The 230,686-nt window shown below is 64.5% G+C and carries 204 protein-coding genes and 1 pseudogene (2 of these 205 only partly in view); 78 read left to right on the plus strand and 127 right to left on the minus strand.

What is annotated here, in order from left to right; translation table 11 throughout:
- The 10 genes from E2I15_RS13420 to E2I15_RS13465 form a co-directional block, all read right to left on the minus strand.
- Positions 1–1,381 carry the start of a bifunctional [glutamine synthetase] adenylyltransferase/[glutamine synthetase]-adenylyl-L-tyrosine phosphorylase gene (locus tag E2I15_RS13420; RefSeq protein WP_137476370.1) on the minus strand. Its footprint begins 1,583 nt before the window's first position, so 1,381 of the gene's 2,964 nt are visible here — the first part of the coding sequence; it begins with the start codon at positions 1,379–1,381; the stop codon falls past the left edge of the window.
- On the minus strand, positions 1,378–2,832 hold the full coding sequence (locus E2I15_RS13425; RefSeq protein ID WP_137476371.1) for a sensor histidine kinase: 1,455 nt from the start codon (positions 2,830–2,832) through the stop codon (positions 1,378–1,380). The genes E2I15_RS13420 and E2I15_RS13425 overlap by 4 nt, the downstream gene beginning before the upstream one ends.
- A complete protein-coding gene (locus tag E2I15_RS13430) occupies positions 2,816–3,496 on the minus strand; it encodes a response regulator transcription factor (protein WP_016842329.1) in 681 nt (226 codons plus the stop codon). The genes E2I15_RS13425 and E2I15_RS13430 overlap by 17 nt, the downstream gene beginning before the upstream one ends.
- A 265-nt stretch (positions 3,497–3,761) precedes the next feature.
- Positions 3,762–5,345: a Do family serine endopeptidase gene (locus tag E2I15_RS13435; protein ID WP_050387038.1), complete on the minus strand. Its 1,584-nt coding sequence runs from the start codon at positions 5,343–5,345 to the stop codon at positions 3,762–3,764.
- Positions 5,346–5,516: 171 nt separating this feature from the next.
- Entirely contained in the window at positions 5,517–6,023 is a 507-nt protein-coding gene (locus tag E2I15_RS13440; protein WP_137476372.1) for a cytochrome c-type biogenesis protein, read from the minus strand.
- Positions 6,023–8,008: a heme lyase CcmF/NrfE family subunit gene (locus E2I15_RS13445; RefSeq protein ID WP_137476373.1), complete on the minus strand. Its 1,986-nt coding sequence runs from the start codon at positions 8,006–8,008 to the stop codon at positions 6,023–6,025. Before E2I15_RS13445 ends, E2I15_RS13440 begins: the two co-directional genes overlap by 1 nt.
- Positions 8,005–8,502 carry a cytochrome c maturation protein CcmE gene (ccmE, locus tag E2I15_RS13450; protein ID WP_038382192.1) on the minus strand — a complete coding sequence of 166 codons (498 nt, stop codon included), beginning with the start codon at positions 8,500–8,502 and terminating at the stop codon, positions 8,005–8,007. Before ccmE ends, E2I15_RS13445 begins: the two co-directional genes overlap by 4 nt.
- Before the next feature lie 59 nt (positions 8,503–8,561).
- Positions 8,562–9,704 carry a c-type cytochrome biogenesis protein CcmI gene (gene ccmI / locus E2I15_RS13455; RefSeq protein WP_137476374.1) on the minus strand — a complete coding sequence of 381 codons (1,143 nt, stop codon included), beginning with the start codon at positions 9,702–9,704 and terminating at the stop codon, positions 8,562–8,564.
- A 532-nt stretch (positions 9,705–10,236) separates the two neighbouring features.
- On the minus strand, positions 10,237–10,605 hold the full coding sequence (locus E2I15_RS13460) for a VOC family protein (RefSeq protein WP_137476375.1): 369 nt from the start codon (positions 10,603–10,605) through the stop codon (positions 10,237–10,239).
- Positions 10,606–10,774: 169 nt separating this feature from the next.
- Complete coding sequence (locus E2I15_RS13465) at positions 10,775–10,975, minus strand: DUF6494 family protein (RefSeq protein WP_137476376.1); 201 nt, start codon at positions 10,973–10,975, stop codon at positions 10,775–10,777.
- A gap of 335 nt (positions 10,976–11,310) precedes the next feature.
- On the opposite strand from E2I15_RS13465, the gene E2I15_RS13470 reads away from it, so the two are divergent.
- Positions 11,311–11,907, plus strand: coding sequence for a sll1863 family stress response protein (locus E2I15_RS13470; RefSeq protein WP_137476377.1), 597 nt, complete (start codon positions 11,311–11,313; stop codon positions 11,905–11,907).
- 396 nt (positions 11,908–12,303) lie between these two features.
- On the opposite strand, the gene E2I15_RS13480 is transcribed toward E2I15_RS13470, so the two are convergent.
- The 4 genes from E2I15_RS13480 to E2I15_RS13495 all read right to left on the minus strand — a co-directional run bounded on the left by E2I15_RS13480 (position 12,304) and on the right by E2I15_RS13495 (position 16,935).
- On the minus strand, positions 12,304–12,693 hold the full coding sequence (locus E2I15_RS13480) for a hypothetical protein (protein ID WP_137476378.1): 390 nt from the start codon (positions 12,691–12,693) through the stop codon (positions 12,304–12,306).
- A 255-nt stretch (positions 12,694–12,948) separates the two neighbouring features.
- Positions 12,949–14,343, minus strand: coding sequence for a serine/threonine-protein kinase (locus E2I15_RS13485; protein WP_137476379.1), 1,395 nt, complete (start codon positions 14,341–14,343; stop codon positions 12,949–12,951).
- 250 nt (positions 14,344–14,593) lie between these two features.
- The gene (locus tag E2I15_RS13490; RefSeq protein WP_137476380.1) at positions 14,594–15,970 is read right to left on the minus strand and encodes an ATP-binding protein; all 1,377 of its coding nucleotides are present in this window, start codon (positions 15,968–15,970) and stop codon (positions 14,594–14,596) included.
- 302 nt (positions 15,971–16,272) lie between these two features.
- The gene (locus E2I15_RS13495) at positions 16,273–16,935 is read right to left on the minus strand and encodes a response regulator transcription factor (protein ID WP_016841655.1); all 663 of its coding nucleotides are present in this window, start codon (positions 16,933–16,935) and stop codon (positions 16,273–16,275) included.
- 411 nt (positions 16,936–17,346) lie between these two features.
- Here E2I15_RS13495 and E2I15_RS13500 point away from each other — a divergent pair, with 411 nt between their 5' ends.
- Complete coding sequence (locus E2I15_RS13500; protein WP_196238907.1) at positions 17,347–17,706, plus strand: VanZ family protein; 360 nt, start codon at positions 17,347–17,349, stop codon at positions 17,704–17,706.
- Between the two features lie 18 nt (positions 17,707–17,724).
- On the opposite strand, the gene E2I15_RS13505 is transcribed toward E2I15_RS13500, so the two are convergent.
- Together E2I15_RS13505 and E2I15_RS13510 are read right to left on the minus strand one after the other, a co-directional pair.
- A complete protein-coding gene (locus E2I15_RS13505) occupies positions 17,725–17,958 on the minus strand; it encodes a hypothetical protein (RefSeq protein ID WP_246667877.1) in 234 nt (77 codons plus the stop codon).
- Positions 17,955–19,112: a hypothetical protein gene (locus E2I15_RS13510; protein ID WP_155262367.1), complete on the minus strand. Its 1,158-nt coding sequence runs from the start codon at positions 19,110–19,112 to the stop codon at positions 17,955–17,957. Before E2I15_RS13510 ends, E2I15_RS13505 begins: the two co-directional genes overlap by 4 nt.
- Positions 19,113–19,272: 160 nt before the next feature.
- Between E2I15_RS13510 and E2I15_RS13515 the strand changes: the two genes are divergently transcribed.
- Positions 19,273–20,820, plus strand: coding sequence for a hypothetical protein (locus E2I15_RS13515; protein ID WP_246729388.1), 1,548 nt, complete (start codon positions 19,273–19,275; stop codon positions 20,818–20,820).
- A 35-nt stretch (positions 20,821–20,855) separates the two neighbouring features.
- The gene (locus E2I15_RS13520; RefSeq protein WP_137476383.1) at positions 20,856–21,842 is read left to right on the plus strand and encodes a UbiA family prenyltransferase; all 987 of its coding nucleotides are present in this window, start codon (positions 20,856–20,858) and stop codon (positions 21,840–21,842) included.
- Between the two features lie 15 nt (positions 21,843–21,857).
- On the opposite strand, the gene galE is transcribed toward E2I15_RS13520, so the two are convergent.
- The 5 genes from galE to E2I15_RS13545 form a co-directional block, all read right to left on the minus strand.
- Complete coding sequence (gene galE / locus E2I15_RS13525; RefSeq protein WP_137476384.1) at positions 21,858–22,853, minus strand: UDP-glucose 4-epimerase GalE; 996 nt, start codon at positions 22,851–22,853, stop codon at positions 21,858–21,860.
- Between the two features lie 139 nt (positions 22,854–22,992).
- Entirely contained in the window at positions 22,993–23,247 is a 255-nt protein-coding gene (locus tag E2I15_RS13530) for a hypothetical protein (protein ID WP_137476385.1), read from the minus strand.
- Positions 23,248–23,405: 158 nt separating this feature from the next.
- Complete coding sequence (locus tag E2I15_RS13535) at positions 23,406–24,035, minus strand: transglutaminase-like cysteine peptidase (protein WP_246667878.1); 630 nt, start codon at positions 24,033–24,035, stop codon at positions 23,406–23,408.
- Between the two features lie 224 nt (positions 24,036–24,259).
- Positions 24,260–24,922: a nucleotide-binding protein gene (locus E2I15_RS13540; RefSeq protein ID WP_016841664.1), complete on the minus strand. Its 663-nt coding sequence runs from the start codon at positions 24,920–24,922 to the stop codon at positions 24,260–24,262.
- A 15-nt stretch (positions 24,923–24,937) separates the two neighbouring features.
- Entirely contained in the window at positions 24,938–26,173 is a 1,236-nt protein-coding gene (locus E2I15_RS13545) for a glycosyltransferase family 4 protein (RefSeq protein WP_137476386.1), read from the minus strand.
- A gap of 194 nt (positions 26,174–26,367) precedes the next feature.
- Here E2I15_RS13545 and E2I15_RS13550 point away from each other — a divergent pair, with 194 nt between their 5' ends.
- Complete coding sequence (locus tag E2I15_RS13550) at positions 26,368–27,321, plus strand: hypothetical protein (RefSeq protein ID WP_137476387.1); 954 nt, start codon at positions 26,368–26,370, stop codon at positions 27,319–27,321.
- Here the strand turns inward: E2I15_RS13550 and E2I15_RS39215 are convergent.
- Positions 27,276–27,809 carry a hypothetical protein gene (locus E2I15_RS39215; RefSeq protein WP_246729402.1) on the minus strand — a complete coding sequence of 178 codons (534 nt, stop codon included), beginning with the start codon at positions 27,807–27,809 and terminating at the stop codon, positions 27,276–27,278. The two genes, E2I15_RS13550 and E2I15_RS39215, sit on opposite strands and share 46 nt — an antisense overlap.
- A gap of 132 nt (positions 27,810–27,941) precedes the next feature.
- Here E2I15_RS39215 and E2I15_RS13555 point away from each other — a divergent pair, with 132 nt between their 5' ends.
- Complete coding sequence (locus E2I15_RS13555) at positions 27,942–29,873, plus strand: glycosyltransferase family 2 protein (RefSeq protein ID WP_349629384.1); 1,932 nt, start codon at positions 27,942–27,944, stop codon at positions 29,871–29,873.
- On the opposite strand, the gene E2I15_RS13560 is transcribed toward E2I15_RS13555, so the two are convergent.
- Positions 29,814–32,162: a glycosyltransferase family 2 protein gene (locus E2I15_RS13560; RefSeq protein ID WP_137476389.1), complete on the minus strand. Its 2,349-nt coding sequence runs from the start codon at positions 32,160–32,162 to the stop codon at positions 29,814–29,816. The two genes, E2I15_RS13555 and E2I15_RS13560, sit on opposite strands and share 60 nt — an antisense overlap.
- A gap of 227 nt (positions 32,163–32,389) precedes the next feature.
- Between E2I15_RS13560 and E2I15_RS13565 the strand changes: the two genes are divergently transcribed.
- Positions 32,390–33,697 (plus strand): UDP-glucose dehydrogenase family protein, encoded by a 1,308-nt coding sequence (locus E2I15_RS13565; protein ID WP_028331574.1) that lies wholly within the window; start codon positions 32,390–32,392, stop codon positions 33,695–33,697.
- Between the two features lie 136 nt (positions 33,698–33,833).
- Here the strand turns inward: E2I15_RS13565 and rfbD are convergent, their stop codons facing one another.
- Together rfbD and rfbC are read right to left on the minus strand one after the other, a co-directional pair.
- On the minus strand, positions 33,834–34,745 hold the full coding sequence (rfbD, locus tag E2I15_RS13570) for a dTDP-4-dehydrorhamnose reductase (protein WP_137476390.1): 912 nt from the start codon (positions 34,743–34,745) through the stop codon (positions 33,834–33,836).
- Positions 34,745–35,299 carry a dTDP-4-dehydrorhamnose 3,5-epimerase gene (gene rfbC, locus E2I15_RS13575; protein ID WP_137476391.1) on the minus strand — a complete coding sequence of 185 codons (555 nt, stop codon included), beginning with the start codon at positions 35,297–35,299 and terminating at the stop codon, positions 34,745–34,747. The genes rfbD and rfbC overlap by 1 nt, the downstream gene beginning before the upstream one ends.
- A gap of 109 nt (positions 35,300–35,408) precedes the next feature.
- Here rfbC and rfbA point away from each other — a divergent pair, with 109 nt between their 5' ends.
- The 3 genes from rfbA (at position 35,409) to E2I15_RS13590 (ending at position 38,110) form a co-directional block, all read left to right on the plus strand.
- Positions 35,409–36,320, plus strand: a complete 912-nt coding sequence (gene rfbA, locus E2I15_RS13580; protein ID WP_028345286.1) for a glucose-1-phosphate thymidylyltransferase RfbA — start codon at positions 35,409–35,411, stop codon at positions 36,318–36,320.
- Complete coding sequence (rfbB, locus tag E2I15_RS13585; RefSeq protein ID WP_137476392.1) at positions 36,310–37,377, plus strand: dTDP-glucose 4,6-dehydratase; 1,068 nt, start codon at positions 36,310–36,312, stop codon at positions 37,375–37,377. Before rfbA ends, rfbB begins: the two co-directional genes overlap by 11 nt.
- A 166-nt stretch (positions 37,378–37,543) precedes the next feature.
- Positions 37,544–38,110 (plus strand): hypothetical protein, encoded by a 567-nt coding sequence (locus E2I15_RS13590; RefSeq protein WP_246667879.1) that lies wholly within the window; start codon positions 37,544–37,546, stop codon positions 38,108–38,110.
- Between the two features lie 126 nt (positions 38,111–38,236).
- On the opposite strand, the gene E2I15_RS13595 is transcribed toward E2I15_RS13590, so the two are convergent.
- From E2I15_RS13595 to E2I15_RS13655, 14 genes are all read right to left on the minus strand, one after another.
- Positions 38,237–39,466, minus strand: coding sequence for a glycosyltransferase family 92 protein (locus E2I15_RS13595; RefSeq protein ID WP_246667880.1), 1,230 nt, complete (start codon positions 39,464–39,466; stop codon positions 38,237–38,239).
- Positions 39,467–39,799: 333 nt separating this feature from the next.
- Complete coding sequence (locus tag E2I15_RS13600) at positions 39,800–40,723, minus strand: glycosyltransferase family 2 protein (protein ID WP_137476394.1); 924 nt, start codon at positions 40,721–40,723, stop codon at positions 39,800–39,802.
- A gap of 11 nt (positions 40,724–40,734) precedes the next feature.
- Positions 40,735–42,939: a glycosyltransferase WbsX family protein gene (locus E2I15_RS13605; protein ID WP_137476395.1), complete on the minus strand. Its 2,205-nt coding sequence runs from the start codon at positions 42,937–42,939 to the stop codon at positions 40,735–40,737.
- 326 nt (positions 42,940–43,265) lie between these two features.
- Positions 43,266–45,302, minus strand: a complete 2,037-nt coding sequence (locus tag E2I15_RS13610; RefSeq protein WP_137476396.1) for an SEL1-like repeat protein — start codon at positions 45,300–45,302, stop codon at positions 43,266–43,268.
- Entirely contained in the window at positions 45,299–46,645 is a 1,347-nt protein-coding gene (locus tag E2I15_RS13615; protein WP_137476397.1) for an HlyD family type I secretion periplasmic adaptor subunit, read from the minus strand. The genes E2I15_RS13610 and E2I15_RS13615 overlap by 4 nt, the downstream gene beginning before the upstream one ends.
- Entirely contained in the window at positions 46,635–48,869 is a 2,235-nt protein-coding gene (locus tag E2I15_RS13620) for a peptidase domain-containing ABC transporter (RefSeq protein WP_137476398.1), read from the minus strand. Before E2I15_RS13620 ends, E2I15_RS13615 begins: the two co-directional genes overlap by 11 nt.
- Before the next feature lie 196 nt (positions 48,870–49,065).
- Positions 49,066–49,680 carry a class I SAM-dependent methyltransferase gene (locus E2I15_RS13625; protein ID WP_137476591.1) on the minus strand — a complete coding sequence of 205 codons (615 nt, stop codon included), beginning with the start codon at positions 49,678–49,680 and terminating at the stop codon, positions 49,066–49,068.
- Positions 49,681–50,019: 339 nt separating this feature from the next.
- A complete protein-coding gene (locus E2I15_RS39220; protein ID WP_246667881.1) occupies positions 50,020–50,433 on the minus strand; it encodes a calcium-binding protein in 414 nt (137 codons plus the stop codon).
- Positions 50,417–51,205, minus strand: a complete 789-nt coding sequence (locus tag E2I15_RS13630) for a calcium-binding protein (protein ID WP_246667882.1) — start codon at positions 51,203–51,205, stop codon at positions 50,417–50,419. Before E2I15_RS13630 ends, E2I15_RS39220 begins: the two co-directional genes overlap by 17 nt.
- Positions 51,206–51,427: 222 nt before the next feature.
- The gene (locus tag E2I15_RS13635; RefSeq protein WP_137476399.1) at positions 51,428–52,699 is read right to left on the minus strand and encodes a calcium-binding protein; all 1,272 of its coding nucleotides are present in this window, start codon (positions 52,697–52,699) and stop codon (positions 51,428–51,430) included.
- 671 nt (positions 52,700–53,370) lie between these two features.
- Positions 53,371–54,525: a glycosyltransferase gene (locus E2I15_RS13640; RefSeq protein WP_137476400.1), complete on the minus strand. Its 1,155-nt coding sequence runs from the start codon at positions 54,523–54,525 to the stop codon at positions 53,371–53,373.
- Positions 54,522–56,510: a heparinase II/III family protein gene (locus E2I15_RS13645; protein WP_137476401.1), complete on the minus strand. Its 1,989-nt coding sequence runs from the start codon at positions 56,508–56,510 to the stop codon at positions 54,522–54,524. Before E2I15_RS13645 ends, E2I15_RS13640 begins: the two co-directional genes overlap by 4 nt.
- Positions 56,507–58,693, minus strand: coding sequence for a bi-domain-containing oxidoreductase (locus E2I15_RS13650; protein ID WP_137476402.1), 2,187 nt, complete (start codon positions 58,691–58,693; stop codon positions 56,507–56,509). The genes E2I15_RS13645 and E2I15_RS13650 overlap by 4 nt, the downstream gene beginning before the upstream one ends.
- A 110-nt stretch (positions 58,694–58,803) precedes the next feature.
- Positions 58,804–60,054: a glycosyl hydrolase gene (locus E2I15_RS13655; RefSeq protein WP_246729389.1), complete on the minus strand. Its 1,251-nt coding sequence runs from the start codon at positions 60,052–60,054 to the stop codon at positions 58,804–58,806.
- Positions 60,055–60,171: 117 nt separating this feature from the next.
- On the opposite strand from E2I15_RS13655, the gene E2I15_RS13660 reads away from it, so the two are divergent.
- From E2I15_RS13660 to E2I15_RS13670, 3 genes are all read left to right on the plus strand, one after another.
- Positions 60,172–61,476 carry a glycosyltransferase family 4 protein gene (locus tag E2I15_RS13660; protein WP_137476403.1) on the plus strand — a complete coding sequence of 435 codons (1,305 nt, stop codon included), beginning with the start codon at positions 60,172–60,174 and terminating at the stop codon, positions 61,474–61,476.
- 78 nt (positions 61,477–61,554) lie between these two features.
- Positions 61,555–62,865, plus strand: coding sequence for a nucleotide sugar dehydrogenase (locus tag E2I15_RS13665; protein WP_137476404.1), 1,311 nt, complete (start codon positions 61,555–61,557; stop codon positions 62,863–62,865).
- Positions 62,866–62,873: 8 nt separating this feature from the next.
- The gene (locus E2I15_RS13670) at positions 62,874–63,593 is read left to right on the plus strand and encodes a class I SAM-dependent methyltransferase (RefSeq protein ID WP_137476405.1); all 720 of its coding nucleotides are present in this window, start codon (positions 62,874–62,876) and stop codon (positions 63,591–63,593) included.
- Between the two features lie 21 nt (positions 63,594–63,614).
- Here the strand turns inward: E2I15_RS13670 and E2I15_RS13675 are convergent, their stop codons facing one another.
- The 11 genes from E2I15_RS13675 to E2I15_RS13725 form a co-directional block, all read right to left on the minus strand.
- Complete coding sequence (locus tag E2I15_RS13675; protein ID WP_137476406.1) at positions 63,615–64,286, minus strand: class I SAM-dependent methyltransferase; 672 nt, start codon at positions 64,284–64,286, stop codon at positions 63,615–63,617.
- 85 nt (positions 64,287–64,371) lie between these two features.
- Positions 64,372–64,998, minus strand: coding sequence for a class I SAM-dependent methyltransferase (locus tag E2I15_RS13680; protein ID WP_137476407.1), 627 nt, complete (start codon positions 64,996–64,998; stop codon positions 64,372–64,374).
- Positions 64,995–66,314: an MATE family efflux transporter gene (locus E2I15_RS13685; protein WP_137476408.1), complete on the minus strand. Its 1,320-nt coding sequence runs from the start codon at positions 66,312–66,314 to the stop codon at positions 64,995–64,997. Before E2I15_RS13685 ends, E2I15_RS13680 begins: the two co-directional genes overlap by 4 nt.
- The gene (locus E2I15_RS13690) at positions 66,311–67,603 is read right to left on the minus strand and encodes an O-antigen ligase family protein (RefSeq protein ID WP_137476409.1); all 1,293 of its coding nucleotides are present in this window, start codon (positions 67,601–67,603) and stop codon (positions 66,311–66,313) included. The genes E2I15_RS13685 and E2I15_RS13690 overlap by 4 nt, the downstream gene beginning before the upstream one ends.
- Positions 67,600–68,715, minus strand: a complete 1,116-nt coding sequence (locus E2I15_RS13695; protein WP_137476410.1) for a glycosyltransferase family 4 protein — start codon at positions 68,713–68,715, stop codon at positions 67,600–67,602. Before E2I15_RS13695 ends, E2I15_RS13690 begins: the two co-directional genes overlap by 4 nt.
- A gap of 3 nt (positions 68,716–68,718) precedes the next feature.
- The gene (locus E2I15_RS13700; protein ID WP_137476411.1) at positions 68,719–69,477 is read right to left on the minus strand and encodes a class I SAM-dependent methyltransferase; all 759 of its coding nucleotides are present in this window, start codon (positions 69,475–69,477) and stop codon (positions 68,719–68,721) included.
- Positions 69,474–70,286, minus strand: coding sequence for a hypothetical protein (locus tag E2I15_RS13705; protein WP_137476412.1), 813 nt, complete (start codon positions 70,284–70,286; stop codon positions 69,474–69,476). The genes E2I15_RS13700 and E2I15_RS13705 overlap by 4 nt, the downstream gene beginning before the upstream one ends.
- Positions 70,287–70,299: 13 nt before the next feature.
- On the minus strand, positions 70,300–72,573 hold the full coding sequence (locus tag E2I15_RS13710; protein ID WP_170991378.1) for a polysaccharide biosynthesis tyrosine autokinase: 2,274 nt from the start codon (positions 72,571–72,573) through the stop codon (positions 70,300–70,302).
- A gap of 129 nt (positions 72,574–72,702) precedes the next feature.
- Positions 72,703–73,365: a hypothetical protein gene (locus E2I15_RS13715; protein ID WP_246667884.1), complete on the minus strand. Its 663-nt coding sequence runs from the start codon at positions 73,363–73,365 to the stop codon at positions 72,703–72,705.
- A 58-nt stretch (positions 73,366–73,423) separates the two neighbouring features.
- Positions 73,424–74,938, minus strand: coding sequence for an O-antigen ligase family protein (locus tag E2I15_RS13720; RefSeq protein ID WP_155262368.1), 1,515 nt, complete (start codon positions 74,936–74,938; stop codon positions 73,424–73,426).
- 31 nt (positions 74,939–74,969) lie between these two features.
- Positions 74,970–76,082: a polysaccharide biosynthesis/export family protein gene (locus E2I15_RS13725; protein ID WP_137476413.1), complete on the minus strand. Its 1,113-nt coding sequence runs from the start codon at positions 76,080–76,082 to the stop codon at positions 74,970–74,972.
- Between the two features lie 297 nt (positions 76,083–76,379).
- On the opposite strand from E2I15_RS13725, the gene E2I15_RS13730 reads away from it, so the two are divergent.
- The 5 genes from E2I15_RS13730 (at position 76,380) to E2I15_RS13750 (ending at position 79,856) form a co-directional block, all read left to right on the plus strand.
- Complete coding sequence (locus E2I15_RS13730) at positions 76,380–76,688, plus strand: hypothetical protein (RefSeq protein ID WP_137476414.1); 309 nt, start codon at positions 76,380–76,382, stop codon at positions 76,686–76,688.
- A 105-nt stretch (positions 76,689–76,793) separates the two neighbouring features.
- Positions 76,794–77,078, plus strand: coding sequence for a hypothetical protein (locus E2I15_RS13735; protein WP_137476415.1), 285 nt, complete (start codon positions 76,794–76,796; stop codon positions 77,076–77,078).
- Positions 77,079–77,187: 109 nt separating this feature from the next.
- Positions 77,188–78,471 (plus strand): hypothetical protein, encoded by a 1,284-nt coding sequence (locus tag E2I15_RS13740; protein WP_137476416.1) that lies wholly within the window; start codon positions 77,188–77,190, stop codon positions 78,469–78,471.
- A gap of 7 nt (positions 78,472–78,478) precedes the next feature.
- Positions 78,479–79,255: a metallophosphoesterase family protein gene (locus E2I15_RS13745; protein WP_137476417.1), complete on the plus strand. Its 777-nt coding sequence runs from the start codon at positions 78,479–78,481 to the stop codon at positions 79,253–79,255.
- Between the two features lie 16 nt (positions 79,256–79,271).
- Entirely contained in the window at positions 79,272–79,856 is a 585-nt protein-coding gene (locus tag E2I15_RS13750) for a hypothetical protein (RefSeq protein WP_137476418.1), read from the plus strand.
- A 28-nt stretch (positions 79,857–79,884) separates the two neighbouring features.
- Here E2I15_RS13750 and E2I15_RS13755 read toward each other — a convergent pair whose 3' ends face one another.
- Positions 79,885–81,303 carry an undecaprenyl-phosphate glucose phosphotransferase gene (locus tag E2I15_RS13755; RefSeq protein WP_246667885.1) on the minus strand — a complete coding sequence of 473 codons (1,419 nt, stop codon included), beginning with the start codon at positions 81,301–81,303 and terminating at the stop codon, positions 79,885–79,887.
- 119 nt (positions 81,304–81,422) lie between these two features.
- Between E2I15_RS13755 and E2I15_RS13760 the strand changes: the two genes are divergently transcribed.
- On the plus strand, positions 81,423–81,728 hold the full coding sequence (locus E2I15_RS13760) for a hypothetical protein (protein WP_016841787.1): 306 nt from the start codon (positions 81,423–81,425) through the stop codon (positions 81,726–81,728).
- Positions 81,729–81,741: 13 nt separating this feature from the next.
- Here the strand turns inward: E2I15_RS13760 and E2I15_RS13765 are convergent, their stop codons facing one another.
- Positions 81,742–82,116, minus strand: a complete 375-nt coding sequence (locus E2I15_RS13765) for a helix-turn-helix domain-containing protein (RefSeq protein WP_018270679.1) — start codon at positions 82,114–82,116, stop codon at positions 81,742–81,744.
- Positions 82,117–82,783: 667 nt separating this feature from the next.
- Here E2I15_RS13765 and E2I15_RS13770 point away from each other — a divergent pair.
- Positions 82,784–82,972: a hypothetical protein gene (locus E2I15_RS13770; protein ID WP_137476419.1), complete on the plus strand. Its 189-nt coding sequence runs from the start codon at positions 82,784–82,786 to the stop codon at positions 82,970–82,972.
- Positions 82,973–83,157: 185 nt separating this feature from the next.
- On the opposite strand, the gene E2I15_RS13775 is transcribed toward E2I15_RS13770, so the two are convergent.
- Complete coding sequence (locus E2I15_RS13775) at positions 83,158–83,367, minus strand: hypothetical protein (RefSeq protein WP_016841790.1); 210 nt, start codon at positions 83,365–83,367, stop codon at positions 83,158–83,160.
- Positions 83,368–83,395: 28 nt separating this feature from the next.
- On the opposite strand from E2I15_RS13775, the gene E2I15_RS13780 reads away from it, so the two are divergent.
- Positions 83,396–83,662 (plus strand): hypothetical protein, encoded by a 267-nt coding sequence (locus tag E2I15_RS13780; RefSeq protein ID WP_137476420.1) that lies wholly within the window; start codon positions 83,396–83,398, stop codon positions 83,660–83,662.
- 479 nt (positions 83,663–84,141) lie between these two features.
- Here E2I15_RS13780 and E2I15_RS13785 read toward each other — a convergent pair whose 3' ends face one another.
- From E2I15_RS13785 to E2I15_RS38735, 7 genes are all read right to left on the minus strand, one after another.
- Positions 84,142–84,399 (minus strand): hypothetical protein, encoded by a 258-nt coding sequence (locus E2I15_RS13785; RefSeq protein WP_246667886.1) that lies wholly within the window; start codon positions 84,397–84,399, stop codon positions 84,142–84,144.
- Between the two features lie 181 nt (positions 84,400–84,580).
- Positions 84,581–85,609 carry an NAD-dependent epimerase gene (locus E2I15_RS13790; RefSeq protein WP_422109806.1) on the minus strand — a complete coding sequence of 343 codons (1,029 nt, stop codon included), beginning with the start codon at positions 85,607–85,609 and terminating at the stop codon, positions 84,581–84,583.
- A 94-nt stretch (positions 85,610–85,703) separates the two neighbouring features.
- A complete protein-coding gene (locus tag E2I15_RS13795) occupies positions 85,704–86,120 on the minus strand; it encodes a hypothetical protein (protein ID WP_038387967.1) in 417 nt (138 codons plus the stop codon).
- Positions 86,121–86,175: 55 nt separating this feature from the next.
- Positions 86,176–86,448, minus strand: coding sequence for a hypothetical protein (locus tag E2I15_RS13800; RefSeq protein ID WP_137476421.1), 273 nt, complete (start codon positions 86,446–86,448; stop codon positions 86,176–86,178).
- Between the two features lie 528 nt (positions 86,449–86,976).
- The gene (locus E2I15_RS38730; RefSeq protein WP_016841796.1) at positions 86,977–87,135 is read right to left on the minus strand and encodes a hypothetical protein; all 159 of its coding nucleotides are present in this window, start codon (positions 87,133–87,135) and stop codon (positions 86,977–86,979) included.
- Between the two features lie 96 nt (positions 87,136–87,231).
- A complete protein-coding gene (locus E2I15_RS13805) occupies positions 87,232–87,405 on the minus strand; it encodes a hypothetical protein (RefSeq protein WP_155262370.1) in 174 nt (57 codons plus the stop codon).
- Between the two features lie 148 nt (positions 87,406–87,553).
- Positions 87,554–87,706: a hypothetical protein gene (locus E2I15_RS38735; RefSeq protein WP_016841798.1), complete on the minus strand. Its 153-nt coding sequence runs from the start codon at positions 87,704–87,706 to the stop codon at positions 87,554–87,556.
- Between the two features lie 265 nt (positions 87,707–87,971).
- Here E2I15_RS38735 and ku point away from each other — a divergent pair, with 265 nt between their 5' ends.
- Positions 87,972–88,949, plus strand: coding sequence for a non-homologous end joining protein Ku (gene ku / locus E2I15_RS13810; RefSeq protein WP_137476422.1), 978 nt, complete (start codon positions 87,972–87,974; stop codon positions 88,947–88,949).
- A gap of 168 nt (positions 88,950–89,117) precedes the next feature.
- The gene (locus E2I15_RS13815; RefSeq protein ID WP_137476423.1) at positions 89,118–89,348 is read left to right on the plus strand and encodes a hypothetical protein; all 231 of its coding nucleotides are present in this window, start codon (positions 89,118–89,120) and stop codon (positions 89,346–89,348) included.
- 29 nt (positions 89,349–89,377) lie between these two features.
- Here the strand turns inward: E2I15_RS13815 and E2I15_RS13820 are convergent, their stop codons facing one another.
- Positions 89,378–89,542, minus strand: a complete 165-nt coding sequence (locus E2I15_RS13820; protein WP_016841801.1) for a Flp family type IVb pilin — start codon at positions 89,540–89,542, stop codon at positions 89,378–89,380.
- A gap of 425 nt (positions 89,543–89,967) precedes the next feature.
- Between E2I15_RS13820 and E2I15_RS13825 the strand changes: the two genes are divergently transcribed.
- Positions 89,968–91,602 (plus strand): thiamine pyrophosphate-requiring protein, encoded by a 1,635-nt coding sequence (locus E2I15_RS13825; protein ID WP_137476424.1) that lies wholly within the window; start codon positions 89,968–89,970, stop codon positions 91,600–91,602.
- 237 nt (positions 91,603–91,839) lie between these two features.
- The gene (locus E2I15_RS13830) at positions 91,840–93,054 is read left to right on the plus strand and encodes an NAD(P)/FAD-dependent oxidoreductase (protein ID WP_137476425.1); all 1,215 of its coding nucleotides are present in this window, start codon (positions 91,840–91,842) and stop codon (positions 93,052–93,054) included.
- Between the two features lie 56 nt (positions 93,055–93,110).
- Here E2I15_RS13830 and E2I15_RS13835 read toward each other — a convergent pair whose 3' ends face one another.
- The 7 genes from E2I15_RS13835 to E2I15_RS13865 form a co-directional block, all read right to left on the minus strand.
- Entirely contained in the window at positions 93,111–94,355 is a 1,245-nt protein-coding gene (locus E2I15_RS13835; RefSeq protein ID WP_016841804.1) for an ABC transporter substrate-binding protein, read from the minus strand.
- 98 nt (positions 94,356–94,453) lie between these two features.
- Complete coding sequence (locus E2I15_RS13840; RefSeq protein WP_137476426.1) at positions 94,454–95,932, minus strand: ATP-binding cassette domain-containing protein; 1,479 nt, start codon at positions 95,930–95,932, stop codon at positions 94,454–94,456.
- On the minus strand, positions 95,932–96,858 hold the full coding sequence (locus E2I15_RS13845; RefSeq protein ID WP_137476427.1) for a branched-chain amino acid ABC transporter permease: 927 nt from the start codon (positions 96,856–96,858) through the stop codon (positions 95,932–95,934). The genes E2I15_RS13840 and E2I15_RS13845 overlap by 1 nt, the downstream gene beginning before the upstream one ends.
- 1 nt (position 96,859) lies before the next feature.
- Positions 96,860–97,735 (minus strand): branched-chain amino acid ABC transporter permease, encoded by an 876-nt coding sequence (locus E2I15_RS13850; RefSeq protein ID WP_018270667.1) that lies wholly within the window; start codon positions 97,733–97,735, stop codon positions 96,860–96,862.
- A gap of 94 nt (positions 97,736–97,829) precedes the next feature.
- Positions 97,830–99,029, minus strand: a complete 1,200-nt coding sequence (locus tag E2I15_RS13855; RefSeq protein ID WP_246667887.1) for an ABC transporter substrate-binding protein — start codon at positions 99,027–99,029, stop codon at positions 97,830–97,832.
- A gap of 516 nt (positions 99,030–99,545) precedes the next feature.
- Positions 99,546–101,138, minus strand: coding sequence for an MDR family MFS transporter (locus tag E2I15_RS13860; RefSeq protein ID WP_137476429.1), 1,593 nt, complete (start codon positions 101,136–101,138; stop codon positions 99,546–99,548).
- A 159-nt stretch (positions 101,139–101,297) separates the two neighbouring features.
- On the minus strand, positions 101,298–101,834 hold the full coding sequence (locus E2I15_RS13865; RefSeq protein ID WP_016841827.1) for a YcgN family cysteine cluster protein: 537 nt from the start codon (positions 101,832–101,834) through the stop codon (positions 101,298–101,300).
- A gap of 288 nt (positions 101,835–102,122) precedes the next feature.
- On the opposite strand from E2I15_RS13865, the gene E2I15_RS13870 reads away from it, so the two are divergent.
- From E2I15_RS13870 to E2I15_RS13880, 3 genes are read left to right on the plus strand one after another with little or no spacing between them, the layout of a single operon-like run.
- The gene (locus E2I15_RS13870) at positions 102,123–104,396 is read left to right on the plus strand and encodes a transglycosylase domain-containing protein (RefSeq protein ID WP_137476430.1); all 2,274 of its coding nucleotides are present in this window, start codon (positions 102,123–102,125) and stop codon (positions 104,394–104,396) included.
- Position 104,397: 1 nt separating this feature from the next.
- Positions 104,398–104,976 (plus strand): DUF1214 domain-containing protein, encoded by a 579-nt coding sequence (locus E2I15_RS13875; protein ID WP_057020198.1) that lies wholly within the window; start codon positions 104,398–104,400, stop codon positions 104,974–104,976.
- On the plus strand, positions 104,973–105,584 hold the full coding sequence (locus E2I15_RS13880; RefSeq protein ID WP_137476431.1) for a DUF1254 domain-containing protein: 612 nt from the start codon (positions 104,973–104,975) through the stop codon (positions 105,582–105,584). The genes E2I15_RS13875 and E2I15_RS13880 overlap by 4 nt, the downstream gene beginning before the upstream one ends.
- Here E2I15_RS13880 and E2I15_RS13885 read toward each other — a convergent pair.
- Positions 105,581–106,423 carry an MBL fold metallo-hydrolase gene (locus E2I15_RS13885; RefSeq protein WP_137476432.1) on the minus strand — a complete coding sequence of 281 codons (843 nt, stop codon included), beginning with the start codon at positions 106,421–106,423 and terminating at the stop codon, positions 105,581–105,583. The genes E2I15_RS13880 and E2I15_RS13885 overlap by 4 nt on opposite strands.
- A 91-nt stretch (positions 106,424–106,514) precedes the next feature.
- Here E2I15_RS13885 and E2I15_RS13890 point away from each other — a divergent pair, with 91 nt between their 5' ends.
- Positions 106,515–107,375, plus strand: coding sequence for a LysR family transcriptional regulator (locus E2I15_RS13890; protein ID WP_137476433.1), 861 nt, complete (start codon positions 106,515–106,517; stop codon positions 107,373–107,375).
- On the opposite strand, the gene E2I15_RS13895 is transcribed toward E2I15_RS13890, so the two are convergent.
- Both E2I15_RS13895 and E2I15_RS13900 read right to left on the minus strand, forming a co-directional pair.
- Positions 107,372–108,139: a hypothetical protein gene (locus E2I15_RS13895; RefSeq protein ID WP_137476434.1), complete on the minus strand. Its 768-nt coding sequence runs from the start codon at positions 108,137–108,139 to the stop codon at positions 107,372–107,374. The genes E2I15_RS13890 and E2I15_RS13895 overlap by 4 nt on opposite strands.
- 16 nt (positions 108,140–108,155) lie before the next feature.
- Positions 108,156–108,350: a hypothetical protein gene (locus tag E2I15_RS13900; protein ID WP_026192521.1), complete on the minus strand. Its 195-nt coding sequence runs from the start codon at positions 108,348–108,350 to the stop codon at positions 108,156–108,158.
- Between the two features lie 292 nt (positions 108,351–108,642).
- Between E2I15_RS13900 and E2I15_RS13905 the strand changes: the two genes are divergently transcribed.
- Complete coding sequence (locus E2I15_RS13905) at positions 108,643–109,575, plus strand: DUF2336 domain-containing protein (protein ID WP_137476435.1); 933 nt, start codon at positions 108,643–108,645, stop codon at positions 109,573–109,575.
- Here the strand turns inward: E2I15_RS13905 and E2I15_RS13910 are convergent.
- The gene (locus E2I15_RS13910; RefSeq protein WP_016841837.1) at positions 109,572–109,916 is read right to left on the minus strand and encodes a DUF1491 family protein; all 345 of its coding nucleotides are present in this window, start codon (positions 109,914–109,916) and stop codon (positions 109,572–109,574) included. The genes E2I15_RS13905 and E2I15_RS13910 overlap by 4 nt on opposite strands.
- A gap of 226 nt (positions 109,917–110,142) precedes the next feature.
- Here E2I15_RS13910 and E2I15_RS13915 point away from each other — a divergent pair, with 226 nt between their 5' ends.
- A complete protein-coding gene (locus E2I15_RS13915; RefSeq protein ID WP_137476436.1) occupies positions 110,143–111,786 on the plus strand; it encodes an ankyrin repeat domain-containing protein in 1,644 nt (547 codons plus the stop codon).
- 120 nt (positions 111,787–111,906) lie between these two features.
- On the opposite strand, the gene E2I15_RS13920 is transcribed toward E2I15_RS13915, so the two are convergent.
- On the minus strand, positions 111,907–112,647 hold the full coding sequence (locus tag E2I15_RS13920; RefSeq protein WP_246667888.1) for a peptidoglycan-binding domain-containing protein: 741 nt from the start codon (positions 112,645–112,647) through the stop codon (positions 111,907–111,909).
- Positions 112,640–114,451, minus strand: a complete 1,812-nt coding sequence (locus tag E2I15_RS13925) for a PAS domain-containing sensor histidine kinase (RefSeq protein ID WP_170991380.1) — start codon at positions 114,449–114,451, stop codon at positions 112,640–112,642. Before E2I15_RS13925 ends, E2I15_RS13920 begins: the two co-directional genes overlap by 8 nt.
- Positions 114,452–114,884: 433 nt before the next feature.
- Here E2I15_RS13925 and E2I15_RS13930 point away from each other — a divergent pair, with 433 nt between their 5' ends.
- Together E2I15_RS13930 and E2I15_RS13935 are read left to right on the plus strand one after the other, a co-directional pair.
- The gene (locus tag E2I15_RS13930; RefSeq protein ID WP_137476438.1) at positions 114,885–115,265 is read left to right on the plus strand and encodes a DUF5330 domain-containing protein; all 381 of its coding nucleotides are present in this window, start codon (positions 114,885–114,887) and stop codon (positions 115,263–115,265) included.
- Between the two features lie 143 nt (positions 115,266–115,408).
- Positions 115,409–115,840, plus strand: a complete 432-nt coding sequence (locus tag E2I15_RS13935; protein ID WP_137476439.1) for a SufE family protein — start codon at positions 115,409–115,411, stop codon at positions 115,838–115,840.
- 4 nt (positions 115,841–115,844) lie between these two features.
- Here E2I15_RS13935 and E2I15_RS13940 read toward each other — a convergent pair whose 3' ends face one another.
- Both E2I15_RS13940 and E2I15_RS13945 read right to left on the minus strand, forming a co-directional pair.
- Positions 115,845–116,258: a Ros/MucR family transcriptional regulator gene (locus E2I15_RS13940; protein WP_018270656.1), complete on the minus strand. Its 414-nt coding sequence runs from the start codon at positions 116,256–116,258 to the stop codon at positions 115,845–115,847.
- A gap of 177 nt (positions 116,259–116,435) precedes the next feature.
- Positions 116,436–117,317: a DUF308 domain-containing protein gene (locus tag E2I15_RS13945; protein ID WP_137476440.1), complete on the minus strand. Its 882-nt coding sequence runs from the start codon at positions 117,315–117,317 to the stop codon at positions 116,436–116,438.
- A gap of 337 nt (positions 117,318–117,654) precedes the next feature.
- On the opposite strand from E2I15_RS13945, the gene E2I15_RS13950 reads away from it, so the two are divergent.
- The gene (locus E2I15_RS13950) at positions 117,655–119,304 is read left to right on the plus strand and encodes a glycosyltransferase family 39 protein (protein WP_137476441.1); all 1,650 of its coding nucleotides are present in this window, start codon (positions 117,655–117,657) and stop codon (positions 119,302–119,304) included.
- 146 nt (positions 119,305–119,450) lie between these two features.
- Positions 119,451–120,230 carry a class II aldolase/adducin family protein gene (locus E2I15_RS13955; protein ID WP_026192517.1) on the plus strand — a complete coding sequence of 260 codons (780 nt, stop codon included), beginning with the start codon at positions 119,451–119,453 and terminating at the stop codon, positions 120,228–120,230.
- A 200-nt stretch (positions 120,231–120,430) separates the two neighbouring features.
- On the opposite strand, the gene E2I15_RS13960 is transcribed toward E2I15_RS13955, so the two are convergent.
- Both E2I15_RS13960 and E2I15_RS13965 read right to left on the minus strand, forming a co-directional pair.
- Positions 120,431–121,831, minus strand: a complete 1,401-nt coding sequence (locus E2I15_RS13960; protein ID WP_137476442.1) for a M20/M25/M40 family metallo-hydrolase — start codon at positions 121,829–121,831, stop codon at positions 120,431–120,433.
- A 95-nt stretch (positions 121,832–121,926) separates the two neighbouring features.
- Positions 121,927–123,549: a helicase HerA-like domain-containing protein gene (locus tag E2I15_RS13965; protein ID WP_137476443.1), complete on the minus strand. Its 1,623-nt coding sequence runs from the start codon at positions 123,547–123,549 to the stop codon at positions 121,927–121,929.
- A gap of 339 nt (positions 123,550–123,888) precedes the next feature.
- Here E2I15_RS13965 and E2I15_RS13970 point away from each other — a divergent pair, with 339 nt between their 5' ends.
- The 11 genes from E2I15_RS13970 (at position 123,889) to E2I15_RS14020 (ending at position 133,738) form a co-directional block, all read left to right on the plus strand.
- The gene (locus tag E2I15_RS13970) at positions 123,889–124,254 is read left to right on the plus strand and encodes a hypothetical protein (protein ID WP_016841849.1); all 366 of its coding nucleotides are present in this window, start codon (positions 123,889–123,891) and stop codon (positions 124,252–124,254) included.
- Between the two features lie 56 nt (positions 124,255–124,310).
- A complete protein-coding gene (locus tag E2I15_RS13975) occupies positions 124,311–124,718 on the plus strand; it encodes a DUF4332 domain-containing protein (protein ID WP_018270650.1) in 408 nt (135 codons plus the stop codon).
- Between the two features lie 87 nt (positions 124,719–124,805).
- The gene (gene folP / locus E2I15_RS13980) at positions 124,806–125,663 is read left to right on the plus strand and encodes a dihydropteroate synthase (RefSeq protein WP_137476444.1); all 858 of its coding nucleotides are present in this window, start codon (positions 124,806–124,808) and stop codon (positions 125,661–125,663) included.
- The gene (folB, locus tag E2I15_RS13985; protein WP_016842351.1) at positions 125,660–126,040 is read left to right on the plus strand and encodes a dihydroneopterin aldolase; all 381 of its coding nucleotides are present in this window, start codon (positions 125,660–125,662) and stop codon (positions 126,038–126,040) included. The genes folP and folB overlap by 4 nt, the downstream gene beginning before the upstream one ends.
- 5 nt (positions 126,041–126,045) lie before the next feature.
- Positions 126,046–126,537: a 2-amino-4-hydroxy-6-hydroxymethyldihydropteridine diphosphokinase gene (gene folK, locus E2I15_RS13990; protein ID WP_137476445.1), complete on the plus strand. Its 492-nt coding sequence runs from the start codon at positions 126,046–126,048 to the stop codon at positions 126,535–126,537.
- Between the two features lie 105 nt (positions 126,538–126,642).
- Positions 126,643–128,517, plus strand: a complete 1,875-nt coding sequence (locus E2I15_RS13995; protein ID WP_137476446.1) for a methylmalonyl-CoA mutase family protein — start codon at positions 126,643–126,645, stop codon at positions 128,515–128,517.
- Positions 128,514–128,984, plus strand: a complete 471-nt coding sequence (locus E2I15_RS14000; RefSeq protein ID WP_026192515.1) for a GFA family protein — start codon at positions 128,514–128,516, stop codon at positions 128,982–128,984. Before E2I15_RS13995 ends, E2I15_RS14000 begins: the two co-directional genes overlap by 4 nt.
- A 55-nt stretch (positions 128,985–129,039) precedes the next feature.
- Positions 129,040–131,196, plus strand: a complete 2,157-nt coding sequence (gene scpA / locus E2I15_RS14005) for a methylmalonyl-CoA mutase (RefSeq protein WP_137476447.1) — start codon at positions 129,040–129,042, stop codon at positions 131,194–131,196.
- A gap of 71 nt (positions 131,197–131,267) precedes the next feature.
- Positions 131,268–132,032, plus strand: a complete 765-nt coding sequence (locus E2I15_RS14010) for an RsiV family protein (RefSeq protein ID WP_246667896.1) — start codon at positions 131,268–131,270, stop codon at positions 132,030–132,032.
- Positions 132,033–132,101: 69 nt separating this feature from the next.
- Positions 132,102–133,094, plus strand: a complete 993-nt coding sequence (gene meaB / locus E2I15_RS14015) for a methylmalonyl Co-A mutase-associated GTPase MeaB (protein WP_137476449.1) — start codon at positions 132,102–132,104, stop codon at positions 133,092–133,094.
- Entirely contained in the window at positions 133,091–133,738 is a 648-nt protein-coding gene (locus E2I15_RS14020) for a pyroglutamyl-peptidase I (protein WP_137476450.1), read from the plus strand. The genes meaB and E2I15_RS14020 overlap by 4 nt, the downstream gene beginning before the upstream one ends.
- Before the next feature lie 160 nt (positions 133,739–133,898).
- On the opposite strand, the gene E2I15_RS14025 is transcribed toward E2I15_RS14020, so the two are convergent.
- Positions 133,899–134,189 carry a hypothetical protein gene (locus tag E2I15_RS14025; protein ID WP_137476451.1) on the minus strand — a complete coding sequence of 97 codons (291 nt, stop codon included), beginning with the start codon at positions 134,187–134,189 and terminating at the stop codon, positions 133,899–133,901.
- 515 nt (positions 134,190–134,704) lie between these two features.
- Here E2I15_RS14025 and E2I15_RS14030 point away from each other — a divergent pair.
- Positions 134,705–136,078, plus strand: a complete 1,374-nt coding sequence (locus E2I15_RS14030; protein WP_137476452.1) for a TIGR03808 family TAT-translocated repetitive protein — start codon at positions 134,705–134,707, stop codon at positions 136,076–136,078.
- Positions 136,079–136,176: 98 nt separating this feature from the next.
- Here the strand turns inward: E2I15_RS14030 and E2I15_RS14035 are convergent, their stop codons facing one another.
- From E2I15_RS14035 to E2I15_RS14050, 4 genes are all read right to left on the minus strand, one after another.
- Positions 136,177–136,671: a TIGR03809 family protein gene (locus E2I15_RS14035; RefSeq protein ID WP_137476453.1), complete on the minus strand. Its 495-nt coding sequence runs from the start codon at positions 136,669–136,671 to the stop codon at positions 136,177–136,179.
- A gap of 511 nt (positions 136,672–137,182) precedes the next feature.
- Positions 137,183–138,865: a S8 family serine peptidase gene (locus tag E2I15_RS14040; protein WP_137476454.1), complete on the minus strand. Its 1,683-nt coding sequence runs from the start codon at positions 138,863–138,865 to the stop codon at positions 137,183–137,185.
- Positions 138,866–138,902: 37 nt separating this feature from the next.
- Positions 138,903–139,622 (minus strand): hypothetical protein, encoded by a 720-nt coding sequence (locus E2I15_RS14045; protein ID WP_137476455.1) that lies wholly within the window; start codon positions 139,620–139,622, stop codon positions 138,903–138,905.
- A complete protein-coding gene (locus E2I15_RS14050) occupies positions 139,619–140,188 on the minus strand; it encodes a sigma-70 family RNA polymerase sigma factor (RefSeq protein ID WP_016843228.1) in 570 nt (189 codons plus the stop codon). Before E2I15_RS14050 ends, E2I15_RS14045 begins: the two co-directional genes overlap by 4 nt.
- Positions 140,189–140,606: 418 nt before the next feature.
- On the opposite strand from E2I15_RS14050, the gene E2I15_RS14055 reads away from it, so the two are divergent.
- Positions 140,607–141,755 carry a GGDEF domain-containing protein gene (locus E2I15_RS14055; RefSeq protein ID WP_137476456.1) on the plus strand — a complete coding sequence of 383 codons (1,149 nt, stop codon included), beginning with the start codon at positions 140,607–140,609 and terminating at the stop codon, positions 141,753–141,755.
- A gap of 59 nt (positions 141,756–141,814) precedes the next feature.
- On the plus strand, positions 141,815–142,921 hold the full coding sequence (locus E2I15_RS14060; protein WP_038387165.1) for a DUF2336 domain-containing protein: 1,107 nt from the start codon (positions 141,815–141,817) through the stop codon (positions 142,919–142,921).
- Here E2I15_RS14060 and E2I15_RS14065 read toward each other — a convergent pair.
- Positions 142,918–143,556 (minus strand): NrsF family protein, encoded by a 639-nt coding sequence (locus E2I15_RS14065; protein ID WP_137476457.1) that lies wholly within the window; start codon positions 143,554–143,556, stop codon positions 142,918–142,920. The genes E2I15_RS14060 and E2I15_RS14065 overlap by 4 nt on opposite strands.
- Positions 143,557–143,558: 2 nt before the next feature.
- A complete protein-coding gene (locus E2I15_RS14070) occupies positions 143,559–144,104 on the minus strand; it encodes a sigma-70 family RNA polymerase sigma factor (protein WP_137476458.1) in 546 nt (181 codons plus the stop codon).
- 327 nt (positions 144,105–144,431) lie between these two features.
- Between E2I15_RS14070 and E2I15_RS14075 the strand changes: the two genes are divergently transcribed.
- Together E2I15_RS14075 and E2I15_RS14080 are read left to right on the plus strand one after the other, a co-directional pair.
- The gene (locus E2I15_RS14075) at positions 144,432–145,100 is read left to right on the plus strand and encodes a hypothetical protein (protein WP_137476459.1); all 669 of its coding nucleotides are present in this window, start codon (positions 144,432–144,434) and stop codon (positions 145,098–145,100) included.
- A 124-nt stretch (positions 145,101–145,224) separates the two neighbouring features.
- Positions 145,225–146,004 carry an enoyl-CoA hydratase gene (locus E2I15_RS14080; protein WP_137476460.1) on the plus strand — a complete coding sequence of 260 codons (780 nt, stop codon included), beginning with the start codon at positions 145,225–145,227 and terminating at the stop codon, positions 146,002–146,004.
- An 85-nt stretch (positions 146,005–146,089) separates the two neighbouring features.
- Here the strand turns inward: E2I15_RS14080 and E2I15_RS14085 are convergent, their stop codons facing one another.
- Positions 146,090–147,952: an acetyl-CoA hydrolase/transferase C-terminal domain-containing protein gene (locus E2I15_RS14085; protein ID WP_137476461.1), complete on the minus strand. Its 1,863-nt coding sequence runs from the start codon at positions 147,950–147,952 to the stop codon at positions 146,090–146,092.
- A gap of 243 nt (positions 147,953–148,195) precedes the next feature.
- Between E2I15_RS14085 and E2I15_RS14090 the strand changes: the two genes are divergently transcribed.
- Positions 148,196–149,614 (plus strand): TolC family outer membrane protein, encoded by a 1,419-nt coding sequence (locus E2I15_RS14090; protein ID WP_137476462.1) that lies wholly within the window; start codon positions 148,196–148,198, stop codon positions 149,612–149,614.
- A gap of 138 nt (positions 149,615–149,752) precedes the next feature.
- Positions 149,753–150,721 (plus strand): amidohydrolase family protein, encoded by a 969-nt coding sequence (locus E2I15_RS14095; protein ID WP_028345375.1) that lies wholly within the window; start codon positions 149,753–149,755, stop codon positions 150,719–150,721.
- A 15-nt stretch (positions 150,722–150,736) separates the two neighbouring features.
- Here E2I15_RS14095 and E2I15_RS14100 read toward each other — a convergent pair whose 3' ends face one another.
- From E2I15_RS14100 to E2I15_RS14110, 3 genes are all read right to left on the minus strand, one after another.
- Entirely contained in the window at positions 150,737–153,865 is a 3,129-nt protein-coding gene (locus E2I15_RS14100) for an efflux RND transporter permease subunit (protein WP_038387159.1), read from the minus strand.
- Positions 153,866–153,980: 115 nt separating this feature from the next.
- Positions 153,981–155,228 carry an efflux RND transporter periplasmic adaptor subunit gene (locus tag E2I15_RS14105; RefSeq protein WP_018270630.1) on the minus strand — a complete coding sequence of 416 codons (1,248 nt, stop codon included), beginning with the start codon at positions 155,226–155,228 and terminating at the stop codon, positions 153,981–153,983.
- A 151-nt stretch (positions 155,229–155,379) separates the two neighbouring features.
- Positions 155,380–156,801 carry a CoA transferase gene (locus E2I15_RS14110; protein WP_137476463.1) on the minus strand — a complete coding sequence of 474 codons (1,422 nt, stop codon included), beginning with the start codon at positions 156,799–156,801 and terminating at the stop codon, positions 155,380–155,382.
- Positions 156,802–156,924: 123 nt separating this feature from the next.
- Here E2I15_RS14110 and E2I15_RS14115 point away from each other — a divergent pair, with 123 nt between their 5' ends.
- Complete coding sequence (locus E2I15_RS14115) at positions 156,925–157,212, plus strand: hypothetical protein (RefSeq protein WP_018270628.1); 288 nt, start codon at positions 156,925–156,927, stop codon at positions 157,210–157,212.
- A 1,086-nt stretch (positions 157,213–158,298) separates the two neighbouring features.
- Here the strand turns inward: E2I15_RS14115 and E2I15_RS14120 are convergent.
- The 3 genes from E2I15_RS14120 to E2I15_RS14130 are packed head-to-tail and all read right to left on the minus strand — an operon-like array spanning position 158,299 to position 164,393.
- Positions 158,299–161,889 (minus strand): error-prone DNA polymerase, encoded by a 3,591-nt coding sequence (locus E2I15_RS14120; protein ID WP_137476464.1) that lies wholly within the window; start codon positions 161,887–161,889, stop codon positions 158,299–158,301.
- A gap of 37 nt (positions 161,890–161,926) precedes the next feature.
- The gene (locus tag E2I15_RS14125; RefSeq protein WP_422109807.1) at positions 161,927–163,708 is read right to left on the minus strand and encodes a Y-family DNA polymerase; all 1,782 of its coding nucleotides are present in this window, start codon (positions 163,706–163,708) and stop codon (positions 161,927–161,929) included.
- Positions 163,599–164,393, minus strand: coding sequence for an ImuA family protein (locus tag E2I15_RS14130; protein ID WP_137476466.1), 795 nt, complete (start codon positions 164,391–164,393; stop codon positions 163,599–163,601). Before E2I15_RS14130 ends, E2I15_RS14125 begins: the two co-directional genes overlap by 110 nt.
- Positions 164,394–164,649: 256 nt before the next feature.
- Here E2I15_RS14130 and E2I15_RS14135 point away from each other — a divergent pair, with 256 nt between their 5' ends.
- Both E2I15_RS14135 and E2I15_RS14140 read left to right on the plus strand, forming a co-directional pair.
- Positions 164,650–166,098 carry a UdgX family uracil-DNA binding protein gene (locus E2I15_RS14135; protein ID WP_137476467.1) on the plus strand — a complete coding sequence of 483 codons (1,449 nt, stop codon included), beginning with the start codon at positions 164,650–164,652 and terminating at the stop codon, positions 166,096–166,098.
- 530 nt (positions 166,099–166,628) lie between these two features.
- Positions 166,629–168,251: an inorganic phosphate transporter gene (locus E2I15_RS14140; protein WP_057015669.1), complete on the plus strand. Its 1,623-nt coding sequence runs from the start codon at positions 166,629–166,631 to the stop codon at positions 168,249–168,251.
- 90 nt (positions 168,252–168,341) lie between these two features.
- On the opposite strand, the gene E2I15_RS14145 is transcribed toward E2I15_RS14140, so the two are convergent.
- Positions 168,342–169,250 (minus strand): LysR family transcriptional regulator, encoded by a 909-nt coding sequence (locus tag E2I15_RS14145; RefSeq protein WP_137476468.1) that lies wholly within the window; start codon positions 169,248–169,250, stop codon positions 168,342–168,344.
- A gap of 139 nt (positions 169,251–169,389) precedes the next feature.
- Here E2I15_RS14145 and E2I15_RS14150 point away from each other — a divergent pair, with 139 nt between their 5' ends.
- Positions 169,390–170,571, plus strand: coding sequence for a cytochrome P450 (locus E2I15_RS14150; protein WP_137476469.1), 1,182 nt, complete (start codon positions 169,390–169,392; stop codon positions 170,569–170,571).
- A gap of 147 nt (positions 170,572–170,718) precedes the next feature.
- On the opposite strand, the gene E2I15_RS14155 is transcribed toward E2I15_RS14150, so the two are convergent.
- On the minus strand, positions 170,719–171,891 hold the full coding sequence (locus tag E2I15_RS14155) for a M20 aminoacylase family protein (RefSeq protein WP_137476470.1): 1,173 nt from the start codon (positions 171,889–171,891) through the stop codon (positions 170,719–170,721).
- A gap of 262 nt (positions 171,892–172,153) precedes the next feature.
- Here E2I15_RS14155 and E2I15_RS14160 point away from each other — a divergent pair, with 262 nt between their 5' ends.
- Positions 172,154–172,579, plus strand: coding sequence for a hypothetical protein (locus E2I15_RS14160; RefSeq protein WP_137476471.1), 426 nt, complete (start codon positions 172,154–172,156; stop codon positions 172,577–172,579).
- A gap of 31 nt (positions 172,580–172,610) precedes the next feature.
- Here the strand turns inward: E2I15_RS14160 and E2I15_RS14165 are convergent, their stop codons facing one another.
- Both E2I15_RS14165 and E2I15_RS14170 read right to left on the minus strand, forming a co-directional pair.
- Positions 172,611–173,237, minus strand: coding sequence for a pyridoxamine 5'-phosphate oxidase family protein (locus tag E2I15_RS14165; RefSeq protein WP_170991381.1), 627 nt, complete (start codon positions 173,235–173,237; stop codon positions 172,611–172,613).
- A gap of 165 nt (positions 173,238–173,402) precedes the next feature.
- Positions 173,403–174,173 (minus strand): IclR family transcriptional regulator domain-containing protein, encoded by a 771-nt coding sequence (locus E2I15_RS14170; RefSeq protein WP_137476473.1) that lies wholly within the window; start codon positions 174,171–174,173, stop codon positions 173,403–173,405.
- 171 nt (positions 174,174–174,344) lie between these two features.
- Between E2I15_RS14170 and E2I15_RS14175 the strand changes: the two genes are divergently transcribed.
- From E2I15_RS14175 to E2I15_RS14195, 5 genes are all read left to right on the plus strand, one after another.
- Entirely contained in the window at positions 174,345–174,836 is a 492-nt protein-coding gene (locus tag E2I15_RS14175) for a MaoC family dehydratase (protein WP_028331684.1), read from the plus strand.
- A gap of 11 nt (positions 174,837–174,847) precedes the next feature.
- On the plus strand, positions 174,848–175,300 hold the full coding sequence (locus tag E2I15_RS14180) for a MaoC family dehydratase (RefSeq protein ID WP_137476474.1): 453 nt from the start codon (positions 174,848–174,850) through the stop codon (positions 175,298–175,300).
- Positions 175,301–175,526: 226 nt separating this feature from the next.
- Positions 175,527–176,834 carry an MFS transporter gene (locus E2I15_RS14185; RefSeq protein ID WP_137476475.1) on the plus strand — a complete coding sequence of 436 codons (1,308 nt, stop codon included), beginning with the start codon at positions 175,527–175,529 and terminating at the stop codon, positions 176,832–176,834.
- A 195-nt stretch (positions 176,835–177,029) separates the two neighbouring features.
- Positions 177,030–178,649 (plus strand): GMC family oxidoreductase, encoded by a 1,620-nt coding sequence (locus tag E2I15_RS14190; RefSeq protein ID WP_137476476.1) that lies wholly within the window; start codon positions 177,030–177,032, stop codon positions 178,647–178,649.
- Between the two features lie 7 nt (positions 178,650–178,656).
- The gene (locus E2I15_RS14195; protein WP_137476477.1) at positions 178,657–179,559 is read left to right on the plus strand and encodes an alpha/beta fold hydrolase; all 903 of its coding nucleotides are present in this window, start codon (positions 178,657–178,659) and stop codon (positions 179,557–179,559) included.
- Between the two features lie 26 nt (positions 179,560–179,585).
- Here E2I15_RS14195 and E2I15_RS14200 read toward each other — a convergent pair whose 3' ends face one another.
- The 6 genes from E2I15_RS14200 to E2I15_RS14225 all read right to left on the minus strand — a co-directional run bounded on the left by E2I15_RS14200 (position 179,586) and on the right by E2I15_RS14225 (position 184,575).
- Positions 179,586–180,020, minus strand: a complete 435-nt coding sequence (locus E2I15_RS14200; RefSeq protein ID WP_137476478.1) for a DUF2721 domain-containing protein — start codon at positions 180,018–180,020, stop codon at positions 179,586–179,588.
- Between the two features lie 213 nt (positions 180,021–180,233).
- Complete coding sequence (locus E2I15_RS14205; protein ID WP_170991385.1) at positions 180,234–181,247, minus strand: SphA family protein; 1,014 nt, start codon at positions 181,245–181,247, stop codon at positions 180,234–180,236.
- Between the two features lie 201 nt (positions 181,248–181,448).
- The gene (locus E2I15_RS14210) at positions 181,449–182,882 is read right to left on the minus strand and encodes a DUF1254 domain-containing protein (protein ID WP_137476479.1); all 1,434 of its coding nucleotides are present in this window, start codon (positions 182,880–182,882) and stop codon (positions 181,449–181,451) included.
- Between the two features lie 93 nt (positions 182,883–182,975).
- Positions 182,976–183,317 carry an HdeA/HdeB family chaperone gene (locus tag E2I15_RS14215; protein WP_137476601.1) on the minus strand — a complete coding sequence of 114 codons (342 nt, stop codon included), beginning with the start codon at positions 183,315–183,317 and terminating at the stop codon, positions 182,976–182,978.
- Positions 183,318–183,419: 102 nt separating this feature from the next.
- A complete protein-coding gene (locus E2I15_RS14220) occupies positions 183,420–184,088 on the minus strand; it encodes a hypothetical protein (protein WP_196238909.1) in 669 nt (222 codons plus the stop codon).
- 115 nt (positions 184,089–184,203) lie between these two features.
- A complete protein-coding gene (locus E2I15_RS14225; RefSeq protein ID WP_246667890.1) occupies positions 184,204–184,575 on the minus strand; it encodes a helix-turn-helix domain-containing protein in 372 nt (123 codons plus the stop codon).
- Between the two features lie 230 nt (positions 184,576–184,805).
- On the opposite strand from E2I15_RS14225, the gene E2I15_RS14230 reads away from it, so the two are divergent.
- Positions 184,806–185,855, plus strand: coding sequence for an AraC family transcriptional regulator (locus tag E2I15_RS14230; protein WP_137476481.1), 1,050 nt, complete (start codon positions 184,806–184,808; stop codon positions 185,853–185,855).
- Between the two features lie 2 nt (positions 185,856–185,857).
- Positions 185,858–186,286, plus strand: a pseudogene (locus E2I15_RS14235) (hypothetical protein); the annotation flags it as partial.
- 179 nt (positions 186,287–186,465) lie between these two features.
- On the opposite strand, the gene E2I15_RS14240 reads toward E2I15_RS14235, so the two are convergent.
- A complete protein-coding gene (locus E2I15_RS14240) occupies positions 186,466–186,630 on the minus strand; it encodes a hypothetical protein (protein ID WP_246667891.1) in 165 nt (54 codons plus the stop codon).
- A 345-nt stretch (positions 186,631–186,975) separates the two neighbouring features.
- On the opposite strand from E2I15_RS14240, the gene E2I15_RS14245 reads away from it, so the two are divergent.
- Together E2I15_RS14245 and E2I15_RS14250 are read left to right on the plus strand one after the other, a co-directional pair.
- Positions 186,976–187,437: a hypothetical protein gene (locus E2I15_RS14245; RefSeq protein WP_137476483.1), complete on the plus strand. Its 462-nt coding sequence runs from the start codon at positions 186,976–186,978 to the stop codon at positions 187,435–187,437.
- Positions 187,438–187,602: 165 nt separating this feature from the next.
- Positions 187,603–187,836 carry a hypothetical protein gene (locus E2I15_RS14250; protein ID WP_137476484.1) on the plus strand — a complete coding sequence of 78 codons (234 nt, stop codon included), beginning with the start codon at positions 187,603–187,605 and terminating at the stop codon, positions 187,834–187,836.
- A gap of 79 nt (positions 187,837–187,915) precedes the next feature.
- On the opposite strand, the gene cax is transcribed toward E2I15_RS14250, so the two are convergent.
- The gene (gene cax, locus E2I15_RS14255) at positions 187,916–189,019 is read right to left on the minus strand and encodes a calcium/proton exchanger (RefSeq protein WP_137476485.1); all 1,104 of its coding nucleotides are present in this window, start codon (positions 189,017–189,019) and stop codon (positions 187,916–187,918) included.
- A gap of 266 nt (positions 189,020–189,285) precedes the next feature.
- On the opposite strand from cax, the gene E2I15_RS14260 reads away from it, so the two are divergent.
- Positions 189,286–189,792, plus strand: coding sequence for a Spy/CpxP family protein refolding chaperone (locus E2I15_RS14260; protein WP_051003116.1), 507 nt, complete (start codon positions 189,286–189,288; stop codon positions 189,790–189,792).
- A gap of 194 nt (positions 189,793–189,986) precedes the next feature.
- Here the strand turns inward: E2I15_RS14260 and E2I15_RS14265 are convergent, their stop codons facing one another.
- A complete protein-coding gene (locus tag E2I15_RS14265; RefSeq protein ID WP_137476486.1) occupies positions 189,987–190,394 on the minus strand; it encodes a GFA family protein in 408 nt (135 codons plus the stop codon).
- A gap of 236 nt (positions 190,395–190,630) precedes the next feature.
- Here E2I15_RS14265 and E2I15_RS14270 point away from each other — a divergent pair, with 236 nt between their 5' ends.
- The 4 genes from E2I15_RS14270 to E2I15_RS14285 all read left to right on the plus strand — a co-directional run bounded on the left by E2I15_RS14270 (position 190,631) and on the right by E2I15_RS14285 (position 193,339).
- The gene (locus tag E2I15_RS14270) at positions 190,631–191,584 is read left to right on the plus strand and encodes a metallophosphoesterase family protein (RefSeq protein WP_137476487.1); all 954 of its coding nucleotides are present in this window, start codon (positions 190,631–190,633) and stop codon (positions 191,582–191,584) included.
- Positions 191,585–191,596: 12 nt separating this feature from the next.
- Positions 191,597–191,920 carry a cupredoxin domain-containing protein gene (locus E2I15_RS14275; protein ID WP_137476488.1) on the plus strand — a complete coding sequence of 108 codons (324 nt, stop codon included), beginning with the start codon at positions 191,597–191,599 and terminating at the stop codon, positions 191,918–191,920.
- Between the two features lie 94 nt (positions 191,921–192,014).
- The gene (locus tag E2I15_RS14280; RefSeq protein WP_018270594.1) at positions 192,015–192,572 is read left to right on the plus strand and encodes a sigma-70 family RNA polymerase sigma factor; all 558 of its coding nucleotides are present in this window, start codon (positions 192,015–192,017) and stop codon (positions 192,570–192,572) included.
- Positions 192,569–193,339 (plus strand): anti-sigma factor family protein, encoded by a 771-nt coding sequence (locus tag E2I15_RS14285; RefSeq protein ID WP_137476489.1) that lies wholly within the window; start codon positions 192,569–192,571, stop codon positions 193,337–193,339. The genes E2I15_RS14280 and E2I15_RS14285 overlap by 4 nt, the downstream gene beginning before the upstream one ends.
- Positions 193,340–193,440: 101 nt before the next feature.
- Here E2I15_RS14285 and hpnO read toward each other — a convergent pair whose 3' ends face one another.
- Entirely contained in the window at positions 193,441–194,832 is a 1,392-nt protein-coding gene (gene hpnO, locus E2I15_RS14290; protein ID WP_057015689.1) for an aminobacteriohopanetriol synthase HpnO, read from the minus strand.
- A gap of 102 nt (positions 194,833–194,934) precedes the next feature.
- On the opposite strand from hpnO, the gene E2I15_RS14295 reads away from it, so the two are divergent.
- Positions 194,935–195,564 (plus strand): DUF2147 domain-containing protein, encoded by a 630-nt coding sequence (locus E2I15_RS14295; protein ID WP_137476490.1) that lies wholly within the window; start codon positions 194,935–194,937, stop codon positions 195,562–195,564.
- A gap of 87 nt (positions 195,565–195,651) precedes the next feature.
- Here the strand turns inward: E2I15_RS14295 and hpnN are convergent, their stop codons facing one another.
- Entirely contained in the window at positions 195,652–198,264 is a 2,613-nt protein-coding gene (gene hpnN, locus E2I15_RS14300) for a hopanoid transporter HpnN (RefSeq protein ID WP_137476491.1), read from the minus strand.
- A gap of 449 nt (positions 198,265–198,713) precedes the next feature.
- Here hpnN and ispH point away from each other — a divergent pair, with 449 nt between their 5' ends.
- Positions 198,714–199,640: a 4-hydroxy-3-methylbut-2-enyl diphosphate reductase gene (gene ispH, locus E2I15_RS14305; RefSeq protein ID WP_137476492.1), complete on the plus strand. Its 927-nt coding sequence runs from the start codon at positions 198,714–198,716 to the stop codon at positions 199,638–199,640.
- A gap of 45 nt (positions 199,641–199,685) precedes the next feature.
- Positions 199,686–200,846, plus strand: a complete 1,161-nt coding sequence (gene hpnH, locus E2I15_RS14310) for an adenosyl-hopene transferase HpnH (RefSeq protein ID WP_137476493.1) — start codon at positions 199,686–199,688, stop codon at positions 200,844–200,846.
- Between the two features lie 66 nt (positions 200,847–200,912).
- Here hpnH and E2I15_RS14315 read toward each other — a convergent pair whose 3' ends face one another.
- The 11 genes from E2I15_RS14315 to E2I15_RS14360 all read right to left on the minus strand — a co-directional run bounded on the left by E2I15_RS14315 (position 200,913) and on the right by E2I15_RS14360 (position 211,618).
- Entirely contained in the window at positions 200,913–201,815 is a 903-nt protein-coding gene (locus E2I15_RS14315; RefSeq protein WP_137476494.1) for a Rossmann-like and DUF2520 domain-containing protein, read from the minus strand.
- Positions 201,812–202,654: a class II aldolase/adducin family protein gene (locus tag E2I15_RS14320; RefSeq protein ID WP_137476495.1), complete on the minus strand. Its 843-nt coding sequence runs from the start codon at positions 202,652–202,654 to the stop codon at positions 201,812–201,814. Before E2I15_RS14320 ends, E2I15_RS14315 begins: the two co-directional genes overlap by 4 nt.
- An 11-nt stretch (positions 202,655–202,665) precedes the next feature.
- Positions 202,666–203,649, minus strand: a complete 984-nt coding sequence (locus tag E2I15_RS39000; RefSeq protein WP_210241860.1) for an acyl-CoA dehydrogenase family protein — start codon at positions 203,647–203,649, stop codon at positions 202,666–202,668.
- A complete protein-coding gene (locus tag E2I15_RS39225; RefSeq protein WP_210241861.1) occupies positions 203,538–204,353 on the minus strand; it encodes a hypothetical protein in 816 nt (271 codons plus the stop codon). Before E2I15_RS39225 ends, E2I15_RS39000 begins: the two co-directional genes overlap by 112 nt.
- On the minus strand, positions 204,350–204,994 hold the full coding sequence (locus tag E2I15_RS14330; RefSeq protein WP_018270585.1) for a TetR/AcrR family transcriptional regulator: 645 nt from the start codon (positions 204,992–204,994) through the stop codon (positions 204,350–204,352). The genes E2I15_RS39225 and E2I15_RS14330 overlap by 4 nt, the downstream gene beginning before the upstream one ends.
- 354 nt (positions 204,995–205,348) lie before the next feature.
- Positions 205,349–206,107 carry a phosphorylase gene (locus E2I15_RS14335; RefSeq protein ID WP_038375998.1) on the minus strand — a complete coding sequence of 253 codons (759 nt, stop codon included), beginning with the start codon at positions 206,105–206,107 and terminating at the stop codon, positions 205,349–205,351.
- On the minus strand, positions 206,104–208,065 hold the full coding sequence (gene shc, locus E2I15_RS14340) for a squalene--hopene cyclase (protein ID WP_137476496.1): 1,962 nt from the start codon (positions 208,063–208,065) through the stop codon (positions 206,104–206,106). Before shc ends, E2I15_RS14335 begins: the two co-directional genes overlap by 4 nt.
- Before the next feature lie 160 nt (positions 208,066–208,225).
- Complete coding sequence (gene hpnE / locus E2I15_RS14345; RefSeq protein WP_137476497.1) at positions 208,226–209,476, minus strand: hydroxysqualene dehydroxylase HpnE; 1,251 nt, start codon at positions 209,474–209,476, stop codon at positions 208,226–208,228.
- Positions 209,476–210,312 (minus strand): presqualene diphosphate synthase HpnD, encoded by an 837-nt coding sequence (gene hpnD / locus E2I15_RS14350; RefSeq protein ID WP_074129022.1) that lies wholly within the window; start codon positions 210,310–210,312, stop codon positions 209,476–209,478. Before hpnD ends, hpnE begins: the two co-directional genes overlap by 1 nt.
- Positions 210,309–211,187: a squalene synthase HpnC gene (gene hpnC / locus E2I15_RS14355; RefSeq protein ID WP_137476498.1), complete on the minus strand. Its 879-nt coding sequence runs from the start codon at positions 211,185–211,187 to the stop codon at positions 210,309–210,311. The genes hpnD and hpnC overlap by 4 nt, the downstream gene beginning before the upstream one ends.
- 194 nt (positions 211,188–211,381) lie before the next feature.
- The gene (locus tag E2I15_RS14360) at positions 211,382–211,618 is read right to left on the minus strand and encodes a hypothetical protein (RefSeq protein WP_026192498.1); all 237 of its coding nucleotides are present in this window, start codon (positions 211,616–211,618) and stop codon (positions 211,382–211,384) included.
- Positions 211,619–212,023: 405 nt separating this feature from the next.
- Here E2I15_RS14360 and E2I15_RS14365 point away from each other — a divergent pair, with 405 nt between their 5' ends.
- The gene (locus E2I15_RS14365) at positions 212,024–212,527 is read left to right on the plus strand and encodes a hypothetical protein (protein ID WP_137476499.1); all 504 of its coding nucleotides are present in this window, start codon (positions 212,024–212,026) and stop codon (positions 212,525–212,527) included.
- A gap of 94 nt (positions 212,528–212,621) precedes the next feature.
- On the opposite strand, the gene E2I15_RS14370 is transcribed toward E2I15_RS14365, so the two are convergent.
- The 4 genes from E2I15_RS14370 to E2I15_RS14385 all read right to left on the minus strand — a co-directional run bounded on the left by E2I15_RS14370 (position 212,622) and on the right by E2I15_RS14385 (position 219,194).
- A complete protein-coding gene (locus E2I15_RS14370) occupies positions 212,622–215,006 on the minus strand; it encodes an efflux RND transporter permease subunit (RefSeq protein ID WP_137476500.1) in 2,385 nt (794 codons plus the stop codon).
- A gap of 290 nt (positions 215,007–215,296) precedes the next feature.
- Positions 215,297–216,091, minus strand: coding sequence for an ethanolamine ammonia-lyase subunit EutC (gene eutC / locus E2I15_RS14375; protein WP_137476501.1), 795 nt, complete (start codon positions 216,089–216,091; stop codon positions 215,297–215,299).
- A 4-nt stretch (positions 216,092–216,095) separates the two neighbouring features.
- The gene (locus E2I15_RS14380; protein ID WP_137476502.1) at positions 216,096–217,682 is read right to left on the minus strand and encodes a B12-binding domain-containing radical SAM protein; all 1,587 of its coding nucleotides are present in this window, start codon (positions 217,680–217,682) and stop codon (positions 216,096–216,098) included.
- A 129-nt stretch (positions 217,683–217,811) separates the two neighbouring features.
- Positions 217,812–219,194, minus strand: a complete 1,383-nt coding sequence (locus tag E2I15_RS14385) for an ethanolamine ammonia-lyase subunit EutB (protein ID WP_137476503.1) — start codon at positions 219,192–219,194, stop codon at positions 217,812–217,814.
- Positions 219,195–219,516: 322 nt separating this feature from the next.
- On the opposite strand from E2I15_RS14385, the gene E2I15_RS14390 reads away from it, so the two are divergent.
- Positions 219,517–221,238, plus strand: coding sequence for a methyl-accepting chemotaxis protein (locus E2I15_RS14390; RefSeq protein ID WP_246729390.1), 1,722 nt, complete (start codon positions 219,517–219,519; stop codon positions 221,236–221,238).
- Between the two features lie 162 nt (positions 221,239–221,400).
- Complete coding sequence (locus E2I15_RS14395; RefSeq protein ID WP_137476504.1) at positions 221,401–222,903, plus strand: sensor domain-containing diguanylate cyclase; 1,503 nt, start codon at positions 221,401–221,403, stop codon at positions 222,901–222,903.
- Positions 222,904–222,943: 40 nt separating this feature from the next.
- On the opposite strand, the gene E2I15_RS14400 is transcribed toward E2I15_RS14395, so the two are convergent.
- The 5 genes from E2I15_RS14400 to E2I15_RS14420 form a co-directional block, all read right to left on the minus strand.
- Entirely contained in the window at positions 222,944–223,822 is an 879-nt protein-coding gene (locus E2I15_RS14400) for a transglutaminase family protein (RefSeq protein ID WP_137476505.1), read from the minus strand.
- Entirely contained in the window at positions 223,819–226,362 is a 2,544-nt protein-coding gene (locus E2I15_RS14405) for a circularly permuted type 2 ATP-grasp protein (RefSeq protein ID WP_137476506.1), read from the minus strand. The genes E2I15_RS14400 and E2I15_RS14405 overlap by 4 nt, the downstream gene beginning before the upstream one ends.
- 20 nt (positions 226,363–226,382) lie before the next feature.
- Positions 226,383–229,640, minus strand: a complete 3,258-nt coding sequence (locus tag E2I15_RS14410; protein WP_137476507.1) for a transglutaminase family protein — start codon at positions 229,638–229,640, stop codon at positions 226,383–226,385.
- Positions 229,641–229,773: 133 nt separating this feature from the next.
- Positions 229,774–230,277, minus strand: a complete 504-nt coding sequence (locus E2I15_RS14415) for a GDSL-type esterase/lipase family protein (protein ID WP_246667892.1) — start codon at positions 230,275–230,277, stop codon at positions 229,774–229,776.
- A 145-nt stretch (positions 230,278–230,422) separates the two neighbouring features.
- Positions 230,423–230,686, minus strand: partial view of a UxaA family hydrolase gene (locus E2I15_RS14420; protein ID WP_016841136.1) — the final stretch only. Its footprint extends 1,260 nt past the window's final position; 264 of the gene's 1,524 nt are visible here — the last part of the coding sequence; its start codon lies off the right edge, out of view; the stop codon is at positions 230,423–230,425.

The following is a 230,686-nucleotide window of genomic DNA, read 5'->3' on the forward strand; positions in this document are numbered from 1 at the left end:
GCACGATCTTGAGCTGGCCGAGCAGGTCCCTGGCGAAGGCCTCGCGATTCTCGTAGCCGAAGAAATGCGCAAAGCGCTCGACGTCCTCAGGCGCTTCGGGCAGCGAGTGGGTCTGCTCGTCGGCGATCATCTGCAGCCGGTGCTCGACCCGACGCAGGAATTCATAGGCCGTCGTCAGCTCGTCGCGCGCCTCAAACGTGATCCAGTTGCTGTTGGCGAGCACGTTGAGCGCCTCCAGCGTCGGCCGCACCCGCAACTCCGGATGGCGGCCGCCGGCGATCAGCTGCTGGGTCTGGGCGAAGAACTCGATCTCGCGGATGCCGCCGCGGCCGACCTTGACGTTATGGCCCTCGACCGAGATCTCGCTCTGGCCGCGATAGGTCTGCATCTGCCGCTTCATGTCGTGGACATCGGCAAGCGCGGCAAAATCCAGATGCTTGCGCCAGACGAACGGCGCGAGCTCGGCGATCAGCGCCTCGCCGGCCTTGGGATCGCCGGCGCAGGGCCGCGCCTTGATCATCGCGGCGCGCTCCCAGGTGCGCCCCTCGCGCTCGTAATAATGCAGCGCCGCGTCGGTCGAGATCGCGACCTGGGTCGAGGCCGGGTCCGGCCGCAGCCTGAGATCGACCCGGAACACGTAGCCGTCGCCCGAGCGCTGCTGCAGCATCCGCGCCATCGCCTGGGTGACGCGCACGAAGAACGGCTGCGGCTCGATGTCCTCGGCGAGCGAGGTGGCCGCGCGATCGAAGAACACGATCAGGTCGATGTCGCTGGAATAGTTCAGCTCTCCAGCCCCCATCTTGCCCATCGCAAGCACGATCAGGCCCGAACCTGCCTCGGGGTGATCGGGATCGGCGGCGGTCATCCTGCCGCGGGCCACTTCCTGCCGGAACAAATATCGCAGCGCCGATTGCACCGAATTCACCGCGATGTCGGTCAGTGCCGCCGTCACCCGCATCACGGGCCAGACGCCGCCGATGTCGCACAGGGCGATCATCAGCGCGGCCTCAGCCTTCATGCGGCGAAGCAGAACCATCACGTCGGCCTCGCTGCCGGCGGCGAGCACCTCGCGCGACGTCGTCTCGATCAGGCCGGCAAGATGCGGCTCCGGGTCGCATGACAGGATCCGGATCAGCCGCGCGGCGTCGGCGCGGGCGAGCTCGAACAAATAGGGCGAGAACTCGGCGATGCCGCGCAGGATGTCCCGTGCGAACGGATGTTCGAGCAATGCGTTGAGCGCAGCCGATTGCGCCGGCTCGAGCTCGGCGAACCAGTCGGTCAGGCGCTGATCGGCGGATACGGGCGCGGCGACACGCGGTCCGTCCGCGAACCGCGCGGCCAGACGATGTCGATCCGCGTTTCCCGGCGCGGCGGCATTCATGCCGCCTTCTGTGGCACATCCTGCGTTTGAGCCGCAAGCCTGTCACTGCCGCCCGCCCGGGCGGGCAGCACCAGGGTGGCGACCAGCCCCGGATGGGCGTCGCCGAGCCTGAGCTCACCGCCATGAAGCGTGGCGACCGCCGAGGCCAGGCTGAGGCCGAGACCGGAACCGGGTAAGGTGCGGCTCGCCTCGAGCCGGACGAAGCGCTCGACCGCGTGCTTGCGGTCGGCCTCGGGAATGCCCGGACCGTGGTCGGTGACGCTGAGCAGAACCTGGTCGCCCTCGCGCCGCGCCTCGATCAGGATCTCCCGCGCATCCGCATTGAGCGGCTGCACGCTCGCGTCGGGCTTGCCGTATTTGATGGCATTCTCGACCAGGTTGGCGACCGCCTGGCTGATCAATTCGCGGTTGCCGTGAATCGGCGCCGGCACAGTCTTCACCTGCAGCGTCATGCCGTCGTCCTCGGCCAGCGGCTCGTACAGTTCGTGGATGCCGTTGGCGACATCGGCGCCGTCGAAATCGTCCATGTTGCCGCGCGCCTGGCCGGACTCGGCACGCGCGATCATCAAAAGGGCGTTGAAGGTGCGGATCAGCCCGTCGGATTCCTCGATGGTCCGCTCCAGTGCCGCGCGATAGTCGGCCTCGCAGCCCGACCGCGCCAGCGCCTCCTCGGCGCGGTTGCGCAGTCGTGTCAGCGGCGTCTTGAGGTCATGGGCGATGTTGTCGGAGACCTCCTTCAGCCCCGTCATCAGCGCCTCGATGCGCTCGAGCATGGCGTTGAGATTTTCCGCCAGGCGATCGAGCTCGTCGCCGCTGCGGCCGACCGGCAGCCGGCCGGACAGATCGCCGGCCATGATGCGCTTGGTGGTTCCGGTCATGGCGTCGATCCGGTGCAGCACGCGACGGGCGACGAAGATACCGCCGCCGATGCCGAGCACGACGACGACGAGGATCGACCATTGCGCGGCCTTGGCGACGATGCCGAACAGCCGCCGCCGTTCCTCGAGGTCGCGCCCGACCAGCAGGCGGAAGCCGTTGTCCATCTGGGTGACCCGCACCAGCGCGCGGTGATCGGTCCTGTCCTGGTCGTCGAGCCGGCGATAGGCGGTCTCGGTCCAGCCCTGCGTGCTCATCACGCCCGGGGCCAGCGCGCCGACATTACCGGCGAGCATCTGCCCGTTCGGCGCCGTCACCAGATAGAGGTTGGCGCCCGGCCGCAGCGCACGATTGCCCATGGTGCCCAGCAGGCCGCGCAGGCCGCGGCGGTTGTAGATGTCGGTGATCTCGCTGATCTCGACGTTGACCGTCGTCGTGATCTGCTCGGTGATCAGCCGCCGCGTGTTCCAGGCGAAGTAAGCCAGCAGCGAGGCCGCGAACAGCGCGAACAGGAACAGGTAGACCAGCGTCAGCCGAAACGCCGTGGTCCGGATCAGTTTACCGAATGCCGTCACGAATCATATACCCCGCGCCGCGGATGGTATGCAGCAGCGGCCGCTCAAAACCCTTGTCGATCTTGGAGCGCAGCCGCGAGATGTGGACGTCGATGACGTTGGTCTGCGGATCGAAATGATAATCCCAGACGTTCTCGAGCAGCATGGTGCGCGTCACCACCTGCCCGGCATGCTTCATGAGATATTCTAGCAGGCGGAACTCGCGCGGCTGCAAGGTCAGCTCGTCCTTGCCGCGGGCGACACGGTGCGACAGCCGGTCGAGCTCGAGGTCGCCGACCCGGTAGGTCGTCTCCTCGGCCGGGCCGACATTGCGCCGCGACAGCACCTCGACGCGTGCCAGCAGCTCGGCGAAGGAATAGGGTTTCGGCAGGTAGTCGTCGCCGCCGGCGCGCAGGCCTTTGATGCGGTCATCGACCTGGCCGAGCGCCGAGAGGATCAGCACCGGCGTCCGGTTGCCCTTGTCGCGCAGGCTGCCGATCAGCGACAGGCCGTCACGCTTCGGCAGCATACGATCCACAACCAGCACGTCGTAGTCGCCGGTCTCGGCCATCGACAGCCCTTCCTCGCCATCGGAGGCGAGATCGGCGATATAGCCGACTTCGCGGAATGCCTTGACCAGATAGTCGGCTGACTCACGGTCGTCTTCGATGATCAGGATGCGCATTTGCGGAGCGATTGCGGTCACGGGAATTGGCCCTCTATCAGCATGACGCGGCCGGCCTGCACATGCAAGACGACCGCGCATATTCTCGATTGCTTGAAAAAAGTGGGCGGTGAAGCTGGGGGACCTCACCGCCCTGAGACCTTCCGACAGAGGGGGGCATATTCCATCGAAAGGCAACGTAGGGAGCGAGCAAGGGGCCCGCCCCCCGGAAAGCGCCGTCGGCGGGGGCGACTGATGCCGGCGACGCTTTCCAACTCATAGATAGTTATCCCTTCGCCAGCGGCACTGCCACAAAGCGCGACGAACCGCCGCTCTTCACGCGCATGAGAACACTGTTCTTGCTGTCATTGCGCGCCGCGGTGATCGCATCACGCACCTCACCGGCGGTGCCGACCGACTTGCCGGCGACCTCGAGGATCACGTCGCCTTCCTTGAAGCCCCGCTCGGCGGCAGCACTCTTGGGATCGACTTCGGTCACGACCACGCCTTCCTTGCCGGCGCCGGCCACGCTGTTGGCGGGCGCCACGGTGAGGCCGAGCTTCGGCACGTCGGTGCCGCGGGACGAGTTGCCCTTGTCGCTCTTGTCGGTGTCAGCCTTGGCTTCCAGGTTGTTCGGCAGCTGGCCGAGCGTGAGGTTGACGGTCTTGTCCTGACCCTTGTGCAGCACGTTCAGCTTCACGGCGTTGCCGGGCGCGAGGCCGCCGATGGTGCGGGCGAGCTCGCGCGCATCCTTCACCGGCTCGCCATTGACGGCGGTGATGACGTCGCCGGACTCGATGCCGGCCTTGGCCGCGGGGCCGTTGGCCTGCGGTTCGGCAACCAGCGCGCCTTCGGCCTTCTTCATGCCGAGGCTGTCGGCGATGTCGGAGGTCACCGGCTGGATCTGGACGCCGATCCAGCCACGGCTGACCGCGCCCTTGTCCTTCAGCTGGGCGACGACGCTCTTGACGGTCTGGGCCGGGATCGAGAACGCGATGCCGACGCTGCCGCCGGACGGCGAGTAGATCGCCGTGTTGACGCCCATCACCTCACCGGACACGTCGAACGCCGGGCCACCCGAATTGCCCTTGTTCACGGGCGCATCGATCTGGATGAAATCGTCATACGGGCCGTTGCCGATGTCGCGGCCGGAGGCCGAGACGATGCCCGCGGTCACGGTGCCGCCGAGGCCGAACGGATTGCCGACCGCCAGCACCCAGTCGCCGATGCGCGGCTTGGAGTCGGACAGCTTGGCAAACTGGAAGTTGGAGCCGCCCTCGACCTTGATCAGCGCGAGGTCGGTGCGCGGATCGGTGCCGATCACCTTGGCGGAATAGGTCTTGCCGTCGTCGGTGGTGACTTCGACCTTGTCGGCGCCGTCGACCACGTGGTTGTTCGTCACGGCAAAGCCGTCAGCCGAGATGAAGAAGCCGGAGCCCTGGCCCGTCACCACGCCACCGCCACGCGGTCCACCGCGCAGACCCGGGGGCAAGCCATCGGGACCGCCGAAGCGGCGGAAGAAGCGCTCCATCGGCGAGCCCGGCTGGAACGGCGAATCGTCATTGTTGCTGTCATCCTTCGCGACCTTCTCGCGAATGTTGACCTTGACCGAGATCACCGACGGCTTGACGCGCTCGACGATGTCGGCAAACCCGACCGGCTGCTGGACCTTCTTGACCTCGTTGTTGACCTGCGCATGCGCGGGCGTCGTGAACAGGTCGGCGGGGTTGTGCGAGGGGCTGAAGCCGTAGGTGGCGGCACCGAGGCCGGCCACGACCGACGCCATCAGCGCGAGTTTGCGGGCAGAGAACAGCGAGCGCTTCGGCGCCTTGTAGGACGGAAGGGTCGAGAGGTCGGGACGGTCGGTCATGTCTTGAAATCTCCAGGGCCAGAATCATTGGTGCCGGGGGCGAGCACCTGATGCGTCTGAACATGGGGTCATCAGCCTTACAGCGCGCTGGATGCGGAATTAAACTTTGGTAATTGAGCGGGCCGCCGCTGCGGCAGAATAGCGCAGGTAAATAAAGGACTTAAAAGGGAACTAAAGCGGCTTGTCCGGCGCGGATTCCGCCGCCAGCAGCCGTTTCAGGCGCGCCTGCTCGTCGGACGTCAGTCCGGCGGCGGAATCGCCCCCGCCGGCGGCCAGATTTGCCTTGCGCCGGCCGAGCCGCCAGAGCGCAAAACCGCCCAGCAGCAGCGCCAGCGGCGGGGTCAGCCACAGCAGCAGCGTGTGCTCGTTGAGGCGCGGCTTGAGCAGCACGAATTCGCCGTAGCGGGCCACCAGGAAATCGATCACCTGGCGGTCGCTGTCGCCGGCCGAGATGCGTTCACGCACCAAAAGACGGAGGTCGCGCGCCAAGGGCGCCTCCGAATCGTCGATCGACTGGTTCTGACAGACCATGCAGCGCAACTCTTTGGAGAGCTCGCGCGCCCTCGCCTCCTTGGCCGGGTCCGCCATGATCTCGTCGGGCAGCACCGCCCGCGCGGGCATCGCGCCGAGCACCAGGCTCGCTCCAAGCACGACCGCTGCCAGCGCGCGCGACCGCATCACTCGGCCGCCTGCAAGGCGCGCGCCGCCGATTTGGCCGGTTTCGGCGCACCGACCCGCAAGCGGCGATCGGACAGCGACAGCAGGCCGCCGAACGCCATCAGCACCGGTCCCCACCAGATCATCAGCACCAGCGGCTTGTGATAGATGCGCACCGCGATCGCGCCGTCGGCCGAGGTATCGCCGAGCGAGATGTAGAGCTGGCTTGCGCCGCGCGTCATCAGCGCGGCCTCGGTCGTCGAGGCGCCGCGCGTCGTGAAGTTGCGCTTCGAGGGCGTCATGACGCTGACCTTCTCGCCGTCACGCGTCACGGTGAATTGCGCGACCATCTCGCGGAAGTTCGGACCCTGCCGCGGGTTCAGGCCGTCGAGCCGCAACTGGTAGCCGGCGACGCGGGCGACGTCGTCCGGCTTCATCGCGCCGATATATTCGCTGTTCCAGGTGGTCTCGCAGACGATCCCGATCAGCGCGACGCCGAGACCGGCATGCGCAAACGCAGTCCCCCAGGTCGCACGCGGCAACCCGCGCGCGCGGCGCAGCGAGAGCGACAGCGGAATCCGGAACAGCGCGATGCGCTCGGCGAGATCGCACAGCGCGCCCATGATCACGAACACCGCAAGCGCAATCGCGAGCGGCGCCAGGGTCGCGCCGCCATAGGTCCATGCAAATACCAGCGCCATCGCAACCAGCGCGACGATGCCGGCCAGCATCAGCCGCTGCGCCGCGCCGAGCAGATCGCCGCGCTTCCAGGCCAGCAGCGGTCCGAATGGGACTGCGAGCAGCAGCGGCACGAACAGCGGCGCGAAGGTGAAATTGAAGAACGGCGCGCCGACCGAGATCTTCTCGCCGGTCAGGACCTCAAGCGCCAGCGGATACAGCGTGCCGATGAACACGGTCGCGCAGGCGGTGGTGAGCAGCAGATTGTTGAGCACCAGCGCGCCCTCGCGCGAGATCGGCGCGAACAGCCCGCCCTGCTTGAGCGCCGGCGCGCGCCAGGCGTACAGCGACAGGCTGCCGCCGATGAAGACGAACAGGATCAGCAGGATGAACACGCCGCGCGTCGGATCGGTCGCGAAGGCATGGACCGACGTGAGCACGCCGGAGCGCACCAGGAAGGTGCCGAGCAGCGACAGCGAGAAGGTCAGGATCGAGAGCAGGACGGTCCAGACCTTCAGCGCGTTGCGCTTCTCCATCACCAGCGCCGAATGCAGCAGCGCGGTGCCGGCAAGCCACGGCATCAGCGAGGCGTTCTCGACCGGATCCCAGAACCACCAGCCGCCCCAGCCGAGCTCGTAATAGGCCCAGTAGGAGCCCATTGCGATGCCGAGCGTCAGGAAGATCCACGCCATCAGCGTCCACGGCCGCACCCAGCGCGCCCAGGCGGCGTCGATCCGTCCCTCGAGCAGCGCTGCCACCGCGAACGAGAACGAGATCGAGAAGCCGACATAGCCGAGATAGAGCATCGGCGGATGTACCGCGAGGCCGATATCCTGCAGCACCGGATTGAGGTCGCGGCCTTCCAGCGGCGGATTGGCGATGCGCAGGAACGGGTTCGAGGTGATCAGGATGAACAGATAGAACGCGCTCGCGACCCAGGCCTGCACCGCCAGCACGTGCGCACGCAGCGACAGCGGCAGATTGTTGCCGAAGGCCGCGACGAGGCCGCCGAACAGCGCCAGGATCGACACCCACAGCAGCATCGATCCTTCATGATTGCCCCAGACGCCGGTGACCTTGTAGAGCAGCGGCTTCAGCGAATGCGAATTCTCGTAGACATTGGCGACCGAGAAATCCGAGGTCACGTGCAGAGTCACCAGCGCCGCGAACGACGCCGCGACGAACAGCAACTGGGCGAGCGCGGTCGAACGCGCGACGTTCATCAGCGCCGCATCGCGCCAGCGCGCGCCGACGATCGGCACGATGGACTGGATCAACGCCAGCCCGAGCGCGAGCACCAGGGCGTAATGTCCACTTTCAGCAATCACCGCACGGCTCCCTGGGTCGGCGCCGCGGAGGCGCTCGGCGTATTGCTTGATTTGGCGCCGTAATCGTCCTTCCAGTGGCCCTGCTTCTTCAAGGCGTCGGCGACGTCCTTCGGCATGTAGGTCTCGTCATGCTTGGCGAGCACGGTGTCGGCGCGGAACACGCCGTTGGCGTCGAGCGCGCCTTCGGCAACCACGCCCTGCCCCTCGCGGAACAGATCCGGCAGGATGCCCTTGTAGGCGACCGGCAGCGTCGCGCCGCCGTCGCCGACGGTGAAGGTCACGGCGAGATTGTCGCCGCGCTTCAGCGAGCCCTGTTCCACCAGGCCGCCGAGGCGGAAACGCTTGCCCGGACCGAGATGCTTTTCGGCGACCATCGACGGCGTCGAGAAGAACACGATGGAATCGCGCAGCGCGTTCAGCACCAGGCCCGCGGCGATCGCCAGCACGACGAGCGCGCAGCCGATCAGTGTCAAACGCCGTTGTTTCCTGGTCATGGTCCATCCTTGCGCATGACATGCTCCGAAAACCGCTGCGCACTTTTCGGCGTCATCCGTTATCCATCCAGCCCGAGATTCTTCAGCCCCTCATTGAGCTGACGCAACCGGTCCGCATCGTTGGCGACCGCCTGACGGGCATCCGCGAGCGCGCTCATCGCCTTGTCGCGGTCGCCCATCACGAGATAGGCGCGGACCAGCCGCAGCCAGCCTTCGACGTCGTCGCCATTGGTCTTCAGCCGCGTCGCCAGCCGATCGACCATGCCTTTGATCATGGTGCCGCGATCGGCCTCGCTCATGTCCCTGGCCGCAGCCACCGCACTGTCCGGCAGCGCCGGTGCGCTGACGCCACCGGGTGCGCTGACGCCGCCGGCCGAGCTGGCGCCGCCGACCCGCCCGAGCGCGGCCTGCACCAGCGGCCGCCACGGCGCGTCCGCCGGCGCCTTCGCCAGCATCTTCTGCCAGAGCGCCGCGGCGTCGGCCTTGCGGCCGTCCTGCTCGGCGGCAAGGCCGAGGAAATAGTTCGCCTTGGCATCGTCGCCATTCAGCGCGACCGCGCGCTCGAACTCCGCCTTGGCGTCCGCGGTGACGACGCCGCCGGCAGTCCCCATCAGCGCCTCGCCGAGATCGGCGCGGCGATCGGCGCTGTCGCCGGCATAGGTGATGGCGTTGCGATAGGCGCGGACGGCGTCATCGTAGCGGCCGAGCCGCGACAGCACCGGCGCCAGCACCGTCCAGCCGCGGCCGTCGGTCGGGTTCTTTTCGAGATGCGCCTCGACCTGCGCGACCAGATTGGCGAGCGGCTGATTGGCGTCGGCCAAGCGGCTGCGCTCGGCGAGCGGGAAGTCGCCGAGGCGCGGCGAGCCGAGCGCGAGATAGAAGCCCGAGGCAATCACCGGCAATCCGACCAGGCCGACGATCGCGGCAGCGCGCCGCAGATTGAGGCTGCCTTGCACCGGGGTCTCACGTCCGCTCTGATCGGCGGCGGCCAGCAGCCGGCGGCTGATCTCGACCCGCGCGGCATCGGCCTCGGCGGCGCCGATGATGCCGGCGGCCATGTCGCGGTCGATTTCGGCGAGCTGGTCGCGGTAGACCACGACCTCGCTGCCGCCGGTATCCGCGCGCCCGCGCCGGCTGAGCGGCCATAGCACGGCAAAGATCGCCGCGACCGTCATCAGCGCGAACACAAACCACAGCGTCATCAAGCGGTTCCCGGATGGAACGGCGGCTTCCGGCAAGCCGCCTTAGAATCGCTTTACACTACCGGCGGCGAGCCCGGCAATTGACAATTACTGGATCGACCGAAGGTCGAAATCAGGCGGTTTCCGGTGCAATTCCGGCGGAATTGCACCGGAGTCTCCTGGCGAAGGCACGCGCGACCAAAATATCGAAAACAACCCCATGCAAAGGCGCAGGCTTCCGCCGGCGCTCGATTGACGACTTGACATGTCGGGCAAATCAGCGCCACACTTCCATTATTCCGAAATCGCTCAAATACTTGTCCACCGACCCTGGCGCGGTCGTCAATTTGCCGTCCGGGGGCAAAGTGGACACGCGATCCGACCCCGCAATATTGTGCCCCTTCTGCGACATCCAGCGATGTTCGCATCAGCGCGACGCGGCGATGGGCGGCGGATGAATGCGTCAGGCCGTCACCGAGGATCATTGCTATGCAGCGTGGCATTTGAGTATCAAGGCCGGCTGCCGCGCGGGATGGTAGGTCGCTTCGAGCTGCTATTGGACGGCAACCGGGAGCAGAGGCCGGGCGAAACTGAGTTCGTGGCCATCGGGATCAATCAGGTGGAAGTAGCGCTCACCCCATTCGGCGTCGCGGGGGACAGTGGCCGGCTGGTATCCTGCTGCAAGGGAACGGTCGTAAAGTGTGTCAACATCGGCAACATAAAAGATGATGCGTCCCCACCAGGACCAGCACCGATCAGCAGGCTGGGCGATGAGGTTGAGATAACTCGCACCAGCCCGAAAGCTGGTGAATGACGACTGCTCGCCGCCATGCAGGACCTCAAATCCCAAGGCGCGGTAGAATCGGACAGCCCGTGGCATCTCGTGGGTGCCGAGCGTGACCGCGCTGATCCCCTCGATCATGGAAACAACTCTCCTGCTCTATTCCTGCGTCGTTTGTAGGTAAGACTTCTCTCGCGGTCAGAGCCCCCGCCACGGAAGTTTTCGAATCGACACCACAGACCAAATTGGAAATCAGGAGGATTGAATCCTCCACCAAAAAGGGCGGCAATGCCGGACAGCCGGGACCCCGTCAGAGTGCGACTGTTTCCTCGACAACATGTTTCAGCGGCGTCCCCTCAGCGGACAGGGTCATTCGCAGTTTGAGCTTGCCATCTTTCACCACCCCGCTACGCACCAGGTTCTCGATTTCACGCTGCGATGTAACTCCGACATGCTTCAGAAATTTACGGATAGCCATATTGAAGCGGTCTTCATCGAACTCGGCGGTCATGGCTGTTCTCCCTGATCGGGTAGCCAAAGTCTAACACGAGGTGAGCAAACACCAAACATCGACGCCGCGCTCGCGTCGCCGCCGACTTCCTCCTTACCTGGATCGCCTACCAATCTCGGCCCGGATCTGAAGACTACACCTGACGCTGCAATGTCGGCAGTCTGAGGTGGACCGGACACGGCTGAGCGCGGTCCTCGACCGTTGCTTGTGGCCCGGACCGGACCTCGCAACGCCTTAGGTGACAATCCAGGTTTGATGTTGACCCATATCAAGGAGTCAACAGCGCAGCATGTTAGTCAGCAACAGGGGATGTCAAAAATTCACGGAGCGAAAATATGAGCGCGCAAGGCAGTCATTTCTTTGCAAATTGGGCCAAGGAGCGGATCGATGAAATGGACGCTGCCCTGACCTCGCTTGAGAGCAAAATTGGCGAGGTTAATGCCGATCTCCGCATCAAGGCCAACCAGACTCTGGTCGATTTGCGCAACAAGCGTGACGGGTTCCGGGCGGCCGTCGAGAAGCAAGTGGATGCGAACGAGGCCGCATGGACCGGCGCGAAGACCCAGCTGGAAGCCGACTGGGCTCGTTTCGACACTGAGGTTCAAAAATATGTCGAAAGCTTCGGCGAGCAAATCAAGCAACAGCAGGCGACCTTCAAGCTTCAGGCCGATGCTCAATTGAAAGCCTGGAGTGAAGCGGCCAATAAGTTTCAGGCGGCCGCTGCAGGATTCGCAACGGAACGTCGGAGCGAACTCGACGCGATGGTTAACCGCATGAAGGCCGACGCCGCGCTAGCCGAGGAGAAACTCAAGAAACTGCAACAAGCAGGGACCGAGTCCTGGCCCGTCCTGATGACCGCCTTGACGGAAACGCGCGCGGTGTTTGATCGCGCCAATGAGGCGGTGCGGGAGGCGTTCAAGCGGGCCGCTTGATTAAGACAGTTGACCGCATTTTGGAGAGACCGCCGCTTGGCGGTCTCTTTCCTTTTGTGGGGGCGTAATCAAGAGATGGCATTCGCATTACGGCAACAGCGCACTCAATTGACTGACCGCGCCCTGGCGTGCACCATCCGGCACGGCTCGTCTCGCCCGTGTCGTGATCCCCGGTTGCCCTCACCATGTCACGCAGCGTGGCAATGGCCGCGCGCAGACCTTCTTTGGCGACGGCGACTATGTGCTTTATCGCGACCTGCTCGCCGCCCATTGCGCTGCGGCCGGCGTCGAAGTGTGGGCCTGGTGCCTCATGCCGAACCACGTTCACGGCGGAGCGCGGTCCTCGACCGCTGCCTGTGACCCAAAACGGACCTACTTGAGGCCTTCGCATTCCGATCAACGAGACCGGCGATCCGCAGCGAGCTGCTCGCGATATTCTTGGTCCAGAAACTGCTCAAGCGATAGATTGTCATCGTTCGTCATTGCGTACATCCACCGCTTCATCTTCTTAGATGGATCGAACGGGCTCTTTCCTGTACCGATGACGACCAGCCATTGCCGCTGTTTAGCCCTGTCACGCGCCTCAAATAGCCAATAATGCCTTTCTGCGTTTCGCAGCTGAACGTGCGAGTCCACTACTTCGAACGTGGTCAGCTCCTCGTCAAGCGACCAGTGATAATGATTGCCGAAGAGATATTCTTCGATCTCGCTAATCTCGTAAGGACAGCATTTCGAGAGTTGATCTATGCTGAATGTCTCGTCCCATAGTATCGGATAGCCAACCATAGGCGTTTTCGGTCCCGTTGCTGCGGCCCACGATAGAGCCAGCAGCTTTAAGCGCGAGCTGAACAAGTATAGAAAACTTGAGTCATTCGGTGATGTTTCATTGTGGGCCCTTGCCGACATCACCAAGCGCGCCTTTTTTGTCAGCTTACCGTTGGTAATGCGGACGTTCGTACGGCGGACGGATTTACGGGTACACGCTTTGGTAAGTGGGATTTTGGAGCGCTCGAACAGGGTTCGAACCGTACCTAGTCTACACTACCCTGCGCGGGACGATTTGCGCTCGCCCGTGACGGCGTTCTCGGCCGCCCGGTTCATCAGCGAGGCGTAGTCGTGGCCGAACAGCACCTCGCAGAACCGGATCGCGGCCTTGACCTGCTGCTGGCGGAACGCCCGGACCCGGGCGTCGCCGCCGCGCAGCGACTGCACCAGTCCTTCGGTCGACTGCTCGACATAATGCTGCAGATCCGAGAAGGTCCGCAGCGTCACCTCGTTGATGGCGAGCTCGCTGGCATAGGTGCGGCACACCGCGACGAAATCGATCAGCGCGGCGGCGTCCTCGACCTCGGACTGATCGATCTTGGCGCCGGCCGTGATGTCCTTGTCGGCGCGCTGGCGCAGGATGCGGCGGACCCGGCCCGGCACGCTGTCGATCTCCGATTGCAGCGCGTTGGAGGTATCGGCACGGACCGAGGTGAGCTGGCGGCCCCAGGTGGAATCGTTGCGCAGATCAAGCTCGGTGCGCAGGCCGCGGACGCCGTCATGCAGGGTCTTGAGCTGCTCGCCGACATAATCGAAATGCCCGCGCCTGATGTCGGTGCGCAGGCAGGCCGCGACGAACGACAGGTCATGTAGCGCGATGGTGACCGCGACGCCATACGGCGTTGCCGCGACGCGGAGCTCGTCGTCCGAGGCCGCCATCTTGATGGCGAGGCGGACGATCTGCCATGGCGCGGCGAGCCGCTGCGCAATCAGTGACAGCGCGAACGGCAATAGCTGCGGCGTCTGCAGCGACGGCAGCTTGAGCGCTTCCGTGGCGGACGCGATCTGGGAATCGGCAAACACCCGGATCTGGCTCGGCAGCCGGCTTCCCAGGGTTTCCAGCGCTTCGCGGGCCTGCAGCACGAGGCCGATCGGCAGCAGGTCCTCGACCACGCTCGGCGGGCCGACGCGCGACAGCGCGCGCTGGCGGTCGTCCTGGCTTGGCGCCGCAATCCTGAGGATGGCGTCCGCGGCGGCGAGCTGGAACTTGCGCGCGGCGGTCTCCATCGGACCGCTCTCCGTGGCCGCGGCGAGCGCCGCCTCGAATGTACGGGCAGCTTCGGGCGCGCCCTCGCGGGCCAGCCATTGCCAGATCGGCAGCAGCGAGGCGCGCCGGATCTGGCCAGGGCGCGTCGGGAAATTGGTCTCGGCGAGGAACGGCTCGACCGGCCGGAACAGGAGCCGTGCCGGATCGTCGCTGCGCGGCTGGATCTGCTCGTCCTCCTCGGCCCCGCGCACGATCTTGCGCAGCTGCTCGAGGACCAGATTGGCGACGGCGACGTCATCGCCGCGTTCGACGGCGCGCTCCAGCTCGCGCATCAGCAGCGCCTGCGATTGCGGCGGAAGCTGCGCGAGATAATCCCTCAGCCGCTCGGTCGATTTCTGGCTCATGCCCGGTCGTGAAAGCTTGGTGCCCGGCAAGCGCCGCAGCCCGTCCGCCCGCAATGATAGAGGTCGGCGCGTTAAGAACGCGTTTAGGAAGAATGACCGCGCCGGGACGATGCGGCCTCGTCGAACATCGTCATTCCGGGGCGCGAAGCGAACCCGGAATCTAGAGATTCCGGGTTCGATGCTTCGCATCGCCCCGGAATGACGATACCCGACGAGCGTTCCTATGAGCTGGTTTCGTGGAATTGCTCGGCTACACTGCCGGCAGCGTCAGCTCGGCCCGCAGGCCGCCGATCGGCGCGTTGTTCAGGGTGAGATTGCCGCCGTAGAGGCCGGCAAGATCGGTCACGATCGACAGGCCGAGCCCGGAGCCGGGTTTCGACTCGTCGAGCCGCTGGCCGCGCCGTGACACCTGGGCGCGCTCGGCCTCCGACAGGCCGCGTCCGTCGTCATCGACCACGATCCGTAACCTGGGACCCGCGCCCGACGCCTCCGGCGGGACCACGCTGACCTCGACGAACACCTGCGAGGACGCCCATTTGCAGGCGTTGTCGACGAGATTGCCGACCATCTCCTCGAGGTCCTGCCGCTCGCCGCGAAACCGCGCCGCCGGATCGGCCTTCGCCTCGATCGCGAGATCGCGATCGCGATGGATCTTTTCCATGGTCCGGCGCAGCGCCTCGATCACAGGCGCGACGTCGGTGATGGTGCTGACGATGGTGGCTCGCGCAGCGATCCGCGCGCGCTCAAGATGGTGCGCGACCTGGTCCCGCATCAGATCGGCCTGCTCCAGCACCTTGCTGGCGAAAGGATCGGCGGTATGCGCGGCCGCCTCGTTCACGATCACCGACAGCGGCGTCTTGATCGCATGGGCGAGATTGCCGACATGGGTGCGCGAGCGCTCGACGATCTCCCGGTTGGCGTCGATCAGCGCATTGGTCTCGCGCGCCAGCGGCGCGATCTCGACCGGAAACCGGCCTTCCAGCCGCTCGGCGCGGCCGGAGCGGATATCGGCAATCGCATCGGAAATGCGCTTGAGCGGCGCGAGGCCGTAACGCACCTGGAAGACCGTGGTCAGCAGCAGCACGACGCCGAGCGCGGCGAAGGTGCCGCCGAGATAATAGTCGAAGCTGCGCGTCTCATCGAAGATCTCGGTGGCATCGCCCGCGACGCTGACCAGGAACTTGCCGTCGGCGCCGAGATCGACCGGCCGCTCCACCACGCGCAGGCTCTGGCCTTCGGGCCCGTCGACATAGCCGAGCCGGACGCCGGCAGCGGTCAGCTCGGCGCCGTGCTCCTCGAGCTTGGGCAGCTTCTTGTCCCACAGCGAGCGCGAGGCGCGGGTCTCGCCCTTTTCGGTATCGGTGCGGGTGATCTGCCAGTACCAGCCCGATAACGGCAGGTCGAACAGCGGCTCGCCGAGCGACTGGAACTGGCGGTCCGCCGGCTCATCCGGCGTCGCCACTTCGGCGATCAGGGTGCGCAGATAGAGATTGAGCCGCCGGTCGAAGGCGCGCTCGGTCGCGTCGCGATAGACCGACGACAGGATGACGCCCGTGATCGCCAGGATCACCACCACCCAGGCGGTCGCCGAGACGAACAGGCGTGTCGCGAGCGAGCTGCCGCCCATCAGAACATCGTGTCAGCGTCAACAGACATCAGGGATTCAAACATTGGCGAATCCAGTCCCTCCTGGCGCGGATCATGCCGTAGCCCGCACGCCGATCAAGCGCCTTAAGAGCATGATCCGATTGAATAGGATATGCTCTTATCCGTTTGTTTGGTCGTGCTTTCTTCGCGTGAACGAACCGGCATCCACTTCGCTCGAAAATGCTCTAAAGCGCAATGAGATCAGGTTGGATCCACATCGCGAGCTCCTTGTTTGAGCATGATCTTTTCGGAAAACCGCTGCGCACTTTTCCGGATCATGCTCTAGGTCGGCGGCGAGAGCATGTAGCCGAGGCCGCGCACGGTCTGGATGATATCGACTTCCAGCTTCTTGCGAATACGCCCGACGAACACCTCGATCGTGTTGGAGTCGCGGTCGAAGTCCTGGTCGTAGAGATGCTCGACCAGCTCGGTGCGCGAGACCACCCGCCCGGTGTGGTGCATCAGATAGTCGAGCAGATTGTACTCGTGCGAGGTCAGCTTGATCGGATTGCCGTTGACGGTGACACGTTTGGTGCGGGTATTCAGCGCCACCGGCCCGCAGTTCAGTTCGACCTGGGCATGACCGGTCGCGCGGCGCAGCAGCGCGCGGATCCGCGCCAGCACCTCCTCGAGGTGGAAGGGCTTGGCGACATAGTCGTCGGCGCCGGCGTCGAAGCCCTGAACCTTGTCGCTCCAGCGATCGCGCGCGGTGAGAATCAGCACCGGCATCACCCGCTTGTTCCGCCGCCAGGCCTCGAGCACCGAGATACCGTCCATCTTCGGCAGGCCGATATCCAGCACGACCGCGTCATAGGGCTCGCTGTCGCCAAGGAAATGCCCCTCCTCGCCGTCGAACGCGCGATCGACCACATAGCCGGCGTCCGTCAGCGCGGTGGTGAGCTGGCGGTTCAGATCCGGGTCATCCTCAACTACGAGCAGACGCACTTTGGCCTCCGAGAGTGAGCATTGCGATATTCGGCATCAAATGAGGCTTCCCGCCGTGAACGGCTTATGAATGGACCCGCAAGGCGCAGCTTATTTTTTCGTCAGGTGCACCATCCCGGGAACCCGCGCAAGCATCACTGGTTCCCTCCATGAGATGCGCGCGAACTGAGATCGGGTTTCAGTTGAGGGTATTTTAATACCTAAAACTTGAAAGCAATTGTTGCTGGCTACCTTCCGGCGGGCCGGAGCACGGACAACATGTCGGGACATTTGCAGTCGACCGGCAAGTTAACCTTCGACGACCATTTTCATGTCGCCGACACGAGCGATGCGCTAATTCAACGGCGGCGCGCCGAGCGCCCATGGACCGGGAAGAACGCGTTGCTTGTTTCAAAAATACGGAGGTTCGGCGTGATCGCAGGCTGGCTTGCGCTTGCCTTCATCGCCTTCGTGACACTGTCCCCGATCCAGGACCGTCCCTCGCTCTTCCATCCGCAGATCGAGCATTTCGCGGCGTTCGCCGTGATGGCGCTGGCCTTCGTGCTGGGCTACCCGCGGCGCACCGCGCTGATCGTGCTCTTTGTCGTCTTCAGCGCGTTCACGCTCGAAGCAATGCAATTCCTGACACCGGACCGTCACGGCCGCCTGATCGACGCGATCGTCAAGGTGGCCGGAGGTCTCGCCGGCATCGGCGTCGGTCGCTTGATGCTGCTCGTGCTGCGCAGCCAGTTCGGCCGGCTGAGGTCGGGCGCGGAACAGTCCGCGAGCTGAGCGGCCGGCGCGTTGCGCTCAATCGCGCTTCGGCGCTTCCGCCGACTTCATGTCGTCCTGCGCCATGCATTGCCGAAAGAAGTGCAGCCGGTCGCCATTCATCGGCACGGCCCCCGGTCGCTTGTAGGGGTAGACCATGTAGGCCGCGCGCAGGCAGCGCTTTGCGGTCTCGGCAGCGGGTGCGGCGACGGCGGCACTCGACGCCAGCAGGAGCGCCAGCACGGCGCTGAACCGGACGGACACCCCGCTCACGGCTTCTCGCATTCCGAGTAGAACACGCCATTGGCGGCCGCCAGCCGCTGCAGGCAGTGCCGCTTGTCGGTCACCGCGCCCTCGACAGTGAAATCGTAGGCCTGGGCCTTCAGGATCAGCGCGTAGCGTCCCGGCGGCAGCGGCGCGTCGTCGCGCGGCAGGACCTCGAACATCTGCGGATCGTCCTTGAGCGGCGCCGCGCGGAACGGGATCGAGATGTTGCGGATCACCCAACTGTCGTCACCCGGCGAGACCACCGGCTTGCCGGCCGCGTCGAACGTGGTCTGCTGGCTCACATGCGCGATCAGGCGCACATCGATCGGATCGGAGGCGCCGCCGGCACCCTCGCGCCGGAACACGATGAAGCGGAGATGTCCGTCCGGCAGCGTGGTCTCGCTCGGCCGCGTGATCGCCGCCGAGATCGCCACCCGCGGATCCGGCGCGCGCCCCTGGATCAGTTGCAGCTCGTAGAGCTTGCCGCCGCTCTCGGCATAAACGCCGTAGGCGGTCGGCAATGGCCGTCTCGGCGCCGGCGGCTCGGCCGCAACGGCCGGCGCCGGCACGGCCGCGACCACCGCGGGCCTTTGGGTTTCAGGCGGCGCCGATGCCCGCGTGCCGGCAATCATCGCGCGGGCCGCGGCCAACGACACGCCGCGTTGCTGCAGCAGGACAACGGCCGCGATCAGCCCGAAGAACGCCAGCATGACAACGTAACGCAGCGGCGCCGACGACGACCATCGCGGACGGCGCGATACCGCGGCGGGCTCGACGCGATCGAGGGTCGTGACAAATGCCGCCTCGGCATCGATCCGGGGCGGTGCCTCGATCCGCCGCGCGGCGCCCGCCGCCTCGAGGAATGCGGGCAGCGCCCGCGCAGGCGGGACCTCGAATTTCTCGATCACATTGCTCTTTGTGTGCGCTTCGACGCCTTCGATCGCCACCTCCAGCGCCTGCATCAGGCGCTGCTTTTCCGTCGGATCCTCATGCGCGAGCTGCTGCAGCTTCTGCCGCGCAAGCTCGTAGACCGCGCTGCGCAGCTGCTGCGGGTCGGAGCTCACGGAATCGATGGTTCGCGCCAGCACCAGCGCGAACTCCACCTCGGGGTGCGCAGGACCGATGTCCCTGACCGTTCTCTGGGCCGGCGTCGGCGTCATAAATGTTAGTCTGGTTTGCCCATAATGTTACAACATTCTATGTGGATTTTACTGTTAACACAAACCACCAGGCCGGCGGATGACGCCACGGTTTGACCGTCCCGATCCGACCAGCAAGCAGGATTCATTGACCCGTTCTCTGCCCATCCTGGACCAGTGGTTGTTCGCGCCCAAACGGGACCGCCGATCCTGGCCGGACGTCCTGCTCCTCGCAGGATGGGTCGCGCTGGTCGGATTCCAGATCGGCCGCCATGTGATGTGGCGCGACGAGGTCCGCGCGCTCATCATTGCCCTGAACGGCGACGATCCGGTCGCCATGCTGAGAGGGTTGCATGGCGAGGGCCACCCTGCCCTTTGGTACCTCCTGCTGCGCGGCGCGCATGCCGTATTCGATCGGGTCGAGGTGCTGCCCGCCGTCGCCTTCGTGGTCGGGCTCCTCACGGTCGCACTGCTGATCTTCCGCTCGCCGTTCCCGCGGCCGCTGGTCCTGCTGCTGATCACGGGCCATGCGCTGTTGTTTGAATATGTCGTGATGGCCAGGAATTACGGCATCTCGGCCCTGTTGCTGTTCGCGATCGCGGCCTGCTATCGGGCTCACCACGACCGCGGTTTGCTGCTCGGCGCGCTGCTGTTCCTGCTCGCCAACACCAACGTCGTCGGCGCGATCATGGCCGGCGCATTCCTGCTGTTCTGGCTGCTCGACCTGCTCGAGACCCAACTCGCGAGCCATGGCTGGCGCTGGTCGCCGCAACTCGCCAACTTCGCGATCAATGCAACGATCGCGACGATTGGCGTCGTCATCTGCGCCGCGACGATGCTGCCGACCTACAATGACGCCGCGGCCCGGGACTGGTCGCACGCGTCGCCGCTGGCGGCGGCAATCCTGTCGCTGGTGAACCCCGGCTCGACGTCGCTGGGCGCGCTGTTTGCCAATCTGCTGCCGGGAATCGCGGGATCGGCGCTGCTGTTCGGCGCGACGCTCGGGCTTTTGCCGCGACGACCGGCCTTCCTCGCCGCCATCGCCGCCCTGTTGCTGACGTCGTTGTTCTTCGCCGTCGCCGCCAACGGTGCCTACCGACATGCCGCGGTCTGGCTGAGCTTCCTGATCGCGCTTTACTGGATCGGCTGGAGCCGGGTCACCGCGCCATCCGGCTCTCGCGCATGGCTCGACCGGCGCTTGCCGGCGATCGGACGCGTGTCGCTCCTGCTGGTGCTCGCGATCCAGAGCGCGGCCGGCATCAACGATCTGCGCAACGCAGTGACCGGCGTGGTCGCGAGCCGCAGCGCCGATCTCGGCCGCCTGATCGCCTCGCGCGCCGATCTGGCCGACGCGGTGATCCTCAGTGAGCCGGAATGGCTGGTCGAGGCGCTGCCTTATTACGTCAAGAACCGGACCTATCTCGCCCGCGACCACAAATTCGGCAGCGTCGTGATCTTCTCGCGCAAGGGCAAGATGGACGGCGATCTCGGCGAGACCCTGCGCCTTGCCCGCGAGCTTCGCGACACGAGCCGCGCGCCGGTCATCATCCTGCTGGCCTACCGGCTCGACGAGATCACGCCGGACCGGATCTACGACGAAGGCAAGGACTGGCGGACGTTCCGTGCCTCAGCGGCGCAGATCCGCGATTTCCGCGAAGCGACCACGATGCTCCGCCGCTTCGGCCCCGCCAAAACCGACGAGAGTTTCGACGTCTACCTCCTCAACTAGGCGACCGATCAACGACGACAGAAAAGGACCGCGCGATGGCGCTGATGGACAGCAAGGTCGAAGCCGGCAAGCCGCCGGCCGCAAGCATCCGGCAGTACCTCGCCATCCTGCGGCTCGATCACAGCACCAAGCACATCTTCATCGTTCCCGGGATTGTCCTCGCCTGGCTGTTGCGCGGCGTGAGAGGCGAGCATGTTGCAAGCGCGATCGTCCTCGGCCTCGTGGCCGCGATCTGCATCGCGTCGGCCAATTATGTCATCAATGAATGGTTCGACCGCGACTTCGACCGGCATCACCCGACCAAATCGCAGCGCTCCGCGGTGCAGAGCGCGATGGACGGCAAGATCATCGGACTAGAGTGGCTGCTGCTCGTCGCGCTCGGTCTCGTCTGCGCATCCGCGAGCAGCCGCCTGATGCTGTTCGCCACCGGCATCTTCGCCCTGCAGGGCATCGTCTACAATGTCCCGCCGCTGCGCAGCAAGGACAAGGCCTATTTCGACGTCATCTCCGAATCCGTCAACAATCCGCTGCGGCTGTTGATCGGCTGGGCGATGATCGACCCGACCTCGCTGCCGCCGGGCTCGGTGATCATGTGCTACTGGTTTGGCGGCGCGTTCCTGATGGCGGCCAAGCGGCTGTCCGAATATCGCGAGATCGCCGCGTCCCACGGCAGGGAGCTGCTGGCGCGCTACCGCGCGAGCTTCGCGCACTATACCGAGGTGTCGCTGACGGCCTCGTGCCTCAGCTATTCGCTGTTCTCGGTGTTCTTCCTCTCGGTGTTCCTGGTGAAGTACCGCATCGAGTATGTGCTTGCGATGCCGCTGGTGGTGATGCTGTTCACCACCTACTTCTCGATGTCGACGTCGCCGGGGTCGTCGGCGCAGAAACCCGAGAAGCTCTATGGCGAGCGCGGCCTGATGCTGCTCGTGCTGGCGCTGGTCGCCGTCTTCCTGGTGGCAAGCCTTGTCGACATGCCGTTCCTCGCGCGATTGGCCGAACAGCACTACATCACATTGAACTGAGCCAGTCGCGGCGGGCTAGCGCCGACGCGGATGCGCCTTCTGATGCCAGGCCCAGGCCGAGCGAATGATGTAGCCGAGATCGGACCGGCTGGCCTTGAAGCCGAGGCCGCGCTCCGACCTGGAGGGATCGGCCACCAGGATCGGCGGATCGCCGGCCCGGCGCTCGCGCACCACGCTCGGCACCGCTTCACCGGTCTCGGCGCGGATCGCGTCGAGCACCTGGCGCACCGAATAGCCGGTGCCGGTGCCGAGATTGAACACGCCGCCGGCGTCGCCCTTCAGCAGCAGCTCGAGCGCCGCGATATGGGCGCTGGCGAGGTCATCGACATGGATGTAGTCGCGCACCGCGGTGCCGTCAGGCGTGTCATAGTCTTCGCCGAAGATCGCAAAGTCCGGCACGTGCCCCAGCAGCGCCATCAGCGCGCGCGGAATCAAATGCGTCTCGGGATCGCGAAGTTCGCCGATGGTGACGGAGGCGTCGGCGCCGCAGGCGTTGAAATAGCGCAGGCAGACCGAGTTGAACCGATAGGCTGTGCGGTAGTCGGCCAGGATCTGCTCGATCATCAACTTGGAGCGGCCGTAGGGATTGACGGTCGGACCTGCGGCACTCTCGGGAATTGGATCGCGTCCGGCGTTGCCGTAGACCGCGCCGGTAGAGGAAAACACCAGGCGGTCGCAGCCCGCCTCCCGCATGCCGCGCAGCAGGCCGAGCGTGCCGGCAACGTTGTTGGTGAAGTACTTCTGCGGATCCGCCACGGACTCGCCGACCGCACTGAACGCAGCGAAATGCATCACGGCGAGCGCATCGTGCTCGCCGATGGTGGCGGCGATCCTGTCGTGGTCGGAGACATCGCCGATCACGAGCGGCCCCCAGCGCACGAAATCACGGTGACCGGTGGACAAATTGTCGTAGACGACCGGCAGAAAACCGGCCTCGGCAACCGTCTTGGCGCAATGGGATCCGATATATCCCGCGCCACCCGTGATCAGGATCGAACCCCTGCTCGCCATTTCAAATTATTGCCCTGCGCGAACCAATTCTGCGCCTCAACAGGCGCAGTGATCGCATCGGTACGACATTCCGTCCGAGGCGGCAAAATGACGATGGGAATAGCGTTAAGACCGAACGGATTTGCAGCCGAAGCGACGGCTAGCGCGACCCCAGCGGCACGTTGGTTCGTTGACCGACCGGCGGCGCGTGCCGTGACGGTCTGCCATAAGGGTAAGCCGGTGTTGCCGGCGGGACCGGCTGGGTCGCCTGCGGCCGCGACGTCGGAACGCCGCCGCCCGGTCCATCGATCGAATAGCGCGTTGTGCCCTGCGTGGTCTGTCCGGTGCCCTGTGCAAGGACGGGGACGGTGGCGACGACCAGCGCCGCTGTTGTGACAAGGCCGGCCAGCTTCATGTCGATGCCTCGGTGGGTTGGACCGGAGTCAACCGTTGATGCCTCCAATCGTTCCGGGAATGTCGCCGCAGCGCTCTGGCGATCGTCTCTGATACGAAAAATGGCGCGGCGAAATGTCTCGCCGCGCCATTTTCGATCGATGGAGCTCGTTCAGAACTTCAGGCGCCGGCCTGCGTGACGGCGGCCCAGTGATCGGGGTTCGCCGGGGTCTGCATCCTGACCCAGCGATAACGCGCCTGCGACCAGCTGCGGATCTGCGCATTCAGATTGTCGAGCACGATGTCTCCACCCCTGGCGCGGACCACCAGCACGAGATGATGCTCGCCGGAGGAGGTCACCACCTCGCTCAGCAGCAGATCGCGCATCGGCCAGCCCCGCGCCAGCAGCTCGTGGCGCTTGCTGACCGCATAATCGTTGCAATCGCCGCGCGCCGGATTGATCAACCATTCCTCGCCGGCAAGGCCGCGTTCGTTGCGCTGTGGCGCGATGCTGCGATTGACCGACGCGTTGACCTCGATCAGGTCGGCGATGCGCTGCCTGGTCAGGCGCGTGGCACCGCCGCGGAACACCATCCGGGCGCGGGCTTTCGGCTTGCATTCGTCGGCATAGCGCATGCAGAACATGGTGTAGGCCATCGGCGCCAGCGTCGGCTCGCTGAAGCGGATCTTCTCGATCACGCCGCGCAGCGGCAGCGGGAAGCCGACCATTCCAGCCTGGGTGTTCTGAGCGCTTGTCCCGAGCGCAAGGACGGCCAGAACCAGGGCCATCACTCTCTTGACGTTGTACATTCCTCACTCCCCACAGTGACGGGAAGCATGTACGGGAAATGTCTTGAGCTTGGGCTCAAGCGCGCGGCGGCATTTGTTTCAAATGCGAGGGTGCGCGCGAGCAATCCGTTAACCAAGCCGTTTCGGCGGGGCGCCGCCGCCAGATCAAGGGCCGGCTGCGGCCCGAAATCTCTCGTTCCCATGCCGGCGTGGTTGGCCTGTCGTGAAGCCGGCGGCGCTCTCTGTTAAATCGCCACCCGCTGCCTGGGTGCGATCCCGCACCAGCTCATCACGAGATCGGCAAGCATCTTGATCTCGAGATCCGCGGGCGTACCGCCGGCGAAATCGGCGACCGATTGCCCCAAGGCGACGGCGCGAACATAGGCCGAGCGACTGCCGATCATCGGCCCGATCTCCTCGTCGAGCGTATCGAGCTCCTCGATCAGCTGCTGGCCTTCGAGCGTGCGCTGGTCGACGCGGTTCGGCACGATCATGGCACGGAGCGCCGTTCGCCGCGTGGCACGCACCTCCCGCACGATGTCGAGCGTCCGCGCGGTGGCCTCGATGTCAAGGCCGGACGGCGTGCATGGCATCAGCACGATATTGGCGACCGCGAGCACGGCGCCCAGCACCCGATCGTTCGGCGCGGAGTCCACCACGATGATCTGATGCGGAATCTGGCGCATCAGCCTGGCCCATTCGGCGACCGGCCGGGTTTCCGGGTCAAGCTGGTAGACGGGGAACGACAGATTGCCGGGCTCGGCCCAGTGACACGCGGACGCCTGCGAGTCGGCGTCGACCAGTCCCACCACACCCGTGCGCCGATCCAGTTCTGCGGCCAGCAAGACCGCAAGGGTCGTCTTTCCGACCCCGCCCTTGCGCTGGGCAACCGAGATGACAAGCGGCATCGCAAACTCCTGGCGTTATCCCCCGTGCGTGCGCAGGAGGGCACCTTCATCAACGAGCGTCAGCATCCGCGGCAGACAGACCCGCTTTGCGTCGTAATTGTCCCGCACGAAGCTGCGCGCCTTCATCCGCATCTTCTTGAAGGCCTTGGGCCGTGACAGCACCGAGACTACCTGATCCGACAGCGCATCAATATCAAAAAACGGCACCAGCAGGCCGTTGCCGTCCGAGATGATATCGCGAAGGGGGGCGGTGTCGGACGCCACCACCGCGCATCCCGCGCTCATGGCCTCCAGCAGCGACCAGGACAGCACGAAGGGATAGGTCAGATAGACGTGCACCGATGAGATCTGCAGCAGCTCGAGATACGGTTCCCGAGGAATCCGGCCGAGGAAATGCACCCGGCGCAGGTCGATGTCCGACTTGATCTCGTCCAGGAACATCGACTTCCAGCTCGACCCCTTGGGTGGATTCGCGCCGTAGGATGTCCCGCTGCCGCCGACGATCACAACCTGCGCATTCGGCCGCGCGGCGAGGATCCGCGGCAGGGACCGCATGAAGACATGGAATCCGCGTACCGGCTCCAGGTTGCGCGAGACGTAGGTGATCACTTCGTCGTCCGCCGACAGCGTCGCACCGTTCGGAAGCTGAAACCGCGCGACCGGATTGGGCTTCACCTCGTCGGTGTCGACGCCCTCGTGGATCACCTCGATCTTGCTCTGAAACTCGGCGGGAAAGGTCGACCTCTGCCATGGCGTCGGCGAGACGCCCGTATCGCATTCCGTGAGCGCCAGCAGCGTGGTCGCATTCTTCAGATGGAGCGCGACATTGCCATCGAGGCCCGTCATGGGAAACTCGGGATCGAAGCCGACGTCCCTGCCCTCGGCACCGTAGTAGAATTCGCAATAGAGGATGATCCGCGCGCGCGGAAACATCGTGCGCAGCGGCAGCGTCTCGCCCCAACCGGGATGCGCGAAGATCAGGTCGGGCACGAAGCCCTGCCCCGACAGCGACGACAGCGCGTACAGAACCTCTTCGGCACGCCGCGATTCGACATCGAAGCGCCGGGCAAACGGATGGACGACCGCGGAATCCGTCTTGGTCGTCGAATATTTGAGCAGCCGGATATCCGGCGTCGTGCTCGCGGTCGATGAACCGACCGCAACGACCCTGTTGCCGGGCTGCTCTGCGAGCGCACGCGCAATGTGGCGGTACTGGGCTGGAAAGTTATTGTGGACGAACAGGACGTTCATTGGCGGGCGAGCGCGCCCTCCGGCCGCACGGTCTTCGATTGGGGTCAGGGTCTGCATCATCACCGGCGGTGTGTCATCGATTGGCGAGCGAAACTATCTTACCGGATTAACATTAAGCCCCCTTCTATCACACAGATTTTTGGGGCACACTGCAGGGGACATATCAATCCATTCCGTTAGGCTCGCAGGCGACAATGAACGAACAGATTCAGCAGAAAACCATTGATCTGGCACGGGGTCTCTTCCTGGTTCGGTACAATGGCGCAGATGATAAGGTGTCACCTCCGGTAGTGCGCGTATACGCGGATCGCGCCAGTCTTAACAATTGTAATATCATTACCGGACCGGACGTGGTCAATGGAACCCTGTTCGCGCCCGAGAGCGCGCTGGTCGTGTCGGTCGCCCGGCCGAGCCGCCTGATCGTCGAGGTCACCGCAGGGCGCGTCGGAGGGTCGACCGCCGCCAATATCAAGATCGAGCCGCTGACCCAGGGACAGCCGGCTGAGCAGCCGGCCGGCCAGCCATACGACATGTTCGAGCCGGAGGCCGGCCCCGGCGAATTGAGCGACCTCAAGCTGCTCGCACATGTCGCGGGTCTGGGCGACGTGACGGTCGGCTCGAATGTCTGGATTGCCGGACCGTCCGCGCCGGCCCGGATCGAGGGAATTTCCCTCGAATGGCCCAACAAGCCGCGCGATCTCCACCTGCAATATGCCGTCAAGTTCGCCCGGCCGCAGCGGGGCGACAACCAGTTCGTTCCTCTCGGAACCTTTGCCGGAACCCGGGGACGCGCATTGGCCATCACGGGGTTCTCGCTGGAGGCCACGGGTCCCGGCGCGGATCGCTACGCCATCGCGGCCGAAACCATCTTCCTGGGGGCTCCAGCCCTGCGGGTCACCGGGAACCGGATTGTGGTGTCGGGTCCTTCGGGACGGGAACCGCTGGTGGGCCTCAAGCTCAATCTCGAGGAGCGCCGGGTCCAGGCGGCGCCCCTCGCGCCCCAGCAGCCAAGACGCATCGAACCCGCCACTCCGATGCCGCACCAGGACGGACCGCGCCTCGAGGGACGGGTGCGCGTGTTCCGGAGCCGGCAGGGGCGCCGTCAAGACGGCAGGCTGACCATGCGGGCAGATAAGGGCGCCATTTGACCGCCGACGCGCGCAGGATCGCCTTTACGTCCAAAACGCTTCACCACGTCGATCTCGAGCGGGCCGCCGTGGGGGCGCTCGAGGCGCGTGATTTCCGCCTGGCGTTCGCGCTCGCCGACCGCCGCTGCCGGATCCTGCCGCATCCGGACGCCCGCGCCCATCTGCTGCGCGCGGAAGCGCTGTTTCATCTCGATCTCAGGGATGCGGCGATCGCCGGTGTCGCGAGGGCGCTCGAGCTCGAGCCGGACGATCTGGTCGCTGCGCGGCGAATGATGGCTTGGGGCGACGAGCTTCAGCAGATCGAGGCGGCGCGAAGCGTCACGCGGCGTGATGACGATCCGGATTCGGTCAGGGGCGCCCTGCTGCTGCTCGAACAGAGCGGCCAGGACAGCTGCGCCCGCATCGACTTTCTCGATGAAGAGGTGAAGGGATGGGTGACGTGGCGCGGGCCGGACGACCCGCACCTTTCGCTGGCACAGGCGGACCAATCCAGCACAATCCAGCTTCCCGCCGATTCACGCCACAGATTCGCGCGTGACGGGCGACATGCCGCGAGCTTCCGTCTGATACGGCCCGCGTCCGCGACCTCGCAGCGCCTGCAGATCACGCAGGCGGACCGCGTGATCGCAAGTGTTCAACTCCCGGCCAACCGCGTTCCGGATCACCGGAGCGCACCACGCCGGCCGGCTCGCCTTCGAAACGGCGAACCTCCTCCGCTCACCATCATCATCCCGGTATACGGGGATCTGGCCGCGACACGAGCCTGCATCGACAGCGCGTTGAATGCGCTCGCCTGCACGCCGGGCTCGACCATCGTCGTCGTGGATGATGCCTCGCCCGAGCCCGACATCAAGCGCCTGCTCAACGAGCTCGCCGCCGAGTTCCGCATCCGGCTGCTGACCAACGAGCACAATCTTGGCTTTGTCGGCGCGGTCAACCGCGCGCTCGGCGAGACCGGCGCCGGCGACGTCGTGCTGCTGAACTCGGACACGATCGTGCCGAAATACGCGCTGCAACGCCTGCGCAGCGCCGTGCAATCGACGCCGCGCGTCGGCACGGCGACCCCGCTGTCGAACAACGGCGAATACACCAGCTTTCCGATCCCGAACCGGTCAAATCCCCTGCCCGCGGCCGACGAAATCGAATTGCTGGATGAACTTGCAGGCAGGGCAAATTCCGGGATTGCGATCGACATCCCCAACGGCATCGGGTTCTGCCTCTACATTACCCGCGAATGCCTCGATGCCGTGCGCGAGCTCTCCGACGACTTCTATCGCGGCTATCTCGAAGACGTCGACTTCTGCCTGCGCGCAGCGGAGGCCGGCTTCCGCAACGTGTGCATTCCTTCGGTTTTCGTCGGGCACGAGGGCTCGCGCTCGTTTCTTGGAGAGAAGCGTTCGCTCGTGATGCGAAATCTTCGCGTTCTCGAACACCGCTACCGGCGCTATGCGACGGAATGCGCCGCATTCCTGCTTGCCGATCCACTCCGCGATTGCCGGGCGGCGCTCGAGCTCAAGCTGCTCACGAACCAGCAGGTCGCCGCCGGCCCCACAGTCATCCTCTGCGGCTCGTCCGCCGGCCACGCAATCGCCGTCAGGCGCTGCCGGCAGCTGGCTGCAGAGGGTCAGCACGGTCTGGTGGTGCAGATCCGCTCCGAGGGACACCGCCAGCTGGCTGCGATGTTCGATCCGGATGGCGGAGCGCCGCAGTCGATCGCACTCGACGTTGCGACGCCTGAGGGCCGCGAAGCTCTTCTGAGGTTTCTCGCCGATCTCGGAATCCGGTCGCTCGAGATTGCGGAGCCGAACCGCATTCCCGGCGCATGTCTGGCGCAGCTCACGCAACACTTTGGCTACGATCTCCTGATCACCGACACCGCGCTTGCAATGCGCACCGCATTTGGATCAGGCGTTCATCCGGATTGGACGAGCCTGGTCGCCGGGGCGCGGCGCGTGACTGCGATCGGCGACGACGGCACAGCCTTTTCGGAAGCCGTTCTCGGCCTGCAAGTCGTGAGGTTGAGTGACCCGTCTGCGCCGCCGGCGCTGTATCCCGCCGTGAGCGGCCCCGCGCGTCTCGGCCTGCTGGTCCTGCACGCCAACGCCACGGAATTTCGCTTCATACGAGCGTTGAGCGATCAACTGGCCGACGCCGACGAAGACGTCGAGATCATCGTGCTGGGAAGTACCCTCGACGATCTCAAGCTGATGCAGCGCACCAATGTCATCGTCACCGGCGATATTGCGGTCGACGACGTCGCCACGCTGGTCGAAGCCCACGGCATCACGAAATTGGTTCTCGACATCGGCGAACCGGCGTTTGGTCATCCATTGGTGGAGGCGCTGCTGGCAACCGGGCTGCCGATCGCCGCGACGGAATGGAGTCCAACGCCTCCGTGGCGTGGCCGAAGCACGGACCTGAAGCTGCAGCCGGGCCTTGATGGCGATGCAACGGTTGCCGCCGTATGCGACTGGGTGGTCGAGGACGTCCTGCTACAACCCGATCGGAGGAGCGGTCGGCACCGGCGGCAGGTTGGCGCGCGGCTTCCATGATCGCGGCGGCCATGCAAGCGAGGAGAACGGCGTCGAATCCAGCCCCAGCAGCGGGCTGTAATAGGGATCGTCGAGCAGCACCTCTCCCCATTTCGCGCGCAGGATCGACAGCTCGCGCCTGAAGCGTGCCCTGCGATCCGGCGCGGAATCGCGGCCGCGGCTTGCCGACTCCAAATGAACGAGTTTCGCGTCCGGCGTGAACACGATCCGCTTTCCAAGCTGGCGCAGCTTCAGGCACAGATCGATATCGTTGAAGCTGATCGGAAAGCGGATCTCGTCCATGCCGCCGACCGCCACGAAATCGCGCTTGCGCATCAAGAGGCACGCTCCCGTCACCGCCGAACATTCGTGCGCCACCTGAAGCAGATCGCCATAGCCGGGATCGCCATCCATCCGGTCGTTGAAGGCGTGCGCGGCCGAGAAATTGGCCCCCAGCACCACTCCGCCGTGCTGCACGACGCTGCTCGGCCAGAGCAGCTTTGCGCCGACGGCTCCGACATCGGGAGCCGCGAGCCGCCACAGCATCTCCGCCAGCCAGCTGTCGTCGAGCGCCTCGACGTCATTGTTGAGAAAGCAGATGTTGTCGGTATCAACACAAGCGACGGCGGCGTTGTTGATGAATGCGAAGTTGAACGGCCCCTCGACCGAGATGACGTCGATTTCCTGCGCGGACAGGCTATCCAGATAGTCCAGCGTTTCCGGCTCGGTCGAGCTGTTGTCGACGACGAGGATCCGGGCGTTCGTCTCATGCGCCGCCGGCATGACCGTCTCGATGCATCGCTTGAGCAGCTCGGCGCGATTTCTCGTCGGGATGATGATGGTGGTGCGCTCGTTCCAATCGACGGCGCGCTTGACCTGAACGGCCGGAAGAAGGCCCGCTTTCCGCGGCTCGACATTGGCCTCGATGCCGGCCCTGGCGAAATACGCCTTGCTTGCAGCGACCAGTTCGGCCGTCGCGGCCGATGCATCGATCCGCGGCAATGCCGCAACCGATCCCGGAAGATGATAGGTTCGATCCGGCTCCGCGCAGCAAAGGAAGATGTCGTAGAGCGACGTCGCCGATCGCAGCGCGTCCAGGGCACGTTCCCGGCGCACCGCGAAACAATACGCCCCATAGCCCTGCTCGAGCGCGCGCTCGAGATCGAACGCCGAAAACGCCAGCGGCCAGACAGCGCCGGCGCCCGCAGCGACCTCGACGTCGCCATAGACGAGATCGCAGCCGGGTTCGGACGCGAACAGATCGGCGAAGCGCTGCAAGGCGTCTTCCGCGAGGATCGTTCCGCTCAGACAAAACACGAAGAACGCGCTGCCGGCGGCATCGCCATCGACAAACTCGCGCGCCGCTTTTGGATCGAATTGACTGAACGCCCGCGCCGGCAGGGACACCGCCGACCAGGCCGAGTGCCGTTGGGCTTCGAGGCTTTCGATGCTCTCGTCCACCCTGGCATCGCCGATCAGGACCACTGCCGCCTCGGATGCGACGTCAGACTGTTCAGATCGCGTCGTCGGCGAGAAGCGCTCCTTCCAGCCGCGATAGGCGTGAAACGGCATCGAGGCCGGCAGCACCCGGTCGAACAGCTCTCCACGAAGCCGCTCGCTGTCCCAGCGCCCGAGATCCGCGAGCGTTTGCTCCAATCCGCGATCGAAAGCGACAAAGGAAATCGGCTCCGAGACCAGGCTCCGTCCCGAAATCGTCCGCGCGGATAGGCCGCGCATGCGGCCGTCCGCAAAATGCTCGGGCAGATGAAAATCGATCCGGCGGCCGACGCCGAACTCGCCACCCCGCGCAACGTTGGTCCACCCGGTCGGCTTCACGGTCATCACCGGGCGTTGCGCGATCAGGATTTCGATGTCCTCGTCGATGTCCTGAGCAAGCCAGCCTTCGAAGCGCAAACCTCCGACCCACTCGATATCGCCGATCCGGTGCCAGCGCGCTTCCGGCGCGGCGACATCGCAGCGAATCGGGGCCCCGACCGGACTGCCGATATTTGCCAACCTTGCCTCAATGATCCCAGCGTTCGCGCTGACCTGATCCTGCACGTTGAAGGTAAAGCCAAATCGCGCGTCGCCGATCCCGGCCTCCGCAAGCTCCGTTACAAACTCGTCACACAATGATGACATGTATGGCTCGCCGTCGACGAGCAGGTCGACGGTGTAGCGTCGGCCGAGATCGGCGGGATCATAGACAAACCCGGAAAACGTCGTGCGATCGTGTCTGGAGAACTGCGTTTGCAACGACGCGTATTCAGCTCCCGAGGGCTTCTGCTTGCCAATCGTCTTCGTGCTCATGTCCACCCCTGAAACGGCGGCTCGATTGTCGGTCGATTTCAAGTTGAGAATGTGTCCATGGTGCGCCCGAGGTGACTAGCGGGCGCTCAGCTGCACCGAGGCGATCACCGTTTGCACAAAAAGCCGCCGACCTCCAACACAAACTATACGCCATAAAACTTGGCGTTATCGGCGCCAATTGTGCTAGTGCTAACTCCTCCTCTCCACACTGATCGACGAGCGGATTCATGAAGATTGCAATGGTTGGAACGGGATATGTAGGTCTCGTGTCCGGAGCGTGTTTTGCCGATTTCGGCCATCAGGTCGTTTGCGTCGACAAGGACGCCGGCAAGATCGAAGCCCTGAAGCGCGGCAAGATCCCGATCTACGAAACTGACCTCGATAAGCTCGTCGAGACCAACGCCGCGGCCGGACGGCTGACCTTCACGACGGAGCTGGCGGGCGCCGTCGCGGACGCCGATGCCGTGTTCATCGCGGTTGGAACGCCCTCGCGGCGCGGCGACGGCCATGCGGACCTGAGCTACGTCTATGCTGCCGCCAAGGAGATCGGCGCAGCGCTCAAGAAGTTCACCGTGGTGGTGACGAAGTCGACCGTGCCCGTGGGCACCGGCGACGAGGTTGAACGGCTGATCCGCGAAACCAATCCCGACGCCGATTTCGCCGTTGCGTCGAACCCCGAATTCCTGCGCGAAGGCGCCGCAATCCAGGATTTTCGCCATCCCGACCGCATCGTCGTCGGCACCGAGGACGATCGGGCCAAGAGGGTGATGGGCGAAGTCTATCGTCCGCTCTATCTCAACCAGGCGCCGATCCTCTATACCGCGCGCCGCACGGCTGAGTTGATCAAATACGCCGCAAATGCCTTCCTTGCCACCAAGATCACCTTCATCAACGAGATCGCCGATCTCTCCGAGAGAGTCGGGGCGAACGTGCAGGAGGTCGCGCGCGGCATCGGGCTCGACAACCGGATTGGAACCAAGTTCCTGCATGCCGGCGCCGGCTATGGCGGCTCGTGCTTCCCGAAGGACACCCGTGCGCTGTTCAAGACCGCGCTCGACCACGACGTCCAGCTGAAAATCGTCGAGGCCACGCTGACCGCGAACGACAACCGCAAGCGCGCGATGGCGCGCAAGGTCGCCAACGTGCTCGGCGGCGAGCTGCGCGGCAAGACCATCGGCGTGCTTGGCCTGACCTTCAAGCCCGATACGGACGACATGCGCGAGGCCCCCTCGATCCCGCTGATCAACGGCCTGATCGACTTCGGCGCCAAGGTTCGAGCCTACGATCCCATCGGCATGGAGCAGGCGCGCAAGGAATTGCCGGAGATCGAGTACTGCAAGGATGCCTATGAATGCGCGCGCCAGGCGGATGCGCTGGTGATCGTGACCGAGTGGCGCCAGTTCCGCGCGCTCGATCTCAAGCGCATCAAGCAGGAGATGAAGCATCCGGTCGTCGTCGACCTGCGCAACATCTACCGTCCGGACGAGATGGCCGCGCACGGCTTCACCTACGACAGCATCGGTCGGCCGCGCTGAGCGCTCGCGCCTGGCGACGATAGCCCGCCGGTCGGTTCAATCCTGGAGCCTTGGTTCTGATCAAATCAGAACCAGGGCTCTTTTGTTGTGTGACGCGTTTTCTTCACGCGCACCGGCATCCGCTTCTGAAGGCGCCTTAAGCGTGGGCGGGCGCGCCGAGCTGGACAAATGCATCCAGTTCGCGCGCCAGCGCTTCCTGCCAGGTCGGCATTGCCACGCCGAACTGCGCCTGCAGCCGCGACAAGTCCAGCCGCGAATTGCCCGGACGCACCGCCTTGGTCGGAAAATCGGCCGTTGCGATCGGAGCGACGTTCTCGACCGCCAGCGTGACGCCGCGAGACCTCAGCCCGCCGACAATGGCGGTTGCGAAGCCGTGCCAGCTGGTTTCGCCGGCGCAGACGAGATTGACGACACCTCCCCTGCGCACGAGCTGATCGTGCAACGTGGTGAGGTTCGGCAGGACGATGCCGGCGACCGCACTGGCGATCGCTGATGCCGTGGTCGGCGCACCGATCTGATCGGCCACGATCCGCAGCTCCTTACGCTCGCCGGCGAGCCGCGCGATGGTGCGCAGGAAATTCGTGCCCTTTGCGGCATAAACCCATGAGGTGCGCGCGATCAGGTGCGCCCCGCCCGCCGCCTGGATCGCGGCATCACCGGCAAGCTTGCTGGCGCCGTAGACCGACAGCGGTTCTGTCGGGCTGTCCTCGCGCCACGGCCTGTCGCCCGAGCCATTGAAGACGTAGTCCGTGGAGAAATGCACCAGCGGCACGCGGTTCGCCGCAGCCCATTTGGCCATCACCTCGGGCCCCTTCGCGTTGACCAGGAACGCCTGCTCACGCTCGTCCTCGGCGCGATCGACGGCGGTATAGGCCGCCGGATTGATGATGAGATCGGGCTTCAGACTCTCAAGCTGGCTCGTCAACATCTCCGGCTTCGACAGATCGAACTCGGCGGTGGGCGGCGCGATGATCGTGCCGTGGCTTTCCAGCAGAGGCTTGAGCGCACTGCCAACCTGGCCGCGTGTTCCCGTCAACAAGATCCGCATCAGATTTGTCCATAGGTCGGAAGGTTGCTGGCGTCGGCCAGGAGCGGCGCGTCCGCATCCTTGGCCGACAGTTGTGGCTTGTCGACGCCCCATTTGATCCCGATCGCGGGATCATTCCACCGGATCGAGAGCTCGTCCTTGGGGCTGTAGAAATCGTCGCATTTGTAGAAGAAGTCGGCGGTCTCCGAGAGCACCACGAAGCCGTGAGCGAAGCCGCGCGGCACCCATAATTGCCGGCGGTTGTCTTCGCTCAATTCGACCGCGACATGCTTGCCGAAATTCGGACTGCCGACGCGCACGTCGACGGCAACGTCCAGCACCTTGCCGCGCAGCACCGAAACGAGTTTGCCCTGGGTGACGGGGTTTTGCAGATGCAGCCCGCGCAGCACGCCATAGGCCGAGCGGGACATGTTGTCCTGCACGAAGGGACGCGTGATGCCGTGCTCGACATAGCGCGGAGACTGGTAGGTCTCGAGGAAGAAGCCGCGCTGGTCGCCGAACAGCTTCGGCTCGACGATCAGGACTTCAGGAAGCTCGGTCTTGATGACGTTCATCTAACATTTGTTCCAGTTTGACGCGCCCGAAATGTTAATTTCCCTCTCATAACAAACTTGTGCAGCGCACGCTATATGTTATGTTCTGATAGTCAAATTGTGAGGGACCATGAAAGGCATTATCCTTGCCGGTGGCACCGGCTCGCGCCTCTATCCGGTGACGACAGTCGTCTCCAAGCAACTGCTGCCCGTCTTCGACAAGCCGATGATCTACTATCCGCTGTCGACGCTGATGCTGGGCGGAATCCGCGATATCCTGATCATTTCCACGCCGCAGGACAAGCCGCTGTTCCAGCGCCTGCTCGGCGATGGCAGCGAGATGGGTGTCCGGTTCGCCTATGCCACGCAGGAGACCCCGCGAGGTCTCGCCGACGCCTTCATCGTCGGACGCGACTTCATCGGTGATGACTCTGTTGCCCTTGTGTTAGGGGATAACATTTTCTACGGCCACGGCCTGCCGAGCATGCTGTCGGCCGCCTCGATCCGCAAGAAAGGCGCCACCGTGTTCGGCTACGTCGTGAACGCGCCGGAGCAGTACGGCGTGATCGAGCTCGACGGCACCGGCCGGGCATTGTCGATCGAGGAGAAGCCGAAGCGGCCGAAGTCCAACGTCGCGGTCACCGGCCTCTACTTCTACGACAATGATGTGGTCGACATCGCGGCCGGCATCAGGCCATCGCCGCGCGGCGAGATCGAGATCACCGACGTCAACAAGGCCTATCTCGAACGCGGCGACCTCTATGTCGAGGTGCTCGGCCGCGGCTTTGCCTGGCTCGACACCGGCACCCATTCCTCGCTGGTGGAGGCCAGTCACTTCGTCCAGATCCTCGAGCAGCGCCAGGGCCTGCGCATCGCCTGCCCCGAGGAGATCGCGCTGCGCCAGGGCTACATCTCGCTCGAAGCCTTCGCGAGGGTGGCACAGAAGACCGCCAAGAGCAGCTACGGCGAGTACCTGCTGTCGGTCTACCGCTCGTTCCACGGCGAGCCCCGCGCGGCGGAGGTATTCAAACATGCGGTTTAAGGGATCGACGATCTTCGTCACCGGCGGCGCCGGCTTCATCGGCTCCGCCGTGGTCCGTCACCTGCTGCGCGACACCCACGCCCGCGTCGTCAACATCGACAAGCTGACCTACGCGGCAAACCTGGCTTCCCTGCCCCGTGCCGCCGAAAGCCTGAACTACACCTTCGAGAAGGCCTGCATCTGCGAGGCACAGAACCTGCGCCGGCTGTTCGAGAAATATCAGCCCGATGCGGTGATGAACCTTGCCGCGGAAAGCCATGTCGACCGCTCGATCGACGGTCCCGGCGAATTCATCCAGACCAACATCGTCGGCACCTTCACGATCCTGCAGGAGGCGCTGCGCCACTGGCGTACGCTCTCGCCCGAGAAGCGCGACCGGTTCCGCTTCCTGCATATCTCGACCGACGAGGTGTTCGGTTCGCTCGGCGATGAGGGGCTGTTCACCGAGACGACGGCGTATGCGCCGAACTCGCCCTATTCGGCCAGCAAGGCATCGTCCGATCACCTGGTGCGGGCCTGGCGCGAGACCTACGAGCTGCCGACCCTGGTGACCAACTGCTCCAACAATTACGGCCCCTATCACTTCCCGGAAAAGCTGATCCCGCACATGATCATCAAGGGGCTCGCCGGCGAGCCGCTGCCCGTCTATGGCGACGGCAAGAACATCCGCGACTGGCTGTTCGTCGAGGACCACGCCAAGGCGCTGACGCTGGTGCTGGAGCGCGGCGAGGTCGGCGAGACCTACAATGTCGGCGGCCGCAACGAGCGCACCAACCTGCACGTGGTCGAGAGCATCTGCGACCTGCTCGACGAGGTCGTGCCCGCGGCAGCAGGCCCGCGCCGCCAGCTGATCAATTTCGTCGCCGACCGGCCCGGCCACGACCGCCGCTACGCCATCGACGCCACCAAGCTCGAAACCGAGCTCGGCTGGCGCGCCGAGGAGAATTTCGAGACCGGCATCGCCAAGACCGTGCGCTGGTACGTCGACGAGCAACCCTGGTGGCGCGCCATCCTGGAGGGCGGCTACAAGGTGGAGCGCGTCGGCCTGAACCAATAGCCGCCGATCTATCCAAATCACGGGCGTGGATGGCCAACGGGAAGCGCAGAACCGCGATGACGATCGAACCGGATCTCATCGCGGTTTGACCAGCCGCGACCGCCTTCCGACGGTGGATTGGCAGCCACCCGCCAGACAGCAAATCGAGAAACCACGGGAGCCCGCCATGAAAATCGCAATGGACGGTCAGGAACTGACACTATTCAAAAGCTTCGTGGATCTCTCGAGGCGCTATCTGGAATTCGGGTCGGGAGGCAGCACCTGGCTCGCCTGTCAAACCAGGAAGGAGTGGGTCATCTCCATCGATTCCTCCGCGGAGTGGCTCGCCAACGTCGGCGACGCCACACGTGACGCGAGCACCAAGCCAGAGTTGCTGCACGTCGATATCGGCAAGCTGCGCGAGTGGGGCTATCCGGTGGAGAAGGAGAAGGAGAGCTCCTGGCCCGCCTATCACGAACAGATCTGGGAGCGGCCGGAAAGCAAGACCGCGGATTTGTACTTCGTCGACGGCCGATTTCGCGTGGCCTGCTTCGTGCAGTGCGTCCTTCACGCCGCACCGGGAGCCTTCATCGCCATTCACGACTTCGAGAATCGTCCACATTACCATTCCGTGCGGACAGTCGCGCGCGAAATCGCGCGTGCCAACAATATGTCGGTCTTCCAACGGCCGGCAGAGATCAATCGCGCCGCCGCGCAGGGTCTGCTTGAGAAGTACCGGCTGGAGCCGTTGTAGCTGATCGCCACGCAGCTCGTCGCTGCGCTCTCAAATCGCTTCCAGCACCAGTCACCGTTGGTCGGGCGCGACATCTGACGCGCCCTCCTCCAGCGAAGACATCGCCATTCCAGATCAGACGCTAGATCAGACCTGGATCAGCTTCTTCAGGTCCGGAAGAAATCTTTGGATCGTCGCGTCTTCCACATCGTTGCGGTCCCGCAGCGTGAAGAACTCCATTGCGCGGATCTTTTCCGGATCGCCATCGGCCAGCGGCCTGCCGCGCTCGCGCTTCTTCAGCAATTGCTCGCGTGACTTGGTGTAGTAGTGATTGATCACGAGCTTGTCCCGCTTCGGAGCGGTACAGCGCCCGCCGATCGGGAACACCGGCGTGCCGTCTTCCGCGACGTAGCACCCCAACACCAACGATTGATGCGGATGCAAATAGGACACGATGGTGTCAGGCCGCACGATCGACTTCATGATGAAATGATCCGGGAAATCGTCCGGCGCGCGGCGCGTGAAGGACTCGATGCACAGACCGGCCGGCCGCGCGTCGTGACCGTTCGACCCGAAGTTCAGCCAGTGCACCGCAACCGCCGGCGCCGGCCCCACCTCCGCCAGGACATCCTTGATGTTGCCGGCCTTCGTCGGAAACAAATACTCGTCGGCATCGATAAAGGCACACCACTCCGCACAATTGCGATAGCTGTCGATCGCATGCGAGAAGGCACGCATCTGACCGAATTCCCCCTCCACGAAATGATAGGTGATCATTTCGGGCCACGGGAAGGACTCAATGACGGCGCGCGTATTGTCGGTGCTTCCGTTGTCGTAGAGGTAGAAGTGGTCAACTCCCACCAGCCGGTGAAAGTGCAGCCATTCCTGCAGATCGTCGCCCTCATTCTTGATGGCGCACACGACGGCCAGGCCGTGCTTCTTGCGATCGACGCCGACATAGAGCTTCTTCGCCTCCATCACGCGCAGGAGGCCGGCGAACTCGCGCCGCAGGTTTTCACTTTTCGGCGCCGCAGCAAGCGCGGAAAGATAGACGTCCTGCGCCTCCTGGGCGGACCCCATGTTCAGATCCGCGATCGCGAGGCGATGCAACACCCGCGAGTCGGATGGCATCTGCTTGACGAGGCCGAGAAGAATTGCACGCGCTCCGGCGAAATCACATGCCTGCACAAGCGCCGCCGCCTTTGCAAACTGGAATTCCTTGTAGTCGCCGAATTGCTGCTCCAACTGCTCGACCGACTGGATGAGATCGTCGGGTTTCGGATTTGCGATCCGCCCGGAAAAGAAATCTCTAAGCCTTGTCTCGATCTCACTTGCTGGAAGCGTATCGAGATTCACGCCTGAGCTGAAACTAGACAATGCTGGAATTTCCATGTCCAACCTGAGCCGCTCCCCACGAGATCAACAAGCAATTACCATTGGTTCGCACCACGAATTCCCTATTAGCGCACTTATCCTACAAGAATAAGGCTATAACAGGCAGTGCTCACATTTTAACTGTTGTAAGGTTATTTCGAGGAAAATCAATACAATAGAGTAGAGGGCTCGGTGTCATTTGCATGAATCCGTCGCACCGGACGGGAACGATCGGAAACCGCCAATGGGGAACAAAGCAGTCCGTAAGCCGGGCTGGATCGGCTTGCGCTCCGTTCCGACACGATCGGAACGGAGCCGCCGGCTCGTGCTACTCGATCAGCGCCAACGGATCGGTCGGGTCCGATCGTTCGATTCCACCGTCCGGTGTTCGGTATGGTAGGGCGCGTAGATCTGCTTGACCCAGTAATTGAAGTTCGGGTGAAGCTTCACGAAGTCATAGAATGAATCGCCGAAATTGGACGGACTGAGACAGGTCTTGTTCTGCGGCCGCGAGGTGATTGCGTTCAGACAATACGACAGCATGCAGGCCCGTGTCTCGCTCTCTGCCACCTTGCTCAGACTTCGGAAACTGTTGGTCGAATGAAGCCGATACAAATAGCGGTCGGCCTCGAGATAGGTCGGCTCGACCCTGGTTACCGCGCGCAACGCGAAGTCCCAGTCATGGCAGTACTTGAGGTCGGCGAGCCAGCCGACCTGCCGCAGCAGTTCACGGCTGAAGACGAAGTTTCCGGTCGATGCCGCAATCTGCGAATCCAGGAACGTCCACGACAACGGCGCACCTGCGATCTGGGCCCGATCGATTGCGTAGCGCAGCCGGGTCGGAAACTGGTAGTTGCTGATCGACTTGCCATGCTCGTCGATCGGCTCGACCGCCGAAAAGCCGAAGAACAGCTGCTCATCGCCGTGCTTGTCCGCGAACAGCCGAACCCGATCCTTGGAAAAGGCATCGTCCGAATTCAAAAGGAAAATCATGTCGCCGTTCGTCAGCGACAATGCCCTGTTCCAGGTGTAGTGGGCGCCGAGATTCTGCGGGTTCTTGAGCAGCTTGCAGGAAACAAAGCGCTTTCCGAACGACCTCTTCTTGATGACCTTCTGCGCGACCTCAAAACTCTTGTCCGGCGAATTGTCGTCTACGATGACGAGCTCAATGTCGGCAAAAGTCTGTTGATAGACGGTCTCGAGGCATTCCTCGAGATACTGCTCATGCTTGTAGCAGGCGATGACGACACTAGCGAGCATCGGCGGCGACCTCAACGTCTCACGATGATCGAGTGGCGAGATCTCACGAGTGCGCTGGTCCCGTCGCCGACCTCCAAAACCGCGAGTTGATATTCACCGTCCGGCAAATCCCGAATCGAGAAGGACAGCTGGAAACCGAAATAGCAGTCCTTGCTCTCGGCCTTCATATATTCCTTCACGTCCACGCGCTCGTGCCAATCAACGATCAGACAATACCCGCCGTTTGCTGCGCCCTCCCGGGTAAGCCCCGACAGGACCAGGAATCCCGTTCTCTGTCTGCTGGCTTCAAAGGCATTGCCCGCGCAAATCCATCCCCGCACCAATATCTCGTAGCGCGGATCGACGATCACCCGTTCGCCGGTTTGAGAATTGATGTTCTCGATCACCAGCAACGAACCTGCCGGATTATCGGACGCGCCTTCTGCCTCCACTGGCGTGCCGCTTCTCGCGCGCTGCACCCCCGAATGGGTGAGGCCCGCCCGGTGCAGGCTGGCGAGCACCTCGACATGCGTCGAGGCTTCTTTCACCGCCCACTCAAGCTCCTGCCTGCTCAGGCAGTCCAGCAGATCCGGACTGTTTCGAATCTGCGCCGAAATCGGCTCGGCCGTAGCAACCCTTCGCACGACCTCGAGAAACGCGCGCCCGTAGCGCGAATCCGGTTCGAGATGAGCCCCCTCCGCCCACTCGTTCCAGGAATTGATGAACACCAATGACTCGGAAAAACTGTTGCCCTTGGCGCGCAGGGTCGCATCGCGAAGCCAGACCTCGAAGGCCTCCGGACTGGACCTGGTAAAGACGTGACCGCGCGGCCCCTTGCGGGGCGTATTATCCCAACGCGGCATCACCGCGGGGAAGAACGGGAAATCGTAGGTCTTGCCGATCGACGATCGCATGGCGTCGACATAGTCGTAGACCTTGCCGGCGAAGGTCGGCGGCGCATCGACTTCGGTCGGCGGCACCTCCCGCGTCGAGACCGTGTGCGGCGGAAACTCGATCGCCGCATCACAATTGACGTCGCGCGGATCGAACTCTCCGAACGTCATGGCATTGCAAATGAGAAGCTCGCCGATCCCGAGCTCTCGGGCCCGCTCGCGCCAGATCTCAAACAGGCGCTGCTTGTCCGGCAACAATGACGGCCGGTAGATGACGATGACCTTGCGACCGTCGACGGTGATGTAGCGCTCATCGAGCAGCAGGTCGGCCATGTCGTCGATGAAGCGGACATCGTCGTCCAGCGAGTGATTTTGTCCGAGCAGAAGCTCGGCATCCGAGCCGTCCCAGCGGCGGGACCAGTTCTCGTTCGCCCAGCAGATGCAGAACGGCAGGTTCGGCTCGCCGTCCTCAAGCAGCAGCTGGAGCGGCTTTTCCAGCAGCCTTCGCCCCTGGAACCAGTAGACGTAGTAGCAGAACCCATCGATGCCGTATTTGCGGGCGAGCTCGCCCTGCTGGCGGCGCGTTTCCGGCAGCCGGACGTCATAGAACCCAAGATCGGCCGGCAACCATGGGGATTCATGGGCCGGAAACTGCGCGCGCATCCGCGCGACGTTGGTCCACTCGGTGAACCCCGGTCCCCACCACCTGTCATTTTCTTCAAATGAATGGAATTGCGGCAGGTAGAAGCAAATGTAGCGCACTTCCTTGGGGGACGCGTCGACGAGTCCGCCAACGATCCCGTTGTTGTTGGGAAACAACAGGTCTTCGTAGTCTTCAATCGAGAAGCCCAGCGCAACGACCACTTCGTTCGGCGTAAAGCCCTCGAACAGCGGGATCTCGTAATATTCGCCATCGTTCAGGCTGATGCGCAAATAGATCTGCGCATGCTTGGGGTCGACAAGCGCGTTTCTCAGGGCGCGCGCAAGACGACGGCGCACGCCTGGTGTGGATAGATCGATCCGAAATCCGGGACGACCGATCACTCTCTGCGGACGGACGCGGGCCGGCATCGGGCGGCCTGTCCTTCCCTCTTCGACACAGTGGGAAGCGACAAAGAGCGCGATCGAAACAGTCGCAGCGGGCGACAGCGCATCGACAATCCAGCCCGAGATTCCCCGCCCCGAATATTCGAGGATCGCGCCACGCAGCCGCGATCCCGACTGGAGATCGCTGACATCGGGATCCAGGAACAGGCTCTGCGGATGGTCTTCCTGCTGAACCGGACTGGCAACGGGCAACATGTCCTTCGTATCCCTGACGCTCCGTTCGACCATCTTGTTCATTGCCACTCAATCTCCTGCCAACGTTTAACGCCGGCTCCAGTTTCTTTCCCGGTCGCACGGAAGTTCGATCCCGAGATCACGTTGCCTGACACGCCCCAGATCGTGACCTCGTGGTTCTTATCGATCATCTTCACACAACCAGAGGTACAATGAGCATTTATTCCGTGAACGCAACATTAGCGCAATCTCTCTGTCGTCGATATGAAAGCCATTGTCAGTTCTGCCTAGATTGTCACGCGGACGTGCCCGCTTCCGTGCCTTCGCGCCCAAAACAAAGCCGTTCACCATCTCTGCTGTTCACGCGACGAGATGCCCGCCTTCAACAATCAGCCGACGCTCTCGCCCATTGCCTGCAGACGACGTCGCGCGCCTTCGTTGTTCTGCTGTGCCGCTTGTCGATACCAATGCAACGCCTGATCGCGGTCCTGCGCGACGCCGTCGCCGGCGCGCAGTGCATCGCCAATCGCGAGTTGGGCTTCGACCATGCCCTGCTTCGCCGCGGCCTCGAACCATTCGGCCGCCTTCGCCGGATCGGCATCGCGCCCCTGTCCCCGGCCGAGCATCACGGCAAGGTTGTATTGCGCCGTCGTGTGGCCCTGGCGCGCCGCCGCCTCGTACCACGTGACGCCCTTGGCGAGGTCCTGCTCGACGCCCTGCCCGGTGCAATACATCACCGCAAGCTTGAACTGCGCCGCGGCATTGCCGCCGTCCGCAGCCTTGACGATCCAGCCGGCGGCGGCCTGCGGATCCTTGAGGCCGCTCTTGGGATCGGAATACAGCAGCGCCAAAGTGTGCTGGGCTTCGACGTGGCCGGCGCTTGCCGCACGCTTGAACCATTGCGCTGCGGCCGGAACATCGACGGCGCCGCCGGATCGGCCCATGTGGAGCCCGCCCAGCTGAAATGCCGCAGCGGAATGACCACGTTCAGCGGCGTCGGTCAGCAGCGCACGTGCTTGCGCAAGGCGCTCCGCGGACGGTTCGTCCTGGATCAGAAACATCGCATAGGCCGTCTTCGCATCGGCATCGCCGCCGTCGGCGGCCTTGCTAAGCCACTCCGCCGCACGCGCCTGATCGCGCGGCACGCCGTTGCCCGCCGAGTAGAGCCGGCCGAGTTGCACGCCTGCGGCGCTGATGCCTCCCTCGGACGCGCGCTCGAACCACTTGATCGCTGTCGCGACATCGCGCGCCACGCCCCTTCCGTTGAGATAGAATACCGCAATGTTGTGGGCCGCCGTAGCGTGGCCGCCTTCCGCCGCACGCTCGAACCATTTCGCAGCCTGGCGGATGCTGGGCGGAACGCCGGTGCCGGTGGCATAGAAGCGTCCCGTCAGGAACTGCGCCTGCGTATCGCCGCGCTCGGCCGCCTTCTCGTACCAATACGCCGCCTCGCGCAGATCCGGCTCGGCGCCGGTCCCGAGCGCATAGAACTCGGCGAGCGCCTGGATTGCCGGCAAATAGTCCTTCCGCGCCGCCTTGCGCAATGCGGTCTCGGCCCTGTCGATATCCTTGACAGCCCCTTTGCCGCTCAACCGTAACAGCGCAATGTTGTAGAGCGCTATCGTATCGTCATGCGCAGCGGCGCTCTGGAACAGCCGTGCGGCCTCGTCGACATTTTCGGGAAGCCCGGTGCCCTTGAGGCACATGAAAGCCAACGCAACCTGTGCCCGAACGTGTCCCTGCTCCGCCGCCTTGTGATACCAGATCGCGGCGTGCGCAAAATCGACGGGAACGCCGCGACCCTGATAATACACATCGCCGAGTGCAAATTCGCCCGACGCCGCCTTCTGCTCGGCCGCGGCTTGGTACCAACGCAGCGCGGCGGCGTGATCCTTCGTGCAGCCCAGACCGTTGGTGTACATGTCGCCGAGGATCGCCTGCGCCTCCGCCTTGCCGGCTTCCGCCGCCACCGACATCCAGAGGAAGGCGGCGTCGACATCCTTGGGCACGCCGATCCCGTTCGGGAAGACCAGATCGTGGAGGTTGGTCGCCTTGTCGCCGAGGCGCGCCGCGGTGGACTGCCGCCACATCTCGGGCCGGTTCGGTCCGACCGTGGCCTGCACCCCGTTCAAGTAGATCAGGCCGAGCTGGAATTGCGCATCGGTATGCCCCTTCAGCGCAGCGCGCTCATACCACGCGACCGCGTCCGGAATATTGCCGATAACGCCCTCGTTCCGCGCATAGAGCAGCCCGATCCGGTAATCCGCCTCCGGGTTGCCCGCTTGCGACGCCAGCCTCCAGAGGCGCAACGCCTCGAGATACTGCCGGCTCTCGTATGCCTTCAGTCCCCGTTCAAACTGCGTCGAGTCTGAACGGGACGAACCGGATCGGAGCAAGTCGAGTAAAGATCGCGCCGATACCGTCATGGCTCGCGCATTGCTTCTTTTGCGCTGCGCAGCATGCCACCGAGCAGATACATCGCCACCGATCGGGTGCCGACATTGACATCGCCCTGCAGCGTCATGCCGGGGATCAGGCGGAAGTTCTTCGGAACATCCTTGAAGTTGGTCTGATCGACCGAACACCGCGCCTTGTAGTAGGCGTCGACAGGCTTTCCATCATCATCGTTCGTGAAGGCGCCTTCGCTGATCCAGCGAATCCTGCCCTCCGCCGTGCCGTGCTCCGCCGCGTTGAAGGCATCGACCTTCATCGTGCAGGGGTCGTTCGGCCGGACGAAGCCGACGTCGCGCGACAGGATCTGGATTTCGGCCTCGAGCCGCGTCTTGAGCGGCATCAGCGTGATGAAGGGATCGCCCGGCTTCAGCACCGATCCGACAGAGAGCTTGGCAAGAGTAAGGACGACCGACGGCTCGGCGGCCGTCCAGCGGACGAGGTCCTGGTGCTTGATCGCCTTGTCATAGTTTGATCGGGCGGTATCCAGGCTGTTGCGCGTCGTGACCAGATCCTGGCTCAGCTGCGCATTCCATTGCTCCGTGAAGGCCTTGCGATCCGCCCTCAACGATTCCAGCTGGTGCTGCGCCTCCAGCAGGCTGTTGTGCGTGTTGTCGATCTGACGCAACAACTCCAGGCGGTTGTCCTGCGACAGATACAGGTTGAGCTTGGACCCGCTGCCGCTTTCGGCGAGCGTCGAGCGCATGTCCTCGATCTTGCCCGCGATCTCGGCACGCTGGCCATACCGTTCGTCGTCCTTCTTCGACTTCTGGATCGTCGCCTCGGTCTGGCTGATCTTGGAATCGTAGCTGTTCACCTGCGCGTTGTACTGGGCGACGCGCTGGTCGTAGAGCGCCTTCTGCAAGGCGTTGTACCTGGTGGCATCCGGATCCTTGGTGTCGCCATACGACAGCGGCTTTCCGGACAATTCGGCCTCGTCACGGGCGACCTGCGCCTCGAGGCTCGCGATCTGCAGCTTGTACTGCGTGACATCGGCAGCCGTGAACGTCGAGTCCAGGGTCGCAAGCAATTGTCCCGTGTCAACCTGCTCACCTTCGCGAACATCGATCGTCTTGATGATCGACGGATCCAGGGCCTGCAGCACGTTGATCTGGTCGACAGGAACGATCCGGCCGCCCACGCTCGTGATGACCCGATCGACGCGCGTGAAGCACATGACGGCCACGACGGAGACCAGGAATGCCGACAGCACGAACAGCGTCGCACGCGCCAGTAACGGCTCGGCGGCTTCGCGGATGGCGTCGGTCTCGGACTGGAACTGGCGAACGGTCGCGAGCGAAGCTTGATTAGGAGACAAGGGTCGGACTCCTGAAGTTCTTTTCGTTGCGGCCCGCCGGCACGAGATGCGTATTCTGCTGGTACCAGAGCGAGCTATAGATGTCGTTCCGTTCCAGAAGCTCCTCGTGGCGGCCGATATCGTTGACCACGCCCCGGTTGAGCACGAGGATCGCATCGGCCGAGGTCAGCGACGACAGGCGGTGCGAGATGATGATCAGCGTGCGACCATGCGCGATCCGCGAAATATTCGCGTTCACGATCGTCTCGCTCTCCGCATCGAGCGCGCTGGTGGCCTCGTCCAGGATCAGGATCGGCGGATTGACGATCAGGGCTCGCGCGATCGCGAGGCGCTGGCGCTGGCCGCCGGAGAGATTGGTGGACCCCTCATAGATATAGGTCTCGTAGCCTCGCGGCAGCTTGTCGATGAACTCCTCGGCACCGGCCAACCGGGCCGCCCGGACGACGTCGTCGAAGGTCGCGTCGGGCTTGGCGGCGGAAATATTCTCGCGGATCGTGCCGCTGAACAGGAAATTCTCCTGCAGCACGACGCCGACGTTGCGCCGGAGATGGTCGACATCGTATTCGCGAACGTCGATGCCGTCGACCTTGATCAACCCGCCGTAGTCGGAGTGCAGGCGCTGCAACAGCCGCGTGATCGTGGTCTTGCCCGAGCCGCTCTTGCCCATCACGCCGAGCGTCGTACCGAGCGGAATCTCGAACGAGATATTGTTCAGCGCAGGCGAGACCGCGCCCTTGTACTTGAACGTGACCCCGGAGAATTCGATATGGCCCTTGAGCGGCACCCGTACGCCATGGCCGGAACGTCCCTCCTCGGCCGGCTGGTTCACCAGCCTGCCGACGATCGTCACGGCGGTGCGCGCCTCGTCATACTGGTTGATCAGTTGGGCCATCTGCATCAGCGGGCCGGCAACACGTTGCGACAGCATCAGAAACGCAAACAGCGCGCCAACATAGACCGGATCGCCGCTCGACACGGCCAGGTAGACACCGAACGCGTAGGGAGCACTCACGGCCAGCCGCTCCAGCGGACGCACCACCGTCTGGATGGCGGTTCCGGTCAGACCTTCCGCAAGACGCGCCTTGGCGACGCGCGCCACGAGCACATCCCACATGTGGCGCTGCCGCGTATCGAGCGCCAGCGACTTGATGGTCCTCATGCCGTTCAGGCTCTGGATCAGGAACGCGCCCTGCGCGCCCTCGGCCATCAGGGTTGCCGAGGACTTCTTCCGGTAGGTCGGCAACATCAGGATAAGCCAGGTGACGATCATCCCGGCAAAAGCCAGAACCATCAGCGTCATGATCGGGCTGAAGAAGAACATGACGGGCAGGAAGAAGAACAGCGTCGTCGAATCGAGAATGGTCCCGAACAGCTGTCCGGTCAGGAAGCCGCGAATTCGAAACACCTCGCGGATGTCCCGCGAGATCAAGCCGACCGGATTCTGCTCGAAGTAATCGATCGGAAGATTGAGCACCTTCTCGAACACGTAGGTCGACAGCTTGACGTCAAGACGTGCCGTCAAGCGCTGAACCAGGTATTGCCGCAGGAACGTGAACGCCGCCTCGAACATGATGATCACGAACATGGCGATGCACAGCACGTAGAACGTGTTGTAGGCCTTGTAGAAAATGACCTTGTCCGAGAGCAGCCGCCAGAACATGATCGGTGCCAGGCCCATGAAGCCCAGGATCAGCGCCGCGATCGCGACGTCGCGCAGGATGCGCCGTTCCCGGAACAGCAGGGCGGTGACAAAGCCGAAGCTGAACGGCTGGGTCTCGTCGGAGATCTCGTAATCGCGCTTGGCCATGACGACGTCGCCCGACCAGATGTCCTCGAAGCGCGGTTGATCGATGATGAGGAGCGCATCCTCACTCGCGTTCGGATCCTGCAACACTACGCGCGAGCTGTTTTCGTCTCCCTCGAGGCGCAGCAGCACCATGTGGCTGCCGTCGCGCAGGCGAACGATGGCCGGCAGCGCCCGCTTGAGATGGCTCAGCCCCTGCCAGTCCAGCGTGACGGCCTTGGCCGTCATGCCCGAGGAATTCGCGCATTTCAGCAGCTCGGGCAGCGTAACTTCCTGATCACCCAGGAGATTGTCGTGGATCAGCTGGGACGGGGTCAGATGCAGACCATGCTGTCTTGCCACGATGACGAGACAAGCGAGACCCGAAGGTGGCAGTGCCTCCACCGAAGGTGCGCCGACGAGCGAGAGGTGTTTGGTCATGGATGCCTCGAAGTTTCGACTGCGCAAGGTCCGGTCCCCAGCGAGATATAACTTATCACTGTTAGTTCGCTAACGCAGCATTTTCAGCACGTCACCCGAAAAAGATATGCATCACGGCAAGCCGCGAAGCCGGTTTCGAGCACGTTCTCGTGCGACTTAACCAGGGAACCTTATAACATTGTTTAACATCGACGAATCACGAGGCGGCGGTAACCGTCTCCTGGAAGTCGAATCCGCAGGCCTCCAGCTGCGGCCTGATCCGCTCGTCCCTGGCCTCCGGCATGAGCGCCAATGCACAGATCTCAAAATTCCCGCTTCGAACCGACACCGTCGGAAAACCGGCGCTGAGCAGCAGATTGCCCATCCGCTCGGTCGAAAAGCCGGTCTTGTGCGCCATGTGGTGGCGCCCCTGCTCGATCGCGCCGGAATGCCCGTAGATCATGTCCAATGGCCGGATCGGACCTGCCGGCGAGACGTAAGCGATCGCACCGAGGCCGCGCGTTAACATGTGCTGAGCCACCGCCTCGAGGTCAGGAGACATGATCAGTGCGAATCCATCCGGTTTGAGGACTTCGCGGAACTGGACGAATGTGGGATGAACCTCATGGGCATAGAGATGCTCCATGACATGAGAACACCAGATCGCGTCGAACGAGGCCACCGGAAACAATCGCGAAATATCCGTAATCGACCCGACGACGTCGGGATTCACGCCGCCGTCGACGTCTAATCGAATCTCGTCCCATTCATGCGATGTCAGGAGCGGCTGGATGCGCTTGGTAACCGTCGATCCAGCGCCGGCATTCAGCATTTTCTTCTTGGCCAATTCGAGAGCTCCGCGGGTTCGTTAAGCGGCTGAGTTCTGCAGCGATCGCTCGTCTTGACCAAGGTGCCGGGGCCGCGGATAGCCATCGACCCCGGCTCCGTTGTGTCAAGCGAGCGGCACGGCTTTACAAAAGCTACGTGGTCCGAATGTGACGAACTAACCTCTAACATCCGTTGGCGGATATGCCTAACACGGAACTTTGTGATGGTGACCGGCGCATCCAACACGGACCGGTCGACGAAGTTCCATGCTCGCACGCCAAAGGACAGCGCCGCCTCAATCCTGGTTGGCGCGGCGCTCTCGCTGAGTGGACAACCGAGGACCTTACAGCCTGATCGACTGACCATCGTTGAAGATCAGGTATTCGATGTTGCTGATCTGGGTCACCTGGCCATTGCTGCAGTTGATGTCCAGAAAGCCGTCCTTGCCCGCGGTGATGCCGGTCAGGTCGGCCAAGGCGTGATCCAGGAAGGTCAGCGAGTCCTGGTTGCCGCCACGGCCGTCGATCGTGTCACGGCTGGTGGCATTGGACAGGTAGAAGTAGTCCTGACCGGAGCCGCCAACCATCGAGGCCGTACCCGTGGCGGAGCCGATGAACGACGCCCTGTCATTGCCGCCGCCGATCAGCCACTGGTGGCCCGAACCGGCGATCAGCGTATCGTCGCCGGCGCCGTCATACATCGTGTCGTTGCCGGCGCCGCCGTGGAGCACGTCGTTGCCGTCACCGCCATAAAGCAAGGCCCCCCGCGACGCATCGCACGTCGTTGTCGCTGCCGCCGGACTCGGCAACGGTCCACACGCCGCCAACCAGCAGGTCGTTGCCGGCGCCGCCATACATCGTTTCGGCACCTGCACTGACACCACCAACCAGCGTGTCGTCACCCGTACCGCCGTCGAGAACCTCGTTGCGATAACCCGGACCCGCGCTCAGCCAATCGTCACCGTCGCCGCCATACAGGCTGTCTTCGCCCCAACCACCAACCAGCGTGTCGTTTCCGGTACCGCCGTCAAGCGTGCTGGGTTTGCTGTCATCCGTGCTGCCCGACACCAGCACGTCGTCGCCGCTACCGCCATACAGTTCCGACGGGCCACCACCGAACACGGTGTCGTTGCCGGCGCCGGCAAAAACCGTCGTATCGCCGATAAAATCTGTACTCTTGCTGCTGATGAACGAGACATAGTCGTTTCCGGCGCCGGTCGCGACCAGCACCGGGCTGCTGCCGATCACGCTCAGCGTCACGTCGCTGTTGGTGGCCTCGATGATCGCCTTCAGGTTAGCGCCAATGTGAACGGCATTATTGGCGTTGATTTCGATCAGAACATTGGCGTCCGGATCCGGATTGCTGATGCCGGCGCCCTGCTCGACCGGGACCGTCGCGCCATCATCCGGGCTGGTGTAGCCGATCCCCGTGCTGATCAGATAATCGAGAATCTGCTGCCGGGTCGCGAGATCGATCGTGGAGTTGATTGCTGCTTCGAGGTCGGTCTGGTTCAGATTGGAGGTCGCCAACGACGTAGCCCCCCGCTTGGAATGACGACGACTCAACCTGCGCGTTAAGTTTTTCGGCAGCTCACGTTAGAGCAGCGCGTCACTACCTAAAGTTATCAGACGGCACATCAGAACGCCACATGCCGCCCAGCAAAAACGCCGCCTCAACCAGGGTTGAGGCGGCGCCTTCGTCTAGTGCAGACCTGGATTAGTGCAGACCTGGATTAGTGCAGACCTAGGATCTTACAGCTTGGTCGAGTTACCGTCGTTGAAGATCAGGTATTCGATGTTGCTGATCTGGGTCACCTGGCCATTGCTGAAGGTGATGTCCATAGAACCGTTCGATCCAGAGCTGATGTTGCTCACGTCGGTCGAAGCGTGATCCAGGAAGGTCAGGGAGTCCTTGTTGCCGCCACCGCCATCGATGGTGTCGCTGCTGGTGGCGTTGTTCAGGTAGAAGTAGTCCTGACCAGCGCCGCCAACCATCGAGGCCGTACCGGTGTCGGAGCCGACGAACGAATCCTTGCCGTCGCCGCCGATCAGCGTTTGCGTGCCGGAGCCGGCGACCAGCGTATCGTTGCCGGAACCGCCAAACAGCGTGTCGTTGCCGGCACCGCCATAGAGCGAGTCGTTGCCGTTACCGCCATCGAGCGAGGTCGCATGCGACGCATCGCTGCCCGAGTAGAGCACGTCCTTGCCGTTGCCGCCGAACTCGGCAGCAGTCTGGGCACCGCCGACAAGAAGATCGTTGCCGGTGCCGCCATACAGCGTGTCGACACCGGAACCGCCATACAGCGAGTCGTTACCGGCGCCGCCGTTCAGGCTGTCGTTGCCCGCACCAGCGTACAGCGCATCGTTGCCCTTACCGCCATCCAGCGAGCTGGAATTGCCGGCGGTGCTGCCGGACGCCAGCACGTCGTTGCCGTTGCCGCCGCTCAGCTCCGACGAGCTGCCGCCGTAGAGGGTGTCGTTGCCGGCGCCACCGTTCAGGGTGTCGGCACCGGAGCCGAACAGCAGATCGTTGCCCTTGCCGCCGTCCAGCGTGCTGTGACCGGAGGCGTTGTCGACCAGCACGTCATTGCCGGAGCCCGCATCGATCGAGTCGTGACCGGCACCGCCGAAGATCGTGTCGTTGCCGGAGCCGGTGAGAACCGTCGTGTCGCCGGTATTGTTGACGAACACCTGATCGTTGCCATGACCGGTCGCGACCAGCACCGGGGTGCTGCCGTTCACCGTCAGCGTGACGTCCTGATTGGTATTTTCGATGATCGCCTTCAGGTTGGCGTCGGTGTTAACAGTGTTAATCGGGTTGTTCTCGATCAGAACGTTGGCGTTCGGATCCGGATTGGTGATCCCGAACCCCTCCTGAACCGGGATGGTCGCGCCGTTGTCCGGGCTGGTGTACCCGATCCCCGCATTGATCAGATAGTCAAGAATCTGTTGCTGGGTCGAGTGATCGATCGTGGAGTTGATCGCCGCCTTAAGGTCCGTCTGGTCTAGATTGTAAGTCGCCATCGATGTAGCCCCTGCTTGGGATACGAGGATTCAAGCCGCTCGCCCACACTTAAGCTGTTGATTCACAACTGGTTTGTTGCGATGCAACCCAAATGTGGACCCAGGTTACGAACTTGTTAAGTCCATTGTTAAGTCCGCTAGGCCGGAGTGTCAATCAGCAATGTGCTATTAACAATCGGTTCCACGAGGTTTATGTGAGACTTAGCGCCACTTCGGATGCGCTATAACATTCAGCGCAGGCCCGCCGCCAATGTTAGCCGCGGCGCAAAAAAGGGTAGTGATTATACGGGGTTTCAGGGGGCCCCGGGATACCGCGGCAGCGCCGAATTTCCCTGATGCCGCGAGCGCTTCGATGCGATTTTCTGATCTGAAAAAATATTTCTGCATCGCGTGAGACGTTTTGCAAAAAAGCGTCAAACTTCGCAGTCGGCGCCCCGCCGGCCAGTGTTATAGCGCCGCCTGGCCGCAGTTTGCAGGCTCGATCAAGCGATAACCAGGGAATCACCCGCAGAATCAGCGCCATTCGACCGCGCGATTAAAACCTGGCGCGACGCCGGCCGGACGCCGCACCGTAACAAATTAACACCAGATTTGCCGCAATATGTTAGCGACGCCGGCATGGAACCGGCGGGACGAGGCCCGATCACGGGCCGAGTGCCGACCTGCGGCGATCATCCAGCGGCGGCGCGTGCGTAGATGGCCTCGAGCTGCCGGCGATTCTCGTCCGGCGCGTAGCGTTCGAGATAGGCGGCGCGCGCGGCTCGTCCCCATGCGGCGGGCAGGCCGGCGGCGCCGAGAACCTCACCGATCCGCTTTCGCAGCGCGGCCGCGTCGCCCGGCGGCACCAGCGCGCCGGTCTTGCCCGCGGTCACCACCTCGGCAAGTCCGCCGATCTCGGAGGCGATCACCGGCGTGCCTCGCGCGAAGGCTTCGACCACGACCATCGGAAATCCCTCGTACCACAACGACGGCACCACCAATGCCTCGGCATTCGCCATTTCCCGAAGCACCTCACTGCGCAAGAGCCCGCCAAGGAACGCGACATGGCCGGGCGCCCGAGCCTCGAGCGCGACGCGCTCAGGCCCCTCGCCCACGATCCGCAAGGGCATGCCGGTCCCTGCAACGGCCTCGAGCAGCACGCCGACGCCCTTCTCGCGGCTCAGCCGTCCAACGTAAAGCAGCCCGCTGCGCGGCGTGGACGGATCCGGGGCCCCCGGATCGGCGATGAAGTTCGGCTTCACGTCGATCCGGTCGGCGTCGAAGCCGGCCTGCGTGAACAGCGTCTTGGCAAACTGCGTCAGCGCGATCAGGCGCAGCCCGGGACGCGTCCAGGTGCCGCGGCGCTGGTGCTGCGCGATCATGTAGGCAGAGGCGATCGAGCCTGGAAGCGATCCGCGGTAGCAGCGGTGCACGACGCCCCAATGATGGCCACGGTCCAGGCACTTGTGGCAGATGCGGCCGTCGCGCAGCAGCATGCCGCCGGCGCAGATGGTGCGATAATTGTGCAAGGTCGCCACCGCGGGCACACGCTTTTGCCGGCAGAGATCGAACACCGCGGGCGACAGCAGCGGAAAGAAATTGTGGACGTGCACGACGTCGGGGCGAAAGCGGTCGATCGCCTCCGCCACGACCCGCTTTCCCTCCGCATTATCGGCGATCGACAGCGTGGTCATGATGCGTGCGGGGAGCGAATTGATCGTCTCGTTGCTGACCGTGAGCGTTTCAACGCTGTGTCCTGCGGCGCGCAGCAGGTCGACTTCCGCTTCAAACACGACGTCCTCGCCGCCGCGTCCCTGATACCTGTTGTGAGCGACCAGGATCTTCATGATCGGGCCGGGTCCGAGAACCAGCGAAGCTCGGTCACCAGGCTGTGGCCGGCAGCGAGCGTACCGGAGCCGATCAGCGTCGTCGCCGGCACCTTGAGATCGAAGGATGGCGAATACCAGCCGGCCGGCATGGTCTCGTCACCCCGATACGGCATCCAGCTGAGTGCCGCCGGCAGATCGAGCTCGCCGCGCCCACCCGGCCATGCGAGCTGCGCCCTATGCCCTTCGAGCCTGCATTCGACATCGGGACCGAGATGCCAGCTGAGGCTCGCCGGCACCGCAAGCCCTTCATCGGCAAGCACGGCATCGGTGACGACGAGCCGCGCCGCCTGACGCTGCAATTGCACCGAGCGGCGATGCACGACACCTGCTGCGTCCCGATATCCCGAATGCTCCGCGACCCAGCTCGCATCCGCATCGCGATCGTCCAGGCCGCTTGCTGCGACAAGCCGGCTCTGCGCATGCCGTGTCCAGAGAAACGGCCCGCCCGACACCGATTGGTCGCGCGCGAACAGGCAGAGCGTGTTGTGCGCCAGCGTGGAGCGGAAGTAGGCCCGCCATCGCGGATCGCCATGGTAGCAATAGGTGCCGGGGTCGGCGAAGATCTCCACACCACCGATCCTGCATTCGAGCGACAGCGCGTCCGCATGGGCGTGCGCGGCAATGCGGCCGAAGCCATGCGGGCCGTGGTCACAACGGCACCACACCGCGCGCTCGGAATCGATCAGAAAGGTCTGTCCAGCTCCTTCAAGCAAATGCGGGCGGCGCTTGGGCCGCCCAGCGATTGCACGAGCCTCGATGCCGTCGGTGAGCACAAAGCTGCGCAGATCGCGCTCCGGCGATTTGGGCCACCATGGCAGATCGCCGAACAGGCGCGCGCCGGTGGCGAGCAGGCCGAGCCAGCGATTGCCGGCGTAATCGTCGAGCAACAGGCCGATGCCGTCGTCGCCGTCGCCCTGCCGCGGCGGATGACCGCGATCGTCCAGCATCGCGGCAATGACGTCGCTCATGCGGCACATCGTGGTCCAGACCGCATCGCCAAGCGGATGTCCTGATGACTGGCCCTGCACTGCCGCCACCAGCAGCAGTTCGAGAACAAAACCGTGATAATCGGTCGCGAGCTCGCCGTTGCTGCCGCAGGCGAGCGTCTGCGCAACGGCTTCGTGTGCCAGCGTGCCGGCCGCTTGCTCGCGCCATCGCGCACTGTCCTGGAAGAACGGAAACACGCAAGCCGCCACGAACTGTCCGGCAGCCTCCGCGATGAGGTGGTTGTTGGCCGAGGAGCCACGGCTTGGGAACTGCGACAGCCAGTATTGATGCGCATAGAGCTGCGTCAGGAACAGATCGTTGTCCTCGAACAGCGCAGCAGCCTCGGGCCAATTCTGCAGCAGCTGGCGTACCCAGACCCATGAGATCAGCCGCACGCCAAGCTCGATGCCGCTAATCCAGTGCGGGCCGCGCGGAAATGGATTTTCGCGCCACCAGCTCACCAGATGCTCGGCCGCGCGCCTGGCGTAGCGCTCGTCGGAGGTCAGGTAGTACGCGGCCGCGAGCACCGTGAGATGGTGGTGACGCGATGGCTCCCAGATGTATTTGATGTTTCCGACCGCGGTTTCGTCACGATAGGGAACCGCGAATGCGTGCACATCAGCCGGCGCCCGCTTGCCGCTTCTGATATCGACGAACCAGTCGGGCCGTTCGCCGAGAGCCCCATGATCCCTGGCGAAAATCCGCCACTGCCCGGCGAGAATCCGGTCGGCGCTCTGGATCAGCCGTTCGGCGGCCTGTCCTAAGGCGTGGGCGGGCAAAGGCAGCGGCTTCAGGCGCGGCTGCCGCGGGCCGGGAGCGAGCCTGGCGCTGGCGCGCCGTGCGATATCGGGCGGAGTGATCCGCCAGAGCAGATGCAGCACCTGGTCGTTCACCCGCCCGGCAAGCTCGGACGGCTCCATGCGCTGCAGCCTGCGCAGATACCAAGCCGGATTCATCTCAACGCAGTCGAGGCGCGCGCGACGCCCTGCTCTGCTGCGCCGGCCGTCAGATCGATCGGCATCCCGGCGGCCGCGCTTTCCTGGACGGCAAGTGTTGCGCGCGTGGTCGCCAGCAGCGAGTCGAGCGCAATCGGCATCGCAGCTCCCGATGCGACCGCAGCGATGAAGGCATCCAGCATCGGCCGCTGGCCCTTGTCGAGCCGCGCTGTCTTGGCCGTGCGCTGTCCGGCGTGCCAGACCTCGAATCCAGAGAAATTGTCGAAGGCGGCAAAACCCGTGCTTGCCGATATCTCGAGCGCTTCCTTCGGCACCCGCGGATCACCGCCGGTGAGATAGCTGAGGCTCGCGACCGAACCGTCGGCAAAATCGAAGGTGGCGACCAGATTGTCGACGTCCTTGCCAGCCAAGCTCGCGGAGACACGCACCGGCTCGGCGCCGAGCCACCAGCACAGCACGTCGATGAAATGGCCGCCCTCGCCGACGAAGCGGCTGCCTTCGCTTTCGGCCTGCAGATACCAGGATGACTTCTCCAACGGCCCGGCGATGACGCGATATTGCAGGGTCTGCGGTCCTGCCGGCGCGAACGCTGCGCGCATGCCCTGCAGCAGCGGCGAAAACCGGCGGTTGAACCCGACCATCAGCCGGTTGTTACCGGTTTCCCCGATCACCTGCTCCAATCGATCGAGCGAGTTTGTATCGATCGCCAGGGGCTTTTCGACAAACACCGCCTTGCCGGCGCGCAGCGCCTGCGTCGCGAGGTCGGTATGGGAGGCATGGCGCGTTGCGATCAGCACCGCATCGATGTCGTCGGCGCCGAGCACCGAGGCCGCGTCCGTCGAGGCACGCGCGAATCCGAATTTGCGGACCGCAGTGGCGCCGCTCAGGCCGGTATTGGTGGCGACCTCGACGAGATCGACGCGCTGGTTGCTCGCAAGCTGCGGCAACAGCATGCTGGAGGCATAATTGCCGGCGCCGATGACGCCGAGCCGCACCCGGCCGCTGCGCAGGGCAACCGCCGGTCGATAGATCATCTGCATCGCGCGGGGAGCGGCGTCCGGATAGGCGAACACCATGCCGAGGCCGACCTCGCCCCGGCTCATGCGCTCGAACGCCGACGTCGCCTGCTCCAGCGGCACCACTTCGGAAATCAGCGAGGAAAAATCGAGCCGCCCGTCGGCGAGTAGCGCGACGATCGCTTCCATATTGCGCTTCTCGGTCCAGCGCACATGGCCGATCGGATAATCGATGCCGCCCTCTTCATAAAGCGGATCGTAGCGGCCGGGGCCGTAGGAGCGCGAGAAGCGCACGTCGAGCTCCTTGTCGTAGAATTCGTTCCACGGCAGGTTCAGCGTGCACTTGCCGATATCGACAATGCGGCCGCGGTCGCGCAGCAGTACCGCCGAACGCGATGCGAGATCGGGATCGTCGCTGCCTGCGGTGATGAACACGCAATCGACGCCGTTGCCTGCGGTCAGTTGCTCGATCCGGGCGCGGAATTCGGCCGCGGCATCATCCGATGCGACGGCACAGACCGCGGCGCCCGCAGCCTCCGCCTGCCGGCATCGCCCCTCCAGCCTGTCAAGCCCGGCGACCACGACACCGGCGCTGCGCAGCAGCCGCACCATGATCTGGCCGATCAGGCCGAGGCCGATCACGCAGGCGGTCTCGCCGAAACGGATTTCCGACTGGCGCATCGCCTGCAGCGCGATCGAGGCGATCGTGGTGAATGCGGCCTGCTCCAGCGCAGCGCTGTCGGGCAGCGGCACGCAAAGGTTCACCGGCACCCAATTATATTCGGCGTGGGTTGCATATTGATTGCCGCCGCAGCAGACGCGCTGTCCGACCGAGAAGCCGCCGACGCCCTCGCCGACCTCCACCACGGTGCCCGACAGCGAGTAGCCGAGCGGCGTGTAGGAATCGAGGCGGTTCATCACCTTCTGATAGGTCGCGAGCAACCCCTGCTGGCGGACCGAGCTTACCACCTTGGCAACCTGGTCGGGTCGCGCGCGCGCCTTGCCGAGCAGCGACAGGCGGCCTTCGGTGAACTTCATCATCTCGGTGCCGGTCGACACCGCGGAGAACGCCGTGCGCACCAAAACCCCGCCGGGGCGGCAGCGCGGCGCCGGCACATCGATCAGCTTGAGCTCGCCGCTCTTATAGTTCTGCGCGATCTGCTTCACGGTCGGTCAATCGCCTCAAGTTAACAGCGCTCCTTGTATCGCGCCCGCCGCTCGCAATGAAGCCAAGAACATCGTCATAATTTCTCATTGCCGGAGGCTTAACATTGTTATCATTCCAGCAACAGGACCGGTTTTGGCGAGATCTCGACCTCGCCGTTGGCGACAGGCCCTTCGCCGCCGTCGAGGCCCTGGTAGAGGCTATAATGCGGGTCGACCCGATAAACGGACCAGCCCTTGGTGGTCCAGAGGATCAGACCGTTGCGGCCATCCGGCATGCGAAGCTCGACGCGCCAGGTCGACGGCGACGTCCTGCCTGCCGCCACGACGCTTGCACCAACCAGCCAGGACTGGATCGTGCGGTAGGCAATTCCGCTCGGCAGCAGCCCGCGCGCCGGGTCCCATAATTTTCCAAAGTCGCTGCCGCCTCCGGCAAACTCGTACCAATAGAACCGGTCGACACCGCTGATCCATTTCAGGATGTAGGCGCGCGCCAGACACCCGTCGGGATTGTCCTCATAGGACGACCAGCCGGCCTCGGTGTCCCAGATCGGCCTCGCGGACAGGTCGTGCGCGGCGAGGATTTTCTTGAAGCGCGCAATGATTCCGAGCACCGCTTCGGGTTCGTTCGTGTAGCCGTGGAAGGCGAACACATCGGCATATTGTCCGCCACCTTGCGTCATGAAGGCCTCTTGCCAGCGATACCCGTCCGGCGTGCCATTTGACGGCGGCGTCAGCACGGTCAGCGACGGATCGCTGCTCTTAATGATCTCGTAGGCCCGCTTCTGCAGCTGGACCATGGTGGCGATATCGCCCGAGTAATATTTGGGATCTTCAGGCTCGTTCCAGATTTCCCAGTATTTGATGCGGCCGGCGGCGCGCGTGACGGCCGCACGCACCCAGTCGTCCCATGATGCGAGATCGGCGGGCGGTGAACTTGCGCCAGGCGTGAACGCCGGCGGCGCATCCTTCACCGCCGCGGCCCATCGCGGCGTATAGGCGAGATTGAGCACGATCTCGACGTGCTCGCGTTCCGCCGCGGCAAGGATGGCGTCGAAGCGCGCCCAATTGTAGATGCCGGGCGCCGGATTGACCTGCGCCCAGTAGATCGCGCCCCACAGCCGAACGCCGTCGAATTTGAGCTCGGGCCAAGGCTGCGATTTTGGCTGCGACTGCCCGATCGCGTTGATCGTCATGCCGAAAAGCGTCGGCGGGATCACCGCATTCACGCGACTCGCATTGAGCGCATCATATGCCGTCAAACCAGCCCATTGCAGCGGCCATTTGTAGGCCAGCGGCAGCAGCGCGCTCAAAACCAGCGCAATCAATGCCCGTTGGCCCCAATCCCTCACTCTGCCTGCCATGTCCCTGTCTCGTCGCCGTCACATCGGTGCCGGGATTGCATAGTGGAAGCCGCGCATGTTAATGCCGATGTTAGTCGGATTGTGATGTTGTTAGGTCAATGGTATAGATCATCTCAGATGTCGAGAGCTGAACCATCACCGCGGCGGATCCTGATCATCGTCGAGAACCTTCCGGTTCCTTTCGATCGCAGGGTGTGGTGCGAAGCAACGTCGCTGCGCAAGGCGGGCTATGAAGTTTCGGTGATCTGCCCGAAGGGTCGCGGCCATGACGAATCCTACGAATGCCTCGAGGGCATTCACATTTACCGTCATCCGATGCCGGTGGAAGCGCGCGGGATCGCCGCCTACCTGATCGAATATCCGGTCGCACTGTTCTGGGAAACGCTGCTGGCGATCAAGGTGGCGTGGAAGCACGGCTTCGACGTGATCCAGGGCTGCAATCCGCCCGACCTGATCTTCCTGATCGGCCTGTTGTTCAAGCTCGGCGGCAAGCGCTTCGTGTTCGATCATCACGACGTCAATCCCGAGCTCTACGAAGCCAAATTCGGCCGCAGGGACATGTTCTGGCAGCTGCTGCGGCTGGTCGAATTTCTCACCTTCAAGACGGCGAGCATCTCGATCGCGACCAACGAATCCTATCGCGAGATCGCGATCGCGCGCGGCGGCATGCCCGCCAATCGCGTCTTCGTGGTGCGATCCGGCCCCAATCTCGACCGGGTGCGCACGCGGCCAGCCGATCCGGCCTGGCGCCGTAGCCGGCGCCACAGCGTCGGCTATGTCGGCGTGATCGGCCAGTCGGAAGGCATCGATCTGCTGCTGCAGTCGATCGGCCACATCGTGCACGATCTCGGCCGCACCGACATCCAGTTCAACATCGCCGGCACCGGGCCGGAGTGGAATGCGGTGGTCAAGCTCTGCGAGGAGATGCAGCTCTCCGACTACGTGAACTTCACCGGCGCCATCGCGGACGACGCGCTGTTCACGATGCTCTCGACCGCCGACGTCTGCGTCAATCCGGACCGCGTCACGCCGATGAACGACATCTCCACCATGAACAAGATCATGGAGTACATGGCGCTCGGACGGCCGATCGTTCAGTTCGACGTGCGCGAAGGCCGCCGCTCGGCGCTCGACGCCTCGCTCTATGCCGCGAAGAACGACCCGAGGGATTTCGCCAGCAAGATCATCGCGTTGATCGACGATCCGTCACTGCGGCGGACGATGGGGGCATTTGGCCGCAACCGCGTCGAGCGCGCGCTGTCGTGGACACATGAGGAGCCGAAGCTGCTCGCGGCTTATGAGTCGTTGTTCGGCGGGAAGGTCCCCGCGCAAAGCCGTATACCGCGCGCGCATGCACCCGCCGAGCGGCCGACCTCGCAACCTTCCAGCGCGAACGCAGCCGCCGGGCGGGCATCGTCTTGAACGCGCAGCCGCCTCACTCACGTCAAACGCGACGCGGCTGCGGCCACGCGCACGTCCCGGATTGTTGAAGGTCGAAGCATGAACGTCAGCATTTTCGGCCTCGGCTATGTCGGAACGGTCTGCGCCGCCTGCTTCACTGAGCTCGGCCATCAGATCATCGGCGTCGACAAGAGCGTTGCGAAGGTCGACCTGATCCGCGAAGGCAGATCGCCGGTCGTCGAGCCGGGCATTTCGGACAAGGTGGCGCGCGCGATGGCAACCGGTCAGCTGACCGCGACCACCGACGCCACCGAAGCGATCGTCAACAGCGACATATCGATGGTCTGCGTCGGCACGCCCTCGTCCGGAAACGGCAATCTCGACCTGACCGCGATCCGACAGGTCGCGATCGAGATCGGCCGCGGACTCCGCGCCAAGAACGCGCCGCACACCGTGACGATCCGCTCCACCGTGCTGCCCGGCACCACCCGCGGCACCGTCGGACCGCTGATCGAGGAAGCCTCCGGCAACAGGATCGGACGCGATTTCGACCTCGCCTTCAATCCGGAGTTCCTGCGCGAGGGCAGCGCGATTGCGGATTTCAACGCGCCGTCCAAGACCGTGGTCGGCGCCTTCAACCAGGAAACCGCCGACCGCGTCATGGCGCTTTACAAGGATCTGCCCGGCGCCAAGATCACGCCGCCGGTCGAGACCGCGGAACTGGTGAAATATGTCGACAACAGCTGGCATGCGCTCAAGGTCAGCTTTGCCAACGAGATCGGCACGATCGCGAAGACGCTCGGCATCGACGGGCGCGACGTCATGAACATCTTCATGCAGGACACGCGGCTCAACATCTCGCCGGCCTATCTGCGGCCGGGCTTTGCCTTCGGCGGCTCCTGCCTGCCCAAGGACGTCAAGGCGCTGAAACACCTGGCACACAGCCGCGGACTGTCGACGCCGGTGCTCGAAAGCATCCTGCCGAGCAATGACATGATCATGTCGCGCGGCGCCGACTGGATCCTGTCGCATGAGGGCCGCCGCATCGCGTTCCTCGGCATCAGCTTCAAGGCCGGCACCGACGATGTCCGCGACAGTCCCTTCGTGAGGCTGGTGAAGAGCCTGCGCGGCGAGCGGCGCGACATCCGGATCTACGACCCCAATGTGCAGCTGTCGCAACTGATCGGCGCCAACCGGGAATTCCTGATGCGCAATCCGGAGCTGGTCGGCCTGTTGAACGACGATGTGACCGCGACCATCGAGTGGGCCGACATTATCGTGCTGACGACGCCCGATCCGCGCTTCATTGCGGCGCTGACGGCGACCCGTCCCGACCAGGTCGTGCTCGAACTGTCGGAGATCGGGTTGCCCGAGCAGGTGCGCGCCAAAGTGAGCGGCTTTCACTGGTAGGGAATATCATGGCCACCATGGGCCAGACCCGCGAGCGACCCGAGATCCGCTTTCACGACGAGATTTCGTCGGGATGGGAGACGCTGCATCAGAGCCGCACCTTCAAGGCGCGCACCGCTGCGATGTTCGGCCTGCTCGGCAATGCGAACCTCAATGGGCAGCGCTGGCTCGACGCCGGTTGCGGCACCGGAACGCTGTCCCGCCTGCTCGTCGCACGCGGCTGCGACGTCACCGGCGTCGACGCCTCATCGGAGATGATTGCGGCGGCTCGCGGCCACTGCGTCGAGGGTACGCTGGCCGGACGACTCACCTTCCAGCAGATTCCGACCATCGCTAGCCTGCCGTTTCCCGATCGATCCTTCGACGGCGCGCTGTGCGCGAGCGTGCTGGAATATGTTCCCGACGTGGCGCAGTGCCTGGCCGAGATTCATCGCTTGCTCAGGCCCCGCGGGCTTTTGTTGCTCTCCATCCCCAACCGCGGATCACTGCTGCGCCGGGGCTACAAGCTCGCGCATGCGGCCTCCTCACGCGTGTCGGCGCGGCCACTGTTTCGCTATCTCGCGTTCTCCAAATTCGACACCTCGCCGACGGCCATGCAAAATCTGCTGCGACAACACGGCCTCATGATGCTGGGGAGCAGCTTTGCCGGCTCCCCGCTCCCGCCGGCGCTGGATCGGCAGCCCGCAGTGGGCACGCTGATCAACATCCTGGCCCGGCGCGACGGTTGACGTGGCAGGCGGATGGCCGCATCAGGCCTTGATCGCCATCAGCGATTTGGTCATGCCGAGAAAGCGTTCGCGATAGATCTTCGCGTCGGGAAAGGTTTCCGTCATCTCGCGCCAGTCGAACAGATGCCAGTCGGGCGCGGTGCGCTTGAACCAGAAGCGATTGAATATACTGATCAGCCCGATCTGCAGCCGCCTCGGCAGCAGGACGATGATGCCCGGCAGCCAGGTATGGCTTTCGATCGGAAAATACCGGTACGGCGTCTGCACGTAGAAGGACTTCGCGACCCGCGAGATCTCGCCCGCAAAGCGGTTCTGGTGCTCGCGCGCGATGCTCTGAAACACCGCTCCGTCCTCGATCGTGACGACATGCTGCTTCGGCCCGGTGACATGTTCGATCACCGACGAGCAGAAGCAGAAGTCGAACGCCTGATCGTCGAACGGCAGGCGCTCGGTCTCTCGCAGCAGCAGCGTCTTGAAGCCGAAGCGCTCGCGCGCGGCATTCAAATCGTCGGCCGATATGTCGCAAACCGTGATGTCGGTATGGCGCGGCAGGATCGCGCGAATGTGCCGGCCGGTGCCGCCGCCGAGATCGAGGATTTTCGCATCGAGCGGCAGGTTCACGGTGCGGACAAGGAATTCGCCGCGCCGCCGGCGCGCTGCATTGGAAAATCGGGCTTGAATCGCACCCAGCAAGGTCAGTCTCCTGCTACCGGTCGGTTCGATCTAGCCCGGCCTGCGCGATCCTTCACGCAACGGTCCGCCGATTTGCCCATCGCGCTCACTTGATGGCCTCGAAGAAGATCGACTCGTCCGGCCGGTTGTCGAGCCGGTCGATGTCGGGACAGGCGCCCTCGCGATAGGCACGCGTGTGGGTTTCCGAACAGCCGGCGTCGCGGAACAGCGCGGCGAGCGAGGCGCGGGTAAAGCCCCAATGATGCGCGAAGGCGGCCTCCTTGCGGCGATCGATCTCGAACATGCCCTTGAGGAAAGCCTGCGGCGCCGCCGGATCGTAGAGCGCGACGATCCGCTCCATGTCGGGGACGACGATCCGGCACACCCCGCCCGGCGCCAGCACCCGCGCGATCTCGCGCGCCAGCCGCTCGACCTCGTCGGGAAACAGGTGCTCGAAGACATGCGCGCTGAATACCGCCGAAAGGCTACGATCCGCGAACGGCAGCGGCTTGGTCAGGTTCATATGGCGGAGCCCGGCGAACTTGCCCTGACGATGCTCGGCATAACGGGCATCGCTCAGCACGCCGGCGAGATGCAGCGCTTTCGCCGCGAACGGCATCCGCGCGATCCACAGGTGCATCGTGATGTCGGTATTGATCCAGCCGTCGATGCCGCAATTGAAGGCGCCGATATGCAGCTTTTCGAGCGATCCACCGCGCGCGTCGTCGATCATGTCCGCTCCCGCGCCGAATTTGTCAGCACAACCGTGATCACCGACGCCGTGCTGGAGGCCACCATCGCCGCAACCGCGCCCATCACCTGCCAGGCCTCAGCCGCGAACGGCAGGACGCAGCACAGCGCGACGAGACCGGCGATCCGGCTCAGCATGAATCGCTGCGGCTTGCCGGTCGCGAACAGCGGCAGCGCGAGGCCGAGCCACACCGCGTCGAGCGCCATCGCAGCGCCCATCAAGGCGAGGCTGCCGGTGCCGATCTCGTAACTCTGTCCGTGGATGACAAGCGCGAGAATGCGCTGGCCGAGCAGCACGACCACCGTGCCATAGGCGGCCGCGATCGAACCGAGCAGCAGGGCATTTTCGCGCGCGGCAGCGACGACCGCGCTGCGCCGGCCGGCGCGCAGTTCGGCCGCGATTTCCGGCAGGCGAACCGAGAACATCGTCGCGCAGAACTGGCTGAGCGGAGCGAACACCAAGAGCAGGATCCGCAGCGACGCGCTCGCGTCCAGCCCGATCAGGAAGCCGCAGACCGGGATCAGCCCGATGCTGCCGATCCAGTAGGTGAGCGAGGTCGCGACGAACCAGCGACCGTTCCGAAACAGCCGCTGCAGCGAGCCGCGGAAGATTCTGGCTTGCGGCCGGGCCAGTTCGCTGGTGTGGGCCAGCAGCAGGCTGCCGGCGAGCGCGGCCGAGATCGCGATACACGCCATCGCCGCCGCGGCGCCGGCGAGTTTGAGCGCGATCATCAGCCCGGCCGAGACGACCAGCGCCACGCAATAGCTCAGCGAGGACGCCAGCGCGCGCGGCAGTCTGCCGTCGAGATAGCAAATCCGGCGGAACATGCTCTGCAGGCGAACCGCCGGGATCGCAAGCCCGGTTGCGATCACGAGCCCACCGGCGTCCCCGCCGACGGCGACGATTACAAGGCCCCCACTTACCAGCAGAAGGCCGAGTGCACCCGAGGCGAGCAGTGACGACAAATAGAGGCCGAGCCGCAGCTGCGGCCATAGCGATTTCGGGATGCGGTGCGCGGTCGCCGGCAACCCGTCGTCGAACAGGCCGCGCAGAAACACCGCCTCGATCAGGATCGAGAATGACCAGGCGACGCTGAACCCGCCGAATGAATTGATGTCGAGCACATTGGCGAGCACGATCGTCAGCACGAAGGCGGACCCGCTCAGCAGCGCCTGATCGATCAGGCCAAGCGCGACATTGCCCCCGGCACGCCGCAGCCGGCGAAGCAATCCGCTCATGGCACAGGCGACCCGGGTCTGGGCCGCCGCCCGGTCCAGCCTGTCGGTCAACGCGCTCACGCCTCACTCACCCGTAGTCTGTTGAACATCCGCCGCGGCGCCATTTGCAGCCTGGCCTCCGGGCCGAAATAGCACCAGAACACCAGCACGCAGCCGAAATAATTGTGCAGCAGCTGGCTGGAGTCATTGGCCGACGCGATCACGACGAACAGCAGCATCGCGAACGGCGCCATACAGTACATCCCTCTCCGCTCGAACGCGAAGACGATGGTGTTCCACAATGCGAGCGCCAGCAGCAGCATATAGAGCGCACCGCCGAGCAGGCCGAACTGGAGAAAGGCGTCGAGATAGGAATTCTCGAACGAACCGAACTCGGTGTTCCACGGCGCCATGCTCGTCAGTTCGTTCACGGGCGAGTTCGGCAGTTCGTTGAAGAATCCCGAAAACCCGTAGCCGAGCCAGGGGTGCTGCCAGAAGAAGTGCGGCCAGACCGACCAAAGGAACGAGCGGCCGGTCAGGTTTCCGCTGCGGCCGACCAGCCCGTACAACTCGTCGCTCGGCACAGCGAACACGACGAGTGCAACAAAGGCGAGGCCGAGCCAGTAGATCGAGGCAGCGCCCCTGTGCCCGAGCACCACCAGCAGCAGCCCGAAGGTCACGGCAAGCGCCGTCAACATGCTGATCAGCGGTCCTGCGGCGCCGGCCGCGGCGAGCGCGAAAAAATGACATCCCATCAGCAGCAGCGTCCAGCCGAATTGTCGCCGCGGCCCCGCCAGCATGCGCACGAAGCAGATCAGCACCATGAGGCCGAAGAAGGCGCCCGCGAGGTTCTTGTGGCCGAACACGCCGGCATAGGCCTGGGTTCCGAGCACCGTCGGCCGGTGCAGCGGGTCGTAATCCCATTGCGAGCCGATCACCGGAAACAGCAGGACGTGAACGATCAGCACCACGATCCCGATCCGGAACAGCGTATCGACGAGACGATCGACCGGGCAGCTGATCACGACCCACGCCGAGAACATCGTGGTCAACAGATACATCGCGAACTTGATCGACGAGCCGGCGGGGTCGGCGCTCAGCGCCAGCGATACCAGGGCGAAGGCGATGAACGTCAGATAGAGATGCGACTGCAGCATCAGCAGGCCGAAGCGATTCCGATCGATCGCAATGTGCAGCATCAAGAGGATGTAGAGCAGCAGCCATGCGCCGCGGAACAGCGTGGATTCCCCGGCCCTTTCCGCGAACGAGATGCCCTCGATGAAATTGAACAGGAAATAGATGCAGCCGAGCACCATCACCAGATAGGCGTGCAGAAAGACATCGGCTCGCAGCCACCATCTGCCGATCATTGCACGGCCTCCTGCCGGACCGGCGCCCTCAAGAGGTGATCGACCGCGGCGGTGAAACGCGCCGCGGCGTCGGCAAGCGCATCGCGTCGCACGCTCTGCCGGGCGTGCCGCGACATCGCCTCCCAGCGCGCGGGATGTTCGAGCAAGCCGCGCGCTGCGTCGACCCAAACCTGTTCATCGAGCGCGCAAACATGACCATTGTCCTGGTCACGCACCAACTCGCCGCCTGCCCCGACATGGGGCGACACCAGGCAGGGAACCCCGCACTGCAGGGCCTCGTTGCACACCAGGCCCCATGGTTCCAGCAACGAGGGCAGCAGCAGCAGCCGCGACTGCAGAAAGACGTCCGATATCGCTTGCCACGGCAGGTAGCGGTCGTGGCTAACATCGATGCCGGCACCGCCGAGCCGCGCCAGCATGCGCTGTTCTGCGGCGCCCGACCCGACCACACGCACCTTCAGCCCGGGCACGATTCGGCCAAGCGCGATCGCGACGTTCTCGAAGAAGATCGCGTTCTTGGCGTCGTCATTGAGGCGGGCGCACCAGAGCAGATGAAATGGACGGTCGTGAAATGCCGGCACAACCGCCGGCGGATCCCATGCCGGCACCAGCGGCACCACGAACAGATCGTCGGTACGAACGCCTTCACCGCGGAAATACGCCCTGCCCTTGTCGCTGCAACACACCACTGCGTCGCACTGGCGTAGCAGCCAGGGCCGCGCCAGACGGTGATAGGCGGTGTTCGGCATCGTCTCGCGCCAGCCGTCGATCGTCAGCGCGAGCGCCTTGCCGTTGGCGCGCGCCCATGCGGCGCCGGCCAGCATCGAGGGATACAGGCCGTTGACGAACAGCAGGTCGGGCGCGAGCGCATTCAGGGCGCGACCGATCCCGATATTGACATGGGTGTGACGCGACCGCGACAGCGGGATCGATACACCCGGCACCGTGCGCGTGACGTAGCGCGGCGTGAACGAGCCGGCCCAGGAGCGATCGGCCTCCTGCGGCGTACAGGACAGCACGGCGAGCTCCAGCCCACGGCTGGCCAGCTCGTTGTAGAGACGGTTGGTGTAGGGTGTGATCATGTTGTTGAAGACGACCACGCGCGGCGCCATGGCTTATCTGTCTCGCGGCAGCGCCCGCGCCTCGTCGCGCCGGCAGAGCGCCCCGCAATGATAGGTCGCAAGCCGGGTCGCGAACGCCGGACCGACCGACAATAGCGACTTCCGCACGATACTTTTGGCGAGCCCCCTCACCCGCGAGGAATGGAACGCGTGAACCGGCAGGCTGTGGTCATAGGTGCCGAAGCCCGCGACATGGAGCCCCGCAGTCTCCAGCACCAGGCGGAACGTGTCGGGCGTGTAGAAATTGATATGGCCGATGTCGAGCGTCGATTGCAGCGCCCGGCGATTGGTCCGTGCATGCAGCTCGCACGGCACCTCGACATAGACGAAGGTCCGTGCGACCCGGGCGAGCTCGTGCAGGAATGTGCGCGGTTCGGGCACGTGCTCCAGGACGTGGCTGGCATAGACGAGGTCGAACGATCCGTCGGCGAACGGGATCGTCGTACCGTCATAGCTGGACCAGCGGAATGGGGCTGAAGCTGCGCCGTCGATCTCAAGATTGGTCGCGGGATCGATCACGTCGATGCCGGTGAAGTCGCGGCCGATGCCGATCGCCGACAGCCGCGCCAGCACGGCGCCGGTGCCGCAGCCGACCTCGAGCACATTGCCGACCCTCGCGGCGGCTGCGCCGAGCAAGCCGGCGATATGATCGGCCTTGTCGACCGCGCAGACGCGGCGCCAGTCGCGCTCCCGCGCCGAATAGACACCCTCATAATGCGCGTTGTGCTGTCCGACGCAAAATTCCATCGTCATGGCCTAGCCCTCGCCTCCGGCGGCATTCGGGCAAGCTCGTCGAGGCGGTCGTCCGATTTGCGCTGCAGATTGCGCCGTTCCGCCGGCGAGCGGCGGTCGAGATCGTATCCAATGTCGGCCATGGTGCGGGTCAGGATGTCGACGTTCCCTAGCGGGACAGCTGCGAGGCCGGCCAGCAACCTGTCACGGTGCACCCAGCCCGGTCCCTTCAGGAGATCGATTGCCTCGGTGTACAGTTCGGTCTTCACGAGACGCGCGAACTCGGCAACCACGTCGGCCGAAAGGTCGGGCGGCAGCGCGTCGAACATTGTAAGCGCCATCGCGCTGCGCTTGACCACGATCCAGCCCTCGTTCGGTCCGAGCCGGTACGACATCCGCAGCAGGTCGAAATTGGCGTCGCTCAAACCTTGCCTCGTATTGCGAAGCCAGAACAGCACGAGCCAGAGATAGGGATCGGCCGGCGCGCAGCCGAGCGATTTGCGGACAGCTTCGTCAAGCTCGCCCATCCGGGCGTCGACCTGCTCGCCGGATGCGAGCGCGTTCTCGGCGCGCCGCAATTGGATCACCGCCGCGCTGCGATCGATGGCCGGCATGCAATTCTTTTCCGCCACGGCGCGCGACAGCAGCGGACCGAGGTCATCGAGTTCGGCGTCGCTGACCGGTACGTTGCGAAGGATCAGGTCCTTTGCGCCGTCGAGCCGGGTCTGATCGACAAAGTCCGGCAAGGTGGTGGTGCCCCAGGCGACGGACGAGCACGCGACCGCGGCCAGCAAGCCGCGCGCAAGCCAGGCGGCTGCGCGCCCGGGCATCCCACCGTACGTCTCACTCGGTGTAGCCATATCGCCCATAGTGCGAGTTGTAATAGTAGTTCTTGCCGCCATAGCCGCTGTAGCGGCTCATCGCGGCAATATCGGCCTTGTTGAGCACGACGCCGAGCAGGTTCTCGTTGACCGCTCGCGCGCTGCGCAGAGCACGCTCGACCACCTGCACCTGGGTCTTGCCCCATTCCACGATGAAGACGAAGGAATCGACGAAGTGTGCGGTGATACGGACATCGACCACCGGCGTGAGCGGCGGGAAATCGACGATCACGTAATCATAATGACTGCGGGCCCCATCGATGAAATCCCTCATCTGGTCGGAGGCCAGCACGTCGTGCGAATGCGCGATGCGCGATCGCGTGGCGCCAGGCAGGAAGGCGAGGCCGGTCTCGGGATCGCGCCATAGCGTGTCCTGCAATGTCGCATTGTTCGACAGCACGTCGAGGATGCCGCGCTCGGCAGTCGCGGCGACCTTGCGGCTGAGCGACGGATTGCGCAGGTCGCAATCGATCAGGAGCACGCGGGCCCCGCTCTGGGCAACCAGTTGCGCAAACACGAAGGCCAGCGTCGACTTGCCCTCGTTGGGCAGCGCCGAGGTCAGGCCGAGGATCTTTGACGGCTTGGTGACGTTGAGGTCGGCATTGACCTTGATCGAGCGGATCGCTTCCGAGAACCGCGAGAACGGCGAATCGATCGCCGCCCACAGCACCGGCTCGTCGCCGCGCCGGATCGTGCGCGGACCGATCGGCAGATTGGGACGACTGGCGACCGGCGCCTTGATCTGGCCCGGCGAGACGCGGGGAACGATGGCGACGCAGTCGGCCTCGAGGATCGTCTCGACCATTTCAGCGGTGCGGAACACCCGGTCATAGAGGTCGCGCAGCACGCCGAGCCCGAGCCCGGCGATCAGGCCGCCGAGCGCCGAGAGCGCGAGCACGACCAGGGTCTGCGGATGGCTCTTGCCGAGCGGACGCGAGGCGCGGGTGATCACCCGCGCCTCGCTGACCGGGAACGACTGCTGCTGCACGTTTTCCATGTAGCGCTGCAGGAAATTGTCGTAGAGCGAGCGATAGGTCTGCGCCGAGCTCTCGAGCTCGCGCAGCGTGACCTGCGCCTGGTTGGTCGACTGCGACTGCGACACCGAGTCGTTGACGGCGCGCTCGATCTCGTTCTGGCGCTGCAGGGCGATCGCGTAGTCGCTCTTGTAGCTTTCGGCGAGCCGCTTCAGCTCGTCCACGATCGACGACTGGATCTCGCGCATCTGGTTGCGCAGGTTGACGGCGGCCAAATGATTGTAGCCGTAGCGCGACGACCAGTCAGCCTCGCGGTTGGCCAGCTCGAGATATTGCGAGCGCAGCTTGGTGATAACCTGGTTGTTCAGGGTATCGGCCACGGTCGCATCGGGGACGCCCCCTTTCACCACCGCCTCGATGCGGTCGAGCTTGGCCTTGGCGTCGGTGACCTGCGACTTCACGTGGAGCAGCTGGGTGTTGAGCTCGCCGAGCTGCTGCTCGTTGAGCAGCTTGCCGCTGGAGGTGACGATGTTGTTGGTCTTCTTGTAGTCGAGCACTGCGCGCTCGGCATTGGATGCCTGCGTGCGCAGTTCCTGGATGCGGTCCTGCAGCCAGACGCTGGCACGGCGCGTCGCCTGATACTTGGAATCGAGCTGGTCTACGATGTAGGCGTCGGCGACGGCGTTGGCGATCTGCGCCGCGCGCTCCGGATCGAGCGAACGGAAGCTGACCTCGATCACATAGGTCATGCCGCGGCGGCGGACGTCGAGCTGCTTCTGGAACGTGCGGACCGCGCGCCGGGTCCGGTCGAACTCGGTGGGCGGCGCGCCGCCGGCGAGCAGGCCGGACACGAAATCGAGCACGGCTCCTACCGCGCCGGCCCTCGAGCCGACGAATTCCGGATCCTCGTTGAGCTTGAGGTCGCGGATCACCGCGAGCGCCACGTTCTCCGATTTCAGGATCTCGACCTGGCTCTCGACCGCGGCGGAATCGACCGGGGCCTCGCTCACCGGCGATTGCTGCTGGAAGGCCTGGAATTTGCGCGTGTCGATGATCATCGTGGCAAGCGCCGTATAGCTCGGCGCCGCCGTCATCAGATAGCAGATGCCCCCGAACAGGCAGAGCCCGGCGGTCCCGAGGATGACCCCGTATTGCCGGAGCAGATAGCTGACGAAGGCGTCGAAGGTTTCCGCCAGCGACGGCAATTCGGCCGGACGATTTCTCAGATCGACAGACGGCGAAATCTGGTTGCGCTGAAGCATTTCGTCCTATCGCCGCGCCGACAGGATGGATCCTGCCCTCGCGCCCTCCAATGATCCTGCGAAGCGTCCCGCCGCCGACACCGAAGCGCGTTGCTGCAGAGAGTTCTCCATTGGCGATCGGAAGCCTGCTCAGGGAGTTACTGTTGAAATGAGGGTGGTGCCGGTACCCGTGGCCGTACCGGTCGTCGTGCTGCCCGAACTGCTGACCGACGAGGTGAAGCTGAAGATGCCGGTGTTCACGCTGTTGCCGTCGATGGCCTCGAGCGTGCTGCCTCCGGCGCCGCTGGCGCCGAGCGCACTGGTCTGGCCGCCGGATGCACCGGCGCTGCCCGCGCCGCCAGCGCCTGTCGCGGCGGTGCCGCTGTCACCTGACGCTGCGGCAAACGCCATCACGATGTCGAGATCCTTGGTGTCGGCAATCGCCTGCTGGATGCGCGTCGCATAGGGCTGGTTGCTGCGCACCACGATGCGCGCGGCCTGGGCGAGACCGGCGGCGATCGCCGTCTTCTGATCCTTGCTTGCCTTGGCGAGCAGCGCAATCAGCGGATCGAGCGACGTCGGATCGTTGAGGGCGAAATCGCGCGCCCGCGAGGTCAACTCCACGCCCGCATTCGGATATTGGGTCAGCAGCTGCTCCGGATTGGCCTTGAAATTGGTGACCGCCTGGGACAGCTGGATCAGCCCGCCAGGTGTCTCCGCCATCGCCGCGCCATCAGCCGCCGCGAGCGCCAACATCACCAGCATCGCGAGGCGCGGAGCGGAAAAATCGCCGGATCGCTCGAATGTGAACACAGCTATCTCCCTAACGAATACTAACAGTTCGTTAGCATAGTCAGAGTTATCGCGCCAATTAAATAGCCTCGCCGGCCGCGCCCCCGCTTCGGCGCGCCAAATCAACGTTAACCGGCCGCACGACCGTAACACCGGCGTCACGGTTGGAGCCGCCACCGCCGCCGCCCCTGCCGGAGCGGAAGGATTGCGACAGGCCTGCCCCGAGCAAGGCCGCGATTACAACGGCATAGCCGGTGATCTGGAGCGAGAAATCGATCATCGAATGGAGCGCGCCGGAGGCCGACGCGCAGAGCGCCGCGAGCGGCACGATCACGTCGCGGCGGCGGGTCCGCACGCCATGCGCGAGCACGCCGAACGCTGCGAGCAGCGCGATCATGGCGGCCCCGGCCATTAACATTCCGCCGTCGGACGCCAGTTCGAGCCAGCTGTTATGCGCCCGGTTCCAGGTCCCGCGCAGCGAGATGTCGTCGGTGCGATAGGCCGGATAGACCCATTCGAAGGTCCCGAAACCATCGCCGAGCCACGGGTGATCCCAGATCATCCGCAACGTTGCACGATAGGTCGAGAACCGTCCCTCATCCGACAGGCCCATCGTGCTGAAGCGCGCGCCGACGCCGCCGCCGAGAAGCTGCAGCAGTGTCAGCGCGATCAGGCCGCCGACGCCGAGCGCCACGATCATGCCGTAACGGCGCGGCACCCGGTTGCGAAAGAAGATCGCGGCGGCTGCGACCGCAGCCAGTAGCGAGATCCCAACGCCGCCGCGCGAGCCGGTCAGAAACATCGCCAGCAGGCAGGTGAGCCAGCCGAACGCGTGGCCGGCGAGCCGGCGCCGCGCCGGCATATCGAGGCGCGCGAGCAGCTGTGACAGGCCGGCACGGCGCGACGGCCAATGCCGCTCGATCAGCTCGCAGCCGAACAACAGCCAGATCAGCGCACAGCAACCGTAATAGATGCCGGCAGTGTTGCGATTGACGAAGGGAGATGTCAGCCACGCCAGGTGCGCCTGCTTCTCGTGCAGCAGGTAGATCCGGGTGGGATCGATCGCGAAAGTGATGGCGCCGCAGATCGCATAGACCAGGCCCGCCGCGGCCACCGCCCGCAACAACCCGCGCGCCAGTCTGCGGTTGGCACCGAGCACGACGCCGATGGCGAAGCTGAGCAGGCAAACGATTCCGACGCCGATCGAATAGAACGGCTGACCGCGCGCGATCGACACAGCCGGCGGCAGCTCGGCAGGCAGCAATTTGCCGGCCTGCGCCCACAACGCGTTCGGCGCCACACCCGACCAGGGCCGAAGCGCCGACTGCTCGTGCAGCACCAGCATCGCAAGCGCCGTCAACAGCGCCGTCACGGCGAGGATCGCAAGCTGACTGCCGCGCAGGCGCATCGGCAACACCCCGAGCAGCGCAATCCCGAGCAGGATCGACCAGATCGCGGGCGCAACAGTGCCGACCGAGCCGAGCGGCAGCGGCGCCAGCGCGACGACGGCGCAGAACAGCCACGACGACCAGCGCACGGGCCACGGCAATGCCGTCGCCCCGCCCGAGCCGGAAGCTAGTCGCGAACGTGTCATGAAGCCGGCCGTGCCGGCTCACGCCCCAGTATCAGGGCGCAAGCTTGATCGAATTACGAAGTAAGGTTGCGTTGTAGGCGGCCACGATCGGATCGTTCACCGTTGCGGTCACGAGGCGGATCTGCTGCATCACCTTGGCGTCCTCGACGGATGCCGCGTTCGACGCATAGAGCACGTCCTTGTTGCGCAACTGGAAACGCGTGGCCAGGAAATAGCCGGCCGGATCGCGGAAATTGATGTTGTAGACGACCGGGATGATCGGCCCTGAATATTTGCTGACGTCGACGCCAAGCTTGGCGGCCACTTCCGGCAGTTCGCCACGATAGACGAACACCGAGGCCGGATCGGCCGAGGAGTCATTCAGGCCGCCCGCCTTGGCGACCGCTTCGGCGAGCGAGATGCGCCAGGCTTCGAAATTGAACTGGCCCTGCGCGCCCGAAGCGCCGAAGGCGACGAAGGTCTGCGGCTCACGGTAGACATAAATGGTGTCGCCGGGATGGGCGTAGATGTTGCTCTTGGGCTCGTAGACCAGCTGACCGAACGGCACAGTGGTGCGCTTGCCGTCACGCTCAAGCATCACCCATGTGTCAAAGCCCTGCCCTTTCGGGCCGCCGGCGCGCGTGATGGCGTCGAGCACATGTTCGCCCGCCGCGTTGGCGGGGAAGCGGTTCGGCGAATTGACCTCGCCGAGCACGGAGATCAGCGATGTGCGCTGCTCGATCAGGGCGACCACCGCTTGCGGCTCGATCGCGCGGTTCTTCAGCGCATCGACGATCGAGCGCTGCACTTCGGTCGGCGTGCGGTTCTTGGCGCGGATCGCGCCGGCATAGGGCACCGAGATGTTGCCGTCGGTATCGACGTTCTGGTTCGGGAGCGTGATGTAGTTGCCGGGACGCACGCCGGCTTCGACCGGAATGAACAGACCGCCGGCGGCGGCCTCGAAGATCGTGACGCTGACGACGTCGCCGATGCCGAAACGGATGTCCTTCGGCGGCGGGCCCTGGATGCCGCCGGCAAGTTGCGGCGCGAATGACGCCAGCACGTTCTCGATCTGCGGTGTGATCTTGACCATCGCATAGGGCAGGCTTTCGGGATCGCGCTGCCCGGCCACGACATCGGAGCTCGTCGGACCGTTGGTCGGCATGTAATGGCAACCGCTGACCCAACAGGTGGCCGCAAGTAATAACATTACCCGAATGAAAATCGTACGCGACATTTAAATACTCCGGCCGTGCCGTAACACGCCGACTATCATAATCACAGGGTTTCGCGATATATTGCGATGCAATTGATAAATAATGTTAGCGAGGTGAGGCAAATCGGCGACACCGGCGCACCGCTGTGAGACAAAGCCCCGCGCGCCGTCACTCCGGCTTTGATTTCGTCCGATGTTCCCGTTATCTGTGAATGAGATGGTTTGAGTTAACCGATTGAGGGTTCGATGGCCCGCATGAAGTCACTGGCGATCGCGTTGGGAATGGTCGCCTTGCCGCCGCTAGGCCCCCTCGGCGGCTCCGGCGTTTTTGCTGCAGAACTAAGCGTTTCTGCCGCACCGCGCGCCTTGCAACGGGTCGGCGGCGACTGTCAGCGGCTGCAATATTGTCGTGGCGACGTCTGCCAGTGGAAGCGGTTTTGCTGGCACGGCTGTCCCGATCGCTACTCCTGCGCGCCGCTCTACGGCGCCTATGGACCATATGGCGGCCGCGATTATTGGGCGGCCTATAGTTACGGCGATCTGCGCCCGTTCTGAATGTTAAGCGATTAACAAAGCCACTGGTCATTCGAGCGTCGACCGGCGTCGCGCCGGCCGTTTGCGGCGTGCGGGTTAACCCCGGCTTAGGCCCGGCCCGCTATCATGCGAGCACAGGGTTTGGTTATGTTATTTGTTTTCCTTGGCAATTTGATCGGCGGCAGCGTTCTCGGGCTGCGCCAGCGCTGTCTGGTGCTGGGGCCGGTGGCGCTTGCGGAGCTCGCGCTGCTGGCCGCCATCGGAGTCGCGCGCCTGTCGTGGTCGGAAACCGCGCTGCTCATGATCGTCGCGATCGTAGCGCTGCAAGTCGGTTATCTGGCAAGCACCTTCGCGCCGCCGTTCTGGTCTCGCACCTCGACACCACATCTCGCCCTGGGCCGTTCGCAATAGCAGGACACCTTACTGCCCCCTTTGGCGCGGCCGATTTCCGTTGACCTCGCGGCAAGCCCGGGGCATCCCGCTGTCTTGCGTCTCATCCTCCGCAGGACCTGCCCCTCTCGTGTGGAACGTCACGGCCTTCATCTGCATCTTGATCGGGGCGTCGATTCCGCTGGGTCTCATCGACGCATCGCTCGCGACGGGTCTCGTCGGCGCGGCGACGTCGCTCGGGCTGCTCGCAAGCCTCGTGGCGATCCGTCCAGGTGAGCTGTCGTTCCTGAAGTCGGTCGCCGGTCCCGCTGTTGCGGCGGCGCTTCTGCCGATGCTCTGGATCATCCTGCAGATGCTGCCACTGGCGGCCTTGGCGCATCCGGTGTGGAAGTTCGCCGGCGAAACACTGGGAGCACAGCTCAGCGGCAGCATCACGATCGACACCGGCGCAAGCCTCGGCGCGCTGCTGATCTGGCTGTCACTCATGTCAGTCATGATCGCCGCCGCCGCGATCGCGATCGACGCCCGCCGCGCCGATGCGGTGGCCCGCACCATTGCAGCAACGGTGGCCGTCGCGGCCCTGATCCTGCTGCTATCAAGCGATCCGATCAAAGTCTGGCCTGGCGCTGCGCGCGATGAGACGGCAAGCGGATTCCTGGTCGTGGTTCTCGTTGGCGTTCCGCTCAGTGTTGCGCGCGCGCTCGACGTCGGCGGACACGCTGACGGCCGCTCCGCAGCCCAATTGACACGGCTGCGCCGGCTGCTCGCCGCCGGCGCGCTGTTCGGCGCCGCCAGCGCCTGCTGGTACGGAGGGCGCGGCGCCGCGATCGCACTCGCCGCGGGCATCGCCCTTGTCCTGATGACCTTCGCCGCGCGGAAACTTCATTTGCATCGCTGGAGCAGCGCTGCCGCCGCGGCGGCGGTCGCGCTGATCGCCCTGGCGACGGCGATCGCCAACCGTCATCCCGACGTGCCGCTTGCGGTCGCCTTTGTTCATGCACCGTCCGAGTTCGTGCAATCGACCCACAATCTGCTCGCCGACCTGCCCGCGCTCGGCAGCGGCGCCGGCACCACGGCAATGCTGGCGTCGACCTATATGGACTGGCAGGGCGCCACCACGCGGCCGGTGGTTGCGACCAGCGCGGCGGCCTTGATCGCCCAGTTCGGTTCCGCCATGTTCTGGACTTTAGTCGCGGCTATCATCGTCGGCATCGCAGCGTTCACGGCCGGTGCGCGCAATCGGGGCCGCGACTGGTCCTACCCTGCATCGGCCGCAGCCGTCCTGCTGACGCTGCTGCTGGCTGGCTTCACCTTGCCGGAATTGCCGGCGCTGCCCGGAGTGATCGTGTTGGGAGCCGTGATCGGAACAGGACTGGCACAGCGGATCAGCCGTTCACGGTTGCAGGCGGGCTAGACGCCAGATGCGCCGCTTCCTCCAGCGTCTTGTCGGCCAGACCGGCGATCTCGAACATGAGGGCGACGAGACCTGCATCTACGCCGTCGGCGACATCCACGGTCACGCCGATCTGCTGCACGAGATCTGCGCCCGCATCGATGCCGACATCCGTCGGTTCCGGCCGGCGCGACCGATCCAGGTCTTCCTCGGCGACTATATCGATCGCGGACCGGATTCGCGCGATGTCATCGCCATGCTCGATCAACGCCGACGGACCCGCAGCATGGTCTGCCTGCTCGGCAATCACGAGGCCTGCCTGCTGGAGTTTCTCGTCAATCCCGACATGCTCGCGCAATGGCGGCAGTTCGGCGGCTTGCAAACGCTGATGTCCTACGGACTGACGCCCTCGCCCAATCCCGACGCCTCCGAACGGAGGGCGCTCGCCCGGCAATTGATCCGCCAGATGCCGCCGGCCCATCTCGCCTTCCTGCGCTCGCTGCCGCTCTGTTATGTGCACAAACGCTACTTCTTCGTCCATGCCGGCGTCAGGCCCGGCATCGCGCTCAACCAGCAGCGCAAGGAGGATCTGCTCTGGATCCGCGACGACTTCCTGATGTCGGAAGATGATTTCGGCAAGGTCGTGGTCCACGGCCATACCCCGGTGCATGAGGCCGAGCTGCTGCGCAACCGCATCAATGTCGATACCGGCGCCTATGCGACCGGCCGCCTGACCTGCGTCAAGCTCGAGGGAGCACGGCGAACCCTGCTGATGACCGGCAACCGGGCCGCGCGCCATGGCTAACACGGTGGCTAACACGATGGCTGACGCGATCGGGCGGAATGCGAGGCGCCTCTCGCCGGCCTTCGTGCCGGCCGCCGCTGCGATCGGCGCGGCGACGCTGGCCTTGTCGGCGTGGTGGCTTGCCGCCGATGCATTGCGCGGCAAACCGGCGATCGCCGCAAAGGTCGGCATGGTCAGAGGCGAGCTGTGGCTGCGCGACGGCTGGAGCCAATTGCAGATGTCGCCGGAGGCGGCCGAAGCCGCGTTCACGCGTGCGCTTCGGCTCTCGCCGATGGACGCCGGCGCCTGGTTCGGCCTCGCCTCGGCAACGGGACGGTTCGACTGGCTGAACCCCACCGCGTCGAAGGCGCTCAAGATGTCCTACTATACGGGCTTCAACCGCAGCGACCTGATCGCGCCGCGCCTGATGCTGCTCGCGCAGGTCGACACCACTCGCGATGTCGAATTGGTCGATCTGCTGCAGCGGCAGATCCGCCTGATCCTCACCCGCGCGCCGGAGCTGAAGGGTGCGATCGGGCAGGCCTATCGCGTGGCTGGTGACGCCAACCGGCGCATCATCGAGGCGGAATTCAAGGACGCCAACCAGAGCATTCCTGAGTAAGGCGCGTCTGGCGCCAGATGCCCAGCCGTCAGATGCCTTTGTGACGCAGCACCGCGCCGACCGTGCGCAGCAGGATGCGCAGGTCGAGCACGAAGCTCCAGCTCTTGATGTAGATGAGGTCGTGCGCCACGCGCAGCTGCATGTCCTCGATCGCCGGCGTCGCGCCGCGCAGCCCCTGCACCTGCGCGAGACCGGTGATGCCGGGCTTGACGTGCTGGCGCTGCGCATAGCTCGCGATCAGCTTCGAATATTTGTCGTCATGCGCCAGTGCGTGCGGCCGCGGCCCGACCAGCGACATGTCGCCACGCAATACGTTCACCAGCTGCGGCAGCTCGTCGATGCTGCGGCGGCGCAGCGTCGCGCCGATCCCGGTCAGCCGCGGATCGTTCGGGCGGGCCTGCGTGATGACATCGCCATCCTCGAGCACGTGCATCGAGCGGAATTTGAGGATGGTGAATTGCTTGCCGTCGAAGCCGTTGCGGCGCTGCCGGAACAGGACCGGCCCCCTGGAGTCGAGCTTGATCGCAATCGCCGTCCCGATCAGCAGCGGCGCGAACAGCACCAGGAGGCCGCTGGATGCCACGATGTCGAACAGCCGCTTGCCGGCGCGCTCGAGCGAGGTGAGCGGCGAGCGCTGCATTTCCAGCGTCGGGATCGGGCCGGTCGCCACCATCCGCAGCGCCAGGAATCGTTCCGCGGTCCGGTCCGGCAGCAGCCGCACCGGCAGCGGCGATGCCCGCAGCTGATCGCACACGAACTGGATGCGCGGCTCTTGCTGCCAGGGCATGGCCAGGATGATCTCGTCGGCGCCGCTCTCGCGGGCTGCACGAATGGCTGACGCGACGGCGGCCCGGTCGCCGGCGTCGTCAGACGATCCGGGGAGCTGGACCCGTCGCACCTCACTGAGGCCGAAATCGCGCAGCAGGCTCGCTTGCCGCACCCGGGACAATTCGTCCGCCATCCCGACCACGACCGCGCGGCGCGTGGCCAACATGCCGCGGTCGATCGCGCGTTGCAGCGGCGCCTGCAGCAGCATCCGTCCGGTGACCAGCCCGAGGCCGCCGATCAGGCCGAATGACATCACCGAACCGCGCGAGACGCCGGAACCCACCTTCAAGAGGAAGATGATCAGGGTCATCAGCAGAACGACCAGCAGCCATCCGCCGAGCAGGCTGCTCCAGCGCCTGTCGAGACCGGCCAGCACCTGCGCATTGTAGAGGCCCTGCGACTTCGCCACGAACATGTGAAGGATGGCGGCGAGGACCCCGATCCCTAGAAAACCCTCGAAGCTGTTGCTATAAACCGTGTGGTAATAAAAGAGGTGATAGGCCGCGCCGCCGACGATGCTGGACAGCACGACGATTATCATCTCGAACGCGACGGCAAACGCCTCGAGGGAGGCGAAAGCGAACGAGAAGGCGCCGAAGTTAACCGGTACCTTCGCCAATCGAGCGTCCGAAAGGTCGGTCATCGGGAATTAACATTCGTGTTAACAATTCATATGTGTATTATCAGGCGAGTCGTGAGCTCGCAAGACCTGCTGCGGATACCGGATAGAGAGCGCGCATGAGTTCATCGGCTGGCGAAACCGAGGCCGCGCTGGTGGCCCTCCTCCATCTCATCCGCCTGATGGGCGCCGAACTCGTCGCAGGCCAGCACCGCGACGACGTCGAGGTGCTGGTCAAGGCGATCGAGACCAAGCTGCGAGCGGCCCGCTTCCCGGCCGACATGCCGAATCAGGACATCGTCAGAGGTCTGGACCTTGCACAGGCCAGACTGCGTCCGATCTTCGAAGAGCTGCGCGCAAGGTCGGAGAAGGCACATCTGAGCGACCAGCTGCTGCTGGCTCCCAGGCCTTCACGTATCCACTAACGGATAGCTTACGTCAGCTTTGGGCTTCACCACGGCGGGGCAAGCCGCTCCCGCCGCCGGACCTGAGCGCAAGCTTTTCCTCGATCTTCATTTTCTCGAGCAGCAAGTCGGTCACGATCCGGCGCAGCCGTTCATTTTCCAGCCGTAATTCATCAATACGGTTATGGACGGGGGGGATCCCATCTCGATCATCGGTGCGAGCGGCGAATTCGGTAACAGTACCATTCGCCTGGTGGCCACGTGCGGCCTCCTGCTTGCGCCAGCGATGAAATGTCATCACGCTAACGCCCAGCACCTTGCACGCTTGGGCCTGGGACTGCCCGCGCGCCATGAGTTCCTCGGCCTGTTTGACCTTGGAACTGATCTCCTCAGTAGAATGACGCCTCATTGGTCATCTCATTGCCCCCTAGATTAGCAATCATCGCATGGCCTATAAGCTATGTAAATGCAACAGGAAATTCAAATTGAGGGTTTCCCGGGGGCCTTTCGGGAGCCTCGAACTTGCCGGTCGGCAGCAACACATAGTGCGAAGAAACGCCGAAGCTGCAAGGTATTGAGCGGAATATACGGGGAATATTCCTTCGCCGAAAGGGCCCGATAAAAAAAGTTATACGACTTTCTGTGTATGAGAGCTTGATCTGGTTAACTGGCGCACTGTTTGCATTCTCAAACGGGAAGCAAACGAGAATGTTCAATCGGTCTCTCGACAGATTGTGAGTGCGCCATGCCTCGCCGCGATAATCGCCTCATCGGTCAAGCGCAACTTTCACAAATTTCTAACAAATTAATCCCGCGACTTTCGCGTCCGGCCGCTTGCGGGCGTACACGCCCAGCAGTAGTTACTAGGACGTTAGGTGTCATGAGGGTTTCAACATATTTGAGGATTATTTTCACGAGACCTAACACTCATAACTCGATCCACGAATTATCAATTAAGCGCTTTCCCACCCGAGGCCATCAGGCGGAACCACGTCCGCCCGATCATCCACGAATCATTCCGTGCTGACGCTTGTCCGAGCCAGTCTCTGATCAACATTTTTGCGAGGATCGACACCATGGCGCGTCTCAAGGTCTTCGAAGGGAACCAACCCGCGTCCAGCGAGGCGGCCGACATCCTGGAACGCCTTGTCGCAGAAAACCGCGAGCTGCGGCATACCGCGGTCGAACTGGTCTTGCAGAATTGGATCCTGCGCGAGCGTCTGTCCGATGCCGGGGCGCACAAGTCCGTGGCGCAGGAGCACTGACCGCCCAACCCTCACGACCGCGATTGTCCGCAGCAACGTCCGCCAGCTCGCCTGAACGAGCATTGGGCCGACGCATTCTTCAATTTAGAATTGAATTGTCCGCAGCTGCAGGCGCGCCAGCATGCTCGCCGGATCGGCGAGGATGTGGTCGCATATTCTGCCGGTGAGAAATAGGCTGACGGACTTCAGCTGTGAACCCGGCGCAGCGCGACGCGCGGGGTGTTCTGCTCACGAGACATGCCGAACGAACGCGACGAGCCCGGGCGTTCCTGGATTTCACGTAACTCAGCGATATCAAGCATCAGCGCAACAACTTCGTTGCGCAGCGATTGATTGGTCGCGAGCAACGCCTCTTCGATCGGCTGATGCAAATGTTGAACTTTGTGCTGCTTCATGGCGCGCCCTCGCTCTGCGGTTAAGGGTATGAGCGATGTGATTGAAGTTTCGATGACAGGGTTATTCCGCGCACATGGAATGCGGTTAATGGGGCAGGTTTGCGACGAACACGGCTCCGAGTTAAATTTTCTCAATCAGGTTCCACAACCTGATCGCGAAGCGCTCGATCGGCGGCCTTTGATGTGTCGTGCAGATGAGTTGGCTGCGGCAGCGATAAGGCGCGCGGCTGGAAAACGCGGCTCAATGCGCGGCAGAAGCTCTACCAAGCGCATGATATTGCTCGGTGATCATTGATGGCTGCCGTGTCTTGCAAATGCTGAACGTACATTGTCCGGCTATCACAATGTCGCCGTGTTAGCGATCGCACGTCAAAGGGCGCGTTCAGGGGCACACAAGATATTCCACCAAAGCTGCTCCGTAGACGCAAAATCTGCTGCTGCCACGCCCATCAAGGATCGCAGAGTGTTTCGATCGGTTGCGAATATTGAAGCAGCTCTGACGGTTCTGAAGCGCTCGAGCAATCCGGCGAAATGAATTCAACGCTTGATATCGAACCAAGCGCGATTTCGCCTCCGCCGGATCCAAACGCGCTAGCGCTATTCTAATTAAAAATGAGCGGGACCGAAGCGTCCGGCTTGAACAGAGGGAGCGGAACGCCCTTCGCACGCTTGCCGCTTCACTCGCACGCGCTTGCACAGTCGCCACGAGCAGCAGCGACAGCGAAGATTCGCCATAAGCATCGCTAATTCGCCAACGCGCGTCGCGATCGCGCGCTATTTCGATTTAGTAGGCGTATCGTCGTCCATCTTGCCACCATTGGCGACGCATTTGTTGAAATAGTCCCGCTGAGCTTTCGCACCGCCCCTCGCGCTACCGGAAGCGGGATTGCCGGGCTGCAGCGGCGGAAATGCCTTCGCCACCAAAGCATCGCAGGCGCGCGCCACCTGCACGTCGATCGCATGCGCCGGAACCATCGCGCTGGAGATCATGATCACGGCTGAAGCGATCGCAAAACCGGATATAACTCGCATTGCCACACTCCGTTCCAAGCTGAACCAGTTTTTTTTCTCGAGCCCGGACTCGCAAGGAGCGCACTAAAGCATCATCCGGAAAAGCGCGAAGGGGTTTTCCGTCGCGACATACGCGGATCGCGTTTGCGCGAAGATCAGGCTCTGACCACGCGTTGAAACGTGACGTCGATTCTCGCGGCGCCTAGGTCCGATCGACGTCGTGATAGGCCCGATACCAGGCGACAAACCTGGCAATGCCATCCTCGATCCGCGTCTGCGGACGGAAGCCGATTTCACGCTCCAGGTCGGAGACGTCGGCCGACGTCTCCAGTACATCTCCCGGTTGCATCGGCAGCAACTGCTTTTCGGCCTGCCGCCCGAAGCCCTGCTCGAGCAGCGCGACCACATGCATCAGTTCTTCCGGCCTGCTGTTGCCGATATTGTAGACCCGCCACGGCGCCCGGCTCGAGCCCGGATCGGGATGCGCTCCCGACCAGTTGACGTCGCCCTCCGGCGCGCGGCCGATCAACCGCACCATCGCCTCGACCACGTCGTCGACATAGGTGAAGTCGCGCCGCATGTTGCCGTTGTTGAACAGCTGGATCGGCTTGCCCTTGGTGATCGCGTCGGCGAACGCATAGAGCGCCATGTCCGGCCGATACCACGTCCCATACACGGTGAAAAACCGCAGCCCGGTCGCCGGTACGCGATAGAGATGGCTATAGGAATGGGCGATCAGCTCGTTGGCCTTCTTGGTCGCGGCGTACAGGCTGACCGGATGGTCGACATTGTCGTGAACCGAGAACGGCAACTTGGTGTTGGCGCCATAGACCGACGATGAGGACGCAAACAACAGGTGCTTGCACGCGGTGTGCCGGCAGCCCTCAAGGATGTTGAGGAAGCCCTCCAGATTGGAATCCGCATAGGCGTGCGGGTTCTGCAGGGAATAACGCACGCCGGCCTGCGCGGCGAGATGCACCACGACCTCGAAGCGATAACGCTCGAACAGCGCCTTCATGCCGCCGCGGTCGGCGAGGTCGAGCTCCACGAAGGTGAAGCCACGATGCTGCTTGAGCAGATCGAGGCGCGCGCGCTTGAGCGCCGGGTCGTAATAGTCGTTCAGATTGTCGATGCCGATGACCGGCTGCCCTGCCCGCAGCAGATGCTCCGCCAGATGGAAGCCGATGAAGCCGGCGCAGCCCGTGACGAGTAGATTGCCTGCGATCACCACGTTTTGCCTGTGCCTTTCGCCTTGCGCCGGACCTTCCGGATCCGCCGTCACACGCGGCAGCTGCAGCTGCCTTTGCGTTGCGCGCCGCTAGGCGTCAGTTGCCGGCGGCCGGAGGCTTGTAGTCCGGAAAGCGGCTCAGGACCGCGGCCTTCATGAACTTGAAGTGCGCAATCTCGGTCGCCAACTCCTTCAGCCGGCGCTGGCCGTTGGAGATCTCGGCGTCAAACAGGTCTTGATGATAGTTGTCAAGCGCCTCGCGTTCCAGATATTCGTCGGTGCCGTTGCCGAGGGTTACCGCGGCGCGGGCCAGGACATCATCGACACGGCGGCCAAGACCGGATTGCTCGCTCTCGGCCGCCTGCAACGCAGCCTCGATCGCGGCCATGATCGATCCGATCCGGGCGCGATCGGTCTCGGCATCGCGCTCGGCCGACCGTGCCTTGAAACCTTCCTCGCCGCGCCGCGACCTGATCAGGTCATGCGCGCGAGACCGCAAAAACAGCTGAAACATCTGTCAGTATCCGGTTCGGGCCCATTAGGCAGCACAGGTCAAAAATCGCCCGGTCTTAGTTAAAAAAGGATGAATTGCCCTCGTGCCCGGCCCTCAGGTCGGCTTTCCACTTGATCCAGGCCTTGTCGTGCTTGTCATAGAGTTCGAGCCACCGTCCCTCACCGGCTGACGGCACCAGGCCCGTCCCGTCCCCGTCCGCCAGTCCCGGCAGCGAGGAGTCCAGGTCCTCGAACTCCGACGTCTCCTCAAGCGTCAGCCCGACCAGCACGCGCTTGCCACTGACATCGACGACATACCGCCTCGGCGAATGCCCCCTGAGATCACTCATGACGTGAAAGTTCCCTTGCGATCCGCGAGGCTGGCGACGAGATCAGGCGCACGCCGGCACGCAACCAACCCGCCTGCCGCAACGGACGCGGACATGATGACCGATTGCATGCTGCCAGCCAACCCCAACTCAAAGCACACCGTCGCGCTACCTCGATCGAACTACTCCGCTAGAACGCACGACGCATGTGGCCGAACGCACTGACCGGCTGGTCCCGCCTCGACGATCTCGCGGCTGATGGCGCCACATACGGTGCATAGATCCGATATTGCGCGCGGCGCTTGTGCGATCGCCACGAGCGCGCAGCGAAACCGGAGAAGAAGCCTGCGACGAACACCGCCGCGAGAATCAGAGCAGAAGAAACCATCACAATTGTCCACGTTCGCCCCGATGTTATTAACATTCGAAGTTGTGACGACATCATGATTGGACGCGCCGAAAGATTGTTCAGCCGCTGGAATTTTTGTGCAATCTGACGGCGCAACAATGATCAGGCGTCAACAATAGTTGTTCTCGCGAGACAACGTCTCAGGAGAACCACCAGAGCATGAATTTCAGGAACATCGAGCTGAGAAGATAAATCCACCCTGCCATCGCCAGCACCGTCAATCCGACGAAGACACCTGAAACGCTTTTCTCCTTGAGGCGGGCCAGCAACGAGTTTTTTTCTTCTTGCGAATAGAACATCTCAGGCTCAAGGCGTATCTGATTCAAATCAGCTAGCAGTCAATTTCGATGATCTCGTGACGCGTCGCCGCAGCCATTCGCCTCGCGCATCACAGATCACCGCTGCAAAACGCCACCGAGCCGCACGCCATCGCTCAGGGAAATTCCATTCGACGCGATCTGGAATTCGACGTCGGCGATCGCGGCAACCCGCGCGCCGGAATTTCCGCTTGCATTCTGTTCCGATCGACGTCGCGTCCGTACGTCAAGACGATCGTGCAGCTTGACCATGCGATGTGGCCCGCACGCGGGATAGCCGCGCGCCGGAAGCCGACGCGATCGACCGAACGGATTCTTCCCGGGAGTAATCTGCCTGCTTCGCCCCGCCTCTCAGTCTAACAATCGAGTCCTCGCACACGGCCAACCAATGATCATCGCCTCACACGCGGAAAAAGGCGAACCAGACAATGCCGAGGATCAGGACAGCAAGCCCTGTCGAGGCCGTGAGCAGCGCAAGAACCGAAGGTCCAGGCTCGGCCTGGCGCGCCTCGGTCGGGGTTTCAACAATTTGACCGTGTCGTTCCGTTGCCATGGCAACCTCTTCGCTTAAGTGGCTGTAATTCCGGCGTTTGCCGCTCTCCTTCGACAGCCAACGCGTGATCGGGAGCGATGTTCCGAGCGCTTTGACGGCTGCCCCGACGGCAGTCCCGCCCGCCGCGTCAAACCGGCGCAGCTCGAGGCCACGGTTAACGCCGTTGCGAGATTCACCGGACCGTGTTGTTTCAAACTGGGGTTCCCAGTGTTATCCTAGACCGTTCCGTCGGTTGCGTAATCGGAGTTTCCCCGGAGTTTCCCCCATGGCCCCTCGCGCCAATTGGAAGGGCTTTTTGCGCCTTTCGCTCGTGACTTGCCCGGTTGCCCTGTACCCGGCGACATCGGATACCGAAAAGGTCTCCTTCAACCAGATCAACCGCAAGACCGGCCACCGGATCAAATACGCCAAGGTCGACGCGGAGACCGGCGAGGAAGTCTCCACCGAAGACATCATGAAGGGCTACAAGGTCGACACCGACACCTATATCGAGGTCACCAAGGAAGAACTCGACGACATCGCGCTGGATTCGACCCGCACCATCGAGATCGACGAATTCGTGCCGCGCAGCGAGATCGACAGCCGCTATCTGATCCGCCCCTACTACCTCGTTCCCGACGGCAAGGTCGGCCACGACGCCTTTGCGGTGATCCGCGAGACCATCCGCAGCCTGAACAAGGTCGCGATCGGCCGCGTGGTGCTGACCAACCGCGAGCACATCATCGCGCTCGAGCCGCTCGATAACGGGCTGATGGGCACGCTGTTGCGCTACCCGTATGAGGTGCGCAGCGAGAAGGAATATTTCGACGACATCCAGGATGTGAAGATCACCAAGGATATGCTGGATCTCGCCAAGCACATCGTCGAGCAGAAGTCCGCTGAGTTCGATCCGGAGGAGTTCGAGGACCGCTACGAGCAGGCGCTGATCGACCTGATCAACCAGAAGCGCAACGGCATCAAGGTTGCCAAGCCCGCGGCGAAGACCAGCGGCAACGTCATCAACCTGATGGACGCGCTGAAGAAGAGCCTCGCCAACGAGAAGCAGGCAGCTCCCGCCAAGGCCGAAGCAAAGGCGGCGAAGGGCAAGAAGCCGAAGAAGCGCATCGAGGGCCAGCGCGAAATGCTGCTGCCGATCTCGGGCAGCGGCAAGCGCGAGCCCAAGGAGGCCACCAAGCCCGAGCCGAAGAAGGCCGAGAAGACAACGCGCGGCCAGGGCACCGCGGCGCGGAAGAAGGCGGGCTAAAGCGCGATGTGATTGGGTTGAACCGTCATCGCGCTTTAGCTCTTTGTTTGAGCATGATCTCCGCGCAAACGCGTCCCGCGTTTGTCGCGAGGGAAAACCGCTTCGCACTTTTCCGGATCATGTTTTAGCGCAGCGACCGCAAGATGAGCCCGGTCCACAGCGCCTGAGATGTCGCCCTGGTCGACGCCGTTTGACGAACCGATCGCGCTGCATCGCGGCGGCACGCTGGTAACGCTGCAGCAGGCTGCCGACTACATCATGAAGCTATCGGAAGACACCCAGCAGGAGACGCGCTGGCAGATCGCGGTCGAGCATCTGATCAATGCGGCGGAACAAGGTGCCGGCTGGTTGATGTTCGCGCGCATCGCGATGCTGCGCGCGTTGAATGGGGACGACTGAATCCGAAAATGCCGGGCTGCCTGCAGCACTTACTTGAATGCCGAACTGACGGCATTGAATTGGCCGCTTACACTGGTGCCGATGCCCCTGACGCCGGCGACGATCACGATGCTGATGCCGCCGGCGATGATGGCGTATTCAATGGCCGTCGCCCCGACCTCATCACGCAGAAACCTTGCCATCAACGCGCGCATGAAAAGCTCCTGTCCGACGCTCGCGGCTTTTTCTCCCGCGCCGTAGTAATATGCCGGCCAAACTAGGCCACATTGGTTGACGGCCCATTGAGGGAAAGGATGAACGGTCGCTTAAAAGTTGCAGCGAGTTTCCCTGCTAGTTCTGCCTGCATCGGGTTGTCGCCGGGCGAGGCGCCGGGCCGCGGCCGGAGCGCTTTCCAGCGAAGGCGACACCGACTCGCGCAAAGAAAACGCGTCAAAACAAGAATTTAAGAGCTCTGTTCTGATCCTGTCCGACCGGCAACAGCTCCGCTCGTAAACGCATATCAGGACTACCTGATCCGGCCCCGGCCGCGCTTTACCGGTGCCGCGGAATCCTGTTCCTTTATCGGACAGGCGACAACGAGGCCGGAGCGAACCGGCCGCATGCAAAGGGAGTGACCGTCATGAAGCTCGGCACCGCGATCGCGGAAATCATGAAGCGCGAAGGCATCGAGATCCTCACGGGCTACCCGGTCAACCACCTGATCGAATACGCCGCCAATGCCGACATCCGCCCGGTGATGGTGCGCCAGGAGCGCATCGGCGTGCACATGGCGGATGCGATCTCCCGCGTCACCTCGGGCGAGAAGATCGGCGCCTTCTGCATGCAGCACGGCCCCGGGGCCGAGAATGCGATGGGCGGCGTCGCGCAGTGCTACGGCGAATCCGTGCCCGTCCTGGTGCTGCCGATGGGCTATGCGCGCCGGCTCGCGAATATCGACCCGAACTTCAATTCCAGCCAGGCGATGAAGGCGTTCTCGAAATCGTCGGAGCCGATCAACATCGCCGCGGAGGTCTGCAACATCTTTCGGCGGGCGTTCACAAGATTGAAGAACGGCCGCGGCGGGCCGGTTATCGTCGAAATCCCCGCCGACATGTGGAACGAGGAGGTGCCGGAGCCCCTGAACTACACGCCGGTGCTGCGCACCCGCTACGGCGCCGACCCCGTGCATGTGAAAGAGGCAGCGGCGCTACTCGTGAATGCAAGACATCCGGTGATCTATGCCGGCCAAGGCGTTCACTATGCAAAGGCCTGGCCGCAGCTGAAGCGCCTCGCCGAACGGCTCGCGATCCCGGTTACCACCAGCCTCGGCGGCAAGTCGTCCTTCCCCGAGACGCACCCGCTCTCGCTCGGCTCCGGCGGCCTCGCCGTGCCGCGCGCGGTGCCGAAATTTCTTTCGGAAGCCGACGTGATCTTCGGTATCGGCTGCTCCCTCACCGAGACGTCGTTCGGCATCGCGATGCCGAAAGGCAAGACCATCATCCATTCGACGCTCGATCCGAACCACATCAACAAGGATGTCGAGGCCAAGGTCGGCCTCGTCGGCGACGCCGGCCTGGTGCTCGACGCGCTGCTGGAGGAGATCGGCAAGACGGTGACCACGGACCGCAACGCCAGCGCGGTCGCCGAGGAGATCGCCGCCTCCCACAAGGAGTGGCTCGCCAAGTGGATGCCGAAGCTGACGCACAACGACGCGCCGCTCAATCCCTACCGCGTGCTGTGGGATCTGCAGCACACCGTCGACATCCACAACACCATCATCACCCACGACGCCGGCAGCCCGCGCGACCAGCTTTCGCCGTTCTGGAAGTCGGTCGAGCCGCTGTCCTATATCGGCTGGGGCAAGACCACGCAGCTCGGCTATGGCCTCGGCCTTGCGATGGGCGCCAAACTGGCAAAGCCGGACAAGCTCTGCATCAATGTCTGGGGCGACGCCGCGATCGGCTTTACGGGAATGGATTTCGAGACCGCGGTGCGCGAGCGGATTCCGATCATGTCGATTCTGCTCAACAATTTCTCGATGGCGATCGAATTGAAGGTGATGCCGATCTCGACCGAGAAATACCGCTCGACCGACATCTCCGGCGATTACGCCGCGATGGCCCGCGCGTTCGGCGGCTACGGCGAGCGTGTGACCAAGCCCGAGGACATCATCCCCGCGATCAAGCGCGGCATCCGGAAGACCAGGGAAGGCGTGCCGGTGCTGCTGGAGTTCATCACCAGCAAGGAGACCGAGGTCTCGCGGCCGGGGACGTGAGGGCACCTCACACGCCTATCTCCGTCATGGCCGGGCTTGTCCCGGCCATCAACGTCTGCTTCCTGCCCAATCCAGGAAGACGTGGATGCCCGGCACAAGGCCGGGCATGACGAACTCGCGGCAAGCGCGAGTTCATTGGCCGGGCTCCGGCGCGCAGCGACTCGGCCTTGCCTCCCCACTTGATTTGACATCGCCAGCGCAGGCAAGCTCCCTCCGGTGCAACTTCGGAGGGGAGAGATGGCGCGCATCCTGGTGCTGGGGGCCGGCTTTGCCGGGCTATGGGCCGCGCTCGGCGCAGCCCGCAAGCGCGACGAGATCGGCGCGCGGGCAGCGGACACCGAAATCCTCGTCGTCGATCGCAACGCCTATCACAACATCCGGGTACGCAACTACGAGGTCGATCTCGGCGACGTCGCGCTGCCGCTCAACGAATTGCTCGATCCGGTCGGCGTCAGGCACAGGGTGGCCGAGGTCGCGGCGATCGATCCGGCGAAGCGCGAAGTCACGGTCACGACCAGCGCGGCTTCGGAGGTTCTGAGCTACGACCGGCTGGTGCTGACCACCGGCAGCGAGCTGGTCCGCCCCGCCATCTCAGGCTTGGCCGCCCACGGCTTCGATGTCGACACGTATGAAGCGGCGATGCGGCTCGACGCGCATCTGGCAGCGCTCGGCAAAGAGCCGCCGTCGGAGGCGCGCGCGACCGTCGCGGTCGTCGGCGCAGGGTTCACCGGGATCGAGGTCGCGGCCGAGATGCCGGCCAAGCTGGCGCACGCCGGCATCACCGGCGATCATCGGGTCATCCTGATCGATCCCAATCCCGTGGTCGGCGCGACCTTCGGCGCGCATGGCCGCCCGGTCATCAACGAGGCGCTGGCCACGCTGGGCGTCGAGACGCGGCTGAATGTCCGGGTCAGTGCCGTCGGCGCCCACAGCATCACGCTCGATAGCGGCGAGATCATTCCGACCAAGACCGTGGTGTGGTGCGCCGGCATGCGCGCCAGCCCCCTCGCCGCCTCGCTGCCGGCCAGGCGCGACGCGCTCGGCCGCATCAAAGTCGACCACACCATGCGCGTCGAAGGCCTGCCGGACGTCTTCGCCGCCGGCGACGTCGCCGCCTGCCTGATCGACGGCAAGCACCCGACCGTGATGTCGTGCCAGTTCGCGCGGCCGATGGGCCGCTTCGCCGGCCACAATGTGGTCGCGGATCTGTTTGGTGAAAAGCTGCTGCCGCTCAATATCGACTGGTATGTGACGGTGCTCGATCTCGGCGCCTGGGGCGCGCTCTACACCACCGGCTGGGACCGCGAGGTGCACACCACCGGCGCCGCCGCCAAGCTCACCAAGCAGACCATCAACCGGCAGCGCATCTATCCGCCGCGCAACGGCGACCGTGCCGCGCTGCTCGCGGCGGCCGCGCCGACGATCCAGACGGCGCCGCCGACGCGCAAATAACAAAAGGGGCGGCCACCGCATGACCGCCCCTGGTCGCCTTAACACTCGCGCCGCGATTACTGCGACAGCTTCACGAAGTTCGGAAACTTCATCTGGCCCTCGGCGATCGCCTTCGGCCAGACCGTGATCTGCTTGCCGCCCTGCCACTGGAACACGAGGCCGGTGACGGCGCCCGGACCGGACTTGATGCCGTGGGTGAACTCGTCGTTCTTGCCATAGAACTGGATCTTGCCGATCGTGCCCTCGAAGTCGGTCTTCTCGAGCTCGGTCACCATCTTGTCCGGATCGGTCGAGCCGGCGCGCTGGATTGCCTCGGCGATGATGTAGACCTCGTCATAGGCGGTGTAGCCGGTATAGGCCGGCGGCGTGCCGAACTTGGCCTTGAACGCCGCCGCGAACGGCTTGGTCTTCGGCGTGACGGCAACATCGGGTGTCGCCACCGCGAGCGAGGGCACGCCCTCGGCCGCGCCGTTGGTGTCGCCCCAGAAGGTCGGGCTCAGCGCCTGCGCGCTGATGCCGAACATCGGGATCGGCACCTGCTGGTTCTTCCACTGCACGGTCGGCTGCACGCCGACATGGGAGATGCCGGTGACGATCACGTCTGGCTTGGCGGCTTCCATCTTGTTGAAGATCGGCGTGAAGTCGGTGGTGTCGGGCGAGAAGCGGATGTGCTCGACCACCTTCAGGCCCGCCTTCGGCAGGCAAGCCTCGTAGCCGACGTCGAGCGGCTTGGTCCAGGCCGCGTCCTCGCTCATGATCGCGACCGACTTGAACTTGAGCTGGTCGACCAGCAGCTCCTTGGCCGCATCGCAGACCAGCTGCGCCTGCGCGGCCGAGGTCAGGTAGCCGTGGAAGGTGTACTTGTTCTTCTCATAGTCGTTGTGCACCGCCTTGGTGATCTCGTTCGACGCGGCGCCGGGCGTGATCAGCGGCATCTTCAGCCGCGAGGCCCACGGCTCGAGCGCCAGCACGACCTCGCTGATGTAGCTCGCGATCACGGCGGAGACCTTGTCCTCGCTCACCGCGCGCTGGAAGGCGCGCACCGAGTCCGCCGACGAGCTCTTGTTGTCGTAGGTGACGATCTCGATCTTGCGGCCCATCACGCCGCCCTTGGCGTTGATCTCGTCGGCCGCGATCTGCGCGCCGCCCGGCGTCGCCGCACCCGCGATCGACTGCACTTCGGCAATGATGCCGATCTTGATCGGGTCCTTGGACTGCGCGTAGGCCGGCGCTGCGAGGCAGAGCGCGAGCGCCGAGGCCAACAGGCTCACGCGGGTCGCGGTTGAATATGCTGTCATCATGGTCTCCGTTGTTTTGCTTTCTTCTTTTCAATTTTCGCGTAGTGTTTTCAAGCGAAGTGCGAAGCGGTTCGCGTTAAGAAAACGCGTCAAAAAAAGACTCAGAGAAAGTCCTTGCCGGCCTCCGCGGCGAACCGGCCCGGATCGCCCTCCCAGACGATCCGCGCGTGCTCCAGCACATAGACGCGGTCGGCATGCGGAAGCGCGAACGTCACGTTCTGCTCGCCCAGCAGCACCGTGATCTTGGTGGTCTGACGCAGCTTCTCCAGCGCCTTCGACAGCAGCTCGAGGATAACAGGCGCAAGCCCCAGCGTCGGCTCGTCGAGGATCAGGATCTGCGGCTGCATCATCAGCGCGCGGCCGATCGCCAGCATCTGCTGCTCGCCGCCGGACAATGTCTGCGCCATCTGGCCCTGGCGCTCCTTCAGGATCGGGAATAGCTCGAACAGCCAGGCGAGCTGCTTGGCCCTCGCCGCGTCGTCGAGATGCTGGCCGCCGAGATCGAGGTTTTCCCGCACCGTCATCTCGCCGAACAATTCGCGCGATTCCGGACATTGCACGAGACCCGAGCGGGCGATCTTCGCAGGCCCCGTGCCGCGCAGTGGCTGCCCGCCGCGCAGGATATCGCCGGTATAGGGCAGGAAGCCCGAGATGGTGTTGAACAGCGTGGTCTTGCCGGCGCCATTGAGGCCGACGACGGAGACGAACTCGCCCTCATGGACGTGGATCGAGACGTTCTCCAGCGCCTGCGCCTTGCCGTAATGCACGCTGACATTCTCGACCTGCAGCAGCGGCACCTTGTCCTTGAAGGAGGTCTCGGGCCGCGCATGGGTCTCGATCGCGCCGCCGAGATAGACCCGCCGCACGGTCTCGTTCCTCATCACGTCCTCGGCGCGGCCGGTCGTAATCTCCTCGCCGAGATACATCGCGAGCACGCGGTCGACCAGCGCCGCGACGCTCTTGACGTTGTGGTCGACCAGCATCACCGCGCGGCCCTCGTCGCGGAAGCTGCGGATCAATGCGGAGAAGGTGCCGACCTCGGCGCTGGTGAGACCGGCGAAGGGCTCGTCGACCAGCACGACCTTGGGGTCGCGCGCGATCGCCTTCGCCAATTCCAGCCGGCGCAGGTCGGCGAACGGCAGCGTCGGCGGGCGGCGGTCCGTCACCGCCCCCAGCCCGACGCGCTCGGCGATCCATTTGGCGCGCTCGGTCAGCGCCTTGTCGGGAAACAGCATGAACAGGCTGTCAGGCAACAGCGCGACCATGATGTTCTCCAGCACGGTCTGCCGGTTCAGCGGCCGCGAGTGCTGGAACACCATGCCAAAACCCTTGCGCGCGATCTTGTGCGCTGGCAGGCCGGCGACGTTCTCGCCTTCGAACAGCACCTCGCCCGCGGTCGGGCGCTCGATGCCCATCACGCTCTTCATCGCGGTCGACTTGCCCGAGCCGTTCGGCCCGATCAGGCCGAGGATCTCGCCGGGATGCAGGTCGAACGACAGGTTCTTCACGGCGGTCAAGCCGCCGAATCGCTTGGTCAATCCGCGGACGGTGAGCGTTGCTGTGGTCACGGTCTGATCCATTAAGAGCGCGCCTCGCGTGACAGGGCCGCTCCGAGGAAACCGCCGGGGAAGAACAGGACGACGAGCAGCGCCACCGCCGAGACGATGAAGGTCGCAAGCTCGCCGGTCGGACGCAGGAATTCGCCGGCCACGATCAGGAAGATCGCGCCTAACGCGGCCCCCAGCACCGTGCGCCGGCCGCCGAGCACCGCGGACACGATCACGTTCACGCCGACCGCGACGTCGACCACAGTGCCGACCGAGGCGGTGCCGAAGTAGAACACCAGCAGCGCGCCCGACAGTCCCGAGAAGAAGGCGCTGACGATGAAGGCCGCCAGCTTGTGCTTGACGATGTTGAAGCCGAGCGCGCCGGCCTGCACCGGGTCCTGCCCGCTCGCCTGCAGCACGAGACCGACAGGCGATTGCGACAGGCCGTAGAGGATGGCCGCGCTCACGGTCATGAAGCCGAGCGCGATCCAGTAGTTGGCGCCGGCATTGATGGTGATGACGTCCGGGATGGTGAGCCCGATCTCGCCGCCGGTGAGATCGGCGAACACCACGACGAAGTTCTGCAGCATCAAGACCGCGACCAGCGTGGTGAGGCCGAAATACGGCCCCCTCACCCGCAGCGCCGGCAGCGCCAGCACGAAGCCCGCGACCACCGACGCCAGCGCGCCGAGCAGGATGCAGACGTAGACCGACCAGCCGAACTGGTTGTTGAGGATCCCTGCGGTGTAGGCGCCGGTGCCGATCAGGAAGGTTGGCCCGAAATTGACCTCGCCGGCGAAGCCGAACAGGAGGTCCCAGGCCATCGCGAACACGCCGAAATAGAACGCGACGGTCAGCAGCCCGAGGATGTAGCCCGAGACGTAGAACGGCAGCGTCGCGGCGACCACCACGCAGGCCAGCGAAATGAAGAACAGGCGCGAGGAAAAGAAGCTGGCCATCTCAGCGCCTCCCGAGCAGGCCTTGAGGCCGGATATACATCACGAACACCAGAAGCAGCAGCGCCGGAATGGTGCGATAGGCCGGCGAGATCATGTAGGCCGTGATGGTCTCGAGATAGCCGACGACGAAGGCTGCGATAAGCGAGCCCGACACGCTGCCGAGGCCGCCGAGCACGACGATCGAGAACGCGCTCGCGGTCAGCGGCCCGACGCTGTAGGAGCTGACGCCGAGGAACATGCCGAGCAGCACGCCGGCGATGCCGGCGAGAATGCCGTAGATGCCCCACACCACGATGTAGATCTGGGTGAGCTCGAGCCCGAGCAGCGTGACGCCGCGCGGGTTCATCGAGGCCGCCAGCACCGCCTTGCCGGTCCTGGTGCGGTTCACCAGCAGCCACAGCAGGCCGATCACGAGGCAGCAGACCAGCGCGGTGAAGATATTGTTGCGCGGCGTGCGGTTGCCGAAGATGTCGACAACACCCTCGACGATCGGCAACACCGTCTTGGCGTTGTTGGTGAAGAAATAGGCGATCAACTCCTGGATCATGATGCCCCACAGCAGGGTGCCGGTGAGGACGAAGATTTCCTTCTCCTCGTTGGGGATCCGCCTCGAATTCTGGATCGGCTTGACGACCGCGAAATAGGTCGCGAACGACACGATCAGCGCGACGCCGACACCGAACAGCGCGCCGGTGTAGATGTCGAGGTGCAGCACGCTGGCCGCGGCCCAGGCCGCGACCGCTGCGGCGACCATGATGGCACCGTGGGAGAGGTTGAGGACGCCGGAGACTCCGAAGATCAGGGTGAAGCCGGTCGCACCGAGCGCATAGAGCGCACTGATGGCAAAGCCATCGATCAGGATTTGTAGGGCAAGCATCTCAGATTGGCCGCGGCAGCAGGGCTGCCTGTTGTGGAGGACACGGAACCGAACGGGGATGCTCCCGGGTGGGGCCCGGGAGCATGACCGTCAGTCAGTTCGTGGTGACCTTGATGAAGCTCGGGAACTTGAGGTCGCTCTTGGCGACCTCCTTCGGCCAGACCGCGACCTGCTTGCCGCCCTGCCACTGCAGCATCAGTCCGGTGATCAGGCCCTTGCCGTACTTGATCGAATGGGTGAACGGATCGTCCTTGCCGTAGAACTGGACGCGTCCGATGGTGCCTTCCCAGTCGGTCTTCTCCAGCGCATCGACCATCTTGTCGGCCTCGACCGAGCCGGCGCGCTTCACCGCATCCGCGATGTAGTAGACCTCGTCATAGGCGGTGTAGCCCGCATAGGACGGATAGTTGCCGTAGCGCTTCTTGAAGCCCTCAGCGAACGGCACCGACTTCGGCGTCACCGCGACGTTCGGGCCCGAGACGCCCTGATACAGCACGCCTTCCGCCGCATCGTTGGTGTCCTTGCCGAAGGTCTCGTTGGTCGCCTGCGAGGAAATGCCGAACATCGGGATCGGCACCTGCTGGTTCTTCCACTGCACCGTCGGCTGCACGCCGACATGCGAGATGCCGGTGATGATCACGTCGGGCTTGGAGCCTTCGACCTTGTTGAAGATCGGCGTGAAGTCGGTGGTGTCGGGCGAGAAACGGATATGGTCGACGACCTTGAGCCCGATCTTGGGCAGGCACTCCTCGTAGCCGACGTCGAGCGGCTTGGTCCAGGCGGCGTCCTCGCTCATGATGACCGCGGTCTTCATGTGCTTCTGATCGACCAGGAGCTCCTTGGCGGCGTCGCAGACCGACAGCGCCAGCGCGGCCGAGGTCAAGTAGCCGTGGAAGGTGTACTTGTTCTTCTCGTAATCGGCGTGGACGCTCTTGCTGATCTCGTTGGAGGCGGCGCCGGGCGTGACGAACGGCGTCTTCAGGCGCGAAGCCCAGGGCTCGAGCGCCAGCACCACTTCGCTGATGTAGCTCGAAATGACGACGTTGACCTTGTCCTCGTTGACCGCGCGCTGAAACGCGCGCACCGAATCCGCCGAGGACGAGTGGTTGTCGTAGCTGACGATCTCGATCTTGCGGCCGTCGATGCCGCCCTTGGCGTTGATCTCGTCGGCGGCCAGCTGCGCCGCCTGCGGGATCGATGCACCGGCAATCGCCTGCGCTTCGGCGATCACGCCGATCTTGAGGGTGTCGGCAGCCAGCGCTCCGCTGGGCGCCGCAGCCAACAGGCCGAACACGGCCGCTCCTGCAAGTTTCGCATGCACGGGGAGTCGCGATGTTCTTGTCACCCTGTTTCTCTCCTCTTTTTCTTCGGCCGCTTCGAGCTCTTGGGGCGCGACTATAGCCGCGACAAAATGCGCAGCAAGTGAAACTGCGCGCAGATCGCCATGCATGGACGGCGACTAAAGTAGTGGGTCGACGCGGTGCGGCTGAATAAATTTGAGGCAGAGGGGGAATAAAAGGTCGTGGGGCGCCGATCTCTTGGATCGTCATTCCCCGCTGCGCAAATTACGCAGGGCGAGCGAAGCGGAGAGAGCGGAACGAAACGCAAGGCTCGGGCAATTGATGTCGCGAGATCGCGGATTGTTGCCCGCTGGCCGTACGACAAGCTCAGTGTCGTCCCTTGCGAAAGCACGGACCCATAACCACGCATGCTGATTGTTACGCGATGTTGGAACGACGAGTCCGATTCACAACATCCGCCGCGGCGCATGGGTCCGCCGGGACGACAGCGGTGTACGCGGCCAACGTCCTTACTCAGCCATCTCCGCCGGCGGGTGGGCGGCGGGACCGGCGAGCGGGCGCTCTTCCATCGTGATCATGCAGATCGAGGCGGTGGTCAGCAGCACGGCGGCGGCGCCGAACACGTAGCGGAACGCATGGATCATGTCGGCCATCGGGATCGCGCTGACGGTGCTGGCGGCGGCATGATGCTCGCCGGCGAGCGAGATGTCGGTCCCCAGCGTCATCAGCAGGATGGTGGTGAAGGCGGCGACCGTGAAGGAGGCCATCATCGCGCGGAAGAAGTTCATCGCGCCGGTGACGGTGCCGACCTGCGGCCGCGCCACTGCGTTCTGCAGCGACACCACGCTGATCGGGAAAGTGGTGCCGAGGCCGAGCGCAAACACGCTCATCAACAGCAGCAATGCCCACAGCGGCAGCGTCGTCACCGCCATGCCGACGGCACAGATCGCGGCCACCGAGGTGCCGACGATCGCGACACGCTTGTAGTGCTTGGCCTTCGCCATGGTCCGGCCGGCGATCGCCGCACCGAAGGTCGAGATCGCCGCGAGCGGGATCAGCGCGAGGCCGGCCTCGCTGGCGGTGAGGTGATAGACCACCTCGTAATAGAGCGGCAGGTGCACGGTGAGGCCGACCATGGCGCCGAGCGCGCAGCCGCCCGCCCCCATCGCGAACGGCACCACCGAGCCGCCGAGCAGCGACAGCGGCAGGAACGGCTCGTCGGCGCGGCGCGCGTGCCAGACAAAGGCGCCGGCGAGCGCGATCGAGGCGCCCACCATCGCGGTGATGGTCGGCGACAGCCAGGACAGACGGGTGCCGCCCCAGGTCAGCACCAGCATCAGCACGACGGCCGAGGCCATCAGCAGGATGCCGCCGAGCCAGTCGACCTTGCGCTTGCGGTGGAACACCGGGATCTTGCCCATCTTCGGCAGCAGCAGCGCCAGCGCCGCCGCCGCGAGCGGCAGGTTGATCCAGAAGATCATCGACCAGTGCAGATGCTCGGCGAACACGCCGCCGACCACCGGGCCGAGGATGCCGCCGGCCATCCAGACGCTGGAGAAATAGGCCTGATAGCGACCGCGCTCGCGCGGGCTCACCACGTCGGAGATCACGGTCTGGACCACCGGCATGATGCCGCCGCCGCCGAGCCCCTGCAGGCCGCGGGCGACGATCAGCATGGTCATGCTGGGCGCGATCGCGCACAGCACCGAGCCGACCACGAACAGGCTGAGCGAGGTGATGATCATGACGCGGCGGCCATAGATGTCGCTCAGCGTGCCGAACACCGGCGCCACCGCCGTCGAGGCCAACAGATAGGCCGTGATCACCCAGGACAGATTGGTGACGTCGTGAAACTGGCGCCCGATCGTCGGCAGCGCGGTCGCGACGATGGTCTGGTCGAGTGCGGCCAGGAACATCGTCAGCATCAGGCTGATGAGGATGGTGCGGACTTCGTCCGGATTGAGCGGTGCCGGCGGTGCCAGCGGCGGCGCTTCGCTGAGTTCGATCACCTCGCTCGGGAGATGAGACAGCTCTTCGGCAATGTCGTCGGGCAATGTCGCTTGGTCGGCAGGAATCCGGCTCTGCCGTTCATACTTGTTCATTTGAGGCGTAATGCTGCTGCGCGGGCGCGTCCCGCGATAGAATCATTCTCTGCTTTGCAATTTATGCAGCAATTGAATGCTGAGGCAGGCACCCCAGCGCATGGGTGCATCCCGCCGCGCTATTCTCGCGGTGACGTGATCGCGGACGCGGCGACGGCGTCACGCTTTGGTGGTCTTGCCCAGCATTTTCGGCCGCTTCTTCAATTGTGCCCGTTTCGGCAGCAGGGCGGGCCATCGCACGATATGATCCTCGAGATCGGCGTCGTTGACGTCGAGCTCGGTGCCCTCCACCCGCCCGCGCACCGAGACGCCGGCCTCATGGACGGTGTTGGGATCGCCCGAGATCAGGGGATGCCACCAATAGAGGTCCCGCCCCTCGGCCACCAGCCGGTAGCCGCAGCTGGGCGGCAGCCAGTTCAGCGTCCGCACGTTTTCGGGGGTCAGGCGGACGCAATCCGGAACCTGGTCGGAACGGTTCGGGTAGTCCTTACAGGTGCAGAGGCCGGAATCGAGCAGCTTGCAGGAGATATGGGTGAAATAGATCTTGCCGGTGTCCTCGTCCTCGAGCTTCTCCAGGCAGCAGCGTGCGCAGCCGTCACACAGGCTCTCCCATTCGGCGTTGGACATTTCTTCCAACGTCTTGGTTTTCCAGAAGAATCCCTCCTGGTCCGACGGGCGCTTGGGCGGTGCGGTCATGATATCCCTGTAATGGCGGTGCAACTCTTCTTGGGATGCCGGCGCTCCCTCCGCAAGGGGGTGGTAGTGCGGGGTCGAAAAAGCCAGTGGGCAGCGTTAGGGCTTTCATTAAATTCACAAGCCGCACCATTGGTTTATGGCAGCCGCTCGGATAGAACGTGGAACGAGTCCCCAACGACGCAAAAGCGCCTTGGGATTGCCGCAACATCGAAGCAAGACGCTGGCCCGTGCCCGTTTTGGGCGCCCGCAGCGCTGTCGAACTGATCAAGGGTCCGGTCCTTTCAGATCATGCCGTCGCATTGGAAACAGAAGGTCCGGAACTTCTTCCTGGACCTCGATGCGCGTATCGACTCGACGCTTTTCTCGTCGGGCAAGGGCCTGCGCGAGCTCTACGAGCGCTATTCCACCTTCATGGACCGCTTCTATGTCGGCCGCTGGAAGCGCTGGGTGTTCATCGAGCCGCTGTCGGAGGCCGCGACGCTCGGGCTCGGCGGCATGATCCTGATGCTGACGCTCGCGATCCCGGCCTTCCGCGAGACCGCCGACGAGGATTGGCTGAAGAAGTCCGACCTTGCGGTGACCTTCCTCGACCGTTACGGCAACCCGATCGGCAGCCGCGGCATCAAGCATAATGACTCGATCCCGCTGGAAGATTTTCCGGACAATCTGATCAAGGCGACGCTCGCGACCGAAGACCGCCGCTTCTACGACCATTTCGGCATCGACGTGCCGGGCCTCGCCCGCGCGCTCGTCACCAACGCGCAGGCCGGCGGCGTCCGCCAGGGCGGCTCGTCGATCACCCAGCAGCTCGCCAAGAACCTGTTCCTGAACAACGAGCGCACCATCGAGCGCAAGGTGAAGGAAGCCTTCCTCGCGATCTGGCTCGAGACGCGGCTCACCAAGAACGAGATCCTGAAGCTCTATCTCGACCGCGCCTATATGGGCGGCGGCACCTTCGGCGTCGACGGCGCGGCACATTTCTACTTCAACAAGTCGGTGCGCGACGTGAATCTCGCGGAGGCCGCGATGCTCGCCGGCCTGTTCAAGGCGCCGACCAAATACGCCCCGCACATCAACCTGCCCGCGGCGCGCGCCCGCGCCAATGTCGTGCTCGACAACCTGGTCGATGCCGGCTTCATGACCGAGGGCCAGGTGTTCGGCGCCCGCCGCAATCCCGCGGTCGCGGTCGACCGGCGCGACGAGAACTCGCCGAACTACTATCTCGACTATGCCTTCGACGAGATGCGCAAGCTGGTCGACACCTTCCCGAAATCCTACACCGAGCGCGTCTTCGTGGTCCGCACCGCGATCGACATGAACGTGCAGAAGGCGGCCGAGGAAGCGATCGAGAACCAGCTGCGCCAGTTCGGGCGTGACTACCACGCGACCCAGGCCGCGACCGTGGTGTCCGATCTCGACGGCGGCATCCGCGCCATGGTCGGCGGACGCGACTATGGTGCAAGCCAGTTCAACCGCGCCACCGACGCCTATCGCCAGCCCGGCTCGTCGTTCAAACCCTATGTCTACACCACGGCACTGCTGAACGGCTTCACGCCGAACTCGAAGATCGTCGACGGCCCGGTCTGCATCGGCAACTGGTGCCCGCAGAACTATGGCCATTCCTATTCAGGTCAGGTCACGCTGACGCAGGCGATCACCCGCTCGATCAACGTGGTGCCGGTCAAGCTCTCGATCATGATGGGCGGCAAGGAAGGGCCGAAGGCGGGCCGCGCCAAGATCGTCGAGGTCGCGCGCCGCTTCGGCCTCAAGGCGCCGCTGCCCGATACGCCGTCGCTACCGATCGGCTCCGACGAAGTCACCGTGCTGGAGCACGCGGTCGCCTATGCGACCTTCCCGAACCGCGGCAAGGCGGTGACGCCGCATTCCGTGCTCGAGGTGCGTACCGGCGCCGGCGACTTGGTGTGGCGCTGGGACCGCGACGGCCCGAAGCCGCGGCAGGCCATTCCGCCGAACATCGCCGCCGACATGGCCGGCATGATGAGCCACGTGGTCAGCGAAGGCACCGCGCGCCGCGCCGCGCTCGACGGCATTCCGACCGCGGGCAAGACCGGCACCACCAACGCCTATCGCGACGCCTGGTTCGTCGGCTACACCGGCAACTTCACCTGCGCGGTCTGGTACGGCAATGACGACTATTCGCCGACCAACCGCATGACCGGCGGTTCACTGCCGGCGCAGACCTGGCACGACATCATGGTCGCCGCGCATCAGGGCGTGGAGGTCAAGGAGCTCGTCGGCGTCGGCATGGGCCAGAAGCTGCCGCCGCAGCCGGCGCAGGCCAATGCCCAGGCCAGCGCGGCGCCGCGCGTATTGGAAACCAAGCCCGGCCCGCCGCCGGTGTTGACCAAGCGCGGTGCGGATATCCTGGTGCGGGTCGAGAAGCTGCTCGACGACGCGGCCAAAACCGCCGGCAAGACCACGCTGAACGAACGCTCGGAGACCGGCAAGGCCGAGTCCTCGAGCGCGCTGGCGTTCCCCGAAAACTACGTTGCCGCGGCCGGGCCGGACGGCGCGACACCGGCAGTGCCACGCAAGAACTGACGTGCGGCTCCTCCTCACCACCTTGCTGGCACTCGTGATCGCCACGGCCGTTGGCCTCGGCCTGACCTATGCGACGGCGACGCGCGGCACCGATCTCGGCACGCTGAAGATCGGCGCCTGGACCGCGCGGCCGAAGAGCGGCACCTCCGACGTCGATCCCTATTCGCGCGCCACCATCGCGCGCAGCGGCGAACTGCCGATCGGCACCGGCGACGGCATCGCGTTCTCGGCGACCACAGACGACAAGAACAAGCCGCTCGACGGCCGCTGCGACATCGTGGTCAGCGGCGTGACGCCGGCGGCGCGATTCTGGACGCTGACGCTGTTCGACCGCAAGGGGCACCTGGTCGCCAACACGCTGCAGCGCTACGGCTTCACCAGCCAGGAGATCATGCGCGCCTCCGACGGCACGTTCGAGATCCACATCGCCTCGCGCTCGCGCGCCGGCAACTGGCTGCCGACCGGCGGCATCGAGCGCTACGCGCTGATGCTGCGGCTCTACGACACGCCGGTCGGGGTCGCGACCCGCACGCAGCGCGACGCGCCGATGCCGTCGATCACAACGACGGGTTGCCCATGATCCGCCTGCTGCTCACCATCCTCGCAGGCGTGCTGCTCGGCGGCGTGGTGCATCTCGTCAGCGTGCTGGCGCTGCCGCGCATCGCCTCGCAGGACGCCTATTCGCGGCTGACGCCGATGACCAAGCTCAACGAGGTGACGCAGCTGCCGCTGGCCGACCCGAGCCATTCGCCGATGCCGTTGATGGATCCGGCCTTCGCGGTGGCGATCTGCCGCTACGATCTCTCGACCGGACCGCTCAAGCTCACCGTGCCGGTCAGCCAGGCCTATACGTCGGTGTCGTTCTATACCCGCAACGAGGTCGCCTATTACGCGATCAACGACCGCTCCGCCGGCAAGAAGGTGATCGAGCTCGACCTGATGACGGAGGCGCAGCACAACGAGCTGCCGGAAGACGAGGAAATCACCGCCGCCGACCGGCTGATCATCGACTCGCCGACGTCAACCGGCCTGATCCTGCTGAAGGCGCTGGCGCCGGAGCCCGGCCTGATGCCGCAGGCGCAGGCCTCGCTCGCCGCCTCCTCGTGCAAGGTGCAGACCGAGCCGGTCGCGGCCAAGCAGGAGCCGCCGCCGCTACCCGCGCCGGCGCCGGCGGCGCGCAAGCGCTAGCTCACGGCGAGTGCGTGCCGGCCGCAGCGGCAGGTCTCGTAGTCGACGGGATCGTGGCTGTTGACGATCGTCACATCAGCACCATGCGCCGCCTTCAATTGCCGCAGCTGTTGCTGGTTCTGAATGCGCGTCGCGCGATCCATGTCCGCCCGGCGCTGGAACATGCCGAGCACCAGCGGGATCCGCGGCCTGGCATCGAGCTGCGCGTGGTGAAAATAGGCGTCGCCGGCATGCAGCAGCCATTTGTCGTTGTCGCGCACCGCGATCCCGCAATGGCCGAGCGTGTGGCCCGGCAACGGGATCATCAGGATGTCCGGCTCGCGGTCGCCGAGCGCGCGCACGCCCTTGAAGCCGAACCAGTCCTCGCCGCCGGCACCATAGAACGCCCAGTCCGGCCCGTGCCGCCACTGCGCCGTGATATAGCGCCCCTGCGGCGGCGTGACCTGATGCGTCACCGCCATCTCGTACTCCTTGCGATGGACGTGCACCTTGGCCTTCGGAAAGTCCGGCACGCCGCCTGCGTGATCGCGATCGAGATGCGTCAGCAGCACATGGCGCACATCATCAGCTGAAAAGCCGAGCGCCTTGACCTGCCGCACCGCCGTCTCGGCCGGATCGAGCCGCGGCGTCGTCCGCCGCACCCATTTGCGTCCGAGCCGCGGCGGGTCGCCGATGTCGTCGAGTCCGATCCCGGTGTCGACCAGCACGAGGCCATCATTGCTCTCGACCAGCAGGCAGTGACAGACCATCCGCGCCCGCTGGAAGATGCTGCCGCTGCCGTTCACGAGCCGCTTTCCGATCGGGCACATCGTGCCGGTGTTGAGATGGTGGATGCGCATGACAGGTCCTCCGCAGTAACAGGCGCAGACTTGCCACTGGCGCTTGCATAGGTAAAATATTGTCTTTCTATTCATGTGATAGGATATACCTATGGATATACGCGAACTCCGCTACTTCGCCGCGGTCTACCGCGAGCGCAATCTGACCGCCGCGGCGAAACGCTGCTTCATCTCGCAGCCGTCGATCTCGGCGGCGATCACCAATCTCGAGGCCGAGCTCGGCACCACGCTGTTCATCCGGCACAAGAAGGGCATGGCCCCGACGGCCTCAGCCGCGCAGTTTCACGGCATCGCCCGCCGGATCATCGACGAGGCGGATGCGGCGCGAAATCTCTTCCGCAAGCCCGCGACGCGGCAGGCGCTGACGCTCGGTCTGTTGCGGACGCTCGATCAGGCCCGGACCATCGCGCTGCTGAAGCCGCTGACCGGCAATACCGACCTTGCGCTCCGGCTGGTCGGCGCCAGCGAGAAGGCCGACGCGCGGATCGTCGCCAAGACCATGGTCGGCGCCGGCGAGCACTTCATCCCGCTGTGGAGCGAGCGCTATGTCGCGGCACTGCCGCCCTCGCATCCCCTGACGCTGAAGGAGATGCTCCGGACCACCGACTTCGCCGGCGTTCCGATGATCGATCGTTGCCATTGCGAGCAGCAGGAATTCTTCAAGCGTGCGTCACCGCCGCGCAAGCCGGTGGCGATCGCGGAGTCCGAGGAGTGGGCGATGGCGCTGGTGGCGGCCGGGGTTGGCGTCGCCATCGTGCCCGAGGGCGTGGCGCGCGGCAATCCTGATGTCGCGATGCGCGCGATCGATATCGACGTGACGCGCCAGGTCGGCCTCGCCTACCCCTCGGCCCAGCCGCCCTCCGATGCTCTGAAGGCGTTCATTGCGAGCCTGCCACGGCAAGCCAACAATCGCCGGATCCAATCGACAGCGAAGAAGACGAAGCGCGGCTAGCCCTTGGTCACGACGGCCTGGCCCGTGACAGGCGCGGAGATAAGCGGTGCGTTGGCGGTGAGCCGCGCAAGTTCGTTGATCTGGCGTTCGGCATCGGCCGCCATGCCGTCGGGCGCCTGGATCACCAGCCGCTCCAGCGCCCAGCGATAGGACGAGATCCGCCGCTCGAGGGCCTGCTGGACCCATTGCACGATCAGTGTGTTCTCTTCCATCCGCGCCACCGCGTCAGCCCGCTCGCGCGGCGACACGTCGGCGATCATGTGGAGGCTGGCATTGCGCTTGCGATCGAGCTCGGTCACCTGGATCGCGGTGGCGAAGAACGGCTCGAAGCGGGTGATGTCGTCGCGCACCTCGTCGATCAGCAGCGAATAGCGCGAGGCGAACGAGCGATGCGGCTCGTCGATCAGATTGCGGCCATAGGCGGTGCGATCGAACACGACCCTCTGCCGCCACGGCGAAGGCAGCGGCTGGTAGTCGCCGAACACGCTCTTCCACGCCGGACGCGACAGCGGCGGCTCGATGAACTGATAGGCGAGGTCGCGCAGCTGACGCTCGTGTTCGGTGAGCTGGAATTGCGAGGCGTTCTTGCCGATGCTGCCGGTCGCCTCGGCGCCGATCCAGCGATGCATGTCGTCGTTGCGGAAATCGGCGCGGGTGCGGCCGAAATCGCCGCCGCTGCAGCCGGCGAGCGCCACGCCCGCCAGCAGCAGGATCAGCGCGGGGAGTGACCGCCGCGTGACGGTCCGCTGCACAAGCTCCGGCATTTCCCGATGTCCGCGATCAGGAGCGGCGTCGGCGACGGCGGCCCTGCGCAGTGCCCTGCTCCGGTCCGCGACCTCCGCCGGTCTCCTCCGTCGTTCGCTCGATCCGGACGACGGGAAGGATCAGTACGGTCCCCATGCCTTCGCCGGCAGCACCGGCCATGCCCGGCCGCCGTGCAGCCGCATCCGCCGGAAACTCAACGATGGTGCCCATGTTCCGTTCTCTCTGGCCCCGCACGGACATGATTTGCCCCGCGCACGCCGAGTTAAGAACGCGCATGGTTAATGACATCTTAAGCCTCGGGTACGGACGGTTACGGATATGGCGCTGTGCCTTAATAGACACGCGCAAATTCGAGCATTCACCTTCACGGCTTGTTTTCCTTAACTGCCTCTTAAAACAGCCTGCGTAGGCTCGCTGCCACAAGGTTTTCAAACCGCAGTTTGGCAAGTCGCGTACGCCCGAGATGAGCGCAGCTCCGCTATTTCCTGGTTTCGATGGGCTGATGACGCTCTCCCGTCGCGAGGGCGTCGACATCCGCCCGACGCTGCTGCGCGTCCTGACCGACCTCTATGTGCAGGCGAGCGCACATTCCGCCGATGAAGAGCGCCAGTTCGTCGAGCTGACGACGCGCCTGATCGACGAGGTTGACGACGCGACGCGTGCCGCCGTCCGCGCGCGGCTTGCGATCTATCCGGCGACGCCAGCCCGGATCATGGACAAGCTTGGGCTGCGCCGCGTCGGTCCCGACCAGCCGATGCCGGCGGCCGCGCCAATTCCCGCGCCCGCCCCGTCCGCGCTGCGGACCAAGATCCCGACCGAGGCCGAGCTGCGAATGGCCGCGAGCCTCGCGATGCGGCCGAACGATGCCGCCGAAATCTCCGACATGTTCTTTGCCGCCAGCACGACGGAGCGCGCGCAGATCCTGCACAATCTGCAGGAGACGCCGCTGAAGGCCGCGGCGCGGATTCCGGCCGCGCGCGCCGCGCGCGCGATCCATATCCTGGAGATGGCGGCGTTTGCCGAGGACCTCGATAACTTCACGCTCGAACTCGGCGAAGCGCTGATCCTGCCGTCGCGGATCGCCGCCGATGTCGTCAACGATCCCGGCGGCGAGCCGCTCGCCTGCGCGATGCGGGCGCTCGACGTGTCGAGCGCCGCGTTTCAGCGGATCCTGATGTTCCTCAATCCGGAAGCCGGCTCCTCGGTCAATTATGTCTATCGGCTGTCGCGGCTCTATGATCGCCTGAGCGAGCGCTCCGCGCTGGTGATGCTGGCGGCGTGGCGCGGCTCGACCATGGCGGTGGCCCGCGCCAAGTATCGCTCGTCGCTCTATGACGATGAGCGCCATCGCGTGCGCGCGGCATCCTCGCAGACGCGGCCCGCGTTGCAGCCCGGCAGCGCACCCGCTGTCCGAAATCAGAAGTCTGGAGGTTAACCCTTCGCCAGATCGAGGAAGTGCCGCCCGGCGCGGTCCTCGGTCTCGACGATCCAGGCATCGGGATCGAAGCGGAGCTCCTTGGTCAAGCGCTCCTCGACAGATGGCTCGGACACCGGCTGTGGCGCGGTCGGCACGAACAGCCGCTCGACCGGACGGCTGTCGTCATAGACCGTCTGCGGCGCGGGTGCATACAGCATCGCGTTGCCATCCATCAGCGCCACCTTGACGAACACGGCACCGGCTTCCTCAGCGCCCTTCTTGCGGACTGCGCCGAACACGCCCTCGGTCTGGCAGCGGCGCAGATACGCCGCGACCCATATGCTGGTTTTCAATCGCATGCACCGAGCTATAGGCCAGCGGCGCGGCCACGTCCAATTGTCACAGATGTCGTCGCGCAGCGGCGGGTTGACCCAACCAATCGTCACCCATATCCTTGAGTCTGCGGTGCAAGCCGCGCCCGGGTCCACGGGAAGGGTTGAACCCACTTGCACCAATTGAGCGGCCAACCAAGCCTTTGTGCAGCCGGTTTTGTGGACCATCGGCGATTGATGCACGGAGGTTTCCATGGACCGATCGCCCGCGCGATTGAATCTCGAACATCTGAAGAAGCAGGCCAAGGAGCTCGTTCGCCTGTATCGGCGGCAGGCGCCGGAGGCCTACGCGCGTTTCCGGCATGCGCTTCCGGCTGCGGCCGGGCGCAGCGATACTGAGATCGCTGCGCTTGATCTGCGGCTGCACGATGCGCAGTCCTGTGTGGCGCGCGATCTCGGCTTCGCCTCCTGGCCGGACCTGCGGCGCTATGTCGACGCACAATTGCCGCCCGGCAAGAGCAAGGCCGATCGCGTGCGGCGATGGCTGCAGCTGGTCTATGCCGCAGACGTCGCCGGCACCACCGACCGCGCCAATCCGCGCGTTGCGGCGCGGATGCTCACCGAGGATCCCGGCCTCATCGCCGACGATCCCTATCTCGCCTGCGCCATCGGCGACGAGGAGACGCTGCAACGCACCGCCAACGACGATCCAGCATGGGTCAATCGTCCCGGCGGTCCCTTGAAACTGCCGCCGCTGGTCGCGGTCACGCATTCCGGCCTGTTGCAGATTCCAGAATTTCAGGCGCGGCTGCATCGCTGCGCACGCCTGCTGCTGCAGGCCGGCGCCGATCCCGACCAGCACATCAGCAGCCGCTGGCCGCCGGGATCGCTCGACGCACCCGATGACAGCAATCCGCTGTCAGCGCTGTACGGCGCCGCCGGCCGCAACCACGATCTCGAGCTGACCAAACTGTTGCTCGAAGCCGGCGCCAATCCGAACGACAATGAATCGCTGTATCACTCGCTCGAAGGCTCGGTGACGACAGGCCTGCTGCTCGAGCATGGCGCGCGGATCGCCGGCACCAACGCGATGTACAAGGTGCTCGACGACGAGAACGTGGCGGCGCTCGACTTGCTGCTGCGGCACGGCGGAAATCCAAACGAAGCCGCCGGCAACGCGCCGCTGACCGATTGCGGCTCGCCGCTGCTGTGGGCGATTCGCCGGCGGCGGTCGCGGACCTGCATCGCGACACTGCTCGATGCCGGCGCGGACCCGCGCATCACGACACCAGGCGGGCTCAGCGCCTACAGGTACGCGCTGCAATTCGGACTGACCGAGGTCGCCGAGTTGCTGCGCGAGCGCACCGGTGACGAGACGCTAGTCGATGACGAGCGGTTCGTCGCGGCGTGCAGCAGCGGTGACGAGAGCGAGGCGCGGCGAATCCAGGCCGGTCGGCCCGATCTTCCGGGCTCGCTTTCACCACAGCAATTGCGGTTGCTTCCGGAGCTCGCCGCGGCAGGCGGCGACGATGCGGTGCGGCTGATGATCGAGCTCGGCTGGCCGATCGCGGTGCGTGGCGGCGACTGGGATGCCTCGGCGCTCAATCACGCGGTGTTCCGCGGCAATGGCGCCCTGACGCGATTCCTGCTCGAGCACGGCGCGGAGTGGACCGAGCAGCACGGCTTCGGCGACAATGCGTCCGGCTCCTTGTCGTGGGCCTCCTGCAACGAGCCGGTCAGCGGCGGCGACTGGGTGGGCTGCGCGCAGGCCCTGCTCGATCACGGGATGCCGCGCGCCATTCCGGATCGCGACGATCCGGAATGGGTGCTGCTGGCCGGCCGCAGGAAGCTGTTCTCCGACGAGGTCAGGGACGTTCTGCTGGGCGAAACGCCCTAACTCGTCACGGCCGGGCTTGTCCCGGCCATCCCCCTCTTGGCTTCAACAGGTCTCAAAGACGTGGAAGCCCGGGACGAGCCCGGGCATGACGAATACACATTCAGTGCCGTCGTAGAGAGACTACTCGATCGAATGCCCGATCATCGCGCTGAGTTCGCGCACCAGGCGATCGGACATCTGGCCGGTCACCGGCAGCTTGCGGGCGCGCTCGAACTTTGCGATGGCGTGCTGGGTATCGGCGCCGATCGTGCCGGTCGGCTTGAGCTGGCCGTAGCCATACTCCGTCAGCGTACGCTGGACCGCGGCGATGCGTTTTCCGGCCGGGCTCAGATGCTGTGTCGGGATCGACGCCGGCGGACGAATGACGCTGGGCGGCGCGGCGGCCGGGGACGGTGCGGCGGCCGGCGGCGCAGCGGTCGATTTCAGCACCAGATTGGCCATCGGATCGACCGGCTTGGCCTCGGCTTTGGGTTCCGCCGGCTTGGCTTCGACGGACCTGGTCTCGGCCGGTTTGGTCTCCACCGGCTTCACGTCGACAGGTTCGGCCGATCGGGCAGCAGCCTCGGCCGGGCGCGGGCGCGGTATCGGGCTGGTGGCCGCGGCAACCGGGGTCGGCGGCGGCAGCGTCACAACCGAACCGCCGAACATCGGCGACGGATGACGGCCGGCCTGCAGGAACAGCGCATTGATCAGGATCGCAACAATGGCAGACGTCGCCAGCACGCCGGCAACCAGATCCTTCGGACTGTGCAGCAGCAGGCGCAGGACGAGGCCACGTTCCTCCTCGGCCGCGATGGCCACCGCCTTGGCGCCGCGGCGACGGCGCGGCGTTTCATCGTCATCCAAAGTCTGTCTAGGCACTCTTCTTCACCTGATGGGTTTGCTCTTGTAGTCCGGAACGCAGCGCGGGCTTCAGGGTCGAGACGTTGCTGGACGGCTCGACGGCGGCGGGCGGAGTGAACGCCAGCGGCAGCGCGACCGATACCGTGGTACCCTCGCCCACCTTGCTCTCCACATTGATTTCGCCGTAGTGCAGGCCGACCAGCCCCTTCACGATGGAAAGACCGAGACCGGTGCCTTCGTGGCGGCGCTGATAGGTCTTGCCGGCCTGGAAGAACGGATCGCCGATTCGCTTGAGATCATCGGCGGCGATGCCGACGCCGGTGTCCGAGACACGCAGCACCAGCCGCGATCCCTCGACGCCGGCCGAAACGGTCACCTTGCCGCCGCGCTCGGTGAACTTGATGGCGTTGGAGACCAGATTGAGCACGATCTGCTTGAACGCGCGCGGATCGCCGTTCACGATCGGCAGATCGTCGGGCACGCGGGTGACGAGGTCGACGCCGCTCTCGCGCGCCTTCAACGCCACCAGATTGCAGCAATTGAGCAGCGCCGGCCGCGGCGCAAACGGCTCCGGCGAAATCTCGAAATTGCCCGACTCCATCTTCGACATGTCGAGGATGCCGTTGACGACCGACAACAAGTGCTGGCCGGAATCGTTGATCAGCTGCGCGTATTCCTTGCGGCGGGCCACGTCGAGGCCGAGCACGTCTTCCTGCGCGATCATCTCGGAGAAGCCGATGATGGCGTTGAGCGGGGTGCGCAGTTCGTGGCTCATGGTGGCCAGGAAGCGCGTCTTCGACGCATCGGCCTGCTCGGCTACATTGCGCGCCTGTTCGAGCGCCTGCTGCTGCACCTTGCGATCGGTCACGTCGCGGATCACGGCGACGACCTCGGCATCGGCGGCGGCCTGATCGAGCGGGCGGCAGCGCATCTCGGCCCAGATGAATTCGGCGGTGGCTTCGCCCCGCGCAGCGTCACGGCGCACGCGGAACTCGACGCTGCGCGAGTCACCGCGCGCGGCGTCCGACAGCGCCGTGAGATAGGCCGGGCGATCGGCGACATGAACGCGATCGAACAGGCCGTGGCCCAACAGCCGCGATGCCGGCACGCCGAGCATGTTCTCGGCCGCGGGCGAAATGAAGCGCACGGCGCCGTTGCGGCTGTGCCGCGACAGCACGTCGCTCATGTTATGCGCGAGCAGGCGGTAGCGCTCTTCCTCGACATAGAGCAGCGCCACGCTGGTGCGCGCCAGCGACTCCGCACCGAAGGCGAGCCCGGCGGCGTAGAAGATCGCCGACACGACGCCGAAGCCGACCAGCGTGCTGTTCGAGGCAACCGCGGGATCGACGACCGGCAGCACATGATAATGGCCGAGCACGCTCAGCAGCGCCGCGCAGATCATCGCGAGCGCGAACGCAAACGCCACCACGCGCCGCGAGGCCGACAGCGCCGCCTCGATCGGAATGACGACGAGCCACACCGCGGCGAACGAGGCGATGCCGCCGGTCGTCGCCGCGATCATCATCACGAGACCGGCGAGCGCCAGCGACGACAGTACATGCGCGCCTTCATAGCGGCCGGTGCGCGACAGGAACCACGACAGCAGGATCGGCGCGATCAGCCAGGCGAATGCCGCGACCTCGATCGCCGTCGGCGCGCCGCGCATCGCAAGAAAAGCAGGGAACGAGGCAAGCGCCGCCAGGCTGCCGAGCAGCCGCGGCGCCATGAAGGCACGATGGCGCGCACGCGTCAGCGCATCATATTGCGCCGACGGATGCAGCAGCGCATCCAGGCAATCGCGGATCAGACTCAAACTACTCACAGCACTCGCGCTTCGGCTCAATCGTCAACACAGACGCGCCGGAACGCCTCCTTCGTGATTGCAGGTCAACGTGTCAGAGCGAACTTAAGCGAACGCTAAGGCTGGGCGACCAGCCGCCAAACACCGTGCATTGGAGTGGGTTTGACCCGCTGTTCACCGGCCATTTGTCGGGGATGGTGAACGGCTGGTTTCCGGATGCGACAATCTATGGTTTCGAAATGGTGGACGCGGCGGATCCTGCGCAGCCGCCGCGTGTCGGCTGCCATCAATCGAAAATTTACGGCGAATCAATTCAGGCGAATTTTCCGCGATTTTTCGGCGGATTTGCTTCAATGCAGATACTTCCGATTTATCGACCGATGCTAACCCTCAAGGCCAATAGCGGCATCGACCGCGCAAGAAGCAAGACAAGACAGACGACCGGGATCGCGCCATGTTCTTCCTGCTGCGTTTGGCATTCTGGCTCGGGCTTGTGCTCGTGCTGCTGCCGAGAGACAAAACACCCGAAGCGGACAAGACGCCGCAGATCAGCGCGTCGGATGCGGTGTCGGCCGCGACCGCGACGATCAACGACATGGGTCAGTTCTGCAAGCGCCAGCCGTCCGCCTGCGAAGTCGGCGGCCAGGCCGCGACCGCGATCGGTCAGCGCGCAACCGACGGGGCGCGCAAGCTCTACCAGATCATCACCGACAAGAAGCCGCCCGACCACACCGGCTCGATCGGCAAGGACGATACCGATTCAGCCACCGCGTCCCGTGACACGCTGACCGCGGACGACCAGTCCATCGAATTCCGCCTGCCGCCGACGCCGTAAGGGGAACCAAAGCGCTGTCGCGCGAAGCGGATCCCGGTTCGCGTGAAGAAAACCCGTCAAAACAACCGGGAACCGGTTCCATTTTCATCGCTTTCGCGGCCCGCCTTCCTATATAAGCCGTCAAGGACAGGACGCGGGCCGCGATGACGACGATCGACGAAATCAGGGACAATTTTGCGCTGCTGGACGAGTGGGACGACCGTTACCGCTATGTCATCGAGCTCGGCCGCACGCTCGAACCGTTGTCGGAGGCGGAGCACTCGGCCGAGAACAAGGTGCAGGGCTGCGTCAGCCAGGTCTGGCTGTCGAAGCGGATCGAGCGCGGTGCCAACGGCGAACCGCGCCTGATCTATATCGGCGACAGCGACGCCCACATCGTGCGCGGCCTGGTCGCGATCGTGCTGACGCTGTTTTCCGGGCAGACGCCCAAGGACATCCTCGGCACCGACGCGCTTGCGCTGTTCGACGAATTCGGCTTCCGCGACCATCTGACGCCGCAGCGCTCCAACGGCTTGCGCTCGATGGTCGACCGCATCCGCAACGATGCGCGCGAGGCGCTGGCGTCCGCCGCGTAATCTCCTATTTCCGCTTCCGCGCCTGCTGGCCGAGGCCCATCTTCTTGGCAAGCTGCGAGCGCGCCACCGCATAGTTCGGCGCCACCATCGGATAGTCGGCCGGCAGGCCCCATTTGTCGCGATACTGCTCCGGGGTCATGTTGTACTGGGTGCGCAGATGGCGCTTCAGCGACTTGAAGCGCTTGCCATCCTCGAGGCACACCAGATATTCCGGCGTGATCGACTTCTTCATCGACACCGCGGGCTTGGCCGGCTCGCTCGGCGTGTCGCTGCGTCCGCTCGACACCCGCAGCAAGGCGGAGTGGACCTGGCTGATCAGGTTCGGAATGTCCGAGGCCGGCGTCGGATTGTTGCTGAGATAGGCCGAAACGATGTTGGCGGTCAGCTCGACCGGCGTTTTGCCTGACGTATCGGACATGGCTCAATCTTCCCCGTGCTATCGACAGCCCGGCGCCCACCGGACAGTATCCATGCGCAGCAATACATTAATGGAATCGCGTACTACTTTGCGAATATGCACGAATTACAGCAAATCTGACAACAACGGCCGCGTTTCCGGCTTCGGGCCGGCCGCGCGCAAGTATTGGCCCGGATCTTAAGGCCGCTGCTCCAGATGCGACCTGAGCTCGTCGATCGAGGCAAATCGCATCATTCCCTCGGGCATCTGCGCCTCAATCGATCCGTCCGAATAGAGCGAATAGGCCATGCCGTCGACGACGCCGGATTTGAGCACGGTCACCGGCGGCTGCTCCTGGGGCGGCGGCGGATGGCCCGATGACGGCGAGGCGGCGGCGGCCGACTGGGCCTCGCCGAAGGTCGACGGCGTCCGGGGGCCGCGCCGCGGGGCGACGTCGACCGACCGCGGCCGGTCGGCCTTCGGCCAGGCATCGTCGAAGGTTGCCGGCGCCGGTTCGGCCGAACCGCTCGGATTCGAGCGCAGTTCCGGCGACAACAGATCCGGCGTGAGCGGCTCGGCGGCACGCCCCTGGCTCCGTTCGCGCTCCTTGCGCGAGGAGGAGAACAGCAGATTGCGCCGTTTGGGCGGCGCAGCACCGTCCGCGGGCGCGGCCGCCGGTGCGGGCGGCACCTCGCCTGACGCGCCGCGCGAGGCGATCTCGTCGTGCCAGGGCGGCGGCGCCGCCGGCGCAGACGCGGGAGCCAGCGGCGGAGGCGCCGAGACCTTCGGCTCAGGCGGCGGGAACACCGGATCGTCGGGAGTGCCGCGCGGAGAAGTTGCAGACGGCGACCCGGAGCGCAGACCCACGGCAACGACGGCATCGAGCCGGTCGCCCATGGCCTGGAGTTCGCGAAGGATGGCGGCAAGGGCCAGAACAATCACGCCGGTACATGCGCCGGTCACGCCTGTCGCGATCAACGTGCCGCCAACGCTGAATTCCTTGTAGGGAATTCCGAGGCCGACCGCCGCCAAGCCCGCCACGACCAGGCCCGCGCCGACGACCAACAGACCAACCTTCATCGAACTAACCCCCGGGAGACCCGACCGAAAATCGGCGCGGGCCACCAACGCCACGATACCGTCATATTGCTCACACCGCCAACCGCCAATTGTAGACAGAGTTCCCTAAAATCCCGCTTAACCGGCGCGATGCGCTGCTTCATCGCCCTCGCAATGGCTGTCGGGCAGCCGGCTCCCGTAGATCTACTGGCTACGAATTGCTGCCAATTTATTGCAACGCATCTGGGAAATTACGCCACAATTACCAATTACTTGGAAACGGAACTGCGCTATGGATGCCGGGGAATGAGGCCCTAAAGCGCCAATCTGGGCCACAGGCACGCCGGTATCACTAGCTATGTCATCGATTACGACGTCTGCCCTCGAGGCGCCTGCGCGGCGCTCGGTGGAGAAGACCTGCGACGATCTCGCTGTCCTCGTCCTCGGCGTGGTCGCCGTGGTCGCCGGCTTGACGTTCCGCGATTACGGTCTGGGCTGGGATGATTACACCCACGCTGAATATGCCGATCTCCTGCTGCGCATGTACGGGTCCGGGTTCAAGGACACCGGCGCGCTGTCGTTTGCCAATCTGTATATGTACGGCGGCGGCTTCGACATGGCCGCGGCCCTGCTGCACAAGATCATTCCGCTCGAACTGTTCGAGACGCGCCGCCTGCTCGGCGCGATCGTCGGCGTTATCGGCCTTGCGGTAACCTGGCGCCTGGCGCGCCGCGTCGGCGGCCCGCTGGCGGGACTGGCGGCGCTGCTGCTGCTGGCGCTGTGCCCGACCTTCTACGGCCACATGTTCATGAATCCGAAGGATGCGCCGTTCGCCGTGGCGATGGTGGTCCTGATCATGGGCCTGGTGCGCCTGATCGAGGAATATCCGGCGCCCTCGCCGCGCACCATCCTGATCGTCGGCCTGGGGGCCGGCCTGTCGATCGGCTGCCGCGTGCTTGGCGGGCTCGCATTGATCTATGCCGTGGTCGGCTTCGTCCCGCTCCTGATCGAGGAGTTCCGCAAGCAGGGCCCGCGCGAGGCGACCCACCGCTTTGCCCATGTCGTCTATGTGCTGCTGCCGGGGCTTGTGCTGGGCTATCTCGTGATGGGCCTGATCTGGCCGTGGTCGATCATGGAGCCCGGACATCCGCTCGAGGCGGTGACCTATTTCTCGCACTTCTTCGAGAAACCGTGGAAGGAGATGTTCGATGGCGCGCTGGTGTCGGTGCCGGACATGCCGTGGTCCTATCTGCCCACCTTGTTCGCGCTGCAGCTTCCCGAAGTGCTGCTGGTGCTGCTGGCCGCCGCCGTCGTCATCACCTTGATGTCGCTGTCGCGCTACGACGTCACCGCAAAGCGCAAGTCGATCATGCTGATGCTGACGCTGGCGGCGACGCTGCCGCTGGTGATCGCGATGGTGAAGCGGCCGGCGCTCTATAACGGCATCCGCCATTTCATCTTCGTGATTCCGCCGATGACGGTGCTGGCCGGCGTCGCATTCGCGCGCGGCATGGACTGGCTCGGCGAGAACCGCCGCGCCTGGCAGCCCGCGGCGCTCGCCGTGTTCGCGTTCGGCCTCTTGCTGCCGCTCAGCGAAATGATCCGCTTGCATCCGTATCAGTACACGCACTTCAACCACATCGCCGGCACGGTGCGGACCGCGGACAACTTCTTCATGCTGGACTATTGGGGCCTGGCGCTGAAGCAGGCATCCGACGGGCTGCGCGAGCAGCTGGCGGAGCGGCAGGAAGTGCCGCCGCAGAACCGCAAGTGGAAGGTCGCGGTGTGCGGACCGCAGCGCCCCGCGCAGGTCGCGCTCGGCCCCGATTTCACGATCGGCTGGGACAGCAATGCCGCCGATTTCGCGATGACGCTCGGCGAATTCTACTGCAAGGGCCTGGCCGCGCCGGTCATGGTCGAGATCAAGCGCGACGACGTCGTGTTCGCCCGCGTCTACGACATCCGCGGCCGCAGCATCTCGAGCCTGCTGGCGATCCCGGCGCCGTAACGCATCACGCTGCCCACTGACGATCGCGGTTCGGATCGTGGGCCGCATGCCGACATGACTGTCACGCCGTTACCCTGCCTTGCTGCGGTCCGGCGCCGGCGCTACGCTTGGACCAAGCAATAACGCCATCAATGGAGCAATCGGCCATGTCGCCAGCGGAAGCGCGCCTGAAGGAAGTGCCGTCGGATATGAGTGCGGCGGAATGGGAGCAGCGGATCAATCTCGCTGCCTGCTATCGGCTGGTCGCGCTCTATGGCTGGGACGATCTGGTCGATACCCACATTTCCGCGCGCGTCCCCGGACCCGAGCACCACTTCCTGATCAACCCCTACGGGCTGATGTTCGACGAGATCACCGCCTCCAGCCTCGTCAAGGTCGACCTCGACGGCAACCAGCTCTCGAAGAGCGACTACAGCATCAACCCGGCCGGCTTCACCATCCATTCGGCGATCCACGAGGTGCGCGAGGACGCCGGCTGCGTGCTCCATCTGCACACCGTCGACGGCACCGCGGTGTCGAGCGGCCCCGAGGGCCTGTTGCCGCTCAACCAGACCGCGCAGCTCGTCACCCACGACCTCGCCTATCACGACTATGAAGGCATCGCGCTCGATCATGACGAGCGCCCGCGCCTGCAGCGCGATCTCGGCAGCAAGAACCACATGCTGCTGCGCAATCACGGCACCCTGACGGTCGGCCGCTCGGTCGCGTCCGCGTTCGAGCGGATGTACCATCTGGAGCGCGCCTGCTCGATGCAGGTGGCGACCCGCGCGCTCGGACCGATCGCCTATCCGGTCGACCAGCATGCGATCGACAAGAACACCGAGTTGCTCTCCAACCCGGACCGTGCCGAGCTGCGCTCGACCCAGCTGGTCTGGCCGCCGCTGCTGCGCAAGCTCGACCGGGTCAATCCCGGTTATCGTGATTGAAATTTCACAATCTTCGGCTAGGCTAAAGCCAACACCCTCTGCACTATCGGAATCAAAACGCCGCCCAATTCCGGGCGGCGTTTTTACGTGTGGTTCTCTTCCGTAGCCCGGATGGAGCGCAGCGTAATCCGGGGCGACGCATCCGCGATTGACCGCCCCGGATTTCGCTTCGCTCCATCCGGGCTACATGGACTTGCGCGTTACCTGGCGTCGGCGAACGCCGCCAGGATCCGCGCCCAGGAGCGGATGCCCTTGTGGTAGCTCTTGAGGTCGTACTTCTCGTTCGGCGAATGGATGTTGTCGTCGTCGAGCCCGAAGCCGATCAGCACGCTGTCGAGGCCGAGCGTGTGCTTGAAATCGGCAACGATCGGGATCGAGGCGCCGGAGCCGATCAACAGCGCCTCCTTGCCCCATTCGTCAGTCAGCGCGCGGCGCGCCGCTGCCAGCGGCTTCATGTTCCAGTCGAGCGCGATCGCCGGCGCGCTGGAATGGTCGGTGAACTCGGCCTTGCAGTCGGCCGGCAGGCGGGCCTTCACATAGTCGCGGAACGCCTTCCGGATCTTCTCGGGATCCTGCCCCTCGACCAGGCGGAACGAGACCTTCGCCGACGCCTCGGCCGCGATCACCGTCTTGGAGCCCTCGCCGGTATAGCCGCCGATGATGCCGTTGATGTCACAGGTCGGGCGCGAAGAGACCTGCTCGATCAGGAGCCGATCCTTTTCGCCGGCGGGCACCGAGAGGCCGATCGGCTTGAGAAAGCTCTCCGGCGTCAAATTGAGCTGCTTCCACTGGGCCAGAATATCCGGCGGCAAATCCTTCACGCCGTCATAGAAACCGGGGATGGTGATGTGGCCGTTCTCGTCATGCAGGCCGCCGAGGATCCGCGTCAGCACGCGGATCGGGTTCTGCGCGCCGCCGCCGAACACGCCGGAATGCAGGTCGCGATTGGCGGCCTTGATCTTGACCTCGTCATAGACCAGGCCGCGCAGCGAGGTGGTGATCGCCGGCGTATTCGGGTCCCACATGCCGGTGTCGCAGACCAGCGCGAAGTCGGCCTTGAGATCATCCTTGTTCGCCTCGAGGAACGGCACGAAATTCTTCGAACCGATCTCCTCCTCACCCTCGATGACGATGGTGATGTCAACCGGCAGCGATCCCGTCACCGTCTTCCAGGCACGGCACGCCTCGACGAAGGTCATCAACTGTCCCTTGTCGTCCTCGGCGCCGCGCGCGACGATGATCTTGCGTCCATCGGCGTGGTCGGTCACCACGGGCTCGAACGGCGGACGGCGCCAGAGATTCAAGGGATCGACCGGCTGCACGTCGTAGTGGCCGTAGAACAGCACATGCGGGCGTCCGTCGGTCGAGCCGTTCAGCTTGCCGACAACGGCCGGATGGCCGGCAGTCGGCCGCACTTCGGTCTTGAAGCCGAGGGTTGCGATATCCTTGGCGAGATGATCGGCAGCCGCCTTGCAGTCATCGGCGAAGGCCGGATCGGCCGAGATCGATTTGATCCGCAAGAGCGTGAACAGCCGCTCGAGACTGTTGTCGAAATCGGCGTCTATGCAGTCGAGGACGGGCTGCAGCTTGGCGTTGGACATCGCGGATATCCTTTTTGTTGGACGTTGCGCCAGGTTGTAGCGCGCCGGCCGCGCGAGGCAAAGCCGGTCTCCCGCTTAAGCTGGCCGGCGCGACGCTATCTGCGCAGCAATCCACCGAGAGCGCCGCGCACCAGCGCCCGGCCGATCGAGCCGCCAACCGAACCGCCGAGCGATTTGCCGAGATCGGCGGCCACGCCACCGATCACCTTGTCGGTCACCGAGCGCGTGACGCTGCGCGCGATCACCTGCCCGGTCGACATGCGGCCGCGCTTGACGTTGGTGCCGAAGATCGTGGACGCGATCGAACCGATCTGGCCGAGAATGCCGCCACCCTCGCCGCCAGCGCTGCCGTCCGCCGGCGCCGCCGTCCCGGCGAGCCGCTTCTGGATGATCTCGTAGGCGGATTCGGCATCGACCGCGGTGTCGTATTTGCCCTTCACCGGGCTCGCATCCATGATCGCCTTGCGCTCCTCCGGCGTGATCGGCCCGATCCGCGCCGACGGCGGGCGCACCATGACGCGCTCGACCATCGACGGCGTGCCGCCGCCCTCGAGGAACGACACCAGCGCCTCGCCCTTGCCGAGCTCCATGATCACCCGCGCGGTGTCGAGCTTCGGATTGGGCCGGAAGGTCTGTGCGGCCGCGGCAACCGCCTTCTGGTCGCGCGGCGTGAACGCGCGCAGCGCGTGCTGCACGCGGTTGCCGAGCTGCGCCAGCACCTTGTCCGGCACGTCGATCGGATTCTGCGTGACGAAATAGACACCGACGCCCTTGGAGCGGATCAGGCGCACCACCTGCTCGATCTTGTCCATCAGCGCCTTCGGCGCGTCGTTGAACAACAGATGCGCCTCGTCGAAGAAGAACACCAGCTTCGGCTTCGGCAGGTCGCCGGCCTCCGGCAATTCCTCGAACAATTCCGAAAGCATCCAGAGCAGGAACGTGGCGTAAAGGCGCGGACTCTGCATCAGCTTGTCGGCGACCAGGATATTGACCAGGCCGCGGCCGTCGCGGTCTGTTCGCATGAAATCCTTCAGCGTCAGCGCCGGCTCGCCGAAGAACTTCGCGCCGCCCTGGTTCTCGAGCACCAGGAGCTGACGCTGGATCGTTCCGATCGTCGCCTTGGACACATTGCCGTAGCTCTGTGCCGCCTTGCGGATCGGAGCCAGCGGATCCTCCTCGTCGTCGACAGCTTTCTTGCTGCCGTCCGGGGCAATCGCATCCAGCAGCGCCCGCAGGTCCTTCATGTCGATCAACGTGAGGCCGTTCTCGTCGGCGACGCGGAAGGCAACATTGAGCACGCCCTCCTGCACGTCGTTCAGATCGAGCATCCGCGACAGCAACAGCGGACCCATCTCGGTGACGGTGGCGCGCACCGGATGGCCCTGCTCGCCGAACACGTCCCAGAACACGGTCGAGAACTGATCGGGCTGGAAGGTCAGGCCCATCTCCTTGGCGCGCTTCAGGATGAAGTCCTTGGCCTCGCCGACTTCGGAGATACCGGAAAGATCGCCCTTGATGTCGGCTGCGAAAACCGGAACGCCGGCACGCGCAAATCCTTCGGCCATGACCTGTAGGGTGACGGTCTTGCCGGTTCCCGTCGCACCGGTCACAAGGCCGTGGCGGTTGGCCAGCGCAAGCGTCAGCCAGGCTGTTTCCTCGCCCTTGCCGATAAAGATTTTCTCATCGGTGTCGGCCAACTTGGTGTCGGACGTCGCCATCGCTTCGCCTCTTAACGCGATTTTAAATCGGCTCGATCCATTCGAACCGATGACATCATATTGCATCTTGCAGGTCGATTGAAACCATCGGCGCGCACTGATGTATATTGTCGCTCCACCAGTTCCTCATACTTTATTCCCGGCCAAGTGACGAAAGGCATTGCGCATTGCGACAAGATGGTGTGAATCCGCCGCTCACTCTTGCAGAGGTGCAACACTCCCAACGCGATTGAAAAAGAAAACGAACTGAAATGCGCGGATCGCTTGTATTTCGTGACACAGGCGCTCAAGATAAATCTTCAAGAATGATCCGGCAAAAACCGGTTGAGGCGGGGCAATATGGACGAATTGGTTGGGCAGCTGGCCGCGAAGGCCGGCATCGACGGTGCTGTCGCTGAAAAAACCATCGGCATCGTTCTGGGTTTCCTCCGTAACGAGGGACCTTCCGACAAAGTCCAGGCTCTGATCGACCAAATCCCCGGCGCCGAAGCGGCAATCGCCGCCTCCAACAACAGCGGTGGTCTATCGCGGTTGATGGGTGGCGGTCTGATGGCTGTCGGCACCCGGCTGATGGCGCTTGGATTGAGCATGAGTGAGATTCAGAACGTCGCGCGTGAACTTTTCAGGTTCGGCCGCGACAAAATCGGAGCGGATCAAATGGGCGAGATCATCTCGGGGACGCCGGGCCTCAGCCAGTTTGCCTGAAGCATTTTCCCACACGCCTTTGCACGCGCGCTCCCTTCTACCTGCATACGAGTATCATGACATACCCCCTCTCCGAGATCGAAGGCCTGTCCGCCTATTGCGCCACCAAACTGAAATCGCAGGGTATCCGCACGACCGACGCACTGCTTGAAGCCGCCCGCACCGTCAAGGGACGCAAGGCGCTCGCCGCCAAGACCGGGATCAGCGAACAACAATTGCTCGAATGGGCCAACATCTCCGACTACATGCGGATTCCCGGCATGGGCAAGGCGAAGGTCGGCCTGGTCCGCGCTGCCGGCGTCACCACCGTGCGCGAGCTCGCGCACCGCAACCCGTCGCGGCTGGCGCAGAGCATGAAGGACGCCAATGTGCGGCGTAAGCTCGTCCGCGTGATGCCGTCGGAGAAATCGGTCGAGCTGCTAATCGAAGAGGCACGCAAGCTGCCTCCCAAAATCACATATTAGCCAGTCTTAACGGCATTCGGCCGCCGGCCGCGTCACCCGTCATCGCCACACCTTGACTTGCCGCTGCGGTCAGCGCAAAGCCACCGCATGATGGCGAGTAAGCCCATAGCATCGGCGGTGACCGGCCCGGCCGTATCGGCGGTGCTGCCGGCGCTGTTGTCGCGGCCTTATCCGGCGGTGATGGGCATCCTGAACGTGACGCCGGACTCGTTCTCCGACGGCGGCCAGTTCGCCGCACCCGAAGAGGCGCTGGCACAGGCCCGCAAGTTGGTCGCCGAGGGCGCCGATATCATCGACATCGGCGCGGAATCCACCCGCCCCTACGGCTCGCAGCCGGTCACCGCCGAGGCCGAGATGGCGCGGCTGAAGCCGGTGCTGGCCGACGTGATCGCGCTTGGCGTGCCGGTCTCGATCGACAGCATGAAATCGGAGGTCGTGGCCTGGGCGCTCGACCTGGGCGCGGCGATCGCCAATGACGTCTGGGGCCTGCAGCGCGATGCCGGCATGGCGCCGCTCGTCGCCGCACGCGGCGTGCCCGTGATCATCATGCACAATCGCGAGCAGGCCGATCCGGCGATCGACATCATGCAGGACATCGCCGCCTTCTTCGAGCGCTCGCTCTCGATCGCCGCGAGCGCCGGCATTTCGCCCGACCGGATCGTGCTCGATCCCGGCATCGGCTTCGGCAAGACCCCGGAGCAGAGCATGATCGCGCTGGCGCGGCTCTCCGAGCTCGGCTCGTTCCGCCTGCCGCTGCTGGTCGGCGCCTCGCGCAAGCGCTTCATCAGCACGGTCGTACCGTCGGAGCCGCAACAGCGGATCGGCGGCTCGATCGCGGCGCATCTGATCGCCGCGCAGAACGGCGCCCGCATCATCCGCGCGCATGACGTCGCCGAAACCGTTCAGGCGCTGCGCGTGGCCGCAGCAATCGAGGGACAGCAATGACCGATACGATCTTCATCACCGGGATCGTCATCCATGCCCGTCATGGCGTGATGGAACATGAGACCGAAGTCGGGCAGCGCTTCGTCATCGACCTCGAACTCTATACCGACCTCTCGGAATCCTCGCGCACCGACCGCCTCTCCGACACCGTCTCCTATTCCAACGTGGTGGCGACCGCGACATCGGCATTCAAGAACACCAACTACAAGCTGCTGGAGCGCGCCGCCGGCGCAGTGGCCGAGGACATCCTGGCGAGCTTCCCGCGCATCCGGGCGGTCAAGGTCACGGTGCACAAGCCGCATGCGCCGATCGCCGCGATCTTCGACGATGTCGGCGTGGTGCTGACCCGCTCGCGCCATCAACCGCCCCAGGGTTGAACGCGATGGCCGACGTCCTGATCGCCCTCGGCGGCAATGTCGGCGACGTCCGCGCCACGTTTCGCAAGGCGATCGCCAATATTTGCGGCATGACCCAGGCCGCGCTCGTCGCGCGCTCGTCGGATTATTCGACGCCGCCCTGGGGCGAGCAGCAGCAGGACAGCTTCATCAACGCCTGCATCGAGATCGAGACCAGTCTCGATCCGCATGCGCTGCTGTTCACGCTGCACAAGATCGAAGCCAAATTCGGCCGCGACCGCGCCCATGAGCAGCGCTGGGGACCGCGCACGCTCGACCTCGACCTGATCGCCTATGACGACGTCACACTGAACAAGCCGGAACTGACGCTGCCGCACCCGCGTTGGTTCGAACGCGCCTTCGTGCTGGTGCCGCTCGCCGAGATCGTTCCCGACCGCGTCATCGCCGGGCGCCGCGTCGCCGATGCGCTGGCCGAGGTCTCCGCCGACGGTATTTTCCGTCTAGCGGACCTCGATTAAAGCCAAACGACCGCAAACAACCGTTTGGCTTGGCCGCCCGCCCGTGGCAATTTCCGGCCAAATCAAGGGGCTCCTCGCGGGGCCGGTGAAGGACGATTTGGGCGGATGACGACCTCGACTGACGATTTGGCTCTGGCTTCGGATTTTCGACCTGCGACCTATGACGACTGGCGCAAGCTGGTCGACGGCGTGCTGAAGGGCGCCCCGTTCGAGAAGCTGGTCGGCAAGACCTATGACGGCCTGAAGATCGATCCGATCTACCGCCGCGCCACCAACTCGAGCCCGCTTGCCGGCCGCGCCGCCGCAGCGCCCTGGCAGATCCTGCAGCGGGTCGATCATCCCGATGCCGCACAAGCCAATGCGCAAGCGCTGCAGGATCTCGAGAACGGCGCGACCGGCCTCGAATTCGAGTTCGCCGGCGGTCCCGGCGCGCGCGGCTTCGGCCTTGCCGATGCCAGCAAGAAGACGCTGGCGCGCGCCTGCGGCGGCGTCCATCTCGATGCCGGCATCATGATCGCGCTCAACCCGGTGATCGGCCGCGAGAACGCCGGCGAGACCTTTGCCGACATGGTCGAGGCCCGCAAGCTCGACCCGGCCAAGCTCGACCTGCATTTCAATTACCAGGCGCTCGGCACCATGGCCGTGCGCGGTGCTGCGGCCATCCCCTGGCCCAACTACGAAAAGTCGTTCGGCCAGGTCGTCAATGGTCTGATCAAGCGCGGCTTCAAGGGGCCGTTCGTGCTGGCCGACGGCCGGCCGGTCCACGATGCCGGCGGCTCCGAGGTGCAGGAACTCGCTTTCACGCTAGCACTGGGCCTCGCCTATCTGCGCATGCTGGAAGGCGCCGGCATCGATCTCGATGCGGCGCGCGCGGGCATCTCGTTCCGCCTCAGCGCCGATGCCGACCAGTTCCTGACCATGGCGAAATTCCGCGCGTTGCGGCTGCTCTGGGCACGGGTCGAGCAGGCCTGCGGCCTCACGCCGAAGCCGATCTTCGTCAACGCGCAGACCGCCTGGCGCATGCTCACCCAGCGCGACCCCAACGTGAACATGCTGCGCGCGACGATCGCGACCTTTGCGGCCGGACTCGGCGGCGCCAATGCGATCACGGTGCTGCCGCACACGCTGGCGCTCGGCCTGCCTGACGACTTCGCCCGGCGCGTGGCGCGCAACACCCAACTCGTGCTGCTCGATGAGTCCAACCTTGCGAAGGTCTCCGATCCCGCGGCCGGCGCCGGCGGCATCGAGACGCTGACCTCGCAGCTCTGCGAGGCGGCGTGGACGCTGTTCCAGGAGATCGAGAAGGCCGGCGGCGTCTTCGCCGCACTCAAGCAGGGGCTGCTGCAAAACAAGGTCGCGGCGACGCGATTGCTGCGCGAAGCCAACGTGGCGAAGCGCCGCGACGTGCTGACCGGCGCCAGCGAATTCCCGGATCTGCGCGAGGCCGTCCCGGCGGTGCTGGATGTGAGACCATCGGCGCCGGCGTCCTCCGCCGACGCCAAGGTGAAGTTCGACGCCCTCGCACCGATACGGCTCGCCGAGCCGTTCGAGGCGCTGCGCGACAGGTCGGATGCCGCGCTCAAGGCGCATGGCGCACGGCCGAAGATCTTCCTGGCCAATCTCGGCACCGCCGCGGACTTCACCGCTCGCGCGACCTTCGCCAAGAGTTTCTTCGAAACCGGCGGGATCGAGGCCATCGACAGCGAGGGCTTTGCCGACGCGGCTGTGCTGGCGGCGGCCTTCAAGGCCTCGGGCGCCACGATGGCGTGCATTTGTTCCTCGGATAAGGTCTATGCCGTCAGCGCCGCTGAGGTCGCCAGGGCCCTTCAAGGCGCCGGAGCAAGGCATATCTATGTGGCAGGGCGGCCCGCCGACCAGGAAGCGTCGCTGCGGGCGGCCGGCGTCAGTGAGTTCGTCTTCGCCGGCGGTGATGCGCTGGCGACATTGCGCGAGGCCTATCGGCGGATGGAGCAGACATGAGCGCAGAGACACCAGCGACACCCGTTCTGACCGGCGGCTGCCAGTGCGGCGCCGTCCGATTTGCCGTCTCGGCGGCACCGACCCGGATCAGCATCTGCCACTGCCGGATGTGCCAGAAGGCGTCCGGCGCGCCATTTGCCTCCTTCGCGGACATCGATCGCAACGACTTCAAATGGACCCGCGGCAAGCCCGCCGCGTTCAGATCCTCCTCGATCGCCGAGCGCGACTTCTGCGCGGCCTGCGGAACGCCGCTCAGCTTCCGCCGCATCGACGGGCCGCGGATCGAGATCATGACGGGCGCCTTCGACCGGCCCGACCGGGTGATACCGACGCAACAATTCGGAACCGAGTCCCGCCACGGCTGGGTGGTCGGCATTGCCAACCTGCCGAGCCAGACCACGATGCAGAACTACGGACCGGAGAAGATGGCGACGATCGTCAGCCATCAGCATCCGGACCATGATTGAGTTAGAATCTACAGCGATTGATCGAATGCAATCGCCAGTTTGAGGAAGCCCAGGAATGACCCGCATTCCCGATTTCGCCGATGTCGCCTTCCAGCCCGTTGCCATTACGGCCCCGGCTGCGAGCGCCGAGCCGTGGCTCACGCCCGAGGGCATCCCGGTCAAATCCGTCTACGGCGAGGCCGACCTCGAAGGCATCGACTTCCTCGAGACCTGGCCGGGCATCGCGCCCTATCTGCGCGGCCCCTACCCGACCATGTATGTCAACCAGCCCTGGACAATCCGGCAATATGCCGGCTTCTCCACGGCGGAGGATTCCAACGCATTCTATCGCCGCAACCTCGCGGCCGGGCAGAAGGGCCTCTCGGTCGCGTTCGACCTCGCCACCCACCGCGGCTATGACTCGGATCATCCGCGTGTCTCCGGCGACGTCGGCATGGCCGGCGTCGCGATCGATTCCATCTACGACATGCGCACGCTGTTCGCCGGCATCCCGCTCGACCAGATGAGCGTGTCAATGACCATGAATGGCGCGGTGCTGCCGATCCTCGCGCTGTTCGTCGCGGCCGCCGAGGAACAGGGCGTGCCGCCGGAGAAACTGTCGGGCACCATTCAGAACGACATTCTGAAAGAGTTCATGGTGCGCAACACCTATATCTATCCGCCCGCGCCCTCGATGCGGATCATCTCCGACATCTTCGCTTACACCTCGCAGCGGATGCCGAAATACAACTCCATTTCCATTTCCGGCTACCACATGCAGGAAGCCGGCGCGACGCAGGACCTCGAGCTCGCCTATACGCTGGCCGACGGTGTCGAATATCTGCGCGCCGGGCTTGCCGCGGGCCTCGACGTCGATCGCTTTGCGCCGCGGCTGTCGTTCTTCTGGGCGATCGGCATGAACTTCTTCATGGAAGTCGCCAAGATGCGCGCCGCGCGGCTGTTGTGGGCCAAGCTGCTGAAGCAGTTCAATCCGAAGGACCCGCGCTCGCTGTCGCTGCGCACGCATTGCCAGACCTCGGGCTGGTCGCTGACCGCGCAGGATGTGTTCAACAACGTGATGCGCACCACGATCGAGGCGATGGCGGCAACGCAAGGCCACACCCAGTCGCTGCACACCAACGCGCTCGACGAGGCGCTGGCGCTGCCGACCGACTTCTCGGCGCGCATCGCTCGCAACACCCAATTGTTCCTGCAGCAGGAGAGCGGCACCAACCGCATCATCGATCCCTGGGGCGGCTCCTATTATGTCGAGCGGCTGACCCGCGATCTCGCGGCAAAAGCCTGGGGGCACATCCAGGAGGTCGAGGCGCTCGGCGGCATGGCCAAGGCGATCGAGGCCGGCGTGCCGAAGCTGCGGATCGAGGAAGCCTCCGCCAAGACCCAGGCGCGCATCGATGCTGGCCGGCAGGCGGTGATCGGCGTCAACAAGTTCAAGCCCGAAAACGAAAAGCCGATCGACGTGCTCAAGGTGGAGAACTCCACCGTGCGGCGGCTGCAGATCGACAAGCTGGCGCGGCTCAAGAAGGAGCGCAACCAGAAGGACGTCGATGCGGCGCTCGCCGCCCTCACCCGCTCGGCGGGCGAAGGCAACGGCAATCTGCTGGCGCTCGCCATCGACGCCGCGCGCGCCAAAGCCACCGTCGGCGAGATTTCGGACGCCATGGAAAAGGTGTTCGGCCGCCACCGCGCCGAGATCAAGTCCATCACCGGCGTCTACAAGCGAGAGGCAGCGGCGATGTCCAACAAGGTCGAAAAGGTGCAGGCCCTGATCGATGCGTTCGAGGAAGCCGAGGGCCGCCGCCCGCGCATCCTGGTAGCAAAAATCGGCCAGGACGGCCACGACCGCGGCCAGAAGGTGATCGCATCAGCGTTCGCCGATGTCGGCTTCGACGTCGATATCGGACCGCTGTTCGCAACGGCTGACGAAGCCGCGCGGCAAGCGGTCGAGAACGACGTCCACATTCTCGGCGTCTCCTCCCTCGCCGCGGCGCATCTCACCGCGGTGCCGGAATTGAAGGCGGCGCTGAAGAAGCACGGCCGCGAGGACATTATGATCATCATCGGCGGCGTGGTGCCGCCGCAGGACTACGATGCGCTCTATGCCGCGGGGGCCGAAGCGATCTTCCCGCCGGGCACGGTGATCTCGGAGGCCGCCGAGGAGCTGATCCACAAGCTCAACGCCCGGCTCGGCCATAGCGCGGCGGCGGAGTAGCGCTGCCGCGTCCCCTCTCCCGTCAGGAGCTTTCCATGCGCGCCGCTCGCTCGATGACGCCTGTCCGCATCATGGGTCTTGCCGGCCTGCTGGCGTGCCTCTGCCTTCCTGCGCGCGCCGCCGACCCGAAGCCCGACGCCACGGTCAAGAATGCGAGCATCGAGGCGAGCGTCTATCTCGACGGCAAGATCAAGGCGGACGCGGCGCTGGCGGCCGATTGCCTCGGCGAGGGCAGGAAGTGGATCGACAAGAATGCCGCCGAGGCTGCCGCCGACCGCAAGCAGGAGCCTGACCTCTTCAAGGATCGTGGCGGCTACTCGTTCGAACGCAAATACTCGGAGCGCTCCGTCGTCGACAGCCGCTATGTGAGCGTGCTGCGCGACGACTACATGGACACCCACGGCGCGCATCCGAACACCGACGTCAACACCATCCTGTGGGATGCGGCGGAAAAGAAGCGCATCAGCATCCGTCCCTTCTTCACCGAGACATCGGACAACGGCCCGACACTGACGGCGATGCGCAAGGCCGTCGTCAGCGCACTCAACGCCGAGAAGAAGCGGCGCGGCGCCGGCGAGACGGCGACCGCCGAATGGTACAAGGAGCTGAAGCCGACCCTGCTCAAGATCGGCGCCGTGACGCTGGCGCCGTCGACTGTGTCAGGCAAGAGCTCCGGCCTCACCTTCCACTACCCGCCCTACGCCGTCGGCCCCTACGCCGAAGGCCAGTATATCGTCTTCGTGCCGTGGGAGACGCTGAAGCCATATCTGACGCCGGAAGGCGCAGAAATCTTCGCCGGCGCGCGGCCGAAGGGCGATGCGGACGAGCAGCAATAAGGCGCCATCGCGCCAGTGCCGATCCGCGTTCCTCTCGCCTGCCATGGCCAGCCGTTGTAAACCAAGACCATGAACGCCTCGAAGCCCGCCGCTCCCGACATCCGTGCCCTCGCCAAGGACCTCCGTGCCGGCCACCGCGCCGCGCTGGCGCGGGCGATCACGCTGGTCGAGAGCCGGCGCGGCGATCATCAGGCGGCGGCGCGCGAGCTGGTGCAGGCGCTGCTGCCCGACACCGGCAAGGCGGTGCGGGTCGGCATCACGGGCTCGCCCGGCGTCGGCAAGTCGACCACCATCGATGCGCTCGGCATGTTCCTGATCGAGCGCGGCCACAAGGTGGCGGTGCTCGCGGTCGATCCCTCCTCGGCGCGCACCGGCGGCTCGATCCTCGGCGATAAGACGCGGATGGCGCGGCTCGCCGTCTCCGACCGGGCCTTCATCCGCCCCTCGCCCTCCTCGGGCACGCTCGGCGGCGTCGCGGCGAAGACCCGCGAGGCGATGCTGCTCTGCGAGGCCGCCGGCTTCGACGTCGTGCTGGTCGAGACCGTCGGCATCGGGCAGTCCGAGACCGCGGTCTGCGACATGACCGACTTCTTCCTGGCCTTGATGCTGCCGGGCGCCGGCGACGAATTGCAGGGGATCAAGAAGGGCCTCGTCGAGCTCGCCGACATGATCGCGATCAACAAGGCCGACGGCGACAACCTCAAGCGCGCCAACCTCGCCGCCGCCGACTATCGCAGCGCGCTGCATATCCTGGCGCCGCGCTCCGAGCACTGGCATCCGCCGGTCGAGACTTATTCGGCGCTGACCGGCGCCGGGCTCGACCGGCTCTGGCAGAAGATCCTCGACCACCGCACCGCGATGAACGCCTCGGGCGAATTCGAGACCCGCCGGCGCGAGCAGCACGTGAAGTGGATGTGGTCGATGCTGGAGGGCCGGATGATGGCGCGGCTACGCTCGGATGCCGCGATCCGCGCCAGGGTGAAGAAGATGGAAGCCGAGGTCGCCGGCGGCCGCATCTCGCCCGCGGTCGCCGCCGAACAGATCGCGGAGATGCTGCATTGAGCGGCAGGCTGCGCATCCTCGTCACCGGCTTCGGGCCGTTTCCGGGTGCGCCGTTCAACCCGACCATGCCATTGGTGAAACGCCTGACCGGCCTGCGCCGCCCGGCCTTCGACGACGTCGCGCTGTCGAGCCATATCTTCGACGTCACCTACGCGGCCGTCGATCGCGAATTGCTGGAGCTGATCGCAAAACACCGCCCGCAGGCGCTGTTGATGTTCGGGCTCGCCGGCCGCACCGACTATCTGCGGATCGAAAGCCGCGCCCGCAACGCGGTGACCACGCGCTTCCCCGATGCCGGCCGCCAGCATGCGCGGAAAGGATCGATCGAGGGCGGCGCCGACGCGCGCATGTTCGGGCCGCATACCGAAAAGCTGCTGCGCGCCGCGCTGGCGACCGGGATCGACGCGCGAGCCTCGCGCGACGCCGGCAGCTATCTCTGCAACTATTTGAGCTGGCGGGCGATCGAGGCCGTGAACGGCGACAATGACTTGCGCCTCGCGCAGTTCGTCCACGTTCCGCCGCTCGCCCATGACGGAACAGCTGCACCCGGCAAATCACACATCACGCTGGAAGCGCTTGTCGATGCCGGCGAAGCGATGCTGATGGAGCTGGTGAAACTGACCCGGCAGGCTGCGCGCGCGTGAGCGTGCGGATTGGGCGGTGTAAATACGTGCCCTTAAAGCGCGATGTGATTAGGTTGAATCGTCATCGCGCTTTAGCTCTTTGTTTGAGCATGATCTCCGCGCAAACGCGTCCCGCGTTTGTCGCGAGGGAAAACCGCTTCGCACTTTTTCGGATCATGCTTTAGTTGGCATCCTCCAACTCACGCGTACGCAAGCTGCGGATCATTTCAATAAATTCAGGCTCCGCAGGATCGAGCTTGCGGAATCTGTAAGGCTCGAACCCAATCATCGGAGGATGTAACGCGATGCCCGCCAGCCCGACGGTCAGTCTCCCCGTCCAGGTCGTCCCGATGAAATTGACACGGTAGATACGCTCCTTGTGTAGCAAATGATGGATGGGCACCACCGGCCCAATGGCTCCTTTCTTCGGGCCATTGTCGATGCAGACAACCAAGTCTCCCACGTCAAACACCGGTCTCTCCTCTCAAGCCAGCGGGCGAGCAATACTCCGAACGCGTCAACCGTGGACTCCAGCAAATGCTAAAGTTGGATCGAATGACGAGGCCTGCGACGGCCATTTGGTGCCGTCCCGGCGAAGGCCGGGGCCCATAACCGCGAAAGAATCATTGTTGAGCGTCGCTGCAATGACGAGTCCTGTTCACAACACAAGCCGCGGCGTATGGGTCCCGGCCCCGTGCGCAATTGCGCACTAGAGTCTAGGCCGGGACGACGCCTGGGAAGAAGCCGTGAGCTCTCATTCTCTCCGGTGTCAGGCCCGCGCATGCGGGGGATCGAGTACGCCGCGGCATGCGCGGGTGATGATATCGAGGAACGATTGTTTGACAACGTGAAGCGGTTGCACCCGCGATTAACCCTACCGCCAACAATCGCCCCGCTGCGTCGGCGTGTTCACCATGCCGCGCCGCATTTCGCGCTACCACTCGACCCGCGAACGTCACGCTCGCGAATGTTGCGAGGGCCATGCCCATGGACGTCAACCGCCGCCATCTGATCGGAGCCTCCGTCGCCGGTGCAGCCGGCGCGCTTGCGGTGTCGCCGGATGCTGCACGCGCTGCCGCGCAATCGTCCGGCTCGCTCGGCCGCGACGTCACGCAATACGGCGTCCGACCAGGCAGCCCCGACGACCAGACCCGCAATCTGCAGCGCGCGATCGACGACGCCGCGCGGGCGCAGGTGCCGCTCGCCTTCCCGCCCGGCGTCTACCGCACCGGCCTGTTGCGGCTTGCTTCCGGCAGCCAGCTGATCGGCGTCCGCGGCGCCAGCCGGCTGGCGTTCAACGGCGGCGCCTCGCTGCTGGAAGGCGAAGGCGCCAGCGGCATCGTCCTGATGGGCCTTGCCTTCAACGGCGGCAACGTCCCGCTGCCTGCGCGCCGCGGCCTCATCCATTGCCTGTCCGGCCGCGACATCCGCATCACCGATTGCCAGTTCACCGGCAGCGGCGGCGCCGGCATCTGGTTCGAGCAGATGTCGGGCGACGTCAGCAACAACGTGTTCACCGAGATCGCGACCACGGCGCTGGTGTCGTTCGACGCAGTCGGCCTGATGGTGTCGCGCAACACCATCAAGGGCACCAACGACAACGGCATCGAGATCCTGCGCACCGCGATCGGCGACGACGGCTCGATCGTCGCCGACAACCGCATCGAGGACATCAAGGCCGGCCCCGGCGGCTCCGGGCAATACGGCAACGCCATCAACGCGTTCCGCGCCAGCAATGTGATCGTGCGCGGCAACCGCATCAAGAACTGCGACTTCTCGGCGGTACGCGGCAATTCGGCCTCGAACATCCACATTACCGACAACAGCGTTAGCAATGTTCGCGAGGTGGCGCTGTATTCGGAGTTCTCGTTCGAGGCCGCTGTGATCGCCAACAACACCGTCGACGGCGCCACGATCGGCGTCTCGGTGTGCAATTTCAACGAGGGCGGCCGCATCGCGGTGGTCCAAGGCAACATCATCCGCAACCTGCTGCCGAAGCGCCCTGCAGGCACCGATCCGAACGACGGCGCCGGCATTGGCATCTATGTCGAGGCCGACAGCACCGTGACCGGCAATGTGATCGAGAACGCGCCGACCTTCGGAATTGTCGCCGGCTGGGGCAAGTACCTGCGCGACGTCGCGATATCGGGCAACGTGGTCCGCAATGCCTTCGTCGGCATCGGCGTCTCGGTGGTGCCGGGCGCCGGCACCGCGCTGATCAACAACAACATGATCTCGGAAACCCCGCGCGGTGCAGTGGTCGGGCTCGACCACGCCCGCCCGATCACGCCGGACCTGTCGGCCGGCGGCACCCAGCAATATGCGCAGCTCGTGGTCGGCGCGAACGCGGTGCGGCGCTAGCGCATGATCCGGACAAGCGCGAAGCGGTTTTCCCTCGCGACCAACGCGGAACGCGTTTGCGCGGAGATCATGCTGAAAAAATAAGCGAGAGCGGTCGCCTACAGCGCGTTGCGCAGCAGCGGATAGCGCCGCTGGATGGTGTCGAGATCGAGCACCGGCGGCCGCACCGCCGGAGGGGGCATCTCCAGCGGCGGCGCGTCGGCCACAGTGAGCGGCTGCTCCAACACTTCCGTCGCCGTCTCCAGCGCAGCCGCGACCGCGGTCATGGCGGCCTCCGCCAATGTCGCGGCCTCCGACCGCCGCTCCGGCACTGGCGAGATATCGCGCGGCGGCAGTTTCGACCTGCCGCGGCCGAGCCAGGACAGATCGATCGGCGAATTGTCGAGCGAGGCTTCGCGCGACAGCAATTCGCGCCAGATGTCGACCGCGGCGCGGGCTTCCCTGATGTTCTCGAGAAAGCCCTGCTCGCTGTGATAGCGGCGCCAGCGCCCGGTGTCGAACAGTTCGGTAAGGTGCTCCAGCCTTTGCTCGGCGAGGTTGCACCAGCGTGCAACGATCTCCTGGCCTCTGGCCACGTCGGTCCGATGTGTCATTCAAGTTGCCCGCAGGAAAAGAAACGGACGCAGACGCAACCGAACCGAATCAACTGGACGTGACGCCGATATTCTGTGGAAAAGGTAAATAAAGTCTAACTAAATTCTTAATCGCGAACGGGCGATCGAAGAAGTCCGCTCGACTACGGAGTTTCTCGCTCGGACCGCCGTCAAGTCATCGACTGCCGGAACGATCCACAGCAAACCGTCGCCGCCGTCGCGCATATGCCCATCCCGCGCCATCGGTCGGCGCCATCGCGCCGCACGGCCAAGTCCGTCATGCAAGGAGCCGCAAAATGAAAGACCCGTCCGGGGGGACAACCGGACGGGTCAAAGCCATATGGGCGCTTGGGGTGGATGGGCGCTCGCGCCTGATATAGCCGGGGAGGGATAAACCGCTCCCACACACATAAGTCGTGAGAGGAAGGCGGACGTTCAAATCGCCGGCGATTTTTTTAACCCTGCCGCGCCGCGGTTCCATCGCACCATTGCAGGCGTTCGGCGTCGAAAATCACTGCGCAGCACGACGATTTGCGGCGGAATCCTCCGATGCGATCGACGGCGCGGGTTCATTCGACGTGCGGCTCACGGAAGTGTTATTGCCGTCGGCCTGCTGTGCAGGCTGCGACGGTTTGTCCGCGGCAGAGGCGACGGGAGCACTGGTCGCCGCCATCACCGCGGCGAGCGCATCCGCTGTCCCCGCACCGAACAGATCGTCACGTCCCGGTGTCCCGAGATCGCGCGCCGTGCTGGTCAGGATTCGTCGCACATCGGCGGACTTCAATGCCGGATTGCGTTCCAGCACCAAGGCCGCGATGCCGCTGACGAACGCGGCCGAAAGCGAGGTGCCCGACATCAGCTGGTACTTGCCGTCAGGCACCGGCACGAGGAGGTCGGCGCCCGGGGCCGCCAAGGCGATATGGCTGCCGCGGTTTGAGGCCGCCATCAGCTGGTCACCGGCATCGGTGCCGCTCACTGCGATCACAGCGGGATTGGCGGCCGGATACAGCGGCGGCGATGTCGCGCCGGCATTGCCGGCGGCAGCGACCAGCACGACGTCCCTCGCCGCGGCGGCGGCCACCGCGCGCCCGACAAGTGCGTCCTGCGGTCCGGCAAAGCTCATGTTCACGATCTGCGCGCCGTGCGCCACCGCGTAGTCGAGGCTCCTGAGGATCACATAGGAGGTACTTCCGGCGCCGCCCGCGACCGCACCGAAGGCGCGGATCGCCAGGATCCGCACTTCCGGCGCGCTCCCCGTCAGCCTGACGCGCGCCGCAATCGCGCCGGCAATGGCGGTGCCGTGGGCTTGCGGGCCACCCTTGCTGCCGAGCGCATCGAACGTATCCGCGACCGTGTTCGCCAGCTCCGGATGGGCGGCATCGACACCGGAGTCGATCACGGCAAGGGTGACATTCATTCCGCGCGCCAGCTTGTGGGCTGCCGGCAGATGCAGCTGTGTCTGGGCATATTGCGCCGGATCGCTGCCGCCCGACGCCTTCTGGTCCTGCAATGCGTAACGGTAGTTCGGCTGCACGGAGCGGACGCCGGCGTCGCTTGCGAGCTCGCGGCTCACGACCTCGAGCGAACGATTGCCCGAGATGCGGAACAGGCCGACCGTCGCACCCAGCAGCGCGATATTCTGCGAGGCGATCCGCCTCAACCCATGGCTGCGCGCGAGCGCATCGGCCTCCGCCTCCGTCAAGGCGCCATCGATTGCGGCGACGAGCTGGTTCGGCACGGTTCGGGTGCCGGCCGCATCCTGCGTGCGCATGCTGCCACCACCACCGGCCCTGCCCTTCCGCGCTGCGCCGTTGCCACCGTGGAAGGCGACCGGCCGGTCGGAGCATTGGCCGCGATCGCCGTCGTCGCAGCTGGCGGAGATACGGGGCGCAGGGCGCACAGGGGGCGGCGGCAGGCGCGATCGCGGCGCATCGTCGGTCCATGACGCGGCCGGGCCGCGGTCCGCCGACGGCGGCATGCGGCCAACCATGCCGCCGAACCCGCCGACGGGATTGCCGCCAACACGGCCCATACCGGGATTGGCCCGCTGCCCGAGCGAGACCTGTGGCGCGCCACCGGTCGGCGATCGCATGAAATTCTGGGCGGAGGCGGAGCCGGCAACACAAACCAGCAACAATGCTGCGGCCGCGGCGATCGCGTGGTTCGTCGATCTGGTCCGGCCGTTGGCGGCCATGGTGACCTCAATTCGGCGCAGAACCGTCAGCCGCCGATTACGGCGTTTCGACCGCGAGGCTGACGATCTTCTCCTTCTGCAAGCGCGCAATCAGCGCAGCGACGCTGCCCTTGTCCATTGCGCGGAACTGCAACCGGAACATCCCGCCCTTCCCGTCGAGGATCGAGGCCTGGTAATTGTCGAGCAGCGACGTGATGTCGGCGATCCTGGCATCGGGTGTGAAGCGCACCAGCAGCCGGGTCGGCGTCGCCGCCACGCTGGCACCGAGGTCGCGGGTGATCGGCGCGCTGGGCGCGACCGGCGCACTGCGCTCGGCGACATCGAGCGACGCCGTCTCGAACAAAGCCGGCTGGGTGCGCATCAGCACCGTGCCGATCACGCCTGCCTGCAACAACACCACGACCGCGCCGAGGCCGGACGACCAGGCCAGCGTCCGCGGCGATAATTTCGAAAAGAACTCCGAGACGGAGGCCGACATGCGCGCACCGATCGACGGCTTGTGCTCCGGCTCGGCATCGATCGCGGCGAACAGCTTCTGCATGGCGCGCGCCGAGGGCGCACCGAGGCTCTCGTTGAGGCCGATGGTCTCGGCATATTCCTCGCGAATGACGGCATATTGCCGGGCAAGCTCCGGATCGCGCGCGAGCGCATCCTCGACGCGGCGCGTGTCACGCGCGTTCAGCGTGCCGGCCGCGTGCCAGGGCAGCAGCATCTCGATATCGTCAGGCTCTTGCACCTTTTTTCTCGCAGCCATCATGGCCAACCTCGCTCGACACCGGCTGCCTTCAGCAACTCGGCAAGTTTCTTGCGCGCATAGAACAGGCGCGTCTTCACGGTATTCTCCGGAATCCCCACGATCTCAGCGACATCTTCCACGGATTTCTCGTGATAGTAGACAAGATCGACAATTTCCCGATGTTCCGCCGATAGCCCCGTCAGGCACCTACGCAGCGTGTCACCGGTGTCCTTCTTCTGCACTACCGTTTCCGGATCGTCGGACGTGTCCTCGATCGCGTTTGCGGCCTCATCGTCCAATTCGGCGTCCTTCCTTCGCCGCAGCGAAGACAACGCCTTGAACCGGGTAATCGCCAGAAGCCAGGTCGAAACGGCGGATCGTCCCTCAAACTTGCCCGCCTGACGCCACACGTCCAGGAAGACCTCGCTGATAAGATCTTCCGCCACCTGTTCGTCCCGCACGAGCCGAAGCCCGAAGCGGTACACCCTGACATGGTGCCGCCCGTACAGCACCTGCATGGCAAGCCGGTCGCCTTGAGCGATCCGAGCGATCAGAACGTCGTCTGAAGCCGCTTGTGTCGCGCTCAATGGCCGTCTCGCAAAGTTGGTCTGAAGGGGGCGGTGCGTGGTTCGACGCGAGAGCCAAGATTCTTCACATTACGGCAATGTCCGCACTGCATGTGTGATCTATGCCACAGTCGGCGATTCAAATGAGGAAAAATCGGCCGAGACTCGATAGGAGGTATCATAGTAGTTAAAACTCTCGCGGACAGGCGCCATCCGGCGCGACCATACCAAGGCTTTATCGGCACGCCAGCACCGTCACGAAGTCCGCCACGGCGCAGGCTTGCGGAACATCGCTCCCGCCCCGCCTCGGCGAACGGATTCCCCTTACGAAACAAGGGCGATGACCGGGTTACACCCGGGGTAGATTCGGTTCCAAAAGATACCAAACCTAAAGGCTTTCCCACGTAGATTTTCGCCGGATTTCACCAATGGCGGGACCATGGGCAGCGCTGCGTCGTCACTTCCCGGCCCGATCGCGGGCGCATCGGAAAGCGGCCGTTCCAGACTGACGGCCGAGCGTCTGGAGCGACGGGCCAAGCAGCGCCGCCAGATCCAGTCGATGATCGCGGCCTGCTTCGTGCTCGATGCCGTTGTGCTGCTGATCTACGCGCATGCCGGCACTACGTCCGTCTGGGTGGCGGCGGGCTACGCGTTGACCGGCCTCTGTTTGGTCGCCGTCTATGTGGTGCTCTCCGAGCGCGGCTTTCACGAGCGCTTCCGCGACCACTATCTGGTCGCGCCGCAATCGGCGATCAACATGGTGAACCTGCTGGTGTTCACCTACATCGCGCCGGAAGTCGGCGTGCTGTTCCTCTGCAATCTGTTCGTGGTGTTCGGCTTCGGTGCGCTGCGCACGTCGGCGCGGCAGACCGCGATCGTCTGGACCGTCATGGTGCTGGGCCTCGCCGTGCTGTTCCTCGGCACCGACAAGACGATCGGGATGCCGACCGCGACCCGGATCGATCGCCTCGCCACCATGCTGGTGTTCGCGCTGACGATCGGGCGCTGCATGTGTCTCGGCATCTTCTCCAGCTCGATGCAGCAATCGCTGTATCAGAGCGGACTGAAGCTGAAGGAGGCCTACCGGCGCATCGAGGAGCTCGCCGAGCTCGATGAACTGACCGGCGCCTCCAATCGCCGCAGCATCATGCGCACGCTCGAGGAGGAGATCGCCCGCTGCGCCCGCAACGGCAGCTCCTGCGCGGTCGCGCTGATCGACCTCGACCACTTCAAGCGCATCAACGACGTCTACGGCCATCCGATCGGCGACGAGGCGCTGCGCACCTTCGCCATCGGCATGTTCGCCAACCTCCGCAGCGTCGATCGCTTCGGCCGTTACGGCGGCGAGGAATTCCTGCTGGTGCTTCCCGACCTGTCGCAGGATCAGGCGATCCGCGCGCTGGAGCGGCTGCGCGCGATCATTGCCGATCTCGACTGGAGCGCATTCTCGCCCGGCATGCGGGTGACGATCTCCGCAGGCGTCACGACGCTCAAGCCGCGCGAAAACTCCGACACGTTACTCGCCCGCGCCGATGGCGCGCTTTACGCAGCCAAGGCGAGGGGACGCAACCGCATCGCCAGCGCCTGAAATCCTTCATTCCGTCTTCGGCGCCGGAGAAGCCGTCGCCACTGCTCCAGGACAGAGTCATGAGCTTGAAGCCCGAGACCGCCCCCGAAAGTCTGCTCGACGAGCTGCAGACGACGCTCGCTCACGGCACCGTCGCACGCCGCGTCGAGACACTGCGCCGCGTGACCGACCTCTTCATCAACGGCTCTGTGAACTATTCGAACGAGCAGATCGTGTTGTTCGACGACGTTTTCCAATGCCTGCTCGAGCACATCGAAAACTCGGCCAAGGCGCTGCTCGCCAACCGCCTCGCCCCGATCGACACCGCGCCGCCGCAGACCATCCGCACCCTTGCCTTCGACGACCTGATCGAGGTCGCGGGCCCCGTGCTGACGCTGTCGCCGCGGCTCGACGACGACACCCTGATCGAAACGGCGCGCAGCAAGAGCCAGGCGCATCTGCTCGCGATCTCGAACCGCAAGACGCTGAGCGGCGCCGTCACCGACGTGCTGGTGCTGCGCGGCAATGACGAGGTGATCCAGAGCGCGGTCAACAATCCCGGCGCGGAGTTCACCGAGCGCGGCTTCACCCGCCTGGTCAGCCGCGCCGAGGGCGACGACAATCTGTCGACCTGCGTCGGCCTGCGCCCGAACATCCCGCGGCATCTCTATCTCAAGCTGGTCGCCAAGGCCTCGGACGCGGTCAGGCAGCGGCTCGAGGCCGCCAATCCGCAGCAGGCCAAGGAGATTCCGATCGCGGTGAAGGAAGCGACGCGACGCGCGCGCTCGGCGCCGGCCGCCGTGACGCCGGACACCACGATCGCGCATGCCCTCGTCAAGTCGCTCTACCAGGACGGCCGGCTCGACGAATTCCAGCTCGCAGCTTTCGCCGAGGCCGGCAAGTTCGACGAGACCAACGCCTCGCTGGCCGCGCTCGCCAACGTCTCGGTCAGCGTCGCCGAGAACATGATGATCGAAACCCGCGCCGAGGGCGTCATGATCCTCGCCAAGGTCTCGGGCCTGTCATGGTCGACGGTGCGGGCGATCATCAACCTGCGCGACGACATCTCGGGCGGCGAGCCGACCGATCTGCAGGCCTGCAAGGACACCTATGAGCGGCTGCGGCCGTCGACCGCGCAGCAGGTGCTGCGCTTCCATCGCATGCAGCAGTCCGCGCCCGCGGCCTAGTAGCGTAGCGCCCGGTTTCCCATCAGCGCGCCGACGCTCGCGACGATCGCGGTCGCCAGCGTGTACCAGGTGGCGACGAACAGCGGCGAGTCGTCGGTGCAGTGCGACGCATAGACGGTCGCCGCGAGCCCTGCCGAGAGCAGGCCGGCTATCGCACCGGCCACCGCCGGCCGCGCCGGCGCGCCCTGCCGCAGCCCGTACAGCGCGCCGACCAGCAGCGGCAGCGACATCGCGGGGATTGCGGTCATGCAGGCCATCGAATTCTTGCCGATCAGCCGCGTCATCATCGGCGTACGCTGCGGCATCATCATCTCGCCGCTGATGGCGGCGGCGAGGATGCCGGCGGGAATCAGCAGCCACCAGCCGAAGCCGCGCAGCGAGGCCTCCGGCCGCGACAGATGCAGGCTGACCGCGATCGCCGATGCGGCGAGCGCCAGCGTCACGGCGAACTTCAGGTCGAAGAACGGATTGTGCATCGCGGTCATCACGTCGGGCCGCACGCCGAGTTCGGCGAAGAAGATCAGGAGCGAGACCGGCGCCGCCGCCAGCAGTGCCAGCATCAGCGCAAGACCGACCGGACGCGCGCGATAGGCATTGTCGGCGGCCAGGGTTCGAATGAGTTGATCGGTGTCCATGCTCATTGATCCCGTAATTTCGCAGTGAGGCTGGCAAGCCCGCGATGCAGGGCGACCCGCACCGCGCCCTCGGTCATCGAGAATTTCGCCGCGGTGTCCTTGATCGAGGCGCTGTCGACCGCGATCGATTGCAGCACCTCGCGCTGCCGCGCGGGCAACGCCTGCAGCTGGGCGCTCACCTCGCTCGGCGAGGCCGTCGGCTCCGGTGTTTCCCCAGGCAGCGTCTCGGCGAAATCATCGATGTTGACGAAGATCCGCTTGCCGCGGCGGCGCAGCGCGTCGATCAGCTTGTTGCGTGCGATCGCGAACAGCCACGGCGCGAACGCCGCGCTCGTGTCCCAGGTCTGTCGCTTCAAATGCACTGCCAACAAGATGTCCTGCACGATGTCCTCGGACTGATCGACCGGCTGTCCCGCGCGCGCCAAGCCGCGGCGCGCCGCGGCACGGAGTACCGGCGTGATGGCCTTGAGCAGGCGATGATACGCCGCGTCATCGCCTGAAATGGCCGACCGCATCAGGCCGGTCCATTCATCCTCACGTTCGCGCACGCAGGCTCCTGAATTGCAATTCGGCCGATCTTTCAGTTCGTTACGCGGCACGCCAGACGATCACGAATTCGTGATACCCATTCTCCGGCATAACCGCGCCGAGGATCGGCCTCAAAGAATCGCTCCGGCGGGTTTTCAGACGTCACGGCTCATAACACCGATCGGTCCGACAAGCATCGGTGCTGCTGCTCGCCCGATCGACCGCTAGGACGAAATTGCCCAGCTTTTGCCCCCGGATGCCCGAAGATTCCCTTTTTCTGCCCCGGTGTGGACACGCGGCGGGGTCTCTTTTCGCCCTTGGGCGGGCGACATGGGGAGATCATCAAAATGAAGATCAAAGCCAGCGGGCGCTTGGCATTGATGGTTGCGACAGGACTGACAGGGCTTTTCGTAGGTCTCGCCGGTCCGCTGCCGGCACATGCGGCCGGTTCGGACACATCAGCATCGAAATCCGACAGCGCAACGACCGACAAGTCCGCGCAACAGAGCCCCCGGCATAGCCGGCGCCATGCGCGTCGCCAGTCCTCCAAAACGGCCGATAAATCCGAGAGCAAGAAGGCCACCGGTAGCGACGCCGGCAGCGTCACTTCGGCAGGCATTCCCGCCACGGTCGCCAACGCCAATGCAGAGCTGACCTCCGGCGACGACAATGCGGCGGCGACGCCGGTGAAAGCCAATGCGTTGATCGCAGCGGCCGACAAGCCCGCGGATCAGTCCGACGGTAATGTGGTCGCATCCGACCAGCTCAACGACGTCGACCGCGCCCTGCAGCAGGAGCAGCCGGCGGAACAGCCGCAACCGGCTCAGCCGCAGACCGCCCAGCAGGAGGCACCGCCTGCGCAGCCGCCGGTCGCCGCGGCGGCACCCAAGCCCGCCCCGGTTCTGGCGAGCAGCGACAGCGCGAGCTGGGACCAGACCTCACTGATCGGGAAGATCTTCATCGGCTTCGGCGCCCTGCTCACGGTGGCCTCCGCCGCGCGCATGTTCATGGCCTAGCGGAGGCGCTCGCGGTGCGGCGCGGGGGGCGCCGCACCGCGGCCCAAAGCCTCGTTTCAGCCCCTTGAAGCGCATCCCGTCAGCGGGCACATTGCCCGGCAAATCAGGCACGGGGTTTGCGTCCATGGCTACGTTCGAATTCATCATTGTCGAAAGCAAGGGACCGGTCGGCGTCATCACGCTGAACCGGCCGAAAATGCTGAATGCGCTCTCGTTCGGCGTGTTTCGCGAGATCGCCGCGGCGGTCGACGATCTCGAGGCCGACGACAAGATCGGCTGCATCCTGATCACCGGCAGCGAGAAGGCCTTCGCGGCCGGTGCCGACATCAAGGAAATGCAGCCGAAGGGCTTCATCGACATGTTCAACAGCGACTTCACCGCCATCGGCGGCGACCGCGTCGCCCGTTGCCGCAAGCCGACCATTGCCGCGGTCGCGGGCTATGCGCTCGGCGGCGGCTGCGAGCTCGCGATGATGTGCGACATCATCATCGCCGCCGACACCGCCAAGTTCGGCCAGCCGGAAATCACCCTCGGCACCATTCCCGGCATCGGCGGCACGCAGCGCCTGACCCGCGCGATCGGCAAGTCGAAGGCGATGGATCTCTGCCTGACCGGGCGGATGATGGATGCGGCGGAAGCCGAGCGCTCGGGCCTCGTGTCGCGGATCGTGCCGGCCGACAAGCTGATGGAAGAGGCGCTCGCGGCAGCCGAGAAGATCGCCTCGATGTCGCGCCCGGCGGTCGCGATGGCCAAGGAAGCCGTCAACCGCGCGTTCGAGACGCCGCTCGCGGAAGGCATGAATGTCGAGCGCAACCTGTTCCACTCGACCTTCGCGCTCGAGGATCGCTCCGAGGGCATGGCGGCGTTCATCGAGAAGCGCAAGCCGGTCAACAAGAACCGCTAAAGCATGATCCGGAAAAGTGCGAAGCGGTTTTCCGGACAAGATCATGCGCAGACAACAGGCTAAAGCGTGATGATCTCATCGCGCTTTAGCCCTTCGGGCTCCGTTGCAAGGCCGCGGTGACGAGCGCGCGATAGGCGTGCTCGGTGAAATGCGTCGGCTTGTCGAGACCGAGCCGCGCCAGGCATTCGCGGTCGGCGGCATCGGGCGGATGCCGCATGCCCTGCCACAGCAGGCCGGCGAGTTGCAGCGGCGTGTGCTGCGCCTGCTGCAAGATCTGCAAGGCCGGAATCAGCCGCTGCTCGACATCGGTGAAGTCGCTGCCGAACGGGAATGACGGCAGCAGCCCGGCATCGCGCGCGGGCCTCAGCGCATCGCCGATCCGCTCGGGATAATTTTCGCGATGCGCCGCGGGAATCTCGTAGCTGCGCGGCAGCTTACCGGCGTCCTTGGCCTGCCGCATCAATTCGCCCTGGAAGCGGGAGTCCGAGACCTGCAGCATCGCGGCGATCACGTCGGCATCGGATTTCCCCCTGACGTCGGCGACGCCATATTCCGTGACAAAGACATCGCGCAGATGGCGCGGGATGGTCTCATGTCCATGGGACCAACGGATGTTCGACTGCGCCTGCTTGCCGGACTGGCGCGTCGCCTCCAACGCCAGCACAGAACGTGCGCCCTCGAGCGCGAATGCCTGCGCCACAAAATTATACTGGCCGCCGACCCCGCTCACGACCTGGCCGTTCTCGAGACCGTCCGAGATCGCAGCGCCGAGCAGCGTCGCCATCATCGCGTTGTTGACGAAGCGCGCATCGACCCGGGCGCGACGCTTGCCGTCCTCGTCGCCGAAGATCTCATTGGTGAAGGAAACCGGCATCATCTGGATCCGCGCCAGCTGCTCCGGCGCCATCTCGCGCAGCGCCCGGTAGAATGATGGCGGGCCGAGGAAGAATGCGCCGTGCAGGATCACGCCGCCAACGTCGCGCTTGAGGATGCCGGCATCGATCAGTCCGAGAAACGCCTCGAACAGCATCTCGCTGACGCCGTAGAGACCCTTTTCGAACGACCCGGTCTCGGCCGCGGCGAGTTGCTCGGTACCGGGCGCAAGGCGCTGCATAATGCCGTGGAATTGGGCGTTGTCGCGATGGCGGACCACGAGCCCCTGCGCCAGCGCGTCGCCGACCTGCCCGATGCCGATCTGCAACGTGCCGCCGTCACGCACCAGACCGGCGGCGTGCAAGCCGATCGCATATTTGGTGTCGCTGATCGGCTCGGACGGCGGCGCGAACAGCGGGAAATCGGTCTCGGGACTGTCGAGCACCGCGGCGAATTCATCCGCCGGCAGGTCGCCGGCGCCGGGCATGAACGGCAGCTCGGAATTGACCTGGCCGATCAGCTTGAACGACGCCCGCCCCTGCGCACGGGCGCGCAGCACGTCGAGCGTGGTGTCGGTGTTGCAGCTCAGGCTGTAGCGTGGCACGCCGTCGACCACGCGCTTGGCAACGAGCTGAGGCACGACATTCAGACCGCGCGACAACAGGTATGACGCCGCATGGGTGTAGTTGGCGGAAATGTAATGCTGTTGCGCGAATGGCTGGTGCAGCCACTGTCCGGCGAGGAAGAAGAACTCGATCACCTTGATGTTGGACGGAAGCGCGCCGCGATGCAGCGCATCGGCATAGGCGAGATCCGGATAGCCGCCGAACAGACGATCGATCACCGGTCCGATGAAGCGCCGTTCGAGCAGGCTCTTCGGCTTCGGCTTCTCCAGCGTCAGTGCGGAGAACAGCGTCAGATTGATGGAGCGGTCGGCCACTGCTCGCGCATACAGCGCGTTGACGATGTGGTTGGCCTTGCCGAGGCCGAGCGGTAGCCCGACCACCAGTTTGGTTCCGACGTCACGAATGATGTGCTCCGCGATCGCCTCGGGGTCGGAGAAGAAGATGGGCATCAGCAATGGACCCAGAGGAGACGGTGGATAACCGGCATCGTTGAATCGACGGCCGGCGGTTCAAACTTATACTTCATATGACCGGTACGTGCGCGTGTGACGAACCGGCAACAGACAAGAACTGAAATGATGTGCAGATGTCGCGCGGCGGTTTGTCTGTGGCGGCACCGCCCCGTAAACAGGTAGATGTGTCGGCGGCGGCGGCGGGGGCGCACTGCCGGGGTTTTTGGTTTGCGGGATCACATGGTTGAGCGTGCCGCGAGGGTCGGCGATGTTACGAGGCGCGTGCTTTTGTCGGGCATCGGCCTTGGCGTGCTGGCATGCGCGCTGCTGACGGAGACTAATGCCCGCGCCGAGAGCCTGTCGGAAGCCCTGGTCAAGGCGTATCAGACCAATCCGCAACTCAATGCCGAGCGGGCGCGCCAGCGGGCGACCGACGAGAACGTCCCGCAGGCGCTGGCCGGCTACCGTCCCCAGATCATCGCCGGCCTGTCGGTCGGCCTGCAGGCGGTGCGCGACCAGCTGCCCGGCAATGTGATCCAGACCGCAACGCTGAAGCCGTGGCAGATCGGCGTCACGGTGACGCAGACCCTGTTCAACGGCTTCAAGACCGCCAACAGCGTCCGCGTTGCCGAGTTGCAGGTGCAGTCCGGCCGCGAGGCGCTGCGCAATGTCGGCCAAGGTGTGCTGCTCGACGCCGTCACCGCCTACACCAACGTGCTGGCCAATCAGACCCTGGTCGAGGCGCAGCGGGCCAACGTCGCCTTCCTGAAGGAGACCCGGGCAATCACCGAACGACGCCTCAATGCCGGCGACGTAACGCCGACCGATACCGCCCAGGCTGAGGCACGGCTCAACCGCGGCCTCGCCGACCTCAACGCCGCCGAGGTCAATTACGCGGTCAGCCAGGCTACCTATGCGCAGGTGGTCGGCAACGCGCCATCCCAGTTGCGTCCGGCCGAGACCATCGACCGGTTGTTGCCGCGCAGCCGCGAGGATGCGATCGCGCTCTCGCTCCGCGAGCATCCCGCCGTCACCGCGGCAGGTTTCGACGTCGACGTCGCCTCGACCTCGATCCGCGTCGCCGAGAGCAGCCTGATGCCGAATGTCTCCGTTCAGGGCAGCGTCAGCCGCAGCCGCGACACCGACTCCACGCTCGGCACCTTCGGAACCGATCAAGCCTCGGTGATCGGTCAGGTCACGCAACCGATCTATGACGGCGGTACCGCCGCATCGCAGACCCGGCAGGCCAAGGAAGTCGCGGCGCAGAGCCGGCTGGTGCTGGATCAGGTCCGCAATCAGGCCAAGACCGCCGTGGTCAGCGCGTGGGTCGCCAATGAGGGGGCCAAGATCGCGGTGTCGGCCTCCGAGTCCGAGATGAAGGCCGCGGAAGTTGCGCTCGCCGGCGTGCAGAAGGAAGCCGCGGGCGGCCAGCGCACCACGGTCGACGTGCTCAACGCGCAGCAGGATCTGATCACCGCGCGGGCGCGGCTGATCGGTGCGCAGCGCGACCGCGTGATCGCCTCCTACACGCTGCTCAGCGCAACCGGGCGCCTTGACGTCAAGACGCTGAACCTGAAGACGCCGGACTACCTGCCCGAGGTGCACTACCATCAGGTGCGCGACGCCTGGCACGGCCTGCGCACGCCGTCGGGACAATAGGCATTGCGGAACCGTTCACACCGCGAACTGGCCCTTCCCGCCCGCTCTCTCCGCCGATAACCTCCGCCCCCGCCGGCAACCCATAATGCCGGCGCGCGTATGACGCGCATAACAGCCGAGCACGCAGGGAGACGTCCAATGCTGACGCGACGCGATATGATGCTGGCTTCCATCGCAGCCGGAGTGACCATGACCAGCAGCAACGCATTTTCCAAGGCAGCGCAACCATCGACCGCGGTGAATTTCGACGTGCCTGCCGGGGCGTGCGACTGCCACACCCACATCCATGGCGACCCCGAGAAATTCCCGTTCTTCGCCGGCCGCGTCTACACGCCGGAACCGGCCTCGCCGGAGGAGATGAGCGCGCTGCACAAGGCGCTCCATGTCGAGCGCGTGGTGATCGTGACGCCGAGCGTCTACGGCCCCGACAATTCGTCGACCCTGTTCGGCATCACGGCCCGCGGGCCGACCGCGCGCGGCGTCGCCGTGATCGACGACAAGACCAGCGAGAGCGATCTCGATGCCATGAACAAGGCCGGCTTCCGCGGCATCCGCCTCAACCTCGCGACCGGCGGCGTCAACGATCCGAATGTCGGCCGGCAGCGCTTCTCGGCCGCGATCGAGCGGATGAAGGCGCGCGGCTGGCATGTGCAGCTGTTCACCAGCCTCGCCATGATCTCCGCGATCAAGGACCTCGTCGCCACAGCGCCGGTGCCGGTCGTGTTCGACCATTTCGGCGGCGCCGAGGCCGCGCTCGGCACCGGCCAGCCGGGATTTGCCGACCTGCTCGCGCTGGTCAAGTCCGGCAAGGCCTATGTCAAGATTTCCGGCGCCTACCGCGCCTCCAAGCTCGCGCCCGATTATGCCGACGCCACGCCGCTGGCGCAGGCGCTGATCGCGGCCAATGCCGAGCGTATCGTCTGGGGCACCGACTGGCCGCACCCGGATTCGGTGACGCCGCAAGGCAGGAAGGTCACCGACGTGACACCGTTGTTTCAGATCGACGACGGCCGCCTCCTCAACCAGCTTCCGGTCTGGGCGCCGGATGCCGCGATCCGCAAGGCGATCCTGGTCGACAACCCGGCACGGCTCTACGGCTTCACCTGATCCCTTCTGAGCAAGCTAGCGCTCGCGCGGCCGGCGCGAGAAATAGAAGATCAGCACAGGCAGCGTGATCAAGATCACCAGCGGCGCCAGCATCATGCCGGTGACGACGACGATGGCGAGCGGCTTCTGCACCTGCGAGCCGATGCCTTCCGAAATCGCCGCCGGCAACAGGCCGACGCCCGCCACCACGCAGGTCATCAGCACCGGACGCAGCTGCAACTCGCCGGTGCGGATCACCGCGCGCATCCGGTCGTAGCCTTCATCGATCAGCTGGTTGAACTGCGACAGGATGATGATGCCGTCCATCACGGCGATGCCGAACAGCGCGATGAAGCCGATCGCCGCCGACACGCTGAACGGAATCCCCGAGATCAGAAGTCCGAGCACGCCGCCGAAGATCGCCATCGGGATCACGCTCATCGCGAGCATGGTGTCGACCATCGAGCCGAAATTGAAGAACAGCAGCACCGCGATCAGCGCGAGGCTGATCGGCACCACGATCGACAGCCGCCTGATCGCATCCTGCAGGTTGCCGAATTCGCCGACCCACTCGACACGCGATCCCGGCGGCAGCTGGACCTGCTCGTCGATCTTCTGCTGCGCCTCCCGGATCGCGCTGCCGAGGTCGCGCTCGCGCACCGAGAACTTGATCGGCAGGTAACGTTCCTGCTGTTCGCGGTAGATATAGGCCGCGCCGGAGATCAGGTTGATCGAGGCTACTTCAGAGAGCGGGATCTGCGTGATGCCGCCATTGGCGTTGGCCACCCCGATCCGCAAGTTCTGGATCGCCTCCGCGCTCTTGCGATATTCCGGCGCAAGGCGGACGATGATCGGGAAGTGCCGGTCGCTGCCGGGTTCATAGAGGTCGCCGGCGCTATCGCCACCGACCGCGACCCGGATCGTGGCGTTGATGTCGCCCGGCGACAGGCCGTAGCGCGCGGCACGGGCGCGATCGACGTCGATCTGGATGGTCGGCTGGCCGAGCGAGGTGAACACCGCAAGGTCGGTGACACCCTGCACGGTCGACAACACCGACTTGATCTTGTTGGCGGTGTCGGTCAGCGCCTGCAGATCATTGCCGTAGAGCTTGATCGAGTTCTCGCCCTTCACGCCGGACACCGCTTCCGACACGTTGTCTTGTAGATATTGCGAGAAATTGAATTCGACGCCCGGGAATCTCTCCTGCAGCTGCGCCAGCAATTGCGCGGTCAGCACTTCCTTGTCGTGGGTGGTAGGCCATTCGCTGGCCGGCTTCAGCGGCGCGAAGAACTCGGCGTTGAACAGGCCGGCCGCGTCGGTGCCATCGTCGGGACGGCCATGCTGCGACACCACCGACAGCACCTCGGGACGGCTGCGGATCAGCTTGCGCATCTCGTTGACATAGGCATTGCCTTCCTGCAGCGAGATCGTCGGCGGCAGCGTGGCGCGGATCCACAGATTGCCCTCCTCGAGCTTGGGCAGGAATTCGAGGCCGAGGAAGCGCGCGAAGATGATGGTCATGACCACGAGGCCGGCCGCACCGGTCATCACCATCTTGCGGTTGGCGATCGCCCAGTTCAGCACCGGCACGTAGATCCCGTCGAGCTTCTTGACGATCCAGGTCTCGGTCTCGTGGATGTGCGCCGGCAGGATGATCGCGCTCAGCGCCGGCGTCACCGTGAAGGTCGCAAGCAGGCCGCCGGCAAGCGCATAGGCATAGGTGCGCGCCATCGGGCCGAAGATGTTGCCCTCGACACCGGATAGCGTGAACAGCGGCAGGAACGCCGCGATGATGATCGCCGCGGCAAAGAAGATCGAACGCGACACATCGGCGCCCGCCGACAGGATCGCGTGGCTCTTCATCCCCATCACCGTGTCCTCGGAGATGTGGCTTCGCTCGTCTTCCGACAGCGCCGTGGTCTGCGACAGCCGGCGGAAGATCGCCTCTACCATGATCACGGTGGCATCGACGATCAGGCCGAAATCGATCGCGCCGACCGACAGCAGATTGGCGGATTCGCCGCGCAGCACCAGGATGATCACGGCGAAGAACAGCGCGAACGGGATCGTCGCACCGACGATCAGCGCGCTGCGGAGGTCGCCGAGGAAGATCCACTGCAACAGCACGATCAGGAGGATGCCGACCACCATGTTGTGCAGCACGGTGTGGGTGGTGAGCTCGATCAGGTCCTTGCGGTCGTAGATCCGCTCGATCTTCACGCCGGGCGGCAGGATCGAGGAATGGTTGATGTCGTGGACCAGCTGCTCGACGCGGGAGATCGTCGGCGAGCTCTGCTCGCCGCGGCGCATCAGCACGATGCCCTGCACGATGTCGTCGTCATTGTCGAGGCCGGCGATGCCAAGCCGCGGCTTCTCGCCGATCGTGACATGGGCGATGTCGCGCACCAGCACCGGATTGCCGCCGGACTGCGAGACCATGGTGTTGGCGAGGTCGTCGATCGAGCGGATCAGGCCGACGCCGCGCACCACGGCCGATTGCGAGCCGATGTTCACGGTGTTGCCGCCGACATTGATGTTGGCGTTGGAAACCGCCTGCAGCACCTGCGGCAGCGTCAGGCCGTTGGCGACCAGCTTGTTGAAGTCGACCTGGATCTCATAGGTCTTGGTCTTGCCGCCCCAGCCGGTGACGTCGATCACGCCGGGCACCGCACGGAAGCGGCGCTGCAGCACCCAGTCCTGCAGCGTCTTGAGGTCGAGCACGCTGTAGTTCGGCGGTCCCTTCAGGCGGTAGCGGAAGATTTCGCCGATCGGGCTCAGCGGCGAGATGCCGGGCAGCACGTTGCCCGGCAGCGGCGCGAGCTGCGACAGGCGGTTGAGCACCTGTTGCAGCGCCTCGTCATAGGTGTAGTCGAAGGAGAACTGCAGCTTGACGTCGGAAAGGCCGTACAGCGAGATGGTCCGGATGGTCTTGAGGTTCTTGATGCCGGCGACCTGGGTCTCGATCGGGATCGTGATGTAGCGCTCGATCTCCTCGGCCGAGAGGCCAGGGCTCTGCGTCACGATGTCGACCATCGGCGGGGTCGGATCGGGATAGGCCTCGATGTTGAGCTGCTTGAACGCGATCAGGCCGCCGATGAAGACGGCCACGAACATGGCCACCATCAAGTAGCGGCGATTGACGGCAAGGGCGACGAGGCGATCCATTCAGATCGACGCTTTCAACTGGAAGGGACCTTTCTTATTGAGCGTGATCTCCGCGCAAACGCGTTGTGCGTTCGTCGCGAGGGAAAACCGGTTCCCACGTTTCCGGATCATGCGCTTAGGTGCCTGATGCGGCGCGGTCGATGAAGAGACTTCCCTTCGTCACGATCTGCTCGCCCGGCTTGAGGTTGCCGGCGACCTCGACGAGGTCGCCATTGATGAGGCCAGGCTTGATCTGGCGCAGTTCGATGGTCTTGTCGTCGGGCCTCGCGACCCAGACCCGAACCTGGTCACCCTCGTAGATCAGCGCCTGCTTCGGCACGCCGACCGCCGGATGATCGCCCTTCGAATACAGCGTCACATTGGCGAACATCTCGGGCTTCAGCCGCTTGTCGGCGTTGTCGATGGTGGCGCGGACCAGGAGCCGGCGCGAGGTCGCATCGATCGCCGCGGCGACATAGTTGACCCTCGCGTTCAGCACCTTGCCCGGCAGCGCCATCACGCTGAAGGTGAGGTCCTGCCCGACCGCGACGCTGTCGGCGTCGGATTCGCGGACGAAGGCGATCAGCCAGACCGTCGACAGATCGCCGATCACGTAGACCGGGTCGCTGGCGCCGGTCGAGACATACTGGCCCGGACCGGCCTTGCGCTGAACCACGGTGCCGCCGATCGGCGCGAACACCGTCGTCTCCGGATTGAGGCGGCCCTTCTGTCGCAGCGTCGTGATGTCGTCGTCGCTGAAGCCGAGGATGCGCAGCTTGTTCTGCGCCGCTTCCAAAAGCGTCTGCGCCGAACGCGCATCGTTCTGCGCCTGCACCAGCGCCGCCTGCGCCTGCTGATAATCCTTCAGTGGGATCGCCTTGCCCTCGGACAGATCCTTGGCGCGCTTCTCCTGGATCTGCGCCAGGTCGAGCGCCGACTGCGCCTTGTTGAGGCCGGTCATCGCCGCGACGTAATCGTTCTGCGCCTGCACGGTGTCGGCCGCCTCGATCACGAACAGCGGCTGGCCCTTCACCACGGCATCGCCCGGCCGCACCATAAGGCGGGTGACGCGCCCGGTGTAGGGCGAGTAGACCGGGGTGGAGCGGTCCTCATCGATGCCGATCTTGCCCTCGGTCACCAGCTCGGAGCGGAAGGTGCGCTCGCTCACGGTCTGGAAGGTCAGGCTGGCCCACTCGGCCGCCGACGGCGCATAGCGCGCGCCGCCCTTGCGGGACTGGCTGGAGACTTCCGAAGATGTCTGCTTTTCCGTGCCGAAACGCGTGTAGCCATAGGCACCCGCGCAGGCAACCGCCAGCAGCGCCGCGGCCACGACCAGGCGCGGGCGGCTAAAGCTCTGCATTCTCTTGGTAAACTCTTTCACCATGCGGTCCGCGGGGTCGATCGTTGCTGCGTCCGGCGGGACAGCCCCAGCGGTGCGCTAATAGTGCTGAATTGGCGTATCAAACAACCTAAAAATCGCCCTTCGGCGATGCCAGTCGTTAAAGTTCGGATAGCCTGAACGGCAGCTGAATGTCTCATCCGGGAAACTCCGGGGGAGGAAACTCCGGAGCGGGAAACTCCGGAGGAAGGCTGCCGAGCGGCATGGCCGGACGGGACCAATGGGCCGGGGTCCGCGACAGAACCGCCGCGTGGCGGACCGAGTTCAGCGTGCCAAAGCCGGACGGCAGCCGTTCGATGAAGGGCTGCACCGCATCCGCTTTCAGGTCCTCGGTCGCAAGACCTCCCTCGAGGCGGCCGAGATTCCACAGCCAGCGCCCGGTCTGCGCCAGCGATACCCGGACGTGCCAGCTGCCGCCTTCGCGGGCCTGGCGGGCCTTCGCCATCATGGCGCCGAACGCCATGAAATATCCGGTGGCGTGGTCGAGCATCTGGGCCGGCAATTCCTTCGGCCCATCGGTGCCGGCCGCCCGTCCTTCGGCGTGATTGAAGCCGGTCGAGGTCTGCACCAGCGAGTCGAAGCCGCGGCGCTCAGCCCACGGTCCGGCATGACCATAGGCCGACAGCGTCACGTAGACGATCCCGGGATTGATCCGCGCCGCTTCCTCCGGCGAGAAGCCGAGCCGCGCAATGGCCTGCGGACGATAGCCCTGCGAGAGAATATCGGCCTGCGCCACGAGACCCTGCATCACGCCCCGCCCCTGCTCGCTCCGCAGCTCGAGGAAGCTCGTGAGCTTGCCGCGGCCGGTGTCGATGGTGAGCCAGGGGATATCAGGCAGATCTGGACCGGAGATCAGCAGCACGTCGGCACCATGCGCCGCGAGCGTGCGGCCGGCGACGGGACCGGCGATCACGCGCGACAGATCGAGCACACGGATGCCGGCCAGCGGCCGGTTGCCGGCGGGCCACGGCTTCGGCGCGGCCTCGCCGATCTTCTCGATCGAGATCAGCGGCAGCTTTGCCAGTTCTTTGGCATGCGGCGTCGCCGACCACTCGTCGTGCGAGCGCATCAAGGCGACGACGCCGCCGGCGGCGTAGGCCGCGGTCTCGAACGCCTCGCCGTCCCATCGCAGCAGCGCGGCTTGGACCTCGTCACGTTCGGCGTTGCAGCCCAGCACCTTGCAGACGGCATCGCGATGATGCGGGAAATTGGTGTGCAGGCGGACGAAGCGATTGTCTTTGACACGATAGACGCCGGCGATCTTGTCCCAGGCCGGCGGCGGCGGCTTGTCGTCGACGCGCAAATAGCGCTCGCTGCGGCATTCGACGACGGCATGGCGAATGTCGACCGCGACCTCTTGCTGCTCGCCGCTGCGGGCCTTCCAGATCTCGGCCGCCGCGAGGCCGGCCGCTGCGATCGGCGCCTGCGCTGCGGCTGCGACCCGAAACGACGACGGCAGCTGCGGCTCGCTGCCGGTCAGCGCGACCGCATCGAGCGCGGCCGGCGCGCCGCCGGCGACGGTCCAGACATCGGAAAGGATTTCACGAATGTCCTGCATGCGCATACCCGTTTGCGATTATTCTATGCCCGAGCATGATGACAAAAAGGCGGTGCCCGATCCCAACTGTCATTTTCCAGCCCTGCCTATTTCTAGCTCTGCCTGACCCACACAGGAGTTGCAATGGCTGCCATCGATCCTCTCACCGCCGGCGCTGTCTTCCTCGCGACCGCAGCGACCGACGCGGTCTATGTCATGTTCACCTCGGCGGTCGTGGCACGCAAGCGCGTGCCGGCGGCGACCTGGAGCAGCGTCTGGTATGTGCTCTCCTCCTATGCGGTGATCAGCTACACCGAAAACTGGCTCTACGTCGCCTTCGCCGCCCTCGGCTCGTGGGTCGGCGCTTACGCTTCGATCACCTTCCTGCATCGCCCGCCCGGCGGACCGCCGGTCGGCGCCGCAGTGGAGTAGCATGCAGCGGCTGAGGAAGTCATCCGTCGTCGATGCAACATGGGCCCGTTCGACAGGGAGCAGTTGTAAGCTGCGTGTCAGCATTGGCGTGTAGGCTGCACGTTCGCATTCTCGCGACATAATTCGATGATCTGATTGGATGGACAATGGCGCGTTCGCGCCGCATCCACCATCCCGCTTGCTGCTTCGAGACGGCCGCTGCGCGGCCTCCTCAGCATGACGGTGACAGACATGGGCTGACGATCTCCTCAATCGTCATCCTGGCCTGGTGCGCAATTGCGCACGGGGGCCAGGCCCCATAGCCACCGCGCTTGATGATGAACGCGATCGTGGCTCCAGCCTCGCGCAACAATTGAGATTTGGGGTAATGGGTCCTGGCTTTTCGCCAGGACGACGGCGGTGGACGGTCCTCGATTCATGATGACAAACACGCGGTGTCATCACCCGCGCATAGACGTGACTGCTTGAACTGAGAAGTCGCGGCGTACTGGATCGCCCGGTCGAGTGCCGGGCGATGACGGCTGTGATGGGGATACGGCTTCGCAGTCTCGCGACATCATTTGCCCGAGCTTTGCTCTTCGTTTCGCCACTCTGAATTCAGAGGGCGCAGGGAAAGCCGGGTGCCGATCGCACCCATGGGCCCCGAGCAATGGGTAGAAAGCTCGGGGGTAGGACCACAGGTGTAACCGGATACAACCCGGCTTTCCCTGCGCGATGGGTTACGGCTTATACGTGCTCTCCCCGGCGAGACTGGGCTTTGTTGTCACCGTCTCCACAACGCGCATCGCGCAATGTGAAAAGACACCTGCCGTTAGGGCGTCAGGCCTGCACGATTTCGCCGTCCGCCTCATGCGCACTCGTCAGTTGCGCACGCAGCGTCCACCGCATCTCGACCCACGTTCGTGACGACCGCGAAGCGCCCCTCGTGTCGGGTGAGACGGGCATATTGAACATCTGAGTTGGGTCTGCCGTCAAGTTAAATTCCGAAAAGCCGAAGAAAATATTCGAAGGTTTGGCGATGCTGCAATGGCCTCGCCGCGCAGTGGGGACATAGCTGGCTCAGGGGCTGCCGCCATCGCGCGACGACTAATGGAAATCGCGGGACGGCGGCAGGATGCGGACGTTGCGCGGGTGGCGGATCTTTTGCGGCGAGTTGTCGCCGTGATCGCGCCTGTCGTCGTTGAGCGGCTCGATCAGCGCGGGGCCCGCCGGCACCGGATGCTTGCGGCTCAAGGATTCATTGGCGAGGCCGATCAGATCGTGGGAGCGATCGGTCATGCGCTGCGCCACCAGATGCGTCACGCCCTCCGGGCTGCTCTGGATATAGCCCTCGACCAGGATCAGGCGCGCGCCCATCACCTCCTTGCGGTACTGCTCCATCACCTTCGGCCATACCACGATGTTGGCGATGCCGGTCTCGTCCTCCAGCGTCATGAACACGACGCCCTTGGCGCTGCCCGGTCGCTGCCGCACCAGCACGACGCCGGCGCAACTGACGCGGCGACGGTCGTTGCTCAGGTTGATGGTGTGACAGGCGACGACGCGCTCTCTGGTGAACATCTCGCGCAGGAATTCCATCGGATGGCCCTTCAGCGACAGGCGGATGGTCTGATAGTCGGCGACCACCTGCTCGGGGCGCGGCATCTCCGGCAGCGGCTTGGCGCCCTCATCCGGCTGCTCGCGCGCGGTGGCGGCCTCAAACAGCGGCAGCGGCACGTCGTCAGGCAGCCGCCGCACCGCCCACAGCGCCTCGCGGCGGTCGAGCCCGAGCGAGCGGAACGCATCGGCGTCGGCGAGCAGGATCAACGCGCGCTTGGGCAGGCCGGTGTCGCGGGCGAAGTCTTCCAGCGAAGTGAACGGCCGCCGGTTGCGCGCGGCGACGATGCGGTCGGCCCAGTCTTTCTCAACCCCGTCCAAGGCCGCGCGGGAGGTGGGCGGGTTCCCTCCCCCCTTGCGGGGGAGGGTTAGGGAGAGGGGTAAGCCGCACGGGCGGTGGTCGTGGCTTACCCCTCTCTCCAACTCTCCCCCGCAAGGGGGGAGAGAGCCCTTCCATTCGTGCCTCCCTGACTCATGTACGTTTATGCTTCGCGCGCCCACGATGCGCAATTGCGCATCCCGGAATGACGATTGTAACTGTTTCAACCTTTCCTCATCCTCATCGAGCCAGTGAAACCCGTCGATCTGGCGGAAGCCGAGTCGCACCGCGCAATGATCGCCGACCTTCTCCTCCAGCGTGTTCTGCGCAAAGCTGTAGGAGACATCGACCTCGCGCACCGTGACGCCGTTCTTGCGGGCGTCGCCGACGATCTGGGCTGGGGCATAGAAGCCCATCGGCTGCGAGTTGAGCAGGCCGCAACAGAACGCATCGGGATGATGGTGCTTCAACCATGAGGAGATGTAGACGAGCTGGGCGAAGCTCGCGGCGTGGCTTTCCGGGAAGCCGTAACTGCCGAAGCCCTTGATCTGGTCGAAGCAGCTCCGGGCGAAGTCCGGATCGTAGCCGCGCGCCACCATGTTGCCGACCAGCTTCTCCTCATAGCTGCCGATGGTGCCGAGATTGCGGAAGGTCGCCATCGAGCGGCGCAGGCCATTGGCTTCCTCGGAGGTGAACTTTGCCGCCTCGATCGCGATCCGCATCGCCTGCTCCTGGAACAGCGGCACGCCGAGCGTCTTGTGCAGCACGTTGTAAAGCTCATCCGGCGGGCCGTGCTCGGGCGCGGGCGATGGGTAACTTTCCTTCTCCTGTTTATTCCGCCGCCTGAGATAGGGATGCACCATGTCGCCCTGGATCGGACCGGGGCGCACGATCGCGACCTCGATGACGAGATCGTAGAAGGTGCGCGGCCTCAAGCGCGGCAGCATGTTCATCTGGGCGCGGCTCTCGACCTGGAATACGCCGAGCGACTCCCCGCGGCACAGCATGTCGTAGACTTCTTCTTCGTCCTGCGGGACGGTGGCAAGCTCCCGGCGCTCGCCCTTGTGGTCGGCGATCAGGTCGAAACATTTGCGGATGCAGGTCAGCATGCCCAGCGCCAGCACGTCGACCTTCATCATGCTAAGCGCGTCGACGTCGTCCTTGTCCCATTCGATGAAGGTGCGGTCGTCCATCGCGGCGTTGCCGATCGGCACATAGGTGTCGAGCCGGTCCTGGGTCAGCACATAACCGCCGACATGCTGCGAGAGATGGCGCGGAAACTCGATCAGCTCGGTGGCGAGTTCGACCGCGAGGTTGATCATCGCATTTTTGGGATCCAGCCCGGCCTGGCGCACCTGCATGTCGTTGAGGCCCTTGCCCCAGCTGCCCCACACGGTGTCGGCGAGCGCCGCGGTGACGTCCTCGGTCAGCCCGAGCGCCTTGCCGACGTCACGGATCGCGCTGCGCGGGCGATAATGGATCACGGTGGCGATGATCGCGGCACGGTGGCGGCCGTAGCGGCGGTAGACATATTGCATCACCTCCTCGCGCCGCGAATGCTCGAAATCGACGTCGATGTCGGGCGGCTCCAGCCGCTCCTTGGAGATGAAGCGCTCGAACAGCAGATCGACCTTGGTCGGATCGACCGAGGTGACGCCGAGCACGAAGCAGACCGCGGAATTCGCCGCCGAGCCGCGCCCCTGGCACAGGATGTTCTGGCTGCGCGCATAGTGCACGATGTCGTGCACGGTGAGGAAGTAATGCGCGTATTTCAGCTCGGCGATCAGTGCCAGCTCCTTGTTCAGGGTGGTGCGAAGCTTTTCGTCGATCTCGCCGCCGAAATATTTGTCGACGCCGGCCCAGGTCAAATCTTCCAGATGCTGCTGCGCGGTCTTGCCCGGCGGCACCGGCTCGTCGGGATATTGATATTTGAGCTGGTCGAGCGAGAAAGAGATGCGCGCAGCAAAGCGCATGGTTTCCGCGATCGCGTCCGGCAGATCGCGGAACAGCCTGATCATTTCATGCGCCGGCTTGAGATGCCGCTCGGCATTGGCCTCGAGCCTGCGCCCGACCGCCTCGATCGTGGTCTTTTCGCGGATGCAGGTCAGCACATCCTGCAGCGGGCGGCGCGCCGGATGGTGATAGAGCACCTCGTTGGTGGCGATGAGCGGCACGCCGGCATCGGTGGCGAGACCATGCAGCCGCGCGAGGCGGCGCCTGTCGTCGCCGCGATAGAGCAGGCTTGCGGCAAGCCAGACGCCGTCGGCGGCGCTTGCCTTCAGCTTTGCAAGCAGATCGAGCGCGCTTGCTTCCTCAAAACGATGCGGCAGCGCCAGCACCAGGAGCTGGCCCTCGGCGAAGTCGAGGAGGTCGGCGAGCTTCAGATGGCACTCGCCTTTTTCGATCCGCTCGATGCCAGCGCCGCGCTTGCCGCGGGTCAAGAGCTGGCACAGCCGGCCATAGGCGGCGCGATCGCGCGGATAGACCAGGATGTCGGGCGTAGAGTCGATGAAGACGATGCGTGCGCCGATCAAAAGCTTTGGCGGATGGGCGACCTTCTCGCTGTCGAGCTCCTTCCAGGCGCGCACCACGCCGGCCAGCGTGTTGTGATCGGCGAGCCCGATCACGGGAATCCCGAGTTCGCTCGCCTGATGCACATAGGCGCGCGGATCGGAACCGCCGCGCAGGAAGGAGAAATTGCTGGTGATGCCGATCTCGGCATAGTCGGGTGGAGGACTCTTGTTTTGACGCGTTTTCTTCACGCGAACCGGCTCCCACTTCGCTCGAAAACGCTCTGCTTCATGCGAACAGTCCGTGCACGTACCAGTTGGCCGGGACGGGCTTGCCCTCCTCGTCGCGCAGCTCGCTCTCGTAGAGACCGTCGCGAAAGATCCAGAAGCGCTGGCCCTCGGCGTCCTCGACGCGGAAATAATCGCGCGTCAGCGACGCGCCGTCCTGCTTCCACCATTCCATCGCGATGCGCTCGGGGCCCTCGACCCGCACCACGTCGTGCTGCGCGCGCCGCCAGGTGAATTGATGCGGCGGACCGTCGGGCACGGTCGCGAACGGCACCTTGATCGGTTCGGGCCGCTCGAACAGCCTGAGCGGACGCAGCGGCGGCTCGCCCGCAACCCGCTCCGGCCAGGCGGCGGCGCCTGCCCCGGCCAGATGATGCTGCGCCGGCAGCGCCAGCGCCGATCGTTCGGGGATGTGGCTCTCGAGCGGCAGATGTACGACGACGCGTTTGCCGCCGATGCGCGCGGCGATGCGGTCGATCAGCGCCGAGAGCTCGTCATTGTCGTGTATGGTGGCGTCGAGATCGCGCTGCTGCTGCACCACGATCTCGGTCCGCCCTGCGGCGAGGCGAATGAGATCGAAGCCGAAGCCGGGATCGAGCGGATCGTTGAGCGCATCGAGCCGCTCGCGGAACAGGCGGTCGATCATCTCGGGCCGCGTCACCGGGCGCCCGGTCTCGACCATGATCGCGCGCACCGCGCCGTCGGTGCGGAAGAAGCTCGCTTCCAGCTGCCGCGCGCCCTTGCCCTGCTTGTCCATCGCCGCAACCAGCATCTTGGCGAGGCTCGAGAGCGTCAGCGCGATCACGGTGTCGGTCGCGACCGGCTCGGGGAAACGCTTCTCGACGATGTAATCGGGCAGCGGCTTGCGCGGGCTGATCGGGGCATCGCCCTGCCCGAGCGCGTGGCCGAGTAAGGTGGTGAAGGCCGCACCGAACCGCGCCGAGATTTCATGCGGCGCGCGCGAGGCGACATCGCCGATGGTCTTCAAGCCGGCGCGGCGCAGGCCGGTGGTGACAGCGGCATCGGCACCGAGCGCCGACACCGGCAGCGGGCTGACCGCCGCCGCCTCCTCGCCATCGGCGACAATCCTGCCCGAGGCGGTGCGCGTCAGCGTACGCGCCGCGATCGAGGTGCCTGATATCGCCGCACTGACGGCAAAGCCGCGCCGGTTCAGCGCATTGATGACGATCTGCAGCAGCGCCCGTTCGCCGCCGAACAGATGCGCGCAGCCGGTGATGTCGAGGAACAGGCCGTAAGGCGGATCGAGCGCGACCAGCGGCGTGAAGCGGTCGCACCAGTCGGCGATGTCGTTCAGCGTCTTCAGGTCGGCGGCGGGGTCGGCGTCGTAGACCGTGAGCTCCGGACAGATCGCCCGCGCATTGGCGAGCGGCAGCCCGATCGACAGCCCGGCGCGCATCGCGGCCTCGTCGACGGCGTGCAGCAGGATGGCGTTGTGGTCTTTTGCGACCACGACGCTGGGGAGTTCTTTGCTTTTCGTAAGGGACGCATCGGCAGACGGGTTCCCTCCCCCCTTGCGGGGGAGGGCTAGGGAGAGGGGTAAGCCGCATACGCCGGCGTTCGTGGTACCCCTCTCTCCAACTCTCCCCCGCAAGGGGGAAGAGAGCCCTGCCAACGTGCTCACCTCACTTGAAGGTTCATCGACCTCCCGAGCCTCAGCTTGCGAGGCGATGTCCTGCGCGAGCTTGCGCTTGATGCGATCGATGGGCAGGCGTGGCAGCCACAGGCTGAGGATACGCCGACGGTTCACTGAATTGGCACTCATCACATTTCCATTCCATGATCCATCGCCCGACCGGGCCATGACGGTTGCGCACGAGTTCGGCCTCGAATCGCGGCGCGCCCCAGGCGCTTGCGGCATTGCCGGGCGGCGAATGCGCCGCACGCACGATCCAGCGCGTCTCCGCCGTCGAGGGAATCGGCGTAGCCGCGATCCGCAGCACCAGCGCGGTGACGCCGGAGGCTTGCGCGGCCAGGGTCAGTTTGCGGCTGGCGACGAGATCGAGCTGGCGCACATCGCCCCAGATCTCGAGCACGACAGCGCCGAGCGCATCGCAGGCGAGCGCGTCGGCAGCAGTGCGCAGGGCGCCATCGACATCGGCGGCGCGCACCGTGACCAGGAGGCGCGGATCGAGGCCGAGCTCGGCGAGCCCGCGCATCGACAGCGCGCCGTTTTCGCGATCGGAAAAATCCTGCCGCACCCAGACCAGCGGCTTGCGCGCTGATATCCGTCCGGCGAGCCCCGCAATGAAGCCGGTCGCCGCGCCGCCCTGATGGCCGGCCGCGAACACCTCGTGCAGCGCGGCCGGTGCAAGCCCGCCGCGCAGCATCGCGTCCGCGCTCGTGTGGCCGAGCGCGATGCGGTTCGGCATCGCCGCCTCCGATGGCGCCTCGATGCGCGCGATGCTGCCGCGCAGAGACGCAAGCGTACCCGTGCGTGCGCCATTCATTGCGCCGCTCCTTCCCAACCAAAATTTGAGGCCGTCACTGACCAGAACAGTGAACCAGGGACTGGCTCGATTGTTCATGATATGTTCTAATATAAAGCTAACAGGGCCCGCGGAGTCAATCGGATTGGTGGGCTCATCGATTCATCAGTGGAATCAATGGGATTCAGCAGCCGTCGAAGCGGTCGGGCTCCGCACTTCCGCAACTCAGACGCGGAGGGCCCCGGAAATGGCGGCGTGACGGAAACGGAGCAATCGCATGCGCATCATCGTGCTCGACAACGACACCGATTTCGAAGGCTGGCGCAAGGCCGCGCGGCGATTGGCGATCAATGACGTGAAGCCCGCGGAGATCACGTGGACCGTACGCCGCAACGACGAATTGTCGCCGGTATCCTGCGTGAATGAATTGCCTGACGTGCCGCAGGCGCAGTTCAACGTCCCCGCGATATTCGTCGAACTCGCAAAGACCGCGATCCTGTATCGCAATGACGCGCGCTTCGCCCTGCTCTACCGCCTGCTGTGGCGGCTGCGCAGCCATCACGATCTGCTCGGCGCGACTGATGACCCCGACGTCGCCGAGGTCCACGCGATGGCGCGCGCGGTCTATAGCGACATCGACAGGATGCACGCGCATCTGCGCTTCCGCGAGATCGGACGCGAACGGACGGCGCATTACGTCGCCTGGTTCGAGCCCGAACACCGCATCGTCGAGTTCGCCGCACCGTTCTTCGCCGGCCGCTTCGCCGACATGCCGTGGTCGATCCTGACCCCCGACGTCTGCGCCCATTGGGACGGGCACGCGATCTCGATCTCGCCCGGCGTCGCCAAATCCGAGGTGCCGAGCGAGGATCGGCTGGAGGAAGCCTGGCGGCGTCATGACAACGGCCTGTTCAATCCCGCGCGGCTGAAAGTGATGGAGACGCCGCAGGCCTATTGGAGGAACCTGCCCGAGGACTCGATCATTAAGCCTCTGATCGAAGACGCAATGCGCATGACCAGCGGCCCCTTCATCGCACGCAAGGCGGCCGAGCCGCAGAAGCGACAGGATACGCCGATGCCCCGCAAGCAAGCTCAAGGCAAGCAAGCTCAAGACAGGCAAGCTCACGACGCGATTGCGGCCTTGCGCGACGAGGCCGCCGATTGCCGCGCCTGCCCGCTGTGGAAAGACGCAACCCAGACCGTGTTCGGCGAGGGACCGCAGAGCGCAACGCTGATGCTGGTCGGCGAGCAGCCCGGCGACAAGGAAGATCTCGCAGGCCACCCCTTCGTCGGACCGGCCGGCCAGATGCTCGATCGCGCGCTGCAGGAAGCCGGCATCGATCGCCGCAAGGTCTATGTCACTAACGCAGTGAAGCACTTCAAATTCGTGCCGCGCGGCAAGATCCGGCTGCACCAGAAGCCGAGCACACCGGAGATCCGCGCCTGCCGCCAGTGGTACGAGCGCGAGCTCGCCACCATCAGGCCGGACCTTGTGATGGCGCTCGGCGCCACCGCGGCGCAGAGCGTGCTCGGCAAGATCACGCCGATCAACAAGAACCGCGGCCATCTGATCGACCACGACGGAACCAAGGTGCTCGTCACCGTACACCCATCCTATCTGTTGCGGTTGCCGGATGAAAAAGCCAAGGCGCTGGAATATCAGCGCTTTGTCGACGACCTGAAAATCGCCGCACATCAATTGCGCAGATCAGCCGATGCGGCTTGAGTTCCGCAAAACCAGTGGAACCGGAGGAACCACATCGCAACGAGAAATTGTTCTGAACGCAGACAAATACCTACAACCTTTAATTGATCCGTGGTAGGGTAGCATGTTCCGCAGGTATCGGGCGTCATGTTCACGCCATGACGTACCCTGAGGCGGGCGCGCTGCGCGGTTTGCTAGCCCCGATCGTGCGGCGCGCCACCTCATCTCGCAATCCTCCCCCCTCATTCGCGATCCTCGCACGCGCGCGCCGAATTCTCCGGCCGCCAGGCCCCGCCGGATCCCGGTGTGGTGTCATCCGCACATTGCCTCGTCCTGCGAAACGCAGGCCGCAGCCTCCCGTCGCGATCGGCGATCCGTAGTTGCTGGAGATTGCCACGAGGCCGCGAAGCCACGTGCGCGTTCAATGCGTTGCACGAAAATTCGGCTCGATGTCCACCGTCACCGCAAGCCGGCTCATCTCGCGGGGCCGGATTTCAATTGCTTGTCATATGCATCGATCAAAATCGGGCGCATTGGGACAGGAGTTTACCATGAGCGATATGGCGTTACCCGGCTCGATCGAGCCCGCCCTAAAGAAGGGGCCGGACCTCGACAAGGGCTTTCATCCTCTCACCGGGGTTATCTATTTGGGCGTGGTTGCGGCCGCGCTGCTGTTCGTTGCTTACAGCATCTATGCCGATGTCGACGCCACCGGCACGCGCATCACTTCCTTCCTGCCGTATATCCTGCTGTTCGTCGCGCTGCTGATCGCGCTCGGCTTCGAATTCGTCAACGGCTTTCATGACACCGCAAACGCGGTCGCCACCGTGATCTACACCCGCTCGCTGCCGGCCCATGTCGCCGTGGTGTGGTCGGGCATGTTCAACCTGATCGGCGTGCTGCTCTCCAGCGGCGCCGTCGCGTTCGGCATCGTCTCGCTGCTTCCGGTCGAGTTGATCCTGCAGGTCGGCAGCAGTGCCGGCTTTGCCATGGTGTTCGCGCTCTTGATCGCCGCCATCATCTGGAATCTCGGCACCTGGTGGCTCGGCCTGCCGGCTTCGAGCTCGCACACCCTGATCGGTTCGATCATGGGCGTCGGCATCACCAACGCGCTGCTGCGCGGCCGTGACGGCACCTCGGGCGTCGACTGGTCGCAGGCGACCAACATCGCGAAGGCGCTGCTGCTGTCGCCGCTGTTCGGCTTCGCGCTCGCCGCCGGCCTGCTCTACCTCCTCAAGATCGCGCTGCAACGCGCGACGCCGGCGCTGTTCGGCGAACCGGTCGGCGACCAGCCGCCGCCGTGGTGGATCCGCGGCATCCTGATCCTGACCTGCACGCTGGTCAGCTTCTTCCACGGCTCCAACGACGGTCAGAAGGGCATGGGCCTGATCATGCTGATCCTGATCGGCACCGTACCGACCGCCTATGCGCTGAACCGCGCAATGCCCTCGAGCCAGATCGAGCTGTTCACGGCGCACTCAACCGCGGCCAGCAAGGTCATCGAAGGCAAGGCCGCCGGCTACAATGTGATCGGCAATCCGCGCCCGGCCGTGACCAACTATGTCGCGCAGCACCAGATCAACGAAGGCACCTTTCCGTCGCTGGCGGTGCTGGTGCGCGACATCGGCCAGCAGGTTGCCCAGTATGGATCGCTGGCCAAGTTCCCGGCTGACGCGGTCGGCAACACCCGTAACGACATGTACCTGGCGTCCGAGGCGATCCGTTTCCTGATGAAGGACAAGGAAGCCGAGCTGACCGCTGCCGACATCGCCACGCTGAACCAGTACAAGGGCTCGCTCGATGCCGCGACGAAATTCATCCCGAGCTGGGTGAAGTTCGCCGTCGCCATCGCGCTCGGCCTCGGCACCATGGTCGGCTGGAAGCGCATCGTCGTCACCGTCGGCGAGAAGATCGGCAAGACCCACCTGACCTACGCGCAGGGCGCCTGCGCCGAGATCACGGCGGCCGCGACGATCGCAGCGGCCGACGGCTACGGCCTGCCAGTCTCGACCACGCACGTGCTGTCGTCAGGCATCGCGGGCACCATGGCCGCCAACGGCTCCGGCCTGCAATGGGCCACGATCCGCAACATCGCGATGGCCTGGGTGCTGACGCTGCCGGCCGCGATGATCATCTCGGGCGTTCTCTACTACGTGTTCTACCACCTGTTCTGACGCCACATGCTTTCGGCGCGGCAACGCGCCGGACAAAGGCCCGCACTCCGGTGCGGGCCTTTTGCTTTGGACCTGAGCCCGGCTCCTCGCTCAGGCGGCGCAGGCCTTCGCGACCTCGGCCAGCAGGCCACGCGCCCATTTGTGCAGGCCGGATTTGGCCGTTCTGGCGCTCCAGTACATGTCGATCGAGATCGGCACGCGAAACGGCAGCGCGGCGACACGGAGGCCGCCGCGCATCGCCCGCGCCAGATGATACGGGATGGTCGCGACGAGCCTGGTGCCTGTGATGATGCGCTCCAGACTGTCGTGGTTGGGAAGACTGACCACCGGCTCGATCTCGATTTCCCTCGCCTTCAGTGCCTCGAGATAAAGCGGCTGCCACTCGCCGCTGTGGGTGATGAAGACATGCTCGGCCCTGGCATAGGCCGACAGCGCGATCCGGCCGCGCGCCAGCGGGTTGGCCGGATCCATCACGCAGACATAGTGATCAGTGAGGATGTGGCGCCGAAAGAAGCTCTCGCCGGCGACCCCGACCGGACCGAGCACGATGTCGCACCGGTTCTGCTTGAGATGGACGTCGCCGTGGCCTGCGGCATCGAGCAGGACGAGACGAACCTTTGGTGCGCCGGCACGCAGCCGCGTGCTGAACTGCGGGATCAGGGTCTGGCGTTCGTGATAGTTGCAGGAGATCGTCACGCTGCCCTGCGCCGTCGCCGGATCGAATTCCGCCGGTGATGCAAGCCCGTCGATCTCGCCGATCATGTCCCGCGCCCAGGCGACCAGCGCCGCGCAGCGCTCGGTCGCCGTCACGCCGTTGCCGCTGCGGACGAACAGCGGATCATGCAGCGCGCCGCGCAGCCGCTCGATCGCATAGCTGATGGTGGACTGGTTGACGTCGAGCCGCTTGGCGGCGGCGGAGAACGACTGCAGGTCATAGACCAGCACGAGGGTCCGCAGAGTCCCGATGTCGACCGGATCGATCGAGGAATTGGCCGCCACGCTGCACCTCCCTGCATTGCTGGCGGCCCAGCCTAGCACAAGGTCATGGAATATTTCGATGGATTGGATCAATCCCATCGAATTGAGCGATCGTGCACCCGGAGCTAGCCTTGGCGAAAAAGCGCTCCCGGGAGGACCAATGACCAGCGCCGTGCCCGTCGTCACCGATATCGCGTATCAGGATCTGCTCGACGACCCCTATCCGATCTTCCGCCGCCTGCGCGAGATCGCGCCGGCGGTCTTCGTCGAGGCGGCGAAGCTGACGCTGGTGACGCGCTTCGACGACATCACGCGGATCGAGCGCGATCCGGTGACCTACTCGGCCGACAATCCGGCCTCGCTGGTCAACAAGGTGATGGGGCCGACCTTCATGCGCAAGGACGGCGCCGAGCACGCGATCGGCCGCAAGGCGATCGAGCCCTCGTTCCGCCCGGCGACGATCAAGGAGCATTGGGCGCCGCAATTCACCGCGATCGCAGACAAGCTGATCGACGACCTCTCCGCTAGCGATGAGGCCGATCTGTTCTCCGCCCTTGCCGCGCCGATGGCTTCGCTCAGCCTGATGGCGATGATCGGATTTCGCACGATGCCGTGGCCGACCCTCGCCGACTGGTCGCAGGCGCTGATCGACGGCGCGGGCAATTACGCCGGCGATGCCGAGGTCGAGCGCAAGGCGATGCAGGCGAGCGCCGATGTCGATGCCGCGATCGACGCGGTGCTCGACGATCACCGCAGCCACCCCAATCCCTCGATCCTGTCCTCGATGGTCAATGCCGATCCGCCGATGCCGATCGAGGGCATCCGCGCCAACATCAAGGTGATCATCGGCGGCGGCCTCAACGAGCCGCGCGATGCGATCCTGACGCTTGTGCTCGGCCTGCTGGAAAACCCGGCGCAGAAGGACGGCGTGCTGGCGAAGCCCGAGCTGTGGCCGGCGGCGCTCGAGGAAGCGGTGCGCTGGATCTCACCGATCGGCATGTATCCGCGCCGCGTCACCCGCGACGTCGATCTTTCCGGCATCACGCTGCCGCAAGACCTTCAGATCGGCCTCTGCGTCGGCGCCGCGAACCGCGACGGCGGCCGCTTCGCCGAGCCCGACCGCTTCGACTTGACGCGGCCCAAGCAATCGCATCTGGCATTCGGCGCCGGACCGCATTTCTGCGCCGGCACCTGGGTGTCACGGCTCACCGTCGGCAAGATCGTGGCGCCGATGCTGTTCGCGCGCTTGCGCAATCTGCGCCTCCGCGCGGAGGCGCCGCCGGTCGTGCGCGGCTGGGTGTTCCGCGGTCCGGTGACGCTGCCAGTGCGATGGGACGCTTAACGACCCGGAGGGCAGCACTTTAACGTGGTCATGCCTGGGCTTGTCCCGGGCATCCACGTCTTTGGGTCCGCTCAAAGAAAGACGTGGATGGCCGGGACAAGCCCGGCTGTGACGCATTCGTTGAACGATGACGACCCGACAGAGCCCTCACGCCGCCAGCGCGTTCTCGACGAGCTTCACGAAATACGACGTGCCGAAGACGATCGCCTCGTCGTTGAAATTGTAGGCAGGATGATGCAGGCCGGCGCTGTCGCCGTTGCCGCAGAAGATGAAGGCGCCGGGCCGCGCCTCCAGCATGTAGGAGAAATCCTCGGCGCCCATCAGCGGCGGCATTTCGTGCACGTTGGATGCGCCCGCGACCTCGCGCGCGATGCGGCTCGCGAATTCGGTCTGCGCCTCATGGTTGACGGTGACGGGGTAGCCGCGCTCATAGGTCAGATCGATCTTGGCGCCGGTCATCTTGGCGACGCCGTCGACCACGTCGCGTACGCGCTTCTCGATGAGGTCGCGCACCTCGCGGGTCAGGGTGCGCACGGTGCCGCGCAGCTCCGCGGTTTGCGGGATCACGTTGCGGGCGTTGCCGGCGTGGAATTCGCACATCGAGATCACGGCGGAGTCGAGCGGATCGACGGTACGCGCGACGATCTGCTGCAAAGCGGTGACGAGCTGCGCGCCGACCAGCACGGAATCGATGCATTTATGCGGCCGCGCGGCGTGGCCGCCGAGCCCTTCGATCTTGATGTCGATCGCATCGGTCGCGGCCATGATCGGGCCGGTGCGGATCGCGAATGAGCCGATCGGAATCCCCGGACCGTTGTGCATGCCGTAGACCTGCTCGATGCCGAAGCGATCCATCAGGCCGTCCTTGATCATCGCGGCGGCACCCGCGCCGCCCTCCTCGGCCGGCTGGAAGATCACGACCGCGTCGCCGGCGAAATTGCGCGTCTCGGCGAGATAGCGCGCCGCCCCCAACAGCATCGCGGTGTGGCCGTCATGGCCACAGGCGTGCATCTTGCCCGGCGTCTTCGAGGCGTAAGGCAAATTGGTCTGCTCGTGAATCGGCAGCGCATCCATGTCGGCGCGCAGGCCGACCACCTTGACGTCGCCCTTGGCCGGCCCCTTCTTGCCCTTGATGACCCCGACCACGCCGGTCTTGCCGAGCCCGGTCGCGACCTCGTCGCAGCCGAACTCGCGCAACCGGTCGGCGACGAATGATGCAGTGCGGTGCACATCGTAGAGCAGCTCGGGGTTTTCATGGATGTCGCGGCGCCAGGCCTGGATATCGGGTTGCAGATCGGCGACGCGGTTCACGATGGGCATGAGAATTCTGGCCTCAGAGGTTGAACGTAAGTCATCTCTAGCATGCAAGAGCCGGTCCACCCAAACAGATGTGGCATGCTCGCGGCTGGGGCCTGCATTCGCAAACGGGATGCAGGCCGTCCCTTGCCGGACTTTGCGCAGACCTCAGGCCTGATATCGTCGCATCCGACCAAAGCCTAATAGTGCGGGACATATCGCGCACGGATACTACCCCAGGTTTTCCGCGCCGAAATCCTCTCGCCTTCCAACAAGGAGCGGCTGCATGACGCCGGATCAAGCGGTCCTGTTTTCCACCATCATCCTGCTGGTGCCGATGGGATACTTCCTGCTGGCGGCACCGGCGTTCCTGCTTGTGAAGCTCGACGTCCCGCCGGTCACCCGGCTGCTGCGCGGCATGTTCAATGCCTACTTCCTCGTGCTCACTGTCTCGGGCGTGATCGGGACACTCGCCTTTGCCGCGGCCGGCCGGTTCGCCGTTGCGCTCGGCATCGCCTTGATCGCGGGGTTCGCGGTGCTGGCGCGGCAATGGTTTCTGCGGCGGCTCGATGCAGAGGCGGACGCGAGAGACGCCGGCGATCCCACCGCCGTGCGGCGGCTGCGCCAGCTGCATTGGGGCGGCATGCTGTGCAACGCGGTGCAGGTGTTCGTTCTGGTCGGCAGCATTCCCTACATGGCACCGCTGCCCTGATCGCTCGTCCGGATGCGGTTCCCGGCTGTCGCTATGCGTCGCGCTTCCGATGCGGATCGTACTTCGAAAGAACGTCCTTGAGGTAATCCCGGCTTTTCCATTCCGGGGCGGGCGGCTCGTACCCGGGCCGAGGCACGTACAGATTCGCTGGTACGTCTGCTGAGGCACCCATCAGGTCCGGAACGTAGCGCGGGCAATTTGGAAAGATTTCACATTTGACGCGTACGACGACCTTCGCGCCATGATGCCCGGCAAGCACTTCGGCGCTGTCGTGGATCGTCGCTTTGCCCCGGATGCGCGTGCGAAACGTCTTGCCGTCGAGCCGTACGAACAACAGCCCGACGTTCGGATTGCGGTGAATGTTGCCGAGCGTCCGATACATGTTGTTGCCGTCGTACTCAGGGAATTCAAGCGTATCGGGCCCGGTGATCTTCACGAAGCCGGGATCGCCGGAACGCATCGAGCAATCGACGTTATCCTGATAGCTGGTCGCGATGAAAAAGAATCGCGTTTCCTCGATGAGCTTGCGGTCCTGTTCCCAAAACTCGAAGTGGAGGCGATGCTTCTCGAGGCCGTCGGCGACACGACGACCGTCGAAGCGGTCCTGCAACTCACGCATTCCGTCGTGGTAGAAAGGAACGCGGACTGGGTCGGCCACGGGAATCCTCCAGCAAGTTGAGCAATCGATCTGCACTTTGACGCGGCCGGGATTTTTCCTTGGCAGTTCACCCGGCCAGCAAAGCGAAAGACTATTCATTCGGCATGGGTGTGGAAAGCCATCCAGGTCCGAAGCGGATGAAAAGGCCCCGATGACGGCCGTTCCCTACCCTGATGTGAGCATCTGGCTGCGGATCTCCTGCGCGGTGCGGCGCAGCGGCAGCAGAAACTTCTTGCGCGCGCCGGCTTCGCTCACCGTCCCCGAGATCGTGTTGACGCTGAGCGCGGCGACCACCGCGCCCGCGGGATCGCGCAACGGCACGGCGATGCCGCAGATCGCCGGATCGAGCTCGCCATCGACCCAGGCATAGCCGTCGCTCTCGACCCGCGCGAGCAACTCGCCAAGACGCTCCGGATCGGTGACCGTGCGCGGCGTGACCTGCTTGAAGCCCCCGGTCGCGAGATAAGCCTCGCGGGTGCCAGGCGGCAGCGCCGCGAGCATGACGCGACCGAGCGACACCAGATGCGCGGGCAGCCGGCTGCCGACGCCGAGATTGGCCGAGAGTATCCGCCGCGCCGGCAGCCTTAGCGCGTAAACAATCTCGTCCTCGTCGAGCACCGCCATCGCGCAGGACTCGCCGACCTCGTTGCGCAGGTTTTCCAGCGCGCGCTGCGCATGCCCCCAATATGGCAGCGCGTTGAGATAGGACAGGCCGAGCCCGAGCGCGCGCGGCCGCAGGCTGAAATAGCGTCCGTCGGAGGCGCAATATTTCAGCGCGATCAGGGTGGCGAGGATACGCCGCGCGGTGGCGCGGTTGAGGCCCGCAGTGTCGGCGGCCTCCGCCAGCGTGTGCCGCCCCGGCGGCTTGCCGAGTGCCTCGATGATCGAGAAGCCGCGCGCAATCGCGCGCACGAAGCCGTCACTCTCTTTGCTCATGGCGGGCGCCTGGCTGGTTCCGTCATTCGCGCTCACGACATCGCAGCCCGCATGGCTGCCTGCACATGACGCGGCCCCGTACGCTTGTCAGAGGCCCCCGACCGCGCTAGCGTCTATTCATACAGCGAATGAATTGTTCGCCTAGCGAACTCAATAGCAGGAGGATGCACGATGGCGCAAGCAGAAAGTTCTGCGGCCACCCCGTTCGAAACCGATTTCTGGAAAGACGCGAAGCTGCGCAAGGTGTGGGACGACATCGTCCCTGGCGAGCCGCGCAAGACGCTGCCCTACAAGCTCACCCAGGAAGCGATCGCGCTGTACTGCCGTGCGGTCGGCGAGACCAATCCGCTCTATCTGGACGAAGCCGCCGCGAAGGCCGGGCCCTATGGCGGGCTGATCGCGCCGCCCGCGATCCATATTCTGCTGATGTTCGCCTGCACGCCGGCCGACGACTGGATGCGCTCGCCGGGCACCGTCAATGCCGGACAGTCCTGGAGCTACAACATCCCGGCCCGCCCCGGCGACACCATCACCCTGCAGGCGCGCGCGCTCGACAAGTTCATCAAGCGCGAGCGGTTGTTCGTGGTGCACGACAACGTCTTCTTCAACCAGCATGGCGACGTGATCTGCTCGGGTCGCGGCCAGACCATCCGTCCGATGTAGGGAGGATCACCATGACCACAGCGAATTTCGAATCTCTCAAGGCCGGCGACACCATCGACGGCCCCGCATTCGCGGTTTCGCGCGAATCGATCCGCCTGTTCTGCGATGCATCGCTCGACTACAACCCGCTGCATCTCGACGACAACTACATGAAGGGCGACTTCGGCAAGACCAATTTCGGCGGCATCATCATGCACGGCATGAACAATTTCGGCCTGATCTCGCGCATGCTGACCGACTGGGCGCATCCCGCAGGCGCGATCCATCGCAGGCTCGAGACGCGCTGGCTGAAGCCGGTGAAGCCGGGCGACACCATCCGCCCGGCCGGCACCATCAAGGCCAAGCAGGTCACCGCAAAATCGCGCTGGGTTCTGGTCGACGTCGCCGTGCAGAACCAGCGCGGCGAGACGGTCGCGGCCGGCGAAGCGATGCTGGAGTTTCCAGCGACCGCGAAGCCGAACTAGCGGGACGCACTCGATCGGAGCAACGGGCTCCGCCTCGCCCCGCGTGCGGGGAGAGGCCGGGGATTCTCCGCGGACCCAGCTATCGCCGCATTATGCGAAGGCAGCCCCTCACCCCAGCCCACTCAGAGCGAGCTTCGCTCGTCTCGACCCCGTAACAACGCGAGGGAGCGCAGTGCCCTCGCGGCACTATTCGCCCAACAATCAAAAGAATCATTCGGAGGTTTCGATGCAGGATGCGGCTCATTCGCAGCTCTATGGACGGATCGCCTGGCGCCTGATCCCGTTCCTGCTGGCGTGCTACACGGTGGCGATCATCGATCGCTTCAACATCGGCTTTGCCAAGCTGCAGTTCCTGCACGACCTCAAGATCGACGACGCGGTGTTCGGGCTTGCCGCCGGCATCTTCTCGGTCGGTTATGTCGCGCTCGAAGTCCCGAGCAATCTGCTGCTGGTCAAGGTCGGCGTCCGCAAGACGCTGCTGCGGATCATGGTGCTGTGGGGCGTCGTCACCATGCTGCTCGCGCTGGTGCAGAACCAGTATCACCTCTACCTGCTGCGCTTCCTGCTCGGCGCCGCCGAAGGCGGCTTCTTCCCCGGCATCCTCTATTACCTGACGCTGTGGTTCCCGGATCGCGTACGCGGCCGCATGACGAGCCTGTTCGTGATGGCGGTGCCGCTCGGCGGCGTCATCGCGGGACCGTTGTCGGGCCTGATCATGGATCACATGCAGGGCGTCCACGGCCTGCATGGCTGGCAGTGGCTGTTCATCCTCGAAGGCGGCCCGGCTGTGCTGCTCGGCATCGTCGCCTATCTCTACCTCGCCGACGGACCGCAGGTCGCGAGTTGGCTCAGCGTCGACGAGCGGCGGCAGGTCGCAAGCGACCTCGCCCGCGACCGCGCCGCCGTTCCCGGCACCACGCGGAGCTTCGCGGCGGCGCTGCGCGAACCGCGCGTCTATCTGCTCTCCTTCATCTACTTCGCGTTCTTCTGCTCGCTCAACACCATCCTGCTGTGGACGCCGACGCTGCTGAAACGCGTCGGCGTGGCGACGACCACCGAAATCGGCTGGCTGAGCGGCGCGATTTCGGTTGCGTCCGCGATCGGCATGGTGGCGATCGGCTACAGTTCCGACCGCACACGAGAACGGCGCCGGCACGTGGTCTGCTGCGGCCTCGTCGCAGCGGCGTGTTTCATCGCCTTGCAGGCCGCGCAAGGCAGCGTGCTCCTGACCGTGACGCTGCTTGCCGTCGCATCGATCGGCATCTTCGCGATCCTGTCGCTGTTCTGGACGATTCCGAACGCGATGCTGGAGGGCAGCGCCGCGGCCGGCGGCATCGCGCTGATCAGCGCGATCGGCTCGTTCGGCGGCGCGGTCTGCCCTGCGCTGATCGGCTGGATGAATATCGCAACCGGGAGCATCTACGCACCGCTCGCCCTCGTCGGCACCGTGCTCGGCATCGGCATGCTGACGCTGATCGTCTGCGTTCCCCGCGCGAGACATGAGGTCACACTGGCCGAACCGAGCCGCCCCTGATCATCCAGCACCCCCGACACGCGCCGCCGGGCTTGTGTCGGCCCGCTGCGTCTGGATAGAACTCGGTTCTGACTCTGTCAGAACCAGGTTCTATTTTCTTGTATTGACGCGTTTTCTTCACGCGAACCGGGCTCCACTTCGCTCGAAAACGCTATAGAACGACGTCAACAAGAGACGCTTGCCGGGAACGAGGACATGCCGCGAAGGCTCGAGGGTGATTTCGACTACATTGTCGTCGGCGCAGGCACGGCGGGCTGCATCATGGCCAACCGCCTGTCGGCCGATCCGAAGAAGCGCGTGCTGCTGCTGGAAGCCGGCGGCAAGGACAATTGGATCTGGTTTCATATCCCGGTCGGCTACCTCTTCGCGATCGGCAATCCGCGCTCGGACTGGATGTTCAAGACCGAGGCCGAGCCGGGCCTCAACGGCCGCGCACTCGCCTACCCGCGCGGCAAGGTGATCGGCGGCTCCTCCGCCATCAACGCCATGATCTCGATGCGCGGCCAGGCCGCGGACTACGACCACTGGCGGCAGCTCGGCCTCACCGGCTGGAGCTACAGCGACGTGCTGCCGGCGTTCAAGCGGCTGGAGGATCATTTCCTCGGTGAAAGCGAGCATCACGGTGTCGGCGGCGGCTGGCGCATCGAGGCACCGCGGCTGTCGTGGCAGATCCTCGATGCGGTCGGCGATGCCGCCGAGGAGATGGGCATCAAGCGCATCCCGGATTTCAACACCGGCGACAATGAAGGCACCAGCTATTTCCACGTCAACCAGAAGCGCGGCCGACGCTGGTCGTCGGCGCGCGGCTTCCTCAAGCCGGTGCTGAACCGCGGCAATCTGCGGCTCGAGACCGACGTGCTGGTCGACCGCCTGATCATCGAGAGCGGCCGCGCCGCCGGCGTGCTGTTCCGCCAGGGCGATGAGGTGGTCGAGGCCCGCGCCAGGGGCGAAGTGATTCTCTGCGCTGGCTCGATCGGAACCACGCAGGTGCTGCAGCGCTCCGGCATCGGTCCGTCCGAATGGCTGTCGCCGCTCGGCATCGACATCGTGCTCGACGTGCAGGGCATCGGCCATAATCTGCAGGACCATCTGCAGCAGCGCGCGATCTACAAGGTATCCGGCGTGCGCACGCTGAACGAGACCTACTACAACTTGATTCGCCGCGGCCTGATGGGCCTCGACTACGCGTTTCGCCGCCGTGGTCCCCTGACCATGGCGCCGTCGCAGCTCGGCATCTTCACGCGCTCGGACGCGACGCGCTCGCGCGCCAACATCCAGTTCCACGTGCAGCCGCTGTCGCTCGACAAGTTCGGCGATCCGCTGCACCGCTTCCCCGCGATCACGGTGAGCGCCTGCAATCTGCAGCCGAGCTCGCGCGGCACGGTGCGGATCCGCTCGACCGCGCCCGACGACAAGCCGTCGATCGCGCCGAATTATCTGTCGACCGACGACGACCGCCAGGTCGCGGCCGACGCGATCCGCACCACGCGCAGACTGATGCAGCAGAAGGCGCTGGAGAAATATCATCCCGAGGAATTCCTGCCCGGCCCCTCGGTCGGCGACGACGATGCCTCGCTCGCCAAGGCTGCCGGCGACATCGGCACCACGATCTTCCACCCCGTCGGCACCGCGAAGATGGGAACGGCCAACGATCCGATGGCCGTGGTCGACGAGCGGCTGCGCTTCTACGGCCTGCACGGCCTGCGCATCGCGGATGCCTCGGTGATGCCGACCATCACCTCCGGCAACACCAACACGCCGACGGCGATGATCGCCGAGAAGGCAGCGGCGATGATCCTGCAGGATGCGCGATAGAACGACGATGAACGCCCCGAAGCGCTTTCTGGTCGGCGATGCCGGCGCACAGCTTGCGGTGGCGCAATGGGGCGAGCCGGCCTCGGACAAGCCGCCGGCGCTGCTGCTGCACGGCACAGGCTTTGTCGCGGAGGTGTGGACCGAGGTCGCAGAGGCGCTGGCGGCCGATTACACGATCTACGCGCTCGACCGCCGAGGCCATGGCCTGAGCCACAAGCCGCCGGCCGATCGCTATCACTTTCAGGATTTTGCCGAAGACGTCCGCATGGCGGTGGAGCGCCTCGACCTCCAGGACATCTACGGCATCGGTCACAGTGCCGGCGCAACCGACCTGCTGCTCGCAGCCAGACTGATGCCCGGTCGCTTCGCGCGCCTGCATGTCACCGAGCCGACCGCGATGGATCCGCGCGTGCCGCGCGCCGGCGGCCTCAGCGACATCGCGCGCGGATCCGTGCAAGGCGTGCTGCGCCGCCGGGCCGAATTCGACAGCGCCGACGACCTGTTCCAGCGGCTGCGCGCCGCGCCGGCCTTCGCGCCATGGACCGAACGGTCGCTGTGGGCCTATGTGCATCACGGCTTTGCGCGGCTCGACGACGGCCGCATGCGGCTGCTTTGTACGCCGGAAATCGAGTCGGCCCTGCTAGGGCCGATCTTCCAGGCCATGGAGCAAATCTACACCGGCGACGGCCGCGGCAATCCGTTCCCGTGGTTCTCCGACATCGCCTGCCCGGTCTGCATCGCGACCACTGAGCAGTCATGGCCGATCTACAAGGAGATGGCAGGCCGCGCCGCGGCGCTGATCCGGCATGCGAGCCGATGGACGTTCGACGGTGTCGGGCATTGCGTCGCACAGGAAGCGCCGGAACTGATGGTGGCGGCGCTCAGGACGTTTGCCGGGCGCGCCGACTAGGGCGTGCACGTATCGATGCGTTGCATCTAGCCGTAGTGATCAAGCTCGCTCAGAGCAATTCGGACCTCTCGCGCGAAATCCACCAACGACACGATGAAGGCCGCAACGGAGACAATAAAGAGGATGGCAACGCCTCGCTCGTGCTGGATGTGAAGGAACGCACTCACAAAGCCGACAACGATGACAACGCTGATCGAAATGCTTCCCATGATGGACCAGAAGATCGCGCGATTGATCATGGTGGCGCGCCGAGCAAGACGCGGCAGGTCTGCCTTGAGCCGGCACCTCGCCTGATCCTGATCAGAAATTTGGTTCAGGTAAATCGATCTGTCGATGATCCGGTTGAGGCGGGAAATCAGCACCGCGATAAAAGCCGCCAATGCGCCGAGCAGAAATGCGGGCGCAGCCGCCTGAGAAATCACGTGAGAGAGCTGACTGACCGACGGCGTATCCGGCAACATCGACTCGACTTTCGGGTTAGCGCGGCCGAAACCAATCAGGCCGACATTGGCAACCTGGACCCTGCAGCCTGGCCATCACGACTCCGAAGTATCGAACCGGCAGCGGCGACGATTGCCCAGCCGGCGTCCCAACGGCCGGCATCGACGGCCTCTGGCGCGAGCGCGGCGCATCGTGGCGTGATCTTGGCATAATTGTAGGCACGCACAACACTGCTATTTTGTCACGATCCGTCGGGTCGGCGTCACGGTGCTGGTCGGTGCCATCGGAGAGATCGAGAACGTCAACCAGGAATTCCAGCCGGCCGGGCGATTTTCCGCTGCGAATTCTCCATACCCTTTGAGATTCAGATAACCCTGCATGTCGCCCACGGGAAACAGGAAGCCGATCTGCGGTCCAACGCCCAGCACGCGGGACCGAAAGCCCCCCAGGACAGGGTGCTGGCCGAAATCATCGGTGACCTGCTGATAGGCATATCCAACCAGGCCAACGAAAACCTGCTTTGAAAGAAACTGGGAGGAGCCCCAATCCAGATGGAAGTCGATCCCGTTCTGATACTGCGTATCCTGATTCTTGAAATTGTAGGTGAAGCCCCCGACTGCAGAAAATTCATGGCCCGCCTGCGGGTTGAAGTAGGTGTAGCCGCCGCCTGCATCGATGGCGGCATGACCGATGCCGAGATTGGCGAGGCTGCTCGGACTGTATGCTCCGACCGGAACGTCTCCCGTTACATAGGTCATGAAATTGTGCACGCCGGCGTTCCACTTCAGCGTCGCTTGCGGGTAGAGGTCACCTATCGATGTGATTGAATCGCCGAAGCTGCCGGTGCGGGTAGTCGCCAGCGGACCGACGGCCGCCGTCAGCGTCCCCACAAGATCCGCACTCGACCGCCCGAACAGCCCGGTCACGCCGATGGCAAGCTGGCCACCCAGCACCGGCGTCGCGAACGTATAAGTGGGATTGAGAAGGATGAGATCCGCCTGCGCGCTCAGATGCAGGTTTAGATCGACGTTTACCGCAGCAGGGATTCTGCCGACCTGGATTTCCCTGGCGGCCGCGGCATTGCCGAATGCACTTACACTGGTGTGATAGTAGACCTCCGCCATCGACCAGCCGGGGACCTGCGGGGTCGCAGCGAGGCTGCCGAAGCGGCCGGGAAGCCAATATGAGACGCCACCCTCGTCGGCACGCGCGGCCTCAGACGAAACTGACGCCATGACCAGTATCATGGCGATGCCGGCATCCCTGAGCGTCTTGCCTCGCCCGTTTGGTTGCCGCCTCATCGAAAGACCGCGAAGTCGCATGTCACACCCCCTTTTGGTGTGTACGGAACGACCTGTACGGCTCGCTCGAGCATACGATTCGCCCCCGCAAATTGTAGCACGTTGATTCATGCCGGCCCCGGTTGGAGCCGGCAAGAATCCAGTTTCTCAGGCGCCGATCTTCTTGGCGGCCGGAACCGTCCAGGTGCCGTTGATGATCGAAGGGTCGGTTTCCTGCGGCCAATACATCCGTAGCATGAGTATGAAATCTCCCTCGGGCGCAGGAAGCCAGTTGGATTCCTTGTCTTTGCCGGGCGAGTCCTTCTGAATATAGAGATCGGTCGAGCCGTCCGGATTTTCCTTCAGATTTTCCCGCGCACTGATCGAATATCGGTTGAGCGGATTGTTCACGAAGAAGTAGCTGCTGTCGTACATCGTGAGCGACCAGAATCCCTCGGCCGGAGGCAGATGGCCTTTGGCAAACCGCATGACATACTTGTTCGCACCATTGTACTTGCGGTCATCCGCATCCTTTTGCGAGGTCGGATAGACCGCATCCTGCGGGCGGTTGGCGCCAAGTCCGATCGCGGTCACCAGGGCCCGCATCAGATAGTCGGTGCCGTAGATGCCGGTTTTCGTCGTGTACGCAAAGCCGTTCTCGTCCTTGACGGCCTTGTTGACCTTGAACTGAAGCATGATCCTGTCGAACGACACCTCGGGGACACGCTTCAGGAAATCCGCCTTCAGCTTGGTCTCGTCAAAGTCGCGTCCGGGTACGATGCCGATGCGGGCAAATTTGGCGAGCTGGGCCGCGTCTGCCGCGTATGGCGGGTTGGTTTTCATGAGCTCGCAGAGCAGCTTGAAATACGACACCGCGTCCATGCGATTGACCTGTTCGCGAACGGCCGTCTTCATGTCGATCGAAGGATCGACCTTTCCCGGAGGCGGCGTGTACGGCTTGCCGTAAGCACTGAGCGGAACGAGCTTGCACTCATCTTGCAGCTTGTGGACGGCGGCGTAATCCTCCGGCGTTCCGGTGCAATAGATGCGGCCGAGCAGCCACACGATGTTGGTGGGCGATTTGTACTCCTTCACGCCATCCGGCAGCGTCCCTTTCCAGCCGGGCCCGGTGATGGCATAGGTTTGTGCGCCGGTGCCGGTGGTGCGCTTCCCCGGCACCTGGAATACCGTCGTCCAGCCATCCAGCATGGGCATCAGGAAATAGCGCCCCTCCATGTCCGGGATGCTGAGGACCCACGGCTCTTTCCCGACGTCGAAGAAGGACGTGGTGTAGAGCGTGTCCGCGTTGGGCGCAGTGACATCGCGAAACGATGCGTCCGGATATTGGCGCAGCTTGATGATATGGCCCATCGGCCCCCGCGTGCCCACGGGCTCCGCGACGTTGGTGATGATCCTCCGTGTCATCTCCATCGTCACCAACGGATAGCCGAATATGTAGGCGTCGCTCGCGAGCCAAAAGTCCTCCAGGCCCTGACCGACCCCCAGGAAAGCTCCCTCCTCGGCGACGGCTGGTCGACCTATCGCCGCCCCGGTGAGCAGACCCATTCCGCCGAGCGCAAGATTGCGACGAGTAATCTCCATTGTTCTCTCCCTGTATTCAAGTCGAATGGTCTTCAAACGATCGTCCGGTTGCTCCGACTGTCGGCGCGCCGTGAAAAGTCTCCGATCTCGCAGTTACGGCTGCATCCTGATCCCGAGCGCCGCTCTCATATCCTTGAAGACCACTGCGATCGCTTCGATGATGAGCTGGTCAGGATGCGCCTTGCAATGTTGGATCACTTCGTGCTCGGCCTCGCGGGACTTCTTGATGTCGAGGTAGTGCTTGCGCGCGAGGCCGTTGTACCAACCGCTGTACCAGGCAGTGAGAAGATCGGCGTCTCCCTGCCACGTTCCGGCGAGTTGCGCGCAGGTCAGCTTCTGAACATCCAGATAGCCTTCGGCGTTGGCATAAGCGCTCAGGTCCGTCTGCGCATGCGCCGACTGCATGCCGGCGACAATCAGCAATGCTGCAATCATGGTTCGTCCCATGATCCCCTCCTGTGAGCTCGCGTGTTCGGCCTAGCTCGGACCGACCTTCCATCTGTCGGCCCAGCGGCGGTGACCCGGCGGTCGCGTTGATCAGTAACAAGGCGGATACGGATAGTATCCGCACCGCGGGGCGTAATACGGATAGGCTGCCGCGGCTCCAAGGGCGGCCGCACCCGCGACTGCAGCGCCGCGGTAGTAAGCACCTCGCCAGGCGGTGCGGCGGGCAACCCCGGCAAAAGACAACGGCGTGAATGGGCGACCGATGATGTCGATAAAGATCGACGCCGGTCCATCAGCCCCCGCAAGGTCACCTTCGAGCATATCGACATCGAAAGTCAGCCTGTCGCCCTCGAGCTTGGGCGATTTCAGGACGACGACGGCGTCGGCTACCGATGATCCGTCTTTCCTGAACCCGGACACGGTGGCGTTTGGAGGATCTTTCGCAAAATTGTCACTGCCATTGCCCCAATCCTCGACAATTCGCGACGTGAGATCGTGACCAGCCGCCCTCACGGGCCGATCGGCGAACACGATCGCATTCGGTGAAACTCCCGTCAGCACAAGCTTCCCGTCCTTCAAGCTCGCACCGCGCGAGTTGAGGACGAAGAGCGATGGCACGACTTCCGGCTTTGCCTGACCTATCGATTTCTCAAGCGGTACGTGTGGTTTGTTCTCGGGTACGGATTGGGAAAGCACCTTATGGGGAACGGCAATCAATCCGGCAACGCAAAATACCAACAGAGCTGAGCGAAGGGTCATGTTTGTTATCTCCTTAGGCCCTTTGGGGACCGCAATCTTGGCAATCAGCTTCGCTAAGCATTTCGCGCCAATTCAGATCGCGCGTCTTGCCATTTCGCGCCAATGATCGGAATTGTCATCGCCCGACCACGTGAGATGTCTTGCGATGGCTCGCCCGGCTCTGCCTATCGGCAAGTTGCTGTCGTCTGTAAGCGACGGGTTTGATCTGCATCAAACGGACGAAAATCCGGCTGAAGCTGCTAGCGTTGCTGTAGCCGAGGAATTTCGCGATTTCCGACAGTGGCTTGCCTGAGTCCACGAGCAAACGACAAGCGATTTTCAAGCGAACTTCCGCAAGCATTTCGCTGTGGCTGGTGCCCATGCGACCGAGATGACGCTGCAACGTGCGCGAGCTGATCTTGAGGGCGCGAGCGGTGCTATCCAGGGTTGCGTCACCGTGTCGCAGCGACGCGGCAATGACCGCGCGGACCGCCTGGGCTGAAGGCAATCGGACAGCTCTCATCGGTTGGTTTGAGGCGTGATGCCCGTGCTCCTGCAAGAAAAACGACGCTTCAGGATAAAGCAGCTTCGAGCACCGATCTGGCCATCAGCCGCCAAAACTTTCGCCGAGCGGAATTGGTCGAACGCGTCACCCCCGACTGCGCAATTAAGACAACGCAAGAAGAGTTCCGGCCTGCTAAGCTACTATCGCGGCAAAACTTCTTGGGCAGGTAAGTAATGACCGTTATTCCATTGACCCGTTGTCAATTTTTGATTCCATTCGCCGAGCTTCATTCTGAAATAGGCGGCCCTACAGCAGCACTTCTCGCCAAATTTCAACTCCCGACGTCCTTTGAAGAAAAAGCGGATCATTACGTACCTTTGCTGCCGACCGTCCGGTTCGCGACGGCCGCCCAGCAAAAGCAGGGCCTGTCAGAGATTGCCTTTCGCGCAGCCCAGCGGCTCTCGTTCGAACATTTGAGCGAAGCCATGCGGGCGCGAGTGCGCCATGCGCCAACCCTATTGGTTGCCCTGCAGCAAATATGCCGCTGGGCACCGTGCGAAGATACGATCCTCCAACTATGGCTCGAGTTAAACGGCGAGAGTTTGAGGATTTGCAGCAAACTCATTGGAACGGAGGGCATTCCCCATCTTGAGATATCCCAGTGGCTTCAGAACATATTCGTCCTGCACATCGTCCGTGAGTTCGCCGGGGCGAGTTGGTCTCCAAGACTGATCGCGTTTGAAGCGCTCTATACGCCGAGCCCTGAGGTCAAGTCGCATTGGCCGAACACGCGCTTCATGTCGGGTCAAAAGGCCTCATGGATCGAAGTGCCGGTCGAACTCCTCAGCCTTGCAAATCCCGCGAATGACTTTCAACCAACGCCGTCCGATCACGCGCCGCAGTCATTTGGCAAGGACGTCGTCAGCGCACTGAAGCTGAGCTTGCCCTCCTACCTGGATCAAGGAGGCCTCACGATCATGCAGGCAGCCGAGATGATGGGAGTGAGCACCAGGAGTCTACAACGGAGGCTTTCGCTCGCAGGGCTGACATATTCCGGTCTGCTTGAGCAGGCTCGCTTCAACAATGCGGCCAAGCTTCTTGGCAGAACTGAAATCAAGATCATCGACGTGGCATTCTCATCGGGCTATGCCGACCCTGCCCACTTCACGCGAGCTTTCCGCCGGATTTCCGGTTGCACCCCGCGGGAGTTTCGGGAGAGGTCGAGGAACGGACAAGCGACGATCGATCGGCTCGCCTCCCGGTCCGATGGCAATCGCGCCTAGGGACCGTCACACAGTCGATTCCCAATGGCCCGCCGGGCACAACCTCCTTCAACAACATTCTCGAATTTGACTATGCGCTCGATTCCGATGAGACCAGAGGCTTCCTCAGCAGTTTCCAATACACGCGAACCGACGTCGACAGTTCGCTGGGAAGGATCAACCCGAACACGATTGCCTATGTCGGCGGCTACTATCAATGGCCGAACAACTGGAAGTTTACCGGCCGTGCGGGCGTGCAATCCTTCGATGGCGCGCAGCTTCTGAACCTCGCGTCGATTGAGCCCTTTGCACAACCGATCGTGCGGATCGATCTCGACCGCGTGGACGATAATGACAACCGACTGTTTGGCGTCACGGCCGAAATCATGTGGGTGCCGAAACCCGCCTGTCAACTGACGTTCAGAACGCCTCTGTATGCCGTCAAGAACTAGCCGGCGCCCCGGCGCACGAGCAAGCACCGAGACCATCCGACGAGGGTGCGAGCGACCCGCCCCCGGCGGTGCTCCGCGACGGGTAGATCTACCCCGGGTCAGCTTGACTGTGTCCTCTGCGGCCATCGCCGGGTTGGCCATCGGCCCGCGAAGCGCGCCGGTGGCAACCGATCGTCCGGCTATCGCTGATCGTCGAACGGCTTGACCGAGTAGGCCGGCGCGCGCACCGGCTGGATCGTCAGCCGATAGGCGATCAGGTTGGTGCCATCGAATGCCTCGAGCAAGTAGTCGCAAACGGGACAGTGATACTCACCCTTGGCGCCAGGTTCGGACCATAGCTCCAACCGCCGGAAACCTGCGCCACAGCACGCGCACGTTACATCCGCTTTCCGCACGTTGGTCCTCTTGGCAGGGTTCCGCAGGACTTAAAACACCAGGTGAACTCGGCAAAGAAACGATCGCAGTCGCCTGACTGAGGCGAAAGCAAATTGCCATGGAACTCACATTCGCATTCTAGGCAAGATGCTTCGGCAGCAAAGTGCAGATTGTGCCTGGAGTGGTTGATGATAGCTGCCTGACCTGTTTCGAACGCGCGCCCTGCTGCATTCCGTTGATCTACGTCAAGCTCGCGCGCCGAAATTGTCGCAGCTTCACGGCTCGCAAAAATCGTCCGTGAGGGAGGACACGCCATGCTTCGTTGTATCCTCGCCGCTCTGGCGGCTCTGGTTCTCGTCGCTGTCTGCCTGATACCTGATGACGCCTATGCCCGTCGCGGAGGAGGCGGCGGCTTCCGCGGCGGCGGAGGCGGCTTTCACGGCGGCGGGATGCGTGGCGGTGGCATGCATGTAGGCAGCGGAAGGGTTCACGGTGGAGGATATCGCGTTGCCGGCCGCCCGCGCCCCTCACACCCGATCGCAGGCCGTCCGGGCTATCCCGGCCGACCGATTGCGGGGCGCCCTGGCCGCCCGGTCGCCGGCTATCCCGGCTACGGCAGAGGCTACTATCGGCCAGGCTGGGGCTATGGTGCTGCTGCCGTCGGCGCAGCGGCCGCGGCCGGCGCGTATGGCGCCTATGGCTACTACGGCAACCAAGGCTGCTACTACAATGAATACGGGCAAATGATCTGCCCGCAGAACCCGTATCAGTATTGATCCGGCTGAGCAGCAGTCGATGGACCTGCGGTTGCACCGCCCGGGCTCGCTGTCGAGCTTCGGTCAGGCATCGGCATGTCCATGTTGAATGGACCGATCGCAACGGGACGCCGCGATCGCCATCGTGGCGGTCCCTCGAATTTGCGTTCCCGAGGAGACGACTCGATGGAGTACGACGCCTTCACCGACGCGAGCCTTAAGATGATGTACGAGGCTGTTCGCGGCGCGCTCGAAGCCGACGATGAGTTCGAGGCAAACGGTGAAGAGCCAAAATTCCGGGTCCGGTCGACGGCCGAATGGAAGCGGCATGCCGGCAATCTTGAGGCCGAGATTCTGAAACGGGGACTCCAGATCGACATCATCGACTGGACGCGCGGTCAGAGCGAGCTACCGCTGTAAAGCCATCAGGGGTCCGCGTGAACGCGACGAGGAATAACGCGCCTTCGTCCGGATCGGTGCCGGCAACGCTCGCCGCTGGTCAAACCGGGCCGTGCGATCCCGGTGGCACCATGTACAGGGTCATCGCGAAAATCGCATAGATGAGCACGAGCAAGGCACCGATAAACCATGCCGACCGTCCGCTGTTGGTGATGAAGCAGGACGTCACGGAGGCGATCATGACCATCGTCACGGCCCCCGGCCAGAACTGCAAATCCATCGGCTTCGGACCGACGACGTAGCTCAGAAGCACCAGCGCCGGCGCGACAAACAAAGCGATTTGAGACGCGCTGCCGAGCGCGATGCTGACGCTCATATCGAGACGGTTCTTGCGCGCCGCAGAAAACGCGACCGCCATTTCTGCCGCGGCGCCGACCAGCGCGACGATGATGAAACCGACGAACGCCGGGCTCAATCCCAGCGTCTCGCCCGCTTTCTGCACCGAGCTCACGAATATTTCGCTGACCAGTGCAACCAGCACCGTGACCACGAGCAGGGTGCCCAACGCAAATCCGATCGGCCAGCCGGCGCCGCCGGTTTCGCCATGCTCCTCGCTTGCGAACAGCTCCTTGTGTGTCTTGAGCGAGAACAGCAAGCCGAGCCCATAGGCACATATCAGCAGCACGGCGAGGCCCGTACTGAGCGCCAGCGCCATAGCTGCGCCGCGCGCCGGATCGAGGTCGGCAACAGCCGAGGGCGCAAGCAACGCAATCGTGGCCATCAGCAACAGCGCTGCGTACATCCTCCCGCCGGCCCGATTATACTCCTGAACGTGATGGCGGAGCCCACCGAGCAGAAATGATGCGCCGAGCATGAAGAGTGAATTGGTGACGATGGCACCAGCGATCGATGCCTTGACCAGCATGTATTCTCCGGCATGCAGCGCAGCGATCGCGATGATCAGCTCGGTCAGATTGCCCAAAGTTGCGTTGAGCAGGCCTCCGACTGCGTCGCCGGTCTTCTCTGCGACGCTTTCCGTCGCATGACTGAGAAGGGTGGCCAACGGCACGATGGCCAGGACAGCGAGCACAAACAGCGCGGTGTGGGCGGACGGAGCTGCCGTCTCGACCGCCAGCACGATCGGCACGAAGACCAGCATCCAGAGCAGTGGCTTATGTCGAATTTCCTTGAGCAGATGGTGCATGGTACCGCCCGGTCGCAACGAGGTCGACGGCAGTTTCTGAACACCGCGGTCCGCTGAACCTTGATCTAGCTCAATCCGGCGCCACCGTCGCGCCAGTCACGGCCTGAGCCGGACCAGCCGATCCGGAGCCTCACGGAATTTCCCGAACGGTCAGAAGCACGTCCATATTTTCGGGCTCCCTCACCCTTTTGACCTAGATCAACCCGGGCTGATCAGATTGCGGTTGTTCTCGCGGACATCCTTGATGAGCAGCTCAGGAGCTTACAATGACGAGGAACGCAGCTGTTGCAGCGATTGCATTTTTGGTGACGACCTCGTCTCTCGCTTTTGCAGCAGAGACATCCACGACTGTCGGAGCCGCGCAACCCAGCGCCGCCGACTTGAAGAGCCTGACGGACATGCGTGTCGGCATCGTCAAGGCCGCCTTGCAGCTGACGCCCGATCAGGAAAAATATTGGCCCGCCATCGAGGAAGCCATCCGTGCGCGAGCGAAAAACCGGCAGGCTCGGTTGGAGCGGATTGCCGAACTCCAGGAGAACGGACCGATGGAGGTCCTTGGTGGAAGCAATCCGGTCGAGATGATGCAACGCAGGGCAGACCGGCTGATTCAGCGCGGGACCGATCTCAAGAAGCTCTCCGATGCCTGGGAGCCGCTCTACAAGACATTGAGCGATGATCAGAAGCGAAGGATGGCATTCGTGTCGTTCGCTGTCATGCGCGGCGTGCGAAACGCGATCGAGCAGCGTGGCGGTCCGGACGACGAGGACGAATAAGGCCAACCGGACGCAGGCGAACAGCCCCCTGCTGGTTTGTGCGTGAAATGATTGGACGCTCGATCAAGGGCGAGCGTCAAGCGTACCCGCCAAACGAAAACGCCGTTTTGCAACCGTCCATCCATGTTGCGGGCGATTCCATGTTGCGGCGCGCAAGGTCGCTTCGTAGGAAAGCACCGCGTTCATCAACCCGGTCATTCCGGCGGCGGAAAGCGGTCGAAGGTCGGGAGCTCATGCGCATCCTCCATCCAGCGCAGCCGCTCCGCGACCTGGATATGCATCATGGCCGGCACGCGATCGGGATCGTCATAGGTGCCGCTCTGGATGTCGATGAACCCGGGCAGCATGTTGCCATTGGTATAGAAGAGTCCGCCGCCGCAGTTCGCGCAGAAGTGCCGCCGGCCATGCTCAGAGGATCGGTAGATCCTGGGCTGCCCCTTGGTCACCTTGACCATGTTCTCGGCAACCGTGACCCAGCCAACCATCGGCGCGCCGGCGTGGCGCCGGCAATCGGTGCAGTGACACAGCGCATGGACGACCGGTTCGCCGGTCACCTCGTAACGGATCTCGCCGCAGTGACAGCCGCCGGTGACGTCAGCCATGTTTTCCTCCGCTCGATCAGTGGTTTGCCGGGTCGATAACGCTGCAAGCACCAACGCTTCAAGTGCGCATCCTGCCCTTGCGTCGAGCTGTCGCGCGGTCCCCTGCGCCCCGATCATGCGGGCCTCACGAAATCGTCATCTCTGCCCGCGGCCGCGCCAAAGCGTCGGGAATAAAGCCCCGGCCCCGCCGATCATCTCCCCGGAAACCCAATCCCTGGGCCCACGGGAGACCTGCCATGAGCGGACACGATCACGACCATCGCGATGAGGAAAGAGGCGTCAGCCGACGCAAGGTGCTGGAATGCATGACCTGGGCCGGCACCGGCGTGCTGTGGACCGTCACCGGCGGCGTGCCGCATTCGCTCGGCATCGTCGGCTCGGCCGCGGCTGCGGAAGCGGCGCCCGGCATGACCTTCATGCAGATCAGCGACAGCCATGTCGGCTTCGACAAGCCGGCCAACCCGAACGCCATCGGCACGCTGGAAGAGGCCATCAACAAGGTCCGGGCGATGCAGGTCAAGCCGTCCTTCATGATCCACACCGGCGACATCACGCATCTGTCGAAGGCGTCCGAATTCGATGACGCCGATCGCATCATCTCGCAGGCCAAGCTCGACGTGCACTACGTGCCGGGCGAGCACGATTTCATCGACGAGGAGGTCAAGCTCTACAAGGAGCGCTACGGCCGCGGCACCAAGGGTCCGGGCTACTATTCCTTCGATGCCGGCGGCGTGCATTTCATCGGCCTCGTCAACGTCGTCGACCTCAAGGGCGGCGGCCTCGGCAACCTCGGCAACGAGCAACTCGAATGGCTGGAGAACGACCTCAAGGGCCGTTCCAAGTCGACGCCGATCGTGCTGTTCGCCCACATCCCGCTGTGGACGGTCTATCCGCAATGGGGCTGGGGCACCGAGGACGGCGCCCGCGCGCTGGAATACGTCAAGGGCTTCGGCTCGGTCACCGTGCTCAACGGCCACATCCATCAGGTGATGCAGAAAGTCGAGGGCAACGTCACCTTCCACACCGCGCGTTCGACCGCCTTCCCGCAGCCGGCGCCGGGCTCCGCCCCCTCGCCCGGCCCGATGAAGGTGGAGGATACCAAGCTGCGCAGCATGCTCGGCGTCGCCAGCATCAACTTCAAGCAGAACAGCCAGCCGCTGGCGATCATCGACACGCCGCTGCAAGGCTAAGGGACAAGACCGATGAGTTCGATCAATCGACGCGACTTCGGGATTGCCGTGGTCGCGACCATGCTGCTGCCGGTCACGGTGGCCCGCGCCGAAGATACCGCGGTCCATATCGACAACTTCTCGTTCACTCCGCCCCAACTTGACGTGAAGGTCGGCACCACCGTGACCTGGACCAACCGCGACGACATCCCGCACACCGTGGTGTGTGCCGGCAAATTCCGCTCCAAGACCATGGATACCGACGGCACCTTCTCGTTCACCTTCACGGAGCCCGGCGAGTACAAGTATTTCTGCTCGCTGCATCCGCACATGACAGGCAGTGTCAAGGTTGGGTAACGTGACAACCCATACAATCACAACCATGCCCGGCCGGTGGCCCTCCGCCTCCGGCCGGGCGCGAGCCGTCTCTCGACATGCCGGGCAGGACACGATGGTTGTCAACGCGTCGCAAGACGATCCCGAAAAGGCGCGGCGCTTCCGCGAGGCCGCGCTGCCGTATCTTGACGACGCCTATACGCTGGCCCGCTATCTGCTGCGCGATGCCGCCGACGCCGAGGATGCGGTGCAGGAATGCTATCTGCGCGCCTACAAGCATTTCGACAGCTACCGCGGACCTGCGATGAAGCCGTGGCTGTTCGCGATCCTGCGCAATGTCTGCCGCGCCGAATATGCAAGGCGCAAGACCGCCCCGACCGCGGTCGAGGAGTTGCCCGAAGGCGGCGAGCAGACCCCGCTGTGGAATGAAGCCCCGGAGACCCCGGAAAAGCAGTTGCTGCGCCGCTTCGACGGCGAGACCGTGCGCAAGCTGGTCGCGGCGCTTGCCGAGCCGTTCCGCGAGACCTTCGTGCTCAGGGAAATCCAGAATCTTTCATACCGCGAGATCGCCGATGTCGCCGCCGTGCCGGTCGGCACCGTGATGTCCCGCCTCGCGCGCGCCCGCGCCATGCTGCGATCGGCCTGGCTTGCGGAACAGGAGCAAGCGAAATGACCTGCGAGGAAGCCGAAGTGCTGATCCACGCGCTGATCGACGGCGAACTCGACGCCGGCCATGCGCGCGAGGTGGAAGCCCATGTCGAGGGGTGCGCGCATTGTGCCGCTCTCATGAAGGAGTATCAGGAGATCCGCCAGGCGATCGCCGAGAGCGATTTGCGCTACAAGGCGCCGCTCGAGCTGCGCCGCAAGATCGAGAAGTCGCTGCCGCAACCACAAGCGCAGGCGGCGCCGACCCGGCGCTCGGTGCTGCGCGGCTTCGCGCTGGGCTCCGCGGTGTCGGCGATGGCGGCGACCGGCCTTGTCGCGATCGTGCTGCGCAACGATGACGAGCAGCGCATCGAGAACGAGGTGGTGTCGGCGCATCTGCGTTCGCTGCAGGCCGGCCACCTCACCGACGTGATCTCGACGGATCAGCACACGGTCAAGCCCTGGTTCAACGGCAAGCTCGACGTCTCGCCGCCGGTGATCGATCTCACCGCGCAGGGCTTCACGCTGATCGGCGGCCGGCTCGACTACGTCAACGCCCGCGAGATCGGCGCCGTGGTCTACAAGCGGCGCCAGCACGTCATCAACCTGTTCGTGGCGCAGACCGCGAACACCGAACGCAAGCCGGCGAAGATTTCGACGCTGCAGGGCTTCAACATCCGCCGCTGGAGCGACCGCGGCCTGAACTACTGGGCGGTCAGCGATCTCGGCGCCGACGAGCTGAGCGAGTTCGGCGACAAGTTCGAGGGCGCGATGCGCGCGAACAAGGAGGGATGAGCCTTGTAGCCCGGATGCAGCGCTGCGTAATCCGGCGACGGTCTTACCCGCTGCGAGAACCCCGGATTTCGCTTCGCTGCATCCGGGCTACAGGTTCGAAACTACGCCGACTTGCGCACCGCGTTGTCGACCAGCGTCTTGCCGAGCGACCAGATCGCGCCGGGCACCTTGTGGCTGCCGGCGATCACGTCGTCGAACGACTTCTCGATCCAGGTGCAGTCCTCTTCGGTGATCATGAGCGGCGGCAGCAACTTGATGGTGTGGAGGCCGTGGCCGGCGACCTGGGTCAGGATCTTGTGATCCTTGAACAGCGGCACCGTGATCAGCTGGCAGAACAGACCCTTGTTGGCGGTCTCCAGCAAATTCCACGACGCCTTGAGCCGCAGCGATTTCGGCGGACCGAACTCGACGCCGATCATCAGGCCCTTGCCGCGCACTTCCTTCATCAGTTCATAGCCGGGCACCATGCGTGTCAGCGCAAGACGAAGCTCGGCGCCGCGTTTGGCGGCGTTCTCGACGAGCTTCTCGGCCTTGATGACGTCGAGCGTGGCGATACCGGCGGCCATCGCGAGATCGTTCTTGGCGAAGGTCGAGCCGTGCACGACCGCGCGATCCATCTGGTTGAAGATCTTGTCGAAGATGTTCTTGCGCGTCAGCAGCGCGCCGATCGGCACGTGACCGCCGGACAGCGCCTTCGCCAGCAGCACCATGTCGGGCTCGATGCCCCAATGCTCGATCGCGAGGAATTTTCCGGTGCGGCCGATGCCGGTCTGGATCTCGTCGGCGATGAACAGCGTGCCGTATTTGCGGCACAGCGCCAGCGCGCCGGGCAGGAACTCGTCGGTGGGCATGTTGACGCCCTTGCCCTGGATCGGCTCGACGATGAAGGCGCCGACCTGGCGCGACGACAGCGCCTTCTCCAGCGCCTCGAGATCGTTGAAGGGAATCGGGGTGCAGCCCGGCAGCAGCGGCTCGAATCCGCCGCGGAAATTCGAATCATCGGTCAGCGACAGCGCGCCGTAGGACAGGCCGTGGAACGAATGCCCGCAATAGACGATACCGGGGCGGCCGGTCGCGCCGCGCGCGAACTTGATCGCGGCTTCGACGGTTTCGGCGCCGGAATTGGCGAAAAACACCTTGTCCAGATATGGAACATGTTCCAGAAGCCGTTCCGCGAGCACGCCGGCGAGCGTCGAGACATCGAGCTGCACGAGATTGGGCAGATCGGCGTCAAGCACGCTCTTCAGCGCCTGGCGCAGGGCCGGATGATTGCGGCCAATCGCAAAAACGCCAAATCCGCTCAATAGATCAAGGTAACGAGCCCCCTGACGATCGAAGAGGTATTGGCCTTGCCCCTTCTGGAAGCCGACGTCGTAGCCGATGGTCTTGAGAACGCGAACGAGCTGCTCGTTGAGGTGACGCGTGTGCATGGCACCGCGCTGCCCCTCGCGCTCCACAAAAATCTCGGAAACGTCTAAATTGGAACTTACCATTCGTTACATACGTCGGTTGATGGCCATCTCGTCAACTTAAAACGCTCGCTAGCGGCGTTTTGACCCCCGCTCGGATCGTCCAGTTAAACACAGGTTTGGACCATGTTGCACTGCCCAAGAACTTTCGCGCGTACAATAGCCTTTTCAGGTTTATTTTTGGCCACCGTATTATCACCGGCACTTGCAGCGGACCCGACCGGCGACTGGAAGGTCGCTGACGGTGTCGCCACCATCCGCGTCGCCCAGTGTAATGGCAACATGTGGGGTGCGGTGTCCTGGGAAAAAACCCCAGGCGGCAAGGATAAGAACAATCCTGATGCTGCGAAGCAGAGCAGGCCGACGCTCGGCATGCCGATCCTGATCGACATGAAGAAGAAGGCCGGCGTCGATGCGTGGGAAGGTCAGGTCTACAACGCCAAGGACGGCCAGCTCTACAACTCGACCATCAAGCCCGTCGGCACCGATCAGCTCGAGATCCAGGGCTGCGTGCTCGGCTTCCTGTGCGGCGGCGAGACCTGGACCCGCGTCGGTCCGCCGATTCCGGTGAGCGTCGCCGGCAACCAGGCGGCGAAGGGCGCCCAGCCCAAATCAACAGCACCGCAGAAAACCACCGGCGCCGTGGCGCCGGCCACCAAGCCGGGTCAAAAGCAGGCCCCAGGCAACGCCAATGCGCAGGCTGACGCCGTGGGCGATATCTGCCTGCTTCCGGACATCGCGCGACCGACACATTAGCGGAAGCCTGGGGGGAACACCGTCCGCTGACATCGCGGCTCGGCGGCGCCTGCCGCCAAGCCGGTTCGACAGCGAACCGCCAACGCGTCAGGTGACGTCGTTGGCGATATCCTCCTCCTTGACCTCGCGCGGCTTGCCCATCAGCGCCGGCTGGAACAGCAACACCGCCGCGAGCGTAGTGACGAGCGAGAGCGCCAGCAGCTTGCCCATGCTGGCGGTGCCGGGATGGCTCGACAGCCACAGGCTGCCGAAGGCGGTCGCCGTGGTCAGCGCGCTGAAAAAGATCGCACGTGTCAGGCTCGACTGCAGCAGATTCGTCCTGCCCTGCCGCCACGCCGTGACATAGTAGATCTTGAACGCCACGCCGACGCCGAGCAGCAGCGGCAGCGCGACGATGTTGGCGAAGTTGAGCGGCAGCCCGATCAAGACGCAGATCTCCAGCGTGACGATGCCGGCGACGAGGAGCGGCACCAGCGTCATCAGCACGTCGACGACGCGGCGCAGCGTCAGCCACAGCAGCAGGCCGATCGTGACCAGCGCCAGGATGCCGGCGTGGATGAACGCCTTCACGATGACGTCGCCCGACTTCAGGATCGAGACCGGCCCGCCGATCGCGGTCGGCTCGGCGGCGAGCACGGCGTCGGCAAAGCGGCGCAGATTGTCGTTATCGTTCGGATCGCCCTTCGGCTCCACCTCGACACGCATCAGGCCGTCCTTGGTCTTCCAGCTGTCGACGAGTTCCTGCGGCAGATTCTGCAGCGTGACGGTCTGGGCCTGCAGCGTATTGCGGAGCTGATCGAACACGATCTTCATCGGCGCGACGAAGACATCCTGCGCCTTGTCGCGGGTCGCCTGGCTCGAACCGGCGAGCTTCTGCAGCGCGTCGGCGAGCCGGCGCGCGGCCACCGCGCCCGGCCCCTTGCCGTCGCCCGCGGTCTTGCGCAGGCTGTCGACCGAGCTCTTCAGCGCCTCGACATTCTCCTGATCCGACGGCGCCGGATCGACCGAATCCGGGTTGAGCGCGGGGCCTAGCGTCTTGGCCGCCTGCGCGATCAGCTTCAGCTTGGCCGGCTGGTCGTCGGGCACGAAGCTGTCGAGCGACATCACGCGCGACACTTCCGGCAGCTTCTCGAGCTTGGCCTCGATCTTCTTGGCGTCGGCTTCCGAGCGCGTCATCACGTTGATGGCGTTGGCGCCGGTGTTCGGATCCTTCCGCAGGTCGAGGAAGGTCGCGATCGATTCCACCTTGGAATTGCGCAGATTGATCGGGTTGAAGTCGAACTTCATGTAATGGAGCAGCGGCAGGCCCGCGACCGTGACCAGCAGCGTGCCGACGATGATCGGAACGCGATGCTTCTCCAGGAAGAGATCGAGCGGCGCCAGGAAGGCGTAGCCGACCGGCTCCTTCTCGCCGGGCGGATTGAGCAGATCGAGCAGCGCCGGCAGCACCGTGATGCTGGTGACGAACGCCACCAGCATGCCGGCGCCGGCGATCTTGCCGAGCTCCGAGATGCCCTTGTAGTCGGTCGGCAGGAAGCAGAGGAAACCGGCGGCGGTCGCCATCGCCGCGAGCGACAGCGGCACCGCGGAGCGGCGTGCCGCGTTTTCCAGCGCCAGAGTCAGATTGTCGTTCTTGAAGCGCTCGGAGCGGTAGCGAACGCTGAACTGGATGCCGAAGTCGACCCCGAGGCCGATGAACAGCACGGCGAAGGCGATCGAGAGCAGGTTCAGCGAGCCGACCATCATCAGGCCGACTGCCGTGGTGATGGCAAGCCCGATGAACAGATTCACGAACACGGCGAAGATGATCTTGCCTGAATGCAGCGCCATCCAGAGGATGACCAGCACGATCACCACGGTGCCGATGCCGTTGGTGATCGCGCCGTCCTGCACGGTGGCGTATTCCTCGTTGGCGATCGGCACGGGTCCGGTCAGGCGAACGCGCGCATGATATTCGGTCGGGAATTTCAGATCGACCGCCGCCTGGCGGATCGCATCGGTCGCGGCCTTGCCGGGCTCCAGCGCCGAATAGTCGATGATCGGCTTGATCTCGATGAAGGCGCGCTTGTCCGAATCGGTCAGCGGCTTGTCGCTGGTGAGCTCGCGCCAGGAGAAGGTCGCGTCACCCTTGGCGAGGACGGTCTCGACCGTCTCGGAGATCAGGTTGAAGGGCGGCGCGGCATTGTCGAGCTTGACCTGCCCGCGCTTGACGCCGGCAAGACCGGTCTCGAGCGCGCCGGTCAATCCGCGAATCGAAGGATCGCCGGCCATGATCTCGATCAACGGCGCGGCCGATTCGAGCTGGCCCGCGACCTTGCCGACCTCTTCGGTCGGCAGGAACAAGAGGCCGTTCTTCTCGAAGAACTCGCCGGAGCCGAGCGCGGTGATCGCTTCGAAGTTCTTCTTGTCGGCCTGTAGCTTCGCGGTGAGCGCCTTCGCGGCTGAGCTGGTCAGCTCGGGCGTCGCTGCCTCGACCACCGCCAGGATCAGGCGCTCGCGATCAAACGCTTCCTCGAACTGGTTGTCGCGCTTGCGCCAATCCAGATCCGGCGAGATCAGCTTGTTGATGTCGGTGTTGATCGAGAAGTTGCGGGCCGTGTAGAAGCCGGCGCCGATCGACAACAGGACAGAGAAAATCACAACCGGAAGGGCAAAACGCGTACAGGTCCTAACAACGGAGACGACAATATTTGTCAGCACTTCGTTTCTTTCTAATCTCGGGGAAGCATGGCCGAAAACGCCCGCTCTGTAGCGGAGTTCCCGGGACCGATCTAATGTTGTTTTGGTTATCTTCCTCGACGGGACGGCGAGGAGGTTCCAAACCACAGGAACGGCCACGAATGGCCGGTATAAACCGCATGAGTGGGCGATAAAGTGACGAACAAGTGAGGAGACGGACAGTCGCAGGGACCCGAATCCACACTATATTACCTCCAACGCCCTCCTTCGTGATCCTGTCCTCACTCGAAATGCTACCTTTTTGCCACAAATCCCTGTATTTCCATGCGCTTGGGGCACAGATCCCTTCCAGGAACTGTGATGGCGCGGACATTGCAACTGACGTTGCGACGTCCGACGTATGGAGTGCGTTGCCGAAAAGGCCGCAGGGCATTGAACGAGATTGGTGCAATTTGCGTAACGGACGTCCGATGGAAGTGTTTCTTGCTCAGCCGCGCGGCTTTTGCGCAGGCGTTGTGCGTGCGATCGAGATCGTCGAACGCGCGATCGAGAAGTATGGCCCGCCGGTCTATGTCCGCCACGAGATCGTGCATAACAAACACGTCGTCGAGAGCCTGAAGAAGAAGGGCGCAATCTTCGTCGAGGACCTCTCGGAAGTGCCGGCCAAGGCGGTGACCGTGTTCAGCGCCCATGGCGTTGCCAGGAGCGTCGAGGAAGAGGCGGAAGCCCGCGACCTGCCGGTGCTCAATGCCACCTGCCCGCTCGTCACCAAGGTCCACAACCAGGGCAAGCGCTATATCTCGAAGGGCCGCGCCCTGATCCTGATCGGGCACGCCGGCCATCCCGAGGTCGAGGGAACCATGGGACAGGTTCCGGGACCGGTTCTGCTGGTCCAGAGCGTCCAGGATGTGGCGGAATTGGGGCTGCCGAGCGATGCGCCGGTCGCCTACATCACCCAGACCACCCTGTCCGTGGACGACACCAGGGACATTATCGCGGCCCTTCAGGCAAAATTTACAGATATTCAAGGCCCGGACATCAGGGATATCTGCTATGCGACACAGAATCGCCAATCTGCGGTAAGGGACCTGAGCAAACTGGTGGACGTCATTTTGGTGGTGGGGGCCACCAACAGTTCCAACTCGAACAGGCTTCGTGAAATCGGCACCGAGGTCGGCGTCGCGAGTTATCTCATTGCCGATGGGAGCGAGCTCAATCCGGATTGGCTCAAGGATGCGAAGGCCGTCGGCATTACCGCGGGCGCTTCGGCGCCTGAAGTTTTGGTCGACGATGTGATCGAGGCCCTGCGGCGCATCGGACCGGTATCGGTCTCGCTCGTTCCGGGCCGAGAAGAGAATATCGAATTCCGGCTGCCAGCCGAACTGACTGCGGGCTGATCTGAACCCACTTCCCTTTGATAAGTGCAGAAAGAAAATCGTCTAATGGCTATACCGTTCTTCAAGGAAATGCGTATCGGCGGTTATCTGATCAAGCAGAAGCTGCTTGGCCGCAAACGCTATCCGCTCGTGCTGATGCTGGAACCCTTATTCCGCTGCAACCTCGCCTGCGTCGGCTGCGGCAAGATCGACTATCCCGATGCGATCCTCAATCGCCGCATGACGGCGCAGGAATGCTGGGATGCAGCCGATGAATGCGGCGCGCCGATGGTGGCGATTCCCGGCGGCGAGCCGCTGATCCACAAGGAGATCGGCGAGATCGTGCGCGGCCTCGTGGCGCGCAAGAAGTTCGTCTCGCTGTGCACCAATGCGCTGCTGCTCGAGAAGAAGCTCGATCTGTTCGAGCCGTCGCCCTATCTGTTCTTCTCGGTGCATCTCGATGGCCTGAGGGATCACCACGACAAGGCGGTGTCGCAGAAGGGCGTGTTCGACCGCGCCGTCTCGGCGATCAAGGCGGCGAAGGCCCGCGGCTTCACGGTCAACGTCAACGCCACCATCTTCGACGGCCATCCGGCCGAGGAGATCGCCAAGTTCCTCGACTTCACCACCGAGCTCGGCGTCGGCGTCTCGATGTCGCCGGGTTACGCCTATGAGCGTGCGCCCGATCAGGAGCACTTCCTCAACCGCACCAAGACCAAGAAGCTGTTCCGCGACGTCTTTGCGCTCGGCAAGGGCAAGAAGTGGAATTTCATGCATTCCGGCCTGTTCCTCGACTTCCTCGCCGGCAACCAAGAATACGAGTGCACGCCCTGGGGCATGCCGGCGCGCAACATCTTCGGCTGGCAGAAGCCCTGCTATCTGCTCGGTGAAGGCTACGCCAAGACCTTCAAGGAGCTGATGGATACCACCGACTGGGACACCTACGGCACCGGCAAGTACGAGAAGTGCGCCGACTGTATGGCCCATTGCGGCTACGAGCCGACCGCGGCCACCGCGGCGATCAACAATCCGCTGAAGGCGATGTGGGTTGCGTTGCGCGGCATCAGGACATCAGGCCCGATGGCGCCCGAGATCGACATGTCGAAGCAGCGTCCGGCGCAGTACATCTTCGCCGAGCAGGTGCAGAAGAAGCTCTCGGAGATCCGCCGCGACGAGGCTGCGGCTGCCGCCGCCAAGCAGCAAGCGAAGGCTTCCACCGCCGCCTGACGCGCGATGTGAGCGAAAGCAGAACATGAAAGCCCCGGTTCAGCGAACAGGGGCTTTTTTCTTGGATCAGGATGCCGCCTGCTCTTCCGGTTTCGTGCGCAGAAGCAATTTCTGGATCTCCGCCGCGCGCGGCGCGCTGAGTGTGCCACGCTCGATCCCGAGCGGGACATTGCGCAAAGCGAGCTCGCGATAGAGCGCGCCGGATGGAGGAAAGCGCTCGTCCAGCGCCCGGAGGTGCTTGAGGATCGTTCCGACGTCGCCGCGCGCCACGCACCCGCCCATGCCATTGGCCAGTCCGCCGTCGAGAACGGCCGCGACCGTCCCGCGCAGCAGCGGCATCATCGCGCGCAACGCGTCGGCCTCGCTGGCGCCAAAGCTCTTCCAGAGCTCGACGCCTTCCTTGAGCAGCGCGATCAGGAATGGACCGACGTAGTATGCCGACGCATGATAGAGCGCCCGCGCACCGGCCGGCAGCGCCAGCGGTTCGCACCCGATCCGGGTCGCAAGCAATTCCAGGTTACGCCTGAAGTCGCCCTCTGCCTCGATGCCGACGCTGCATCCGCGCAATCCCTCGAGCGCGACGTCGGGATTGGCAAACATCTGCATCGGATGAAATCCGCCGGTCGCGGCGCCTGCGGATTTCGCATGATCGAGCGCGGCCAGTTCGGTCGCTCCGCTGCAATGAACCACGCGGTGACGCGGCTCCCAGCGCAAATCGCGACACACCGGCAGGATCGCGTCGTCGCTCACGGTGAGGAAAACCATGTCGCAGCTGTCGACGACCTGCTGCGCGGCGCTCATCGGCCTTGCCGACGGGATGCGGGATCCGAGCCGCTGCGCGGCATCGGCACTGCGGTTGTAGAACGCCGCGACGTTCAGCCCCGCGCGGGCGAAGGCCGGCGCGAGCGTTTGCGCCACGCGGCCGGCACCGATGAAGCCGATTCGCAACGCCGCCAGCGCCGTGGTCATTGCGCGTAGCTCCCGTCGATGCGATCGAGCCTGCGCCGCAGCGCCGGCCATTCCAGCAGGCCGTAGCCGGCCTGCAGATTTTGCGCCGCTTCATTCAGCACCGGATTGGTGTCGCGCTCATTGTCCAGCGTGATCTCCCTGCCGGCAAAGCAGGTCACCGTGTTGCCGATCGCCATCTCGGTCGGCGCATGCAGCGGCCGGCCGCAGCCGAGCGCGTCGACCTGGATCCGGCAAGCCTGCTCCAGCCAGTAGATCGCATTGAACGCCTGCGGAATCGTGTTGCCGCAAACCAGGAGGCCATGATTGCGCAACACCAGCACATTGTTGCGGCCGAGATCGGCGACCACCCGGTCGCATTCGTCCCGATCGATCGCCGGCCCCTCGAAATCGTGATAGCCGATCCGTCCGTGAAACCGTATCGCGGTCTGCGACAGCGGCAGCAGCCCCTCGGCAAGCGTGCTGACCGCGGTGCCGGCCCTGGTGTGGGTATGGAGAACGCAGTTCACGTCGGGCCGCGCGCGATGGATCGGGGCGTGCAGATAGAAACCGGCGACGTTGACGTTGTAGCCGTGGTTGGGCTGCAGCAGGGTGCGGCCCTCGATGTCGATCTTGACGAGGCTCGACGCGGTGATTTCCTCGTACAGCATGCCATAGGGATTGATCAGGTACTGATCGTGATGCCCCGGGACCTGTGCACTGATGTGGTCGTAGATCAGGTCGGTCATTCCGTAGAGCGCGACCAGTCGGTAGCACGCCGCAAGATCGACGCGGGTTGCCCACTCCTGTTCTCCCACGACGCCCCTGACATCGCTGACGGCACAAACTTCGGTCTGACGCATGGCTTGGACCCTCAGTGACGGATGACGGAGGCGCGCTCGACGATACGGCTGAGGTCTTCCGACGATGGAAGTCCGCCGAACACGTGCATCCCGTCCGCGCCAAGCCTGGACTTCACAAACAGATCAGCGGCAGCGGCGTCGCCATGTCTCAGCATCTCGGCAGCCTGCAGCGCATGCGCCATGCGGGTGGCGAGCGCTCTTGCCTGCCCGTCGTCCGGATATCGTGCACGCAATCGATCGGCGAGATCGTCCGTGCTTCGGTCATAGGCCGGATTGAGGCCCCTGCTCGCACGCAACTCGTCGACGAACGCATCCCGGCAATTCGCATCGCGTTGCATGGCGCGCAGGACGTCCATGCACATCATGTTCGAGGTGCCTTCCCAGATCGAATTCAGCGGCGCCTCGCGATAGAGCCGGGCCATCGGATTCTCCATGATGAAGCCGTTGCCGCCGTGCACCTGCAGGCATTCATAGGTGAAGGCCGGCGCGCGCTGGCAATTCCAGAACTTCATCACGGGTGTCGCGACCCGCGCCAGCAGCCGCTCGTGTTCGCTTGTTTGCAGACCGTCGGTCGCACGCGCGACCCGAAATGCGCCGAGCATCGCCGCCTCGCTCTCGAGCGCGAGGTCGGCGAGCACGTTGCGCTGCATCGGAAGCTCGGACATCGGCTTGCCAAACGCCGTTCGCGTTTGCGCATGGTTGAGGGCGAGGCTCAACGCCTGGCGCATCAGCCCGGCGGAGCCGACCGCGAAATCCAGCCGCGTCAGATGGGCATGCGAAAGGATTTCCGCGATGCCGCGCCCCTCTTCGCCAACCAGGATCGACCAGGTGTCGTGGTACTCGATCTCGCTCGACGCGTTCGACCGGTTGCCGCATTTGTCCTTCAGGCGCTGGATGTGGATGCGGTTGGCGCTGCCGTCGGGCAGCAGGCGCGGCACGAACAGGCAACTGACGCCCGACTGGGTGCGCGCCAGCGTGTAGAATCCGTCGGCCACGGCACCGAGAAGAACCATTTGTGGCCGGTGATCGCATAGATCTCGCCATGCGCGCCGCGCTCGACGAAGCGCGCGGTGGTCTGGGTCTCACGCAGATCGGAGCCGCCCTGCTTTTCGGTCATGGCGTAACCGATGACCGCGGCGCGCTTGGCCTCGATCGGAAGCCGCCGCGGATCGTAGTCCGCCGCCAGCGTTCGCTCCCGCCACAGATTGAATTGCGGCTTGCCGGAAAACCCGGCGATTGCGGCGTACGCCATCCCGGTGGGGCAGCCGACGCCGTTCTCGATCTGATTCCAGAGATAGCTCAGCGCCGCACGCGCCAGATGGCCGTGTGGTTCGCGTGTCGACCAGGCGAGGCTATGCACCTCGCTCCGGAACGCCAGCGCCATCAATTCATGCCAGGCCGGATGGAATTCGACCCAATCATTGCGATTGCCATACCGGTCATGGGTCAAGAGCTTCGGTTCGTGCTCGTTGGCCAGCCGTGCCGCCTCCTGCACGGATTCGCTGCCGGCATGGGCGCCTAGCGCGGAAAGCTTGTCTGTCGCCCACGGCGCGATCGTTGCGATCAGGCCACTCAACGCGCGGTCGTCATCGAACGCATTGAAGCCGAGCGCCGGCCGCGCCTGATTGCGCACTTCATGGGTCGCAAACGGAGCGGCTTGCGCTTCAGCGACGGCAACCGGCTGGACGCGCGCGTTCATGCGGAGACTCGCGATACAGGGGTGAGTTCCGGCGTGGCGTGGCGAAACAGCATGCGCGCGGAAAGCCCTGCGATCGACTGTGCGATCGCCTTCGCCGCGTCGGAGTCAGGGGCCGCTTCGGGCGCAAGGGGACCAACCAGCGCCTCCATGAAGGCGCCGGTCACGCAGGATGCCGCGACGTTGGCGTCGATCTCGACGAACTCACCGCCGGCGATGCCGCGCCGGACCAGCCTTGCGATCTGATCGGCCAGGGCCGCCCGGTATTTCAGGCGCGCCGCGTCGATCTCGGGTTCACAGGGTTCGGCGATCAACGCGTAGGCCAGGCGGCGTCCGCGCATCGCCCGGACCGCGAAAGTGTAGATCGCGTCGACCAGGCACTGGGATGCAGATCCTTCCGCCTCGACGATCGCGGCGACCACGGCCACCTCGCGCTCGGACACCAGGGCGAGCACCTGCGCGTACAGGTCCGCCTTGGAGTCGAAGTAGCGATACACGCTGCCCGTGGCCACGCCGGCCCGTGAGGCGATCAGGGCGATCTGGGCATCCTTCCAGCCACTCAGCGCCACGGCCTCCCTGGCGGCATCGAGAATGCGCGCTTTGGTTTCGACCAGTTGGTTGAGGCGAACGGCAGCGATTGCCATAGTGAACCTCAATTCATGAATAAAGGATCATTGTTCATTCTCGGATGAATAATCCTGGCTGTCAAGTATCGACCCGACGCGCCCTGCGGTCGCAGGGCCGTTCCCAAGGCGCTGGTACGCTGCCGGGCCCGGTCGTCAGAGGCTGTGGCGCGACGCACGGGCGCGAGGGACAGGGATACGCGGGGCTTACCGCAGAGCCGACGCGCAAGTCCCCGCTGAGCGCGCGGAACAGGAACAGCGTGGCATCAAGCGAAACCTTCAGGCATCAAAACAAAAGCCCGATCGCGTTGCGACCGGGCCTTTGTGTTGAGCTTGATGCGAGGAGAAACCCCGGTCCCGGCCCGGCGCAGCGGATCAGGCCGCCTTCGCCGTGATCAGAACGTCTTCCACCGGCATCAATACCTCGTTGCCGAGCAGGAAACCGCGGCAGCTGCGCAGCGAGCGTAGCGCGCGGTTGAAGTCAATTCCGGTCGACACCAGCGCGCGCAGCGTCCGTGGATTGCGCGCGATGCCGCGCAGCACCTTGCGCAGGTCGATGTCGCCGTTCGGCTTCACCGCGGATTTCGCAAGTTCCGGTAGCGCCCGGTGCGCAGGATCGCTGATTACGCGCAACGCGGCGAACGGAATACCGGCTTTGGCGGCATAGGCCGCCGCGATATGGCTCTCCATGTCGACCGCGGCTGCGCCCGTCATCGAGCGCAGAGCGGCCTTGCAGGCCTTCGCCGCAATCACCTCTTCCACGCCGGCGAGACCGCCGCGGACGATCCTGCGGCGCTTCAGCGCGGCGCTGGCGATCATCTCTTCGTTCAGCGCGGATGCGGCCAGGAAACGGGTGTCGCCCGACATTACCTCGGTCGCGACCACCACGTCGCCGGACTTGAGCGACGGGTCGAGCCCGCCGGCCACGCCGAACGAAATCACGCCACGGAAGGTGGTCGGATCCAGCGTCGCCAGCAACTCACGCAGCTGCTGCGGATCGCTCGAACTGCAGATTACGATCATGCCGGGGCCTGCCGCGATGCGGGCCTCCTGCACCAATCCAGTCACAATCAATACCGGCCGAGGATCAATTCTACTGCCCACGGTCTCGGCGGCCCCCGCCTCAACAATCACATCCCGACCCCTACCACCCTGCTATTGGTGCTTCTCAAATTTCGATACCGCGCCAGCGCCCAGAGCGGAAAGAACTTCGAGTAGCCATGATATCGCAAGTAAAATACCCGCGGAAACCCCGTAGCTGTGTATCGCTGCTCGTCCCACAGCCCTTTTTCCGTCTGTGTTGCCTTTAGGTACTCCACCCCCCGCGCAACGGCGGGATTTTCGACCTCTCCGGCCGCCATCAATCCAAGCAAAGCCCATGCCGTTTGCGAGGAGGTCGAAGGCGCAACTTCATAACCCTTGTAATCCAGCCGGTAACTGACGGCGTCCTCGCCCCAGCCGCCGTCCTGATTCTGAACCGACACCAGCCAGTCGACAGCTTTCCGAATCATCGGGTCGTTGCGATCGACCCCTGCGACATTTAGCGCCGAGAGCACCGACCAGGTGCCGTAGATGTAGTTCAGGCCCCAGCGGCCGTACCAGGAGCCCTCGGCAAGCTGGGTGCGGCGCAGATAGGCGACGCCGTCAGCCATCGCCTTGTTGCTCTCGGCGGTCTCGCCGAGCTGGCCCAGCATCGAAATGCAGCGCGCGGTGACATCCTCGGTCGGCGGATCGAGCAATGCGCCGTGATCGGAGAACGGGATGTTGTTGAGGTAATATTCGAGGTTGTTGACGTCGAACGCGGCCCAGCCGCCGTCGCGGCTCTGCAGCCCCTCGATCCACTCGCGGCCGCGCGCGATGGCCTCGTCATATTCCCTGGTTCCGGTGTGGCGCCGCACGCGGTCCATCGCCATCACGACCACCGCGGTGTCGTCGAGATCGGGATAATGGTCGTTGTTGTACTGGAACGCCCAGCCGCCCGGGCGGACGTCCGGCGCCTTGACTGCCCAATCGCCCTTCAGCTCCAGCACCTGGCGCGGCTTCAGCCAGTCGAGGCCCTGCTTGGCCTTGGCCAAGGTATCGTCGCCGCCGGCTTCCTGCAGCGCATGACAGGTCAGCGCGGTGTCCCACACCGGCGAGACGCAGGGCTGGCAATAGGCCTCGTGTTCGCCGATCACGAGCAGCTTGTCGATGCCGCGGCGGGTGATGGCGCGCGGCGGGAAATTCTCGTCCTTGCCGAGCGCCTCATACATCATGACGATGTTGGCCATCGGCGGATAAATCGCGCCCATGCCGTCTTCGCCGTTCAGCCGCTCCTCGGTGAAGGCGAGCGCGGCATCGATCGCGCGCTGGCGCAGGCGCTTCGGAAACATCGGCTCGATCACCCGCAGCACGGCGTCGAGCGAGCGGAACAGATAGAACCAGCTCGCGCTCTGATGCGGCGCCTTCGGCGCCATGCGGACCGATTTCGGATCCTCCAGGAACAGTTCGTCGATGCCGACGCCTTTCGGATTCTTCGCACGCGGCTTCAGCGCGGCAAGCACCATCAGCGGCACCATGGTGGTGCGCGCCCAGTAGGAAATCTTGTTGATGTGGAACGGCGACCACATCGGCAGCAGCATGATCTCGATCGGCAGCACCGGCGTCGCGCGCCAGGTCACGACGCCAAAGAGCGCGAGCAGGAAGCGCGTGAACACGTTGCTGCCCGACGCACCGCCGCGCGAACGGATCGCCTCGCGCGCCCGCACCATGTGCGGCGCGTCGACTGAATCGCCGATCATCTTCAGCGCAAAGTAGGACTTCACGCTGGCGCTCATGTCGAACGGGCCGTCATGCACCAGCGGCCAGCCGCCATGGGCGCCCTGGACACGGCGCAGATAGTTGCCGAGCTTGGCCTCCAGCCCGGCATCGGTCGGCTCGGCCAGATAGTGACGCAGCAGGATGTACTCGGCCGGAATGGTGCTGTCCGCCTCGAGCTCGAACACCCAATGTCCGTCGGACTGGCGGTAGCCGAGCAGCGCTTCGGTTGCCTTGGAGATGCTCTTCTCCAGCGCGACCGGGTCGACTGCAACGCTGTGATCTCTCGCAAGCATTTCGCTCGATATCCTCTTCATCGCGGGCCGGCTGATCGAAAGCCGCGGCCGCTCCAGAGTGTGATCCGATTGCTTCGGATCATGCTCTTGTTTGTTTGGTCGCGTTTTCTTCACGCGAACCGGTAACCACTTCGCTCGAAAACGCACCAACAGGTCGAATCTAGCGTCTGGTCAGAACCAGATCGGCGGCACGATCCCCCGATCGCACCGATCCCTCGATGGTTGCCGGCAACCCGGTAGCAGTCCAGTCGCCGGCAAGGAACAGGTTTTTTTGCGACGTCGTGGGCCCCGGACGCAGGGCATTCTGCTCCGGCGTCGCCTCAAATGTGGCACGGCGCTCGCGCACGATCTGCCACGGCGGCAGGTCGCCGGAAACGCCCGACGCCTCGCAGATATCCTGCCAGATCGCCTGCGCAAGCTCCTCGCGCGGCATGTCGACCAGGCGGTCGCCGTTGCTGATCGTCACCGACATCCGTTGCGGGAACGCGAACAGCCACTCCACGAGGCCGCCGACCACGCCGAGAATGGGCGCGGCGTCGCGCGGCGGATCGACGCGGAAATGCGCATTCACGATGGCGCGGAATTTGGTCGGGGTTTTCAGGCCGGGCAGCAGGGATGCCGCAGCGCGTGGCGGAACGGCGAGCACGACCGCGTCGTCGGCTCCCAGCGCGATCTTGTCGCCATTGCCAAAATCAAGCTCGCTGATGCGATCATTTGCCATGCCGAGCGCACGCAATTCGTGACTGAACTGAACGCTGTGGCCCCTCTCCTGCAGCAGCTTCACGGCCGGCTCGATCAGGACCGAACTCAGGCCGTCGCGCGCGATCAGCGGACGGCAGGCCTGCCCGCCCGCGAGCAGCGTCTCGCGCACGATGGCGCCGGCGAGCCCGGCCGAGCCCTCCGGCGGATCGACGTTCAGCGCGGCCAGCAGCAGCGGCTGCACCAAGCGGTCATACAGCGTGCCCTTGCAGGCAATGGTGTTGCCGACCAGCGCCCCCGTGCCGGCCCAGGCCAGCGGCGCCAAGGCGAGATAGTCGCGCAGGGTCGTATCGGGCACGCGGCGCGCCTCGTCGAACACCCACAGCGGCAGGCGGGAATCGCCGAGGTCGAGCTGCCAGCGCTGGCCGCTGGCAAGATCGACGAACGGAAATTGCGCGCGCGCTGGCCCGACGAGGCCGGCCTCGGTGCCGATCGCGCGCGCGTAGCTCAGTGCATGGCGATTGCCCGACAGCAGCAGATGGTTGCCATTGTCGATGGTGAGATTGGTGGCGGCGTCGAAATAGGAGCGGCAGCGGCCACCGGCCTGCTGGGTCGCCTCGTGGACGAACACCTTGTAGCCGCCATTGGCGAGGCGCACGGCCGCGGAGAGGCCGGAAATGCCGGCACCGATGATATGAACGGTCTTTTGCATCAGATGATCGCGTAACGAAGAAGGATGCCGATCTTGGCGGCCTTGGACACACGTACCGGCGCACGCGGGGCGGTGAAGCCGCGCGCGATCAGGAGATCGAGGATTGCGCGGTAATATTTCGACATGATCCGCGGCGCGCGCACGGCGCGGCGCGAGTTGCGCTTCATGATCTCGTCGGACTTCTGGAAATGCATCTTGGCCCGCTCGGCCAGCGGCGCGCACACTTTCGGCAGCGCGCGGTCGGCGGTGACGCGGGCCGGATCGTTGTTGGTGATGCCGGCATGCCAGAGCCATTCGCGCGGCAGATAGAGCCGGCCGAGACCGGCATCCTCATCGATGTCGCGCAGGATATTGGTGAGCTGCAACGCGCGGCCGAGGTGGTACGCAAGCTGGATGCCATCGTCCTCGGGCAGACCGAACACGCGCACCGACAATCGGCCGACCGCGCTCGCGACGCGATCGCAATACAAATCGAGCGTCGCAAGATCCGGCGCGCGGATATCCTGCGGCACGTCCATTTCCATGCCGTCGACGATCGCGACGAAATCCTCGCGCTTCAGGCCGAAGGTCTTCACCGAGGCGACGTAGTCCTTCAGCCGCTCCGGCGGATGCCCCGCATAGAGCGCGTCGATATCGTCGCGCCACTGCTGCAGCGCGGCCAGCCGCTCCGGCCGCGGGCCGTCGGAATCGGCGATGTCGTCGACCTGCCGGCAGAAGCTGTAGATCTGGAACATCGCCTCGCGCTGCGCGTGCGGCAGGATGCGCATCGCGGCATAGAACGAACTGCCCGATGCGGTGCTTCCGTAATTTGCGTTGGCCGCCGCCTCAGCGCTCATGCGCCCGCCGCCGTCTTGGAGGCCGCGCGCCGTCCGGTCGCACGCCGCGCCGTCTCGCCGGCGACGCCGCCGAGGCTCTGCAGCAGCAATTCGACCGGGCTCAGATGCACGCGCTCGCTGAGCGGATCGCGCACCTTCAGCATGTTCACGATCTTGTCGGCGAACGCCTGGATCACGGAAATCTCGAGCCCCAGCCTGAAATCCTTCACATCCGCGGCGAGCGACTTGCTCTGGTCGAGCAGCGCCTCGGTGCGCACCGCGAGCGCCTGCAGGCATTTGAGCAGGGCCGGCTGCGACTTCGCCTCGCCGAGCATCTCGATGGTCGCGCCCGCGGTGGCCAGGGCATCGCGCGGCAAATAGACACGGTTCAGGTTGCGGTAGTCCTTGCCGCAGTCCTGCAGATGGTTGTTGATCTGCAAGCCGGCGCAGAGCGCGTCCGACGCCGCCCAGGTCGAGCTATCCTCGCCGTGCACGTCGAGCATGAACCGCCCGACCGGCATCGCCGAGTACCGGCAATAATCGATCACGTCGTCCCAGTTCTCGTAACGCAGCTTGGTGACGTCGAGGCGGAACGCCACCAGCACGTCGAGCGCGTGCCGCGGCGGCATGCTGCGCTCGGCAAAGGCGCGGCGCAGATTGACCGCTTCCTTCTGGGTGTCGCCATTGCCAAGCAGCTCGGCCTCCATGAGGTCGAGATAGCGCAGCTTCTCCTCGGCGGGCAGCGTGGCGTGATCGGCAATATCGTCGGCGGTGCGGACGAAATTATAGAAGGCCAGGATCAGGGCACGATGCCGCGGATGAATGATCCACGACGCGACCGGAAAATTCTCGTCGCGGTGGGTCTTTCCGGATCGCAGGTCGCTCGCGGTGGTCATGGGAAATTTGGGCTACACTGGTCATGGCACGACGCAGGCGCGCAGGGTCAGCGCATGCGGGGGATTTGCGAGCCCCATATAGGGGAATACGCCACCAAAACCAATGCTGTCTGTGACCGCCAGCATACCAAGCCCGTGGCCGGCATAGATGCCGAGCACGGGCCTTGCAGCGGTCCATGGGACCTGAAGCGGCCTTACTGGCCGTGGGTCTTCAGCACCTGGTCGCAGGCGGCGCTGATCTTGGTGCGGTTCTGCTGCAGGCAGGCGAGAATGGTGAAATCGCCCTGATCGATCACGGCGCGGCAGTGACGCTGCACGTCGCGCGTGCAGGCCTTCTGCTCATCGGGTGTCCCGCGCGTCTGCTGCTGGGCGAAGGCGCCGGACGAGAGCGGGATCGACAACAGGGCAAGAGCCAAGAGAAATTTACGCATCGTATTCCTTCATTTCCGACAGCAGAAAATCTGTTCCCGAAAAGCGCTTCGGCATGGCCGGGACGGATTTTGGGGATTGCAGACGCCACGTAACGCGGCAACGGATTGACGACAAGCACCGTTAAATGCGGCTAAATTTGCGGCGCTGTAAACCCCTACATAAGTTATTGATTCGCAATGACGATTCGTGCCATCACTTTGTCGCGCTCGGCTATTGCGGATAGCAGTTGCGCAAAGCTACATGCCAGTCACGAAGCCGACGGTTTCTGATTCTGTTCGATGACAATATGGGCGCCGCGCGCCCTTTCTGTCGTTTGAACCTAACATTCTTCGGTGACACTAAACCTTCGATGCGGCGAGACGCTTTCTTGCGTAGTAAGCGTTGATTTTGATGGGAAATTCACAATGAAACTGTTTGGTTCCAGCCTTTATGGTCAGGCTCTCAGGGCTGTGGGCGTGGGCGCCGCACTGATGCTCTCTGCCTCTGTCGTCCACGCCCAAACCAGCGGGCCGTTTGCCGGTTTTGCCGGCTCGTGGACTGGAACGGGCACGGTGGCGCTGTCCAACGGCACGACTGAACGGATTCGTTGCAAGGCGGATTACAAGGTCGCGCCGTCGGGCATGAGCCTTAAACAGTCCCTGCATTGCGCCAGCGACAGCTACAAGTTCGACCTCTCCAGCGACGTCACCAGCCAGGGCGACCGGATCTCCGGCAACTGGAGCGAGGCGAGCCGCAACATCTTCGGCAATCTGCAGGGCACCGCGGGCGGCGGGCGAATCGACGTGTTCGTCGAGGCGTCCGGATTTGCCGCGAACCTGAACCTGCAGACCAACGGCTCCAAGCAGGTCGTACAGATCGACTCCAAGGGCGAGATCCGCGGCGTCTCGATCACGATGACGAAGAGCTGACGCTCCCGGCCGATTGCACCTACAAGACACAAAGGCCCGGTTCCGAACGCTTCGGAACCGGGCCTTTTTGCTGCAGCTTTTGATTGCTCGTCGATCAGGCCTTTTCGATCGGCGCGGGCTGGCCGCCCCTGCTGCGGAGCTTTTGCGACAGATTGATCAGGAACATCGAGGTCGGCCGCAGGATGAAGAGGTCCGCGACCAGGGCTGCGACCATCGAGAACGCGCTGAGCCAGCCGAACAGGCGCAGCGACGGCAGGTCGGAGAACACGGTGACGACGAGGCCGCAGGCCAGCACCACCGTGGTCAGGATCAGCGCAGGACCGACCAGGACGGTGGCGCGCTCCACTGCAAGTTCCGGCGTGACACCCGGCTTGGTCTCGAGCCGCAGGCGATTGAGGAAGTGGATGGTGGCGCTGAGGCCGAGGCCGAACGACACCGTCAAAGCCACCACGCTGGCGAATTGCAGCCCCTCCCCGAGCAGCCACAGCACGGTGCCCGACAGCACGACCGGGAAGATGCCCGGCAGGATGCAGGAGAACATCACCACGATCGAGCGGAATGCGAGCCCGATGAAGATCGCGACCAGCGCGAACTCGACGGTGAGGCCGCGGTTCAGCTTCTCGATCATGCTGGCACTGTTGCGCGCGGCGATCGCCGAGAGACCGGTGACCGCGATCTCATAGCCGGGATGCTCGGCGCGCACCTTGTCGAGTTCCTTGTCGAGCTTGTCGACCACCGGCAGGATCTGGCTGGAATCGAGGTCCGGCACGCGGCCCGAGACCACCACCGCATCCTGATCCTTGGAGATGAAGCGCCGCACCAGATGCTCGGGGATCAGGTCGACATATTCCTTCAACGTCGCGACGTCGGACGAGCCGGCCTTCTCCGCAAGCCAGCGGCGCAGGGTTTCCAGCGACCAGACGTTGCCGACGCCTGCGGTCTTCTCGACCATCGCGTGGACGTCGGCGATCGTCTTCAGCGTATCCGGTGCGTAGAGCGAGACACCCTTCGGGAATTCGATCAGGACGTCGATCGGATTGGCGCCGGTCAGCTTGGCGTCGAGCCGGCTCGACGCCGCCACCGCCTGCCGCTTGTCCGGCACCTGATCGGCGAGCCGGTAGCGCGGCTCGAGATTGGCGTAGATGATGCCGAGGCCGCCGACCACGATCAGCGCAAGCAGGCTGAACAGCCCGGGACGGCCGACCATGCGCACCGCTATCCAGTAGCAGAAATTGCGCAGCGCCTGCACGCCGGCATCCGCGCTCTGGAACTTGACCGCAAAGATCTTCTCGTTGCGCACGAACAGGACGCCGAACACCGGCACCAGCGACAGCACCGCGATCAGCGCGATGATGGTCGCCGCAAGCCCGGCCTCGCCGAACTTGCGGATCAGGTCGGAATCCGAAAACTGCAGCGCGATGAAGGAAATTCCGGCCGTGCCGTGTGTCAGCACGCAGGCCGGACCGACCACCAGCACCGCATTCTTGAACGCGGTGAACTTGTCCTGCCCCGCGATCAGCCGGTCGCGCGCCGCGAATGTCAGCTGCATCGAGTCGGAGAAGCTGATCACCATGATGAGCGGCGTCATCACGTTGAGGAACATGTTGAGGTTGAAATTGGCCCAGCCGAGGCCGCCGAGCGCGAGCAGGATCGCGATCATCGGCGGGAACGCGGCCGCCACCATGAAGGATATCTTGCGGAAGAAGATGATGGCGATGACACAGCCGGCGAGGATGCCGAGAATGTTGTAGGTCAGGCCGTCGCGCTCGACCGCATTGCGGATCTCGAGCTGCATGACCGGTACGCCGGACAGCTGCGCATTGAGCCCGCTGCCGCCGAGATCGTCGGCCATGATCTTCCTGATGTCGCCGACCACCTTGCTGAGCTTGTTGCTGCCGACCACCTGGGGCTCGAGCGACAGCACGATCAGCGCGAGCGTGCCGTCCTCCGACAGCAGCTTGCCGCGGATGATCTCGTTGCTTTTGACGGTCTCGACGAACTTGTCGTAGGCCGCGCCCTCGGGAAGTTCGTTCGGGAACAGCGCCGCCGGCAGCTTGCCGGGCTCCGGCGCCTGGCGCGCGGAGAACAGCGACACCAGGCCGCGCACGCCCTCGACGAGCTGCAGGTCGGTGACCATGTCGCGCAGCTTTTCGAGATTGTCGCGGGCGAGCAGCGTCTTGCCTTCGACCACGACGAGGACGTCGAACTCGGTCGCCGGGAAGCGCTTGGTCACCGCCTCATATTGCTTGTAGTCCTTGGAGTCGGAGCGGAACAGCTGCGACAGCGAATCGTCGATCTTGATCCGGTGCACGCCGAACACGGCGCCGATCAGCAACAGAACGAGGACGATGCAGGACAGGATCGGCGCCCGCATCGGGATCAGGCCGAGACGCTCGATCCCGAACGCGATGCTGAGGCCCGACCGCGGCTCTTCGATCTTCTCGACGTGGACCTGACTTTCGGAATTCTTTTCGAGCATGCCCTGTCCAGTTCTGAAAACGGCTCAATCTGTCTAGCTTGGGTCTAAAGCGCGATCAGGATGAATCATCGCGCTTCAGCTTCTTGTTTGCGCATGATCTTTTCGGAAAACCGCTTCGCACTTTTCCGGATCATGCTTCAGGGGCGCGAATGAGGCGGGTGAGCGCAACTGATCGGCGCTAGTCCTTGAAAACACGCGAATATTGACCGGCGCCGGTTTTACCTGCCCACCCCTTTGCTCGCAAGCGCGAGGGGCGAGGCAAATCGACGGGGAACCGCCGATATCAGCCATTAAGTATCTGATTTGTCACACCCTGGTAGCGCATTCTTCGACGATCCACCGCCGCTTTCATCTTTCAACGCGACCCCTGTGATCTGGCGTGCCATGCCCTCGCGCACAAGCCACGAAATCCTGAATGCGGCTTCCGCATAGCTCAGTCCGGCGTGGTGGATGTTGGAGATGCAGTTGCGGTCGGCGTCGGTGAGGCCGATTCGCGGCGCGAAGGTGAGATAGGCGCCAAGGCTGTCGGGTGCGGACAGCCCGGGCCGTTCGCCGATCAGCATCACCAGCATGCGCGCGCCGATGATGGCGCCGATCTCGTCCCCGAGCGCGACCCGCGCGCCGGACGCTGCGATCACCGCGCCGGCGTCGATCTTGTCGGCCGCAAGGCGCGGCGCGAGATGCCGGATCAATTCGACGGCATGCACATTGACCGCCGTCGGCGACAGGCCGTCACCGATTACGATGGCGCAGGGGCATGCGGTGATGCCGCTGCTCTCGAGCGAGCGCCGCGAATCGGAATCCAGCATGCGCCCGAGATCGGGCCGCCGCAGATAGTCGCGCCGGCTGTGCGCCTGGCTCGACACCTCAAGCGGAGTGATGCCGAGGCCGGCAAGACCGGCCGCAATCCCGCTGACGTCAAAGGCGGCGTGGACGGCGTCGCGGGCGCGGGCATGGTCGAGCGTGAACGACAGCAGCGCATCGGTCGGCAGGCTGGCCCCGGACCGGCCGAGACCGACGCGCGCAGGCGTGAGCTCGCGCAGATCGGCAAGCGAAGGGGACAAGGGCGCCGGCGGTGTCGTCATGCTGTTATTCGGCGGGGACGGAAGCCTCGCGCAGCCGGATCGAGTAGTTCGAGGCGTTCTGCCGGCCGCTGGAGGCTGCGCGCGCAAAGGTGATCAGGTGATGCGCAACCAGCGTCGCCGAGATCAACCCCTCGATGTCACCGCGCTTTAGCCGGCCGAGCGCAAACCTCCAGAAAACGCGCTTGTAGTCGCCGAGCACGCCGACCTTCCAGAAGATGTTGCGGAGCATGATCAGGCCGCGCCGGATGTTGGCCCAGCTCTTCATTTCCGGGCTGACCGGCACCTTGATGCGATTGGCATAGGTGTAGTTGCATTGATGCAAATAGCGCGCGAACAGCTTCTTCGGCTCGTAGGCAATTTCCATGCATTTGCGCCAGGAGCTGACCACGTCCTCATAGGGCAGCAGGAACTCGACATTGGAGTCGCGGCCCTCGTCATCGATCAGACGCCCGGCTTTTTCGAGCCGATCCCACAATGGCGTCTTCGGCAGCGCCTGCAGCAGGTTGATGGTGAGCAGCGGAATCCGCGACTCCTCGACGAAGGAGAGCAACGCGTCGCCGGTCTGGGGCTTGTCGGTATCGAGCCCCATGATGATGCCGGAGACGACCTCCATGCCGAACGAATTGATGGTGCGCACGCCCTCGAGGATCGGAACCATCATGTTCTGATCCTTGTGCATGGCCTTCAGCGCGTCGGGATCGGGCGTCTCGATGCCGACGAAGATGGTCACGAAGAAGGCTTCGCGCATCTTCTCCAGGATCTCGGGGCGCTTGGCGATGTTGAGCGTCGCCTCGCAGGCGAGGCGCGTGACATATCCGGTCCGCTTCTGCCACTCGATCAGGTGCGGCAGCAGCTCGCTCGCCGCCTTGCGGTTGCCGATGAAATTGTCGTCGACGAAATAGACTGTGTCGGTGGCACCGCACGCGCGCAGCTTGTCGAGCTCGGCGATGATCTGCTGCGGCGACTTCAGGCGCGGATTGCGGCCGTAGAGCCCGGGGATGTCGCAGAACTCGCACTGATAGGGGCAGCCCGAGGAGAACTGGATGCTGCCGAGGAAATACTTCTTGGTTTCGGCGAGCTCATAGGCCGGCAGAGGGAAATCCGTCATCGGCAGACGGTCGACGGTTTTGAGCACCACCTGCTCGTCGGGACGACTGGTATCATCAGCCAGACGCTTGATCAGCTCATTGGTCGCATCGCCGAGCTCGCCGACGTGGAGGTAGTCGAATGAGGGATAATAGTCCGGGCAAGCACTGACAGACGGGCCGCCGATCGCGACCACAAGGTCATGGTCATGCGCGCGACGGCAGATGTCGTTCATCTGCTGGCGCTGGATGTGCATACCGCTGACGAACACGGCATCCGCCCACTCGAAATCCTCCGCCGTCGCCGGACGCAGGTTCTCGTCGATGAAACGCACCGGCCAATTCTCGGGAAGGTATGCGGCGATCAGCAGCAGGCCCTGCGGCGGCATGAACGCCTTGACGCCGTCAGTCAGGGGGTAGGCGTGCTCGAAGGTCCCAAAGGACGACGTATAGCGCGGAAAGACGCAGAGGATACGCCGAACTGTCTTTATGCCCTCAGCTCTCATCAATCGACCCCGAAGCACCAGCAAATCTAACCATGGCGTGGAACGCTGGGCCAGAAATTCTTCAACATTGTGGCACTTACTAACGTCACATCGGCGAGATAGTTGCTCTGCAGAATTTCGCTATCCTCCTCAGGTCAGCAGCCTGGCAGCGAGATCGGGCAGCCGCCCCGCGTCGGCAAGGAGGCGGAAGTCCTGCCCGGCAAGGCCGATGCGTGCGAGCCAGTCGTCGAATTCGGGAGCCCGCTTCAGGCCGAACAAGTCGCGGACATAGAGCGCATCGTGAAAGGATGTCGACTGATAGTTCAGCATGACGTCATCCGCGCCCGGCACGCCCATGATGAAGTTCACTCCGGCCGCCGCAAGCAGCGTCAGGAGATTGTCCATATCGTCCTGATCCGCCTCGGCGTGGTTGGTGTAGCAGACGTCGATCCCGAGCGGCAGGCCGAGCAGCTTGCCGCAGAAATGATCCTCGAGCCCGGCGCGGATGATTTCCTTGCCGTCATAGAGGTACTCAGGACCGATGAAGCCGACCACGCTGTTGACGAGCAGCGGATCGAACGCGCGCGCCACCGCATAGGCCCGCGCCTCGCACGTCTGCTGGTCGACCTGGTGATGGGCATTGGCCGACAGCGCCGAGCCCTGCCCGGTCTCGAAATACATCATATTGTCACCGACCGTGCCGCGGCGCAGCGACAGCCCGGCTTCCCGGGCCTCCCGCAGCAGCGAGAGGTCGACGCCGAAACTGCGATTGGCCGCCTCGGTGCCGGCGATCGACTGGAACACCAGATCGACCGGCAGCCCCTGCCCGATCAGTCCGAGCGTGGTGGTAACATGGGTCAGCACGCAGCCCTGCGTCGGAAGCTCGAGCCGCGTGATGATGTCATCGAGGAGCCGCAGCAGCGTGCCGATCACGTTCGGATCGTCACTCGCCGGATTGATGCCGATGCAGGCATCGCCCGATCCGAGCAGCAGCCCGTCGAGAATCGAGGCCGTGATGCCCTTGGGATCGTCGAAAGGATGGTTCGGCTGCAGCCGCGTGCTCATTCGACCGCGCAAGCCGATGGTGTTGCGGAAGCGGGTCGTCACCTCGCATTTCTTCGCGACCAGGATCAGATCCTGGTTGCGCATCAGCTTCGACACCGCCGCAACCATCTCTGGCGTGATGCCGCGCGAGATCCTCTTGATCGCTTCCCCGCTGGCGGCATCCGACAGCAGCCAGTCGCGGAATCCGCCGACGGTGAGCGACGACACCGGCAGAAAGCCGACAACGTCGTGGCTGTCGAGGATCAGGCGGGTGACCTCGTCAGCGTCATAGGGAATGACAGGCTCATCGAGGAATTGCTTGAGCGGAACATTGGCCAGCGCAAGCCGCGCGGCGACCATCTCCTCCGCGCTGTCGGCCGCGATGCCGGCCAGGCGGTCGCCTGAACGCGGCGGCGAGGCCTTGGCAAGCAGGATGCGCAGATCGTCGAATGCGTAATTGGTGGCGTCGATGGTGTGACGATAGAGCATGGGGGGTTCGTCGCGGTCTGGGGCAGCGCAATCTAGCACCTCTTTGCGAAAGGCGTGCCATCGGCTTCGCCCCGCATGCTGGCGCCGTTGCCGGTGACGGCGGCGCATCATCGGCTCGGCCGCAAGCCGCGAGCACCCGGCAGACTAAAAGCGGCCCATAAGGCATTGGGATTATTTACAGATTTTAGCGGTTGCGGCTGCACAAGTTTCGCGCGTTAAGAAATTGTCCATGAAAATTTTGCATAAGCTTTAATCGGCCGAAGGTACTCCCCGGCCTCTTGGAGTGCCCACAATGCCCGCCCCCGTCACATCTGCCATCTCCATGTCCCGGCCTCCGATGGCATCCGGATTCTCGCTTGCTGCCAGGCTGTACTCGACGTTTGCGCTGATTGCGGCGCTGACCGCGGCCATCACCTTCCTGTCCGAATACAATGCGCGGCGTAGTGCCGAGCTGACCGAGGCCGTCGACCTTGCAAGCCGTGCCGCACTCAATGTCGAGCGGGTCAATTCACTAGTCTATGCCGTGGTGATGGAATCCCGCGGCATCTACATGTCGACCGATCCCGCAGCGGTGAAGAAATACGGCGACGGGCTGCTGGCGTTCAACGAACGCATTCTCGGCGTGGTCAAGAACTGGGAAATGCTGGTGCAGGCCGACGACGCCGCCCAGTTCGCGGTGTTCAAGAAGCGCATCGAGCAGTTCATCGATTTCCGCAAAGAGCTGGTACGCCGCGGCATCGAGATCGGCGCCGCAGCAGGGCGGGAGTGGGGCGACAACGACGCCAACCGCGACGTGCGCACCGCGCTGAACAAGGATCTCGAGGCGCTCTCCAAGGTCTATGCCGAGCGCAGCAAGAAGCTGGCGCGGGAGACCGACACCAACCGCACTATGGCGCTGGTGCTGACCGGCCTCGGCGCCGCGGCCCTGATTGTGGTGGTACTCGGCGTGCTGATCATCGCCCGCTCGGTGGCCCGGCCGCTGTCGCAGATCACCACGACGATCAAGCGCGTCGCCGAGGGCGCCGACCATGTCGAGGTACCCCATGTCGGGCGCAGCGACGAAATCGGCGCACTGGCACACGCCATCAAGGTCTTCCGGGACGCGATGGACCGCAATCGCAGCCTGAACGCGCAGGTCGTACAGGAGTCCGAGGCTCGCGACGCGCGCGGCCGGCATATCGAGACCTTCGTCGAAGCGTTCCGTGGCACGATCGGTGAGGTGCTCCGCGCGGTGCACGACAACGCAGCGACGATGCGTCAAACCGCGCAGACCATCGCAACGGTCGCGTCGGACGCCAGCGGCCGGGCGGTGGCGGCGGCAGGCGCCACCGAACAGGCCTCGAGCAACGTCTCCGCGGTGGCCGGCGCGGCCGAAGAACTCTCCGCCTCGGTCGAGGAGATCGGCCGCCAGGTCAAGCAATCGTCCGGCGCCGTCGATCAGGCCGGTGCGCGCACCGACCGCTCGATCACCGAGATTGAGGGCCTTGCCGCCACCACCCAGCGCATCGACGGGGTGCTGAGCCTGATCCAGGCGATCGCCGAGCAGACCAACCTGCTCGCCCTCAACGCCACCATCGAAGCCGCCCGCGCCGGCGATGCCGGCCGTGGCTTCGCCGTCGTCGCGCACGAGGTCAAGGCGCTGGCCGGTCAGACCGCGAAGGCAACCGCCGAGATCAGCGAGAATGTCGGCCTGATCCAGGCCTCGACCCGCAACTCGGTGGCCGCCGTGCGCGAGATCGGCCAGGCGGTGCGCGAGATCAGCAACGTCACCGCGAACATCGCGAGCGCGATCGGCCAGCAGGACGCGGCGACGCGCGAAATCTCCGCCAACGCCCAGATGGCCGCCCAGGGCAACGAGACCCTGGTTACCAATGTCGGCTCGCTCCGCGATGATATGGACCAGACCAGCAAGGCGGCGGAATCGGTGCTCGCGGCCTCGAACGATCTGACCGCAACCGCCGAGACGCTGTCGCGCGAGGTCGAGCAGTTCTTCCGCAACCTGCGCAGCGACGCGGCCGACGGCCTGCAGCGGACCGGAACCTGAGCGGATCGCGCGATGTTGCGAGGCCCCGCGACAGGGCTCTGGCAATCTGGATGGTTAAGACTCTCCCAACGCACGGACGCAAATTGCGTCCGCTTCAGGTCGCATTTCTCAATTTGATGCCTCCATAGAAAGTGTCACTGCGCGGGAAAGTGGAAGAGAGCAATGAACGGGCTTTTGCCAAAGCCGAAGGCGGTGCCGACCAAACGACTCCTTGCGCTCGGGATCGGCCTCGTTCTCTGCTTTTCGGCGATCTGCGCATCCATTCTCTGGGAAATGGCGAGCAAGGACTATCGGCATGCGAAGGAAGGTGCGACCAACCTCGTCGCCTCCATCGCCAGCGAGATCGACCGCAACATCGACCTCTACGACCTCTCGCTCCAGGCGGTCGCCGACGGCGTCAAGCTGCCGGAACTCGGCAAGATCAGCCCGGAGCTTCGCCACGTCGTGCTGTTCGACCGCGCCGCCACAGCCAAGGATCTCGGCTCGATCCTCGTGCTGAATGCGGCGGGGGACGTCACGCTCGATTCCAGGACCTTGACGCCGCGGACCGCAAATTTCGCCGATCGAGACTTCTTCCGGGCGCATCAGACGCGAGCGGACAGCGGACTGTTCATCAGTGCTCCGTGGATCACTTCGGATGGCGAATATCTGATCAGCCTCAGCCGCCGCATCAACAATGACGACGGCTCCTTTGCCGGCGTGGTCGCGGGCAGCATGCGGCTCAGCTATTTCCACAATCTGTTTCGCAAGCTGAACTTCGGCTTCGGCGACAGCATGGCGCTGTTCAACAGCGATGGCGTCATACTGATGCGCGCCCCGTTCGACATCAGCAAGATCGGGCAAAGCATCAAGGACTCTCTGGTCTTCAAGCAGTTTCCGGCACGACAATCCGGCTCCTACATCACGAAATCGATCGTCGATCATGTCAGCCGGCTCTATGTTTTTCAGGCGGTCGGACACAATCGCCTGCTCATCGCCGAGGGCCTCGCGCTCGACGGCATCTATGCCGACTGGTGGCAACAGCTCTGGCTGATCGGCAGCGTGGTTGCAGCGCTCTGCGGCTTCTCGATCGTCCTGATGTTCTACCTGGTGGCCGCTCTCAAGCGGCGGGCCGCCGCGGAAGACCGGCTCGCGCACCTCGCGAGCACGGATGCACTGACAGGCCTCGCCAACCGCCGCCGCCTCGACGATACCCTTGACGTCGAATGGCGCCGTGGCATGCGCGCAAAGGCGCCGGTGTCGCTTCTGATGATCGACGTCGATCATTTCAAGATCTACAACGACACGTACGGGCATCAGGCCGGCGACGCCGTGCTCACCACCGTGGGACGGTGCATCGCAAGCAGCGCCAAGCGTGCAACCGATCTCGGTGCCCGCTACGGCGGCGAGGAGTTTTCGGTATTGCTGCCGGGCATCGGCAAGGCGGGCGCCCTGGAAATTGCCGAACGGATTCGCGCCAAGTTGACCGCTGTGCGGGAATCCGAGCCTGAGTTGCCGACCGTCAGCATCGGATTGTCCTGCCTCGTCCCAGACCACGAGCGCACGTCGCGCGATCTGCTCAAGGCCGCGGACCTCGCGCTCTATCAAGCCAAGCGTGAAGGCCGCGACCGCGTCATCGTCAGCCCGATCGGGTGGGACAAATCGGGTAAGCGACACGTCGCCTGATCGCGACCGCATTGGCGCGGTCGAGCGCGCCCATCCCGGCTCACTCCATCGGCAGCACGTCGACCGCAACGGCGAGCTTTTGCTTGCGCGCGCCGACGATGACCCCGTCGACCGGCGAGACGTCGGCAAAGTCGCGGCCGATGGCGAGAATGATGTGGTCGCTCCCGACCATCAGATCGTTGGTCGGGTCGAACCCGACCCAGCCGAACGCGCTGCCGCACCAGACCGAAACCCAGGCATGGGTGGCGTCCGCGCCCTGCAGCCGCGGCTGGCCCGGCGGCGGAATGGTGCGCAAATAGCCGCTGACATAGGCCGCGGGCAGGCCGAGGCCGCGCAGTCCTGCGATCATCACATGGGCAAAGTCCTGGCACACGCCATGGCGCTTCTCGAACACATCGCGAAGCGGTGTCGAGATCACGGTTGCCTTGGGATCGTATTTGAAGTCGTTGCGGATGCGGCGCATCAGGTCGGCCGCCCCGGCGAGGATGCCGCGACCAGGCAAAAAGCTTGCGGAAGCGTAGGCCGTCACCGGCCGCAGCACCGGCACCAGCGCGCTGGCAAAGACGTAGCCGACCGGCGAGGCCGCATCGAGGCTCGAAGCCTCGAACGCATTGTCACGCACGTCCTCCCAGGGCGGGCTGGCGGCGTCACGCGCCAGCGGCTGCCGCGCCACCGAGACCCGCGAGCGGGCGTCGATGCGCAGACTGCGATGTGCGGTCTCGATCAGGACGCTTTCGGTGAGCGTGCCGAAGAAGTCGCGCCTTGTGGTGCGCTCCGCGGGCTTCGGACGGATCTCCACCGAATGCGAGATCAACTGCTGCCCGTCGCCGCTGATCGGCTCCAGCCGCAGCGAGCACCGCGCGAAGCTGACCTGGGTCTCGTAGCTATAGGTCGTGACGTGACGGATGTCGTAGATCACGCCAGCCCCGTGAGCTTCTCCGGCCGGCTGGCGTTCGGTCCGTGCGGGAAATAATGCAGCCCGATCGCGTCGGCGAGGTTGAGCAGATCCTGCTCCAGCGCGAACAGCGTCTTGACGTCGAGGCTCGAGGCTTCGGCCGTTGTGAGCATCGCCTCGACCGCGACGGCAAGACGCTGCGGCCGCTCGATCAGGCCATGCTCCTTCAGGCTCGGCAGGGCGGCGATATGCTCATTCAGCGCCGCGACCTGGAATGCGACCGAGCGCGGATTGTAGGGGTCGAGCACCGCCAGATCGCGCACCGGCGCGAGCAGCGGCTGCACCAGATAGCGCGAGCGATAAGTGATCTGGCAGTCGACCAGCGTGAGCAGAACGTCGAGGTCCTCGTCACCGGCTTCGTCATAGGCGAATTGACGAGCAAAGCGCGTGGTATTGACGGCGCGCTCGGCGCGGCGGCCCATCTCGAGGAAGCGCCAGCCGGCGGCGCGGTTCATGTTTTCCTGCGCGAGGCCGGCGAAGCTTGCGAGCTCCTGCAGGGTCAGCTCCGCAGCACTGACGACGCCGTCGTCGTCATGAACCTCGATGGCGAGCCGGTCGGCCATCTCGGTGATGACCTGCCAGGCGTCCGGCGACAGCCGCTCGCGGAGCGAGGTCGCCGTGCGCTGCGCGGATCGCACCAGCGACAGCGCCGAGCCGAATTTCTCCTCGCTCTGCAGCGCTTCGAGCGCGACCCTGGCGAGATTGGCGCGCGCGGTCTGCGAGGCCGCGCCCCAGGCGACCAGCATGCGCTGGATACGCTCGGCCGAATGCATCGCCGGCGCCGAGCCGTTCGAATTCGCCCGCGCAGGATCGCGCAGCGGCGTGCACAGCGCGCGGATCAGCCGGATGGTGGCCTCGGCGCGCTCCAGATAGCGGCCGAGCCAGAACAGATTGTCGGCGGCACGGCTCGGCAGCACGCCCGCGATGCGGCGGATGCGGACGGTGTCGCCCGCCGGCAGCAAGGTTGAAGTCGCAACGGCCCTGTCGGAGACCACCCAGACGTCGGCGGACACCGCGCCATCGCCCATCGACACCGCGCGCGCATCGGCCCGATCGGCAATCCGGCAGAAACCGCCGGGCAGCACCGTCCAGCCGTTCGGCGTCGCCGCCGCGAACACCCGCAACACGAACGGACGCGGCGCGATGCGGCCGTTCTCCCATACCGGCGTGGTCGACAGCCGCACCAGCTCCTGGCCGACATAATCGATGCCGCGATGGCCGATTGCGTCCTTCAGGCGGTCGTGATCCGCGGCCGACAATTCGCCCGGCAGCACCGGTCCGTTGCCGGGAAAATCCGCAACGCCGCGGCCATAGGCGCCTTCGATCGCGAAGTCGTCGAGCCGCGACAGCACATGCTCGCGCGCGGATTTCTGGCCGCACCACCAAGTCGCGATGTGCGGCATCATCAGGTCTTCAGAGAGCAGGCGCCGGCAGAGATTGGGCAGGAAGCCGAGCAGCGCTCTCGCCTCCATCACGCCCGAACCCGGCATGTTGGCGACCACGACGCCGCCCTTGCGCAGGACCTCTACGAGCCCGGGCACGCCGAGATAGGAGGACGCGTCGAGCTCGAGCGGATCGAGCATGTTGGAATCGACCCGGCGCAGCAGCACGTCGAGCCGCTTCAATCCAGCAACGGTGCGGATGTGGATGCGGTCGCCGGAGACCGCGAGATCGTCACCCTCGACCAGCAGGAAACCGAGATAGCGCGCCAGCGTGGCGTGCTCGAAATAGGTCTCGCTGAACGCGCCGGGCGTCAATAGGCCGATCCGCGGCTCGTCGCGGTCAGCGCTGGCGCGCAGCGAATCGCGGAACGCCTCGAAGAACGGCGCGACGCGCTCGACATTCATCGACTTGTAGAGATTGGAAAAGGCGCGCGACAGCACCAGGCGGTTTTCCAGCGCATAGCCCGCGCCCGACGGCGCCTGCGTGCGATCGCCAAGCACCCACCAGCGGCCGTCGGGCCCACGGCCGATGTCGGCGGCGTAGAGATGCAGATAGCGCCCCCCCGGCGGCTTGATGCCGCTGACCGCGCGCAGATACTCGCTGCTACCGGCGATCGCCGCGGCGGGGATCGCGCCCTCCTCGACGAGGCGGCCCTCGCCGTAGAGATCGGCCAGCACCATTTCCAGCAGCTGCGCACGTTGCGCGACACCAGCGGCGAGCTGCCGCCAGTCCGCCGCATCGATGATCAGCGGCAGATGGCTGAGCGGCCAGATCCGGTCCGACGTATCGCCGGGCGCGCGATAGGTGACCCCGGCCTCATGCAGATGGCGGTCGGCGGAGGCGAAGCGGCGCTCGATGTCGGCCGGCGACAGCGCGGCAAAGGCGTCGAAGAAGCGTGCCCAGGCCGGCCGCGGCGCGCCGTTGTCGGAGATATATTCGTCGGGAATGCCAGGCAGCCGGACATAGTCGCGGGTCCACTGCGCCATCCGGCGCTGACCGGGACGGGCCCTGCTCTCCTGACTGCTGCCTTGACTATTGCCTTGGCCACCCGATGCGGTCATTCCACTTCCCCTTGACACAATTAGTGCAGGAGCGGCGTCCGCAAGTCGAGGGTCAAGGGAAACTCAATTGTGCGTTCCTCCGGCGGCGTCTCGATCTTGCCCGGGGTGTGGCCATGCTCCTGGAAGCGCGCCAGCCGCCGCGCCTCGGCCTCGTAGGAGTTCACCGGCTTGGTCTCGTAGTTGCGGCCGCCGGGATGGGCGACATGATAGACGCAGCCGCCGAGCGAGCGGCCGTTCCAGGTATCAATCAAGTCAAACGTCAGCGGCGAATGCACGGGAATGGTCGGATGCAGGCCGGAGGCCGGCTGCCAGGCCTTGAAGCGGACGCCGGCGACCGCCTCCCCGGCGCGCCCGGTCTCGGTCATCGGCATCCGCCTGCCGTTGCAGGTGATGACGTGGCGCCCCTCGACGAATCCCGTGGCCCTCACCTGCAAGCGCTCGACCGAGGAATCGACGTAGCGCACGGTGCCGCCCGAGGTGCCCTCCTCGCCGAGCACATGCCAGGGTTCGAGCGCCTGCCGCAGCTCGAGGCCGACGCCGCCGTGATGGACGCGGCCGAAGGCGGGGAAACGGAATTCTAGCTGCGCCCGATACCATTCCGGCTCGACGTCGTAGCCGAACTGCTTGAGCTCGGCGAGCACACCGAGGAAATCCTCCCAGAGGAAATGCGGCAGCATGAAACGGTCATGCAGCGCGGTGCCCCAGCGCACGAACTTGCCTTGCTGCGGCTCGCGCCACAGCTTTGCGATCAGGGCACGGATCAAGAGCTGCTGCGCGAGCGACATCCGCGGATCGGGCGGCATTTCGAGCGCGCGGAATTCGACGAGGCCAAGCCGGCCGGTCGGACCGTCGGGCGAGTAGAGCTTGTCGATACAAATTTCGGCACGATGGGTGTTGCCGGTGATGTCGACCAGGATGTGCCGGAACAGCCGGTCGACCAGCCACAGCGGCGCCTCCATGCCCGGCGGCGGCACATGCGACAACGCGATCTCCAGCTCATAGAGCCCGTCATGCCGCGCCTCGTCGATGCGCGGCGCCTGGCTGGTCGGTCCGATGAACATGCCGGAGAACAGATAGGACAGCGACGGGTGCCGCTGCCAATACAGCACGAGGCTCTTCAGCAGATCCGGCCGGCGCAGGAACGGTGAGTCCTCCGGCTTGCTGCCGCCGACCACGATGTGGTTGCCGCCGCCGGTGCCGGTGTGGCGGCCGTCGATCAGGAAACGGTTGGCCCCTAACCGCGTCTTCGCGGCGTCCTCATAGAGGCCGAGGGTGATATCGACAGCCTCGCGCCAACTTTGGGCCGGCTGCACGTTGATCTCGATCACGCCGGGGTCCGGCGTCACCTTGATCACCTCGATGCGCGGATCGAACGGCGGCGCGTAACCCTCGACGTGCACCCGCAGTTGCAGCTCCTCGGCAGCGGCTTCGATCGCTGCGATCAGGTCGAGATAATCCTCGACCTTCTCGACCGGCGGCATGAACGCACACAGCACGCCGTCGCGGACCTCGATCGACATCGCGGTGCGCACCGGCAGCGGCTCGGGAATCTCCATCAGCGCCTGCTGCAGCTCTTCGGACAGCGCGTCGCGCGGCGCCATCGGGTCGCGCTCGACGACGTAGGGATAATCGTCCGGCGGCACATATTCGAGCGAGGCAATCGGAAGCCGCAGGCCCAGCGGCGAGTCGCCGGGCGACAGGAACAGATGGCTGCGCCGGATCTTCCATCGCTCGCTGCGCCACCGCGCCGGCACGCGATCGCCAAGCGGCGTCCAGCGCTGGATCGGCAGCACGTAGCCTTTCGGTGTGGTCAGGCCCTCGTCGAACACCCGCGCGAGGCGCGCGCGCTCTTCCGGATCGGTCAGTTTCGAATTCGCAGGGGTCACATTGGCCGGCAGGCCGGCCTCACGCTGCAGCCAGAAACCCGGATCTTCATAGGCGGGCATGGCATAATCGGCGCTGAGACCAAGCCTCGCTGCGGTCGCCTCGACGAAACGCCGGGCCTCCGCGATCTCGGCCTTACGTGGATTTTCGATGCTCGCGATCAGGTCGGCATTCTTCCAGATTGGCTTGCAGTCCTTACGCCAGTAGAGGCCGAACGCCCAGCGCGGCAAGCTCTCGCCGGGGTACCATTTGCCTTGGCCGTAATGCAGCAACCCGCCCGGCGCGAACCGCGCCCGCAGCTTGCGGATCAATTCGTCGGCGAGCGCGCGCTTGGTCGGGCCGACCGCGGCGACGTTCCACTCCGGCGATTCCAGATCGTCGACCGAGACGAAGGTCGGCTCGCCGCCCATGGTCAGCCGCACGTCGTACGCCGCAAGATCGGCATCGACGAGCTCGCCGAGCCGGTCGAGCCGCGCCCAGGATTCATCTGAGAATGGTTTGGTGATGCGCGGCGCCTCGCCGATGCGCTTGACGCTCATCTCGAAGCCGAACTCGACATTGGCGACACCTGCGGTGCCGGTCACCGGCGCGGCAGAGCGATAGTGCGGCGTGGCGCAGACCGGGATGTGTCCCTCGCCCGTCAGCATGCCGGAGGTGACGTCGAAACCGATCCAGCCCGCGCCCGGCAGATAGACCTCGGCCCAGGCGTGCAGGTCGGTGAAATCGCTCTCGACCTCGCGCGGCCCTTCGAGCGGATCGATGTCCGGCCGCAGCTGAATGAGATAGCCGGAGACGAAACGCGCGGCGAGCCCGAGATGGCGCAGCGTCTGGATCAAAAGCCATGCCGAGTCGCGGCAGGAGCCGGAGCCCGCGGCAAGCGTCTCCTCCGGCGTCTGGATGCCGGCCTCCATGCGGATCACATAGCCGATCTTCTTTTGCAGCTGCGCGTTCAGCTCGACCAGGAAGTTGACGGTGCTGTCGGCTTGGCGCGGAATCTCCTTCAGGTAAGCCGCGAGCAACGGTCCGGGCTCATCGGTCTCGAGATAAGGCGCGAGCTCGGTCTTGAGATCGTCGGGATATTCGAATGGAAAGCTGTTGGCGTAGGGCTCGACGAAGAAGTCGAACGGATTCACCACCGTCATGTCAGCGGTGAAATCGACCTCGACCTTGAGCTCGGTGGTTTTCTCCGAAAAGACGTAGCGCGCCAGCCAGTTGCCCTGCGGGTCCTGCTGCCAGTTCACGAAGTGATTAGCGGGCGTGACCTTGAGCGAATAGCTTGTGATCGGCGTGCGGGTATGCGGCGCGGGCCGGAGCCGGATGGTCTGAGGCCCGAGATCGATCGGCCGGTCGTATGTGTAGTGCGTGACGTGATGCAGTGCGACTGATATCGACACGGACCGAGGACTCCAGCAGCTTTTTTGAGCAGAACACTGCTGCCGGTCGACATCAAGCACTAACAACGGGCACGGGGTGCCCACGAGCTGGGCGACCAGCCCACGATCCGTAGCCCGGATGAAGCCAACGGGACTAGCGGCCGATCGCGCCGGCTACCTGCGAAGCAAGCTGCTCGGCGAGCAAGTGATAGCCCCCGGCGGTCAAATGCACACCGTCGGGCTGATGGGGGAGTCCACCCAGCATCCCGTTAGGGAGCATGATCACCGCGATGCCACGGGTGCTGAGGCGACTTTGAATATCCGCTGTCCGGTCCGGGCTGTCCTTGCGTCGATCATTGCCGCCTGGCTGCAAAATAACCGCGCGGATCCCGTTCGGGACGGCGCGGTCCAGGCGTTGCAGCATCCCTTCCGTGGTGTCACCGTTGATACCGGCGTTCACGACACGGACATTCAATCCCTTCGCCCGCAAGATCGCTTCGAGCTGCGCGGGATAGGCCTGGTTGTGCGCCACACCCTTGCCATAGGTATTGCTCGCGCCAAGCGCCACGATGGTTACGGCGTCAGCCGAACCGGCGCCGAGGCCCAAGGCGGCGAGAAATACGAGGCATCCAACAACTCCCAACTGACGCGCGCGCATGCTTCCTCCGTCCAATCCGCGGCTCGGATGGAACGTAGCGTAGTCCGGGAAGCTACATTCGCCGACGTACTTCCTTGTCGTCGCTACGAAAAGCAGGGACGACGGCGGAGTGAAAGGCTAGATCGTGGCTCTAAACTACATCAAACTACATCGTTGCGCCCAGCACCCACGGCGCGAATTCGGCGCCGCCGAAATCAAAGCTCTCGCTCTTGGTCGGCTGGCCCGAGGCGGTCTTGAGGATGAGGTCGAAGATGCGCTGGCCGCATTCCTGCACGCTCTCCTCGCCGTCGAGGATGGTGCCGCAATTGACGTCCATGTCGTCTTCCATCCGCTTGTACATCGGCGTGTTGGTGGCGAGCTTGATCGACGGCGCAGGCTTGCAGCCGAACACGCTGCCGCGGCCGGTGGT

Source organism: Bradyrhizobium sp. BR2003 (genome assembly GCF_009720285.1).
In the GTDB taxonomy this organism is placed as follows: Bacteria; Pseudomonadota; Alphaproteobacteria; order Rhizobiales; family Xanthobacteraceae; genus Bradyrhizobium; species Bradyrhizobium elkanii.

Bases quoted from the DNA above. Each gene is read 5' to 3' on its own strand.
- E2I15_RS13745 (WP_137476417.1), top strand. From the start codon at position 78,479: ATGCGCCGCTTCCTCCAGCGTCTTGTCGGCCAGACCGGCGATCTCGAA.
- ispH (WP_137476492.1), top strand. From the start codon at position 198,714: ATGGAAGTGTTTCTTGCTCAGCCGCGCGGCTTTTGCGCAGGCGTTGTG.
- E2I15_RS14110 (WP_137476463.1), bottom strand. From the start codon at position 156,801: ATGCAGGACATTCGTGAAATCCTTTCCGATGTCTGGACCGTCGCCGGC.
- E2I15_RS14405 (WP_137476506.1), bottom strand. From the start codon at position 226,362: ATGACCGCATCGGGTGGCCAAGGCAATAGTCAAGGCAGCAGTCAGGAG.
- E2I15_RS13540 (WP_016841664.1), bottom strand. From the start codon at position 24,922: ATGCCGCTTGTCATCTCGGTTGCCCAGCGCAAGGGCGGGGTCGGAAAG.
- E2I15_RS13720 (WP_155262368.1), bottom strand. From the start codon at position 74,938: ATGACACGTTCGCGACTAGCTTCCGGCTCGGGCGGGGCGACGGCATTG.
- E2I15_RS13490 (WP_137476380.1), bottom strand. From the start codon at position 15,970: ATGGGCGGCAGCTCGCTCGCGACACGCCTGTTCGTCTCGGCGACCGCC.
- E2I15_RS14270 (WP_137476487.1), top strand. From the start codon at position 190,631: ATGAGCGGACACGATCACGACCATCGCGATGAGGAAAGAGGCGTCAGC.
- E2I15_RS13660 (WP_137476403.1), top strand. From the start codon at position 60,172: ATGTCGAGAGCTGAACCATCACCGCGGCGGATCCTGATCATCGTCGAG.
- E2I15_RS13700 (WP_137476411.1), bottom strand. From the start codon at position 69,477: ATGACGATGGAATTTTGCGTCGGACAGCACAACGCGCATTATGAGGGT.
- E2I15_RS14295 (WP_137476490.1), top strand. From the start codon at position 194,935: ATGTTGCACTGCCCAAGAACTTTCGCGCGTACAATAGCCTTTTCAGGT.
- E2I15_RS13430 (WP_016842329.1), bottom strand. From the start codon at position 3,496: ATGCGCATCCTGATCATCGAAGACGACCGTGAGTCAGCCGACTATCTG.
- E2I15_RS14370 (WP_137476500.1), bottom strand. From the start codon at position 215,006: ATGCTCGAAAAGAATTCCGAAAGTCAGGTCCACGTCGAGAAGATCGAA.
- E2I15_RS14395 (WP_137476504.1), top strand. From the start codon at position 221,401: ATGAACGGGCTTTTGCCAAAGCCGAAGGCGGTGCCGACCAAACGACTC.
- E2I15_RS14275 (WP_137476488.1), top strand. From the start codon at position 191,597: ATGAGTTCGATCAATCGACGCGACTTCGGGATTGCCGTGGTCGCGACC.
- E2I15_RS14100 (WP_038387159.1), bottom strand. From the start codon at position 153,865: ATGGATCGCCTCGTCGCCCTTGCCGTCAATCGCCGCTACTTGATGGTG.
- E2I15_RS14170 (WP_137476473.1), bottom strand. From the start codon at position 174,173: ATGAGCAAAGAGAGTGACGGCTTCGTGCGCGCGATTGCGCGCGGCTTC.
- E2I15_RS13905 (WP_137476435.1), top strand. From the start codon at position 108,643: ATGACGCTCTCCCGTCGCGAGGGCGTCGACATCCGCCCGACGCTGCTG.
- E2I15_RS13900 (WP_026192521.1), bottom strand. From the start codon at position 108,350: ATGGGCACCATCGTTGAGTTTCCGGCGGATGCGGCTGCACGGCGGCCG.
- E2I15_RS13805 (WP_155262370.1), bottom strand. From the start codon at position 87,405: ATGGTCAAGCTGCACGATCGTCTTGACGTACGGACGCGACGTCGATCG.
- E2I15_RS14155 (WP_137476470.1), bottom strand. From the start codon at position 171,891: ATGCCCATCGTGAACCGCGTCGCCGATCTGCAACCCGATATCCAGGCC.
- E2I15_RS13865 (WP_016841827.1), bottom strand. From the start codon at position 101,834: ATGACCGCACCGCCCAAGCGCCCGTCGGACCAGGAGGGATTCTTCTGG.
- E2I15_RS13930 (WP_137476438.1), top strand. From the start codon at position 114,885: ATGTTCTTCCTGCTGCGTTTGGCATTCTGGCTCGGGCTTGTGCTCGTG.
- E2I15_RS14330 (WP_018270585.1), bottom strand. From the start codon at position 204,994: ATGGCAATCGCTGCCGTTCGCCTCAACCAACTGGTCGAAACCAAAGCG.
- E2I15_RS13975 (WP_018270650.1), top strand. From the start codon at position 124,311: ATGACATACCCCCTCTCCGAGATCGAAGGCCTGTCCGCCTATTGCGCC.
- E2I15_RS14140 (WP_057015669.1), top strand. From the start codon at position 166,629: ATGAGCGATATGGCGTTACCCGGCTCGATCGAGCCCGCCCTAAAGAAG.
- E2I15_RS14105 (WP_018270630.1), bottom strand. From the start codon at position 155,228: ATGGTGAAAGAGTTTACCAAGAGAATGCAGAGCTTTAGCCGCCCGCGC.
- rfbA (WP_028345286.1), top strand. From the start codon at position 35,409: ATGAAAGGCATTATCCTTGCCGGTGGCACCGGCTCGCGCCTCTATCCG.
- E2I15_RS13645 (WP_137476401.1), bottom strand. From the start codon at position 56,510: ATGAATCCGGCTTGGTATCTGCGCAGGCTGCAGCGCATGGAGCCGTCC.
- scpA (WP_137476447.1), top strand. From the start codon at position 129,040: ATGACCCGCATTCCCGATTTCGCCGATGTCGCCTTCCAGCCCGTTGCC.
- E2I15_RS14195 (WP_137476477.1), top strand. From the start codon at position 178,657: ATGAACGCCCCGAAGCGCTTTCTGGTCGGCGATGCCGGCGCACAGCTT.
- E2I15_RS13480 (WP_137476378.1), bottom strand. From the start codon at position 12,693: ATGGTTGGCTATCCGATACTATGGGACGAGACATTCAGCATAGATCAA.
- E2I15_RS13460 (WP_137476375.1), bottom strand. From the start codon at position 10,605: ATGATCGAGGGGATCAGCGCGGTCACGCTCGGCACCCACGAGATGCCA.
- rfbC (WP_137476391.1), bottom strand. From the start codon at position 35,299: ATGAACGTCATCAAGACCGAGCTTCCTGAAGTCCTGATCGTCGAGCCG.
- E2I15_RS14390 (WP_246729390.1), top strand. From the start codon at position 219,517: ATGTCCCGGCCTCCGATGGCATCCGGATTCTCGCTTGCTGCCAGGCTG.
- E2I15_RS13940 (WP_018270656.1), bottom strand. From the start codon at position 116,258: ATGTCCGATACGTCAGGCAAAACGCCGGTCGAGCTGACCGCCAACATC.
- folP (WP_137476444.1), top strand. From the start codon at position 124,806: ATGATGGCGAGTAAGCCCATAGCATCGGCGGTGACCGGCCCGGCCGTA.
- E2I15_RS14090 (WP_137476462.1), top strand. From the start codon at position 148,196: ATGGTTGAGCGTGCCGCGAGGGTCGGCGATGTTACGAGGCGCGTGCTT.
- E2I15_RS13435 (WP_050387038.1), bottom strand. From the start codon at position 5,345: ATGACCGACCGTCCCGACCTCTCGACCCTTCCGTCCTACAAGGCGCCG.
- E2I15_RS14210 (WP_137476479.1), bottom strand. From the start codon at position 182,882: ATGGAGATTACTCGTCGCAATCTTGCGCTCGGCGGAATGGGTCTGCTC.
- E2I15_RS14095 (WP_028345375.1), top strand. From the start codon at position 149,753: ATGCTGACGCGACGCGATATGATGCTGGCTTCCATCGCAGCCGGAGTG.
- E2I15_RS13620 (WP_137476398.1), bottom strand. From the start codon at position 48,869: ATGACCAAACACCTCTCGCTCGTCGGCGCACCTTCGGTGGAGGCACTG.
- E2I15_RS14040 (WP_137476454.1), bottom strand. From the start codon at position 138,865: ATGGCCGCCAACGGCCGGACCAGATCGACGAACCACGCGATCGCCGCG.
- E2I15_RS14065 (WP_137476457.1), bottom strand. From the start codon at position 143,556: ATGGACACCGATCAACTCATTCGAACCCTGGCCGCCGACAATGCCTAT.
- E2I15_RS14385 (WP_137476503.1), bottom strand. From the start codon at position 219,194: ATGCTCTATCGTCACACCATCGACGCCACCAATTACGCATTCGACGAT.
- E2I15_RS13935 (WP_137476439.1), top strand. From the start codon at position 115,409: ATGACGACGATCGACGAAATCAGGGACAATTTTGCGCTGCTGGACGAG.
- E2I15_RS14380 (WP_137476502.1), bottom strand. From the start codon at position 217,682: ATGAGAGCTGAGGGCATAAAGACAGTTCGGCGTATCCTCTGCGTCTTT.
- hpnO (WP_057015689.1), bottom strand. From the start codon at position 194,832: ATGGTAAGTTCCAATTTAGACGTTTCCGAGATTTTTGTGGAGCGCGAG.
- E2I15_RS13815 (WP_137476423.1), top strand. From the start codon at position 89,118: ATGTCGCCCTGGTCGACGCCGTTTGACGAACCGATCGCGCTGCATCGC.
- E2I15_RS13885 (WP_137476432.1), bottom strand. From the start codon at position 106,423: ATGCGCATCCACCATCTCAACACCGGCACGATGTGCCCGATCGGAAAG.
- folB (WP_016842351.1), top strand. From the start codon at position 125,660: ATGACCGATACGATCTTCATCACCGGGATCGTCATCCATGCCCGTCAT.
- E2I15_RS13945 (WP_137476440.1), bottom strand. From the start codon at position 117,317: ATGAAGGTTGGTCTGTTGGTCGTCGGCGCGGGCCTGGTCGTGGCGGGC.
- E2I15_RS13765 (WP_018270679.1), bottom strand. From the start codon at position 82,116: ATGAGGCGTCATTCTACTGAGGAGATCAGTTCCAAGGTCAAACAGGCC.
- E2I15_RS14285 (WP_137476489.1), top strand. From the start codon at position 192,569: ATGACCTGCGAGGAAGCCGAAGTGCTGATCCACGCGCTGATCGACGGC.
- E2I15_RS13725 (WP_137476413.1), bottom strand. From the start codon at position 76,082: ATGCCGACCAACGGTCCGACGAGCTCCGATGTCGTGGCCGGGCAGCGC.
- E2I15_RS38735 (WP_016841798.1), bottom strand. From the start codon at position 87,706: ATGGCAACGGAACGACACGGTCAAATTGTTGAAACCCCGACCGAGGCG.
- E2I15_RS14315 (WP_137476494.1), bottom strand. From the start codon at position 201,815: ATGACCACGGCGCTGGCGGCGTTGCGAATCGGCTTCATCGGTGCCGGC.
- eutC (WP_137476501.1), bottom strand. From the start codon at position 216,091: ATGACGACACCGCCGGCGCCCTTGTCCCCTTCGCTTGCCGATCTGCGC.
- E2I15_RS13600 (WP_137476394.1), bottom strand. From the start codon at position 40,723: ATGCTCGCTAGTGTCGTCATCGCCTGCTACAAGCATGAGCAGTATCTC.
- E2I15_RS13520 (WP_137476383.1), top strand. From the start codon at position 20,856: ATGGCGCTGATGGACAGCAAGGTCGAAGCCGGCAAGCCGCCGGCCGCA.
- E2I15_RS14250 (WP_137476484.1), top strand. From the start codon at position 187,603: ATGGAGTACGACGCCTTCACCGACGCGAGCCTTAAGATGATGTACGAG.
- E2I15_RS14365 (WP_137476499.1), top strand. From the start codon at position 212,024: ATGAAACTGTTTGGTTCCAGCCTTTATGGTCAGGCTCTCAGGGCTGTG.
- E2I15_RS13915 (WP_137476436.1), top strand. From the start codon at position 110,143: ATGGACCGATCGCCCGCGCGATTGAATCTCGAACATCTGAAGAAGCAG.
- E2I15_RS13690 (WP_137476409.1), bottom strand. From the start codon at position 67,603: ATGATCGGCAGATGGTGGCTGCGAGCCGATGTCTTTCTGCACGCCTAT.
- rfbB (WP_137476392.1), top strand. From the start codon at position 36,310: ATGCGGTTTAAGGGATCGACGATCTTCGTCACCGGCGGCGCCGGCTTC.
- E2I15_RS14230 (WP_137476481.1), top strand. From the start codon at position 184,806: ATGACCGTTATTCCATTGACCCGTTGTCAATTTTTGATTCCATTCGCC.
- shc (WP_137476496.1), bottom strand. From the start codon at position 208,065: ATGCTTGCGAGAGATCACAGCGTTGCAGTCGACCCGGTCGCGCTGGAG.
- E2I15_RS14260 (WP_051003116.1), top strand. From the start codon at position 189,286: ATGACGAGGAACGCAGCTGTTGCAGCGATTGCATTTTTGGTGACGACC.
- E2I15_RS13485 (WP_137476379.1), bottom strand. From the start codon at position 14,343: ATGAGCCAGAAATCGACCGAGCGGCTGAGGGATTATCTCGCGCAGCTT.
- ku (WP_137476422.1), top strand. From the start codon at position 87,972: ATGGCCCCTCGCGCCAATTGGAAGGGCTTTTTGCGCCTTTCGCTCGTG.
- E2I15_RS14160 (WP_137476471.1), top strand. From the start codon at position 172,154: ATGACGCCGGATCAAGCGGTCCTGTTTTCCACCATCATCCTGCTGGTG.
- E2I15_RS13510 (WP_155262367.1), bottom strand. From the start codon at position 19,112: ATGACGCCGACGCCGGCCCAGAGAACGGTCAGGGACATCGGTCCTGCG.
- meaB (WP_137476449.1), top strand. From the start codon at position 132,102: ATGAACGCCTCGAAGCCCGCCGCTCCCGACATCCGTGCCCTCGCCAAG.
- E2I15_RS14205 (WP_170991385.1), bottom strand. From the start codon at position 181,247: ATGATACTGGTCATGGCGTCAGTTTCGTCTGAGGCCGCGCGTGCCGAC.
- E2I15_RS13465 (WP_137476376.1), bottom strand. From the start codon at position 10,975: ATGACCGCCGAGTTCGATGAAGACCGCTTCAATATGGCTATCCGTAAA.
- E2I15_RS13950 (WP_137476441.1), top strand. From the start codon at position 117,655: ATGTCATCGATTACGACGTCTGCCCTCGAGGCGCCTGCGCGGCGCTCG.
- E2I15_RS13760 (WP_016841787.1), top strand. From the start codon at position 81,423: ATGAGTTCATCGGCTGGCGAAACCGAGGCCGCGCTGGTGGCCCTCCTC.
- E2I15_RS13895 (WP_137476434.1), bottom strand. From the start codon at position 108,139: ATGCCGGAGCTTGTGCAGCGGACCGTCACGCGGCGGTCACTCCCCGCG.
- E2I15_RS14055 (WP_137476456.1), top strand. From the start codon at position 140,607: ATGGGCAGCGCTGCGTCGTCACTTCCCGGCCCGATCGCGGGCGCATCG.
- E2I15_RS14085 (WP_137476461.1), bottom strand. From the start codon at position 147,952: ATGCCCATCTTCTTCTCCGACCCCGAGGCGATCGCGGAGCACATCATT.
- E2I15_RS14280 (WP_018270594.1), top strand. From the start codon at position 192,015: ATGGTTGTCAACGCGTCGCAAGACGATCCCGAAAAGGCGCGGCGCTTC.
- ccmE (WP_038382192.1), bottom strand. From the start codon at position 8,502: ATGACCAGGAAACAACGGCGTTTGACACTGATCGGCTGCGCGCTCGTC.
- E2I15_RS13680 (WP_137476407.1), bottom strand. From the start codon at position 64,998: ATGATCGACGACGCGCGCGGTGGATCGCTCGAAAAGCTGCATATCGGC.
- E2I15_RS13550 (WP_137476387.1), top strand. From the start codon at position 26,368: ATGAACGAACAGATTCAGCAGAAAACCATTGATCTGGCACGGGGTCTC.
- E2I15_RS13830 (WP_137476425.1), top strand. From the start codon at position 91,840: ATGGCGCGCATCCTGGTGCTGGGGGCCGGCTTTGCCGGGCTATGGGCC.
- E2I15_RS14220 (WP_196238909.1), bottom strand. From the start codon at position 184,088: ATGACCCTTCGCTCAGCTCTGTTGGTATTTTGCGTTGCCGGATTGATT.
- E2I15_RS13850 (WP_018270667.1), bottom strand. From the start codon at position 97,735: ATGCTTGCCCTACAAATCCTGATCGATGGCTTTGCCATCAGTGCGCTC.
- E2I15_RS14320 (WP_137476495.1), bottom strand. From the start codon at position 202,654: ATGCGTCAGACCGAAGTTTGTGCCGTCAGCGATGTCAGGGGCGTCGTG.
- E2I15_RS13795 (WP_038387967.1), bottom strand. From the start codon at position 86,120: ATGTTTCAGCTGTTTTTGCGGTCTCGCGCGCATGACCTGATCAGGTCG.
- hpnC (WP_137476498.1), bottom strand. From the start codon at position 211,187: ATGACCACCGCGAGCGACCTGCGATCCGGAAAGACCCACCGCGACGAG.
- E2I15_RS13780 (WP_137476420.1), top strand. From the start codon at position 83,396: ATGAGCGATGTGATTGAAGTTTCGATGACAGGGTTATTCCGCGCACAT.
- E2I15_RS13845 (WP_137476427.1), bottom strand. From the start codon at position 96,858: ATGGCCAGCTTCTTTTCCTCGCGCCTGTTCTTCATTTCGCTGGCCTGC.
- E2I15_RS13910 (WP_016841837.1), bottom strand. From the start codon at position 109,916: ATGCGATTGAAAACCAGCATATGGGTCGCGGCGTATCTGCGCCGCTGC.
- E2I15_RS13655 (WP_246729389.1), bottom strand. From the start codon at position 60,054: ATGGCAGGCAGAGTGAGGGATTGGGGCCAACGGGCATTGATTGCGCTG.
- E2I15_RS14125 (WP_422109807.1), bottom strand. From the start codon at position 163,708: ATGAGTGCCAATTCAGTGAACCGTCGGCGTATCCTCAGCCTGTGGCTG.
- E2I15_RS13710 (WP_170991378.1), bottom strand. From the start codon at position 72,573: ATGCTTCAGCGCAACCAGATTTCGCCGTCTGTCGATCTGAGAAATCGT.
- E2I15_RS14185 (WP_137476475.1), top strand. From the start codon at position 175,527: ATGCAGGATGCGGCTCATTCGCAGCTCTATGGACGGATCGCCTGGCGC.
- E2I15_RS13535 (WP_246667878.1), bottom strand. From the start codon at position 24,035: ATGTACAACGTCAAGAGAGTGATGGCCCTGGTTCTGGCCGTCCTTGCG.
- E2I15_RS14045 (WP_137476455.1), bottom strand. From the start codon at position 139,622: ATGATGGCTGCGAGAAAAAAGGTGCAAGAGCCTGACGATATCGAGATG.
- E2I15_RS13965 (WP_137476443.1), bottom strand. From the start codon at position 123,549: ATGGCGACGTCCGACACCAAGTTGGCCGACACCGATGAGAAAATCTTT.
- E2I15_RS14000 (WP_026192515.1), top strand. From the start codon at position 128,514: ATGAGCGCAGAGACACCAGCGACACCCGTTCTGACCGGCGGCTGCCAG.
- E2I15_RS14175 (WP_028331684.1), top strand. From the start codon at position 174,345: ATGGCGCAAGCAGAAAGTTCTGCGGCCACCCCGTTCGAAACCGATTTC.
- ccmI (WP_137476374.1), bottom strand. From the start codon at position 9,704: ATGACGCTGTGGTTTGTGTTCGCGCTGATGACGGTCGCGGCGATCTTT.
- E2I15_RS13800 (WP_137476421.1), bottom strand. From the start codon at position 86,448: ATGAGTGATCTCAGGGGGCATTCGCCGAGGCGGTATGTCGTCGATGTC.
- E2I15_RS14200 (WP_137476478.1), bottom strand. From the start codon at position 180,020: ATGTTGCCGGATACGCCGTCGGTCAGTCAGCTCTCTCACGTGATTTCT.
- E2I15_RS14190 (WP_137476476.1), top strand. From the start codon at position 177,030: ATGCCGCGAAGGCTCGAGGGTGATTTCGACTACATTGTCGTCGGCGCA.
- E2I15_RS14245 (WP_137476483.1), top strand. From the start codon at position 186,976: ATGCTTCGTTGTATCCTCGCCGCTCTGGCGGCTCTGGTTCTCGTCGCT.
- cax (WP_137476485.1), bottom strand. From the start codon at position 189,019: ATGCACCATCTGCTCAAGGAAATTCGACATAAGCCACTGCTCTGGATG.
- E2I15_RS14215 (WP_137476601.1), bottom strand. From the start codon at position 183,317: ATGATTGCAGCATTGCTGATTGTCGCCGGCATGCAGTCGGCGCATGCG.
- E2I15_RS13880 (WP_137476431.1), top strand. From the start codon at position 104,973: ATGATCCGCCTGCTGCTCACCATCCTCGCAGGCGTGCTGCTCGGCGGC.
- E2I15_RS13440 (WP_137476372.1), bottom strand. From the start codon at position 6,023: ATGCGGTCGCGCGCGCTGGCAGCGGTCGTGCTTGGAGCGAGCCTGGTG.
- E2I15_RS13565 (WP_028331574.1), top strand. From the start codon at position 32,390: ATGAAGATTGCAATGGTTGGAACGGGATATGTAGGTCTCGTGTCCGGA.
- E2I15_RS14150 (WP_137476469.1), top strand. From the start codon at position 169,390: ATGACCAGCGCCGTGCCCGTCGTCACCGATATCGCGTATCAGGATCTG.
- E2I15_RS13705 (WP_137476412.1), bottom strand. From the start codon at position 70,286: ATGCCCGGGCGCGCAGCCGCCTGGCTTGCGCGCGGCTTGCTGGCCGCG.
- hpnH (WP_137476493.1), top strand. From the start codon at position 199,686: ATGGCTATACCGTTCTTCAAGGAAATGCGTATCGGCGGTTATCTGATC.
- E2I15_RS14115 (WP_018270628.1), top strand. From the start codon at position 156,925: ATGGCTGCCATCGATCCTCTCACCGCCGGCGCTGTCTTCCTCGCGACC.
- E2I15_RS14075 (WP_137476459.1), top strand. From the start codon at position 144,432: ATGAAGATCAAAGCCAGCGGGCGCTTGGCATTGATGGTTGCGACAGGA.
- E2I15_RS14180 (WP_137476474.1), top strand. From the start codon at position 174,848: ATGACCACAGCGAATTTCGAATCTCTCAAGGCCGGCGACACCATCGAC.
- hpnE (WP_137476497.1), bottom strand. From the start codon at position 209,476: ATGCAAAAGACCGTTCATATCATCGGTGCCGGCATTTCCGGCCTCTCC.
- E2I15_RS14060 (WP_038387165.1), top strand. From the start codon at position 141,815: ATGAGCTTGAAGCCCGAGACCGCCCCCGAAAGTCTGCTCGACGAGCTG.
- E2I15_RS14010 (WP_246667896.1), top strand. From the start codon at position 131,268: ATGGGTCTTGCCGGCCTGCTGGCGTGCCTCTGCCTTCCTGCGCGCGCC.
- E2I15_RS13695 (WP_137476410.1), bottom strand. From the start codon at position 68,715: ATGGCGCCGCGCGTGGTCGTCTTCAACAACATGATCACACCCTACACC.
- E2I15_RS13670 (WP_137476405.1), top strand. From the start codon at position 62,874: ATGGCCACCATGGGCCAGACCCGCGAGCGACCCGAGATCCGCTTTCAC.
- E2I15_RS13635 (WP_137476399.1), bottom strand. From the start codon at position 52,699: ATGGCGACTTACAATCTAGACCAGACGGACCTTAAGGCGGCGATCAAC.
- E2I15_RS13770 (WP_137476419.1), top strand. From the start codon at position 82,784: ATGGCGCGTCTCAAGGTCTTCGAAGGGAACCAACCCGCGTCCAGCGAG.
- E2I15_RS13960 (WP_137476442.1), bottom strand. From the start codon at position 121,831: ATGTCCAACGCCAAGCTGCAGCCCGTCCTCGACTGCATAGACGCCGAT.
- E2I15_RS39225 (WP_210241861.1), bottom strand. From the start codon at position 204,353: ATGAACGCGCGCGTCCAGCCGGTTGCCGTCGCTGAAGCGCAAGCCGCT.
- E2I15_RS14360 (WP_026192498.1), bottom strand. From the start codon at position 211,618: ATGCGTAAATTTCTCTTGGCTCTTGCCCTGTTGTCGATCCCGCTCTCG.
- E2I15_RS14030 (WP_137476452.1), top strand. From the start codon at position 134,705: ATGGACGTCAACCGCCGCCATCTGATCGGAGCCTCCGTCGCCGGTGCA.
- E2I15_RS13545 (WP_137476386.1), bottom strand. From the start codon at position 26,173: ATGAACGTCCTGTTCGTCCACAATAACTTTCCAGCCCAGTACCGCCAC.
- E2I15_RS13995 (WP_137476446.1), top strand. From the start codon at position 126,643: ATGACGACCTCGACTGACGATTTGGCTCTGGCTTCGGATTTTCGACCT.
- E2I15_RS13870 (WP_137476430.1), top strand. From the start codon at position 102,123: ATGCCGTCGCATTGGAAACAGAAGGTCCGGAACTTCTTCCTGGACCTC.
- E2I15_RS13735 (WP_137476415.1), top strand. From the start codon at position 76,794: ATGCGAGCACAGGGTTTGGTTATGTTATTTGTTTTCCTTGGCAATTTG.
- E2I15_RS13560 (WP_137476389.1), bottom strand. From the start codon at position 32,162: ATGAGCACGAAGACGATTGGCAAGCAGAAGCCCTCGGGAGCTGAATAC.
- E2I15_RS14080 (WP_137476460.1), top strand. From the start codon at position 145,225: ATGGCTACGTTCGAATTCATCATTGTCGAAAGCAAGGGACCGGTCGGC.
- folK (WP_137476445.1), top strand. From the start codon at position 126,046: ATGGCCGACGTCCTGATCGCCCTCGGCGGCAATGTCGGCGACGTCCGC.
- E2I15_RS13610 (WP_137476396.1), bottom strand. From the start codon at position 45,302: ATGACGGTATCGGCGCGATCTTTACTCGACTTGCTCCGATCCGGTTCG.
- E2I15_RS14135 (WP_137476467.1), top strand. From the start codon at position 164,650: ATGCGCATCATCGTGCTCGACAACGACACCGATTTCGAAGGCTGGCGC.
- E2I15_RS14130 (WP_137476466.1), bottom strand. From the start codon at position 164,393: ATGAATGGCGCACGCACGGGTACGCTTGCGTCTCTGCGCGGCAGCATC.
- E2I15_RS14035 (WP_137476453.1), bottom strand. From the start codon at position 136,671: ATGACACATCGGACCGACGTGGCCAGAGGCCAGGAGATCGTTGCACGC.
- E2I15_RS14265 (WP_137476486.1), bottom strand. From the start codon at position 190,394: ATGGCTGACGTCACCGGCGGCTGTCACTGCGGCGAGATCCGTTACGAG.
- E2I15_RS13840 (WP_137476426.1), bottom strand. From the start codon at position 95,932: ATGGATCAGACCGTGACCACAGCAACGCTCACCGTCCGCGGATTGACC.
- E2I15_RS13590 (WP_246667879.1), top strand. From the start codon at position 37,544: ATGAAAATCGCAATGGACGGTCAGGAACTGACACTATTCAAAAGCTTC.
- E2I15_RS13665 (WP_137476404.1), top strand. From the start codon at position 61,555: ATGAACGTCAGCATTTTCGGCCTCGGCTATGTCGGAACGGTCTGCGCC.
- E2I15_RS13835 (WP_016841804.1), bottom strand. From the start codon at position 94,355: ATGATGACAGCATATTCAACCGCGACCCGCGTGAGCCTGTTGGCCTCG.
- E2I15_RS13750 (WP_137476418.1), top strand. From the start codon at position 79,272: ATGGCTGACGCGATCGGGCGGAATGCGAGGCGCCTCTCGCCGGCCTTC.
- E2I15_RS13970 (WP_016841849.1), top strand. From the start codon at position 123,889: ATGGACGAATTGGTTGGGCAGCTGGCCGCGAAGGCCGGCATCGACGGT.
- E2I15_RS13955 (WP_026192517.1), top strand. From the start codon at position 119,451: ATGTCGCCAGCGGAAGCGCGCCTGAAGGAAGTGCCGTCGGATATGAGT.
- E2I15_RS13730 (WP_137476414.1), top strand. From the start codon at position 76,380: ATGGCCCGCATGAAGTCACTGGCGATCGCGTTGGGAATGGTCGCCTTG.
- E2I15_RS13625 (WP_137476591.1), bottom strand. From the start codon at position 49,680: ATGCTGAATGCCGGCGCTGGATCGACGGTTACCAAGCGCATCCAGCCG.
- E2I15_RS38730 (WP_016841796.1), bottom strand. From the start codon at position 87,135: ATGTTCTATTCGCAAGAAGAAAAAAACTCGTTGCTGGCCCGCCTCAAG.
- hpnD (WP_074129022.1), bottom strand. From the start codon at position 210,312: ATGAGCGCTGAGGCGGCGGCCAACGCAAATTACGGAAGCACCGCATCG.
- E2I15_RS13775 (WP_016841790.1), bottom strand. From the start codon at position 83,367: ATGAAGCAGCACAAAGTTCAACATTTGCATCAGCCGATCGAAGAGGCG.
- E2I15_RS13825 (WP_137476424.1), top strand. From the start codon at position 89,968: ATGAAGCTCGGCACCGCGATCGCGGAAATCATGAAGCGCGAAGGCATC.
- E2I15_RS13820 (WP_016841801.1), bottom strand. From the start codon at position 89,542: ATGCGCGCGTTGATGGCAAGGTTTCTGCGTGATGAGGTCGGGGCGACG.
- rfbD (WP_137476390.1), bottom strand. From the start codon at position 34,745: ATGCGGATCTTGTTGACGGGAACACGCGGCCAGGTTGGCAGTGCGCTC.
- E2I15_RS13890 (WP_137476433.1), top strand. From the start codon at position 106,515: ATGGATATACGCGAACTCCGCTACTTCGCCGCGGTCTACCGCGAGCGC.
- galE (WP_137476384.1), bottom strand. From the start codon at position 22,853: ATGGCGAGCAGGGGTTCGATCCTGATCACGGGTGGCGCGGGATATATC.
- E2I15_RS13470 (WP_137476377.1), top strand. From the start codon at position 11,311: ATGAGCGCGCAAGGCAGTCATTTCTTTGCAAATTGGGCCAAGGAGCGG.
- E2I15_RS13530 (WP_137476385.1), bottom strand. From the start codon at position 23,247: ATGAAGCTGGCCGGCCTTGTCACAACAGCGGCGCTGGTCGTCGCCACC.
- E2I15_RS13640 (WP_137476400.1), bottom strand. From the start codon at position 54,525: ATGAAGATCCTGGTCGCTCACAACAGGTATCAGGGACGCGGCGGCGAG.
- E2I15_RS13785 (WP_246667886.1), bottom strand. From the start codon at position 84,399: ATGCGAGTTATATCCGGTTTTGCGATCGCTTCAGCCGTGATCATGATC.
- E2I15_RS13860 (WP_137476429.1), bottom strand. From the start codon at position 101,138: ATGAACAAGTATGAACGGCAGAGCCGGATTCCTGCCGACCAAGCGACA.
- E2I15_RS14415 (WP_246667892.1), bottom strand. From the start codon at position 230,277: ATGCGCGCGCGTCAGTTGGGAGTTGTTGGATGCCTCGTATTTCTCGCC.
- E2I15_RS13605 (WP_137476395.1), bottom strand. From the start codon at position 42,939: ATGAACAAGATGGTCGAACGGAGCGTCAGGGATACGAAGGACATGTTG.